Here is a 210,847-nt window from a genome sequence, read left to right on the forward strand (position 1 = left end):
CGCTCCATTGTCAGATAATTCGAGCAGAAAATGCCGATGTTTGCGAGCAGAGGCGCTTATGTTGGCAAGCCGCTACACCTATGGTCGATGCGCAGCAAACAATATGAAGACCTGGATGGCGCGGCCGAGAGAATACTACTGGATGACAATGACGAGCCGGGCTGAGCCAGCTCTGCCAAGGAGGGTGTACCATGGTCTCTGACGAAAAACTCGCTGAAACCGGCGCGACGGACACTCGCGGAGCCGCCTCGCGGGTGCTCGATCCTTCTGTTGCGGTCACGGGATTGGGCTTCATCTTCGGGCTTGTTGGCACCGTGATCGGCATTGCCGCCGCGATCTTTCTGTCGAACGGCATTGGTTGGGGATTGATCGGCTACTGTTTCCTGGCGGCGTTGGCGGGAGGCTCCGCCGGCGTCGTCACCGGCGGAATGGTCGGCGCCGCCATCGCAGTCATGCGAGGCGTAGCGCGCTCGCCGTCGCGGGCAGGACCACTTGCCGGTGCACACGAGCTGGAACGCACCGAGAAACGTTAGACCGCTTGCAACGAGGTGCCCTTTCGCGCTGCGAATTGATAAAGACTAGGCCGACGCGTTAGCGATCCACCACCGTTCGTAGAAGGTGAATGCGTAATGGACTGGAACCGTGTCAAAGGTAATTGGAAACAGATCAAGGGCAATATTAAAGAATAGTGGGGCAAGCTCATTGACGACAATCTCGATCAGATTGCCGGTAAGCGCGATCAGCTCGAGGGCAAGATCCAGGAGCGCTATGGCATCGAGAAGGATCGCGCCAGGATCGACGTGGATGACTGGTACACCCGCTAGACTTGGTAAAGAATTCGAACTCCGAAATGGCGGTATCAACCCGGTTTTTTGCTTTTTTAGGCGCTATTTCAATTTGGCCGTCGCCTTCAGCTTGCCGCGCGATACGCTGGCCGATCCAGCAGGGCCTCGATCGTCATGGGCCGGCCGAAATAATACCCCTGAAACTCGTTGCAGCCTTCTTTGTTCAACATCGCAAGCTGCTCATGGCACTGGCCTCGACGACGATGCTCTTCAGCTCGATCACGATGACGAAGCGGCTGCAGACGACCGGCATCATCCAATAAAGGACGTTTCTCCGTCCGTCTCGCTTTCGCCGCCTCCCGAGGCGGCGATTTCGTTTTGAACCGCATGCCAGCTGAGCAGGCCCGCGTCCTCGAGCGCCTCGATGTTCGGCAGGTCGCGCAACGTCTCCATGCCGAAGGCAGAAAGAAAGTGCGGCGTCGTTACGTAGGTGTAGGGCGCCCCGGGCGTCGGACTGCGCGGCCCGGAACCGATGAAACCTGCGCCGCGCAAACTGACGATGGTGTCGCGGCTGACCTCCTTGCCGAAAATCTTCGACAGCTCGCCGCGGGTGATCGGCTGGAAATATCCCACCGCCATCAACACCATCGCCTCGAACTCCGACAGGGCTGCAGCCCCTCCCCGCGTCGCCGCCGAAGACACGCGGATTGTCTCGGCGAATCGAGAACGCGTTCGATGCTGCCAGCCGCCTGCAACCGATACCAGCTCGTAGGGTCGGTCGCGCAGCTCCTCTCTGAGATCATCGACCAGCAAATCGATACTACAGTCTTTTCCCACCACCCGCGCCAGGGTCTCGCGGCTGACCGGCTCGGCGGAGGCAAAGATCACCGCCTCGACCCGCAGCATCCATTCCCGCCAGCGCATCTCCCCCGGCAGGTCCTCCAGCTCACGATCAAACAAACGTTCGTCTGCGACGTTCGCTTTCCGGCCGGCTTTGGCTGCAGGTGATCCGGTCATCGTCACAACCCGAAAATCCGGAAAGAAGGCCGGCCAGAGAGTTCTCGTACCACCTCGAAACTTTCCAGACGCTCGAATAGCCGGTTGGCCGCCCAGCGCGACAGTTTTGACCCCGGTGCGGACGCCGGCACGGCGTCTTCGGTCAGCAACCGGCGGATCACCGGCTCCGCCCCCTTGGTCCGGACATTCGACACCACAGCCAGCAACCGCGCAGCGCGGCGATCGATCTCCACCGCGGATCGCAGCGCTGCCTCAACACCGTCCACCAGCGCCAGGCAGATCGCTTTCGGATAAGCCGGTTCCCCCGGCCGGACGCGACCGCGACCGCCGATGGTGCGGAACGCCGGGCCAAAACGCTCGGGCAACACTAGCGGCACGGGTCTCGGCCAGTTCAGCTTTTGCGCCAGCACGAGTTCGGCCAGCCCAAGGGCCAGCACCTCGGCGTCCGGGCGAATGGTCGTAATCGCCGATATAAGCTCGGCAACTGCGAGGGGTGCCGCGCGCCCGGACTGGATCGCCGTATCGACCATCTCGGGGACTGGGGCAAGACTGTCGTCCCGGTTCATCCCCAGGAGTGCGACAAGCTCCTTAACGAACGGTGTGGTGACAGTCCCGGATTGGCGCGCCAGCATTCGTGCGGCCAAAAACAGCTTGCCTGCGGGGCCGGGATCGTCGCCCGCGGCTGTCAGCAAAATCGCGTCGCGGATCGCACTTTCGTCCTCGTTGCGACCGAGCATCCGGGCAACGACAGTGGCCGATTTCAGGGCGAGGCGGTCGCGCCAGCAGCCGAGCCATGGCGGGTCTGCACGGATCAGATCGTCAAGTGATTTCAGGGCGATACCGGCTGCAAAGGCGGTGTCGGATTCAGTGATGTCGTGAGTTCGCGGCCGCAACAACCCTGGCAGGCGGGGCGACCAGGGCGATGTCGTTGGAGCAGCGTGCGCGAGCGAATCCATGCGTGCGAGCATAAATCATGAGCGCGGTTTTCGCCAGAAACATCGCCACAAACCGCACCGCCTGTCGGCAATATAAAATGTCCGATAATCTTGCATTATCGGACGTCTTTGCTAGTCTTACTGGATCCGCGACGAACGCCTAGATTCTACTTCTATACGCGCAATTCACCGCTTTCAGATAATCGAGAATGGTGCTAATGTGGCTAGACAGCCTAGCTAGATCGGAGCAGATTCATGGATTGGCAGCTGCAGGACGCTAAAAACCAATTTTCGAAAGTAGTGCAAAAAGCCCGCTTTGAAGGCCCGCAAGAGATAACCGTGCGTGGCGAACGCACAGCCGTTGTCTTGTCCGCAAAAGACTATGACGCTTTGCGCGCAGGACGACCGACTTTGGTCGATGATCTGCTTGCCGGTCCGCCTTGGGATGACGCCTTCACCGACACGGTCGACGCACGGGCCAAAGTCTCAAGCCGCGACGTGGCCTTCTAATGTATCTGGTGGATACGAATATCGTCTCGGAGGCAAAGCGGGGCACACCGCGGGCAGTGTCCTGGCTGCGCTCGGTCGATCCTCTCAGCGTCCATTTGAGTGCGCTGACGCTTGGTGAGATCATGCGCGGTATTGCCTTGAAACAAAAAACAGATCCCAAGGCTGCGGCACATCTTGCCGAATGGCTGCGCAAGCTGCGCCACGATCATGCTGACCGCATCCTCACGGTGACCGACGAGATCGCAGTCGAATGGGGCCGCATCGCCGCGATCCGTCCGCGCGGCGACATCGACGGGCTGATCGCAGCCACTGCAATTGTCCATGATCTGATCCTCGTCACTCGCAACGTCAAGGACTTTGAGGACACAGGCGCAGCCGTCATCAATCCATGGGAAGTGTGAGATGAGCGACATTCTCGGTGGGCAAGCTATGGCGGACGAGCCTTCCATTTCCAGAGCGGAAATCCCCTCCCCTGCCCCACAACCGGGGTCCAGCCTGTCGGGTCACCTGCAAGACCTCACCGATCGCGCTCGAAGCTACGTCGAGGCAGCCAGCTCGATCAACACTAGAAAAGCCTACGCATCCGACTGGAAGCACTTTTCTGCCTGGTGCCGTCGCTCCAGTCTTTCCCCCCTCCCCCCACATCCGGCGACCGTCGGCCTCTACATCACAGCCTGCGCCTCGGGATCCGTTGACCGCGGAGCAAAGGCAAATTCCGTTTCGACGATTGAGCGCCGCCTCTCGTCGATTTCGTGGAATTATGCGCAACGCGGCCTGAGCCTCGATCGCAAGGACCGGCATATCGCCATTGTTATGGCCGGGATTCGAAACAGCCATGCCCGCCCGCCGGTCCAAAAGGAAGCGGTCATGGCGACCGACATCATCGCCATGCTAGAAACACTCGATCGCGGCACCCTGCGCGGCATGCGCGACCGAGCGATGCTGCTAATCGGCTATACTGGTGGACTTCGGCGGTCAGAGATCGTTGGCCTCGATCTGAAAGCCGACCAGACCGAGGACGGGCGCGGTTGGATCGAGATCCTCGACAAGGGCATGCTCCTCACCTTACGCGGCAAAACTGGATGGCGAGAGGTCGAGGTCGGCCGCGGCTCGGCCGATGCCACCTGTCCGGTCGCCGCTATCGAAACGTGGATCAAGTTCGCCAAGCTTGCGCACGGTCCCCTCTTCCGTCGGGTCACGGGACAGGGCAAAGCGGTTGGATCGGAGCGCTTGAACGACAAGGAAATCGCCCGCCTGGTCAAGCGCACCGCCATGGCTGCGGGTATTCGAGGCGATCTGCCCGAGATCGAGCGTCAGTTTAAATTCTCGGGCCACTCCCTGCGCGCCGGCCTCGCCTCGTCTGCCGAGGTCGACGAGCGATATGTCCAGAAGCAACTGGGGCACGCGTCCGCAGAGATGACCCGCAGATATCAGCGCCGGCGTGATCGCTTCCGCGTGAATTTGACCAAGGCTTCAGGGCTTTAGCTGGCCCCTCCCCTCCTCCGCATGAAATCGTAAGCGGGGATTTTAGCGTCGGAATTCTCGCTTAGCGCTTCAATTGAAATCGGGAGCTAAAAGCCACAGCCGGCGTCGAAAGCCGGCCGCATCAGGGTTGATATGCCGATTTTCGCGAGATCGTAAACCGTTGATATTATGGTAAATGATCTCCTAAACGGACACCAGAGGAGAGTTTGTGTCCACCACTACATGGTTTCTTGAGTTGGTCCTAACCATCGATAACAAGCGTTTATCGATGGTAGATCGACTAGGCGCGCAAATCACCTTAACGTCGCGCCATCAACCGCCGGAAAGGCTCACCACCCATGGAAGATCGCGTCCGCTTCGCCCTGGAAAAGCTGCTTAACGTCGCTCACGGCGATACCGGACAGGGTCGGCGCGTCGCGAACTTCCTGCTGGCCTGGTGGAATGCCGACGTGCATGGCGGCTTCGACCTAACGGACCTTGCCGATCTCGATCCTGAAATCTGCGAGGATATGGTGACCGTCTTCACCTGGCTGGCGCGCGAGAGCTCGCTTTCTTATCCGGACGCCTATAAGCCGGAGATCATCCAGATCATCCGCCGCTGGCGGCCGCATGTCGAGATCGACTAATGGCCGTGGCTCGCGAGTCCCCAGCTTCACCCGGCGTCGATCGGCGTTCCGTCGAGCTCGACACCATCGCATCGGTGCTGCCGATCGAGCGGCGCGACGAACTTGCCGAACTCTTGTCCGACCAGGATGTCGAGACGCTACGCCATCTCGTCAACGAGGGCATGGGCGCCAACACGCTGCGGGCGCTGACCTCCGATCTCGCCTATCTCGAAGCCTGGGGCTTGGCCGCGACCGGACGATCGCTGCCCTGGCCGGCGCCCGAGGCACTGCTTTTGAAATTTGTCGCCCATCATCTGTGGGATCCGGAAAAGCGGGCGGCCGATCCGGATCACGGAATGCCGGCCGCCGTCGACGAAAATCTCAGGCATCAGGGCTTCCTGAAATCCATCGGTCCTCATGCGCCTGATACGGTGCGACGCCGGCTCGCAAACTGGTCGACGCTGACCAAATGGCGCGGCCTCGACGGCGCCTTCGCCTCCCCTGCCCTCAAGGCGGCTATCCGCCTTGCGGTGCGCTCCGTTCCCCGGACGCGCCGTCGCAAGAGCGCAAAAGCAGTAACAGGTGATATCCTTCAAAGGTTACTGGGGACCTGCGCGAATGACAGCCTGCGCGACATCCGCGATCGGGCGATTTTGATGGTCGCCTTTGCCTCCGGCGGTCGCCGACGCAGCGAGATCGCCGGGCTTCGTGTAGAGCAGTTGAGCTCTGATGCGCCCATCGAGATGTCGGAAGGTACTTTCCTCCCCTCGCTGGCCATCCATCTCGGCCGAACCAAAACGACGACTGGAGAGCAGGACGAGATTGTCTACCTGACTGGTCGGCCGGTGGAAGCGCTAAATGCCTGGATGGTGGCTGCAGGGATTGAAAGGGGCAGCGTGTTTCGGGGGATTGGCAGGTGGGGTAACGTTTCGATGCGGGCGCTCGATCCGCAGTCAATCAATGCCATTCTCAAACAGCGCGCGGAAATGGCTGGGCTGGAGGTTGGGGAGTTTTCGGCGCATGGGCTTCGGTCAGGCTATCTGACGGAGGCTGCAAATCGAGGCATCCCCCTTCCCGAGGCGATGGAGCAGTCGCGGCATCGGTCTGTCCAACAGGCATCCAGCTACTATAACAGCGCAGAAAGGCGGAGCGGGAAAGCTGCTCGACTTTTGGCATGATATAAAACGTAACTAATAGTTAGCGATCAATCAGGAATAACTTATGAAAGCCGTACTCAGTGCCGTGTTGGATGGGAAGATCAAATCCTTCCGAAATGAATTTCTTGACCACGCACGTGATGTTTTTTTTGAAGATGGCAAGACGTTTCACAGTGGAGAATTTGGCCTACATCGGGAAAAGCTTGTCCGGCGATTCCTCAGATCGTTTGTGCCGCATCGGCTGGCAATCTCGACGGGATTCGTTGTCAACAGCGAGAATATCATCGCTACCCAAGCCGACGTAGTTATTTTCGATTCAGCGCAATCCCCATTGATTGAAAGCGACAATGATCAACTCTTCTTTGCTGCGAAGCCGTGTGTGCAATCGGAGAAGTAAAGTCATTCCAGACAAAGTCCGAGCTGCCCGCGACCCTTAGGAAATTGGCCGTTCAAAAGCAGATTAAACATCTCGCATGGACTGGGCCGGCGTCGCGCGTCGGCTCTATAAGCAATGAAAAGCAGCTGATTACATTCCTGATCTGCGAAGAGATCCGAGATTCTGACCGCGAGGCCACCGCGCCAGACGAAATCAACAAAGCGATCTTGAAAGCGTACGAGGAGGCAACTCCCCCTGTCCCGGCAGAGCTCAGGCACAATCTGGTTCTTTCGCTCAAACAGGGGCTGGGCGTATATTCCCAGGAAGGTCTCTCTCCGACGCTGCGAGCAGTTCCTTATTTTGGAGCACCAGACCAGTTCATGTGGGTGGCACCATCCGAACCCAATGGGACCGATCACATCGCTTTATTCTGCGCTTTGCTATTCGATCTCACCCACCAAGCTGAGACATTCACCCCTCCTCTGTTGAAATACATGGCGACGCCACGCGTCTCTTATTCGCACGGCATACAGCTCAATGTTCTAGAGCCGAACGACGAGAAACCAGCCGAGGTGATCAAACGCCAGTTCGAGTTCAAGGATGGTAATGACGTGACGATCCTAGGGGCCAAGCTTGATGCGCCTTCCTGACCGTTACCATACTCAGGTTTAATGCCATTTGCGGATTCTCGTGCGGCAGAGGCTTTAGAACCTTTGCCGTTTCCTTCTCAGGAAATTTGGCCAATCCCCAGCCGAGGGCGCAAGTGGACTGGCTTCGACGTACGATCGCAGGTAAGTCGCCAGTCGTCGACCGGCGTTCTCTTGGAAATCGTCCCGCTTGGAACCGTCAATGAAGTCGGCGATCGCGCGGACGGACAGCATTCCAACATCTTGCACAGTAAAAGCTGTCGCAGCAGCGGCGCTTACGCTTCCCCGGTCAAGCGCAATGATCTCTCGTGAAACCTCCCTCGGATCGAAGACCGAGCTGGCGACGCCTCTGATGGAAAGGTGGTACCGATGTGGACGTTTCCCCACCCCCTCTCCTCGCAATCTTGCAAGTGAGCGAGCGCCAGCGAGAAGAGTTGGATCGGACGCCACCAACTCCGGTACGGGTGTGAAGAAATTACTGCCTTCGATTCCTGACACGAGCGTTGAACCGACTACAATGTCGTCGAATGACTGAGACCCTGGATCCATTCCTGCTGCCAGCCCGCAGACGATCACGAAACGAGGCAACCACGTGGCGATAATGGAAGCGGTTGAGAGCGCCACCCGCACATCGTCGGAATGGCGAAGTAAACATAGGACGACACGGTAGTCCCCTCTCAAACTCCTTATCAATCCGCGAAAATGATCTCCGGCCGGTGTCTCCCCGGCGTGCCGTAACTCATGAAACTCCGAAATCAGTCCCTTCGATACGCCGCCGCGATCCACAATTATCACCAAGTCGACGCTTTGCTCAGCAAGCTGTGCCGACAGATCGTGGACTTGCCGTTCATTCGACGTGAGCCAGCGATGAGAGAGTGTTTCGCGGACGAACCGCTCATCAGCCCGTTTCATCGCGCGCAGGTGGACATCGGTGAAATGTCCGTCGTGCTTATCAATGAGGCTGTGATGCGTGGGACAAAGAATAATGAGGTTGTCTTCGACGTGATGCTGATTTTTTGATCTGAGCGCATCGCGGCGCGGGCCTTTGGGCTGAGGCGAGTTAATGTCGCAGATCTCGACAAGAAACGCCCCGAGCTGTCTAAACTGCGTCGGGCATCTTTCGTACGCACACGGCCCTCCACAGGCCGCGAAAATAGACGTCAACGTTAGTCGGGCTTCCAATTCTATCTGCTATGGCAAAGCGTTTGTACCCTCTAGGGTGATATCTACTCGCTCTCTCACGATCCAGGAAGGCTAGACCGGTTCCTTGATACGCCGATACCGCGCGACGTCCGCATCAAGCTGGCGTCAGCGGCGCTCATCCACCATTTCAAGCCACAATTCAACGATCGACATAAGGTGTGGTTTCCCAGTCAAAGCACCACGTCCTTGACCTCGTGCGGCAAATTGATTCACCGCGATCAGCCGGAGCGCGTTGCAATATTTGAATCTCTGACCCAAGTCGCTGGAAAAGTGTCTTCGGCTTGCTTTTTGGTTCGGCCGCCACTCTCGGCACTCTAGTCCAAGTCAGGGGTCGCCAGACGTAAATGGAACCAAATCGGCATCACGGAAGCTCCAGAAGCGCTCCGGGTGAACGCGACGCCTGACGGGTTACGCGCGCGACAAGTGGCGCATTGGCGAGGTGGTGTGTACGCCGCCTATCAGGGTCCATCTCTTGCCCGACGTTCTTCCGTTCGCCTGCACACCTCCACTACGCCACCATTTATTCAAGCTTTACAGCTGTAAAGTTCAGGCCGCTGCGAGGGGAGGGGACAGCGCAACTTTACAGCTGTAAAGTTTTGTAGCGACCGAGGACAACTGACACGGCGATAAAGGTATTTGAGCCAAGCAGCGCGTTAACTTTTCATTAACTAAAAATGGCTTGTGGAATCGGACGACCTCTGCCAATCATGACGGAAATAGCCCCGTAAAGTAAATTAAACCGTCAAGAGGACCGGATGCATCAGATGGCATCTAAAAGCGTCACAGATACCGCATCGAAAATCGGCGTTTACACGTCGAAGCTTTCTGCGGAGCTCCGCGATATGCGCGAGGCGGTATATCCGCCTGAAGCCCGAAAGACATTTTCAAGAACTTTCTCGACCGTCGATCTGGTCCGTCTCCTCGGCGTGCCTGAGAGCACCTTACGCCAACTCACTATCGAAGGAAAAGGACCGCTTCCTGATAGAGCAGAGAACAACCGCCGTACCTACACGGTCGAGCAAGTTCGAGAACTACGCTCTTTTCTCGCTTCGCTACGACCTGACGACGCCGGACACCTCGTGCCTCATCGCCGAAAGGGCGAAAAGCTCCAGATCCTTGCAACCGCGAACTTCAAGGGCGGGAGCTCGAAGACCACAACATCAATCCATCTTGCACATTTTCTCGGTTTGCAAGGCTACAGGGTCCTCTGCGTTGATCTTGATCCGCAAGCATCGATGACCGCGCTGTTCGGCATCCAACCGGAATTCGATCTCAAAGATAACGAGACCGCCTATGCTGCGATACGATATGACAACGAGCGGCGTTCATTCCGGGACATAATCCGACCTACCTATTTCCCAGGCGTTGATCTCGTTCCCGGCAATCTCGAACTGATGGACTTCGAATTCGATACGCCAACCTATCTAACGTCGAAAACCCGCGACGAGCTTGGTCTTTTCTTTGAGCGGATCAATACCGCGATCGCTAGCGTCGATGACCAGTACGATTTCGTCATTCTCGATACACCACCTTCACTGGGCTACTCAACACTCGCTGCCCTGTATGCCGCAACATCGCTCATAATTACCGTGCATCCGGCTATGCTCGATGTAGCCTCATGCAATCAGTTTCTGATCATGATCTCGGATCTTTCCGAAGTGCTCGCCCAGTTCGGCGCTAAATTCGAGCATGACTTCTTTCGTTTCCTGCTCACCCGCGTGAACCCAAACGACGGCCCACAAAAATACATGGGCGGCGTGATGCGGCGACTGTTTGGTGATGATGTTCTTGTGGCGGAAGCCCTCGAGTCCACAGCCATCGCCGGGGCCGCTGTGGCCAAAAAATCTCTTTATGAATTGGAGACAGGTGAGGTCGGCAGGGAAGCACTCAAGCGCGCGCTCGAAAGCGCCGATCGAGTGAATTTCGAAATCCTGGCACTCGCTCATAAAATTTGGGGACGCAGCCCATGAAGAAGAGCATCCTTCAACGCATGGCCGAGGAGGCCGTTAATCGAACCGAGACGGTTGAAGCTGACACCTCCGAAAGGCCTGTCCCTTCACGACGCCATTCGTCGCCTGTTATCGCCAATGTTGGAAAATCCCTCACTCAACTTGGTGAGGACACCATCCTGTCGATCGATCCGTCTAAGATCGATCGCTCACCCTACCAGGACCGGTTCAACAACGATCACGAGGCAGAGGCCGAACTTGAGGCCTTGAAGGTTTCGATCGCGGCCGAAGGACAGAAAATTCCCGTCCTCGTTCGACCCCACCCAAGCAAACCTGACTACTACCAGCTCGCCTACGGCCACCGCCGTCTAGCAGCCATAAAATCCTTGGTGACGGACGCCGAGCGACCGGAGTCGGTCAAAATAAAGGCGTATGTTCGCAATCTTACGGATCGGCAGCTCATCGAAGAACAGGCTGTCGAAAATGGTGTGCGCGAAAACCTGACCTGGATAGAGCAGGCGATGTGGGCGGTTCAGCTAAAGGAGGCCGGCTTATCTCATCGCGCGATTTGTCCGGTATTGGCTCTGTCCGAAGCTGCCGTTTCACACCTGTTTCGGGTTACCTCCGTCATCCCGGCTGACATCATCTTTGCTATCGGCCGCGCAAAATCAGTCGGCCGTCCGAAGTGGACCGCTCTTGCCGATCTTCTGAAAGACGAAGGAAAGATCGCTGCTGTACGCGAACTTCTGGGCACGGCCGAATTCGGGTCGAAAGACGGCGCCGGCCGTATTGGTATGGCAATGGACCGGGCCAACGGCATTACCGCTATTGAGCCAAAGGAGGCTTCCAAAGCGGTCGACTTTTCGCTCGGCGAGCGGCTGTTGGGACGCATGAAAAGCTCGTTTTCAGGTACCACCATTACGATCCCAAAGAAGGAAGACGCGTTTGCGCGCTGGCTAGCAGAGCGAATGCCTGAGCTCCTACGGGAGTACGATCATCAGTCGGACCACGTAAAGTAAGGTCCAGCAAAGCAATTTATCTTGGTCAAAAGGAGCGATAGCGCAAAGAAAAAGGCCACCAAAACGTTCCCGTCGTGGAAGCCTTCCTCAAGTCCTTAAGCAAGATCGAGAATCGCATTTCCACGAATCACAGTCAAGAGTCTTGGCGCCGTTTTTGGTGAGCGGATTTTTTTGCCTTGAGAGGTGAAGAAATGGAAAGTGGACATGTAACGACGCCCTTTGGGCGGCGGTCGATGACTTTTGCCTTGTTGGCACGGCAACGACAGGCCAGCGAAGCGAAACCAGAGACCAAACGAAATAAATGGAAGCTCTTCAGGGCCGTTTGCGAGGCTCGAGAGGAGCTGAACGTGTCTGATCGATCTTTGTCGGTCCTCGATGCTTTATTGTCGTTCTATCCGTCCGACGAGCTCACCGCGACGAACGACCTCATCGTTTTTCCGTCGAACGCTCGGCTATCGATACGCGCAAGAGGGATGACTCCCGCTACGTTGAGACGCCATCTGGCCGCACTCGTAGACGCTGGCCTAATCCTTCGCAAAGACAGCGCCAATGGCAAGCGATTTGCCCGGCGGAGCAGGGCAGGGGAGATCAATGAAGCCTTCGGCTTCAATTTGTCTCCGCTACTGGCGCGCGCAACGGAGATCGAGGGTATCGCCGCGAAAATCATAGCCGATCGAGAGTATTTTCATGCAACTAGGGAACGCATCAGTCTCTGCCGGCGCGACATAACCAAGCTTATCCAGTTGGCGCTAGACGGTCGCGTAGAAGGTGAATGGGGCCAGCTCCACGAGCGGTTCCGCACGTTCCTTGCATCTTTGCCACGCCGCCCCTCGCTCGATGAACTAGAGCTTCTGCTCGACCGTCTGGTCGAGCTTCGCGCGACAATCGTCAAGCTCTTGGACGATCACGATAAAGCGCAAAATATGTACGCCAAAGAGTCCCAAAATGAGCGCCACATACAGGATTCACAAACACAATCCATTCCTGAATCTGAAACTGCACAACAAACGCGGTCGACCAATTCTCTCAGTTCTTTAGCCACGTTTGAGGATGTGAGGAAAATCCACTCATCAACCGCCGCACCTACGGGGAAGTCTCTACAGTCACTAAAGCCGACAGTTCCGTTGGACACTGTACTGCGAGCATGCCATGAAATTGCCCCTTACGGGCCCGGTGGAGCAATCCGAACATGGCGGGACCTCCTGACCGCAACAGCTGTTCTGCACCCCATGTTGCAAATAAGCCCGTCAGCTTTCCATGAAGCCTGTCAGGTCATGGGGCCCGAAAATGCTGGCGTTGCCATTGCGTGCATTTTCGAAAGGGGAGGGCACATCAACTCTGCAGGCGCTTACCTCCGCAGTCTGACCAGAAGAGCCACAGAGCGGCAATTCACAATCAAACCAATGGTCTCAGCCCTGCTGAGATCCAAGGCGTCAGGCATATCACGAACCTAAGAACTGGTGTTCGGATGCAATTAGCGTCCATAACGTCCAAGCTGGGAAGGACTGTGCATGCCTGCACAAACGCATCGCAGACAACCACCCTAACTTCGTTCACTCGCGCTTGCGCGGCAACATAGGACTATGACCACCCTGACAGGGCGAATGAAAATGTGGCGTATCGGGTCGCTCGCCGCTCGTGCGCGGGCCCTCCGAACTCTTTTGACCGAACCAACCATTCTCGAGCTCTTGATGAAGAACGACGACGCTCTGCCGTGCAAAGAGCCGAGAGGATCGCCGCACCGGACTGCTAATAAAAAATGATCCGCGGCCGGTGTTGATGGCGCTTCTGCGGGGGAATGCTAATCAAAAGTGGATCGCGCGCCGAAATACGGGAGCGAGGGCGTCACGTTGGCCGGTTCAGTTTTCCTCGACCAGCTTGTGTTTTTTCCAGGTCCTTGGGTTCCATTCGACCAGCATATGATGGCCTGAGGCTGGACCGCCCGTTTCAAGGTGCAGAGCACGCATTTCGACCGATCCATCAAAGCAAAAGCCAGTGCGGACGGCGCCCGGTCCGGTGTCAGTGAGGTTCTTCTTGCCGAGACTGCGAACCTCGAGGGTGGCAGAACAACTGACGACAACACGCGAGCCGGTCTTGCGACCGATTTCAACGGCGCGACGGTATTCCCAACGTCCGAAGACGAGGCCCACATCCAGGACGGGGGTCAAGATCCAGTCGGGTTGGGCATGCAGCGCAGTGTCTCCGCCCGGCGTCTGTTGTTCAAGATCTTCGCAGATCAGCACCATCACACGCCCAAGTCCGAGGATGTCGCAAAGCACCAATTCGCTCCCGGTAGCGCAATCTTCCATGTGCGAGTCATCGTCGTGACCGTCCGCACGGGGTAGGGCGCACTGCTTCATACGGGGCGCGGCCATGTTGAACGCATTTAGCTTGCGTTGACGAAACAGGACTTCGCCGGCACCCGTCATGACAACGGCCTCATTGAACGGCCTATCGAGTCCTTTTGACCTTTCTTCGGAAGGTCCGCTTCCCATCAGAACCACCGAGTGACCGGAGCGGGCCGCCCTGCGCAGTGTTTCGGCAAGGCCCACGGCCGCTGAGCTGGTGGCGACGAGTTCAGGCAAGACGACGAGGCCCGCTCCTTTATCCAACAGAGCCGAGACTTGGTTTTCGATCCTGGCGTCTGTAATGGCCCCGTGTGGAACCGTGTCCAAAAACGCTCTATGGCGCCGGTCTGACACCGAAAATTCGAGGTCGTCAGGATCCTCGGCAATTGGTGCAAGGCCCACTTTTTGAGCAGCGTCGTTCGAAACGTAGATTTGACTTGGCGGCGGCGCCATCGGCCGCAATCTGAAATTTTTCTGCAGGGCAGGAACAAAACTCAGAAAGGAAAACTGATGAGCGAGCGCAACCCCACTTTGTTCCAAGCCCTTTGTCCGCTCCTTACCCGGCATCAACAAGTCTTTGGGAAGAACGAAGCCTTTTTCAGACAGCTCGGCATAGGCGCCTGTCATCGTCCGCTCGGCCCGCATCGCCGCCAACATCTGTCCGCCTGTCGATGAGCGGCCAGGGAGCCGCGTCTTGATAGAGGGATGGATGCGCATCGCTGCCAGGTCGAGCGCGCACATCACCACAAAGGCACGTTCCTGAGGCGTGTCGACCTCACAGCTGAACGCCACCGGGCGGCGGCTGAGATAGTCCGTCACCATGGCTGGAACTTCCGCAGTTGACGCTGCCTCCAAAAGCTCGACAAGCCGACCAAATTCAGCCGCGTGCCGTCCGGACCACGGGGCGAGCGTCGCCTCAGCCTCATATGGTTCGACGATTTGCCACAATTCGGCGAAAAGTTGTCCCGGTTTCATGGCGTCAGATCGGCTTGCGGATGAAGGTTTGCAGCAGGGGCACAAGTTGCGAGAAGTCCGTTCCGTCATGTCGCATCTTTTCGGTCAGCGCTCGCATGGCGGGAATGAATGTCGACGCGCCTTGTTCGTCACTCTTGGTCAGCGTTGACAACAGCTCATCGAAATACAAACCGCCAAGCTCCGAGCTTCCGATCGCTCGTCGGAAAAGACCAAGCGCTTGCTCCGTCAGCGGTGCGCCGCTGCGGATATTCGACAGCATTGCCTCCATCGCCTCGTGTTCCCGGCCGGCATCGAGAAGGATCTCTGCTTTTTGGAGCGCTACTCTCGGGAGCGACTGGAAATCGGCTGAGGTGCTTTCAATCCGGAAAAGCGCCTCGTCGAATTGGCCGTGACGCCGACACAGTTCCGACTGGCACAGGAAGAACTCATCCTGGACGCGGTCCCGTCCGCCATTTGCCGGCAAGAGTCGGTCGGCATGCAGTAACACTTGACCTGCAACTTTTTCAAAGCGTTCGTCCCCGATCTCCATCGCGACCTTGAGGCGTGTGATAAGGATCTCGATGATCTCGCCCAGATCCCTGTCGCGCGCGGTCGAGGTTTGCGAAAGAAGTTTGACCGCCGCGATGATCGCGCGCTCGGCGCCACCCCCGTCGCCTCTTTCGAGAAGCTTGCTGGCCAGCAGACGCTGGGTTCTCGCCGGTTCGATCTCGTTGCCAACAGGCAGACTGCGCCTGCCAATTGCGCGATATATTTCGGCTATCTCCTTGTACGTCTCGATGACCTCGTCCGAGCGGCCTAATGTATCGAGGATCGCGGCTCGGCGGTCCAGCAGTCGCGCATGACGCCATTTTGCGATCGGCGATCTGTCTGCCTGCCACAGGCGCTCAGCATTGAGGCTCAAGCTGAGTGCTTTCTCGAATTCGCCATTGCGCTGCAACAAGCCGGCGATATCGTCAAGGATCAGTGCATATCGCGTGGCATACGTCGTTGGTTCCTCGTTGTAGGCGCGGCGGGCAAGTTGTTCTGCTGTTTCGGCGAAAGTTGCCCCGGTTCGCAAGGAAAGCCGGTTGTCGCGACGCAGAACGAAACTCAATGCGGCCTCGGCAAGCGACATCAGCCATTCGGGTCTTTCGCCATCGTCTGCGACCGCATTGTCCAGCCAGAACTGGACCTGGCTCCAGGCGTCCAGAGTCGGTTGGTCGCTGATGGCTCGCAGGTCAAACAGCCGGGGATCGTCGAATGCCGCGCGGCGCCAGTATGACGATAGAACGTCTGCATCGACTGGCCGGATGGCGATTTTACTGGAGCCGGTAATACGGCGAGCCAGATCGTGCATGGCATCGAGGAGAGACCCTCTTTCGTCCGGGTACTCTTCAAATACCGCAAGTTTTTCTTCAAATGCGCACCACGGATAATTGCGCACTTCCGCCCGCCGGAGACTTTGTTCGACTTTGCGTGGCCCACCCTCGATCAGGTCGATGAACCGCTGTGCGGTGTGACGTCGCGCCGCCTCCACCGTCGAGCGCTCCTCGACCCGGCTGGGTACAAACTCCATCTTAAGCGATGGCTTCTTCTGACTTTTGCGCGCATCCTTGATCGAACGCGCGATCGCAGCCGTCCCCTCGATGCTTTGACGGTTGTAGACGAGGCAAAGGACGAGAGCGTCAGGGAGCTGAGAGGTGCAAATACCGGCGGTATCGGCAACGCCCGTTCGACTGTCAATCAAAACTGTGATTAGGCATGGAATAAGGACCCCGCACATGGGGTGATCGGCGTCCAAACGGGACCCCCATCTGCAATGGGGTTACAACAGCCTCCGGTTTCATCGGAGGCTTTTTGTTCGGATGCTTATTGTGGAAACAATTCTGAAGATACGGCGGCTAGCCCATGTTCAGGGCAAGTCGATCAAGGCGATCTGCCGGGAGTTGGGCATATCGCGGAAAGTGGTGCGGAAGGTTTTGCGCACCGATGAGACGGAGTTCAAATACGAACGGACCCGTCAACCTCAGCCGAAGCTCGGCCCCTGGCGCGGTCAGCTCGATGGAATGCTCCTCGCCAATGAGGCCAAATCTTCTCGCGAACGGCTGACACTGATCCGGATATTCGAGGACTTGCGCGACCTCGGCTACGAGGGCGGTTACGACACAGTCCGGCGTTACGCCCGAACATGGGCGAAGGAGCGCGGGTCCGTGACGGCGCAAGCCTATGTGCCGCTCTATTACGCGCCGGGCGAGGCCTACCAGTTCGACTGGAGCCACGAGATTGTCGTGCTGAACGGCGTGACGACGACGGTGAAGGTTGCGCATATCCGGCTCTGCCACAGCCGGATGATGTATGTGAGAGCCTATCCGCGCGAGACGCAAGAGATGGTCTTCGACGCCCATGACAGGGCGTTCGCTTTCTTCGGCGGGGCCTGCACGCGCGGCATCTATGATAATATGAAGACCGCGGTGGAGACGGTCTTCGTCGGCAAGGAACGGCAATACAATCGCCGCTTCCTACAGATGTGCAGCCATTACCTGATCGAACCGGTGGCCTGCACGCCGGCGTCGGGGTGGGAGAAAGGCCAGGTCGAGAACCAGGTCAATCTGGTGCGCGAACGCTTCTTCACGCCGCGACTGCGCTTCAAATCCTACGATGAACTGAATGGCTGGTTGCTGGACAAGTGCATCAGTTACGCCCGCGCTCATAAGCACGTCGATCAGACGGAGCGCACGATCTGGGAGGTGTTCGATGCGGAGCGGCCGCACCTGGTCGGCTATCCCGGCAAATTCGACGGCTTCCACGCTGTGCAGGCCTCGATCGGCAAGACCTGCCTCGTGCGTTTCGACAACAACAAATACTCGGTACTGTCTACGGCAGTCGGCCGCCCTGCCGAGATACATGCCTATGCAGATCGCATCGTCATCCGGCAGGATGGCGTGGAAATCGGCCAACACGATCGCTGCTTCGGCCGTGGCGAGACGATCTATAATCCCTGGCATTACGTGCCGGTCCTGACCCGCAAACCGGGAGCACTGCGCAACGGTGCGCCGTTCCACGACTGGGTTTTGCCCGCCGCCATGGAGAAGGTGCGCCGCCGGCTGAAGGCAATGCATGACGGCGACCGGCAGATGGTGTCGATCCTCGAATGCGTGGGCCTGGACGGGCTCCCCGCCGTCGAAGCGGCCTGCCAGGAGGCGATCGATCAGGGCGTGTTCTCGGCCGCCGTCATCATCAACATTCTGGCCCGCAAGCGTGATCCGCAGCCGGCCGCCATCCTTTCCATCCCCGATGCGCTTCGCCTGACCCATGAGCCTCTGGCCGACTGCGCCCGTTACGACAGCCTGAGGAGGGCAAGCTGATATGGAACGATCCCAAATCCTCGACATGATGGGCACGCTGAAGCTGTTCGGCATGCGTAGCGCCTATGACGAGATCATGGCCTCCGGCATCAAGCGACAGCACGAACCGCCGCGCATCGTCGGTGACCTGCTTCAGTCGGAGATCGCCGAGAAGCAAGCGCGCTCCATCAAATACCAAATCACCGTCGCCAAACTGCCGCTGGCCAAGGACATCGACGACTTCGACTTCACCGACACGCCGGTCAACGAAGGCCTGGTGCGCCAACTCGCAACCGGGGCCTTCCTCGCCGAGCAGCACAATATCGTTCTGGTCGGCGGAACCGGCACGGGAAAGTCTCACCTGTCCATCGCCCTTGCTCGTGCTCTGATCCGCAATGGCGCACGCGGCCGCTTCTTCAACGTCGTCGACCTCGTCAATCGGCTCGAGACGGAGGCACGTAGCGGCAAACAGGGACGGCTGGCCGACTTCATCACCAGGCTCGACTTCGTCATCATGGACGAACTGGGCTATCTCCCATTTGCCCAGGCGGGCGGCCAGCTCCTCTTCCACCTCATCAGCAGGCTCTACGAGCGGACGTCCATCATCGTCACGACGAACCTGGCCTTCGGCGAGTGGCCGGCCGTATTCGGCGACGCCAAGATGACCGCCGCTCTGCTCGACAGGCTCACCCACCATTGCGAGATCGTGGAAACCGGGAACGAATCCTGGCGCTTTAAAAACCGCTCTCAAAGCTAAAGCCGAAAAGACAAACAACCCGCGCCCGCAGGCCCTTGCGCTAAATGGAGAGCCCCGGGCCTACGCGCGCTGACCCGATGCAACTAGAGGCAGGGGTCCCTTTTGGGAGCCGATAAGGGGTCCCGTTACGACGCCGATTGACAATCAAAACATGGGTGTAGCGGTTGCGAGCCCACTTCAGAATGGCATTGATAAACGCCTCACCGTCGAAACGTTGATAGAAACCATTCCAGTCGAGACCACCAACCTTGTGGCTATAATGCTCGTCCTGACGACCGGCGCCGATAAAATCCAGGCGGCCTGATCCCTTCAATGGCAGATCAAGAGGCTGGACGATGTCGCTGCAGTCGGCGAGCTTGAATCTGTCCTTGCGATCCGGCTGCGCGCCGAGCTGCTCGATATAGTCCCAAACGCGGTCAATCAGGCCTTTGCTTTCGCCCTGATCCGGGTCGCTCAGGAACGGGTGAAAATAGCGGTGCAATCCTGGTGCTTCCAGATCCCAATCGATCGCCAGCACCCTTTCATCGTTCGAAGCCAGTGCCCAGGCGACGTTTGCCAGCGTCATGCTGCGCCCACTTCCGCCCTTGTAAGAGTAGAAGGTCGTAACCTGTGACTTTGCCATGGCTAACCTGTCGCGCTTATTCTAGGAACCTCAGCCGTGCGGACATCGGGCGGGGTGGGCCGGTTGTCGAGGCTGAATCCGAGATTGACAATCTTGCTCTGCGCCAATGGCGCGCGGCGGGCAGTCTCGACACCTTCATCGACAACTAGCCGGCCGACAGGCGTCAGAGCGTTATAAAGGTCCCGTCCATGTCGATGGCTGGTGACCATCTCCATTGCCCGCAGTTCGTCCAGAAGACGCGAAATATATCCTTTGTCCTGGCCAAGCGCGGCGGCGATCTCGGTATTGCGTAGAGATTTTGCGGCTAGCATATCAAGAATGCGCGCGAACGGCTGCTGCTTTGCCTTCTTGATCGCGTCCTCGTCAGCTGTGGCTGACGCTGCATACCCCATGATATCCAAGGCCGCTGCCAACCGCCCGGCGACGTAATCCGGGGACAAACGATCAGCCCGGATCCTGCTTCGCAACGTGCTGAGCGCGCCTGCTGCTGCTTCGACACCTTGGCGTAAGACAGGAGCCGCCGCAGTGGGCAGCACGTCAGCAACAGCTTCCATCGAGGCATTCAGAGCCAAGTCAACTTTCTCGGCAACTGTTTTGAAATCGTCTTTTGCGACTAGATCTTTTACGATATCGAAGCTGTTCCACAAGGGATTACGCATGATGAGCTTCTCCTGTTGTGTAACAGATAGGATTAGTCAACGATTTTGTCAACGGTTACTGTTGCGGGCATTTTATTCCGGGGGAAAAGGCCGCGGGCCAGGCGACGTTGACTCTTGCACTGGCGTAGCCGAAATACGCTTGCAACGATACGAGGATCAACGATGATTGAAGACGACGCCCCGACACAATCGGATAGCACCGAGACCAAAGGTGAAGTCGAGAAGACGACGGTGACCGCACGCGGCAAACGGTCAAGTTCCAAAAAGGCCGCAACCGGCAAGGTTGTCAGCAAAGTTCAAGAGAGCGACAAGCCGAGGTTACGCCGCTTGAGTGACGCGGACAAGCTTGAGAAGATCAGGCAGGTTGAAGCAGCCGTCGCCGGTGGAGCAACCCTGAAAGATGCCGTGGGTGCGGCCTCGATATCCGACCAGACCTACTACACATGGAAGAAAGCCGTCGCTGCACCGGCGGCTGGAACGTCGTACAGCCCGGTTGCTGTTGACGACGAGTTTGCCGAATTCATTCAGCTCGAGGAAGAAAATCGCCGGCTGCGCAAGCTGCTTGGCGAAAAACTCCGCACCGAAAACGCCGAACTGCGCAAGCGGCTCGGGATCACCTGATCAACCTCGTTTGACGATGACGCTGGGCGGGACAAGATTGAATGCGCGCCGCTGTCGATGAAATTGACGAATTATGAAAACACCACAACGCCCCTTCGTCGTCGCATACAAGGCGAACAGGCGGCAAACCCAGACGCGACCTTCTTCCATTTGGGGCAGCCTTGATCTGCAGGCCGTGGCCCGACAGGTCGAGGCCGACGGGATTTTGCCTGATACCGGACGTTTGGTTGCGAGCCCGACAGTCGACGACCCAAAACCGGCTGAAACATCCGTCCCGTCGCCGGACCTCCTTGCCGCCCCCGAACATAATCCTCAGGGATCGGCTGAGGGCATCCTGCCCGACGGAATTGGCGCGGCGAAACAGGTGCTTTCGTCAGAGGCTGCGGCAACCGAGACGTATGTCGCGCCGACGCCTCGGCGTCGAAGCACTCCTGCTGCGTCAAGGCGGACCGCCGTTGCCTCGGTGCAGACTGAGCCTGCCTCGATCCCGGCGAGGACCCCTGTCAACGATCGCCAGGCGAGGCTGCAACCAGACAACCACATGGATGACCTCAGCGCACTCGAGGCAGAAAACCGCCGCCTGAAGCGTCTCCTGATTGCGAAGCTTCGTGACGAAAACCGGGCACTTCAGACGATGCTGCGCCGGTTCGATACCGAATGACGAAGGCGCTGGACGAAAGCGGGTTCCTCGCCATTTGAGTAAGGTTCGTCGGCGCGTCTCAGGCAGGCTCCTCGACGTCTCCTGTCATGACGCATCGCATTCATCCGTGCACCGGCCGTTCTTGCCGGCGCGGCACCGATCTGATTAGAAGGTGATCCATACCATCGTCGCCTTTGCCTTGAAGACGACGGCGGATGGTCGGGTCCCCGGGGTTTCTTCCGACCATGTTCGATCTTTTGCCGCTTTTCGTGGCTGGCTTTCTCGCCGGCAGTATGAACGCGCTCGCTGGTGGCGGTTCGTTCGTGTCGCTGCCCGCCCTGATCTCCGTTGGCGTGCCGTCCGTGATCGCAAACGCGACCAGTACCTTCGCTCTCCTTCCAGGAGGCGTGGCAAGCTCCTGGGTCTATCGCGCGGGTGTCAGAGACGTGTGCGGTGTCGGAGTCAAGCCGACTGCAGTTGCCACCGTGACAGGCGGCGTAACTGGCAGTGTCCTTTTGCTTTTGACGCCCACGACGACGTTCGACGTCATGCTGCCATGGCTCTTGCTCATCGCCACTTCGATGCTCATTCTCGGACCCAAGCTCGGCATTCGGCTGCAACGGGTTACACGCCCGCAGACCGCGGTTGTCTTGCCGATCCAATTGCTGCTTGGCATCTATGGCGGTTATTTCGGCGAAGCGGTGGGACTGATGATGCTCGCCGCGTGGAGCCTGCTTGGCGGCGGGGATATCAAAAGTCTCAATCCGACCCGCATGGTCATGGTGACCGCGGCAAATGCGGTCGCTGTGATCGTCTTTGTTCTGGCCGGGGCGATCGCATGGCAACAATGCCTGCCGATGATTGCGGGTGCCTTTGCAGGTGGCTGGAGTGGAGCCCATCTCGGGCGCAGGTTGCAGGCGCCGATTGTCCGGGCTATCACCGTCGTGGTTGCCGTCCTGACCACCGTCATTTTCTTTGCAAGAGCCTACCTCTAGTCGGCCGAAGGCTGGCTCAGACGCGAAAAAAAAAATAATCGAGGGACCGCGTTTTCGACGCGTCGCGTTCCGAAGCGTCTGCGGTAGGCCGGAATATGATCAATTTCCCTGCAGGCTATTGAGACCGAGTGGTTTGGTGATTGAGATGGCGTTCGACACTTCTGTGCCGCCCGGGGCGGCCTTCACCCGAAGGGTTTCTTTCCCTGACGCGGTATTGCCGGATCTTGGCCGAAAGGGAAGCTTCGCAGGTGGAAGGGACGGTGGGACATAGTGAGAAGGCGGTAGAGGAAGAGGAGGGACGGGAAAGCTGTGACGGATTGAGAGGGTTGGAGAGAGGCTCCGCCCGGTCCGTCATGGAGAAACCGACATGGCCCAGGCCATTCACAAAATCACCCTCAGTGCAGCCCGGGATATTCCCTTCAACAAGCTGGTACTCAGCCAGCAGAACGTCCGCAAGATCAAGGCGGGCGTCTCGATCGAGGACCTGGCGGAAGACATCGCCCATCGCGGGCTGCTGACCAGCCTCAACGTCCGTCCAGAACTCGACGGCGATGGCAACGAGACCGGCATCTATCGTATCCCGGCGGGCGGTCGCCGTTATCGGGCCCTCGAACGGCTCGTCGCGCAGAAGCGGCTCGCCAAGACCGCCGGCGTTCCCTGCATCGTCAGCAAGGGCGAGACGCTCGAGGTCGAGGATTCGCTCGCCGAAAATGTCCAACGCGTCAGCCTGCATCCGCTCGATCAGTTCCGCGCTTTCCAGACCTTGCGCGATCAGGGGCTCGGTGAGGAGGAGATTGCCGCGCGCTTCTTCGTTTCGGTTGCCACCGTCAAGCAGCGCCTACGGCTCGCGTCCGTCTCACCGCGGCTTCTTGATCTCTATGCGGAAGACGAGATGACGCTGGAGCAGATCATGGCCTTCTCGATCACCAACGACCATGTTCGCCAGGAGCAGGTCTGGGATACGGTCTCACGCTCGCATAGCCGAGAGCCGTATTACATCCGCCGACTGCTGACTGAAACCGCAATCCGCGCCAGCGACCGCCGCGCCGTCTATGTCGGCATAGAAGCCTACGAGGCTGCGGGCGGCATCACCATGCGCGATCTGTTTGAGCAGGATCACGGCGGATGGCTGCAGGATCCGGCGTTGCTTGAGCAGCTTGTCATGGAAAAGCTCAAGGCTGACGCCGAGGCGATCCACGTGAGCGAAGGCTGGAAATGGGCCGAAGTGGCTTTCGATTTCCCCTACGGCCACACGTCTGGTCTGCGTCGCTTCTACGGCGAGCAGACCGAGATGACCGAGGCGGAACTGGCCCGCTATGACGCCACTCGTGCTGAATACGACAAGCTCGACGCAGAATATGCGGAGGCGAACGAGTACTCGGAAGCGACCGAACAGAAGCTGGAGGAGCTTGGCAGCGAGCTCGACCGGCTCAACGACCGTCCTTACGTGTTTGATCCGAAGGAGATGGCCCGCGGCGGCGTCTTCATCTCGCTTGGCGCCAGTGGCGAGCTCAAGATCGAGCGAGGCTTCGTGCGGCCCGAGGATGAACCGAAGCATGAGACCGATCCCTCCGCTGATGCCGGCGATGGTGCCGATCATGGCAGTGATCTTCCGGTACCCGGGGCCGCTGGCGGCGAGGACACCCACCCCGACGACGAGGACGAAACGATCAAGCCGCTTCCAGACCGTCTGGTTCTCGATCTCACGGCAGCCCGGACGATCGCTTTGCGCAATGCGCTCGCGAACAACCCGGTCATCGCCTTTGTCGCCGTCCTGCACGCGTTCGTCCTGAAGACCTTCTACGTCTACGGCTCGGATTCAAGCCTGGAGGTGACGCTGCAAAGCGCTCGCTTCAGCCAGACGCCCGGCCTCGGCGATACGGTCTGGGCGAAGGAGATCGATCAACGACATGAGGCCTGGGGCCAGGATCTCCCCAAGGATCCCAATGATCTCTGGGATTTCCTGATCAAGCTCGACGAGGTCAGCCGGCAGGCGCTGTTTGCCCATTGCGCATCGCTTTCGGTCAACGCGGTGATCGAACCCTGGAACAAGCGCACCCGGGCGATCGCCCACGCCGAGCAGCTTGCCCGCTCGATCGGCCTCGACATGGTGGAAGCCGGCTGGGTGCCGACCGCCGATAACTATCTCGGCCGCGTCACCAAGGCGCGCATCCTGCAGGCCGTTCGAGAAGCCAAGGGTGACCAGGCGGCAGAGCTCATCGGGCATCTGAAGAAAGTCGACATGGCTCGCGAGGCCGAACGGCTGATCACAGGCTGCGGCTGGTTGCCTGAACCGCTTCGCATGACGAGCGACGAGGGCATCAGCGAAAGCGGCGCTGTCGGCGATGATGCCGTCGTATCCGATGAGGGCGAGACTGTGTCCGAAGCCTCGGACCTGCCGGCCTTCCTGCTCGATGAACCATCAAGATCGAGCGATGACACCGGCGATACCGAGAGTGGGATCGACGGCGAGCAGCTCGCTGCCGCCGAATAGGTTCACAAGCATCACATCAGCCTGACCCGATCGCCTTTGCGGTCGGGTCTTCTTTGCAAACAGCCCGGCCACAGTGCCGGGTTTTCCCGTTTCAGGAGGCACCTATGCCCGACTTCACCATCGAGACCACCTATCTCCTGCCGGTATTCCGGCATCGCACCTACGCGGTCGACACATTGGATGCGGCGTGCCGAGCTGCCATCGACGACGATAGTTGGGATATCGCCGAGAAGGACTTCGATTCCTCCGGTCCAGTTCATGTCACCTGCATTTGGGCCGGTGCACATTCGGCCTACGCGGGACCGCCGCTCCAGATCCCCCAGCAATTCGAAAAACCTGTCCAGCGCCGGGCGCGTCATTTCGAGATCCTGCTCGGACTGTTGAAGATGTTGTTCGACGACATCAGTGCGACCCGCCCCCCGTCGCCCGATTGGCTCGCCCGAGCTGCCTGGGCGATCGCGCGAGGAGAGGCCATTCTCGCGAGCGACCCGGATCCTGAAGAGCCCGTTGACGCACCTAAGCCTTCGCACGTCCTAGTTGGACTGGGGGAGGGTGGCGTGCGCGACGCAATCGCGGCAGTGCTCGAGGTGGACCCGAGTTTTAGGGGTCTAACACCCGAGGCAGTGACCGACGACGAGGTCCATGCCGCGTGCGTTTCCATCGCCACCACGATGGATTTTTCCGACGTGCTCGTAAGCGCCGAATTCCAGGCAGCGCTCTCGGCGATCCGGTCGGCGCACCACCGGCTGGCTCCCGATTGATCCATCTTCCCAACCTCGCCCGGCCATCGCGCCGGGTTTCCGCTTTTAAGGAGACAGCTTATGACCAATCTCACCTCCGACAGCCCGTCCGCCCGTTCCGCATTCAAAGTCGATATCTCGCGCGGGGAGCGGATCGGCCGCGTTTCGTCCGAATGGTTCTCGCGACGCGACGATGAACGCTTCCTGTCGTTGACCGATCTCTACGACACCGTACGGTCCCGAGCCGAGCGCGCCCATGCCCGCACCATCGAAAGTGCTGCGATCCGGGTCGAAGCAACGCGCGACAACGCGGAACGGCTTGAGCTTCTTGTTCCAGGTCAGCGCCAACCGATCGCACCGACCCACTGGAGCTATGGCCAGCTTTGCAGCCTCGTTGGCGCACCCGCCACCTATATGCGGCAACTGCCGGCGCCGCTTGCGGCGATCAACCTGCAGCATGGCCTGCTCAATCACCGCGCCGAGATGGTAAAGACGCTCGAGATGGACGATGGCCGGCTCGAACTGCGTGCTGTCACCGGACCGGAATACGGTCGCATCTGGGATCACGAACTGGTCTCAGCGGTTATGAAGATCGCCGGCAACGGAACCGGCGACACAATGTGGAAAGTGCCGGGCGTTCTCGACTGGGCGACGATGACCCACAATCCTTTCGTCGATATCACCAAGGATACGACGACGCTCTACGCCAGCGATCGCGACGTTTTCCTGTTCCTGGTCGATGACACCCATCCGATCGAAGCCGGACGTCTGCCGAACGGCGAGCCCGACCTCTATTTCCGCGGCTTCTATGCCTGGAATTCGGAGGTTGGATCGAAGACGCTTGGCATCGCTTCCTTCTATCTCCGCGCCGTCTGCGCCAATCGCAACCTGTGGGGTACGGAAAATTTCGAGGAAATCACCATCCGCCATTCGAAATTTGCTGCCCAGCGATTTGCGCATGAGGCAGCGCCTGCGCTGACCAGCTTCGCCAATTCGTCGCCGGCGCCATTCATCGCCGGAATCAAAGCGGCACGGGAGCGGATCGTCGCGCGTAAGGATGACGACCGCGAGACCTTCCTCCGCCGGTGCGGCTTCTCGAAAAGCGAGACCGGCAAGGTGATCGAGATGGTGCTGTCGGAGGAGGGGAGGCCGCCGGAATCGATCTTCGATTTCGTGCAGGGCATCACCGCGCTGGCGCGCACCAAGAACAATCAGGACACGCGTCTCGAACTCGAAGGCAAAGCGAAGAGGCTGCTCGAAAGCGCTGCCTGACCATGTTCATGCGCGCCGAGCTCAGACTCGGCCGCGTCTGCAAACCCCATCGTCGTTATCCCAAAGCCCGGTCGAGCGCCGGGCCTAACTTTGTCTGGAGTACCCAATGGCTATCCCCGATCATGCCCGCACAAACTTCGACATGCTGCTGTGCGCCGCAGCCGATGGCAATCTTGCTCTCATGGAATGCCTCGATGCCGCCACATACGAGCCGCGTTACGTGCTCTGCGCCGTCGGCCGCAGTGACGGCGAATACGTCTTCACGCCATTCGGCCATCTCGCCGATGGCAATCCGTATGACGCCTATCTGCCGCCCGATCCCGACAATCCAACCGGCTTCATTGCGAGCCCGGCAACCTAAGCACTGATGATCGCCGACAGTTTTAGCAGGCGATCCCCGATCCCTCCCTGGCTACCCAGATTTCGCTCCTCCAAATCTTCGGCAGGACGCTGGGCTCCTTTGTTCTTTCCTCTCTCTTGGAGCATCCTTCGATGAACATCATCTCGCATCCTCAGACGATTTCCACCACTTCACGGTCTCACGTCGGAAGCAGCGCTGAAGGCCTTATGGACGCTGCTGCCCAAGTCATGTCTATTTTGGAACGGGGCAAAACTGTCACCACCGCTGACTTGCGGCAAATCATGACGGGGGTTTTCGGCGGCAGCGACGTCGAGGGCCTCTGGCTCTGGAAAGACGCCTATGAAGCGACCGAAATCGCACAGGTCCTGTTTCTGCGCAAATTCCGGGCGGTCGTATCCCGAACCCAATCGACGCTCGCGATGCTGGCGAAGGTGGCAAACCTTGTGCCTATCCATAGCCGACGCTCCGAGGAGAGCCAGGCCCTGCAGCAATTCTCGACTCCGATCCCTCTTGCCTACGTCGCATCTCGTGCTGCCGGCATCACGGCCGCAGACATGGTTTTCGAACCGTCGGCTGGAACCGGCCTCATGGCGATCTTTGCGGAACTCGCAGGCTCCCGCTTGGCGCTCAACGAATATGCTGTGGTCCGGTACTCGCTGCTACAGCGGCTTTTCCCCGGCGTTCTGGTATCGCAGCACGATGCCGCGCATATCGACGACTACTTCGATCGTTCCATTCGCCCAACCGTGGTGCTGATGAACCCGCCTTTCTCGGCCGGGGTTCATGTCGAAGGTCGCGTCGCCGACGCCGCCTGGCGGCATCTGACCTCCGCATTCGCTCGTCTGGCCCCCGGCGGCCGGTTGGTCGCGATCACTGGCGCGAGCCTTTCTCCTGACAATCCGGGATGGCGTGACAACTTTGTTCGGCTGCAGGGGCAGGGCACGGTGCTGTTCACTACGGCGATCGACGGCAGAATCTACGCCCGTCAGGGCACGACGATGAAAACGCGCCTGATCGTGATCGACAAGATCCCGGCGCGCGATCCGTCGAAGCTGGTGAGGGCGAGTGGCACAGCGCGCGATCTGGAAACTCTGCTCGCCTGGATCACCGGTCTTCCACCCCGCGCGCCCGCGTCGGCGCCGAACTCCACCGGTGCGCTCTCCAACGGTATCCTGCACGCGGACACGACGCCTCCAGCAGCGGTCGCCACACCGTCGCATCGCCCTGCGGTCGGAGGACAGGCGCGGCCTGCAGCAACGGTCCGTTCGACACCTGTTGATGATGAGATTATCGAACTCTCCTATGAGCTGCGAGACGCTCAGCCGAAGGATGACGCCGCCGCCGATGGCATCTACGAGACCTACCGGCTGCAATCGATCCATATCCCCGACGCAAAACCACATCCCGACACGCTGGTCGAATCCGTTGCGATGGCCTCGGTGGTACCGCCGAAGACAAGCTATCGTCCTCACCTGCCAAAGCGCATCGTCACCAGCGGCGATCTTTCCGACGCCCAGCTCGAGAGCGTCATCTATGCCGGAGAAGCTCATTCCGGTTATCTCGCCGGCCACTGGAGCGTCGATGCCTCCTTCGACAATCTCAAGGCCGTTGTTCCCGACACTGAGAAGGCCGTTCGTTTTCGTCGCGGCTGGTTCCTTGGCGACGGAACAGGCGCCGGCAAGGGCCGTCAGGCCGCCGGCATCATTCTTGATAACTGGCTGAAGGGTCGCCGTCGCCACGTCTGGATCTCAAAATCCGACAAGCTGATCGAGGACGCTCAGCGTGACTGGAGCGCACTCGGGCAGGAAAAGCTGCTGGTGACGCCGCTGTCTCGTTTCCGGCAGGGCAAGCCGATCAAGCTGGAGGAAGGTATCCTCTTCACCACCTTTGCGACGCTGCGCAGCGATGAGCGTGAGGGCACGCGGTCACGGGTTCAGCAGATCGTCGACTGGCTCGGCGCCGATTTCGATGGTGTGATCATCTTCGACGAAGGCCATGCCATGGCCAACGCCGCCGGCGGCAAGACCGAGCGCGGCGACAAAGCGGCATCGCAACAGGGCAGGGCCGGTCTTCGCCTGCAGCGCGCGGTCCCGGACGCCCGCGTCGTCTACGTCTCGGCAACCGGCGCAACAGACGTCGAATCCCTTGCTTATGCCGAACGGCTCGGTCTGTGGGGCAGCAGCGACTTTCCTTTCCCGAGCCGCTCCGAGTTCATTACCGCTATCGAGGACGGCGGTGTCGCTGCTATGGAGGTTCTCGCAAGAGACCTGAAGGCCATGGGCCTCTATGTATCGCGGTCGCTCTCCTTCGAGGGCGTCGAATACGAGATCCTTGAGCACGAGCTCAGCGAGGAACAGATCCGCATCTACGATTCCTATGCCGAGGCGTTCCAGGTCATCCACACTCACCTCGATGCCGCCATGGAGGCCTCGGGCATCACTGGGAAATCGGGCACGCTGAACAAAAATGCCAAGGCCGCCGCGCGTTCGGCCTTCGAAAGCTCGAAGCAGCGTTTCTTCAACCACCTTCTGACCTCGATGAAGACGCCGGCCCTTCTCAAGGCGACCGCTGCAGATCTGCAGGATGGGCATGCCGCCATCGTCCAGATCGTCTCCACGGGGGCAGCGCTGACCGAGCGCCGGCTGGCACAGATCCCGACGGAGGAATGGGGCGATCTGCAGGTGGACGTGACGCCGCGGGAATACGTGATCGACTACCTGATGCACTCCTTCCCGGTGCAGCTCTTCGAAGAATTCTCCGACGCTGACGGCAATCTCGGCTCCCGGCCGGTTCATGACGCGGACGGCAACCCTGTCATCTGCCGGGAGGCCGAACGGCGTCGCGACGAGCTGGTCGAAACACTGGGCAGCCTGCCGGCGATCCCGACCGCGCTCGACCAGATCGTCCAGCACTTCGGAACGAGCCAGGTGGCCGAGATCACCGGTCGCACTCGCCGCATCGTCCGCCGCGAGGACAACAGCTCCATCGCACGCTATGTCGTGCAGAGCCGGCCGGGCAGCGCCAATCTCGACGAGGCCCGCGCCTTCATGGACGATGAGAAAAGCATTCTCGTCTTCAGCGACGCCGGCGGGACCGGGAGATCCTATCATGCGGATCTCGCCACCCGGAACCAGCGCCTGAGGCTCCACAATCTCCTAGAGGCAGGCTGGCGTGCCGACGTGGCGATCCAGGGGCTCGGGCGCAGCCATCGCACCAACCAGAAACAGGCACCGAGGTTTCGGATGATCGCCACCAATGTCAAGGCGGAGAGGCGCTTCCTCTCCACCATCGCCCGACGTCTCGACACGCTTGGCGCCATCACCCGTGGTCAACGCCAGACGGGCGGGCAGGGCATGTTCCGCAGCGAGGACAATCTCGAATCCCAATATGCCCGCGACGCGCTGCGGCAATTCTATGGACTACTTCATGCCGGCATGGTCGAAGGCTGCTCGCTGGAAACATTCGAAAGCATCACCGGCTTGTCGCTGGCATCAGAGGAGGGCGGGTTGAAGGACGAGCTCCCGTCTATCCAGACCTTCCTCAACCGCATGCTGGCGTTAACGATCGCCATGCAGAACGTGCTGTTCGAGGCCTTCGAGCAGCTTCTCGCCGCCCGCGTCGAAGGGGCGATTGCCACCGGCGTCTATGACAGGGGCCTGGAGACGATTACCGCCGATAGCATGACGGTCACCGACCGCCAGCTGATCTATACGCATCCGGTCACTGGTGCCCAGTCGCACCTCCTGACCATCGAGCGCAGGGATCGCAACGCACCGATGCAGCTCCACGATGTACAGGCGCTCGTGCGGCAGGACCGGCGCGCGAAGCTGATGATCAACGGCAAGTCGGGCCGGCCGGCGGTGATGGTGCCGAGCCGCTCGATCATGCTGGACGACGGCTCCGTTCAGCCGCGCGTGTCGCTGATCCGGCCGATGGACGAGCTGCGCTTCGAAGTCCGGCAGCTCGAAGAGACGAATTGGCAGGAAACTGACGAACAGCTCTTCGCAGTTGCCTGGGATGCTGAGGTGGCTGCCGTGCCGGAATTCTCGACGTCGACGATGCACATCGTCAGCGGATTGTTGCTGCCGATCTGGAAATTGCTGCCGCAGGACTTTTGCCGGGTGCGGCGACTGCAGACCGATGATGGCGAACGGATTGTTGGCCGTTTCATTGCCCCGGATCGGCTCGCCGGCCTTTGCCGCAACTTCGGGATCGATCAGAAGGTAGTGCGGAGCGCCGACCAGGCCTGGGCATCGCTGGTCGATGGATCCTCGATCGTCGGCCTTGCGGGTGACATGACGCTCCGTCGCGTCCGCGTGATGAACGAGTACCGCATCGAACTGACCGGCTTCACGGACGGCATGCGCGACTGGCTGCGATCGATCGGCCTATTCTCCGAGATGATCAATTGGAAGCTGCGCTTCTTCGTGCCGATGACAGATGAGGGTGCGGTCATCCTCTCGAAGCTGATGCAGCGCCATCGCCTCATCGATGTCGCGCGCCGGACGTGATGGAGGTCTGCCCATGCTCTCCGCCTCCGATCTGGCGGGCCGTCTCGCGCAAGACGCGGAGGCCGTCTGCCGCCACTATCTCTCCGCCGGCCGCCGGGCCGGCAATTACTGGCTCGTCGGCGATGTCGGCAACAATAAGGGCCGGTCGCTCTACGTGCGTCTGGTTGGTCCTCGCGCCGGTCGATGGACGGACGCTGCGACCGGCCAGTTCGGCGATCTGCTCGATCTCGTCCGCGAGACCTGCGGTCTTGTCGATTTCCGGGACGTCGCCGAGGAGGCGCGTCACTTCCTCAGCTTGCCTCGGCCCGAACCCTTGTTGTCCCGCTGGGGCAACGCCAGCGATACTCTTCCGGTCGACAGGCCAGCAGCGGAGCGGGCACGCCGTCTGTTTCGGATGACGCAACCTCTGGCGGGCACACTTGCCGACGCCTATCTACGTGAGCGCGGCATTTTGCGGGCATCGATCCATGCGGCGCTTCGTTTCCATCCATCCTGCTACTATCGCGATCTCGCCACCGGTCAGACGAGCAGCTATCCGGCGCTGATCGCAGCCGTGACCGACGCCGCCGGCGCGATCACCGGACTGCATCGCACCTGGCTGGATCCGAATGGCGACGGCAAGGCCAAGGTGGACGATCCCCGCCGCGCGCTCGGCGGATTGCTCGATAATGGCGTCCGCTTCTGCTTTCCGGTGAATGCACCTACCCCGGTCCTGGCGGCGGGAGAAGGCGTCGAAACCATGCTGTCGCTTTCGCATGTGATGCCCGGCATGCCGATGGTGGCGGCGCTCACGGCCAACCACCTCGCGGCCTTCAACTTCCCGTCCGGATGCCGGCGCATCTACATCGCCGCCGACGCGGATGCCGCCGGCCGACATGGGATAGAGGGATTGAGCCGCAGGGCACAGGAATGCGGTGTCCTGCCGCTGGTCCTGTCGCCCAAGCTCGGCGACTTCAACGAGGATCTGCGCCGGCTGGGCCCGGACGGACTGACCGCCGACCTGCGGTCGCAACTCACCCCGGAAGAGGCGATGGCCTTTCTGCCCTAGTGAGCCTGGCCGGAAGTCGAAAGGGGCTGCGCGCGAGCGGCGTGGGCGAGAGGACGGTCCGTGGTGCCAACTCCCCATGTGGATGCGCGCCCGCGGCCCTGCCGAGAGGCGACCCTTACCACGCGGGCCTCGGGCCTTCAGCGGGTCGGTCGGGTTTCTTCCCCTGCCGGTCCGCAGGCGCGGACCGCCATTCCTCGCGGAGCAACAAACCCTTCCTCCGCCGCCCGGCGCTGCGCTGGGCCGCTGCGCTTCGCTTGCGGTTCCGGCCTCGGCCCGCGTGACCAGGTTCGCCGTCAGGCCGCGAGAGGCGCGGCCCACCAAACGGAGACCACCATGGACCTGTTCCTTCCCCCCGACGAGAGCATCGAACCCCACCACGCGTCTTCCCCGACCGACCGCTTCATCTACGAGATGCAGGTCTTCGGCTATCGCCCATTCCAGGACGAACCCGATCCGCGGCCATTGCCGGAAGAACCGCAGGTCCAGTCTTCGATCACAGCGATTTTCGACGCCTTCGCAGAAATGCTCGGCGACACCCGGCTGGAGCCTGATCTCGAAGACCTGTTCTGGTCGATCCCCAATCTCTTCCATCGCGCCGGCGAGCGCATCCAGCGCGAGCTTGACCGCAACGAGGAAGCGCAGCGCACCGGCCAGCGCGAGCAGGACGGCTCGGAGGTGAAGAGCGTTGAACTCGAGCGCCTCGTCGCCGAAGGGATCACGCTGCTGGAGCGCCGCAACGCCTTCGAGTTCATGCGCGACTACGCAGCCGACCTGTTCGAGGCGCAGACCGGTTCGTCCTGGCGGCCGCGCACCGGCTCTAAGGTCAACCACGCCAACATGACGGCGGCGATGATCGATAGCCGGGACTTCCTCTCCGCCCGTCGCCGCGCCGAGACCGAGGTGCTGATCCCGGCCGGCACCAAGATCGCCTTCTCCGGTGGCATGGACTACAATGATCATGAGCGGATCTGGGCCAAGCTTGATCTGGCCCATGCCAAGCATGCCGACATGGTGCTGCTGCACGGCGGCTCGCCGAAGGGTGCTGAACGGATCGCCGCCTGCTGGGCGGAGGCGCGCCGGGTGACGCAGATCACCTTCAAGCCCAACTGGACCAAGCACGCCAAAGCCGCCCCATTCCGTCGCAATGACGAGATGCTCTCGGTCATGCCCGCCGGATTGATCGTCTTTCCCGGAAACGGCATCACCGGCAATCTTGCCGACAAGGCGCGTCGCCTCGGCATACCGGTCTGGCAGGCTTCAGGAGACGGTGCGTGAGCGCCGTTTTCCTCAAAAAATGGAAAAGATGGAAAACATGGGAAAAATGGGTTATATGGAAAAATCTACTGGAGACCATAGCCATGAAGCAGTTCACGACAGGCGATTTGAATAAACAGATTGGCGATATTACCGATGCGGCAAGCCGCGAGCCGGTTATGCTCACCCGCCACAAGAAGCCTCGCTTTGTGCTGATGAGCTACGAGCACTATGAGCGCATGCGGACTGGTGGCGATCCGCACCGTGCTTATACCGTATCGGAGATGCCCGCCGAGCATGCAGAACTGTTCGACGAGGCGCTCGATCGGCTGGCGCGTGGCGAAGGCTACGACGATGAGCCATGAATTCCGCCCCGGCGAGGTCATCTCCTATCCCTACCTCTGGGCCTGGCAGCATCAGCGCGGCGAAACCGAGGGCCGAAAGCAGCGCCCCGTCTGCGTCGTCATTGCCATCCGAAGCGCCTCCGACGGCAACACGCACCTGGCGCTTCTCGCCATCACCACCCAACCGCCGCTAACGGGCCGGATCGCTCTGGAGATCCCGGACATCGAGCGCAAGCGCGCGGGCTTAAGCGATCTGAAGCAGTGCTGGATCATGGTCGACGAATACAATTACGATATCGTCGAACGCTCCTGGTACATCGAGCCCGATCAGGACTTCCTGGGCCGCTTCAGCAAATCCTTCATGGTGAAGATCGCCAGACTGTTTGCCGAGGCGCGCGGCCGATCCGGCCGGGTCAATCGCCTCGATTGAGATTTGTCGCTGCTTCATTCCGCTCTTCCCTTCTTGTCCCCCGCCGCCCTCCTGAATGCGCCTCCGCTATAGCGGATCTTCGGCGCGATCTAATCGATGCGGCCACGATTGCGTAACTGGCAGGCCAGCCGCGCGCCGTTCACGATCGATCTCGATGCCTCACCGTCGCGGCACTTCCGAGCGACATCAGCTGAAATCACGTCTGTCACGCGGTCCCGCTCCGCAGAACTGCAGTTGTGTCAGGAGAGGCCGACAATTCGGGTGTCCCGCCACCGACGCAATCTCTGATGAAGAGGATGGAATAGAAGGTGCTGATCTCTCGCATCGCGATGGTTGACGGCCACCGTCCGTTGACCTGAACATCACCGTCGCGTGTCGCGAGCGCGGGACTTGGCAGGTCCGCAGAGGGCAGCCACGGCGAGGTCTCCTGCCGACGTCGCAATCAAGGACCATTCCCGTTCTTTATGTCGCCTTTCTAAGGGACCGGCCGCGATCAGCGTCAACCCCGCTAGGGGGTTCCCCTTCGCTACGCTGCGGTGACGCCTGCGGCGCAGCCCCTTCTTCGGGCGCCATCGGGAATGGTCCCGATGCAACGAAGGAGACAATTCTATGGCTACCACGATCGCAACCCTCACCGAAAAGACCGACGGCACTCTCGAAGGCGTCTTCGCTACCATCCGGGTCAACGCCCCCATCGCCCTCGTCCCGAACGCCAGCAAGGCGAGCGAAGAAGCCCCTGATTACCGCATCATCCACCGCAAGACCGGCTTTGAGATCGGCGCAGGCTGGAACCGCATCTCCCGCCAGACAGGCGAGGAGTACATCTCCACGAAGATCGAAGCGCCCGAGATCGGCGTGATCTTCGGTAACGTCGCCCCGGCGCCCGGCGGCGAACCCGGCAAGAAGGTCATCCTCTGGAACAGCCCGGCCTGAACCAGACCGCCGGCCCCGAAATCGGGGCCGGCGTCCCCATTCCAAAGGAGGCCGCCATGAGCCGCTACATAATCACCGTCAACAGAATCGAAGCCCGCCACGCTGACCCGGATGCCATTATCGGCTACGACAGTCCGCTTCAGACGTTCTTCCTCCAGGCTTTCCCGGACGCCGATGGCGAGGATCTTGAACTCTGGCTCGGCACTGGCTTAAGGGAGTTCGAAACACTGTCGCAACTACGGGCCGCAGCAATCGAACGCGGCTTCGACTTCATATCCTTGGCATCCGGTGTTCTTCACAAGCTGCTGGACGACCATGCCCGCGAAGCGCTTCACGCGGTGAGCGACACGATCATCCAGGATCTTCTTGAGCGGACATCCGCCCGCTGACGCAAACCCAAAACGAAAATAGCCCGGCACGGCGCCGGGCTATTTTTTTGCTTGGCTAGCAAGATTACTTGTTCAGCGCATCCTTCAATGCCTTGGCCGGCGTAAACGCCAGCTTTTTCGCCGCGGCAACCTTGATCGTCGCACCGGTCGCAGGGTTGCGCGCTTCGCGCTCTGGCGTTTCTTTAACTTTGAACTTGCCGAAGCCGGGGAGGGAGGTCTCGCTGCCGGCCACCGCCGCCGCGGTGATCGAGGCGATCACCGCCTCAACAATGGCTTTTCCCTGAACCTTGGTAAGGCCATGCTCGCCTGCAATCTTGTCGGCGATTTCGTTGGTCGTGGTCATTTTCTTCTCCGCATCGTGTCAGACGCAGAATCCCTGCCATTCCCGAACGGAACTGTCATCGACACGCTGCGGCAAATGGCGCGGAAAGCCCGGGATCTCCACAGTTATTCACGTGGTCACATGCCAGATAACCCGAAGACGGGCATTGAGCCCGCCTCCGGTTTCGGGTGCCATACGGAGAGGGATGTCTGCTCAGTCCGTCCGAGGGTGTCATGGGTACATGACGGCCTCAAGGACGAGCGGTGCCCCCAATTTTGCCTCCGCTCCGGTTCCCTGCGCTCCGCAAAATCGGCACCCCCACTCGCCGCCGCTGGCGGTCGCGTTCCGCGATCCCTGACCCCGGCACGCACCCATGAGCGCGCGCGTCGTCTTTCACAAACGTCAAGGAGACGACGATGCTTCTGGAACAACATATTGAAGAGCTGCGGGCCGAATTGCGAAATGCCGTGTACCCCGGCGAACGACGCGAGATCGAGGTCGAGCTGGAACTCGCCTGCGCCGAGTTGGCGGTAATCATGGCCGAACAGGAGGGCGCAATCGACGCCGAGCCGCCCTTCTGAGGCGGCTATCCCCATGGCGCCTAGCCGGACACGCCGGATCGACCTGCGTTTGACGCCCGAGGCTTCACTTCGCCATCGGCATGGGGTCGCATCCGCCTCCACGGCACTGTTTCGCTATCGGTCACTCGATGCATCTTGCCGGATATGCGGTTTCGGCCTGTATCCGCGCGCCCGTCTCTTTCGCAGAAGCTGAAGGAAGAGCCTGACCGCCTCTTCCTCCCGCGCGAAATGATGCTCCCGCCTTTGGCCGGTGGCCCCGATCCGGCCCCATCGACGGATGAGACAGGCCTCGCCAAACAGGTTGGGCTCGATCGACATGGCATAATAGCGGGCCATGTTTTTCTTGGCATCGATGCGTTCGACGTAAAGCTGGTAGTGTTGCGCAATCATGAAACGGAGAATCGGGTAAGGCCGACTTGGCGTCCAACGACATATTTGAATCGGTCGGTCTCGATTGATTCATGGTGATGATGGGTTCGGCGGATGATCCGGGCGAGCCGCCTGCGGCGGACGGTGCTATTCGCCGTCGCTCACGGAGCCCGCAAACGGTCTCGCCCATTCGGGTCACGCCCCTCTCGCGGTTGCCGCACTGGCGGCGCAAGATTTCGGCGACCATCGTCGAAGAAGGGTTGCATAGCCGGCTGGACGCCGGGTGCGGGCGCGGCGCCCGAAGCGCCGTGGTCTATCTCTCTCTGTGACGTCCCATTGTGCACCCGCCACTCCGGCGTCAAGGACTACGCGGCCCCTCCAATTTTCAGCCGCCGTCCCTTCGGGCCATCGCCAGAAAATCGGTTTCTCTATTCGGCCGTTGATTTCAAGCACCTTTTTTCTGGGCGCAGCTGCTCCTGTCTCCCACGTAGCTTGGCGACTTCGACCGCAGGCCCTTGCTTCTCTTCGAGATCGGCACGGTGACCCTCTCATGATGGATTTAGGAACAAGATGGAACTATCTCCTTTCGCGTCCTGGCATCCAGTTCGGTGCCGGCACTACCGATTTTCCGTTCTCATCTCATCCTTCGTCCTGCGGACGATTTCACTCCGCGCTACGCGGAATTCCGATTTATTGTGTTGATGCTCTCAAACGATGGTTCAGATCACTGCAGTCCGCTCCTCTTTGGCCCAACGGAAGTCAGTCTGGTCCTGCCACATGCGGTGCATGATCACAGCGAGGCGCCGAGCGATGGCGACAAACGCTTTGTTGACACCTCTGCTTTTGGCGATCCTCATGCCCCATGCTCTCAGCCATGACCATTTCTGACCTCTGGTCAGAAGCGTGACGGCCGCTTCGTATAGAAGCGTTCGCACCATGGTATCGCCGCTGCACGATACCTTGCCAACCCGGCTTTTCTCTCCCGATTGATGAGATGCCGGTGTCAGCCCGACGAACGCGCCAACCGCCTTTGAGTTCTGAAAGCGGGCAGGAACATCGATGGTGCTTCGATATGCGAGCGCGACGACAGCTCCCACGCCCGGCACCGTCATAAGCCTGCGGCAGATACCATCGTTCTTCGCGATCGCCAGAAGCCGACGATGAAGAATGTTGAACTGCGAGCGGATCTCTCGCCTGGCTGTCAGCAGCGGCTCCACAATGGCGAGCAGCTCGTCGTCACCGTCGATCAGCTCGCGTATGCGCTGCTCGAAGTTCAACGTGCTTACGATGCCAACCTTGAGGCCAAAGTTTCGGAGAATTCCCCTCAGGTCATTCTCGATGTCCATGGCCTTGGACTGAAGCATCTTCCGGGCTCTGAGCAGGGCACGCTGCTTCTGGCTTGTGATCGTTTTCACATGTACGGGCCGAAAGATGTTGACGCGCATCATCTGGGCGATGCCGCGGGCGTCATTCCGATCGGTCTTGTTGATCTGCGCTGTCAGGAAGGCGCGCGTGTGCCGCGCCTCGATGCAGAAAACAGGAAGATTGGCTTCAGCAAGTGCACTGTAGAGCCACTGAGACAAGGGGCCAGCTTCCAGCCCAACGCGTTTATACTGATAACTGCTCTCCGTCAGAACACGAAGAAGATCTTCGGGGTGACTGTGCACCTTTGTCTCCCGAACGATCCTGCCGTCCGCATCCACGATGCAAACGGATGTCTCTTTCACGGAAATATCGAGGCCAGCAAAATACTGCATGTGCATATCGTCTCCTGAGATGGGTGAGTGGGCGTTGCACCGTGCAGCGTAGCCGCTGGCTGGGCAGGCCGAATACCCCATCTCCCCCGCTTGCCGCCTCCGGCGGCCGCGTTCCGCGATCCCTGACCCCTCGCGGCTATCGTGCGGACTCCTTCCGTCAGAAAACGAAAGGAGACTTCCTATGACACAGCGCAAGATCAAATACATCGATGGTGGAAGCCCGGAATACTGGCGGCAGCGCACCGAGGGGTTCCGTCTCATCCGCGAGGCAGAACGGGCACTGATCCGTGTCAAAAACGCGCCGCAATACATTGCCGGCAGCTGGGACGAAGACTATGGCGACTATGAGCCGGTCGAAAATCTCGGCCCCTATGACGATATGGATGAGGCAATCCGAGCCATCGAAGCCAATGAGACGGCCGTCGACATCCTCGTTGCCCAGCGCCGGACCCATTTCGGCGACTGGCCTGTCGCCGCCGTGATCCGCGAACTGGGGACCGACTGATATGAAGACGAGAGGCGGCACGGTCGCCTCTCGTCTTTTCCGCGTGGTCCTGACCGCTTGCCGGCATCGAGCCTGCGCGCGGTCTTGAGGGGCGAGACTTGCCGCCTCTCCCCTCAAACTCCCCTCTCCCTGCGGTGCGGGGCAGGCCCCGCCCGGCCTCCCGGGCCGGTAAACGGACGCTGCCGCGACTTCCCCAAACAATACGGAGAGGAGGATCGTCCTGCGCTGCGCCCTCATGCTTCGGGCATCCGCTCCAGACGATCCTCCTCTCCTGCGGTGCGTTCGCCGCCCAGTCGTTCGCATGTCATCGATGTCCGCTCCCTGCGGTCACGGGCATCCCGACTGCTCCCGACGGCGGCTCACTTCAGCATCTCTCACCACCATGTCCGGCCCACGCGCTATTCCTCCTCCGCGGATCACAGGCGATACACCTGTGATCGCTGTTGCATCGTCTGACGACTCGCAACAGCATTGGCGGGTCGGGCACGTGGGCTGGACATGGTGGTGAGAGATGGCAGGATAGGCTATTGGTATACCAATAGCCGTTTCGCCCGAGGGGCGATGGTCGCCTGGGCGACCGGGCATCTCCGTGATCTGCAATTTTTGCCAGAGTTGGGCAAAAACGACGGGCGCGAGCGATCGATGTACGGCCGGAAGTGAGGAGGGCGGTTCCGCCTGTTTTGAGGGGTTCCCGGAGCCTTCATCCGGCTGAAGATATCCCGTAATTCCGGTGATCGGCGATTGTGCGGTTAAGTGAATAAGCGAATAAGTGGGCGGGTGGTTCAGCGAATCCGCGGCTGAGCGATGGTGTTAATGAGTGCTTCGCCGAGTGAGTGCATCGGCAAATAAGCGAATGAGTGGCTCGGTGCTTGGCTGAATAGGTACATCGGCAGATCGGCAAAGAAGCGTATCGGCGAAATGACACAATGCATATTCACCGAATAGGTAACGCGGTGAACCGGCGGATGCGCGACCAGGCGAATCCGTGATTGGGCAAGTCGGTGAATGAGCGAATCGGTGTTCAGGCCAACCGGAGAATCGGTGAATCAGCGAAGACGCGAAGCGGTGAAACGGTGAAGCGGTGAAGCGGTGAAACACCGGTTGGGCGAAGAGGTGAGTCCGCCAACTGGTTGTTCTGTCATTGTGCAAACCGGCGAATGCTCCAATCGGCAAATAGGTCAATGAGCGAACCGTCGTTTTGATACGACAGGCCCAAACATCCCCGTGGGCACGATCGACAACAACAGATCACAAAATGGGGCTTGCGACCTTGAACGTAGCCGTTGAGCGCGGAACCAATAACGCGGAAAGCGGGCCTGGCGAAACGGTTACCTGGAGCGGCCTCTCCACCTCAGCTCTTCTCGGGGATCTGATCTAAGACTCTGCCCGGTCGTAAGTGCTCCGGCGCGCCTTGATGGTGTCCAGATTGTCGTGGACCCAGAAGTTAAATCCGTCGAGGGCGCGCAAAGCTCCATGGGCGATCTCTGTCAGTTCGTATTCGACACGCGGCGGCACTTCGGGAAAATAGTGACGTACAACAAATCCGTCGCGCTCGAGATTTCGCAGCGTGAGCGTCAGCATGCGCTGGGTGATCTCACCGACCTCTTTTCTCAATGTCGAAAAGCGGAGCCGATGATCTTCCGCGACAGAAAGACGCCAAAGAACTGGCAGAGTCCATTTGTCACTCAGCAGGCTGCAGACCCCGTTTGACGGTATGGGTCTGAAGTGTCTGTCGTTTTCTGATCCGCGCGATGGACCGGCATCGATCTGTATATCCAAGGGTATCGTCCTTGTGCCTGATGCTGAAAAATGTGCCGTCTTCCGGCAGAATTACATTCGTATATATAGATGGCCCTTGTTTTAACGCGAGGGTTTCAAGTGACCAATAGCAAGCACCCCATTCTGGTTTTCGGCGCTACCGGAAGGCAAGGCGGATCTGTCGCCAAAGCCTTGTTGAAGGCGGGATGGCCTGTTCGCGCACTCGTTCCGGACTCCACCAAAGCTGCATCGCTGCAATTGCGGAATTCAGGTGTCGAGCTTGTGCAGGGTTCATTTGAAGAGACCAAAGTAGTCCGCACAGCGATGAAAGACGCTTACGGTGTCTTTAGCGTACTGCCAGCCAGCCTGGCTGCCGAAGACGAAGTCCGTCATGGTATATCGATTGCGGATATCGCTGCTGAAACCGGCGTCAACCATTTTGTTTATTCCTCAGGCGCCAGCGTGGGGAATGAACTGACAGGCGTTCCGCGTTTCGACGCCAAGCCTCGTATCGAAGCCCATATTCGACAGCTCGACATGACTACGACCATCATCCGGCCGATGATTTTCATGGAAATGCTGGTGCGACCTGGCTTCGGTCTGGATGAGGGCCGGCTGGTGTCCCTGATCCGATCCGACCATTCCATTCAGCTTACCGCCGTGGAAGACATCGGCAGGTTTGTCGCTGCCGTGCTTGCCGACAAGTCCCGCTTTGGCGGCGCAACACTTAAGATCGCCAGCGACCGCCTGACCGGGCGCGAGCTTGCGGTCATACTCAGCGAAGCAATTGGTCGTCCGATAGCCTACGAACGGTTTCCGGAAGATGTTCTGGCTGCAAACGCTGATCTCGCCCATATGGCGGAGAGTCTGGAAGACGGGCCGCTCGCCGAGCAGGTCGATCTGGAACTCATGCGCGAAATCAACCCCGACCTGCTGACTTTCAGGTCCTGGCTTGCGCGCAGTGGGCGCAGGTCGCTCGATGCAGCTTTGTCGGTATCAGCCTCGTGAAACTGCGCAAGCCTCAAGAATCGCAATCAAGCATCAACGGGGACAGGCTTGTCAGGTAGCTTGCGACCCTATTGCTGCCATTTTAGGTCGGGTGACCCGTTAGCAACACCGGCCTAGCAGGGCGGCTGTCGATGGGGTCTGCGTTTCCGGTCAATGTTCCAGTCTTCATCGGCGAAACCGCCCTTAGGCTTCGCGGACTTTCTGCGCAAAGCGTTCTACAACGGTGAAGGCCTCCGCGAAACTTGGCCGCGCGCCGTATACCATGTCGCCCATGAGCTTTTCGTAGTGCGCAGCGAATTCAGCATGCGTCGCCATTATCTCGAACGTCTTGAGCGTCTCAGCGCGAGGATCTGACTTGTAGTCCGGATATTTGTCCGCCCGGTCACTTTTTGACTCGGTCACCATGGTATCCAATGCAATCGCAACTGCTGTATCAAGGTCGTACGTACCATCCATGCGTGAAATGTCATAGACATGACGGACCAGCGTATGGTCTAGCGGCTCGTGCCCGGCAAAAGCAAAACCTGCCCGGCGCCCGAGCGCGACGAACTTGTCGGCAGCCGTTTCCACCAGACGAACGCATTTAACATCGTTGGCCTCGGCCGGCCGACCGGTGGCTTCTCCGACGAATGAGGTGACCGAACACAACTCCGGGGCCGTGCAGATCGGAAATGCCGCGATTTCGATCTTGATCTCCGGGCGTAGGACACCCTCGCCCTTGGCGATCGGCTCGTAGGGCAGGTCGTATCGCACATAAGAGCCGTTCTGGAGTACCCGCACGTGGCCCTCGACCGTGAAGCCGGCGTCTTGCAGACGTTTGCTTACCGCACGTCTCATACGCTTGAGGGACCCGCGCTCACCTGCATTTTCCCCTACGATGCGCAAGTCTATGTCTTCTGACATGCGTTCGAGCAGACGATATGCCCGGCCGAGCGCCGTCCCGCCACCGAAAGCCAACGTCAGTCCGTCGACCTCTACGTCGTGGATCGCCGCGAGGGCACGCACGACGAACCAGTCCTTTTCGACGAGGGCCGTCGAGGGCAGGGCGAAGTAGTCCTGCACCTCGAGCAGCGTCTGCAGGTCCGGCTTATCGCTCAACGCGAAGCTCCGTACGGCCGTCGGATAGCCGGCGGCTGAAACGTTTCCCGACCTTGACGGTAAGATTAACCGGGACCTGGGTGGACTGCCCCCTATTATAGGCCTGGGTGCTGTCACCTTGCTCCCAAGGGACCCCGAGTTTGTTCAGGGCCTGGAGGGCAGCACCGTGAAACCCGTTTGAACTGGAGACCATAACCCGCCCCGACAGCCGTGACCGTACGGCCCGGGCATAGACACCATAGCCCAGGCGTATGAGTGCGCCATCCTTTACCAATGCTCTCAGGGCCCGAAGAACCTGATCGTCGCCGCTCAGGTCAGCAAAATCGCGCGGAATGAAGACGTCGGTCTTCTTCGTCCGGCTAACTCTTGTCCTGATCCGTTGCTTCAATGTCTGATCCATGATCGGCTTCCCGTTACAAAAACCCGACACTGAATATATGCAAAAACCCGACACATGGCAACCTTGTCCCATTACGTGATACTCGCTTCTGGAAAAGATGTGCCGAAGAAAACAAACAGGCAAAAGCCAGGGTACTGGCTTCGGACAAGCTTGTCGGCGAGCAACGGGACGTCTGCGATTTTCGATGCGCATCCACGGCTGTTGCAGGCTGAACCACCATAGCATCGGTTGCGATACAACACCGTTCAAAGAACAAAAGTTTCAAGCGGTCACGCTGGCGATTGCTGAACGCTCGAATGATGGGCAAGCGGTCCATTTCCATCACGTCTTGCATCGGGACCACGAGACTGTTGATCCCCGCGCGAAACTCGACCGGCTCCTGATGGAGGTTGGCCTTGAGATCAGTGCCCGGTCCGAAAATGAGCTAACACTTCTCAAATGCACCATACGCTCAGGCGTTCGCCATATCCCAGCTGTCCTCGAGGCTCACCCTTACGTTCGTTCCGGAAATCTCGCAGCGCCTTCATCCGTCTGAATCACATGGGCAACATTTACCCCGGCAACAGGCATCTCGATTCCCCACGGGTATCGCCGTTCCTGGGAACGTTCAAACTGATAGACAGCGACCCTCGGTAGATTTCGCTTGTCATATCGACGAGCGAGATTGAACACGACACTGTTCTGGGCTGCCAGAACCAGATGGACTTGCTCCGGTGGCGTCGCCTTAACCGTTTTTAGCGCGCGGTAAAGACGTGTGTCGCGTGTTTCAGGCTTCAATCGACAAAGCGATTTCCCGCCAGGTGGAGAAGGCGTGAGCACGAAGCTGGCGATGATCGGCGGCGGTCAGGTATTTCCGGTGAAGAAGAAAGAGATTGGCGATCTGCCCGTGAGTTGAGACGAAACGCTGACATTGTCGCGCGGACTTGAAGCACATCATGCGCCGCTCTCGTCGTCGCACTGCAAGATGAGAATTCTCGGCCCGATTATTGAGCCCTTTGTGCGAGCGATGTTCGACGCCCGGCATCAACTGGGATTTTGCGGCGGAATAGGAACGCAGCTTGTCGGTCACCATCACACGCGGTGCGGTACCCTGGTTCTTGAGCAGCTTGCGCATCAGACGCAGGGCAGCCCTCTTGTTCCTTCGGCTTTGCAGCAGGGCGTCAAGAACGTAACCATTCGCATCGACGGCGCGCCACAGCCAGTATTTCTTCCCCTTGATCGTCACCACCATCTCATCGAGTTGCCACTTATCGGCAAAGTGGCCCCGCGAGCGCCGCCGGAGCTGATGAGCAAATCTCAAACCGAACTTCGCCGCCCATTCCGAGACGGTCTGGAATGAGACGCTGATGCCGCGCTCCGCCAACAGATCCTCGACGTCGCGCAGGCTCAGCGGGAACCGAAAATAGAGCCATACGGCATGGGCGATGATCTGAGCAGGAAAGCGGTGACGTCTGAAGTGGGCAAGCGAGGTCTCGGTCATCAAAGCCCGATATCACGTTGGTGCAAACAGGCCGTTAAGGCGACGCCACCGCTGTACCTCCTTCGCAGCCAGGTGACGGTTGACGATGTGGATTACATGAAGGCGATGATACCACACCACTCCATCGCAATCTTGACTTCTGACCGAGCAAAGATTGTGGATCCAAGAGTCCGAAAACTTGCCGACGGCATCATTGAGGCTCAAAAGCGAGAAATTGCTGAGATGAAGGCTCTTATCCAAGAGCTTGAAGGCGGCCCGGGGGCTGCGCCGAACGTCGACTGACCAGTGCCGTTTAGCTGCCCGACGAATAAGCTCCAGGATATAATTGCAGGGTGGCGTCGCCTTAACCGAGTTTGGGATGCGGTAGTCTCTTCGACCTGAACTTCACGCATCAATCGACAAAGCGATTTCCCGCCAGGTCGAGATGGCGTGAGTGCGAAGCTGGCGATGGTCTGCGGCGGTCAAGTCTTTGCGGTGAAGAAGGAAGAGATTGGCGATCTGGCCGTGAGTGGAGACGAAACGCTGACATTGCCGCGCGGACTTGAAGCGCATCATGCGCCGCTCTCGTCGTCGCACAGCAAGATGGGAATTTTCAGCCTGGTTGTTCAATCCCTTGTGCGAGCGATGTTCGACCTTCGGCATCAAATCCGCCTTCGCAGCCGAATAGGAACGCAGCTTGTCGGTCAGCATCACGCGCGGGGCGATACCTTGACCCTTGAGCAGTTTGCGCATCAGACGCAAGGCTGCTGCCTTGTTCCTTCGGCTTTGCAAGAGGGCGTCGAGAACGTAGCCGTTGGCATCGACGGCGCGCCACAGCCAGTATTTCTTTCCCTTGATCGTCACCACCATCTCATCGAGCTGCCACTTGTCGGCAAACTGGCCTCGTGAGCGGCGTCGGAGCTGATTGGCGAACTTCAAGCCAAATTTCGCCGCCCATTCCGAGACGGTCTGGAATGAGACGTTGATGCCGCGCTCGGCCAACTGATCTTCGACGTCGCGTAAACTGAGCGGAAATCGGAAATACAGCCAGACCGCATGGGTGATGATCTCGGCAGGAAAGCGGTGGCGTCTGAAGTGGGCGGCAGGGAATTCGGTCATGACAATCCGAATATCAAGTCGGCTAAAACAGGCGGTTAAGGCGACGCCACCCCCGCGCAAGATCTTCGTCAATTCCATGAGCGATCTGTTCCACGAACAGGTCAGCGACGACTTCATTCTCGATGTATGGCAAATCATGCGCGAGACGCCGCACCACAACTATCAGATACTCACGAAACGGCCAGAGAGAATGGCCGATCTGGTGGCCAGCAAGATAGGCGAGGTTCTGCCCAACGTGTGGCTTGGGACCAGCATCGAAAACGCTGCTGTAGCCGAACGGATCGAGCATCTGCGGAAAGCGCCTGCTGCGATCCGCTTCATATCATTCGAGCCTCTGATCGACGCCGTCGGCACCATCGACCTCAGTGAAATCCATTGGGCAATCGTGGGCGGTGAAAGTGGGAAATCCGCTCGTCCCATCCGTGAAGAATGGATCGATGAAATCTACACCAATTGCCAAACGGCAGGGACGGCGTTCTTCTTCAAGCAGTGGGGTACATGGGGCAAGGACAACAAAAAGCGGTCAAAAAAGGCAAACGGACGCGAGTATCGAGGCCGAACTTGGGATGAGATGCCGATAGCGCCTCAGCCGGCCGCATAAGAACAGGGGACTTGGGGGCGAAATGACGAGGAAACAGTACGAAGGGCCGGATGGCGCAAAACTTGAAGACCACTCCAAACGCAAGCATAAGATCCTGCGTGAATACGTCTTCGACTATCTGACTGTTCGCTGCAAGCTTCCCCAGCGCGAACGCTTTCGGCTTGCTATCGTCGACGGTTTCGCAGGCGGTGGCCGCTACCAATGCGGCTCCCCTGGCTCGCCGTTGATCTTCATCGAAGAATTGAAGCGCGCAGTGGAAGCAGTAAACACTCATCGCACGGTGCAGGGCCTGGGCATGATTGAGGTCGAATGCCTGCTGATCTTCAACGACGCCAGCCTTGATGCCGTCGAGCTTCTGAAGGGGCATGTCGCGCCGATGCAGGCTGACATCGCCGCAACGTGCCCGAGGCTGCATCTGCGCGTCGAATACTTCAACGAGTTCTTTGAAGTCGCCTATCCCCGGATCAAGGGCCTTCTTGAACAGGGCCGATATAAAAATGTCCTGTTTAATCTCGACCAGTGCGGTGACAGTCACGTCAATCGCGAAACGATTATTGACATCATGCGCTCGTATGCATCGGCGGAGATTTTCTACACCTTCATGATCAGCTCTTTGTTGGCCTTCCTCAAGAAGGACCAGCCGGACCAGCTAACGAAGCGGCTTGATTACCTTGGTATCAAGGGCACCGACATCACGTCCCGGAACGACGTTGTCATGCGATATGGCCCGGCGTGCTTACTCCGAACCCGTACATCGCTTGCACGCCTAGAGCTTGGCCTTCGCGAAAACGTCGACCAATTCATCAAACTTTCGTCGCTGAACCTCCGCATTGCCCGAGATGATCGCTTCTTCAACGCAACAAGCCGCATGGGCCTTCAGCACTTGAGTTTCGACCTTCGAGAGAGCGGCTTTTACTGCATGAAGCTGATGAAGGATTTCGATGCAATAACGCTCATCCTCCACCATCTGACCGACGCCGCGGACCTGTCCGGCAATTCGGTTAAGAGAGGTCAGAATACTGCTCCTGTCTTTGTCGCACATGCCAATACCCCTACATGGTATGGGTACTGAACTCTCGAAACGCTGGTCGGTTCCGAAGGGCGTGCAACTTCTGTCTCGAACTCTTGACCACCAGCAGCGCGTGCCCACGCATACGAGATCACGGACGGGAGCTTTGGGGCCGAGCCAGAACTTAATCCACATCAAAGATTCACGGTGCTCGGCAGCGCATGCTGGGATCAACAGCAAATCGCCTGGACGCCACATCTATACGCATCACCCCCGGAGACTGCACCATGGATAGCGAGGTTCCTGCATACGGCCTTTGGTCATTGGTAATTCTCAACTCAGCGGTCTTCATTTTCTTCGCATTTTCATTCTTCAAACCCTCGACAACCCGCGATTGGCGATCGTTCGGAGCCTTTAGCGCCTTCATCGTCGCGCTATTCGCCGAGATGTACGGGTTTCCCTTGACGATATTTCTCGTCTCGGGCTGGCTGCAGTCGCGCTATCCCGGCATCGATTGGTTCTCGCACGATGCCGGGCATCTTCTGGAAGAACTTTTTGGCTGGCGCTCCAATCCACATTTCGGACCGTTCCACATAGCGAGCTTTGTCTTCATCGGCGGGGGATTCGTTCTCATCTCGGCCGCCTGGAAGGTGCTGTATGAAGCTCAGCGCACTCGGATACTTGCCACGAGCGGGCCATATGCTTGGATTCGTCATCCGCAGTACGCCGGCTTCGTGCTCGTCCTGTTCGGCTTTCTCCTGCAATGGCCCACACTGCTGACCCTGGGAATGTTTCCTTTCCTGGTCGTCATGTACTGGCGCCTCGCTCGTTTTGAGGAGCGGCAGGCAATTGCGGAGCATGGCGGCGAATATGAGCGGTACATGCGGGATGTCCCCGGCTTCATCCCTCGCTTTCTTGGCCCGCCGGCCGATAAAGCACGCCCCTAATTGCCGGCCTGACCTATCCACCTTCCGCCATTGCTGAAGGACGCGACGGCGCTAGATCACGAAAAAGGTAGAGCAAAATGACACATAGAACTTCTGTTCGCGTCGCGGTGAACGGTTTCGGCGTTATTGGCAAACGTGTCGTGGACGCGGTGCTTCGACAAGAGGACATGGAGCTCGCAGGTGTGTGCGATGTCGTCGGCGACTGGCGTTTGCGAACCCTCAGCCAAAAGGACGTCACCCTGTACGGTGCCTCGGAAGAAGCTGTTCTCAGCCTGAAGGACGCGGGGTTTGAGGTTTCTGGCACGCTCGATCATCTCCTTGACAAAGCCGACATCGTTGTCGATTGCACTCCGAAGCACGTCGCCGCAGCAAACGTCGAGCGTTACAAATCTCGCCGCATCAAGTTCATTGTCCATGGCGGCGAAAAGCATTCGGTCACAGGCCATTCCTTTGTCGCCGAAAGCTCCTTCGCCAGTGCGGTCGGACGTGATGCGACCCGCGTCGTGTCGTGCAACACCACGTCTATCGTCCGAACGCTGACCGCTCTGAAGCAGGCAGGTCTGCTGAAGCGCGCTCGCGGCACCTTGCTGAGACGGGCAACGGACCCTTGGGAAAGCCACCTTGGCGGCATAATGAATACGCTCGTTCCCGAGCCCGAGATACCTAGCCATCAGGGTCCAGATGCCCAGAAAGTCGACCCGGATCTGGATGTCGTGACCATGGCCGTGAAGGTGCCGGAGACAATTGCACATCTGCACTACTGGTCGGTGCAGCTCACGCGAAATGCGGAGAAGGAGGAAGTCCTTGACGCATTCCGCGCGTCGTCCCGGATAGCTCTGGTACGAACGGCCGACGGCCTCACCGCTATCAACACGATCAAGGAACTGATGGCTGACCTCCATAGGCCGTTCGGCAACCTATATGAAGTCGCGCTATGGGAGGACATGCTGCGCACCGAGCGGGATGAGCTCTTCTACGCCTACATGGTGGACAATCAAGCGATCGTTATTCCTGATACGATCGACGCCATTCGCGCATTGTCTGGCCTGACACAGAATGCCGAGTTTTCCATTGCACGGACCAACACCGCCCTCGGCGTCACGCAACGGTTCTATTAACCCGCAAGCGAGTGCCGCCCAAAAGCGGCACTCATTCGGAAATGCCCGCGACTGCGCCTTTGCGCGGCCTAATCGACACATCCTCGTCCTCCTCATCGGTCTCCAGGCGCGTGAGAATTGGACAGTGAGGGCGATGGTCGCCACGGCAGGCGTTGACCAACATCTTCAGTGTTTGTGCCATTTCCTGCAAGGCTTGGATCTTTCTCTCAAGTTCCGCGATATGACCCTCGGCCAACCGCTTGACCTCCGCACTCTGGCGCGACTCGTCCCGCCACAGTTCCAGAAGTCCGTTGATCTCAGCGACGGAGAAGCCAAGGTCGCGTGCGCGACGGATGAAACGCAGCATATGCACGTCTGTATCTGAGTAGTCCCGATAGCCGGACCCTGTACGATCTGCCCGTGGTATCAAGCCGGTCTGCTCGTAGTAGCGGATCATCTTGGCCGAAACGCCGGATGCTCTGGATGCTTGTCCAATGTTCATGAGCGATTTCCCTTCGTAGTGGACGCCGTCCTTGGCAGGCGGCGTCACCCTTCATTAATGAGCAGCCCGAAAGCGACGAAGCCGCAGGGCATTGCCCAGCACGAACACACTCGACAAGGCCATCGCGCCCGCCGCGAACACGGGCGAGAGAAGGATACCGAATCCGGGGAAAAGCGCGCCCGCCGCCACAGGGATGAGCGCCGTATTGTAAGCGAATGCCCAGAATAGGTTCTGTCGAATGTTGCCGATTGTCGCCTTCGACAACGCTATCGCGTTGGGCACGCCTTGCAGGCTGCCTGACATCAGTACGACGTCGGCGGCTTCGATTGCTATGTCCGTGCCCGTCCCAATGGCGAGACCTACATCCGCCTCCGCCAAGGCCGGGGCGTCGTTGATTCCGTCGCCGACGAAGGCCACCTTGCCATATTGTTCCTTGAGACGGCGAACCGCATCAACCTTGCCGTCCGGCAACACCTCCGCCGCCACGTCATCGATCCCGAGTTGAGCGGCGATGGCCTTGGCGGTGCGCATGTTGTCCCCGGTGATCATCGCAACCTTCAGGCCAAGACCGTGCAACGCCTTGATTGCGGCGGGCGTGGTCTCCTTGATCGGGTCGGCCACTGCGATGATCGCCGCGATCTTTCCCTCTATCGCAGCATAGAGCGGCGACTTACCCTCGTTACCGAGACGTTCGGCCGTCTCGCTAAACTGCGCAACGTCATGACCGAGCTCGACCATGTATCGATCAGCGCCGATTTCGACGCGCCGACCCTCGACCAAAGCTTTCACACCGAAGCCTGTTACCGATTCAAAGTCAGACACCGCCGGCATCCGAACGCCTTCCGCAGCGGCCGCATCCACGATCGCCCGCGCGATTGGATGTTCCGATTTCGCCTCGACAGCAGCCACCGTACCCAGAACCTCGGGTCGGTCGAAGCCTGCGGCAAGTTCCAGATCGGTCAAGGCCGGCTTTCCTTCGGTTAGCGTACCCGTCTTGTCCACGGCGACCACACTGGCGTCTTTCAGCAACTGGAGCGCCTCGCCTTTGCGAAAGAGGACCCCCAGCTCCGCACCGCGACCTGTGCCGACCATAATGGACGTCGGCGTAGCCAGACCCATGGCGCAGGGGCAGGCGATGATCAGGACGGCGACAGCGTTGACCAGCGCGAAGGTGAGGGCGGGCGACGGCCCGAAATACAGCCAGGAAGCAAAAGTGAACGCCGCTACCACAAAGACCGCTGGCACAAACCACATGGTTACCTTGTCGACCAGCGCCTGGATGGGAAGTTTGGAACCCTGTGCCTCCTCCACCATACGGATGATCTGCGACAGAACCGTATCCCCGCCGACCGCCGTCGCCCGGAAAGCGAAGGCGCCCTTCTGGTTGACAGTGCCGCCCACGACCACGCTACCGATCGCCTTCGAGACCGGAACAGGTTCTCCGGTAATCATCGACTCATCGACATAGCTATCACCTTCGACCACTTCACCATCGACGGGAATGCGTTCGCCGGGGCGAACCTCAACGATGTCGTCGGAAGTCACCGAACCGATCGGCAAGTCGACCGTCTTGCCATCCCTGCGAACCCGCGCAGTCTTTGCCTGAAGGCCGACCAGCCGCTTGATCGCCTCGGACGTGCGCCCTTTGGCACGGGCTTCCAGCAAGCGGCCAAGCAGGATGAGAGTGACTATGACTGCCGCAGCTTCGAAATAAACGTTGATCGTTCCAGGCGGGAGGAAGCCCGGTGCGAAGGTTGCAACCAAGGAGTAGCCGTAGGCAGCAAGCGAACCGACCGCCACCAGTGAATTCATGTCGGGCGCCATCCGCCAGAGGGCTGGAATTCCCTTGTCATAGAAGCGAATGCCCGGAACGAAGAGCACGAGGGTCGTCAGCACGAACTGGATGTACCAGCTCCACTGCATGCCGATTGTCGATTCGATCAATGCACGACCGCCTGGGATGACATGGGATCCCATTTCCATGAGAAAGACTGGAGCTGTAAGCACCGCAGCCATCGTGAAATCACGGGCCAGTTCGCGCCGCTCCGCTTCCTTTCTCTCCGCTTGCTCGGCATTTGCATCCTCGTGGTCAGGGCCGGCATTTGCGCGCACTACCTCGGCTTCGTAGCCAGCATCTGCGATGGCGGCGATCAACTCAGCCGTGTTGGCGCCGCCGCGCACCGTGGCCCGTTCCGTGGCCAGATTGACCACTGCCTCGGTAACCCCTGAAACAGCCTTCAAGGCGCGCTCGACCCGCCCGACACACGACGCGCATGTCATGCCTTGGATCGACAGCTCTACGAGGCCGGTCGGCCCTGCGGCTTGGGACGGTACCGAATAGCCGACCTTCTCGATCGCCTCGATCAGAATTGCCTTGTCAACATATGATCTGGTGGTGACATTCGCGCGTTCCGTAGCCAGATTGACCGATGCGGCCTCGACACCGGGAACAGCCTTCAGGGCTCGTTCGACTCGGCCAACGCACGACGCGCAGGTCATGCCCTCTATCGGCAGCGATATAGCTTCAGACATCTCATTGGTGCGGACGGGGGCATTCATCGCCTCTTCCTTTCTTATTCGAAGAATCAAATTCTGGAGGAGGATCAGGCTTCCAACGATAGGAAGGTCAATAGAATAAATCCTTGCATGTGACCCTTGACCTTACCATCGTTGGAAGGCCCATCTTGTTCAGCATGAGAGCCGAACAAAGGAGATTTCTCATGCTGCTCAAGATCGAAAACATGACCTGCGGGGGCTGCGCAAGGTCGGTGACAAAGGCGATCCAGTCCGTCGACCCGAACGCTACGGTCAAGCCGGACCCCGCCGCTCGCACGGTCAAGGTCGAGACGGCGGCAACCGTCGCCGATATCGAGCGCGTTCTGGAAGAAGCCGGCTATCCTGCGGTCGCAACCTGATGAGGATGAAACGATGAACAGGCTAACCCCGATTTTCATAGGTGGCGCAATCGCCATCAGCGTGGGCCTGGCACTCGCTCAAACCCAGATGGAAAACAATGGCGCTATGCAGGGGCACAATATGCCCGGCATGAACATGCAGGGCATGGACATGTCCGCCGCGGACGAACCCTCGACCAAGGCTTACATGGCCGTCATGGAAAGCATGCAGAAGAACATGCTGATGGACTATTCAGGCGATGCCGATGTCGACTTCATGCGCGGCATGGTTCCCCATCATCAGGGCGCTATCGACATGGCAAAGGTCGTTCTCGAGTACGGTCGCGCCCCTGAGGTCCGCAAGCTCGCAGAAGACGTGATCAAAGCCCAGGAAGGCGAGATCGCCATGATGAAGAAGTGGCTCGCCGATCGTGGCAAATAACGCCGGTCGGGCGGCTTCTTGAGCCGCCCGACCAATCCCTGCATCTTACACAGGCTCAGGAGAGGGCGCGCTATTGCGCGTTTGACCCTGTCGAGCCCGGAGACCACGACGTTGCCATAGAACGCGCCATGCTAAGCAACCTTCGGAAGGCCGGGTTGTCATTACGTGGAGACCATACGGCGCTAAATGGCAAGATTTCCCCGAGAATCGCCCGATAGCACACGCCGGGGAACTGAGCCGCAGTCATCGCCTCGCTAACGACCGTCAATCCGCGGCCCAGAGCCACGAGTGGGAGCAGGTTCTCTCGTCCGACAAAATGGACGGTGATCTCAGGGTGCTGACCCAGACCAGCCAAGCGCTGAACCAGGTAGTCGTGAATTTCTCGGCCGGGCGCCACGTCATTCACGATGAAAGTTTCATCAACGAGGTCGGTCCAATCTACCTCGTCGCGCGCGGCTAACGAGTGATCCTCCGGTAGAACCGCAAAGACGCGCTCAGACCAAAAGTACGAGGTGTCGCAATCAGACCAGAGGCGGGTTCCGGTAAGGAAGGCGACGTCAAGAGAAAACTGGCGAATCGCCGCCACATGCTCTGAAGGATTGCCATCGATGAGTTCAACCTGAACCCTCGGATGCGCGCGATGATATGCACGCAATAGTTCTGCGAGAAACCCCGAGGCAATCGATGAGAATATTCCGATCCTCACTAAGCCGCTTTCAGAACGCTCTATGGCAGCAATATCTTCGGCTCCGTCGTCAACGTTTCTGAGAATTTGTCTTGCCCGTCCAAGGAACCGTTGCCCTGCATGGGTCAGCGAGATCCCCCAGGTGTGCCGGTGAAACAGCGAGGCGCCGAATTGATCCTCAAGGTCAGCAATACATCGACTGACCGCTGATTGCGATAGCCCGATGGCCGCCCCAGCTTTGCGGAAGCTGCCATGCTCGGCCACGACCACAAAGGTGTTAAGGTGACGCAGCTCTATTGCAGGTGGTCGCCTAGCCATGTCAGCAGCCTCCTACGAGGCGCGAGGCCGTTTAATTCAGGAGATGCCAAATCCAACGGCTCGCGCCACTGTTCGGGTCCAAGCTGTCTGATACCCGCGTCGATCACCGTCGCCCCTCGTTCGCTCGTATCCGTGCAACGACGAGTCGCGCAGCGAGTAAAGGGTTTCGGATCTGGCATGTCGCGATTCGAAGTGCCGTTGGTCATGCTGCGCTCTCGCTATCTGAAGCTGATTCATTGGAGGTCAGCGGCTATCTTGGTCGGCACGCCTTTCGTGATGATTATGTCCATGTGCGCCATGCTTCCGATGCATGAAGATATGGAGTACCGGACAAGCCAGAATGAGAAGCCAAGGCAACCAGCCCAGAGTGTGAGCACGATGCTCCGTGATGAGGTAAAAGGCGGCGATTGCGAGAAAGCCATAGAAGGCGACGCTGCTCGCTGTAAGCTTGGATCGTTGAGCGTTACCGCCCGTTTGCCTATCAGAGTTCTGGTCCATATTGCTCCTCCAGTATCGCGCGTGGCCTCGGCAGGTGCATGTGTGCCGCGACACCGCCTGTAAGCCGACCGCGAGGCAACTGCTGTTGAGATAGCAATGGCCGTCTGGGGGAGTCTTTAATCTCGATTAAGGTGTCGGGAACGACGAGGCTACCCTGCGCGGTTCGCCAAAAGGCCAACCTGGACGGATCCGGTTCGACTTCTCGCACATCAATGTGGAGGGCTTCGGTGGCCAGAGGAGCTACGCCATCACTGCTTTGATCGGGAACGGACACGCCGCTCCCCGTCGACACAATTCGGCGCGCTATTGAGGAGAGCTTGGCAGATCCCTTGTGGCCCATGGACTAGGCATGTGGCAGCGCCTCGAATCCGCAAACCAGATCGTCGACCGGACACGAGCAGGAACCGATCCTCACATCTACTCCGCATAGCACGAGCCGATCGCGGTCCGCGTCTGCGATGAAGCCGCACACGAGTCTAGTTGCGCTGCTGATCGCGATCATCGCGCATGTCGCCTCACTGGTGCGGCCGGCATTCGGCATATAGTCGCGGCAGCGAGTGACCGGATCGACCAGCAGGATTCCGTCGCATTTTGCGAAGAATGGGCTCAGCATCGTCCGTCGTCGAGTGCGAGCGACGAGAACCGCAACCCAGGTCTTCCGATCTGCCCGCAACAGCGCCATCGATGACATGCGTGACCCGCTGGAACAAGTTTCTGGATGTGACGAAATCATCACCTTGCGCGCCGCACTTTAACCTCGATCAAGCACATAGACCCTCGTCCCGGCGGATTGGTCGCGTTCCCGACACGAATTGACACCCTGCCGCGAACCTCCGCCCTGGACCTTGATCTGAATCAATTTGAGGTGGCTGTACATATAGTATGTGTTCCGGATCGGGGTATTCGCTCTATGTTGAAAGGGCGAGCCGTTCGATTGCGGAATCGAGGAATGCTCAGGTATTTGGCAGCACTGATGGTCTGCATGCTCGTTCTGGCGATCCAGGCCGGGCCAGCCATGGCGCATAACGGTGATTTCACGCCGTCCGGCACCGAAATCCGGCTTGCGAACGCCGAGTTCAGGGCCTCTGCAGCGGCCCAGGAAGACTGCCCGACCGACGCCAGTTGCTGCAAAGCCATCTGCGCTCCGTGCTTTGCACCGCTATGCACTTACCAAGGCGGACTCACCATCATCGGTTCCTGGACCACCAAATCATTTGCGCCAAGGCAAACCTGCCTGCGGTCGTTCATTCTTGGCCGCGACCCTCCCGTACCCCGAAATCAAATCCTCTAGGCGGCGTTCCGCGGCTAAAACCCTGTCGCCAGATTGGATCAACACTCTGGTTCCTGGAGATTTGTCGTGTTCGCGCCCACCTGATCCCCGGCGCAAAGCTGCGTCGGCGCACAGGTCCTCACGTCAGGATTGATTGCCTGTTCGGATAGCCACCGAGACGGGCTCCGCGCCCCGGAGGTGCAACATGAACTTGGATCGCTCTTTTTTCTCCCCCGAGCCCGCCCGATCATTTCAAAGCGCCAATTTGGCCATGATCAACGGCGCTTGGAGCAGCTTGCTGCCAAACAACCCCCCAGCAGACGGCGCTTCAAACGCCGAAAATGCCATTGTTCCTCAATCATCGAAGGCTTTGACGCTCTCAAGTCACGGCACCCATACGTCTGCTTCGCTTGGCGCCGTGTCTCCTCCGATCGATGCAAACCGCCTCATTCGGGGGTTCAGGACCGGCGACCGAAAATTCGACGCAGGCAACGAAATCCTCGGTATTGGGTCCACTACCGGTTCTTTGTTCAACCTTCTTGACGGTTGGATAGCGGTATATTCCTTGCTTCCCGATGGCCGGCGACAGATCGTGCATTTCGCATTGCCAGGCGCAGTGCTGGGGGTGCTCTCGTCCGGTCACATGCCCTCAAACGTCGGCGCGCAGGCCCTGACGGACGTAGTCGTTTCCGTCGTTCCGATGTCCGTTCTGAAATCGCGCCTGCGGGAAGACCCGGAAATCGGCTTGAGACTCGCGCAATCTGTAGCGCGCGAACGCGATCTTGCCTTCGATCACCTGACGAGTATCGGGCGTCGCTCGGCACGCGAGCGCGTCGCCCATCTCCTGCTGGAGCTGTTCACGCGATATCGGGCGCAATGGCCCGGCAACCGCATCGAAGAGATGGCGCTTCCCCTAACTCAAGAACAGATCGGCGATGCGACGGGCCTGACATTCGTTCATGTCAACCGTGTCCTCAGTTCCCTGCGGAAGGAGGGAATCGTTCAATTTCAATACCGGCGTCTTCGAATCCTCAATCCGGATAAGTTGATCGAGGTCGCGGGAGTGGATGTGGAGATCGCGAAGGCGTGGCTCGATCAAAACTCTTCGCGATCAGATGATCGAAGGCGGACCACATAGGCCGGTCCGCCATGCGACAGCCGGATGCGCGTTATCGCGGTGACCAATCCCGACCGACAGGTGAATACTGGAGCAAGGGCCGATGGTCCGGCATTGGTTACCGCCTGAAGGCGGGCGTCTTCCGCTCGATCTCATGCGCACAAGCCGCCGGTCCGCCGGAAATCGTCTGTAGCGATCCCGAACGCCGGTCGTTCTTCACCCTGCCGCAGCGCTTGCGAGCGGCTCATCGGGCGTGAAGAATACGTCGGCGTGCATATCCTCGACGCGGAGCCTCCGGTTGGTGGCAACCACCATGACGGCCTCCACCATCGGTGGCGGCCCGGCGATATATGCCTTCCAGCCGTCGAGATCTGGCAGATCCTTTGCGACCACAGCATCGACATAACCGGCTCGCAAAGCCGTGCCCGACGCCTGGTCGGACAGAACAGGGGTAAATGCCAGATTTCCGTGGATGGACGCGAGACCCTCAAAGTGGTCGACGAGATACACATCGTTTTCCGTCCGCACCCCGAAATAGACGTGAATGGGTTGTCTCATCCCCCGTGCCAGCGCGGTTTCAACGATCGACTTGATCGGGGCGAGGCCCGATCCGCCCGCCACACAGAGAATTGGGCCGGCATGCTTCTCGCGCAGAAAGGACGAGCCGAAAGGCCCCTCGACCATGACCGGGTCCCCGAGATCGAGCACTGGATGAATGAGGTTAGAGGCCACGCCATCCGGCACGCGACGAATGTGAAATTCCAGCTCGTCGGCGCCCGGCGGGTTCGCCATCGAATAATCTCGTGTCGGCGTGGCCGGAAATGTCACGCGCGCGAACTGGCCGGCCGTAAAGGAGGCAGGCCGACCGTCTTTCGGGCGAACCCGGACAATTTTGATATCGTGGGTGACATCCTCAATGCCAACAACGCTACACTGGAGGCGTCGACGTGGATGGTCGGCCAGCTCGTCCGCACCACCCAGCCATGTAACGGTGGCGTCGGTTTTGGGGATTGCCCGGCAGGCGAGTATCAGCCCCTCAGCTTTCTCCTCGACGGAGAGCGCGAAACGCGAATGCTCCCGAAGGTCGACCTCGCCGGAGTTGAGGCGGGATTTACATGACCCGCAGCGTCCGGATCGGCAGCCGTGCGGATAGGCGATGCCGCTTGCAAGCGCGGCCTCGAGTATCGTCTGGCCTAGCGCGACTTCGATGCTGGCTCCAGCCTGCGGCAGGTCCACTCGTTTGCTGTTCATGACCATATCACTCATGCGGGCGTCGACAAGTCGAGGGCGGCCATGAGTCCGGGCTTCTGGCTCGCAAACGTCCCGTAGAAGATCTGCGACCCGACGATGGTTATCGGTGCGACCCGCACCCCGGTTCGCGCTTTCGCTTCCTCCATCACTGATGGATCGGTCAGATCGCGCTCCTGGAACGTGATGTCTTGTTCTTTGAGCCAGGTCTTGAGCGCCCGGCAGTCCGGGCAAGTGGGTGTCGTATAGATGATGACGCTGTTTGTGCTGGAATGCTTCATCTGTCGTCTCCTTTCGATTTGACAGTTCTTCATCCAGCTTGCGGTTTCCAACGATGGCAGGGTCAAGAAGATTTATTAAGGGTTGACCTTACCATCGTTGGAAGCCCCAATCTCCTTGGACGCGAACAACAGAGGAGGTCCCTATGCTTCGCTTCCAGGTCCCGAACATGACATGCGGCGGCTGCGCAAAATCAGTGACCAAGGCGCTTTTGAGCGTCGACGGGATGGCCCGGATCGAGACTGATCCTGACAAACGCGAGGTCCTGATCGAGACGAGCGCCGACAGGGCAGCCCTTGTCGCCGTTCTCGAAGAAGCAGGTTACCCGGCAGACACTCCTGAATCATCGGGGTGAGAGGCGTTTCGCCACAGCGCCCTGTTTCCGAACAAGCGGGAAGAACGGTCGGCGGCGCGGCCCCATCGCCTCAGCCGAGCCGCAAGAACTTAATCTGGATCAAAGATTCGGAACGTCGGACCGAAGACCTTTGCACCGAAGATTCTGCCCTGCCGAGAACTGGCCAGTGTCACGGAACAAGAATGGCCTGCATTCCGAGTTATCGCCAATGGCCAGTGAAGGACAACATCGAATGAGCTCATCGCATAGCCAACACGGCAACCACCACGCACATCATCGGACGGCTGCCAACGGTCCGCACCACGACCACGCGGCCGCAAGCATCGTCTCGGCAGCCGGCTCAACCCATGCCGAACATACCGGGCACGGCGGACACGATCATGCGGAGATGGTCGCCGACTTTCGCCGCCGCTTCTGGGTTTCGCTCATTCTCACGCCGCCCGTCCTGCTTCTGTCTCCGATGATCCGCCATTGGCTCGGCCTGACCGAGCTATTGTCGTTTCCGGGCGACGGTCTCGTGCTCTTCGTCCTCTCGACCATCGCCTACGTCTATGGCGGCTGGCCGTTCCTGACCGGCTTCACCTCGGAGCTGCGCAAGGGCCAGCCCGGCATGATGACGCTGATCGCGCTCGCGATCTCGGCCGCCTATTTCTTCTCGGCGGCGGTCACCTTCGGGTTCCCCGGCGAAGCCTTCTATTGGGAATTGGTGACGCTCATCGCCATCATGCTGCTCGGCCACTGGGTGGAGATGCGTTCCGTCATGGGGGCTTCCCGCGCGCTGGAGGAACTGGTGCGCCTGCTTCCAGACAGCGCGACGCGGATCGATGCGGACGGCTCGACGCATGAAGTAGCGATCTCCGCCCTCCAGCCCGGCGACCGCGTCATCGTCCGGCCGGGCGCGAAGGTGCCGGTCGATGGCGAGATCATCGAGGGATCGTCCGCCTTCAACGAGGCGATGCTGACAGGCGAATCGCGGCCTGTTTCCAAGACCGTCGGCGCGCCAGCCATCGGCGGGGCGATCAACGGCGCCAATGCCGTGACGATCAAGGTGACGGCGACGGGGGACGCGACCTATCTGTCTCAGGTCATCGACCTCGTAAAGAAGGCGCAGGCGACCCGTTCCAAGACCCAGGACCTCGCCAACCGGGCAGCCGCCTGGCTCACCTATATCGCCCTCGTCGTCGGCTTCGGGACGCTTTTCGTCTGGTGGATCGTTCTCGGATCGCCCCTGGAGTTCGCCCTGGAGCGCATGGTGACGGTCATGGTCGTGGCCTGCCCGCATGCACTCGGCCTCGCCGTGCCCCTGGTGGTGGCCGTCAGCACATCGCTGAGCGCGAGCAACGGTCTGTTGATCCGCGACCGGGCCGCTTTCGAGCGCGCGCGCAATCTTGATGCAACGGTCTTCGACAAGACAGGGACGCTGACGGAAGGACGTTTCGGCGTCAGCGATATTGTCCTTCTGTCCGCTGGCGACGAAAGCCAGGAATTGGCGTTCGCCGCCGCAGCGGAGAGTCAGTCGGAACACCCAATTGCACATGGCATCGTCGCTGAAGCCAAGAAGCGCGGCATCGCGATCCCCAAGGCCACCGAGGTCAGCAATATCACCGGCGAAGGCATTACCGCCAAGGTTGACGGCGAGGAGCTTCGGATCGTCAGCCCCGGCCATCTCGCTCGGCAAGGCAGCCCGATCGATCATCCGAAGCTCAAGGAGCTGGAAGCAGACGGCAAGACGGTGGTTGTACTTGTCCGCGATGGCGCGCCGCGCGCGCTCTTCGCGCTTGCCGACATCGTGCGTAGCGAATCGAGAGAAGCCATCGCCGAACTGAATCGCCTTGGCATAAAGTCGGTGATGCTGACGGGCGATGCGACGGGCGTTGCGGAATCGGTATCCAGGGAACTCGGCATCTCCGAATATTTCGCCGAGGTGCTTCCCGATCAGAAGTCGGACAAGATCAAGGAATTGCAATCGCGTGGCCTTTCGGTGGCGATGGTGGGCGATGGCGTCAACGATGCGCCAGCTCTTGTCCAGGCCGATCTCGGCGTCGCCATCGGCGCTGGTACGGATGTCGCCGTGGAATCCGCCGATGTGGTCCTCGTCAAAAGCGATCCGCGCGATGTGGCGGCCATTCTCGGTCTCTCGCGCGCGACCTACCGTAAGATGGTCCAGAATCTGATCTGGGCGACTGCCTACAATACCGTGGCGATCCCCATGGCCGCCGGCATCACCTTCGGGACCGGCTTCCTGATGACGCCGGCCGTAGCTGCGGTCTTCATGTCGGCCAGCACCATCATCGTCGCCATCAACGCGCAGTTCCTGCGCCGCTACCGCAGGAACGGATGACCCACATGGATACGACGAACCACGCTTCGAGCCATGTGATCCTTCCCCTTCCGGGAAACGACGCCTTTGCCCAGCGCCTCGCCAGCGAGGGCGGTTGGCCGCTCGGCAACCTCGAAACCCGGAATTTCCCCGACGGCGAAAGCTATCTCCGCATCCTGTGCGACGTGACCGACAAAGCGGTCATTTTGGTCAGCACCCTGTCTCACCCCGATGAAGGCTTTCTGCGGCTGGTCTTCGCCGCCGACGCCGTACGATCACTGGGCGCCAGAGAGGTAACGCTGATCGCCCCGTACCTCGCCTATATGCGGCAAGATCGGCGCTTTCGACCGGGCGAGGCGGTCACGTCCCGCACATTCGCAAGACTCGTATCGGCAACCTTCGATCGCCTGATTACCGTCGACCCGCACTTGCATCGCCATCCAACACTTTCGGCGATCTATTCCATTCCGACAGCGACGCTTCATGCGGCCCCGCTCCTTGCCGACTGGATAGGGTCGGAGGTCAAGGCCTCACTGCTTATCGGCCCTGATGAGGAAAGCGAGCAGTGGGTCTCGGCCATCGCGAAGCGCATCGATGCGCCACATGCGGTCCTGAGGAAAGTCCGACACGGCGATCGCGACGTCGAAATCGAACTTCCCGATCTCTCCGCCTGGCACGATCGTCAGCCTGTACTCGTGGATGACATCGCCTCATCAGGCCATACTCTTATCGAAGCGGCGAGGAAGTTGCGACTGCAAGGTCTGGCTCCGCCTGACGTCGCTGTCGTGCATGGCATCTTCGCGGGCGATTCGTATCAACAGCTTGCCCCGCTCTGCGGTCGCATCGTTTCGACCGACTCCGTTGTCCACGCCAGCAACCGTATTGAGCTTGCGCCGCTTATTGCCGCGCATCTCCGGACGGACACGGCGGCAGGGTCGGATCAGATCCGCCACCGCCGTCCTCCGGAGCCGCTCGATGCGGTGGAGCGCGCGGGCATCGACTCATTCCCCGCCAGCGATCCACCGCCATGGTTGGGGGGACATCGGTAGCGCTGTCGATAGATCGCACTCAACAAGCAGTCAAAAAAGGATCCCGAAAGCATGGCCGCAGCGACTCCCGAACTCTTCAAGGCATGGCGCGACGGCTATGGCCAGATCCGACATAGCGACGAAACCATCGAGCGCATTCAAACGCTGGCCATGTCGGGACGGATCGAACCTGATCGGCTCTACCGACTGCTCGCAGCGGCCGACCGCCTGACCTCGGCTGCCATGTGGACCATCGTCCACATGACCTATGCGAGGCGTGTCGATTTGTCCGGCGCTCCTCTGCCAGCCGACGCCTTCAAAACCGTTCCGGAGGGCCATACCGGCGGTTCGCTCAACATGGCCCCGGCTTTCGTCGGCTATCTGGTTGCCAACGCGATTTCGGCAACAACCCGATCGTGGCTTATGGGTCAGGGGCATTGCGTGGCGGCGATCGATGCAGTCAACGCGCTGACAGGCGACGTTTCGCAAGCTCAGCTCGGGCGCTATGATCGCAGCGAGAAAGGGCTGTCTCAACTCGCAGCCGATTTCTACTCCTACGCTATCGACGCGAGCGGCCGGCCGGGCGTGCCGATCGGCAGCCACGCCGGCCCAACCACCGCCGGTGCGATCTCGGAGGGCGGCTATCTCGGGTTCTCGGAAGTGCAGTACGTCCATGCGCCACTGACAGGCGAAAGCCTCGTCGCCTTTCTCAGCGATGGCGCGTTTGAGGAACAGCGCGGATCGGACTGGACGCCGCGCTGGTGGCGCTCGGAGGATTCCGGCTTCGTTGTTCCAGTGATGATCATGAACGGCCGCCGTATCGAGGAACGCGTCCAGATCGCGCAGCAAGGCGGGGCAGATTGGTTTGCCGATCATCTCAGCCTCAACGGATTCGCGCCGATGAGGATCGATGGCCGGGACCCCGCCGCCTTCGCTTGGGCCATCCTCTCAGCGGAAGAGCAGCTCACGCGCTTCGCGACCGATCCCAGCCGCCGCTATCCCGCACCCATTCCCTATGTCATCGCCGAGACTGTCAAAGGATTCGGCTTCCCCGGAGCGGGCACAAATGCCGCGCACAATCTTCCTCTGACGGGCAACCCGTCGCGAGACGAAGCGGCGCGTCAAGCCTTCAACGACGCTGCAAGGGCTCTATTCGTGCCGCCGGGCGACATTGATGACGCCGTGTCCGAGATTGCCATTTATGAGAGGCAGGGCCGCGTTCCCGAAAGCAAGCATCCTCTGGCATCCCGTAATCCCGCAGCGCCGCACCTGCCCGAACCTGACTGGTCCCAGGAAGGTTACCCCTCCGACTGCGCCATGCATGCAATAGATCGCTGGTTTGTCCGGGTCGTCGATGCCAATCCCGGCCTTCGTCCGCGGGTCGGCAATCCCGATGAACTCCGCTCGAACCATATGGGCGCAACGCTCGACAGGCTTCGCCACCGCGTAAACCAGTCGGAGCCTGGCGTTGCCGATGCCGTCGACGGCGCGGTTATCACGGCCCTGAATGAGGAAGCCGTGGCCGGTGCGGCGCTCGCCAACAAGGGCGGCATCAATCTGATTGTCAGTTACGAAGCCTTCGCGATGAAGATGCTAGGCGGCCTGCGCCAGGAGATCATCTTCTCCCGCCACCAACGGGAAGCGGGCAAAACGCCGGGCTGGATCTCCGTGCCGCTCGTCGTCACATCGCACACCTGGGAGAACGCAAAGAACGAACAGTCACACCAGGATCCGACGATTGGCGAGGCCCTGTTGGGCGAGATGTCGGATACGTCCCGCGTGCTGTTTCCCGTCGATGCGAACAGCGCTGCCGCGGCGCTGCGGTCGGTCTATCGCGGGCGCGGCCAAGTAGCTTGCCTTATCGTGTCCAAGCGCGACATGCCTCACCGTCTCGACGCCGAGGCGGCCGAGCGCTTCGTCAACATAGGTGCGGCTCATATCGACGGCGACCCGGATGGAGCGGCACTCCAGCTCGTCACGATCGGCGCCTATCAACTCGAAGAAGCTCTCAAGGCCGCCCACCGGCTGAAAGCGCATGGTCGACGGGTCGTCGTCACGGCGATTTCGGAGCCTGGACGCTTTCGGGCGCCGCGCGATCCGCTCGAGGCCGAATTCACAGCGCGCGATGACCAGCTTGCAAGCCTTTTCCCACCCGATCTGCCCCGCCTTATCGTCACTCACACCCGCCCAGAACCGATGGTCGGCCTGCTTCGACGGCTAGACGGCGGCCCGAAACGGACCGCGGCGCATGGATATATCAGTCGTGGCGGCACGCTGGATGTTTCCGGCATGCTTTTCGCCAACCGCTGCTCATGGGCGCACCTTGTCGACGCATCCGCACGGCTCTCGGACTGGTCGCGCGATGAACTGCTCACCCTGGCCGAACGCAACGCAATCGATGGATGTGGCGCTCCTGCCGATCTGTCCAAAGCACAAGATTGAGGGCAACATGCTGACACTAACTTCGCTTGGCGGTGCGGGAACCGTCACCGGCTCGAAACATCTCCTCACCAATGGCGACAAGCGCATCCTGATCGATTGCGGCCTGTTCCAGGGCCTGAAGAACCTGCGCGAACTCAACTGGGCAGCACTTCCGGTTACGCCATCGAGCATCGACGCCGTCGTCCTGACGCATGCCCACCTCGACCATTCCGGCTATTTGCCCAAGCTCGTTCGAGATGGCTTCCGCGGCCGAATCTACTCTACCGAGGCGACGCGCGACGTTGCCGAGCTGATCCTGAAGGACAGCGGCCACCTCCAGGAAAAGGATGCCGAATACGCCAATCGAAAGGGCTTTTCGAAGCACAAGCCTGCGCTTGCGCTCTACGGCATCCGCGACGCCGAGCACTCCCTCGAATTCTTCTCGCCCGAACCTTTCGACAAGCCCATTCACCTTCCAGGCAATGCGACACTGACCTTCCGCCATGCCGGGCATGTCTTGGGCGCGGCTATCCCGGAAATCGAATGGGCAGGGCGTCGAGTCGCTTTCTCGGGCGATCTCGGCCGCTACGATGACCCCGTTCTTCCCGACCCCACGGCTGTCGAAAACGCCGACTACGTCGTAATCGAGTCGACCTACGGAAATCGCATCCACGATCAGGTCGATCCCACAGAGGCTTTGGGAAGCGTCATTGAGCGCACGACCGCCAGGGGCGGAACCGTTGTGATCCCCGCCTTCGCGGTTGGGCGAGCCCAATCACTTCTCTACCATCTCTGGAAGCTGAGAATGAATGGCCGTCTCGGAAAGATTCCCATCTATCTCGACAGCCCCATGGCGATCGACGCAACGGATTTGCTGCATGCGCATCGTTCCGATCACCGGCTGAGCCCGCAGGAATGCTATGCGATTTGCTCGATCGCCACCTACACGCGCGACGTTGAGGGTTCCAAGGCGATCACCGCAAGCGCCTACCCGAAGATCGTTATTTCGGCGAGCGGCATGGCCACCGGTGGACGGGTCCTGCACCATCTCAAGGCGTTTGCCCCCGACAGCCGCAACACCATTCTCTTCTCGGGTTTTCAGGCAGCCGGAACGCGGGGCCGCGCTATGATGCAGGGCTCCCGCGAGATCAAAATCCATGGCCAGTGGATCCCGGTTCGGGCAGAGGTCGCGGACCTGTCCATGCTGTCGGCGCATGCCGACGCAAACGAGCTGATGCGCTGGCTGTCCGGCTTCCGTCGGCCGCCGTCCCGCGTGTTCATCGTGCATGGTGAAGACGATGCCTCCGAAGCGCTGCGCGTGCGGATCGACCGCGAGCTTGGATGGAACGCAGTCGTCTCACGCCAGAATCAGGCTTTCGACCTATGACGATCAACAACGTCGAACCCGAGGTTCCTTCTCAGCCGACGCTACGCGTGCGGCGCCTGCGGCTGCACACTCAGCACCAGGCCGTGGTGGTGATGCGCACCGATTGCCATGTCTGCCGCTCGGAGGGTCTGTCCGCGCGCACCCAGGTCCTCGTCTCGATCGGCGCGAGACAGGTACAGGCAATGCTCTTTCAGGTCGAAGGAGATGCATTGCTCGCTCAGGATGAAGTCGGTCTTTCTGAAACAGCCTGGCAGATCCTCGGCGTTAGCGAGAATGACAATGTGACGGTGACCCATCCTCCGGCCGTGGAGTCTCTGACGAGCGTGCGCCGTCGCATATATGGCAATCGCCTCGACGCGCACGCCTTTGCCGAAATCGTGAGCGACGTGGTCGCAGGCCGCTATACCGAGGTCCATCTCGCCGCCTTTCTGACCGCCAGTGCCGCGCTTCCTCTCGACGAGAGCGAGACTGTTGACCTCACGCGCGCCATGGTCGATGTCGGCGACCGGATGAGCTGGAATGCTCCGATCGTTGTGGACAAGCACTGTGTCGGCGGGTTGCCGGGCAATCGAACCACGCCGATCGTCGTCGCGATCGTGGCCGCCAATGGCCTTGTCATGCCGAAGACGTCTTCGCGCGCGATTACCTCGCCAGCCGGCACCGCCGACACAATGGAAACGCTTGCCCCTGTCGACCTCAGCATCGAAACCCTTCGACGCGTCGTGGAAGCAGAAGGCGGATGCATCGCCTGGGGCGGGGCGGTGCATCTCAGCCCCGCCGACGACATTTTCGTCCGGATCGAACGCGAACTCGACGTGGATACCGAGGGACAGCTTGTCGCTTCCGTCCTTTCAAAAAAAATCGCCGCTGGCTCGACGCATGTGGTTATCGACATCCCGGTTGGGGCAACCGCCAAGGTGCGCAGCGAAGCGGCCGCCGATCAGCTCGCCAGTCGCCTCAGCGCCGTCGCTGCCCGTTTCGATCTGGCCCTGACCTGCGTCCAGACCGACGGTTCGCAACCCGTCGGGCGCGGCATCGGCCCAGGTCTAGAAGCCTTCGACGTCCTGGCGGTTCTTCAAAACGCGCCGGATGCGCCGGACGATCTGCGACGCCGCGCGATCCTGTTGGCGGGCGCCGCGCTTGAGATCGGTGGAAAGGCCGCAAAGGGGAAAGGTGAAGCGCTTGCGTTGGCGACCTTGGTCGACGGTCGTGCCTGGTCGAAGTTCATGGCGATCTGCGAGGCGCAAGGCGGACTTCGTGAGCCACCGAAGGCCGCACAGGTTCATCCGTTGATCGCGTCGCGCGCCGGCCGCGTCGTCCATATCAACAATCGCAAAATCGCCCGACTCGCCAAGCTCGCCGGAGCGCCGGAGTCGAAGGCGGCAGGCGTCCAAATGGCCGTCCGCCTCGGCGACGAGATCGCCAGCGGCCAGCCGCTTTTGCACGTTCACGCCGAGACGGCTGGTGAACTTGGCTACGCACTGGACTATGCCGCGCATGCAGGCGACCTTTTCGAGGTCGAAAGTTGACGTGGCGGCTGTCCATTTGGATACGCCGGCACCGTTCGGCCGGCGCATTCTCGATCTACCAGCGCTTGATGCACTGGATGGTCCTTATCCTGTGTATCATCCAGGTCCCCACGGCCTGGGCGATCCAACGCACGCACATGGCGCACCTTTTCTTGAAACCTAAACCCTTCGACCTTTTCCTGCATCAGGTTCACGCCTGGAGCGGATGGCTGATTATGGCGCTGGCGCTCAGTCAACTTATTCTGCGCTTCACATATGGCCGACCACCTCCGATCCAGGGCATGTCGGTGCTTGAGCGCATGATCGCAGGGGTCACTCATGCGGTGCTCTACGGCCTATTGCTCGCACTGCCGATCACAGGCACGATCGCTATGTACGTGACGTTCCGCATCGCTTCCCTGCACAGCCTGCTGAGCTGGATGCTTCTGGTCGTTGCGACCACTCACGCCCTCGCTGCTCTGTGGCATCACTTCTGGCGTCGCGACGACGTGCTGCGGCGAATGATCAGGAACACGAAATAGCGCGCCGGACAGTCAGCCCACGGGTAAATTCTATCTAGTCGAGCGCGCTTCTCCGCGCGAGCAGCACACTCATTTGCGGAGATTGGCGCGCAGGTCGTTTCGGTGAGCGGCCTCGCAAGCATTGATCCCTACGTGTTTGATGCAGCGCAAAGTGATCATTCTGGATCTGCGCTAGATTTGCCCCCAGTTTCTACATTCAAGCAAACCGAAGGATGAGCCGTGGTGGCCGCCGGCGTGACAATGGTCAAGGCGTTCAGAAGGTCGCATAATTGGGCGACCGCCTTGCGGCGCGGGTTTATCCTTTTCCTCGCCATCGCGTTCGGGCTTACGGCGTTTCTCACAGATGGCGGGCATCAAGCGCGTGCTGCTTCAAGGGAGGGCATCCCGGCGCTCATGACTCAAGCTGGGGATTGTGCCGACCTCCTTGTGCGCATGCCCTGCGACAACGATACCCAACGCGGCGCCGAGCACCCGTGCGACAGCGGTCACTGCCTGTCGAGCCTCGGGTGCTTCCTCTGCGCTCCGCTGAACACGGCCTGGAGCTGGCGCACGTTGAACGGCGAGACAGTCTCGCCGGCTGCATCGCCCGTGCCCTCATCCGCGGAGTTGCGTCGTCAGAAGCGACCTCCGCGATCCATCTTGGTCATCTGAGCACCTTCGGCCTGTTCTGTCCGTGTGCTCCAGCCGACCCGAGGACTGGCACAATGCCTTAGTCTTCCGACCGTGCGCGTCCCAGGCCGCCCAACGATACGGCCGAGGAGACGAGCCGTTCTGCGTGACGCCGACGTGACATAGCCTCCAATCGTCGGCTGCCGGCGAGCCAGAAAGGGCCATGCACGGACCTTGCCGAAATCGGTAGGCAGCGGCACGCGAGGAAGTCTTCGGTATCCGCACGCCGGGCCACTTTTCAAACTCACCTCAAGATGTGCTCGAGCAGCCCGCAAGGCTGCGAGCCGAGGAGCTGAATACCATGTTAAAGACCCACTCGACCCGTTCGATTTCCATCACCGCGGCAGTCCTGACAGCAACCGCGATTCGCAGACGTGCGGCCATGCTGGCCTTCGCGACGGCATCGGCCCTGGTGCTTGCTATTCCGTTCGCCGCCACCGTCCGAGCGGAGCCTGCTGCAACCGGCTTCGTCTATACGGCCGATGAATTTGGCAACACCGTTAGCCGCATCGACCTTACCACGGAAAAGATCGACATCGTTCCGGTCCCGATCACGCCCCACAACGTGCAGTTCGTATCGGGAAAAGATTTGGTGCTGGCGGTGGGCCTGCCGGTCGCCGGCAAAGCTGAAGACGCTCATGCGTCCAATGGGGCTGGCCATGGCGGCGACGGACATGGTGATGCCGCTGTCGCAGGCCAATTGATCGTCCTCGACGCGGCCGATATTTCCTCCGGCGTGAAGGCGTCGATCCCCGTGGGTGGGCATCCTGCGCATGTGATCGCAGACGCGCAAGGCAATCGCGCCTACGTCTCGAATTCCGAAGACGACAGCTTGTCGGTCGTTGATCTTGCCAAGGGCGAGGTCGTCGCCACGGTCGGCACCGGCGACTACCCCCACGGCCTGCGGATGAGCCCGGATGGAAGCGCCATCTATGTCGCGAATGTCCAGGACGGTACTGTTTCGGTTATCGACACAACGGCGCTTTCGGAAGTTGCCAGGATCAAGGTAGGCGTTGCGCCCGTCCAGGTCGGCTTCACACCTGACGGAAAGCGGGTCTATGTCTCGCTGCGCGATGAAAACAAGGTCGCCGTTATCGACACGCAGTCGCGCGAGGTGATCGCACGCATCAATGTCGGCCGTTCGCCCATCCAGGTTTACGCCACGCCTGATGGCCGGCTGGTTTACGTCGCGAACCAGGGAACCGAAACGGAGCCGGATGAGACGGTCTCGGTTATCGATGTCGTAGGCGGGAATGTCGTGAAGACCATCCAGACGGACAAGGGCGCTCACGGCGTGACGGTCGTTGCCGACGGAGCCTTTGTCTTCGTCACCAACATCGTGGCCGGGACCGTTTCCCAGATCGACGTCGGCAGCCAGTCCGTGGTCAAGACATATGCTGTCGGCAAGGGACCGAACGGCGTCACCTATCAGGCGCAGTGATGCAACGTCGGGGCGGCGCTTCGCCGCCCCGCACGACCTAAGCCTCAAACCTATGAGCAGGACGGCCGGCATGCAGGCTTCATCAATGGACAAAGGGTCGGCGAAGCTCTATTCTTTGCCCATGCTTCGCGCGTTGCTTATCATTGTTACAACCATCTCGCTTGCCGCTGCTTCTTTTGCCGTTCAAGCACACGAGACCCGCATGTCCGGGATGTTGGAACGCGCCGCGCTGACGCAGCACATGGAGCAAGCCTCTTCTTCGATGGCCGCTTGCAGCGAAGGGAAATCCTGCAAAGCAGATGCCGGATTGTGCGCCTTCGCCTGCGCCGGAATATCGGCCTGGCTTCCGGTTGTGCGTACTTCGGCAAAGCAAATCAGCTCGCGGCAAAAATATCCCTTCCCGCCGGATGCCGTCTTCGTTGCGGCAGCTCCCGGCCGGAATGATCGCCCTCCTATATCGCGCCTCCTCTGAGCCTGCGGCGGGGCTGATCCCGCTGCGATCCATTTGGACCTTTCAGGCGGGACAGATCGTCCCGAGGTGACGAATATGACGACCTTTTCACGACGCGGCTTCCTCGCCGCCAGCGCAGCCATGCTTGCTGCATCCCATTTCCCCATCAGGGCCTACGGCCAGGACGCGGCTGCGATCCGCCTGGCCGCCACCAGCCGCACGCTCGATATAGACAATCGACCGGCCACCGTTTTCGGACTTGCTGGTCCCAACGGGCAGGGGCTGCTCCTCGATCCGGGCGAGCGATTTCGGGTGGATCTGACCAACGATCTCGCCGAGTCCACGATCATTCATTGGCACGGCCAGATTCCCCCGAACGCTCAGGACGGCGTCCCGGATATGCCGCAGCCGCTTCTTCAGCCCAGTGAAACGCGCAGCTTCGATTTCGCGCCCCAGCCCGGAACGCACTGGATGCACAGCCATGTGCCGATCCAGGAAATGCGATTGCTCGCCGCGCCGCTGATCGTCCGGAGGGCAGAAGACCTATCCGCCGATCGGCAGGAAGTCGTCCTGTTCCTGCACGACTTCGCGTTCAAGACACCGGAAGAAGTGCTGGAAGAGATCACCAGCGCAAGCGCTGATGGACATGGCGCTGCCGGCATGTCACGCGCGATGCAAGGCATGAACCATGGCGGCATGCCTGGAATGAACCAGGGCGAGGCCGGGGGAATGGGCTCGATGGCCATGGATATGGGTAACATGGCGATGGATCTCAACGACTACGACTGGGATGCCTATCTCGCCAATGACCGAACCCTGTCCGATCCCGATGTCGTTCAGGTCGAACGCGGCGGCCGGGTTCGCCTCCGTGTCATCAACGCAGCCGCAGCCACCGTTTTCTGGATCGACACGGGCGAAGCACAAGCCCGGCTCGTCGCCGTCGACGGGCATGAGGTCCAGCCGGTCGCGGGTTCGCGGTTCGGGCTGGCCATGGGGCAGCGTCTCGACCTGGAGATCGACCTTCCAAATGAGACCCGCGCATGGCCGATTCTGGCGCTCAGGGAGGGCGAACGTGAAAGGACCGGCATTATTCTCGCCCCCGCGGGCGCCACGATCGACAGGATCGATTCCCTTTCAGCGAATGACGCCCCGGCCTTCGACACGGACTTGTCTCAGGAGTCACGGCTGGTCGCTGTCGACACGCTTGCCGCCCGTCCGGTGGATCGAAGCCACATGATCATGCTCGGCGGCTCGATGCAGCCCTATGTCTGGACCATCGACGGAGCAACATGGGGCAAGCATCGGCCGGTTGCCGCAACGAGCGGCGATCGGGTGGAACTGATGTTCCACAATATGTCGATGATGGGGCACCCGATGCATCTGCATGGGCATGCATTCCAGGTTGTTGGCATCAACAGGCGACGCTTCGAAGGTGCGCGCCGCGATACCGTGTACATACCGCCGATGTCGATGGTCACTGTTGCCCTTGATGCCGGCGAGGCCGCGAGCTGGATGTTGCATTGCCATCATATGCCGCATCTGGCCACCGGGATGATGACCGAGTTCAGGATCGCTGCATGAAACCGCTCTGGATCGCGGTCGCCGCAACTCTCCTGGCGGCGGCCGGTGCGATCTTGGTCGGAAAGGGACGATCCGGTCAGGAGGCGAGCGATCGCATCGCCCTTGGCCGGGCAGTCTATCTAGCGAACTGTGCGAGCTGTCACGGCACGAAACTCGAAGGCCAGCCCGACTGGCGCAGCCCGGGCACGAGCGGCCGCCTTCCGGCGCCGCCGCATGACGAGACCGGTCACACCTGGCATCATTCGGACAGGCAGCTCCTCGCAATCATCACCGATGGGACCGCCGCGGTGGTTGGCGGTGGCTACGAGAGTGACATGCCCGGCTTTCGGGAGGCTCTGACCTCCGCCGAGATCGAGGCTGTCCTCGACTACATCAAGAGTACCTGGCCGCAGCGAGAGGCAGACTACCAACGCCGCATCTCGAACGGCTGACACGCCGGAGGCCACGAAAACAATTTCGTGGCCCCACATCGCCATCGCGCGCCGCCCCACCACCACATTCATGCCGACGGGTTCGGCAGTTGATGGCGGCAGAGAGGGTGTTCGGCGACCTAAAGACATAAGGATTCACAAATGAACAAGAGAAACGTCTTCGCTCTGCTCGTCGCCGCGGCAGCGGTTGCGGGCTTTGCGCTTTGGAATCGAACCGGATCGGAAGACGAAGCCAGAAGAGGAGTATCGGGCCAGGGGACGGCATTGTCGGTTGTCGTGCCTTCGTCATTGTCCGACACCGCAAAGATGGGAGAACGAGCTTTCAACGCCGTCTGTGCAGCGTGCCACGGCAAGAACGCGGCCGGAACCGATGCCGGCCCGCCGCTCATCCATCGGATATACGAACCTTCTCACCACGGAGACTACGCCTTTGAAATGGCCGTCGCCAACGGCGTGCGCGCGCATCACTGGAAATTCGGAAACATGCCTCCTCAGCCGGGTCTGACGAAGGCCGACGTCGCTACGATCGTGGCCTATGTGCGCGAGCTTCAGCGGGCGAACGGCATCAATTGAGGAGCATTGGCGGCGAGATACCCTGCCAGACCTGTCGACGCGGGTTTGAGGAAATCGGGCGGCTGCGAGTGGAGTTGTGGTGTGATAGGATGAGGCGGCCAAGTCGCCTATGGGAGGGGTGTGCAATGCGAACTGGCATAACATGCGCATTTGTCGTTCTGGCTTTGCTGGTGTCGGCGTCAAATGCCCAAGAGGATCAGCCGTTTCATACGTCTTATTTCGCGGATGAAACGACCATCAGCCTGTCCGTGACCGTCGCGGCAACCTCTCTTGACCCGGAATATAATTTCGATGTGCAAGTCGCGCTCACGGAGCGCGGACCCGAGGGTCAGATCAGATTCATCGACCACAGCGCCCACCTTGCAAAGGTACGATGCGCCGCGCCGAAGGCCGTCATGATCGGCCAATCAGAGTTTATGCTGTCGGATTCGCCCGAGCCGGGGGATTGGAAGCAGGATCTCTGGCGCACCTTCTGCCTCCTGCCGGTCTCATGAGGAACGGAGCCGCGCTGCATCCAGCGCGGCCCTGTGCTTCACTTGACCGCAACGAACTGGACCTTTGCGCCGACCTTGAGCTTTTCCAGCATCGCGTCATCAGCGACCTGGAACACCATCGTCATGGCCGGCATCTCGAGGTTCTTCAGCTCTTCATGGATGAGCGTGACCTTCTTCGCCTTCTCGTCCAGCTTCTTGACCGTGCCGCTGGTGAATTCCTGCGCGAAGGCGGCGGTGCCGAAGGCGAAGGCGACGGCGCCGGCGAGTGTGATTCTTGTGATAGCTTTCATCGTCATTTCTGTTGCTCCTTATTTCTTCGCGACCGTGACGTCGCCGTGCATGCCGGAATCGTAGTGACCGGGAACGAGGCAGGCGATCTTGAACACGCCGTCGTTGGTGAACTTCCAGACGATCTCGCCGGATTTTCCGGGCGCGAGGCGAATGGCGTTCGGAGGTGGCGTCGCCTTAACCGCCTGTTTTAGCCGACTTGATATTCGGATTGTCATGACCGAATTCCCTGCCGCCCACTTCAGACGCCACCGCTTTCCTGCCGAGATCATCACCCATGCGGTCTGGCTGTATTTCCGATTTCCGCTCAGTTTACGCGACGTCGAAGATCAGTTGGCCGAGCGCGGCATCAACGTCTCATTCCAGACCGTCTCGGAATGGGCGGCGAAATTTGGCTTGAAGTTCGCCAATCAGCTCCGACGCCGCTCACGAGGCCAGTTTGCCGACAAGTGGCAGCTCGATGAGATGGTGGTGACGATCAAGGGAAAGAAATACTGGCTGTGGCGCGCCGTCGATGCCAACGGCTACGTTCTCGACGCCCTCTTGCAAAGCCGAAGGAACAAGGCAGCAGCCTTGCGTCTGATGCGCAAACTGCTCAAGGGTCAAGGTATCGCCCCGCGCGTGATGCTGACCGACAAGCTGCGTTCCTATTCGGCTGCGAAGGCGGATTTGATGCCGAAGGTCGAACATCGCTCGCACAAGGGATTGAACAACCAGGCTGAAAATTCCCATCTTGCTGTGCGACGACGAGAGCGGCGCATGATGCGCTTCAAGTCCGCGCGGCAATGTCAGCGTTTCGTCTCCACTCACGGCCAGATCGCCAATCTCTTCCTTCTTCACCGCAAAGACTTGACCGCCGCAGACCATCGCCAGCTTCGCACTCACGCCATCTCGACCTGGCGGGAAATCGCTTTGTCGATTGATGCGTGAAGTTCAGGTCGAAGAGACTACCGCATCCCAAACTCGGTTAAGGCGACGCCACCGTTCCAGGATATATCGGAGCCGCGCGCGAATCTGATCAAGGCGCTCAAACACCAGAAGCCGTTCACCAAAATCTTTGCCGTCGGTGACGACTGGCAGTCAATCTATCGCTTTGCCGGTTCGGACATCACCATCTTCACGCAGTTCGAGGCGAATTTTGGCGCAAGCTGGCAAGGGCGCCTGGAGCAAACGTACCGTTGCAATCAGCTAATCGCCGAGACGGCCGCCGGCTTCGTGCAGCGGAACGCCGCTCAGCTGAAGAGGTCGGTACGCTCGGCGCGACCGGCCATTCCACGATCGATCCGGGTCATTCCGATCAGTGGTGAAGGGAGCAAGCCGGAATTCGGCAAGGCGTGTCACCAGCTCTTGCAACGGCTAAATTCGTTCCTGGATGGGATTTCGGGGCAATGGCGGACAGAGGGGCGCGAAAAGCTCAAGGTAATGGTGCTGTGGCGCTACAATCAACTCGATCCGTTTAGGGGTAAACCGCCAAAATTCGAAAATATCGAGGTTTCGGGACTGTCGTTCCATCGCGCGAAGGGGCTCGAGGCCGACTACACAATCCTGCTCGATATCAGCGAAGGCGATTACGGTGTGCCGAGCCGGATCGAGGACGACGAACTTCTCAATCTGGTCATGCCACGACCAGAAACCTTCGAGTTTGCCGAAGAGCGTCGCCTTTTCTATGTCGCATTGACTCGGGCAAGCCGCGGCGTGTTCTTGCTTACAAATAGCCGGGAGCCTTCACGATATATCCGCGAACTTTCCGACATTGCCGGCGACGATCTGCGATTTGAATCAATCGATGGCGATCCCCTGCATCAATGTCCAAAATGCCGGGTTGGCCAGTTGGTCGAAAGGAATGGTCGCGGTAACAGTCGGTTTCTGGGGTGCAATCAGTATCCAGAATGCGAGCACACTGCACAGTTGCGCTGAACCGTTTAAGGCGATGCGAGTCCATTACGCCGAGGGAGCATCAAACCGCGCACGTCACTTTTCAGTTGGCGCAGATAGTCAATTCAGAATTGACAAATTGACCTGTTTATAAAGTTTCATTCGCGCCTGCTTTAATTTTGTGGCATAAGGTCAAACATGAATGGACAATCAGAGACAAAGTTAAAGCAGCTTCTCCAGCAAGTCCCGCCCGGCTTCCTGGTGGACTCGAGATGGATGGCCCGCCATGCCATCTCGCGACAATCCGTGTCAGGCTATCTCAAGCGGGGCTGGCTCGAGCCGGTCATGTCTGGTGTGTACCGCCGCCCATTCTCCTCCGATACCAATCCAGAAGCTGTCCGGGGCTGGAAGATACCCCTGCTCTCAGCCGTCTGGCTCATGCGGCATGAGTTCCATGTCGGCGGGGCGAGCTCCCTCACATTGCGGGGACATGCTCATTACCTCTCGTTCGGCAGCGAATTTGTCCTCTATCTCTACGGATCCGATATTCCGACATGGCTATCGAAGCTGCGGACGGACGCTGATGTGAAGACCAGGAGTAACGTTCTGTTCGGCGAAGGGGCGACCGGCATCGATGACGCGGATTTTGACCTTTCCAACGACGATGATCCCGAGCTGGCACAAAGCCCATGGCGCTGGCCAATGCCGATGTCCTCACCCGAGCGCGCGATCCTCGAAATGATAGACGAAGTTCCGAAGGGCGAAAGCTTCCACAAGGTGGACGTGGCGTTCGAGAGCCTTGCCAATCTGCGCCCGAGATTATTGACGACGCTCCTTACCCTGTGCCGGAGCGTCAAAACCAAGCGCCTTTTCTTCGCGTTTGCTGACAAGCACAATCATGCTTGGCGCCGGCACATCGACGTCTCCTCCGTCGATCTCGGCAAGGGCGACCGAGCGCTGACACCGGGCGGCCGGCTGCACCCCATCTATCGCATCACAGTCCCGAATGACTTGATGCCAAAGGAGCCCCCCTATGGCCCGTGACCAATACATGCGCCAGGTCGACCTCCTGGTGCGGACCCTTCCATTCATCGCCCGCCACGGCGCCTTCGCCTTAAAGGGCGGAACGGCGATCAACCTCTTCTATCGCGACATGCCGCGGCTCTCGGTCGATATCGATTTGACCTATCTGCCGATCGAGGATCGCGAAACGACGCTGAAAAATATCGACACGACGCTGGAGCACATCCGCGAAGACTTGATGGGGTCGGAACAAGAGCAGTCCGAAATCGTACGCTAAGGTCGAACGAAACCGGAACGATGCCGTAGATCCGATGTGCAACATCCGATCTCTGTGGATTGCCACCGACATGCGCCAATTTTGATTTCTCTGTCCGGCCCGACTCGACAACGCTTCGAGCAGATTGCTCATCAATGGAGTCGGGCGATGGCAAAGCGCAAGCTTCTTAAAGATCAAGATCGCCGGAAGCTTGTCGACATACCAGTCGACGAGGATAACCTAATCCGACACTATTCGTTGTCATTGGCGGATCGCCTGGAGATTGAACTGCGGAGACGTAATCACAATCGGCTCGGCTTCGCCATCCAGCTATGTCTAATGCGATACCCGGGTCGAGTGCTTGGAGCAGAAGAAACTCCGCCTCGCGCCATGCTGAAGTATGTTGCTGATCAGATCGGCGCCGCTCCAGACGAATTTGCCCTCTATGCACGCCGCGAAGAAACCCGTCGGGATCATATGGCGCGGCTAATGGTGTATCTGGATACGAGAAGCGCGACGCTGCAAGATCGCCGCGCCGCGCTATTGGCGGCAATTCAAGCGGCGACCTTGTCCGACGACGGTGCTGCGATAGCCAGTTCGACTGTCGCCGCGTTTCGCGAACGCGGCGCTCTTCTGCCGGCGATCGACACGATCGAACGCATCGGCCTTGCCGGCCGTGCCATAGCCCGGCGGCGAGCAGAAAGAACCCTGATTGAAGACATCCCACTCGATAGGCTTCAATCACTGGATAGGCTGTTAGAGGTTGACCCGTCGATCGGCCAGACCCGCTTTCATTGGCTGCGTTCGGCACCAGAAGCGCCGGCCGCGTCGAACCTCGTCGGGCTGACCGAGCGGATAGCCTTTCTGCGGCGGCTGGAGATCGATCCGGAACTGCAGGCGCGCGTGTCATCCGGACGGTGGGACCAGATGATCCGGGAGGGCAACGCAACGCCGGCCTGGCTTGCCAACGACTTCAACGCCAGCCGTCGCCACGCTCTGATCGTGGCCCAAGTCATCAAGCTTTGCCAGAAGCTCACGGACGATGCGGTGACGATGTTCATCAAGCTGATGGGTAAATTGTTCTCGCAAGCCAACAATCGGAAGAAGCAGCGGCAGATGGACTGCAGAGCGAACACCGCCAAAGCGCTGCGCATGTTTCTGGATACGATCACCGCCCTGCAGTCTGCCAACGACCATGGTCGGAACGCATTGGATGTTCTCGACCAAAAAGTCGGTTGGGACCGGTTGCTTCGGATGAAGCCTGAGCTTGAGTCGATGGTCGACGACAACGAGGCGCCATCGCTGATCGTAGCGGCCGAGCAATATGCGACCGTCCACAAATATGCTGGTGCGTTCCTTCTAGCCTTCACGTTCCGCTCAGCGCGTCGCCACGATCCACTTCTAGCGGCAGTTGCGCTGCTGAAACGGCTTTATGCCGAGATGCGGCGGACACTCCCGGATCGCGTGCCGCTCACTCACCTCAGCCAAACTGATCGACGGCTTATCTTCGAACAAGGAAAACCCGATCGCCGTCTGTACGAAATCGCGACGCTCGCTGCTTTACGAGACCGGCTTAGATCTGCGGAGATCTGGGTCGCTGGCAGCCGATCTTTCCGGCCCATCGATGAGCATCTGATGCCGCGGTCGACATTCATCAAGATGAAGGACGAAGATCGTCTCGGTTTGGGGGTCCAGAGCGACGGCGCGCAGTGGCTTGCCGAAGCGCGTCAGATGCTCGACTTCAACCTGACGCGTTTGGCCCACAGAGCACGATCCGGAAAGCTCGAGGGCGTTCGTCTCGAGGCAGGAACCTTGATTGTCACGCCAACCGCCAGCGAAGTCCCCCCGGCCGCCGAGGAACTGAATGCCGAGGTCAGCGACATGTATCCGTTGGTGGAGGTTCCCGACTTGCTAAGGGAGGTGCATGAATGGACCGGGTTTGCAGATTCATTCACGCATGTTCGCACCGGCGACGTCCCGAAAAATGTCTCTGCTATGCTGGCGGGCGTCCTGGCCGATGCTACGAACCTCGGCCCAAAGCGAATGGCGGGCGCATCCAAGGGGATCAGCGCTCATCAGATTGGTTGGATGCGCGCATTCCATGCTCGATCGGAGACCTACCGCGCGGCGCAAGCGTGCATCACCGATGTCCACACCCAGCATCCGCATTCCCGCCTTTGGGGCAATGGCACAACGTCATCGTCAGATGGCCAATTTTTTCGTGCGAGTGACCGAGCCGCAAAGCGCGGCGACATCAATTTGCACTACGGCAGCGAACCCGGGACGAAATTCTATAGCCATCTATCAGATCAGTACGGCTACTTCGGCATTTTGCCCATCAGTCCGACCGAAAGCGAGGCGGCCTATGTGCTCGATGGGCTCTTCGACCAGGACACGGTGCTCGACATTCAGGAACACTTTACCGACACGGGCGGTGCCAGTGATCATATCTTCGGGCTGTTCGCCTTGATCGGAAAGCGGTTCTCACCGCGACTGCGCAATCTCAAAGACCGGAAGTTCCGCACGTTCGAGAGGAGCGATGCATATCCAACCCTGTCGAACCATATCGGGGCGCCGATCAACACCGCCCTGATTCTCGACCATTGGGACGATCTGCTGCATCTCGCGGCGTCGATCACGACGCGGTCCGTGGTACCGTCTACGATCCTGAAGAAGCTGTCCGCATCTCCGAAGCAAAGCCATCTCGCGAGGGCGCTCCGCGAACTCGGCCGTATCGAAAGGTCGCTCTTCATGATCGAATGGTACTCAAGTCCGGCATTGCGGCGGAGATGCCAAGCCGGTCTCAACAGGGGAGAGGCCGCCCATAAGCTGAAACGCGCTGTGTTCTTCCACGAGCGAGGCGAGATCCGTGACCGGTCGTTCGAAAGCCAAGCTTTCCGCGCCTCGGGGCTCAATCTCGTCGTCAGTGCGATCGTGCACTGGAATACGGTTTATCTTGATCGCGCGGTCACACAGCTGAAACGAGCGGGGCGAGACATTCCTGATACTCTATTGAAACACATATCGCCGCTCAGTTGGGAACATATCAACCTTACCGGCATCTACACATGGGATGCCGAACATCAGATGCCGAACGGATTTCGATCGCTCCGCTTTCCGGCTAGGCTAAGGAACGCCGCGTAAGTTCTCATTCCGTTCGTCCTTAGCGTACGATTTCGGACTGCTCTTGTTCTGACCCCTAGATCGGCATCCGATCGCCGACTTCAAGCTATTGGCCGAGAGGAAAAGCGAGATCTCTCCTCCTTTTGCTGATGCGCGAAACAAGCCGAAGAAGACAGACCGATAGTTGCCAGACCTCGCACATATTGCGACCTCTCTCGCAACGGATCCCTTGGCTGGCTTGCTGCTTGCCATCTCCCTCTCGATCGCCCTCACAATCCCGGCGCAGAGACTCTGGTGGATCCACGCGCTACTAGCGGCCTTCCTTCTCATCCTGTCGCTGGCTTTCCACGACAAGCGCCACTTGTCTTTCGACAGCTACCTGGTCGGGCTCTTCGCATTCGCCGCGGTTTCTCGGGACATTCCCAATCAGCCACTGCTCTATCGCATCGGCATTTCCTGGTTTGCGTGCTTCGCGCTGATCTCGGCCGTCATCTACGCCGCAGGCGAACGCATCCAGCACAGGACTCCGCTCGAAAGACCTTTTTCCGAGCCGGCAATTTCAGCAGCGTTGATCAAGAGGGACACCTGATATTAAACCAGTGTTTTTTGCCGCAGCCGGTCTCGCGGCTCTGCCATCTCTCCAGCATCTGCCAAGGCCGAGGATGCCTCATGGGGTTGCCAGATCCTCTTGTGCGCAGCCTCACAAAGCCCGTCATGGCATGGCGTCCCCTACTGCGTTCCCCCGATGAAAAGGCTTATATCAGCTATGGCGAAGCCCGGCTTCTCCTGGCCGATCTGCCATGAAGCAAAAGCCGGAAAACCGGGCTATGAACCTTACGAGGAATGCCCTGCCGGCATGACCGCCGTTTCCTCCCGCACCGATGGGGATCGGCCGTTCTTGGGCCGAGACGACAAGGATCAGTGCATGAAGACCGTCAACCAGTGCAGCAACCGTGCCGCCTTCCGTACCCAATTTGGTGACAAGCGCGAAAACGAGCGCAAGGGTGTCACGATCCGGCAGATCAACCAGAACAACGACAATGATGTTTTCAACCGAGACAATGGCTGCATGGTGCAGATCACTCAGCCCCGCCCTCGCCGCGCGGATCCTTATTATTTCGACATTCCGAACGATAAGGGCGTCAAGCAGCGCGCTTGGTTCAACCTGAATGACTGAGTGGATGACATGAACAGCAACATTCTCATCGTAGCAGCCGCAGGTATCGGCATTCTCGCCGGTGCTGGAGGTACTTATCTCATCATGCCGGAGCCAGAGCAGGTTGTTCGGGCCCCTACTGATGCGGAGATCGCGGCCCTTATCGCAGCCAATCCCTCCCTGATTCCCGAACCTCCGGCCCCTGTGCTTGAAATACCGACAGAAGAGGAAGCTCTAGCCGCATACCGCAAGGCTTATGCCCGCAATCCTCTGAGGACCGGCCGCGGTGAAGCCGATGTAACCCTTGCTTTGGGAGAGTGTGACGAGAACGCCAGCGGTCCAGGCATATCATGCGTTGCGGCCATCAAGAGGAATCCGAACGCAGCTCCTCTCGATCGCGTCATTGGATTTGCCAAGTCTGCATCCGGCGAATGGGTTGCCACCAACTACTGATTTCAGGGCCAGATGCCTGTTGATCATCAATGCCCCGATAGAGAGGTGGAGCCTGAAAGAAGAAGCTCCATTTCCTCAGGGTTTAGGCTCCCCTTCGAGGCAATTAGGTACCCCGCTACGTAAAGTAGCTTCTGATCTCTCTCATCCTGATCTGACGGCGCGTGCCTGATGATTGCCATACGTGCATTCGCTTCTTGATCCATGTCAGCGCCGCCCTCGCCGTTGACGGCCGCCAGGTAGACGGCTCGGTGACGTTCGACCTTCACGGACAATGGCTCGTTGGGTTGCAGCTCAAGCTTTTCTGTCATCTTTCCCTCTCCACAAGCGCAAGCGATCACTCCTTGACCTCCCGAAATCGAAGGGAGGGCAGGAGCCCCGCTCCTGCTCCCGAGCTCGTGCGGAACAGCTGGAGAGAGAGGGACAAGCGCTAAACCGGAGGGGGATCACCCACCCGGAGGGCCGAGACGGATTTCAGGGAAATGCGGCCGGTGCTGCAGGCCGCAGGCCGAAGCATGGGGAGACCGGTTTAGTGCTTGTGGGGGAGAGAGGGCAGAGCGCCTTTCTCCCCTCTCAGTGAGTTAGGTCAAGTCGCCTTTCGGCCCTAAGCGGTCATCACCGGAGTTGCTTGCCTCCCAATACAAGCAGGAGAAAAGCAAGCACTGCGCAAGCCATCGGCCGGACATACATCGGGTTTCGAGGTGAGTTCCAACTAAGCCGCCTGCCGCCACAGCCGCAGGTCTACTGGATATGCTCCCGAGCCGCACAGCCACCAACTCCTTAGATTCATTTCGGCTTGCTGCAGCGCTTGGCAAGCTCCCGATAAAACGCCTCCGGACTCACGCCGATCTCCTCTGCGACTTGCCTCCACTTCCCCTTTGACGGAAGCTGCTCGTGCCATGCGATCCAGGCATCCAGCCGTTCGGCAACTGTCTTCAGCGCAAGGATTTCTGCACGCATGCGGGTGTTCCTGATCTCGTGAGCTAAATAGGCCGCCCACGCTGCTGCAAAATCCGGTTCTCTGGCGAACTTCAACCTTATCCGTCGGCTCTCGATGATGCGAACCCGGGACACAGCAACTGCCACGGCCTCACAATGATAGACGTCGCTGAACATCGAAGCTTCCGCCAGGACCGAACCTGCCGAGGCACGTTGCAGGACTACAGCACGCCCATCATCCTGATGCCGAACAAGCCGTACCTCCCCAGAAAGAACCAGCATCAGAGAAGACACCACGTCGTTTCTGCTAAAGAGGACTGCACCTTCGTCGAAGACCCGCTCGGTTCCGGGCATCTCTATCAGTTCATGAAACATGATCGCTATCATGTGAATGTTTGCATCGAAATGACAAGGTGGTTCTTGATCGATGAAAGGAAATGCAGATGAACCTCCCGGTTACCGCTTTGTCTCTTCTATTGCTGTTTTCGACGTCCGTCCCTGCCCAGGAACATTCTGGAACTCACATGCACGGTATGGACGATGCAGCCATGACGGACGACGGTGAATTTCCCATCGAAGCTGGGCAGGCCGCTTTCGCGGCCATTCAGGAAATTGTCGCTTTGCTGGAGAACGATCCCACGACCGACTGGTCAAAGGTCAACATAGAGGCTTTGCGTCAGCACCTCATAGACATGAACAACGTGACCATGTCAGCTCGTATTAAGGTTCAGGAAGATGGCGGAAGCATTCGCTTCATGGTCTCTGGTACGGGCTCGGTCGTCGGCTCCATTCGCAGGATGGTATCGGCTCACGCCTCCACGACGGAAGGCGAGAGTGGCTACAGGTTTTCGTCAACTGAGAGCGCGGACGGAGCGATTCTCACGGTTACACCGGATAATCCATCAGGGATCGCAAAGCTTCGCGCCTTGGGCTTCATCGGGGTGATGGCGCAGGGCATGCACCACCAGATGCACCATCTGATGCTGGCGAATGGCCAGTCTCCGCACAACTAGGCTAGGACGGAATCCGACCGGTATTCGCGTCGTCCACTTCAACGGCACGCTAACGAGCGGTACTCCAACCTCGTACTGACCGCGAAGACCTGACATTAACCGGGCTGCCTGAGCCTTTCCGGCATCAGGCAGCCCGGTTAGGTGCATCTTGCTGTCTCGCTACATTGCATGACTAGGGGCGAGCCCCGTCGAAGCGAGCGCCATCCAGATCGCCATGGCGATCATCATCAGGTTCTCGGTCAGAGAGATGAAGCCGAGCGGTACATTGCTCGATCCGCCGACGCAGGCGCATTTCAGCTCTCGTCTGTCGATGTAGACCGCCTTGAAGACCGAGACTGCTCCAATAGTGCCGATGAATAGCGCCACCGGGACAGAGAGCCAGTTCGCCACTCCGGCCACCATCAGGACACCCGCCAGCCCCTCCGCGTAAGGATAGATGTAGCTGTAGGGAACCCAACGCTTCGCCAGGAGGTCGTAGTTCAGGAACATGGTCGCGAAGCTCTCGACGTTCTGGAGCTTCAGCATCGCCAAGACGACCATGGAAAAGGCGATGAACCACTCCGCTGCGCGCAGTGTGAGCGGGTCGCCCAGGATGGCGTAGCTTGCAGCGAGAGCCATCAGAGCCGTCAGCGTAAACAGAACGATGACCGGCCGATAGGTGGTCGCTTTGGGGTCGGCCACTGGCTTGCCGAGGAACCTGCGCAGGTCATCATGGCCGCCCACACGGTAGCCGCTGACAAATACCTGCGGAGTGGTCGAGACACCATGCTTCGCCTTGAACGCATCGGTCTCTTCACGGGTGGTCAGGTGGTGGTCCTCGACCTCGTAGCCTTCGCGGCGGAGCAGGTCCTTTGCCTTCAGGCCATACGGGCATGTATGCCCGGGCATGACCATTCGATAGAGAATGGCCTTCTTTTCCAGTAATGCGGGGTCTGTTCTCTCCAACATTTTCACGTCTCCTTCGTCTTGTGAAACCGTTGGTAAGACCATACGTTCCGTACCATGGTACGGAGTCAAGACCCTATGGATATGACAATCGGAAAATTCGCGGCCACAGGAAAAGTCGGGGTGGAAACCATCAGGTTTTATCAGCGCAAGGGTCTTCTGCAGACGCCGAAGCGGCTGGACGGCGGCAGGCGATATGGAAGCGAGGACGTCCGGCGGCTCCTGTTCATCAAGCAGGCCCAGTCGGCGGGATTCACGCTGGAGGAGATCAGGGAACTGCTCGATCTCGATGCCGGAGATGACAGGGAACGCGCTCGCGAGGCCGCCAGGGCACGTCTCGCCGCACTCACAGGGCGCGCGAGGCTCTGGAACGGCTGATCGGCGAATGCGCCTCAGGCAAGAAGGGGCCTTGCCCAATCCTGACGTCATTTGGGCTGTAGGCCCAGTGTCTGAAGCGTTCCTCGCAGTCGTCTTTGCGGCGGTTCCCCTTGCAGCGGCGAATGCTCTAGCTCGGTCTCACTGCAAGATAGACGTAAGGTGCTGTACCGTCGCGAGGCACGGCCATTACGTCATAGGTAGCCCGTGGGTCATCCCCCATGCCAAGCGAGCCGGATGGCATACCCGCGACAGCAAGCCCCGCGAGGGGCGGACGTTCGCGTAGAAGCTTCTCCGCAGCTTCCAGGGGGACATGGCCTTCAAGGTAGTAGCCGTCGACTTCCGCCGTATGGCAGCCCCACAGATCAGAGGGGACTTTGAGACCGCTCTTTACGGCATCCATGTCGGCTTCGTTGACGGTTCTGACGTCATATCCGGCCCTGCCGAAGGCCGAAGCCCAAGCGGCGCAACACCCGCAGTTCGGGTCCTTGTGAACCGTCATCTTCGGTGCTGCCGCTAGGACCATGCCCGGAGCGGCTACTGCCGATGCGGCCAGGCTGATGAATGTTCTGCGTTTCATCTGTTTCTCCTGTAGGGTTTGGCCGCCACGGGTTGCCGGGGCGGCCAAGGCCTTTACTTCAGCTGCGTGACAGTCAGCTTTCCATTCAAACGGTCGGCGACGAACTCTACCGTCGAACCCTGCTTCATTTTCTCCAGCATTGCCTCGTCCTGAACATGGAAGACCATGGTCATCGCTGGCATGTCGAGGCTCTTCAGCTCTTCGTGGATGAGGGTAACCTTCTTGGCCTTGGTGTCGACCTTCTTGACCGTGCCCTTGGTGAATTCCTGGGCGAAGGCTCCGGTGGCTGCACCCAAGGTCAAGGTGGCGGCAAGCGCGATGTTGAGGATTGCTTTCATGGTGGTGCTCCTTTCGTTGCTTACTTTTCGGCGACGGTGACGTTGCCGTGCATTCCGGCATCGTAGTGGCCGGGTACGAGACAGGCGACCTTGAAGACGCCGTCATTCGTGAACTTCCAGACGATCTCTCCAGATTCGCCCGGTGCCAGTCGGATCGCATTCGGGTCGTCGTGTTCCATCTCGGGGAACTTCTCCATGAGAGCCTTGTGCTCCATGACCTTGTCCTCCTGGTCGAGAACGAACTCGTGGTCCACCTCACCATCGTTCTTCACGGCAAAGCGGATCGTCTGGCCCTTGCGGACCTTGAAGCTGTCCGGTGTGAAGACCATGCGGCCGTCATCGGTTTCCTTCATGCTGACACGGATCGTCTGGGTGACCTTCGACTTCTGTCCCGGCTCGCCCACCGCCATCTCGCCGTGACCTCCGGCGTGGTTTCCGGCGGCGATGGCCGGGGTTGCGAGCGAGGCCAGAAGCAGGCCCGTCAATGCAGTCTTCATAGGCAATATCCTTCTCAAGGTGAGCTTCGATCAGTGGTGTTCCGAATGGCTCGGGGTGATTGTTGTCGTCGCATCGGTGGCTTTAGGCGCATCCGGGAGGCTTCCGGTCCATTCCCATGCCTGGGTGCCGGGCGGGTTCTCGTACCAGCCGGGATCGCTGTAATCGCCAGCGGAGATGCCCTCGCGAACCTTCACGACCGAGAACATGCCGCCCATCTCGATGGGGCCGTGCGGCCCCCAGCCGGTCATCATCGGGATTGTGTTCTCCGGTATCTCCATCGACATCTCGCCCATGTCCGCCATACCGGCGGTGCCCATCGGCATGTATTCGGGCTGGAAGCGGCGGATTTTGCTGGCGACCTGCTTCTTGTCGACGCCTATGAAGGTCGGAATGTCATGGCCCATGGCATTCATGGTGTGGTGCGACTTGTGGCAGTGGATGGCCCAGTCGCCGACATACTTGGCGTCGAACTCGTAGGCGCGCATCGCGCCAACCGGGATGTCGATGCTGACCTCCGGCCAGCGGGCCTCCGGACGCACCCAGCCCCCATCCGTGCAGGTGACTTCGAAGTCGTAGCCGTGCATGTGGATCGGATGGTTGGTCATCGTCAGATTTCCGACCCGGACCCGGACCTTGTCGTTCTTCGAAACCACAAGCGGGTCGATGCCGGGAAAGACGCGGCTGTTCCAGGCCCAGAGATTGAAGTCGGTCATTTCCATGATGCGCGGGACATAGGAGCCCGGCTCGATGTCGAAGGCATTCAGAAGGAAGACGAAATCGCGGTCGACCGGCATGAACGTCGGGTCCTTGGGATGGACCACGAAGAAGCCCATCATGCCCATCGCCATCTGGACCATTTCGTCCGAATGCGGGTGGTACATGAAGGTACCCGACTTCACGAGGTCGAACTCGTAGACGAAGGTCTTGCCGACCGGGATATGAGGCTGCGAGAGACCGCCGACACCGTCCATGCCAGAGGGCAGAATCATGCCATGCCAGTGGATCGTCGTGTGCTCCGGAAGCTTGTTCGTGACGAAGATGCGGACCCGGTCACCTTCGACAGCTTCAATCGTCGGCCCAGGGGACTGGCCGTTGTACCCCCAGAGATAGGCGGTCATCCCTTCCGCCATCTCCCGTTCGACCGGCTCGGCTACCAGATGGAATTCCTTGACGCCATTGTTCATCCGGAACGGCAGGGTCCATCCATTAAGGGTAACAACCGGATTGTAGTCGGGCCCAGTGGTGGGCTTGACCGGCGTCTGGGTGGCGGCCGTATCCATCAGTGCCGCCTCCGGCAAACCCATGTTGGAAGTCCGGCCCCACGTCTGCGAGGAAACCAATGCGGCACCTGCCGCACCTGCTCCCAGTAATTGTCTTCTGCTGAACATGATCGTTTCCTTTAGTGCCCGCCGCTCTCGGCCGCTTCCGCTGAGGGGACCTCCGTTTCACCGGAAGGCGCACCGGCGCTGCCGCCATAGATGGCGGGGGCGAGGTTCGCTTCGGCTAGCCAGAAGTCTCTCTTTGCGTTGACTGCGAGGAGGGCTGAATTGACGCTGTCCCGGCTGTCCGAGATCAGTTCGAATGTGCTTGTGAGCATGCCGTTGTAGGTGAGCAGCGACTGCTCCTCGACCGCCTTGCGCAAGGGAAGAACGTTGTTCCTGTAGTGGCGCGCGATGTCGTAGTTGGAGCGGTACGCCTGGTAGGCGGACCTCGCCTCCGAGCGAGCGTTGACCGCCTTTTCCGCCAGTTGGTTGGCCGCCCGCATGTAGGCCAACTCGCCTTTTCGGAGCCGCGCCTGACCGGAATCGAAGATCGGGATCGTGAATTCCAGCGAAGCGGTCCGCGACACTTCGGAGACGATGCCATGATCCTCGCGTTCGCGCTCCTTCTCCACCATGCCCACCAGCTCGATGTCCGTGACGATCCGGGTTGCGTCCTCCAGCTTGTAGGACTGCGCCGTCGCCTGAAGCTCCAGCCGGGCTATTTGGAGATCGATGCGCTTGTGGATCGCTTCGGCCTCGATGTCGTCGCGTTTGATCAGGGCCCGAGGCAATGACGGGAGCTGGTTCGGTATCTGGAACTCGATGTCGGACCCAGACAGTCCCATCAGCCGGATCAGCTCTTCCTTCGCCAGCCGCGCAGCCAATCTTGCCTTCGCGGTTTCGCCCGTCAGTTCGGCATAGAACACATGTTCCCGGGCTTGCTCTCCCTTTGGCATCGACCCCGCTTCACCCAGTTTCTGGGTCAGATCGGACGCCGCCTCTGCCGCAGCGCGCGCGCGGTTGAGGTAGGCGACATTTTCCCATGCCGCGACCGCGTTGATCCAGGCCCGGCGCGTATCGGCGGCAAGCGAGATGGTTGCGAGCGCTGCATTGAGCTGGGCCTGCCGGAAGCGTGTCTCGGCGATCTTCATGTTCCTGTCATAGGTCACCAATGACAGGATGTTTGCCGCGATGGCACCTTCCAGCACCCGGTAGGCTTCAAGCCCGGGTGTGCCGATACCGGAGACGCCAACCGAGAACTTCGGCAGAACCGAAAGCTGCGTCTGCCAGGCATCTGCTGCACTGTCACCGAGGTCGGCATAAGCCGCCTGAAGGCCCTTGTTGTTGAGCAGTGCCACTTGCACAGCAGTCTCGGCGTCCACCGTCTTCCTGGCCATCAGCGTCTTGACGCGGTCGCGAACCACCTGGGCGTGCTGCTGGTTCTGCACCCATACCGTCTGCTTGCCTGTCGCCTCGCCACTCTTGAGAGAGACATTCAGGAATCCGGCATCCTTGGCGGCATAGTCAGTAGAAACACAGCCTGCCGCGATGAGCGGCAATGCCAGCACTGAGAGAACCTTGATCTTCCTGCCGAGCATCATGCTCCCCCTTTCGGGGCCTGGGCGTCGTTGAGACCGCGCCAGGGTTTGGGATCGACAGGAGTGCGATGCGTGTATGCGCCAATCGGATTCTGGTAACGGACCGGCCGGACGTCGATCACGGTGTCTGGATGGCCAGTCGAGGCCACGACTTCAGGTAGCGTGGAGGTGCATCCGCTCACAAAGAGCGGGACGCCCACCACCAGGAATGTCAGCTTCATGGTGAATTTCCGAGAATACAGTCACGACAGCACCAGGCACTCGAAGTGCTCAGGTACAGCAAGCCCCGTCAGGCGGGTGTCGGTTCTCAGATGTTGGGTGGTCGGTGAAGAGCCGGAGATTCGCCGAACGTCCTGAGGTCGTTCATGAAGCCCTTGATGGATACGGCGACCGGGTGGGCGAGTTTCGGCATGGGAGCATCAATTGCGAACACGCCGCAGTAGTCCTGGCAGCAGCTGTTATCCGCAGTGTCGCCATCGCTTTCCGCAGCATGCTCGGAATGATGTCCGTCATCGGTCATCTTGGAATGGGAATGAGCGCCATGAGCCGAATGATCACCTTCAACGAAGGAGACGGAGTCAGGCATGGCGGGATGCATAGCGGCATTGGCGGCCGACATGCTGTAGCCAGCCAGCGACAGCACGACCGCCAGCCTGAAGATCAGCATCAAAACCTGCGATGTGATTCTCAACATCCCACTCATGTCCAAAGAATCGCCGTCGGCTTGACGGTTGTCAATCAACCAGCCTCTACAGCATGGACATCTCGTCCTTTGTGTGGCGCTAGAACATCTATCCTATGGGAAGGTTTGCAGGAGGGACGACGGCGAACCCCATCGCGGCTGGAACTTTCTCCTCTGCTCCGGTGTTTCCAGCCATCGAGCGCGGAGACCGAAGGATGTCCCTATCGGACTTTTTGAAGGCAGGATTATCGGTGATCGCAGCGACGCTGCTTGTCATCGGGCTCTTCGCTACGGCTCCTGCTTTCGCTGCACCGACCCACCATTGCCCGGAGGTGCAGGCGAGTGACCAGGTATTGGACAGCCAGCGCGACGGTCTGGATGTTCAACTTGCCAGAACGTGTTGCGCGCAGATGCACTGCTGTCCGATCCTTCCTCAGCCGCTAGTCTATGCTCCGCCTGAGGTACCATTCGGCCAGCTGCATGTGCACGTCAGACCGGAGCGGCCGCTTCTCCTCCTGACTGCGATTGATCCCCCTCCCAGAACCCCTGCTGTTTGAGACACGTCCCTCAAAACAACAGGAGTTCAACATGAACACGTACGTCAAACACGCAGCCGCCGCGCTCACGGTCTCCGCCGCAATACTCGCATCCGTTCATCCTGCCGCAGCCGACCCGACATTCCCCGACAAGTGCAAGGGCGACATGCCGATGTCGGGCATGCCAATGGGTGGCGAGATGCCAATGGGCAGTCAGCAGATGCCGATGGGCGGACAAGGCTCCAATAGTGGTCAGGGCCCGATGGCCGACCTCACCGACTATCAGCAGGCCTCGTTGGAGGCGATGATGTCGATGAACCAGCAGATGATGCAGGGGATGATGAAGGATGATGCCGACGCGTCGTTCGTCTGCGGTCTGATTGCCCATCATCTGGGTGCAATCGACATGGCGAAGGTCGAGCTGGAGCACGGCGACAATGAAGAGGCCAAGGCGACCGCGCAGAAGGTCATTGACGATCAGACGAAAGAAGTCGAGCGACTGACTGAGTGGGTCGAGAAGGAAGTGAAGGAGTAACGCCCATGCACCACATCTCCTCGGAAATGAAGCAGTGCATCGACAACTGTCTGGCCTGCTACAGCGAGTGCCTCTCCATGGCGATGGGACATTGCCTCGAAAAGGGCGGCCAGCACACGGAGCCGAAACACTTCAAGCTGATGATGGCCTGCGCCGAAATCTGCCGCACCTCGGCCCATTTCATGCTGATAGGCACCGAGCACCACAAGCACACTTGCCGCGAGTGCGCGGAAATATGCTGCCAGTGCGCCGACGACTGCGAACGGGTCGGTGACATGCAGGCTTGCGTCGATGCCTGCCGCAAGTGTGCCGAAAGCTGCGAGCGTATGGCGCAGTAGCCCCTGCGGAAGCATGGGTACGGACGGAGGTCTCTCCTTCCGTACCCACCTGGGGTTCATGCTGGGCGCATGCTGCTTTTTCGCACTCCCGATCTTGGCAGTATCCCGCTGCGCCCGAGGACCCGAAAGGGGCGGGCGACGGGTGAAGCATAATCAAACGCATCAACTCGGCCGGGATCAGCGGTATTGCGCAATCCACCAGGAGCCGAAGGAGAACATCTAATGGGAATGTCCTACTGGCGCTTTGCCGCCATGATCGCGACATCGACGGTCGTAATGTACGGTCTGATGTATCTGAACACCTACGCACTGGAACATGTGTTCTGGAGCGAGACCCGAGCCTGGATGGCCCTGGTCATGGGATCGACTATGGCGGTCATCATGCTCGCCTTCATGCTCGGTATGTACAAGAAGCAGATGCTCAACATGGCCATCTTCGGCGGGTCCGTCGCGGTCTTCGCGTTGTCGCTGTGGCTCGTCCGCAGCCAGGTGACGGTCGACGACGCCGAATACATGAGCGCGATGATCCCGCATCATTCGATTGCCATCATGACGAGTGAGCGTGCGCAGATTTCCGATCCCCGCGTTCGAAAGCTGGCCGACGAGATCATCGAGGCCCAGGAGCGGGAGATCGCAGAGATGAAGTATCTGATCGAGGACCTGGAGGAGCGTGACTGATGAAGAACTCCCTCCTTTCACTGCTGCTCCTTACCTCGGCCAGTCTCCTGTCGGGATGTGGCGAACGGGAAGCTGCTGACGACATCATTAGTCCTCCGCGTTCTGAAGAGGCTGCCCGCGTGCTCTCCGGTGAGGAAGCCATAGCTGGCGCTGACATACCCACACTCGACCCCGCGACGATGGTGGACGCGGAGATCGCCAAAGTCCTTGGTTCGCCTGCTCAATGCACGTTCAGGTACACGAGTGCTGGAAAGCCGATACTTGCCCTCAAGGGAACACCGGGCGCTACCGTGACAACTGCTGTCCTAAAGGTGAACGCTCACCTTGTGGAACTGCAGCCAGCTGGCGGGGACGGCAACCTCTTCCTGACCTCTGGGCCCATCAGCGTCACTCTCTCCGTCGATGAGGTCCAAGCGGGAGAGAAGGTGGAAGCCGACATGGTATTCGCGATTGGTGAGAGCCTGCGCGTGGGATATTCAGGTTACTATCAGTGCGGCGGCTAGCGCGGCACGTGATTGCTTGAAGCACTCTGGCTGAAACGTGCAAACGCTGGAGGCGGGAGCGGCTTTCTGCAGCCCGCCTCCTGCGCTGTGCCGATCAGTGCGTCTCGTGCTTACCATGTTCCGCCTGAGCAGTGCGTGTCGTTGCTGCCTTGAAGACCTCGGTCCGCTCGTCTCCCTTGACGACCAGCTTGCCCACCAGGCCACGGGCTGCCCGTGACAGAGCATGGTCCACCAGCACGTACTCCCCCGGAACGTCCATCGTCATGTCGACCACCGCAGCTCCGCCGGGCGGAACCGTGATGGTCTGCACGTCGGTCAGCGGCTCCGTCGTCAGCGACGCGAGCTGATACACCTTGTCGAAGATTTCGCCGATCACGTGGAAGCTCGACGTCTTGTTGGGGCCGCCGACACCGAAGTAGATGCGAACAGTCTCGCCCACCTTTGCGGTCAACGCATTGTCGCCGGTCAGCGCATTGGCTGCACCGTTGAACACATAATATTCCGGCGTCTCGTCCATCAGCCTGTCCAGGCTCTCCGTCAGCTTGCCCTTCGTGCCATAGGCCTGCGCCGTATAAACCTCGCCTTGCATCACGTAGAATTCGCGGTCCACCGGAGGAAGACCACCTTCCGGTTCCACCAGGATCAGACCATACATGCCGTTGGCAATATGGTGGGCGGCCATCGGCACAGCGCAGTGGTAAACGTAAAGGCCCGGCTTCAGTGCTTTGAAGCTGAAGCCTTTCGTTTCTCCCGGTGCAGCGTCCGTCGCCTCCGCTCCGCCTCCCGGTCCCGTGACCGCATGGAAGTCCACGCTGTGGCGTTCACTGCTATCGGCAAGGTTGGTTAGTTCAACTTCGACGGTGTCGCCGACTCTTGCTCGGACGAAGGGGCCTGGAACCTTCCTGTTGAAGGTCCAGTAGTGGTAGGTCGCGCCGTCCGCCAGGCTGCCAGTAACTTCGACCGTGTCGAGCTTCACCTTGATCGTTTCCGGACCCCTCGCACCTACTGGCTGAGCAAGGTCTGTCGCCGCCCGTACGATATCGAGGGGAGCGGCAGCTGTCCCGTTCGCCGCCGGATGGTTGTGGGTGGCGTCGGCCAGCACCGGCATTGCCGTCGCCGACAGGAGTGCGACGACGACGGCGGCGCGGAAGAGTGTTCTACTGGTCATAATTCTGGTCCTGCTATTTATGTCTGCGTTGCCTATTATTGGACACTGCGTCCGTCGGAGCATCCTTGCGCTGCCGCAAATAGAAGCCTCGCTCGCATCTTCGTGATCGCCTGCAGGTGTCGGCTCCGGAGTTACGGCGTCGGCTGAACGGAACGGAAATGCGCAATCGCTCCGGCGGTCATCTTCGTCACGCACCAGTTGGCGTAGAACCCGCCCAGCAAGCGCCCCAGCAGCCTATCGGGGAGACGGGTGGGCAGGTTGTACTCGATCCTGACGTTCAGGCTGCATACCGATCTGGCGGGACTGATCCTGAATCCCATACGGTAGGAACCGATGACGAGGAGACGCACCGTTCCGCGCGTCTCCCAAGTCTTTGAGAGCGGAGGATGTCGTTCCGTCACGACTTCCTCCACGGAGAGCGCCCGGTCGAGTATCAGCCCCCTCATTCTAATGACAGAGCCGACGGCACGTCCTTCCGCTTCGTCAAAGTTGTACTTCATGGAAGCCCCCAGCATCATGACTGAGGGCTCTTCCATGTGCGCACCGAGGAAGGCCGGATTGTCGAGCAACTCGAAAACCCGTTCGGCCAATGCCGACAAGGCTACAGTGCTCGATGCCGACCGCTGGTAGGTCACGACCGGTGATCCTTGTGGCCGTGACCGCCATGTCGATGAAACAGGTGCATCAGTGGGCAGGCCAGCAGGATCAGGTAGGGGGCGTAGCCCAGAACGTGCCCCCAGTGCTCACGAAGGATGTAGAACACCAGGATCAGGGCCAGGGATGCGCCCATCAGCAGGAGCGTGCGGTTGACCGTCATATCTTCATGCTCCTCAACCTGAGAGAGTTGGCGATCACACTGACCGAAGACAATGCCATTGCCGCCGCCGCGATGATCGGTGAGAGCAGCAGACCAAAGACAGGGTAGAGGACGCCCGCCGCGACAGGCACGCCTGCAGCATTGTAGATGAAGGCGAAGAAGAGGTTCTGCCTGATGTTGCTCATCGTGGCGCGGCTCATCTGCCGTGCCCGGACAATGCCCTGCAGGTCTCCCTTCAGGAGGGTGACGCCCGCGCTTTCGATGGCGACGTCGGTTCCCGTTCCCATAGCCACGCCGACATCGGCCGCCGCAAGCGCGGGAGCATCATTCACACCATCGCCCGCCATGGCGACGATCCTGCCTTCACTGCGCAGGCGCGAGACGATCTTGCTCTTGTCCTCGGGCAGGACTTCCGCCTCCACCTCGGTAATCCCGAGGCGTCGCGCGACTGCATGAGCAGTCGTCTTGTTGTCGCCCGTCAGCATCACGACCCGAACACCGTCTTCGACGAGCGCCTTTACCGCATCCGGTGTCGTCGGCTTGATGGGATCGGCGATAGCAAACAGACCGGCCAGCCTGCCATCGATGGCGGTGAATATGACGGTAGCGCCTTCGTTGCGCAGCTCTTCCGCCTTCGCGGTCATGGCGCTGACGTCGACACCCTCTTCCCCCATGATGCGGTGACTGCCGAGGATCAGCCGCTTTCCATCGACCGTCCCCGTCACTCCCTTGCCCACAGGGCTGTCGAAATCGATGGCATCTCCCAGGGCGATGCTACGCTCACCCGCCGCATTGACAATCGCGAGCGCCAGCGGATGTTCGCTTGAGCGTTCGACCGTGGCGGCCAGCCGCAGCAGCTCGTCTTCGGAGATGCCTTCCGCTGGTGCAATGGCCGTGACCTTGGGCCGTCCCTCTGTCAGGGTTCCGGTCTTGTCGACCACGAGCGTGTCGACCTTTTCGAAGCGCTCCAGTGCCTCCGCGTTCTTGATCAGTACGCCGAGACTAGCTCCCCGACCGACACCGACCATGATCGACATAGGTGTCGCAAGCCCCAGGGCACAGGGGCAGGCAATGATAAGAACGGCGACGGCTGCCACCAGGCCGTGGGCGAAGCGAGGCTCAGGCCCATAGATCATCCAGGCGGCAAAGGCGACGAGCGCAACCACAATGACGACCGGAACGAACCATCCCGAGACCTCATCTGCGAGGCGCTGGATGGGTGCGCGAGAGCGTTGGGCGTCCGCGACCATGCGAACAATCTGGGAGAGCATCGTGTCGCGTCCGACCTTGCCCGCCTCCATGATGAAGCCACCGGTCTGGTTCATGGTGCCGCCGATGAGCGTCGACCCGACCTCCTTGGTGACCGGCATCGACTCGCCGGTGATCATGGATTCGTCCACAGAGCTGCGGCCCTCCAGAAGCACACCATCAACAGGAACTTTCTCTCCCGGTCGAACCCGGAGGCGGTCGCCGACGGCCACGGCGTCAAGACCGACATCCTCGTCCGTCCCATCCGCAAGAACCCGACGCGCCGTCTTTGGTGCCAGATCGAGAAGCGCGCGGATCGCCCCGCCTGTCTGTTCGCGTGCCCTCAGTTCCAGAACCTGCCCGAGCAGGACCAGGACGGTGATGACGGCGGCCGCCTCGAAGTAGACGGCGACTGAACCTTCTTCCGCGCGGAACGTGTCGGGAAAGACGCCTGGCGCAACCGTTGCAACGACGCTGTAAATCCAGGCGGCACCCGTCCCCATCGCAATCAGGGTGAACATGTTCAAATGACGGGTCACCAGGGACTTCCAACCCCGTTCAAAGAACGGCCAGCCCGCCCAGAGGACAACCGGTGTCGCGAGTACCATCTGCAGCCAGTTCGACGTCTGTGGCCCCAGTATCATGTGGAGATTCGTGAGATGGCCACCCATCTCCAAGGCAAGGACCGGGATGCTGAGGACGAGGCCAATCCAGAACCGTCGGCTCATGTCCACCAGTTCCGGACTTGGACCCGTTCCCAGGGTCGCCACTTCCGGCTCCAGTGCCATGCCGCAGATCGGGCAGTTGCCGGGGCCGATCTGCCTCACCTGCGGATGCATCGGGCAGGTGTAGATGACGCCTTCCCCCAGCATGCCCGGAGGAGGTACTTGCTTCTCTGCCACCTGATGGTGGTGCTCATGGTCATGCTCTTGATGATGATCATCGTGAGCATGATGGCCGTGATGTTCGTGCTTCATCTCCGCTCTCCGATCAGATCGCGCGATTATAGGACACGAAGGACATCATCCCTGCCGCCATGTGGTAGAGGTGGTGGCAGTGGAACGGCCAGCGGCCCGGGTTGCTCGCATCGAACTCGATAGCAACCTCTGCCATGGGAGGAACATGAACCGTATCCCTCACGGCTCCCCGCATGCCTTGTCCGTTGATGCCGACCACCTGGAAATGGTGTCCGTGAAGGTGCATCGGGTGTGTCATCATCGACATGTTGCGCATGACGAGGCGGACCCTGTCATCAGGATTGACGGCCATCGCATCGCCGCTGATCCCCCATGAGTAGCCGGTCATGCTGCCGGAGAGGATCAGAGGATAGGTCTTCGTTGCGGGCCGCTCGTCCAGAGGTGACGTCGCTTTGAGGATCGCCTCCAGTGAAAGGTCGAGGACCGGTCCGGCGGAAGAAGCTTTTGTGGCAACCTTCGAAATGGTCGCGTCCGCCGTTGCGAGGATGACGCCTGTCTGCTCCTCGGAGCCTTCGCGTAAGGCAAGGATCGGAAGTGACGCGGTGCCCAGCGGGAGTTGCAGTACGATATCCAACCGCTGGCCCATGCTGATCGGGAAGCGGGTGCCGGTGACGGGCTCGATGGCCATGCCATCGACGGCGGCCAGACTTCCCACGACGGTTCCCGTGTCGATGGTGAAGGCGGTCGCCGTTGCACCATTGATGATGCGTAGCCGAACGCGGCCACCCTTCTCGACCTGCACGATCTCCGGATCGTCCAGCGTGCGGTCATTGGCGAGGTACGCATCATACTCGATGTCGTTCAGGTCCATCATGCCCATGCCGCCCATGCCCATGCCGCCCATCGCCATGCCACCCATGGGCATGCCGCCGCCGTGCATTTGCGCCATGTTGGACATCATGCTCCCGTGATCCATCGGCATCGAGCCGCCACCGTGTCCGCCGCCCATTGCGGAACCTTGCTGCAGTTCCGCCAGCAATTCCTCCGGCGACTTGAAAGAGAAGTCGTGAAGAAGGATGACGACGTCCTGCTCGTCACGAGCGCGGTCCTCCGCCGTCCGCACGATCAGCGGTGCCGCCAACAGGCTTTGTTCCTGTAGTGTATGGGCGTGCATCCAGTGGGTGCCGCCGCCTGCGAGATCGAACTGGTAGTGCCGTTTCTCTCCTGCAGTGAGGAGCGCTGCCGGATTGTCGGGGACACCGTCCAGCTCCCATGGAGGGGTAAGCCCATGCCAGTGAATGAGCGTCGCTTCATCCGTGGTGTTGGACAGGATGACATTGAAGCCGTCTTCCGCATCCAGGACGAGGCCGCTCCGTCCATTGCCCTGAACAAGACCGAAGACGCTGGCGGATCGGCCATTCACTTCAATGGAGCGCTTGGTGACTGCGAGTTCGATGGGTGACTGCAATCCTGTGCTAGTGAGCGCCCAGGACTTCTGTGCAAGGGGTGAAATAGCTGCCGCACTGACGGCGAGCGTCTTCAGAAATTGACGACGAAACATGACGTTCTCTCGATCTTCTTGGCCGTGATCGGCCCAATGGTGGGAATGGCCCGCCAGCGGCGAGCAGTTCATCAACCAATGGATCGAGGGGGTTCGAAGCTAGGAGACGGGTCGTGGCCTGCGACATCGTCAGCGACATCCAAGACCCTAGCCAGAAGCAGGACCGAGTGCGCCGATCCTGCTGGTTGTGCAACGACTGCGAGGCAGAAGACGCAGATGACGCTGCAACAGTTCTGTTTGGGAGAATGCTGGGCCTTGGAATTCTCGTCGCCCGGATCATCGTCCACCATCTGGTGGTGTCCGTCCAGGCAGGTCTGGGGAGCCGCATGCGTAACCGGCGCACTGAACATGAGAGCAACAGCAAGGAGTGCCGCGAGCAGCCTCCATACCAACGCTCTCTGTGCTAACGTGCGCATTGTCGATCCTCCGTCATCTCACCATGCCACGCCTCCCATTACGCACCTTGATCTTTATCAATGTTCGGGTGCCATTATGGTCGGTGGTCGCTTGGCATCGATTGCCAGGCTGCCGATGCTGGTGCTTCCAACGTGGGAAGGTCAAGGCCGTCACTCAGATGAATGTGTGTACCTGCCACGTTACCTTATCGATGTGTGGTCGGAGGTCCGCGCCCGTTGCAGAGCGGCGGCGGGAAGAAGCGAAGCCGACTCTGCGCCCATGTGGCCTTGATGAAGGCGAGAGGCAGCATCTCCAACCTCTCGCCTCAACGGGTTAGAGCGATGCCCTGCCGCTACCGCCAACAGGCCTGATCATCCAAGGCTTCACAGCAGGTTCCTTGGCAAGGATGCCCTTCTTCTTAGCAAAAGAGCGTATCGCATCGCGTGCTGCCCGAAGAGGTTTCAAACCGTCATGTGCCATGTAGCAGGTCCTCAAGGCCGCCTCATGGATCAGGTCCCGTTCCCGTTCTGGCCAATCCTCCAGATAATCAATCGCCTCCTCCACGGCCGTAATCTCGCGGACGAGGTTCTTTTGTTCCTTCAGATACACCGGACGATCAAAGAGCTTCGAGATCATTTCCACCTCACTGATTCTGTTTGTGATCAACAAGGAAGGCGCTGTGGCCAACGCCGATTATCGATGTGGTTTGCCGCGTCCTTCCGTTCAAGTCGGAACACCACTCAGGTCACTAAATCTGATAGGGAAACCGTATATGTCGACGGGAGCGAACGCAGGCGCTTACTGCACAGCAAGCCAGGTTGGCGGGTAGCTGATTGCCCCATACCAGAGCGGGATTACGCGGCGGCGAAAAATTTCCTCCCAGGTTCTTGAACAGGCATTTTTCGCCAACCAGATTCATTGCATCGGCAGCCTTAGTAGGGGCCGATAGGCCGGAGACGCAGGTTTTCGGTGGCGTCTCCAATCCATGTTGCTTTACGGAGGATATGGTAATGAGAACGGAACTTGATTTCGCACCCCTCTACCGGTCCAGCATTGGCTTCGACCGTGTGTTCAACCTTCTCAATAACGCGCAGCGCCTGCAGGCGGTTGACCTCTGGCCACCCTACGACATCGTCAAGCTTGGCGATGACGAGTATGCGATCACCATGGCAGTCGCAGGCTTCAGCCAGAGCGATCTCGACGTGACCCAGGAGCGCAACGTCCTGATCATCAAAGGGTCGAAAGCAGAGAAGAAGGAAGGGGAGTACCTACATCGGGGCATTGGCGGACAGTCGTTCGAGCGTCGCTTCGAACTGGCTGACCATGTTCACGTCGAGACGGCGTCGCTCTCCGACGGTCTCCTGCGAATTGTCCTAAAGCAGGAAGTGCCGGAGGCGATGAAGCCCCGGCGAATCGAGATAGGCAATGGGACGGCGGCCCGGCCGCTCCAGATTGAGTCTGACAAGCAGGTCGCCTGAACTCGCTGAACTTCCCACAATCAGGCACGATCACGAATAGAGGGCCCGCGTAGGGCGGGCCCGCCATTCGCACTGCATTCAGTCAAGCGGCACCCCGTGTTTCTCAGCTTTGATGGCCGCTATTGGCGCGAAGCGGAAGACGCCTCTCGCACCTTTGCAGACATAGAAGAGCCTATCGCATTCTGAGCTATTTCGGACCAAGAATCATCTCGAGTGCGGCATCCTGGGGCAGACCACCCATCTGCCCGATGCTACCATCCGCTTTCCTGAAGACAATCGCAGGGGTCCCAGAGAAGCCAAGCTCGGTCATCAGAGTGGCATTGTGCTCGAGCTTTTCTGCCACTGCCGGGCTGATCGTTTCCAAAGGGACTATGCCGCCGTCCCCGTACTTATGTTCGTTTTCAGCCAGCGCCTCCTCAGGAGACTTGGCCTCAAGAATAGCAGCCGCCTTGGCTGGGGAATCCTGTCTGATCACGCCGACCATGACATGTCGGAGTTGTACCTTGCCCGACTCGACCCAGGGCCTGGCAGCCGTCCAGAACTGGTGGCAATAGGGGCAGTTGGGATCCGTAAACACGTAAACGGTCCTCGGCGCGTCTGGCCTTCCATCTTGGACCCACGTCGACCCCTCCAGCTTTTCCCATCCCTCTTCCGGTGCGGATTTCGGATTAACGGGACATCGATTCCGGTAAATCCCGGACAGTCGTTTCACTAAATCGCGGACAGTCTCGCGGGATCGACTTTCGTTCGCCTGGTTGATGTCATTGGTTATTGATTTCGGCGTTTTACGCTTCGGTCAAGAGCGGTCTTGGTTTTTGCTTCCTCATGCTGTCTCCTTCGAGCGCAATTCGATGGGCGTTATGGACGATACGATCGAGGATGGCGTCAGCGATCGTTGGTTCGCCGATCATCTCGTGCCACTGCGCGACGGGAAGCTGGGCGGTGATCAGAGTGGATTTCCGGCGGTAGCGCTCTTCGAAGATTTCCAGGAGATCGAGCCGCTGCTGATCGCTGAGCGCGTGGGTTCCCCAGTCATCAAGGATGAGTAATTGAACACGCGCGAGCTTGTCGACCAATCGGGGAAACCGCCCGTCGAGGCGCGCTAGCGCCAAATCCTCGAAGAGACGGGGCATGCGGACATAGAGAACGGAATAATCGAGGCGGGCCGCTTGCCGTCCGATGGCGCAGGCGAGCCATGTTTTGCCCGTTCCCGTTTGTCCGGTCAGGATCAAGTGCTCATGGGCCTTGAGCCATTCGCCTTGGGCAAGCGAGAGGAGCTGTCGGCGGTCGAGGCCGCGAGGGGCGGCGAAGTCGATGTTCTCGATGCAAGCATCGGGGAAACGCAGTTTGGCGATTGCAAGCCGGTTGGTCAGTCGCTTGTCGCCGCGCACGGCCATCTCCCGATCAAGCATCAGGCCGAGCCATTCATCGCGGTTGAGATCGCTGCCCTCAGGTTGATTGGCCAGGTCGCGATATGCTGCCGCCATGCCGGATAGGCCGAGCGCATGCATCTGGTCGAGGGTTGGATGTGTGAGCATGTGAGTATCTTCCTTTCTTCACTGGTAATAGGAGCTGCCGCGGATGTTGCCATGCACCGGGGTGGGCTTGACTGGCTCAGCACCAGGCGGGGCCTGATCGAGACCGGATTTGAGGATGGTGCTGACGGAGGAATAGCTGAGCGCATTGATCGTCAGTGCCCGATCGCACGCCGCTTCCAGACGCTCGGGGCCGTACCGGCGCGCGAGCGATAGAACGCCTTGAGCGGCGCGGTATCCCTGCTGAGGATGAGGTCTATCGCGCATCAGCCGCTCGATCAGGATTGCAGCGTTGCGGCCAATCTTTGCAGCTTGCTTGATGAGGCTCGCAGGCGTCGTGTTGGCATAATGCTGATGTGTCTTCGGCATATGCTCGTTGACGGTGACATGACCGCCCCGCTGCGACGTCCGGCGGTGGCTGGCGACACGTTGGTGATCATGGAGGATCTCGACGATCCGGCTTGTAAGCCGGACATCGACCTGGCGGCCGATCAGGCGGTGCGGCACGGAATAGAAGGCCTTGTCGACCTCGACATGGTAGTCGGGATGAACCTTTGCCGACTTCCATTCGGAATATTCGAATGGCGTTGCCGGCAAGGGCGCAAGCGCGTCTTGCTCGATCTCCTCGAAGAGCTGCCGGCGGGATTTGCCAACCCGGCGCATCGGCCGGCTATTGAGATCGTCGAGAAGCTGGCTGATCCGCACGTTGAGATCGACAAGGCTGAAGAAACGGTCGTTTCTCAGCCGCGCCAGGATCCAGCGCTCGACGATGAGAACGCTGCCTTCGACCTTGGCCTTGTCCTTCGGCCGTTTCGGACGGGTCGGCAGGATCGTCGTGTCGTAATGCTCGGCGAATGCCGCAAAAGTGGCGTTGATGGTCGGCTCGAACCACAAGGGCTTGGCAACGCCGGCCTTGAGGTTGTCGCAGACGATGGCTTTCGTCACGCCACCGAAGAAACCCAGCGCCCGCTGCTGACCCTCGATCCAGTCCGGCAACCGTTGAGTGAAGCTTGCATAGGCGAAGGTGTACAAGGAGGCTGGCAGAACCGCGACGAAGATCTGCGCCAGCCGGATTTCGCCTGTCGCCGGATCGATCACCGGGACGGTTTGGCCGGCGTAGTCGGTCTGCATCGCCGCGCCGGCAGTGTGGCGATTGCGGAAGGTGGCGCTGGCGCGCTGCTCGAAAGCGGCAAACCGCTCGCAGAACCACGTGTATCCGTAACCGTTGGGGTGCCGTTCGCGATATTCCTGCCACAACAGCGTCAGTGTCACGCCCTTCCGCTTCAATTCACTGGCGATCTTGCCCCAGTCGGGTTCGTGCATGTCCTGGGGCGGACGGCCGCGACGATGGAACAGGCGGCGCTGCAGAATGCCATCATCGTCCAGCCCAGGCGGTAACGGCCAGCCCGTCAGCCCGGCCTCACGCGCCCGCAGCAGGTAGGTCGAAATGGTCGTTTTGCTGATCTTCAGCCGTTCCGATATCGCACGAACCGAAAGCCCCTGTTCGTGCGTCAGTCGCAATATCGATCGAATGTCCTTCACGTCAGTAAGTCTCACCTGCTTCCGTCTCGCCATTCATCAGCCCCTCGTTCAAATCGAGGTCCAGAATGGCAAAACGGCGCGTGCGAAAGTCGATCTTTATGCCGAAAGACTGTCCGGGATTTACCGGAATCGCTGTCCGGGAATTAGCGGAAATGCTGTCCCGGATTTAGTGAAATCGCTGTCCGGGATTTAATGGAATCCCTGTCCGCGAATTACCGAAACCCGCACTTCCGGGATCGGCGCCTCCACCATTTCCTTGAGCTGGGCTTCCGCCATGTCCTGTCCTGCCTCGTCGACAAGTGTGCCGACGACAACATGTTCGCCATCCGGGGTGAGGTAGATTGTCAGAGGTTGCGCGCCAGCTTTTGCGGCGAATGCTCTCAAACCGCCTGGTACCTTCATCTCTCCGAGGATTGTCAGTCCCTGTTGCTCGATCGCCTTCAGGATCCGGGGATACTCTTTGGGCTGGGGACTATCCTCGGCTGCGGCGATCTGTGGCGCGAAACCAAACAGCAGCGCTGCGAACAGCATCAGGGCAGGTCTGAGGTAGGTGAGAACGATGAGGCGCATTTTGGTTCCTTCAAAAGCCCTCGCTTGACCTGCTCACCTTAAGGCAGGCTGAAGGCAGCGGCCATTGTGAATAGGACAGGAGTTGCAGCTATGGGATGCGCTGCTGCCTCAGCCGGTCCAGAAGGTCCCCCAGTTCCGATAGAGGATGTAGGCCGCCACCACGAGTACGAGGGCCGCGAACAGGCGGTTGAGGATGTTCTTGTAGGCGCTCAGGCGTGTAGCGAGCAGCATGCCAAGTACGCCGCCGACTATGCCGCCGCCAATGAACTCAACGGCAAGCAACCAGTCCACCAAGCCGGAGGCGGCATAGTTCAGGGCGGTGGCGAGGCCGAACACGCCGACGGAGAGGAGCGAGGTGCCGATCGCGTTGATCATCGGCATGCCCGTCGCCAGCATCAGGCCTGGAACGATCAGGAAGCCCCCGCCGATGCCGAAGAAGCCGGAAGCGGCACCGGCGGCGAGCGCGACGGCCGCTGTGACGAGGCACATCCTGAGGTCCACCGGGCGGCATTCGGCCGATGCCGGTTTCCTGGACTTCAACATCAGGACGCCGACGACGACCATGAGGATGCCGAACAGGAAGATCAGCCGATCGCCATCCATGGCCTTGCCGAGGCTCGAGCCTGCAAGTGCGCCGACGACGCCGAGCGCCGAAAAGACCGCCGCGCAGCGCCACCAGACGTGACCCTTTATCGCGTGGCTAGTAAAGTTCGCGAAGGCGTTGACCGAAACCGCAAGCGCCCCTGTTCCAATGGCAATGTGCGGCTGCGTGACGCCGACGACGTAGAGGAGCAGCGGCGTCGCCAGGATCGACCCACCGCCACCAAGCAGGCCGAGCATGAAGCCGACGATCCCGCCGGAGCCGACCGCCGTAAGGATAGAGGCGCTCATGTCCGTCTGCTCCACACCCTGTCATGCAAGGTCATTCCGACCAGCATGGCGACAACGAACAGGGCCGTCTGTGGGATGCCGATCGACAAGGAAGCGACCGCCGGGCCGGGGCAGAAGCCGCCGATCCCCCAGCCGAGGCCGAAGAGGGCCGACCCTATTATCAGCGGTGCGTCGATCCTGCGGCTCGTGGGGACATGGAAGCTGTCGTCGAAGGCGGGATGGCGCATCCGCTTCATCACCTGCACGCCGATGAACGCGACGACGACGGCGCCGCCGAGGACGAAGGCAAGGCTCGGATCCCAGGCGCCGAAGACGTCGAGGAAGCCCTGGACGCGGGCCGGGTTCAGCATTCCGGAGAGGGACAGGCCGAAGCCGAAGACGATGCCGGAGGCGAGAGCGGCTCCGAACTGGTAGATGTTCCTGTTCATAGTCCGAAACTCCTCAGAACTGTGACGGCCACTGCGCCGGAAGTGAGGAATGTCGCGACCGCAGCCATGGATCGCGGAGACAGGCGCGCCAGGCCGAGGACGCCGTGGCCGCTGGTGCAGCCGGATCCCATGCGCGAGCCGAAGCCGACGAGCAGACCGGCGATAACGATCAGCGGCCACCCTACCGTGATCTCCACTGTCGGCCAGCCGTCGAAGATTGACAGGTAGGCGAGCGGTCCGAGCAGCAGGCCAACCACGAAGGCGAGGTTGGTGGTCAGGCCGAAGCCCTGGGCGAGACGGCCGACGATCCCGCTGATGCCAGCGATTCGCCCAGTGAGGAGCAGTAGCATGACGGCAGATGCGCCGATCAGCATGCCGCCGGCCAATGATGGGAGATAGGTGTTCATTTGCCTTCCTTCACGCAAAAGATGTCATAGAGGGCGGCAACCAGTTGCGCGGCCTTCTCCTCCGTCAGGGAATAGAAGATCTGCTTGCCGTCCCGCCGGGTCTCGACAATGCCGGAGCCGCGCAAAACCGTCAGGTGCTGCGACAGATGAGGCTGGTGGAGGTCGAGCTTCTCTTCAAGCTCGCCCACCGAGTAGCTGCCCTCAACGAGCGTGCAGACGATCATCAGGCGCGCCGGATGGGACAGCGTCTTCAGGAGGTTTGCCACCTCCCCCGCCCGGCTCGCCATCTCGGCTGTCGAAAGTCCCGCCTTCAACATAGCTTTCAGGTCGGCACTCATTCCCATGCTGCTCCCTGCAGGGCATCGAGCGGAAACTTGAGGTAGCGCTTGCCGTTCGCTTCCGGCTCCGGCAGGCGGCCGCCGCGGATATTCACCTGCAGGGCATGGAGGATGAGCTTCGGCATCGGCAGCGTCTTGTCGCGCTTCGTCCTCAGCGCCACGAACTCTTCTTCCGTCACGTCGGCCAGATGCGGGTTGGAATTCTTCTGTTGGGCCACCGTGCTTTCCCAACGCGGTGCCCGGCCGTCCGGCTGATAATCGTGGCCCGTGAAGATCCGCGTTTCGTCCGGTAGCGCGAGGATGTCCTGGATTGACTTCCAAAGGATGCGGGCGTCGCCGCCCGGAAAGTCGGCGCGTGCCGTGCCGCTGTCCGGCATGAAGAGCGTGTCGTGGACGAAGGCGGCGTCGCCGATCACATAGGTGATGGAAGCGAGCGTATGTCCAGGCGAGAACATCACCTTCGCATCGATCGATCCGACCTTGAAGGTCTCGCCGTGGGCGAACAGCCGGTCCCACTGCGAGCCGTCGGTGGCAAGCTCAGGCCAGTTGTAGATGCCCTTCCACAGCTTCTGGACATCCACGACGCGCTCGCCGATCGCCGTCTGCGCGCCAGTCTTCTCCTTCAGATAGTGAGCGGCGGAGAAGTGGTCGGCATGGGGATGGGTGTCGAGAATCCACTCGACGGTGAGCCCCTCCTTGCGGACGTAGTCGAGGATGGCGTCGGCGTTGATAGTTGCCGTCGCGCCGGCCTTCTCGTCGAAATCGAGCACAGGATCGATGATGGCGCACTTCCCCGTATCCGGATCCGAGACCACGTACTGGACGCTCCAGGTGCGCTTGTCGAAGAAGCCCTTCACCTGCGGCCTGCGTTCGGCGTGCTTCTGAAGCCATGCGTCGGCGGCGCCGGTGTCGAAGCCGCGGCTGCCTCCGAACTCGACCACCTCGTCGGCAGACATGCGACCGTCAAGGACTTCTCCGATGAGGTAGAGGATCAGCGACCGGGTGCCGGTCTTGCAGTGGGCGAAGACGGGGCCTTCAGATTCATCCACCGCGCGCTGGAATGCGCGCACGTCCGCCTCGGTGATGGTGGCTCCGGTTACCGGAATGAAGGCATAGGACAGGTTGCAGTGCTTTGCTTCCTGAGCTTCGGCCTCTGTTCCCGGCTGTCCGGACTCTTCGCCATCCGGCCGGTTGTTGATAAGCGTTGCGAACCCGTTTTCGTGCAGCGAGCGGATGTCTTCGGCGCTTGGCTGGGACGAGACCGAAAGCTTCTCGGATACTCTGGTTACAGGCATGACTGGCTCCGTGGTTATATCGGTATACGTTATAATATATTATATAACAATTGGGGTTCAAGGTCGGTGACGGAACTTTGTGTTCACCTCGTGGTTCCCGCGCAGAGGAGGCTAAAACCATGGCCACGACAGCAAACCGAGTCAGCGCCCAGACACCCACTGAGATTAACCGACATCTTCGCTGGGAGATGGAGAAAAGGCTCGCCTACTACGAAACCCACCCCGACCAGATCCCGACCCGGCTGGAAGAACTCGATCGCGAATGGGACATCGAGCGAACGCTCGAGGCGAATGCTTCCACCTTGGCATTCACGGGAACCATGCTGGCGGCGACGGTCGACAGGCGATGGCTTGCACTCCCGGCGATCGTGACTGGCTTCCTCTTCCAGCACGCCATGCAAGGCTGGTGCCCTCCGCTTCCGATCCTGCGCCGGCTGGGCTTCCGAACGGCGGAGGAGATCAATCAGGAGCGCTATGCGTTGAAGGCGCTCAAAGGTGATTTCGACGTCAAGGGCGGCAACAAGCTCGATACTGTCCTGCGAGCCGTCGGGATCAGGTGAGGCGGGGCATGACGGCAGCCATCAGACCGAACGAAAGTGACAAGCAGGGCTTCCCCGCGACACTAATATGGGCGGCTTCTTCGACGGAATACTGCTCCACCAGATCCTCCAATGGCATCATCTCCTAAGTGGGGTCGAAGAAGCACGTCAAGACATTCGCGTACTGATCCTGACAGACGGACTTTTCCACGCGCTGATGTACGTGGTCGCCGCGGCGGGGCTTTGGCTGCTGTGGCGGTCGAGACACTCTTTTGCTGCCCGCGGAGCAGACAGACTCCTCTTCGCAAGCGCGTTGATCGGCTTCGGCGTCTGGCACATTCTCGACAGCGTTCTTTCCCACTGGATACTCGGAATCCACCGGATCCGTATGGACGTGGAAAACCGCATGTTCTGGGATCTCCTTTGGTTCGTCGTTTTCGGCCTAGTGCCTCTCGCCCTGGGCGCCTACTTGCGCCGGAACGGCATGAGAGGCGACGGGCGCCGGATTTCGAAAGGGCCGGTCGGACTGGCCTTGGCAGTTCTGATCGCCGGGCCTCTCGCCGCGCTACCCGCGCCAAATGAGGGACCTATCATGATCGTATTCGGCCCTGGCTCCACCGCCGCACGGGCGATGCAAGGGCTCGAAGCAAGCGGCGGGCGCCTCCTGTGGTCCGATGCGTCCGACATGGTCTGGGCCGTCGACATGTCTGCTGGAGGCGATGTGAAGCTGTTCTACAAACATGGTGCGATCCTGATCAGCAACTCCATCTTCCCAGCCGGGTGCTTCAACTGGACGCGCGTCTGAGGCGGTCAGATTGGGAAGGAGGCTCTCGCGACGAACCATGTACCGCCTCTCTCAAACGTCAGGTTGCCGCCGAGACGATCGAGCGCCATCTGGACGATCGACAATCCGAGGCCGCTTCCATGACCAGAGGCCTTCGACCCTCTGAAAAAGCGTTCCGTCACCCGCGCCTCGTCGGCAACAGGAATCCCCGGCCCCTGGTCCAGGATCTCGACAACGACCTCGCTTTGACTTTCGCTGACCCGGCACCTGACCACTGCACCCTTCGGCGAGTGCTGAATTGCGTTCTCGAGCAGGTTTCGGATCGCCAGACGCAGGAGGATTCTGTCGGCCTCAAGAACTGCCGGCTGCGGGGTTCGATCTGCGTGCTCCATCGCGACGTGAACCTCGTTGGCCGCTAGCTGCGTCTCCAGTTCCGAAGCGATCTCGCCAACAAGTACTGCAACGTCGACTGGCTCATCCTTGGCGGCGCCCTGCGACGCATCGACGGCGGCAAGATCGATAAGCTGACGGACCATCCGGCTGGTTCGGTCGACACTTGTGGAGATGCGGGAGAGGGCCTCGCGCTGGATCGTGGAATCGTCGGTCCTGAGAGCGATCTGCGCCTGGGTCTTGAGACCAGCAAGCGGCGTCTTCAGTTCATGCGCAGCATAGGCGGTAAAGCTCTGCTCCCGGTCACGCGCTTCGGCCACCCGGCCGAACTTCCCGCGGCACGGTTCCGTCATCGATCGGATGGAGTTCAGATGCGGAACGCCCGGCAAGTCCCTCGGCAATGCGCGTCAGTGGGGCAAGACCGCGGCCGACGCTGACCCAGATCAACACCGCCAAGACGGGGAGGATGACGATGCCGGGAACAAGAAGCCCCTTGATGACGTCGCCGATGAGTCGGTCCCGTATCTCAAGGCTGTCGCCGACCAGAACACGAACGCCGAGCGTCGGGTTGACGACCGCGTAGACACGCCACCGTTCTCCGTCGATCTCAGTTTCTTCGAAGCCATCCGTGTGGCTGGCAAGCGAAGTTTCGGGCGCACTCTCGGAGCGGCTGACGAGGCTGCCCTGAAGCGACCAGATCTGGCAGGAGAGCTGGCGGCTGTAGCTGCCGTCAGCTTGCTTGAACGGTGGAGGCGGAGCATTCGCGATTGCAGCGTCTACCGCCGCAGACGGCTCGATCCGGTGATCCGTGATGAGCGAGCTCACCATGCGTGCCGCTTCCATCAAACGGGCGTCCAGCACCCGCTCGACTTCGGCTTGTGTGCTTGCGTAGATCCAGGCCGCGGCGAGAAGCCAGACGGCGCCGGTCGTGGCCAGCAGGATCACAAACAGTCTGATCCGTATCGAATTCATTGCGATGTCCTCAACCGGTAGCCCGCGCCCCGCACGGTCTCGATGAACGACGCACCGAGCTTGGATCGCAGCTTGTGGATGTGAACCTCGACGGTATTGCTCTCGATTTCCTCCTGCCACCCATAAAGCTTCTCCTCGAGGTTCGACCGCGACAGGATGACGCCCGGCGTCTCCATCAACGCCTGGAGGATCACGAACTCCCGTCGGGAAAGGGAGATCGTGATCTCGTCACGCGATGCGGACATGCGTGCTGGGTCGAGGCTGACGTCCTTCCACTCGAGAAGCCCGGCCGCACGGCCGTGTCCACGGCGGACGATGGCGCGCAGACGGGCCGCAACCTCGTCGAGATCGAATGGCTTGCCGAGATAGTCGTCTGCCCCCGAATCCAGTCCAGTGATGCGATCCGCGACCTCGTCCTTTGCCGTCAGGAGGAGAACCGGCGTGCGATCGCCGGAGCGGCGCATCCGCGACAGCACATCGAGGCCTGATCCGTCAGGGAGCATGAGGTCGAGTATGATCGCGTCGAAGCGGTCGGCCTCGATGGCCGCGTCGGCGTCGGCAACCGATGTCACGGCGTCCACCGTAAAGCCGCACATCTGCAGCCCGACCTTCAAGCCGTCCAGCAGGATCTCGTCATCTTCCAGCACAAGTAGCCGCATCACATCCTCGTCTAGCTTCGCATCCTCCCTGCGCCCGCCACCTTAAGGCTGCCTTAAGGTTGGGAGGAGAGACCGCCGCTCCAACCCAACCAACGGAGCAGCCCTTTGCGTTTCTTCCTGTCGGCGTCATGTTTCCTCGCGACCATAGCTGTGTCGGCCGTGGCGTTAGCCATCGAACCGCCGCTCCCCATGGATCAGGCTTTCCGCATGGAGGCCGGCCGCGATGGTTCCGACATCGCAATAAGATGGCAGCTCGAGGACGGCTACTACCTCTACCGGGAATACCTGAGTGTGACCGGCGTCGGCGGCAAGCCACTCGAAATGGCAACTCCACCGGGTGTCATCAAGGAGGATCCAGGATACGGAAGCACCGAAGTCTACTACGGCACTGCCACGGCCACGGTCGCCGGGCCGGTCACGGGCTCTTTGAACGTGACCTACCAAGGCTGCCAGGATGGCGGACTCTGCTACCCGCCGACGACCGTCGAGATCGACGCCGCGACGCTTGAACCCAAGTCGGACACAGGAAAATCTGGTCTCCAGACTGCGCTTCGATCGCAGGCAGCCTTTCCTCTCGTGTCCAAAGGGCCGAAAGCCGCCGACAGCTCCAGCATCCGGATCTCGGATCCGTCAACCAACGGTGTGGTCAGTTCTCTCCTCGACCGCGGCGGCGTCCTCTTCCTGATTGTCGGCTTCCTTGGTCTTGGCGTCCTGCTGGCCTTTACGCCATGCGTGTTTCCCATGTACCCGATCCTGGCAGCGACACTGACGAGGGAAGGCGAGAGCCTGTCGACCGGACGTGGATTCGCCCTGTCATCGACTTACGTCCTCGCTCTTGCAGCGGCCTTCAGTCTCTTCGGCGTGGTCGCTGCATGGTGGGGTCAGAGCTTCCAGATCGCGTTGCAGTCTCCCGCTGCCACACTCATCGTTGCCGCCATCTTCGTAGCGCTGGCACTCTCCAGTTTCGGGCTGTTCGAACTGCAGCTTCCGTCCTTTCTCAGGAACCGGCTTACCGCGCGCCGCGGTTCAGGAGGTTCACTGGCGTCGTCGGCAGCACTCGGGTTTTCATCCGCTCTGGTCATTGGACCCTGCGTCACGGCTCCGTTGGCGGGCGCGCTTCTCTACATTGCGCAGACAGGAGACGTCGTCCTCGGCGCGACGGCCCTGTTTGCGCTCGGCGTCGGCAAGGGCATCCCGCTGATCCTGATGGGAACCTTCGGGTCGGGCCTCCTTCCCCGTGCAGGACAATGGATGGAACGCGTCCGGCAGGTCTTCGGCTTCCTCTTCTTCGCCACCGCCGTCTGGCTCGTGGACCGTCTGCTGCCTGCCGGAACTGGTCTTCTGTTGTGGTCCGTTCTGGCGATCACCTTCGCAGTCTTCATAGGAGCTTTCGATCAGATGCGACCCGAGGTCGGTGGCGCTGCACGGCTTGCCAAATCCGCGGGCATACTGGTCGGTCTCTACGGCGTCATCCTGGGGATTGGCGGCCTCTCCGGCGCGACGGACCCTTTGAAGCCTCTCGCGACGATTGCTGCCGCAAGCTCCGGAGACGCGACACCCGCGAGAGTGATCGGCAAGGACTCGTTCCAGTCCATCGCCTCGGCAGCCGATCTGTCCTCGTTGCTGAGAGCCGATGGGCCCGCCGCCCCCACGCTTGTCTACTTCACGGCCGACTGGTGCGTCACTTGCCGGGTGATCGAGCGGTCCGTTCTTCCGGACGCGACCGTGGCAGACGCGCTCGACGGCATCCGTCTGGTCTCGGTCGATCTCAGCGAGATCACCGAGGCAAACCAGTCGTTGATGAAGGAGCTGCAGGTCGTCGGGCCGCCGACGATGCTGTTTCTGGACCGGGACAACCAAGAAGTCCAAGACACTCGACTTGTGGGCGAGATCACTGCGGACACCGTTACGGTCTCGGCGTCGAGCGCGAAGGGGCAGCTCCGATGAACGCGGTGTCGCTTGGTCCATTTGCGTTCGATGCCGAGCGTTTCGCAGCAATCATCGGCATGGTCGCGTTCGTTGCCGTGGCCTCCGTTCTCGCACATCGAGTCGACGACAGGCTCGGCCGCTGGTCGTCGTGGACGGCGGTCGTCGCGCTTGCGGCGGCGCGCCTAGGGCATGTTCTGCAGCATGCATGGAGTTTTGCTCCAGAGCCTTGGCGGATCCTTTCTGTTTGGCAAGGCGGCTTCTCCTGGAGCGGAGGTGCCGCAGGCGTCGCCGTGATGCTGGTCGTCCTGTTCCTGAGGAGCCGAAAGCTTGTCGGATGGGCTGCGGCAAGCGTCGCGGCGGGAGCCGTCGCGACAACGGCGACGCTGGCATTCACCTATTCCGATACGCAGCTTCCGGCTGTTACCTCAACCTTCCGGACCCTTGACGGTGCAGAAAGCAGGATCGGTGACAACGGTCGCCCGACGGTTCTGAACCTATGGGCGACGTGGTGCCCACCTTGTCGCCGCGAGCTGCCGATGATGGCGGAACTTGCTGCAAGCACTGCCGATGTCGACTTTGTCTTCGCGAACCAGGGAGAGCCCTCGGCAAAGATCGCTGACTACCTCCGGAGCGAGAACCTCAACCTGGCGCAGGCGCTGCTCGATCCGCAACTTCTGCTCAGCCGCCATTACTCGGCAGTCGGCCTTCCCGCGACGCTCTTTCTCGCAGCCGACGGCACGCTTGCCGGCTCCCATCTTGGCGAGATCTCCCGCGAGGTACTCGCGCAGAAGATTCAGGAACTCAAATCTGAAGAAGGAATATCCGAATGACACCTTCCCGAGCGGCCGCTCTGTGGCGACCGTTGACCGCCTCGATTTTCGTCATGGGCCTGTCCGCCTGCGCGCAGACGGCCCCAGAGCCACCAAAGATCGAAGATCCGAAGGTGGATACGTCACTGGCCAGCATGTACGCCCCGATCAAGGATGGAGATGAGACCATCCCCGGCGTCGATGTCTCCAAGATGGACCCGAAGAACGTCCGCCAGGTCGTCGACTACAAGACCGGCTATTCGGCGGGCACGATCGTGGTCGATCCCCATTCCCGTTTTCTTTACCTCGTCATGGAGGGTGGCAAGGCGATGCGCTACGGCGTCGGCGTGGCCAAGGCGGGTATGGAGTTCGAGGGCGAAGCCGACATCTCGCGCAAGGCGCAATGGCCGGGCTGGGTGCCGACCCAGAACATGATCCAGCGCGATCCGGAGCGCTACGGCCCTTTAGCATCGGGCCTGGAGGGTGGCATCAAAAACCCTCTGGGAGCACGTGCCCTGTACCTCTACCAGGGGGGCAAGGACACGCTCTATCGCATCCACGGGACCAATGAACCCTGGAGCATCGGCAAGTCGGTCTCGTCCGGCTGCATCAGGCTGTTGAACCACGACATCATCGACCTCCACCGACGCGTGCCGAAGGGGTCGAAGGTCGTCGTGCTCGGACCCACAGAATCCGGAAAAGGAGAAGTATGACATGATCACTCGTAGAAACCTGCTCGCCGCCGCCGCCGGCACTGCCGCATTCGCCGCTACCTTGCCTCGGATGGCGTTCAGCCAGGAGATCACCGAAAAGTCAGTCTTCTACGACCCAGACGCGCCCGTTCTCGGAAACCCGAAGGGAGACGTCACGGTCGTCGAGTTCTTCGACTACCAATGCCCTTACTGCAAAAAAATCCATCCGATGGTCGAAAGGGTGGTTCGCGAGGACGGCAATGTCCGGCTGGTGCTGAAGGACTGGCCTGTCTTCGGCGGCGCATCGATCTTTGCCGCCCAGGCCGTCCTTGGAGCCGCACAGATGGGAAAGTACGAACCAGCCATGGAAGCGCTGATGAAGACGACGGGAAAGCTGACGGAGGAAGAGGTGGAAAAGGCGCTCACGAGCACCGGCCTCACCATGCAGGAGATTGCTGCCGCTGTGAACAAGCATAGTGCCAAGATCTCGGGGCTGCTCGACCGCAATTACAGTCAGGCACTGGCCTTCAACTTCGCAGGCACGCCCTCCTTTGTCATTGGGCGGACGACTTTCGCCGGCGTCCTCGACGAGAAAGGGCTGAAGGGCGCGATAGCAGAGGCCCGCGCGGCATGAGTGGACGGATTTTTGGAGCCGGTCTTGTTCTGCAAGAAGCACCGGCAGAGCCTTCAGGGTGCCTTAAGGCTGCCGGGCTTGGAAGAGGTCGAAGAAATCAACGAAGAGTCGCCGCATGACCAATGAGATCCAGACCAAAAGAAGAACTAGCTGCTCAACCGCGAGCCGCATTGGCGCAAGCTTGCCGAGGCGTTCATTTATCCTTGGGATTGGAGCAATCGCCGTTTCAGGCTGCGTCTCGACCGAGCCCCCGCCCGTTTTGGCGACGCTCCCGGAACCCCTGCCGGCGCCCACACCAGTGGTGCCGCCGATGTACTATGCCATGCCGAATGAGCGTTTTCCGGTCCCGGAAATCGATATCACTCAACTCGACCCGCAATTCTGGCGGACGGAGGTCGATTATCCTACGAGCGAGAGACCGGGAACCCTCGTAGTCGATACGCCAGGCAAGTATCTTTACCACGTCAAGGCCGATGGCCGTGCCATGCGGTACGGGATCGGGGTCGGACGTGAAGGATTTGCCTGGGCGGGACAGGCTATCATGGCCTACAGGCGGGAATGGCCGCGCTGGACGCCGCCCGATTCCATGGTCGCGCGGCAACCGGAACTGGAACCCTACAGCATTGCAAATGGCGGCATGCCTCCCGGACTGAAGAATCCGCTCGGCGCGCGGGCGCTCTACATCCATGAGGACGGGAGGGACACCTTATATCGAATCCACGGCACACCTGAGGCCTTCAGCATTGGGAAGGCCGTTTCCTCAGGTTGCATCCGGCTCATCAATCAGGACGTGATTCACCTTCACGACGAGGTAAGAGATGGCAGCCGCATCGTGGTCATTCCCGACCCGGCAATGAGCCATCTGCTCGTAGGTTGAACTTCAGGTTGATCCGCAGGTGACATCACCAGCGGGTTCACCCGTGATCCTGGGGCAGGAATGGCCGCGTTCGGCTCGCGAAACGGAGAGTGTCGCTTTAGAGATTGCCGCAACGCAGCCGTATGCGTTGGACTGCAATGTCCGCTGTTGGCGCGAAGCCGCCTTCTTGCCCTACGATGATGCGGCTTCTCTGAGGGCGCGATACACGCTTGCACGACCTATGTTCAGCGTCTTGGCAATTTCTGTTGGTCCCATCCCGTCGGATTTCAGTCGGCGGATCCCAGCAACATCAACATGAGGCTTCCTGCCTTTGTAGACCCCTCTGCTTTTTGCAGCGGCGATGCCTTCCATCTGTCTTTCTCTACGAAGGTTCGTCTCGAACTCAGCGAATACGCCGAGCATATCGAGGAAAGCCTTGCCGGCCGCCGAGCTCGTGTCGATCGGCTGTTCCGTCGCCTTCAGGGTCACCCCTTTCTGCTTAAGCAGCCGTATGATGTCCTGCAGATCTCCAACTGACCGCGCCAGCCGATCGACCCGCGTCACGACCAGGCTGTCGCCGTCGCGCATGAATTCTAGAAGCGTGTTAAGCTCCCTCCGATCCTGCTTAGTTGATCCGGATTTCTTTTCCGCCCGGATGACCGTGCACCCGGCCGCCTTCAAAGCCGCCTCTTGAATTGCCAGATCCTGATCGATGGTGCTGACACGCGCGTACCCGTAAATTGCCATGAAACGTCTCAATAGGTTCTAGACCTTTAATGGGTAGCGTCTCATAACTTCAAAATCAACCCAAATGATACACTGATATGTGTCTCACGCAGATTGTCTCAGAAGGTATACCCTAAAGCACCTGTGGTCGGTCGCCGATTGAGGCATCTGCGAACTAATCCCTTATGGGAGGTGAAGAACCAAACATCTGATTTATCGAAAAGATGCGGGAAAGACGTGTAGCTCGGTAGAGAATGTGTTGCGAAGCTTATGGACGTGATGTCATGTCACTATGTGATCAGGCATAGCTTGGGGAGAGTACCGCTGATGGGAGGAACCTATTTTGATGACCAGCAGGAGATAGGCCCACAGGGGTTGGCATTGCTACGCAAGGTGCTCGCGGACCTGTTTCGAGATCAATCTGGCGCCTCAAATGCGGATGAAGAGCTTGGCCTGGCAAAGGAGCTGGTCGCCCTGTTCAAGTCGGGCTTTCGAAGCGAGGAAGAGTTGAAAGCAATGGCTAGGGGCATAACAATTGAGAGCCATCAGCATGATTGAAAACAAAGGACTTGATGGGAGCGCAGGAGCTACTATTTCCCGCTAATGATCCACGACGTTGCCAAAAAACTCAATTCAGTTCTTGCACCTGAAGATCTGGCACTGCTGGAGACGGCCTTTGCGCGTGTGTGCGAACTGCGCGGCGTCTCTCAAACATCGCCGCCGGCGCAGGAAAGCGCTAAAGTTCTGATAAACCTATATCTGAGCGGAATTCGAAACCGGTTCCAACTGGTGGCGATGCTAACGGGGCAGAGGTTTCCGTAGAAAGCGTTGACCCAGTGTTGAGCTGCGTGCGCTTCCGATTGAGCAAGACCGGAAATCCAGACGGCACTGCCATGGCATGAATGGCAATATTGTTTGTCTTGCTGACAAATAAACCATGCGCGACGACTGATGTATCACCGAATCGCCGCGCTGGATGTTGTAAGCGACGGCTCAGATCACTGAAACGTTCTCGGCCTTGGATTTACCCGTCTTGCGGTCCTGACCTACTTCATAACGAACCTTCTGACCGTCTTTAAGTGCCTCGCCGAAGCCGACCGCGGAGATATGCACAAAGACGTCCTGACCGCCATCGTCCGGGGTGATGAAGCCGAAGCCCTTGTCCTGAGCAAAGAATTTTACTGTTCCGGTCGCCATGTGTACCTCTGTTGGTGATTGAGACGCAGACCTTAATCGCCATGCGTCCGAGCAACAAGCGGCATCCTGTCCGGCTTCATCGGAATACGCATCCTGTCAGGCCATTGGCGACAGGCTGCTGTATCCTCTGATCGGACGGACTGAGACTTTAGGCGAAGATCGCTGTTCATAAACCGCTGCTTTAGGTTTTTGGCAGATAGTGAGTATCAACTGTGTTGGCGGTTTGGGCTTGTCATTTCGTCCCCTGGGGCGATCGAAAGCGTAGCGTCGTCTCTTCCGGTTGAGTGTTCCAGGCGTGGCGTGACGGTGATTGAGAATGGATGACGTCTGGAAAGTTCTTGCTGGCAATCTCGCTGCAGTGGCATTGATCGTCTCGATCTGGACACATCTTTCCTATCGCTTCTACCAATTGCCTCCCAAGCTGCGCTGTGCCGGCCTCGGGGTCACGATGGGCCTCGCGGCGATAGCCTCAATGCTACTCTCGGTGCGCTTCGGAGTGGGGGTCATCTTCGACCTTCGGCTTGCCATTATCGAATCGGCTGCGGTATTTGGTGGACCTGGAGCTGCACTGATCACAGCCATAATGGCTGCGGGTTTCCGCTTCTACCTTGGTGGGGCAGGGGTAGTGCCTGGCTTGACGGCGATTGCCATTGTTTTCGTTCTCGGAAGCTCGCTCTGGTTCTTCGGCGGCCGCAAGCCGCTGAGCCATGCGCCGTCGATCCTGAGTGCCGCTGTGCTTGCAGGCTGTCTTTCGATTGCGGTCCTTGCGTTGCTTCGTCAGGCGGACTTCCAGAGGGCGGTAGCACAAGTCGGTCTGCCAATCGTCGTCCTGAATTTTACGACGACCGCTGCTATTGGCTTTTTTCTGGCGTATTTCCGTCGGTTCACGCTCGAGCGCGACATCCTGTATGCGGCGCTTACGCAGGCTCCTGACTACCATTACGTCAAAGACCTCAACCACCGTTTCGTCGTCGCGAACCTTAATGTTGCTCGCCACAATGGGCGATCGCGGTCTTCCGAGATGGTCGGGCTGACGGACTATGACCTCGCGCCGAGAACGAGAGCCGAGCAGTTGATCGCAGCAGAGGCAGGTATCCTGCAAACCGGCCAGCCGCTGGACCATTTCGAGGAGTTCCTCGTCGAAGAAGGTAAGCCGCCCCGATGGTACTCGACCTCGAAAGTCCCCTTGAGAAACCGACAAGGCGACATGGTCGGTCTGGCCGGCGTCACGGTCGACATCACTGAGAAAAAGTTGCTCGAGCAGGAACTGCGATCCAGCAGATACATCATGGCTCAAGCCATGGCCGAAATGTCCGATGGGCTCGCGATGTTCGGACCGGATGGGAGAGTGGTGTTCTGCAACGATCACTACCGCGCACTGTTCCCGAGATCAGCTTACGCCCGCAAAGAAGGTGCACACATCACCGAAATCGTCAGAGCAAGCGTGCGCAATGGTGAGCGCCAGGATATGCCCATCGATCTCGACGAAGATAGCATCCAAGCTGCTGGCCAAACGCTCTTCATCAATAAGGACGAAGTCATCCCACTCGCAGATGGTCGCTGGTTGTCCTTGAGAACGCGGGTGACTGAGGACCAACACGTGCTGGCACTTGTGTCCGATATCACTGCGATGAAGGAGTCTGAGCTTTCGCTCAAGAACTTTGCGGAGCGGATGAAAGGCCTGGCCGAAACAGACGCGTTGACAAGCCTTGCAAATCGGCGGTCCTTCGATGAAGGCCTGCTACGTGAATTCGAGGCAGCCAGGCAGACCGACCGACCTTTGTCTGTGCTTCTGGTCGATGTCGACAAGTTCAAGGCGTATAACGACCGTTACGGTCATCTTGAAGGTGACAGCTGCCTCAAATCAGTCGCGGGGGCCATCGCGGCTGCAGTCCGGCGCTCTGGCGACATCGCAGCTCGGTTCGGTGGCGAGGAGTTTGCAATCGTGTTACCCGATACCGACGGCGACACGGCGATCACGATTGCTGAGAAGGTCAGATCGTCCATCCGGGACCTCGGTTTGGTGCACGAAGGCAGCGAGTATGGCATCGTGACCGCCAGCCTAGGTGCTACCGTCTTTACGTCGGATTCGAGGGCTAGTAACCCAGCCGAACTCGTAGCACGGGCTGATCTTGCACTCTATCAGGCGAAGGATGCCGGGCGAGACCGCGTCGGGTTTCAGAGGCTAGCTGAAGGCGCGTGAAGAAGCCGGCTTAAAACCTTGTCGACCACGAATAGGGCCTGCCACACACCCATCTTTTGAAGTTCCTCTTCAAAGCAGTGTCACGGTCGCCGAGAACTGCGTACCGGCCTGAGACTGAAATTTATAGGTCCCATCTAGTTGGCGAACTGATCCGTCTATCAGACGCGTGCCCGTTCCAGACGAAACCGCGCTGGCATCGAAGCCCACACCCTCGTCACTTATGGTCAGGAGACTTTTTCCAGGTTCCTCTGATGGGGTTAGAGCGACCAACAAATGACCCTCATCACTCTCAGGGTAGGCGTACTTGATCGCATTCGTCACAACTTCGTTCACCAGCAAGGCCAGTGCTGTCGCCTTGTCTGCTGAAACTGGCGCAGACTGCAGTTCAAAATCGACATGAAACTTTGCATCATGGGCCGAAATCGCGCTGCAGACCACAGCGCGGATGAGTTCTGCGGCATCGATCTCAGCATATGCGTCGTGCTTGTAGATCTGCTCGTGAACCGCGATCATCGACTTGATCCGGCTGCTGAGCGCTTCAAACCCTTCTGATCCCCGCATTTGGAGTCGGACCAGTGACATCACGGATTGCAGGTTGTTCTTCACTCGGTGATGGATTTCGCGCAGAAGCATCTCGTTGGTTTCGAGCGCTTTGGCGAGTTGCGCCGATTGCAGTTCTTGATCCCTCAGGAGGTGCAGGATCCACCACCCAGCGATGGCAGCACCGCCGATGATTATGAACGCGACTACACCGAGCATCAGCAGCGTCTGCCGAAACGGTTGAATGAGGAACTCGTAGTCTGCTGCGGCTACGGCTATGAAGGGTGTCCCTTCCACCCGACGATATGCAACTACGCGCCTCACTCCGTCCATTGGTGACGTCTCTGCAAGATACGTCCCTGCCGGCGCCTCCTTCAGATACTTTGTGAAGAGGATGTAGCCGGACATGTCCAAAGTCGTTGCGGGCAGAGGGTAGCGCGCCACCAGCATGCCGTCATCGCGAACAAAACTGATGGCATAGTCGCCGCCGAGATCCACTGTTTCCCATATTGGCCGCGTAATGCTCGTAGGAACGGACACCATGATGGCGCCCATGAATCTACCTTCTCGCACGATCCGTCGACTGAATACAAAAATTTGGTCGCCGTTGAGACGGCTGATGAGGAGGGAGGAAACATACTCTGTCTGTCCATCCCTGACGGCTGTGAAGTAGTCCCGATCCGTGATGTCGACGGGCTTGATCTCGGGGTCGGTCGAATAAAGCGTTCGGCCTTCAGCATCGACAACATAGGCCTGAACGCCGCTCGGCAATCCTTTGGTCGCCACGTCCATATCACGGATATTGCCGTCGAACCTCAGATCCGTTAGGCGAAGTGCATCGTCAATCCGGCGAGCCGTCTGCGTACCCATCTGATAGATCCAAGACACATGGCTTGCGACGATTTTTACAGATGCAACGGCGCGCTCTTCGGCCCGGTTGATCGTTGCAAAATAGGATTGTGCGGCCCATGTACCGAGTATGGACAATAGCGCGACCAGAGCCGCCGCGGTGGCAACCGCTGCGACCTTCGACACAGATCGGGTAGATTCGCCTGTTGTCACCTCCCATCCTCCCGATGTGGTCCGGCTGATGGATTCTGAACACAGCTAACGAGGCGGAACATAAAGATCAACGGAAATCCAGACAGCTCAGTCGGAGAGCGAGACCGGTGTGTTGTCAATCCAGTTATAGGCCGCCTGGACCAGGGCGAGGTTGGATGCGTAACTGACCGCTGCAGTTGCGACGACCATTTGGGCCACGGCATCTGCCACGTCACGGCGGTTGCGATCATCGGCCTTGAGAACAATTTCCTTTAGATCGTCTGCATCTCCTCCTGCGGCGTAGAACAGGCCGATTGCTGCCGTCATAAGCCTCTCCCGCTTGTCCGGGGTGAGGGCCACCTGCCGCAAAGGGTCCAGCGCTCCCAAGCGTTCTACGATGCGGTTTTGCAATTCACTCATCTATGCTCCCTCATCCACATGGCTAATCCATCAACCGAGCAGCGCGGCCGCTGCGCCGTTGGGCACTGTTGTAGTATTGCGATGCCTGCTGAACGGATCGATGCCTTGACTGCTCCATCGCTTCGGGCAAAGGAATCCCACGATTGGCGGCTTCTGTCAGGTAGCCGGATCGCAGCCCGTGAGCCGAAAACTCCGCCGGATCGAGCCCGGCTAGTTCCGCCCGGTGCTTTAGAATGTCGTTGATCGCCTTCGGGTCCAGAGGCCGGCGCGAAACATTGCCCCAGCGATCAATCGCCCTGAAGACACTGCCCTTGTCAATTTTTGAAGCCGCAAGCCACGCGTTCAGGGCATCGATCGGTCGACCGCTGAGGTAGACGACTTCATCATTGTCGGCGCCGCTGGTCTTCGTGCGCCCAAGATGAATGGACAGGGAAGGTAAGGGAGGGGCTTCGTCAATCTGGATTGGCTCTTCGGGCTGCAGCTGTTCGATCCTGAGGCCCGCGATTTCGCTGCGGCGACGGCCGCCCGAGGCAAAGGCAACCATCAGGATCGCTTGGTCTCTGACATCACGCAGGCTTCCCGTCGTGCAGGTTGCGAGCAGTCTGGACAGAATATCCCCTGTAACGGCCTTGGCGCTTTTCCGCTTCTTTGGCCGCGGTGTCGCACGTACGGCCAGCCGGATTGCGGATTTAAAGGCAGGGGAGCTGAAAAAGCCGTCCAGCCCGCGCCATTTCGTCAGCGTCGACCAGGTGGCAAGGCGCCGGCGCACGGTGTCAGGCGCATGCGGGCCGGGCGACCGAAGCAGTCCTTGAATGCGGAGCTTCTGCTCGACGTCAGCTGGCATGCCGTGATCCGGATCCGTCAGGCGCTTTTCCGCATCCCACAGGTGATGCGCGACAAACTTCAGCAGCAGCGCCTCCGGCGCCGGCCAGGGCAGGGCGTCGCCGGTCGATGCCAGAGACCAGGCTTGCAGATAAGCAAGATCGGAGGTCAGCGCTCTCAGCGTATTGGCGCCCATGCCTTCATTGACGAGATGACGAAGCGTCTCGACATCCTGATCGCTCAGCAGTTCCGCCAGCTCATCGCGGCGCTCCATCGGCAGCACCGCAGCGATGGTGTCGAGCGTGGCCGCGCGGAGATCGACAGGATCTTTCATGAACAATGAACCTCAGAATTGGAGCATGTGGGTTGAAATGTGCGACAGGGGTGATTTGCAAAGGTTCCGTAATTCCCGTATAGTCCGGAACAAAGGAGATCTGCCATGACATCGATTGTGACAGCCGCCGCGGTTTCGAAGAATTTTGGGGCCTATCAGGACGCTGCAGTCCGAGAGCCGGTGATCATCACCAAAAATGGTCGCCCGCGTACTGTGCTGATGGCCTATGAGGACTATCTCCGTTTGGCCAAGCGTGATCGGCGCGTCGAACTCACCGCTGCTCTTGATGACGATGAGTTGGCCGCGGTCGAGACGTCGACGATGGAGCCTGGCTTGGATCATCTCAATGCCGAACTGCTGATGGACAAGAATGCTGCCGACTGACCCGAAAGTCGGCTGGATCTTTCGCTATTCCTATCTCTGGCGCTGGCAGCATCTGGACGGACGGGAAGAGGGTGACAAGGATCGCCCCGCTCTCGTGCTTGCCATTGTTGCGACGCTCGAGGACGGGACGCCGGCAGTACGTGTCCTGCCAATCACGCATTCCCCACCGTCCGATCCCAGCGAAGCAATCGAAATCCCAGCGGCCACCAAACGCCGCTTGGGCCTGGATGACGAGCGGTCGTGGATCGTGCTCACCGAGAGCAATCGTTTCGTCTGGCCGGGGCCCGATGTTCGCCCTGTTGACAGCGAGAGCGGATATCATGGGCCACTGCCTCCGGCACTCTTCGAAGAGGTAAAGCGGCGGTTTGTCGATCTTGCGAGAAGCCAGCGTCACAAGGCGACCATCCGCAGCGACTGAGCTGCTCTTCATCCTGTTGTTCGCCCTCGAATTCTGCGCGTCCAGCAGTGATCTTCGCCGTGATTTGCCACGACTTTAGGCCTTCAGAGCCGTCAGATCAATCACCACCGATAAGGGTTACTTATCGATGGTTTAAAACCCAGCCGTTAATCATACCATGTGACGAACTTGATTATTCAACTAGAGTTCGTTTAGCAAATCGTTTACCATAAAATCAATGGCTTACGATGTTTCAAAAATCAGCATGAATGCCTTGATGCGGCCGGCTTTCGACGCCGGTATCGCGCTTACGCGTCTCGACGAGCGCATCGCCCGTTCGCCGGTTGGCGCCGGCTTCCTCGAGCGGTCGCAATATGGCGACGCGTGTGCCTCGCTGTGGATCGACGGCGAATTGGTGCATCTCGAGGACCTCGTCCTCCATGACGCCACCCGTGACATCCGTACACCGACCCACGAACTGACCATCGCCCGCGACGTGCTGCGCACTCGCCGGCGCATCGCCGCCCAACTCCCCGGCTGGGCACTGTCCGCAGAGGGTATCCGCACGTTGCGACAAGCATCGGACATTACGTCGGCTGGCGCCGACGCTGCGGAGCAGGCCGGCATCATGCGGTCCGCGGCTGAGGGAAGAAATCCGGAAGGGGAGGGGAAAGAAATCGATGAAGCCGAAGGGCTTCCCGGCGTCGACCTCGCAGCCATCGATGCGCTGCTAGCACGATCGGATGCTGCGATCGAACACGCAAAACGCCGCGACCGTCCTGCGGTCGACAGCCGCGAGCGAGACACGCTCGTCTATGATCTCGACTGGGACGAGGATGCAAGGATCGACGAGTGGCGCGAGGTATTGCGCCAGGCCGAAAATCTGCCGGAGGCGCTGCAGGCCATCATCGCCCTCGATGCCTGGAACGCGCTCGAGGTTCTACAGCACGCACCCTGGCTCGGGAGGCTGTTTGCTGCCGCCATGCTGCGGCAGGCCGGCATTACCACGGGTGCCCATCTGGCTGCGATCAACCACGGCCTCAAAACCATCCCTGTCGATCGGCGAAGGCATCGCGATCGGGAAACACGGCTGCTGGCCATCGCCCACGGTTTGTTGGCGACGGCGGAGATCGGTTTGAAAGAGCACGACCGGCTGGTACTGGCTCGCCAGATGATGGAGCGCAAATTGGCGGGAAGACGCACGTCTTCGAAATTGCCGGAGCTGGTCGAGCTCGTCATGGCAAAACCGCTCGTGTCGGCCGCGATGGTGGCGAAAACGCTGGACGTTACGCCGCAGGCGGCGCGGCGGATCGTGGTGGAACTCGGCCTCCGGGAGATGACGGGGAGGGGCAGGTTCCGGGCTTGGGGAGTTCTCTGATCGCAGTCCTTCAAGCAGGCTAGCTAGGCGCAATCTATTTCAGGGGATTCTAGACAGTCTTTTGCGCTCAAAAGTGGAATCTTCTCCATCAATCGTGATTGAGAATTCAGCCTAAGTCAGCGATAAGTTTTCGGTGTGCGAAGATGGAAGGTCACATGGGAATGCACCGCGCTCAACTTCTGCAAGGTATTATTTACAGGATGACGCATCTGCGGGTCATCGTGGAGCAGTCGAACCAATTAAACTTGCAAGATATAAACGTCCATGCAGAAAATTTCTTCCGTGACCTTCTCAATCTTGCCTTCGACTACGACCTGCAGAACATCAACATCGTCGAGCCAAACGCCACCGCGATTGATCTCGGCTGCGATAGCAGTCGGATCGCGATCCAAGTTACATCGACGCCCGACCTCTCTAAGATCAAGCACACCTTTGATCGCTTTACCGGCAAGGGGCTGCAGACGAAGTACGATCGCCTCGTCATGCTCATTGTAGGCCAAAAGAAAAAATATCGCGAGACGGGACTGGGCGACGATCGGTTTAAATTGTCGTTTGGCGACGATGTCTGGGACATCGCTGATCTTCTTAAAAAAATCGGAGACCTCTCAACCGCGAAGATGGAGGCATGCCACGATTTCCTGTCTCGCGAGTTGCTTGTACGCGAACCGAAGCTTTCTAACGAAGTCGGCACTCTCGTGCGTCTCATCGAGGTCTTGAGCTCCGCGGAAGAGGGGTTGTCGTCAGGAGACAATCGCGAGGATCCTGATCCCGACGGCAAGATTCACGATCGCTTCGCAGATCATGCCCCATTCTTGACGCAGCAGTATGTCGATCTCCATGAACTTTATGGTCGCGTCCTGTCCGAAGTGAACGCGCACACGGATCTCGGCCACATCCGGGTTCGGAAGCTGCAGATCTACCTCATGAACTGGAGCGACCGCGTTCTGACTGAATGCGGAGGCGATCCTCAAGCGGCACTTGAGCTCTTGACTCAGCGAGTTCTCGGTATGATGGGAAGCAGCGACGCTGGGTTCGATGATGGTGCGGTCAGGTACTACCTCATCGATCAGCTAATCATGTGCAACGTCTTTCCGAACAAGAGGTCGCAAAGTGCCTAGCATCTTTCTGAAAGACGAGGCCCTGAACAAATCACCTGCGATCGTCGGCTTCGAGATCGCTCGTTACCTGAAAGATTCAGGTAAGCATCGGGTCAGCATCTTCGACGTGGTGGACCGGTTCAAGCGCGAGTCCTGGTTCTCATCCAACTCCTTTCTATACGGACTGACGTTTCTCTATGCCGTCGGTTTGCTTGATTTCGATGAACCTTACCTGATCGCGCGCGATGCGGATTAAGCGATTATACACAGATCCACCCGCGATTGACCCCATCGTGTTTGGGGAGGGGGTCAATATCATCCTGGGTGAGAGCGATGCGACAAGCTCGAAGAACAACGGGGTGGGCAAATCGCTCTGCATCGAGTTCGTGAACTTCGCGCTCCTGAAGCGCAAGTCCGACAGCCGCGTGACAAGAATTCCGAAGGCAGCCTTCGATCCCGCCACATTTATCTGCATCGATTTCGTAATGCACGGGATCCCTTACACTATCAGAAGGTCTGTCGCCGAGGCGGAGCGCCCGCGTATCACTGTGGCGGATCGCGAGACGACGTTTGCCAAGGTGGAAGACGCAACTGACTTTCTCGCGGCTCGACTGTTCGGGGATGACAGGTCAGAGATTGGTTTCCGCGAGATCCTTGGACCGCTGGTCCGGGACGAGCGGTCGGAGTTCAAATCCATCGTGAGCTGCTTCGACACGAAGTCGCGGATCCCAGACAATTACGCTCCGCATCTCATGCTCCTAGGTATCGATGTCGACATATACCGCTCAATCAAAGGCATTCAAAAGGAACTCGACGACATCGGCACGGAGGAGCGGCGTATCAAGGACAGTGTGCAGCTCGTCAGGCAGAAGGATCTCGACGAGGCTAGGTCCGATCTCAACGCTCTCGAAGAGGAAGTCGACAAGATACGTGAAGGAATCGACGCGCTCGAGAATGCCGCCACCTACGACTTAATTAAGGATGAGGTCCTTGAAATCGAGCACTTGATGGGAGAGCTGAGGGGTCGAAAGGAAGTCCTTTCCCGGCGGTCTGCCCGTCTGGCTCCTATCGCTACGGAGCAATCGGTCAACGGCATTTATATGCTCAGCTAAACTGGGAGCGGAATTTCTCCATTCCTGTTCAACAGCCGGTCAACCATAAAAATTTGCGACAGGCCTGGTTGTCGTAACTGTTGCCGAGCCGCCATTGCGAACAGGGGAGCAGCACCCTACGTTCCGAGCTACTGAACACAACGGATGGAACAACCATGAGCGTAGCCAACGAACACCGGCACGAGCCGGGTGACGATCATGAGCATGACCACGCACAGGTCGTGACAAATGACAACGAACGGCGTATCCGCTTTGTCTTCATCTTCACTATCTGTTACGCAGCCATTCAGGCAGCGGGAGGCTGGCTGTCTGGTTCACTCGCGCTGATCGCCGATTCCGGGCACATGCTGTCTGACGCTGCAGCCCTGCTGCTGGCCTTGATCGCATACCGCATGGCGCGACGGCCAGCCGATGCCACGCGCACTTATGGCTATCACCGCGTGCGCGTGCTGGCCGCGCTAGCGAACGGTGCGACCCTTCTGCTTCTGGTCCTTTGGATAGCCTGGGAGGCCATAAACCGCATCAACCAGCCGGTCGACGTCATGGCAGGACCGATGCTGATCGTTGCCGTCATTGGGCTGCTCGTCAATCTTGCAGGCGCTTGGGTGCTATGGTCCGGCAACAAGGGCGACGCAAATCTGCGCGGCGCATTCCTCCACGTCATCGGCGACCTGCTTGGATCTGTAGGTGCAATTGCAGCAGCGGTCGGCATCATGCTGACCGGCTGGACCATCCTCGATCCCTTGCTCTCAGTTCTCGTTGCCGTTCTCGTCGTCCGCTCGGCATGGGGTCTGGTGACGGATTCGATCACTGTTCTGATGCAAGCTGTTCCCCGCGGCATCAAGGCCCGAAGTGTCGAAACGGGTCTGGCTGCGCTGACCGAGATATCCGAAGCTGGACATTTTCACGCCTGGACGCTGACGGACGATACCATCGTGGCGACGATCCACGTCACTCCGGCTGAAAATACCGATCCGCTATCGCTTCCCCAGCTGGTGGCAGGCTGGCTGAAAGAGCGCTACGCGATCGATCACGTCACGGTTCAGGTCGATCCACCTGGCTCGCTCGTGAAAGCAGAGGGATCAAATACCTAAAATTCAGGCCATGACTATGGCGATCAGCGGAATGTGATGCCGCTGTCGCTCAAAATCTGCATTGCGCCTCTTGCAGCTCAAGCTACTAGAGGTTTTATCTTGCGCGCGATTTGCAGTCGGGAGAGCACATGCAGCGCAGACAGATAATGATCGGGGCAACGGTTACGGCAATCACAGCGCCTTTGTTTTACAACCGCAAGGCTGAGGCGCAGAGCGCACCGGTTGGACTGATGGATCCCGGCCCGCTTCCCGAACGCATATTCGGAGCAGCGGATGCGCCGGTGACGGTCATCGAATATGCCTCGATGACCTGTGGGCACTGTGCGAATTTTCACATCAACATCTGGCCCACGCTCAAAAAAGAGTTCGTCGATACAGGCAAGGTGCGCTTCATCATCCGCGAGTTTCCGTTTGACCCGCGCTCGACGGCAGCCTTCATGCTGGCCCGATGCGTGGGGGATGACAAATGGTACGCGACGGTCGACCTGATGTTTCGCAGCCAGTCGACATGGGCGCGTGCATCCGACGGCAAGCAGGGTTTCCTGTCCGCACTTTCCATGACCGGCCTGGACGAAAAGCAGCTTGAGGCCTGTCTTGCCGATCAGGCCTTGCTGGACAACGTTAACAAGATCGCAGCGACGGGCCGGGAGCTTGGCGTCACTTCCACACCCACGTTCTTCATCAACGGGAATAAGTATGAAGGCGTCATTCCGGTCGATGAATTCCGCTCGATCGTTGAGCCTCTTCTCAAGGAAGCCGGGAAATGATCCACCATCCGCGTCACGCATTCATCATCACCACCATTGCGCTTCTTTGTGCCACCACCGCTTTTTCACAGGATACGGCAAAAGATGTGGCGGCGCGTGTAAATGGCGCCGAAATCACCCAATCGGACGTCGCCTTCGCCGCACCCCTCTTCGGTGACCCGGCTCCCAACATATCCCCCGAAGCCCGCACCTCTGCCGTGGTCGATGCGCTGGTCGACATCAAGCTGCTTGCTGAGGCCGCGCGCAAAGCAGGGATAGATAAAGACCCGGAATATCAACGGCAGCTGAACTTTCTGTCCGAACAGGCACTGCGTTCGACCTATCTATCGCAGCAGCTCGACAAGGCCGTCTCCGATGCAGCGATACGCAAGATCTACGATCAGCAGGTCGCGGCAATTCCGCCCTCAGAGGAAATCAAACTCAGCCATATCCTGCTGAAAAGCCGCGAGGACGCGACCGCAGTCATCGCGGCGCTGACCGCAGGCGAAAGCTTCAAAACATTGGCCGCCAGCCGCTCAACCGATACGGTCACCGGCAGCAAGGGTGGCGATCTGGGTTTTCGTCCCCGCCAGGCACTGCCAGCGGAAATCAACACAGCACTTGATGGGCTTAAGCCGGGCGATTTCGCAAAAACGCCGGTCGAGACAGCGTTCGGCTTCCATGTTGTGCGGCTGGACGAAATGAGAAACACACCTCCCCCTTCGTTCGAAACCGTTGCGCCGCAAATCCGTCAATCTCTAGAGACGGCAGAAATTCGCCGGATCGTCACGGGCTTGCGGTCCAGCGCCAAGGTGGAAAAGCTGGTACCAGACGTCGCATTGCCGGCGGCAAGTGACGACGGTCATAATCACGACGGCCAGAACGCGGAATAAGCCACACTCATGCCTACATCGAAATTCAGCCGTGTCTGTCTTCGCCGCTACGACGCTGTCTGCCGCCTTCCGCGGCTGGCGGCGCTCGCTCTCGCCGGCATGCTCATGTCGGGTTGTGTTGCGATGGACATGGGCCTCTCCGAGCTTTCCTCAGAGCCGCCGAAATTGTCAGGCGCGGTCATCGCGGACATGTCGAAAAAGGGCATGACGCCCGCAAGCCCTGTGCTGGTTCGCATTTTCAAGAAGGAAAGTGAGCTGGAGGTCTGGAAGATCGACCGCACAGGCAATTATGCGCTCCTGAAGACCTACCCGATGTGCCGCTGGTCCGGCAAACTCGGCCCCAAGAAAAGCGACGGAGACCGGCAGGCGCCGGAAGGTTTCTACCATGTCTCCGCTGGAATGCTGAATCCTAAGTCGCAATATTATGTCTCTTTCAATCTCGGCTATCCGAACCGTCTGGAATCGGCGCTTGGCTATACCGGCGATGCGCTGATGGTGCATGGCGCGTGCTCGTCTTCCGGCTGCTACGCCATGACGGATCAGGGCGTTGGAGAGATCTATGCGATCGTGCAGGAGGCTTTGCGAAGCGGACAGGACCGCTTTCAGGTTCAGGCCTATCCATTTCGAATGACGGCCGAGAACATGGCGCGTCACCGCGACGATCCGAATATGCCCTTCTGGCGGACCTTGAAGGAAGGGTACGACATATTCGCGGTGACGCGCCGTCAGCCGAAAGTTTCCGTCTGCGACCGGCGTTACGTGTTCAACACCGAGTTCACGGGCGGGGAACCCAGAGATCCTCTCGCCGCCTGCCCGGCAGGCGTGTCGCAGAATGCAGCAAGTCTCGTTGCGCAACTCGATACCGAGCGCCAGAAAGCCGAAACGGCCTTGTCGGCCTCTTCCTCCGTCGCGGCCCTCGCCTATGTCGATGGCGGTATGCATCCGAGCTTCCGCTCACTGTTGAAGAAACAGGGAGCGACAAAGATGGCGGAGGCGGTATCGGGCATCAAGTATCCCGTCAGCCGGCCGGATGCGGCGCTTGCCGATCCCCATGAGACCTCGAGGTCTTGGAGACCTGTACAGTCCGCGGGAAATTAAATCTTAACTCTTAAATTCAAGGCAACGCACCTCATCTCGTGACGTTGCGGCAAGGGAGCCAGATTGAGGTTCTTTAAAACTTATCGCCCGTCGCTAGACTACCGTCTGCTCGCACTTTTGGCAGCCTTATGTTTCTGGGCGTTTTCAAACGCGACATTCTGGGAAAAGGCCGGGCGTTATCTGGCGGACGAGATGGGCGCATTCTTGGCGCTCAATCTCGTCATAGTTGCGTTGTTTTTTGTCCTGACGATTCTTTCAGCTGTCAAATATCTCTTCAAGCCAGTGCTTGTGTTGCTTGTCTTGCTGGCTGGAGGCGCGTCCTGGTTCATCGACAATCTCGGCGTGTTGATCGATACGGATATGGTGCGCAACGTTTTTGAAACGACCTCTGCCGAGGCCGGGGACCTGCTGACTGCCGGTTACTTCCGGCACATGCTTCTCGTTGCCGTTATTCCCTCTCTCCTCATCTTGTGGGTTCGGGTCAGATTTCCATCCGCCGAACGCGTCGTGTTGTGGAATGTTGGCATCACGGCTTCCTGCATTGCAATCATCGCCGGTAGCGGAGCGCTTTACTACAAGCCTTATTCAGCCGTTATACGGACCAAGCGTGAACTGGCGAAAACCCTCAATCCGGTTACACCTCTCGTCTCTATCGCCAAAGTGGCTCTGGCGACAGGAAATGAAAGAAACGTTGTCGTCAAGCCGCTGGGTGAGGATGCAACCGTGACCACTCCGGTGGACGGCTTAAGCAAGCTACGCGTTGCTGTCATCGTCGTTGGGGAAACGGCGCGCGGTGCTAATTTCTCTCTCGGTTTCTATGAACGCGAAACCAATCCGCTTCTGAAAAAACAGGACGTCACCTATTACTCCAATTTCGCCAGCTGCGGCACGGCAACCGACGTCTCCCTGCCGTGCATGTTCTCCAATCTGAAACGTTCGGGCTACACCCATGCTGGAGGATTAGAGAATGAAACGGCGGTCGATGTTCTCAGACGGGCAGGCATCGACATGACGTGGATCGAAAACAACACCGGCAGCAAGGGCGTTGCGGACCGGGTTCGCGTCGTCAATATTTACAATTCCAACGATCCACGCTTCTGTGCCGATGGCACCTGCGACGACGAGATCGTTCTCGAAAAGATTGATGAGTGGCTCTCAAACGTGAAGCAGGACAGCGTCCTCGTCTTCCATCAAATGGGCAATCATGGCCCGGCCTATTACAAGCGGTATCCTGAGGCGTTCCGTAAATTCGTGCCCGAGTGCACGACCACCGAGCTGGCGAAATGCAAGGACCAAGAAATCGTTAATGCCTATGACAATGCCATCCTTTACACCGATTTCGTCCTGTCCGGCATCATCGACCGCCTGAAAGCCCGGACCGATACGCTGGCGACAGGTATGCTCTACGTCTCCGACCACGGGGAATCGCTGGGGGAAAATGGCCTCTATTTGCACGGCACGCCCTATTTTATAGCGCCCGACGAACAGACACGCATTCCACTGCTAACCTGGTTCAGCCCGGAGTTCGCAGCCTCGATGGGGCTTGATATCCGCTGCCAGCAACAAAGACGCGAAAACACATTTTCGCACGACAACCTGTTTTCCAGTCTTCTCGGCATGATGAATGTATCCACCAGCGTTTACGAGCGTGATCTGGACATGTTTGCGGCCTGCCGTGGCGGCCAACACCAACCCTCTCTCAATAACTGAAATTGCAAATCACGGGGACTTGAATGCTATTCGATGATAAACAGCTTAAACGCCGGGGCTTCCTGCTGGGAGCCGCTTCCCTGACCACGATGCTGGCGGGATGTGCGACGGTAAATCAGCCTGCTCCGACACCGGCCATTGCCCGCAGGCCGATCGGCCCGCCAGGCGAAGCCGAAATGATCACACGCTACGCGGGCCTCGAAGATGGCGGCCACAAGCTGCCAGCCGTACCGTTTCAGCAGATCGATCCCAAGTTTTACCGTCAGCGCGTCGAAGATCCGACAGGCGAACCTGCGGGAACGGTCGTCGTAGATACGCCATCGAAGTTCCTTTATGTCGTCGAACCAGGTGGCACGGCCATGCGTTATGGTGTTGGTCTCGGCCGCGCCGGTTTCGCCTGGCAAGGCGAAGGCATCATCCAGTGGCGGCAGAAATGGCCGCGCTGGAAACCACCGGCAGAAATGATTGCACGGCAACCCGAACTGGAAAAATACTCGGTCGAGAACGGTGGACAGGAACCGGGACCAAGCAATCCGCTCGGCGCACGCGCGCTTTATATCTTCCAGAACAGTCAGGATACGCTCTATCGTCTACATGGCACGAAGGAATGGTCATCCATCGGCAAATCGGTTTCCTCCGGCTGCGTCCGTCTGATCAATCAGGATGTCATCGACCTCTATGAGAGGGTTCCCTACAAGGCTCGGATCGTCGTCAAACAATAGACAGCTAACAGCAGATTTTATGGCTTCTACCGGGCATATATATGCCCGGCGTGTTGAACCGATGCAAAAACCACAAACCGCCAGCCTGAGTTTAATTAAATGACAGATCCGCAACAACCGGAATGTGATTGGATCCAAAATCGGGGCCGACCCGCCAACTTGCCAGTCTTAAAGCACCCGAAACCGCGATATGGTCAATCATGGAACCGAATCTGAACGGTAGCCGACGGCTGAATCGTGTCATCACAGGAACATTGCTTGCACGTGCGAAGAATAATCCGCTTTTCTCAAAAAATCTCGCAAAGTAGGGTGACCACGGCGGTGTGTTCCAGTCACCGGCAACAATAAGCTTCGCGCCCTCTTTTTCAGACAGGACAGCATCCGCCAATCCGTCGAGATAAGCGTTTCGGCCTTTCCAGCGGGCTGGCGAACGCGGTGTATCGGGATGTAGTGCATAAAGAATCAGCGGATCATTTTCCGTCCCCAGAACGAGGCGCATCGGATATCGCTCATACGCCTGCGCGGACGAAAGCCTGACCTCCGAGAGAATAGGAAGACGCGAAAAGACTTTCATATCGTCGCGCGCTGGCAGGTTAGAACTGCTTTGATAGCCAAACAGGCCGCTAGCCGCGATTGCTTTCTGCCAGCGGTCTTCAGTCTCTTGAAGAAAGAGGACATCTGGCTGTTGCTCCGTCAGAAACCGCAGAAAACCCCCAGGTTCCGCATCATTGTGCATCAGCAGGTTGGCTGAGATAACGCGTAAATTCCTGTCCGCAGCCCCCTGCGGTGCCTGAGGCTGCATAAAGAACGGCATCAGACTTGCCAGAAATGCAAGGGAACACAAAAGCCGCGCCGGTCGCTCCCCAAGAAGGAACGTCGCGAGCAGCAGGCAAAAAGCGGATAGAGTGACGTAGGGCCAGAACAGGAAAACAATATCGAATAGCCAGAGGCTACTTCCGAATATCAATGCAGAAAGAACGCCGCTCAAACTGCAAATCGAAATAAAAAGCAGACTTTTTCCAAGCTTACCGTTGCGGACAGAAGTCATTCATTTCACCACATTGAGCATAAAGAGCCGAGACGGTAAGTTTAACATATTAGCTTTAATAATATATCAAAGCGAGTATGCAATAATCTGTTCGCTTCCGAGAACTCGTCACGGATATCGTGAAATCCAGCAGTTTTCACCGAAATGCAAAAGAGCAAAAATTTCCCATTGCGTCTCTAGTGGCTAGAGGTCGTAAAGCTTGCCGTATCAATATGGGGATACATGATATGGTTGAGCCACTTCAGACGAGATTCCGGATCGAGGGCATGGACTGCGCTTCGTGTGCAACCAAAATCGATACGGCGATCAGGCGCATGCCTGGCGTTCAAGATGTTTCGATTTCCGTCTCCGCCGGGACCATGACAGTCGAGCATGACGACACAATCGATGTCGAGGATATGGGAAAAAAGGTCACCGGCCTTGGATATCCGACGAAGCTTATTCCCGCCAAGTCTAAAGCGGTGCCATCTGCTATAGAACACGTCCATGGGCCAGGCTGTTCCCACGATCATGATCATTCACCTGATGAGCACGCGCAGGCGCACGATCATGGTACGACTCCCCACGAGCATGGCTTTGCTTGCATGAACAAGCATGGCAACGAGACGCACTCCCACGACCATACCCATGAGAACAACGGTGGGCACGATCACTCTGCAACCTCTCAATCAAGCCAGAGGCCGATCCCGGATGGTCAGGCCCGTTTCCACGTTGGTGGAATGGATTGTGCTTCATGTGCAAGCAAGATCGACACTGCCGTCCGTCGCATTCCGGGTGTTGAAGATGTTAGTGTCTCGGTGACCTCGGGGACGATGACGGTCAAGCACGCGTTCGCTGATCTCAAAGCTATTGAGAAGCAGGTTTCTGGCCTTGGATACTCGGTCGCACCGATCATTCCTACCGCGAAGCGGTCCCCCGCTACTTATTCAGGATCGCAAGACGATGCTGGCCATACCAACGGACAGGCGTCAGCGGACGTTGAGTTGGAGGGTCTTCACGGTCATGATCATAGGCCAAGCGAAGGGCCGTGGTGGAGTAGCCGCAAGGGGCGCCTGACGATAATCGCAGGCGGATCTCTGACTGCCGCATATGCTATCGGCAATCTGGTTCCGGCCATAGATACTTACGCCTTCATCATCGCCATGTTGGTTGGCCTGATACCCATCGCCCGTCGTGCTTTTATGGCTGCGAGGGCAGGCACTCCCTTCTCCATTGAGATGCTGATGACGATCGCCGCTGTCGGCGCATTGATTATTAACGCTACCGAAGAGGCGGCGGCCGTTGTCTTTCTATTCCTTGTTGGTGAGCTCCTCGAGGGCGTTGCGGCTGGCAAGGCTCGCGACAGTATCAAGTCTCTGACAAACCTCGTGCCCAAGACGGCTTTGCTGGAAGAGGGTGGGAAGACCCGCGAGGTTCCGGCAGAGGTGCTTGCTGTCGGTTCAATTATACTTGTTCGCCCCGGTGACAGGATTTCGGCCGATGGCGTGATAATGTCAGGTGAAAGTTCTGTCGATGAGGCACCCGTGACGGGTGAAAGCGTACCGGTCCGCAAGGTGATCGGTGATAACGTATTCGCAGGTACCGTCAACGGCGACGCGGCACTGCGCGTTCGTGTCACCGCTGCAGCCGAAGACAACACCATTGCTCGCGTCGTCCGCCTGGTCGAGGAAGCCCAGGAATCGAAGGCTCCGACAGAGCGGTTCATCGATCGCTTTTCGAGATACTATACACCGGGCGTGGTTGTCGTTGCCGCGTTGGTTTCCATCATCCCACCTTTACTTGTTGGCGGCGAATGGAGTGAATGGATTTACAAGGGGCTTGCGATCCTTTTGATCGGCTGCCCTTGCGCCCTCGTCATTTCGACACCTGCTGCCATTGCCGCTTCACTGTCGGCGGGCGCACGGCGCGGCCTTCTCATGAAGGGCGGCGCAGTTCTCGAAGGGGTCGGCAGGGTGACTGCAGTCGCGTTCGACAAGACGGGGACGTTGACCGAAGGAAAGCCCAAGGTGACGGACGTTATTCCTTTCGGCCGCAGTAGTCCCGAGGTACTCCGTTATGCTGCGGCACTTGAAACCGGATCAAGCCATCCGCTGGCGGTCGCGATCCTCGCCAGGGCGGATGAAGATGGGCTCGATGCTCCAGCTTCGACCGATGCCAAGGCACTCGGCGGCAAAGGCGTTACCGCGGTCATCGACGGCGTGGAAGTCTTCCTCGGATCTCCGAAGGCTGCTGCCGAGCGTGTGACGATTCCGATGGCGCATTCGCTGCAGATTACCTCTCTGAACGAGGATGGCAAGACTGTATCCGTTTTGGTAATCGGCGATGTACTTGCAGGTGCCATCGCCATGCGCGACGAACCCCGAGCGGACGCGATCGAGGGCCTTAAGGCACTGACCGATCTCGGGATCAAAGCAATCATGCTTACGGGCGACAACGCTCGCACGGCATCAGCCATTGGCGCTCAGCTTGGCATTGAAGTTCGTGCAGAACTGATGCCTGAGGACAAGCAGCGTATTGTTGGCGAACTCAAACAGGAAGGTTACGTGGTCGGCAAGATCGGGGATGGCATCAACGATGCTCCCGCTCTCGCTGCGGCAGATATAGGCATCGCCATGGGTGGCGGCACGGACGTCGCGCTGGAGACCGCCGATGCCGCGGTACTCCACGGCAGAGTCGGGGATGTCGCTCTCATGGTCGATCTTTCGAAGCGTACGATGCGAAACATTTTTCAGAACATCACCATCGCGCTCGGCCTCAAGGCTGTGTTTCTCGTCACCACCATTATAGGAATCACTGGCCTCTGGCCCGCCATCCTGGCAGATACGGGTGCAACTGTGCTTGTTACGATAAACGCATTGCGCCTCCTGCGCCCCATACGTTGAAGGCAGTAAAATGATCAGGAAAATTGTATTTGGAGGGATCCTGCTGATGGTAGCGACCTCGGTCGTATTCAGTCTGGTCGGGGTCCTCGCTGTCTGGAATCCAAAGGAGCTTTTCCAGTACCAAGACGGTCAGACGGTGTCGCAGTAAGAAGGAGGAAGCAATGAACAAGAGATCGAATTCGACAATCCGCGTCGCCGCGACAATCTTTGCATGTCTGCTGGCTGGAACGGCGTTTGCACATGACTTCAAGGCAGGAAAGCTGGAACTTAGGCATCCTTGGTCGGCACTGGCTCCTCCGGTCGCTCCGGTGCTGGGTGGCTATGTGACGATCGTCAATACCGGACAGGAGTCTGACCGTCTTGTCGGTGGCACGACTAACATCGCCGAGAGACTGGAAATCCACGAGTCCTCCCTGGTGGAAGGGGTAGCGAAAATGCGTCCGGCGAAGCAAGGCCTCGAAATTGCCCCCGGTGCTACCTTGGCGCTTCAACCGGGTGGAACCCACATAATGCTGGTCAAGCCCATAAATCGGCCCGTCGAAGGTGAGAAGTTCAAGGCGACGCTCCTGTTCGAGAAAGCAGGAGCAGTGGAGGTCGAGTTCGTTGTGCAGAGGCCGAAACGAGAGTCGGGCGAGGATCATTCCGGCCATCAAGATCCATGATTAGTGGCCTAGAGCGTTTTCACAGGACCTCTATCAACCTCAGGGTCGACAATCCCTCCGCAGTTGTCTGGTGAAGCCTCAGGCGACTGCTAATATGGTTGAGTGCGATGATACTTGCTGGGTTCCTCTTGTATTTCGATGCTGAACGGCATCAGAGCAGGTGCGACCCGAGCAGATCCCGGTTCATCGCCCGCCTTGGAAAATGCACTTGTCAATTCTCAAACTTCATGCGAATGATTTGCAATAGCAACTAAGCAAAAACCAAGAATCGTAGGTGAATCTATGGACAGTCCGGTAAAGGGCTGGCGGCGGGCCGGAGGGGAAGCGTCGCTGTCTGACGTGCATCGATCCATCGCGGTGGCGACCGGGCAGGGCACATTTCGCCGGGCCATGGCTTTCTTTGGTCCAGGCTACCTGGTGGCGGTCGGGTATATGGATCCTGGAAACTGGGCGACCTCTCTCGCCGGCGGATCCCGCTTCGGCTATGCGCTTTTGACGGTAGCACTTGTGTCGAACATCATGGCGATCGTGCTCCAGTCGCTCTGCGCCCGTCTGGCGATCGGCTCCGGGCGAGACCTTGCGCAGGCTTGCCGCGATGCCTTCCCTCGACCGGTCGGCATCGTCCTCTGGATCCTGGCAGAAATAGCGATCATCGCTACCGACATAGCGGAGGTGATCGGCACTGCGATCGGGCTCAACCTGATCTTCGGCATCCCACTGGAACTGGGAGTCGTCATCACGGCACTGGACGTCTTCCTCATCCTGTATCTCCAGAAGTTAGGCTTCCGTTGGGTCGAAGCGCTCGTAATCACGTTGCTGGGTGTGATTACCGTCTGCTTCACCATCCAGATCGCGCTTGCGGATCCCGACTGGGGACAAGTCATCCTCGGATTTGCCCCGACCACAGAGATCGTCACCAACCCGGATATGCTCTACCTCGCGCTAGGGATTCTTGGTGCAACCGTCATGCCGCACAATCTGTATCTCCACTCAGGGATCGTGCAGACACGCGCTTACGGCACAACAGTCCCCCAGAAGCGGGAGGCACTCAAGTTCGCCACCCTCGACTCGACAATCGCCCTGATGTTTGCGTTGCTCGTGAATGCCTCAATTCTGATCCTCGCAGCGGCCACATTCCACAAGACAGGCCAGACGACGGTGGCCGAACTCGGTGAAGCGCATAGCCTTCTTGCACCGCTGCTCGGTCTTGCAATCGCCCCAACGTTGTTCGGTATCGCGCTCCTATGCTGCGGTATCAATTCGACGGTTACGGCGACACTGGCTGGACAGATTGTCATGGAAGGCTTTTTGAACATCAGGCTCGCGCCCTGGCTACGACGATTGATCACACGCGGTATCGCCATTATTCCGGCTGCCGGGGTTACGATATTGTTTGGAGACGGTGGAACAGCGCAACTCTTAATCTTGACACAGGTGGTGCTCAGTCTTCAACTCTCGTTCGCAGTGTTCCCGCTTGTGATGTTCACATCCGACCGGGCGAAGATGGGGGAACTGACGGCTCCTTACTGGCTGACTGCTTTCGCTTGGCTGATTGCAATCGTGATCGCCCTCCTGAACATCAAGCTTCTTGTGGATTTCGTCGCGTCCTAACGTAACGAAATTCGCCCTCTGACACGGAAGGATGCGAAGATGATTATGATTTATGATGGGCCGCCAAGTATATTCTCATGGGTGAAAAAACCCTGAGCTTCCTGAGACTGGCGAGAAGGCTTCAGACCCTTCTGCTATCTTCATTTCCTATACTGAAAATAGGAGCGCTTTCCGGCGGCAGCGGCCTCATCTCAACGGAAAGCCCTAATGTAGGCGGTGGTTGAAAGGGTCATGAGTTACCCAGATTGCAGACGAGATGAACGAAACGTAGCGCGAAACGAGCAACCTGTCAGTCGTGTTCCGTCGAGCAAAGACAGTGGTTGGCAAGAGCCCGAATTACGTAGCAGTCGCGTACCTGGTTGGAATTGCAGTGCGTTGAGATCCGCTCCAGTTCTGCTTCCAATTTTTTTAGGCGCTGGATCTTCTCACGGACGGTTACGAGTTGCTTGGCGGCAATACCGTCAGCTTCCTCGCAAGGTTTCTCCGGATGCTGACTAAGATCGATGAGTTCGCGGATGGCCTCGATCGTCAGTCCAAGCTCGCGTGCGTGCTTTATGAAGGACAGCCGCTCACCTTCCGTCTTCGAATAGCGTCGCTGATTTCCTTCCGAGCGTTCCGTATGCGAGAGAAGCCCCATCTGCTCGTAATATCTGATCGTCGGAACCTTTACCCCAGTCGTCTTCGATAGATCACCGATTGTCAGCATATGAATACTCCAGTCATGACATGCAGCGTCGAACCACTGCGGTTTGTTCGAGTTTGAAAAGAAACTGACGCCATCGAGACGTGATGGGGGTATCCAGCACAGAATTTTGATATGAGGATTGAGTTGTTGAGATCAAGTTCCACTGCGATCGTGTCGCTACGCCTGACAATCATGTCTTCGCCAACGAAATCGCATGTCGGTCCGGACGCAACGAGATCGCGACAAGAAGGAAGGCCCCACAGACGATGAATACGTCTGCCAGATTGAAGGCTGGCCATGACCAACCGAAGGCGTGGAAATCCAGATAGTCCGTGACGCTCAGGTTCCAGAAGCGATCGATGACATTGCCGCTCGCGCCTCCTGCAATCGCCGTGATCGAAACCCTCTCTGCAGCAGTCTTTGCCATTACCGCCCAGATCACCAGCGCGATCACGATTACGCCCTGAAGCAGCGCGAACAGTCGTGGAGCCGATCCCATCGTGTCGGAGAAAAGGCCGAAGCTGACACCCGGGTTATAGGCAAGCACCAGGTTGAAGAATGGGGTTACCGGGATTACTCTCGGTGGATCCATCAATTCGGTTACAACCAGATACTTCGTGGTAAGATCGATCAAGCATAGCGCGGCAACCCAGAGAAGGACGAGAGCGGCTCTGGCTGTGATCTTGTTTAATGATGCCTTCATCGGATTCCCTGTTGCATGACGACAATCCGGGCCTTTGACGGGACGGTTTCATAAAGCTCCATCACATCCTGATTGATGAGGCGAACGCAGCCTGACGAAACGGCGTGGCCGATTGAACGCCAGTCCGTGGTGCCGTGAAGCCGGTAAAGCGTGTCCTTGCCATGCTGGAAGATGTAAAGAGCACAAGCACCAAGCGGATTATTGGGGCCGGGTGCCTGGCCGCCGTTCGCATATGAATATTTCTGTAGCTCTGGTTGTCTCGCTATCATCTCCGGAGGCGGTGTCCACCGGGGCCATTTCTGCCGCCACTGGATTATTCCTTCACCCGACCAGGTGAAGCCCACGCGCCCGATACCGATACCGTATCTCATTGCCGTGCCAGCATCTTCAGTGAGATAGAGGAACCTGCTGCGAACATCGACGAAAACAACGCCCGCAGGCTCGCCGGTGAGGTTTTCAACGCGCTGCCGATAGTATCTCGGGTCGATCTTTCGAAAGGGAACTCTAGGTAACCGGTAGCCGCCGTCGCTCCTTGCAGCGTAGCGGGCCTCAAGCTCACGTTCGCTCGGTTCCATTTGACTGGCGGGCCTGACGACAGCCGCCGCTGTAGAAACCGGGCTTCCAAAGACGGCTGATGCCAATGCACCACCAGATAGAGCGACGAGTGACCGACGTTTCATCAGACGCGGTTTGAGCATGCATATCCCCATTTGAAGGACACGTTTGAATCCTCCACATTACTGATTCCGTACAATTCTACGATCTCTAGTAGCTTGAGGTTCAAGCGCTTGCTGACAGCTAAGGTCGGGTCTCAACTAATTGTGTAAGGCTCGTGATGGAGTGCGCCTTATCATCAGGGACAAATTGGCGCAGTCCCAGATTCGCAGCTTTTGTTTCAGTTCGACCTTTGCTAGTCATCTGTTGATTTATGTCATTTTGCTTGTCTGGAACGAATGATCCGCAGCGTTTTAACCAGTTGGAAGACCGTGGCTGTCCTGACGATGATCTTCATTCAGATCATCTCCGGAAGCCTCTGCTCGACTCCGTTGGAAAATCGCACATTTGTTCCGCCCGGTGTCGCTACCTTCGTGCAGGAACGAGGTTCACCGGTGGATAACAGGAAACTCCTCTTGTCTGAGGCCGACCATCACGTCCGCTGCGAGCAGCGGTCTCTACAAGCAGAGCTGTATGATTTTAGATTCTCGGAAGGACTGCGATATTCCGTATCCGCGGACCTCCTTCGTGAAAGCCAGATCTATCTGATCTCGCGCCCGCCAAAATACCTGAGCTAAGGCAATCTGTTCGGCACTGCGCACGTACGTCTTACTGAATCAGTTCGACCATGGATCTCTTACGCCCAAGCCATTCTTCGCCGATATCTGGCGGAGCGTGTGAGCTACGTATCGGGACTTCTCAAGAGCAGCCGGATTCCATCCTGAACTCATAATCCCTTACATCGGGAGTCGAAGGTGTCTTTGTCAAAAAAGCTCTTTCTCCTCGCTGTTGGCACCTTTTTGCTCCCGCTCGGTGGATGCAAGATGGTCGTAATGTCGCCATCCGGCGATATTGCACGTCAGCAGGCGGATCTCATCGTCATCGCAACCGTGCTGATGCTCCTCATCATCGTACCGGTCCTGTTTCTCACCTTCTATTTTGCCTGGCATTACCGCCATTCCAACAAGAAGGCGAAATATGACCCGGAGTGGCATCACTCCGTAAAACTCGAGATGGTGATCTGGTCAGCGCCGCTTGCCATCATCATTGCGCTGGGAACTATCACGTGGATCAGCACTCACAGACTTGACCCATATCGCCCACTCGACAGGATCGATGCAAATCGTCCTGTTACACCCGACATCAGGCCGATCACCGTAGAAGTGGTCGCACTCGATTGGAAATGGCTGTTCTTCTATCCGGAGTACGGAATTGCTACGGTTAATGAGCTTGCTGCGCCCGTAGATGTACCGATCAACTTCAAGCTAACTGCATCATCGGTCATGAATGCATTCTATGTGCCGGCGCTCGCCGGGATGATCTATGCCATGCCCGGAATGCAGACGAAACTCCATGCCGTCATCAACGAGACCGGCACCTACGATGGTCTTTCTGCCAACTATAGTGGAGACGGCTTCTCTCAGATGCGGTTCAAGTTCCTTGGATTGAACCAGGGTGATTTCGATCAATGGGTCGCGCGTGTCAAACGGACCGGCACGGCACTCAACCGGGACAGTTACTTGAAGCTTGAGAAACCGAGCACGGCCGAACCTGTACGTTATTACTCCACGGTGCAGGAAGGTCTCTACCGCTCGGTGCTCAACATGTGCGCCCGTGAAGGCCAGATGTGCATGGATGAGATGATGCACATCGACAAGATGGGCGGGGCAGGTGTGGAGAGCCGGGAAAACCGGGCGCGCCTGGAATACGACAACCGCCGGACGACCGGCGCAGCCGAAGACAACGATGTCGCACCCGCCCCTGTCACAGGCACCCCGACCCGCGGCGAGAGCCCCGCGAACGTCATCGATAGCAAGGTGAGCCAGCCGTCGATGCCGATGAACCATAGCATGAAGAACATGCAGCATCCCACCACACCCGAAAGCGATGAGAGCGGGCAGGCACCCGACCGGCTCGACGCTGAAGTGCCCGCAAAACCCTGAAGGATTCGACAGATAAGATGTTCGAAAATCTAACACTCGCTCAACTCGTCTTCGGGCGGCTCACCTGGGAAGCGATCCCTTACGATCCAATCATCCGCAGCACGTTTGTTGCCGTGGTTATCGGTGGCCTGGCCATCGTGGGATTGATTACGAAATACAAACTGTGGGGTTATCTCTGGAGGGAATGGTTCACATCTGTCGATCACAAAAAGATCGGCATCATGTACATCGTTCTGGCGCTCGTCATGCTTCTGCGCGGCTTCGCCGACGCGATCATGATGCGTATTCAGCAGGCCATCGCCTTCAACGGCAACGAGGGATACCTGAACGCCGACCACTATGATCAGATATTCACCGCCCACGGCGTGATCATGATCTTTTTTGTCGCCATGCCGTTCATAACAGGGTTCATGAACTACATTGTGCCGCTCCAGATCGGTGCTCGCGATGTGTCATTTCCGTTCCTGAACAATTTCTCATTCTGGATGACGACGGCGGGTGCGATCATCATCATGATCTCGCTATTCGTAGGAGAATTCGCAAAGACCGGCTGGTTGGCCTATCCGCCGTTGTCGGGTGCCGATTACAGCCCTGGCGTCGGTGTGGACTACTACATCTGGGGTTTGCAGGTAGCCGGCATCGGAACAACGCTGTCGGGCATCAACCTCGTTGCGACCATCGTCAAGATGCGCGCACCGGGGATGTCTCTGATGAAAATGCCTGTTTTCACCTGGACCTCGCTTTGCACCAACATCCTGATCGTGGCGACATTCCCGATATTGACGGCAACGCTTGCGCTGCTGACCGCAGACCGCTATCTGGACACCAACTTCTTCACGAACGATCTCGGCGGTAACCCGATGATGTACGTGAACCTGATCTGGATGTGGGGTCATCCGGAAGTTTACATCCTGATCCTCCCGGCTTTTGGCATCTTTTCGGAAGTTGCATCTACGTTCTCGGGCAAGCGGCTGTTCGGCTACGCGTCGATGGTCTACGCGACATGTACGATCATGCTTCTTTCTTATGTGGTCTGGCTGCATCATTTCTTCACGATGGGAGCAGGTGCGTCCGTCAACGCCTTCTTTGGAATAGCAACGATGATCATTTCGATCCCGACGGGTGCGAAGATGTTCAACTGGCTGTTCACGATGTACAAGGGAAGGATCCGTTACGAACTGCCGATGTACTGGTTGATCGGCTTTATGGTGACATTCGTCATCGGCGGTATGACAGGCGTCATGCTGGCTATACCTCCTGCTGACTTTGTGCTGCACAATTCGCTCTTCCTGATTGCCCACTTCCACAACGTCATCATCGGCGGCGTGCTGTTCGGCCTGATGGCAGGAGTAACCTATTGGTGGCCGAAGGCCTTCGGTTTCAAGCTCGATCCGTTCTGGGGCAAGATGAGCTTCTGGTTCTGGCAGATCGGTTTCTTCGTCGCCTTCATGCCGCTCTATGTGCTCGGACTAATGGGCGTGACGCGCAGAGTTTCGCAGTTTGATGATCCCTCGTTACAGATCTGGTTCATCATCGCCGCATTCGGGGCGGGCCTGATTGCACTCGGTATCCTGTTCTTCATTATCCAGATGGTCGTCAGCGTGAGGAGACGCGACCAGCTCCGCTGCACGACGGGCGATCCATGGGGTGGCCGAACCCTGGAATGGGCTACTTCCTCGCCGCCGCCAGAATACAACTTCGCTTTCACTCCAGTGGTCCATGAGATGGACGCATGGCACGACATGAAGGAATGTGGATACGCGAGACCACTGGCCGGATACAAGGCGATTCACATGCCCAGAAATACTGGTGCCGGTGTCATCCTTTCCGGTATCAGCATCGCGCTCGCCTTTGCGCTCATCTGGTACATCTGGTGGCTCGCCATCGTATCATTCGCAGCGATCATTATCATCTCGATCGCCCACACCTTCAACTACAACCGCGACTTTTATATCCCGGCAGCAACAGTTGCCGAGGTCGAAGACGCACGTTCGAAGCTGCTCGCCCAGGGGAACTGACATGGCAAACCCGATTCACGCCCCCCGGGCTGACAAGAAATTCCATCTCGATGAGGAACATCATCCTGAAGGAAGCACGAACCTGGGCTTCTGGCTCTATCTGATGAGTGACCTGCTTATTTTCGCGGCTCTCTTCGCCACCTATGCGGTGCTCGGTCGTAATTACGCGGCCGGTCCTGCACCTGGCGATCTTTTCGATCTCAGGTTGATCGGGGTTGCGACGGTAATCCTGCTGGTGTCATCGATTACCTATGGTGTTGCGATGATCCGTGCCGAGAGCAATGCAAAGGGTGCGACGATCTTCTGGCTTGGTGTCACAGGCCTGCTCGGCCTCGCATTCCTGGGGCTGGAGGCATACGAATTCTATCATCTGATCGCGGAGGGTGCTGGTCCCCAGCGGTCCGCCTTCCTGTCGTCATTCTTCGCCCTCGTCGGCACGCATGGCCTCCATGTCATGTTTGGGGTCATCTGGCTTGTGGTGCTTATGATACAGGTGTCGAAGTTTGGCCTCACTCCGGAGAACCATCGACGACTGATGTGCCTGTCAATGTTCTGGCACTTCCTCGACCTCATCTGGATCGGTGTCTTCTCAGTGGTCTATCTTATGGGAGTTGTCGCATGACGTCGAATTCTTCTCATAATGGAGCACACGGAGGGCATTCCGGTCACCGCTCGGGGCGTAGTTCTCTCAAGAGCTACATGACGGGATTCATCCTGTCGCTTATTCTGACGGCCATCCCGTTCTGGCTTGTGATGGGCGACGTCATCGAGTGCAAGATGATAACGATCGCGGCGATCATGATCCTTGGCGGCATCCAGATGCTTGTCCACATGACCTACTTCCTGCACATGAACAGCCGCTCTGAAGGAGGGTGGACCATGATGGCACTGATTTTTACGATCGTGATCCTTGTCATCGTGCTCGTCGGATCAATCTGGGTTATGTATCACCTCAACACCAACATGATGCCCATGTCACCGGAGATGATGAAAAATATGCCGTAAGAGCGCTGACTTCATCCAGTTTATCAAGCTAATTGCTCATTCGTGTGTTCGGTAAACCGTTGGTCCATACCGAACACACGGACCAAATCACAAGTCTGGATGCAGTCATGGGGAAGCCTCCGGGCGCGATCTGACTGTCTCCGGCTCTCTTTCACCTCGAGAGTTGTTGGCGAGCGAATGCCATTTTTTCTTGTCACCCATCGATCACTCGTTGAAGCTGATAGCGAGCAGGCCGCTGCTGTCAAAGCTCTCGATAAAATTGAAAGCAGTCGGAAACTCGAGTTCGAAGTGAAATTCGATGAAACGACGATCACCTGCGTAATGCTGGACAGAGCACTGGAGGAGATGGATTCATCATCTCCAGAAGGCCAGGCACTGCATCAGGAGCCGTTAGCCGGGACTACCAACGCTGGTCAGTCACCCGACGAGAACTCATCGCGGACAACGATACCGGAACGCCCGAACGCGCGGACGACCACGATGGTTGCGGCCTTTCTTGGGGGGCTGGTGCTGGCGACGTTCATGCTTGCAGTATTGTGATCGTCAACAACGACGGTCAGAGTACAACATGCCGCTGATCACCGAATGCCGCCCACGGCAATCGTATCACGACCGTCATTGATTTTCACCCACTTGCCGGGATCACGCGAGTCCTGACGCTTCAGATAGGTGTACTCGGTTTCCGACCATTTCCTGATCTCCGCACGCAGATTGTCGAGCACGAAGTCACCCAGTCCTGACCGGACCGCCAACACAGCGTGACCCGATCCGTCCGGTTGAAGCACTACTGTGATCAGCAGGTTGGAGGGCGAGAACCCACGTTCCATCAGGAGCTTCCGCTTCTGAAGAACGAAGTCTTCGCAGTCGGCTGCGTCGACCGGATAGGTCCAGTATTCTTCGACACCATACCTCTCCATATCTGTCATCGCCGGGATCAGGTTCACCTTACGGTTCACATCGACAAGGCGACTCCAGGTCTCTGGCGTCAGCTTCATCGGCCCGCGATCTGCAACGCGGGGGCGGCATTCTCCGGGCAGGCGTTCACAGAATTCAAAATGACCAATTGGCTGGGTAGTCGGTCCGGCGATCGGCATGGCATCCAGAGCCGCCGCATCGGGATTCCACGCCACCCCCATCGAGGTCGTCATTATTGCGATTATTGCGAACATAAACCTGACAGTCATAAGTCGTCCCCGTTTGTTGCAATGACTTATGAGGATCGGCTGCCACTATCGGGCAAACAATTTAGGTGCAATTTTATCGATTGTTATGTTTTGTTCGCGCAGCTCGTTCGCTATCGTTTCAGTTAAAACGTCGAGTTATGATCTGCAGCATCATAGCCAGGTATTCTTTGAATCCACTCGATAATCGGGGCTGACCTTTACTGACGCCCCTCGCTAACCGTTCTGTGATCGGCCTTCTACGAAACAAAGAGTAGGAGGTTTGGCGCCCCACTATGAGCCAAATTGTCGCAACGGACCGAATTCTGATTGAACCTCCATCTGCTTGAGGTTGCATTATCAATCTCCTGAACGACAGGAGATACTGAATTGAACGTTGTGAATTTCCGGGCCTTCATTACTGACTCTGGCCTTGGCGGCTGCGTGATCACACCCCACGTGCTTATTGCGAAGGTTTTTGCGTTGGCGAGTTCGATGCTCCCTTCTGTTGTGACGGCCCGAATGTCTGCTACCAGGGCAACGAAATGACACTTACTGCCTTTTCTGACACAAAGTTTCTGCGCCTCTACAGTATCTTCATCCTGTGGGCTGGGCAGTTATGAAACGACTGTCGCAAACCATCCTGTTCGCTCGCCAATGGTTGTCTGAACCATGGTCGATCGGAGCTGTTGCACCCTCCAGCCCTCATCTCGCTCGCCTGATGACACAATCTATCGACGCTTCAACAGGACCTGTTCTGGAACTTGGACCCGGAACAGGTGTGTTTACGGATGCACTTCTTGAACGGGGTGTGCAACAGCAATGCCTCACGCTTGTAGAGCTGGGTGAAGATTTCGTCCGGCTGCTTCGACTACTGAGAGCGGCGGTGGAAAAGTCGGCCACGGTAGCGGCGGAATAGTCCGTCCGCGGGCGGAGTAAAATCCGGCCACCTATTTCCTTTCTGCAATGATCGCAGGAGGGACAGGGGATCTACACCGTGGAACTTTATTTGAGGGTTCGCCTGGCTGTTTCCGAAGGGATGACGCAGCGTCAGGCAGCAAAGCATTTCAACGTATCGCGCGACAGCGTGGCCAAGATGCTGTCGTATTCGACACCGCCCGGCTATCAGCGACGTTCGCCGATCCGGCGTCCGAAGCTGGATGCATTCGTTTCGACGATCGAGCAGTGGCTGGAAGCTGACATGGTGATGCCGCGCAAGCAGCGGCATACTGCCAAACGGGTGTTCGACCGGCTTCGTGACGAGTGCGGCTTCACCGGCGGCTACACGATCATCAAGGATTATATGCGCGAGCGGGATCAACGCCGCCAGGAGGTGTTTGTGCCGCTGTCGCATCCACCGGGCCATGCGCAGGCCGATTTCGGCGAGGCGACGGTGGTGATCGGCGGCGTCGAGCAGAAAGCTCGCTTCTTTGTGCTGGATCTTCCTCATAGCGACGGATGTTATGTGCGTGCCTATCCGGCGGCAGTGGCCGAAGCCTGGGTGGATGGTCATGTCCACGCCTTTGCGTTCTTCGGGGCCGTGCCGCAGTCGATCGTCTATGACAACGACCGTTGCCTTGTCGCAAAGATCCTGCCCGACGGCACACGCAAGCGGGCAGCGCTGTTCAGCGGCTTCCTGTCCCACTACCTGATCCGGGATCGCTATGGGCGGCCGGGAAAGGGCAACGACAAGGGGAATGTCGAGGGTCTTGTCGGATATGCCCGACGCAACTTCATGGTGCCGATCCCGCGGTTTGCGACATGGGATGCGTTCAATGCTTTTCTGGAAGAGCAGTGCCGCAAACGCCAGCGCGACAAGCTGCGGGGCGAGAGCGAGACGATTGGCGAACGGCTGCAGCGCGATCTTGCGGCCATGCGTCCCTTGCCGGCGTCGCCGTTTGATGCCTGCGACCAGGCCAGCGCTGTTGTGACAGCCCAGTCGCTGGTGCGCTACAAGACGAACGACTATTCCGTACCGGTCGCCTACGGCCATCAGGACGTCTGGGTCCGGGGCTATGTCGATCAGGTGGTGATCGGCTGCCGCGGCGAGATCATCGCGCGTCATCCGCGATGCTGGGAACGGGAAGACGTCGTCTTCGATCCCGTCCATTACCTGCCGCTGATCGAGCGGAAGATCAATTCTCTGGATCAGGCGGCTCCATTGCAGGGCTGGGATCTGCCAGACGAGTTCGCGACGCTGCGCCGGCTGATGGAAGGCCGCATGGCCAAACATGGGCGGCGAGAATACGTGCAGGTTCTGCGCCTGCTGGAAAGCTTCGACCTTGCCGATCTACATGCAGCGGTGAAGCAGGCGATACAGCTCGGCGCGATCGGCTTCGATGCGGTCAAGCATCTGATCCTGTGCCGGGTCGAGCGCCGGCCGCCGCGGTTGGATCTGGCGATCTATCCCTACCTGCCGACGGCGACTGTCGAGAAGACGTCAGCAAAGGCGTATATGCGCCTCCTGTCATCTGATGCGGGAGAAGCGGCATGAGCAGCGACGCGCCAGAGATCCTGCTTGGCCACTATCTCAAAACCCTCAAGCTGCCGACCTTCCAGCGCGAGCACCAGAAGCTGGCCCGGCTATGCGCCACCGAAGGCGTCGATCATGTCGGCTACCTGTTCCGGCTTGCTGAACGGGAGATGATCGAGCGGGACCGCCGCAAGGTCGAACGTCGGATCAAGGCGGCCAAGTTCCCGGTCGTCAAAAGCCTCGACAGCTTCGACTTCACAGCCATCCCCAAGCTGAACAAGATGCAGGTGCTAGAGCTTTCCCGTTGCGAATGGATCGAGCGCCGCGAGAACGTCATTGCGCTGGGCCCGAGCGGCACGGGAAAGACGCATGTCGCACTCGGTCTCGGCCTGGCCGCCTGCCAGAAGGGCCTGTCCGTCGGCTTCACCACGGCGGCGGCCCTGGTCAGCGAGATGATGGAGGCGCGTGACGAGCGGCGTCTGCTCCGGTTCCAGAAGCAGATGGCCGCCTACAAGCTGCTGATCATCGATGAGCTGGGATTTGTGCCACTATCAAAGACCGGGGCGGAATTGCTGTTCGAGCTGATCTCGCAACGCTACGAGCGTGGTGCCACCCTGATCACCAGCAATCTGCCTTTCGACGAATGGACGGAAACACTGGGGTCCGAACGTCTCACCGGCGCACTGCTCGATCGCATCACCCACCACGTCAACATCCTCGAGATGAACGGCGAAAGCTATCGTCTCGCTCAAAGTCGCGCCCGAAAGGCCTGCTAAAACTCCCCTCAAAAAATCGCCGCGCCGGCCTAAGACCCCCGCTCGGGCTACGCCCTCCCGGCCGTCTCAGGCCGGCGCCATAGTGGCCGACTTTTGCTCCGCCCCATGGCCGGTTTTTACTCCGCCGTTGACACGGCGACAGTCGAACTGGCTATCGCAGCACCGTCGTCGGACATGGTCGCCGCTTGAATTGCCGCCAATAGCGCGGCGCGGCGATCTTGCAGCGTCGCGCTTCTCGTATCCAGATACACCATTAGCCGCGCCATATGATCCCGACGGGTTTCTTCGCGGCGTGCATAGAGGGCAAATTCGTCTGGAGCGGCGCCGATCTGATCAGCAACATACTTCAGCATGGCGCGAGGCGGAGTTTCTTCTGCTCCAAGCACTCGACCCGGGTATCGCATTAGACATAGCTGGATGGCGAAGCCGAGCCGATTGTGATTACGTCTCCGCAGTTCAATCTCCAGGCGATCCGCCAATGACAACGAATAGTGTCGGATTAGGTTATCCTCGTCGACTGGTATGTCGACAAGCTTCCGGCGATCTTGATCTTTAAGAAGCTTGCGCTTTGCCATCGCCCGACTCCATTGATGAGCAATCTGCTCGAAGCGTTGTCGAGTCGGACCGGACAGAGAAATCAAAATTGGCGCATGTCGGTGGCAATCCACAGAGATCGGATGTTGCACATCGGATCTACGGCATCGTTCCGGTTTCGTTCGACCTTAGCGTACGATTTCGGACTGCTCTTGTTCCGACCCCTCTTCGCAAGGTCGAGGCGGGTCATCTCATCCAGATTTCCGTTCTGGACAGCAAAGGGCCAACCACGGTCTCCGGAATGCGGGGTCGGGCAATCGGCGCCCAGGTGACCCTCATTCCCAGTCCAGTTAGTGACGTAGAAAAGCAGAAAGGCGAATTTTCTGGCTTTTCCATTGAAGGTGGGGCTGGCTCAGACGGCGAGTTTCACGGTCTACGCTTCAATGCCAAACCGGAAGATCTGGCAGCAATAGCCGCCGGCTTTGATGACGCGACAGGCTGTTCAAACGATTTGGAAATGCCGGCCCCTGCTAAAAGCTGACGCACCGCCGAAGATTCGAGTATCGACGCGCGAGACGTTTGTTGCAGCCTGGCACAATGGCTCCGATCCTTGATTTAGGGGGCGATCTGGGTAGTCCTGATCGCAAACAGTCGTGCAGACATGAGGGGCGCTGTCAATCCTGTTGAGGTGTCCGGACCCGAAAGCGCCCATGTCATGAGCGTTTCCTGACCATCAGCCTCTTCGTCAGCATCTCTGTCTGCTGCGGTGATCCGAAATAGCGCGATCAAGGCAACCGGCTCCGGCAGATCAAGAATGGCGGAAGGGCGGAAACTCTCAATCTGTGTGCGATCGGTAGACGGACCGAGTGAGGCAACCTCGACCCTAGGTATTTCCATTTCGGAAGTAGGGCGTGCAACCGGTACAGGAATTGCCAAAGCGCTTAAATCGGTGAACTCCGACCTAGCCTCGCCGACCATGGTCTGTCGGTTTGTCTGAAGATCGAGCGCGTCCTCTGCTCGGCTCCGTTCAGTCGGGAGCATTGCGGTGAGCAGGCTGCTCCTGTTTGACGAAGCGGGAGCGAAACTACTGTCCTTATCTCCAGCACTGGAAGCAATCTCGATCGATTTTGCGCCGACGCGACGACGATAGTCGGCGACTGCCAAATCGTAGCCGGGGAGCGGGCGGCCATCGGAGGGGAGGTGCATGGTCTTTCCATCGGGAAAGATCCGAGCCAGTTCCTTGCGCGTCATGCGGGGCCATGCACGGACATTTCCAACATCAAGATGGACGAAAGGAGATCCCGATGCGGGATAGTATCCCACTCCGCCGACTTGCATCTGCATCGCAAGTGATCGCAACTTGGCCAGTTTGACGCCCGGAATGTAAAAATCCATTGCCTTGCCGAGGGTGTGTTGGCTGTTTTTCGCGACACCACTATCCCTCGATCGCCCTCTGAGCATCTTGTTTGTCGCCGGTGAGCGATAGGCAGAGACTATATGAATATAGTTGTTTGATCCGCTGCGCTGGTACACTTCCCATACGAGATCGAGTAGACGGGGATCGATGTTCGCGGGTTCGTTCTTGCGCCAATCGCGCAAAAAGCGGTTGATCTGAACTAGTCCACGGGCATCGAACTTCCCGTCCCGTTTGAATGTTATCGTCGCACGTTCCCCAGTGTGTGTGAAAAACAGCTTCAGCGATCTGTCCGTCGCGGCTGTCGCAGGTGAGGACGAACCCGCCGCCATTGCCACTGCGAGCAGCACGGCAATTGCAACCGTCGCCATGCCGCGGAGGCATTCGGATAGGAAGGCTGCGGTTGAATAGGGCCTAACGCAAGTTGGCAACTCGCTCACTGGGTACTCCACACTTGACGGCTCTCCGAGCTCGGGCCTGGCGAACATTGCGGCCACGCTCGGATCACCATCAGTAAAGCCGACTATGGTCAATAAAGCCCTAATGGTTCCCAATTGGTGGGATCTGATCGATCCGGCTTGCGTCCGCAGCCTCTTTGTGAGAATGATTTGCAATTGCAATAGTGGTGGGCTTTGAAAGCGCGGTGGACGATGGACAGACCGGTGAGGGGATGGCAACAAACGGTGGGAGAGGCGTCCCTTTCGGATGTGCACCGGTCGATCAAGGTCGCGGCAGGAGCGGGCACTTTCCGAAGGGCAATGGCTTTCTTCGGGCCCGGCTATCTCGTCGCGGTCGGGTACATGGACCCAGGCAATTGGGCGACATCTCTGGCCGGGGGATCACGCTTCGGCTACGCGCTGCTCACGGTGGCCCTGATTTCAAACATCATGGCGATCGTCCTTCAGTCGCTGTGCGCGCGCCTCGCCATCGCCTCGGGGCGAGACCTGGCGCAGGCCTGTCGTGATGCCTACCCCAAACCGGTTGCCATGGTGCTGTGGCTGCTGGCCGAAATAGCGATCATTGCGACTGACATCGCCGAGGTAATCGGCACTGCAATCGGCTTGAACCTCCTTTTCGGTATTCCGCTCGAGCTGGGAGTGGTCATCACTGCTCTGGATGTATTCTTGATCCTTTACCTGCAAAAGCTTGGCTTCCGTTGGGTCGAAGCGCTTGTCATAACTTTGCTCGGCGTTATCGCCGTCTGCTTTGCGGTTCAGATCGCTCTTGCCGATCCGGATTGGGGTCAGGTGATCCTCGGCTTTGCTCCAACGACAGAGATTATCACGAATCCCGACATGCTGTATCTGGCGCTTGGCATACTCGGTGCGACCGTTATGCCGCACAATCTCTACCTCCACTCCGGTATCGTGCAGACGAGGGACTTTGGCGATACGTTACCTGAAAAGCGCGAGGCTCTGAAATTCGCGACGATCGACTCCACAGTCGCATTGATGTTCGCTCTGCTCGTCAATGCTTCGATCCTCATTCTGGCGGCCGCTACGTTCCACGAAACCGGGCGGACTTCGGTCGCAGAACTGGGTGAGGCTCATAGTCTGCTAGCCCCGTTGCTCGGTTTGGCCTTCGCACCGACATTGTTCGGAATCGCCCTTTTGTGCTGCGGTATCAATTCAACGGTTACCGCGACGCTTGCGGGTCAGATCGTGATGGAAGGGTTCCTGAAGATCCAGCTTGCACCTTGGCTTCGCCGTCTGATTACCCGGGGGATCGCCATCATACCCGCAGCAGGGGTCACTATAGCTTTCGGAGACAGCGGCACTGCCCAGCTTCTGATCTTGACCCAGGTCGTGCTTAGCCTCCAACTATCCTTTGCGGTTTTCCCGCTGGTGATGTTCACAGCCGATGCTGATAAGATGGGAGAGATGAAGGCACCTCTTTGGCTCTCGGCTTTTGCCTGGATCATCGCCATCGTAATCGCTTTGCTGAACCTGAAGCTGTTGGTCGATTTCGTTTCCTGATGCGCTCGCACCGAGCTGCCCATTACTTCCGGAGGACTTTCAAGCACTCAGTGAGCTGGCGGGCAGCCTGATGTGACCCTCACGAACTAGGCGATTGCGACCCCTGATGCAGTCTCTTGGTCTGGACGATCTGTGCGACTTGGAGCTCGCCACCAACCGCCCCGATCATTCAGATCGGTACCAACTGGGATCGCCGTGTACTCAGAGGTATTTGGGCAGTGAAATGCTGTAGTCAGTCGTGCTCGGTGGTGCACATATCGTGGTTTGCCAAGGCCCTGATCACATAGCAATCGCGCACTTGATTCGAATGGCAGTGTGTTGAGATCCGTTCCAGCTCGGCTTCCAGCTTCTTCAATCTCTCGATCTTCTGTCGGATTGTCACAAGCTGTTCGGCAGCTATCTTGTCGGCCTCTGCACACGGCTTTTCCGGATGCTGGCTCAGCTCTATAAGCTCGCGAATAGCTTCGATCGTCAATCCAAGGTCGCGGGCATGTCGAATGAATGAGAGGCGTTCCTGCTCGGTCTTCGAGTAACGTCGCTGATTGCCCTCAGAACGTTCCGGCGGTGAGAGCAGCCCCATCTGTTCATAATATCTGATCGTTGGTACCTTGACACCCGTGGTCCTGGACAGATCTCCAATGGTGAGCATGCTACCTCCCTCTCCAAATGCGGCAGGTGCAGGCCGCGACAAATTAGCCCATCACGCGAACCTGAACCCTCGAACAACCGAGAGGTATGTAAGCAATGGCTCGGAACATGTGAGGATTTATAAATGGCAAATCAAGCAAAACGTTGGTGTGTGGCAGCCACTGCATTTCTTTTCGCCGGTCAGAGCGGCGCCTGGGCTAACGTGACAAATGAACCTCATCAAATCGACTACGACGCCTTGACTATCGAACATGCCGAACTGGTCTTAGCGCCGGACGGGGTCACGGATAAAGCATATGTCACTGTCTACAATGGTACGCCCGATGACATGGCGATTGTCTCTGTCAACGTCACAGGGTACTCGACTGCAACACTCGTGAGCCCGATGGCCAAATCCAAGGGCTTCGAACAAGTGCCGCTGTCGGACACCTACGTCGTGATCCCCCGAAAAGCGGAACTGGACATGGGACAGGATACGGTTTTCATTTCACTGATGCGAAATTCGGGTCCTCCGAAAGCCGCAACGATGACGCTAAAATTCGATGACGGTACCTTGCGTGCTGTCCCGCTTGATATTCTTGCTCCAGATGCCGCGGAAACTAATCATCACCATGGAGAACCAAATCGCGAATAAAGGCTACTACAAAACCGAGAGTTGACGCCTTTTCCTTGCGCCGCACCCCGTCAGGAGTTCGTGGACGCATGCTCGTTTTTCGTCTGAACTACCGACGCCGCCACAAGGACAATGGCACCGCAAACGATGAACACATCTGCAATATTGAAGGCAGGCCATGACCACCCGGAGGCGTGGAAATCCAAATAGTCGGTAACCCTCAAGTTCATCAAACGATCAACCACATTTCCGCTCGCACCCCCAGCCATTGCCGTTATGGCCATTCCCTCCAGGACACTGTTGGCGAATACTGCCCAAATGACGAGTCCGACTACGATGCCCCCTTGAAGTGTGGCGAACAAACGGGGCGCTGACACGATGGTGTCCGAAAATAACCCGAAGCTAACGCCCGTGTTATAGGTGAGTTTCAGGTTGAAAAAAGAGGTCAACTCGATTGTTCCAGTCGGGGTTGCCAGAAGCTCCGCCATGACGAATTTGACGGACAGATCGATACCGCAGATTGCGGTAACCCCGAGGACGATGACGGTAAGCCTGAACATGGCTTTTTTCGAGAACAGCATTTTCGGTTCCAGACTGAGCACACTCTTACATTCGCTACGATTTGGCAGATTGGCCGCGAGCGGGATTTCACGCTCACTTGGTTTGCCATGCGGCCTCTAGGAACTAGAGCTTCAAGTGCAAAATTTTGTGCCAGTTGCTGCATCAAGGAAAAGTGTAGTGGCGGCCGGGGCTCATCATCTGAGCTGGGGCGCCAATCATTGCGAGGTTTCACCTCGTCAGGCACCCGGCTGACTGCTGCAGGATCGGCCGGTCTAATTTGTCACCTCGATTAGCGAATGCCGCTGACCGCTGTTGTGTCTCGACCGTCCCTGATCTTCACCCATTTGCCAGGATTGCGGGAATCCTGACGCTTGAGATATGTATATTCTGTTTCCGACCAATTTCTGATTTCACCACGCAAGTTGTCGAGAATGAAATCGCCTATTTCCGACCGCACCGTCAAAACAGCATGCCCGGATCCGTCCGGTTGAAGTACAACTGTGATCAGCAGATTGGAGACCGCGATCCCGCGCCTCATCAAAAGCTTGCGCTTCAGCAGAGCAAAGTCCTCGCAGTCGGCTGCGGTGGTAGGATAATTCCAAAATTCCTCGACGCCATAGATCTCGATATCCTCGATAGCCGGAATTGTATTGACGACCTGGTTGACCTCAACGAGGCTATTCCAGATTTCCTCTGTGAGCTTCAGGCGTGCGCGATCTGCAGCGTTAGGCTGGCATTCTTCGGGATATCTTTTACAAAATTCGAAGTGGCCGATCGGTTGCGACGTCGCCCCGGCGACAGGCATGGAATCCCATGTTGCCGCTTCCGGTTTCCAAGCGGCGCCTGTCGAAATGAACGTTATGGCGAAAATTGCGAGCAGGAATCTGAAGGTCATAACTCGTCCCTATGTGTTGGGACGAGTTATGCGGATCGAACACGATCATCACGCAAAGAAATTCAGTGCAATTTTATCGGCCTGTGTCGAATTCAGGCACTTTTTTATGAGATCGCCAGCTTGTGAACGACAGATAGGCCTCTATGCCGATCCAGCCCCCAAGGCCGATGGATGAGACGATGCCCGCGATGGCCTCGAAGGAGTCATGTCCTATGCCCCAGCAAACGACGGCAAAAACAGCCTTGACGAACACAAATCCCACCAGCGAAAACGCAGCGATCATGCCAAGTTTTTTCGAGATATGTGCGACTGAACCGATCATATCTCGACTCTAGAGGCTATGGTCACATATGGGGAAATCAATTCTTATTGTCTGCGTCCTCCATTGTGCGGCGGTGCCTGTGCACCAGCTTCAGGCAATCTCAGACAGGTTAATTGTGACGTGTGATGATGTCGCGGCTTGGAAAATCGATTCGGATTTTGTGTATGGCACTGCTGTTGGCAGTCGCTATTGTGAGTCCGCATGGATCAGTCGCACGGGATCTCATCTCCGGGGCGACGATATCCAGAACCGTCCATCAAGGGACTGCGTCTGCTGGTACCCACGCGAAATGCCAGCATCTGGTCGAGCATTCTCACGAGCTTCTGGCTTGCCTGCAGGAAAGCGCTGCAATTTCGGAACGAATGCTCTCTGCCTACAGAGTTTCACCAAATCGGTTCCGTGTCTTTGCAGGCATTGATCCCCTTGATCCTCCTCCCCGAGCCTGATCTTACCGTTAATACCGCCCGGAGATCGTAACCAGGTGTCTGCTGCGTTGGACTATGTCCAACACGCGGCTTGAGAGCGGCTCTCATCGACTAAGGGATCGAGCACTGTCCAATCACGCCTGAATGCGATGGCAGCACAGCGATCGGTGGAGGATCCCGGCGTAGCTCCGGTTGATCCTCATGGAGATTAGTAAATGTGGAAGATTGCATGCTCCGGAGCGTGGTGTGTCTTGGTGTGCTTGGTTGCTGTCTACGCTGGTTTCCAGTGGGCCCCAGCGCCCAAACAGGTTGAGACGCAGTCTCCCGGGCTAACCGAACATGAGGTGGTCAAATCGGCGATGGTGACCGTCCCGATTATTCGGGAGAGAAAGGTCGACGGTTACGTCGTTGCAGAAGTGACGTTGACCGCAAATGACGAGGCACTGCGTGCTAGTCCCAGCCCGGAGGCAGAACTGACGGACGAATTGATCGCGACACTGTTGTCTGGACCGGTGCTCACAGACCCCGAATTCGCCGCCGATGCCTTAAGGTTAGATCTGGTGGCGCGGATGAACAAGCGGATTGGTCTGCAAGCCTACTATAAAACTCTGATCACCAAGCTCGATTACCTCACTGCAGCAGATCTGGAGCGGATGCGCACCTCCGGAGCAAACCCAATGAAGGTAACCCCCCTGGTTGATAAATCTCTGCTCGATGTTGTGCCTGGTCCCGTGCCCAAAGATGAGTAGATGGTTGGGTGGGAGGAGCGTTTAGCCTTTCCTGGGGCTGCCCCTTGTAGCTCTAGTTACTTGAGGTCCTATATTTGTACCGGTGGCTAAGGGTTTGTTCGATGCGGCGTCGTGCGGTCGTGCCCCCCTTCCTGTATTGCCGGCTGCCGTGGTGCGCTCGGCACCTTATTGGTGATGTCGGCACGGTTTCATTGAAAGCGCGAAGAGTGACGAAATGAATTGGTTTCAGAATTTGAATCAGCGAGCACTTCTGATCGCGCGGAATGCCTGCCTTGGAGCCCTTATAGCTATCCCCCTATCCGGATGTGTTTCAGACATGGGGCTAGACGACCTGTCCAGCATGGCCCCCGAACTGTCGAGCAAGATGCTGGCAGAGATGTCAAAGAAGGGGATGGCAGCAGAAAGCCCCGTCCTGATCAGGATCTTCAAGCAGGAAAGCGAGCTCGAGGTCTGGAAGATCGACCGAAGTGGGCGCTACGCGTTGCTCAAGACATATCCGATGTGCAGGTGGTCCGGGAAGCTAGGTCCCAAGGTCAAGGAAGGTGACCGCCAAGCGCCAGAGGGATTTTACCACGTTTCAAAAGGCATGCTGAATCCTAAATCGCAGTACTATGTATCTTTCAACCTGGGCTATCCAAACAGGCTTGAGACGGCACTCGGCTATACCGGCGAGGCGCTGATGGTCCACGGTGCTTGCTCCTCTTCCGGTTGCTTTGCGCTGACAGACCAGGGCGTTGGTGAGATATATGCAATCGTCGCCAAGGCACTTTCATCGGGACAGGAGCGGTTCCAGGTTCAGGCCTATCCTTTCCGGATGACGACGGAAAACATGGCGCTGCACAAAGACAATCAAAACCTGTCGTTCTGGCGGACTCTGAAGGAGGGATACGACTATTTCGAACTGACCCGTCAGCAACCAAAAGTCTCGGTGTGTGGTCGCCGCTACATGTTCAACAAAGAGTTCGTGGGCGGAGAGCCCCTTGACCCACTGGAGGCTTGCCCCGCAAGCGCCGCTTCTCCTGATCCTGCTCTGATAGCCCGCATGGCCGAAGAAACCCAAAGGCTTGAGGCTGCGCTTCAACAGGCCGGCGGCTCCACGGTGTCGTCCTATGTGGATGGCGGGATGCATCCAAGTTTCCGCGCACTCCTTAAGAAAGAGGGTCCGGCCCGACTTGCGGCTCGCATCTCGGGCACAAAATATCCGGTTAGCAGACCAGATGCGGCGCTGGCTGACCCCTTCGAGAAAAAGAAGGCCAGGTCCGGCGACGGGGTGACTACCCCAAGTGCGGGAGATTGAATTATGGCCCAGCCCGATGAGCGGATTAAGAAGATACGACGCAATAACTGGATTGTGTTGGCAGTGCTCACGATTTTTGTTGTGGCGGTGTTTTTCTTGAGCTTCTCGCATATTGGTCGAGAGGCAAGGCCTGAACCCAACGGAACCGTAACCTCCCCAGCCGTTGATGGGTAACGACGATCTTGCTTGAGGAGAATACAATGCGGACCAACATCCTGATTATAGGGGCGGGGCAAGCCGGGCTCGCTGCGGCATACGCCTTGAAGAGGCAGGGCCTGAGCTTCTTGATTGTTGATGCTGGCACAAAAATCGGCGACAGCTGGCGCAACAGATATGACAGCCTCACACTTTTTACACCTCGCTGCATCAGCGCGCTCTCGGGTATGCCCCTGGTTGGTGATGCAAATGGCTATGCTGGAAAGGATGAGTTTGCTGACTATCTGCGGCGGTATGCTTCCTTCCATAAAATTCCGGTCAGCAGTTCGAAGAAGGTCGTCCGACTTGAGAAGGCAGGCAGTCTCTTTGTGGCGTCAACGCAAGACGGCAATCGTCTCACAAGTCATATTGTCATCGTTGCCACGGGGGCATTTTCAACACCGCGAATTCCTGGATTGTCGAAATTGCTACCTGCTGACATTCAGCAGATGCACGTAACCGAGTTCCGCAATCCGGGCTCGGTGGCGGAAGGCCCTGTTCTTGTAGTCGGAGATGGCGCGAGTGGCAGGGACGTGGCAATCGCGATGGCTGGGTTTCAAAAGGTGCTGCTTGCACGCGGGCGAAAGCGCAGACTTTTACCGGAGAAGGTCCTCGGACGCAGTTTGTGGGTATGGCTGGGGCAGCTCGGCCTTCTCCAGGCATCCGCGCAGGGGATCATCGGACGAAGGATGAGGCGTGAGGATCCATTCCCTGTTCGCGGCAATGACGATGCTTCACTCAGGCGGTCGGGGGTAATCCTGAAGCCGAGACTGGCTGCGATCCATGATCGCAGGGTAAGTTTCGCCGACGGATCGAGCGAGAACATCAGATCCATAGTTTGGGCGACAGGCTATGCCGATGAGCTCCCTTGGATTGAAGTCGAAGGTGCGGTGGATGCTCGGGCTGCCCCAATTCACTCCAACGGGATTTCGCCTGTTGACGGTCTCTACTATGTAGGACGTCCATGGCAGCGGAACCGTGCCTCTGGCCTGATCGCGGGTGTGGCTGACGATGCGGCCTTCATCGTTGAGCATATCCGTCAACGGTGCCTGCGAAGCCTCTAGTCTCAGGTTTCTACAACATTATGACCGATGACCTGCAGGCCGTCTTCGCAACCGTCCTCTGGCGTTTCGATCTCCAGAGTGCTGTGGTCGATACCGTGCCTGTCCCGCAGGATTTTTCGCACTGCGGCTTTCACTTCAGCAGCACTGCGCAGAGATAAATCCGTCACAACGAGATGCGCTTGCAATGCCTTGTGATCTTCATCGATCCGCCACACATGGACATGGTGCACCTCCTGGACGCCTTCGACGGAACGCATGTCTGAAACAAGTTCGTTCACATTTACGTCCTCAGGCGCCGCCATCATCAGGATCCGGATCGATCCTCCGATCTCAGCGAAGGCCTGCCAGAGTATGTAGCCTGCGATCATGAGGGTGACCGCTGGGTCAATCCATGTCCAGCCGTATATCAGCACAAGCGTGCCGGCGATGATAACACCCACCGATCCAAGGGCGTCCGACACATTGTGCAAGAAAGCGGCCCGGATATTCATGCTGGTTTTTGAAAGGGTGTAGGTGAGCATGGCTGTGGTCAAATCGATGACGAGCGCGATGCCTGCGACGATCACGACCGTCCACCCTTCGATCGGCGCAGGTGTGATGAACCGCATGACCGCTTCATACACGAGATAGAGACCAATGACGATCAAAGTCGTGTAGTTGATCAGCGATGCGACGATTTCGGCGCGAACATAGCCGAACGTCATCTTTTCGTCAGAAGGACGGCGCGCGATCCGACGTGCACCATACGCAATCACAAGTGATGCAGCGTCACTGAAGTTGTGGAGCGCATCCGCGATCAGGGAAAGACTGCCGGAGAAGATGCCGCCGACAATCTGCGCAAAAGTAAGGAGCACGTTGACGAGAATTGCTCCCCCTATACGCTTGTCTCCTGCATCTGCTTCATGATCGTGGTGATGTCCGCTCATGAATTCCGGTCCGGTCTCCGAAGTCAGGATCCTGCCTTGCTGGCATCGATTTCAGCTTTCAGCATAGTGAAAAGACCTTGCGGGCTGAACTCTGTGAGAGGCTTTTCGTTCACGAAAAATGTCGGGGTCTGTTTCACATTGTTGGCCTGAACATCGGCCATATCCTGGGCGAGAATATTGTCGATCGCTGGGGAGGCCGCATCCTTCTTTCCCTGCTCGACATCAAGTCCGGCCATCGCCGCGATCTGCCATGCCTTTTCTAGATCTGGTTTGCCATGATCGGCCCAGACAGGCTGCTGTTCCAGTATCGCTTCTAGGACCGGTTCAAACAGGTTTTGTTTGCGCGCGGCCTCCAATATGCGCACTGCATCATCGGAACCTTCGTGGAATACGGTGTATCGCAGGACAAGTCGCACGTCATTTCCGGTCTGCGTCATCATCTGCTTCACGAGCGGATAAAAGGCCCGGCATGCCTCACAAGACGGATCAAAAAATTCGACAATTGTCACAGGCGCCGAAACCGGCCCCATGACCGGCGAGTGCATTCTGACGAGGGTATTGTTCCCCGGCATTGTAGAGGGCGCTGGCTCCGCGTCTGGCGTAAGCCCATCATAGAGGGCCGCGCCTCCTGCGAAAACGGCAATCGCGGCCGAAGCCGAAGCGATAACGAAAGTGCGTCTGTTCATGCTGGTGTTCTCCGGCGCACGATTAGAAGTAGGACGATGATGACAGTAAATGCACCAAGCGACAGGAGCGGAATGGGCAGGGTTCCAAAGAGGAGCATACCCGCGCCCGAGCAGGATGGCCCCTGGCCGCAAGGCTTGATGGCCGTGGGGATGATGTTGAAATAAAGAAGGTTGTGAAATGCCGCGATCGACCATCCCGCCGCTGCCAGCGGAACGGCATAGATCCAGGCACGGGCATCAGAGCGGAAAGCGGCGACTGCGAGCAGCACTGCCAGTGGAAACATGAAGGCTCGTTGGTGCCAACAGAGATCGCATGGCGCTTGCCCCATGACCTCACCGATAAACAGTGCGCCCAACGTCGAACCCATGGCAATTATCCACGCGCTGAAGATCGCAAGCCATGCGCCGTCGTTAGTTTTCACCACTTATCTGCCATTCCTGTCGCTCATTGATGCTCGTCAGTATGAAACCTCTAGTAGCTTGAGGGTCAAGGGCGCTTTCTGTGCGACCGAAATTTCCGCTTCTGTCTGATGTGGATGACAGCGAAACGACTGAGGAGAATTTCGATTTTCTCCGCCATTAGCCTTGAACCTCAAGCTACTAGAGGGATTAGGAGTACTCCAAAGGGCTCTTCAGGGTGAATGTCGGCAGGGAATTAGATGAAAGCTCTCAGAGCGTTTCGAGTTGTGGCGTGGTGTGTGGTTGCGATCTTCACATTGCTACTGATTATAGGTTATTTGCTGCAGTCGGGTGGCGGCAAACGTGTTGGTGAGCCGGACGCGTCCTCTACCCCTTCGATCGGTCGCCCATTTGAGTTGGTTTCGCACCGGGGCCAAGTGATCGATAACGCTGTCCTCAAGGGAAAGCCGTATTTGGCGTTCTTTGGCTTTACCCACTGCCCTGACATCTGCCCCACAACGCTGTTCGAGCTGAGTGACCTGATGAATGAACTCGGGCCCGCTGCGAGCGGTTTCAACGTTGTTTTCATCAGCGTTGACCCAGAGAGAGATACTCAGCAGTTGCTCAACGAGTACATGACATCCTTCGACCGTCGAATCCTTGCCCTTCGGGGAACGCCGGAGCAAACAGCGACGGCTGTCAAAGCTTTCTCCGCCTACGCACGCAAGGTTCCGACCGAAGATGGAAGCTACACAATGGACCATACGGCTGGCGTATACATGATGGACGCCAATGGTAGCTTCAAAGGAACGCTCGACATGCATGAATCCCGCGAGGTTCGCATGAAGAAAATCCGAAATCTGATGACCGGCTCGTAAGCCAGAACTTCAACCGTCGAGAGGAAATACATTGCAGTCTGGCAAATTGACACGACGAGGCTTCGTTATCGGGGGGGCTGGGGCAGCGGCGGCTGTATTGACTGGCTGCTCGGCAACGACCGCAGAGACGACACAGTCTGAAATCGTACCCATATCCCATCCAGTTCTGGAAACCACCTATGGACCGATACTGAACGAACAGTTCCCGCTGCCTGCTATACCCTACCAGAAGATCGCCAAGCGCTATTACCGGCAGATGGTGAGTGATCCGACTGGAGAGCGGCCAGGCACATTGGTCGTGGATACGGCCAACTATTTTCTCTACCTGACTTACGAGGGCGGACAGGCGATGCGATACGGGGTCGGTCTCGGCCGGCAGGGGTTCGAATGGTCGGGCAAGGGGGTCATTCAGTACAAACGTCAGTGGCCGCGCTGGACGCCACCTGACGAGATGGTCGTTCGACAGCCGGAACTTGCGCCCTACAGCATTGCCAATGGCGGTATGCCACCTGGCCTCAAGAATCCATTGGGCGCGCGTGCGCTTTACATTTTCCAGAATGGCGAAGACACGCTTTACCGCATCCATGGATCGCCAGAATGGTGGACGATCGGCAAGTCGGTATCCTCAGGGTGTGTCCGGATGATCAATCAGGACGTGGTCGACTTGTATGGTCGAGTGCCAGGCAAAACCCCCATCGTCGTTACCAGCCTGCCTCGCTTCTCTGAGGCATAGGCGGAGAAAACCGTGAAGTCCCCACCGACAGTTCAGCGGCCTGAAGTCGTGAGGCCAGGCATGCGAGGCCTGTGCCCTGTAGGAGCTGACTCCGATTATCCGCATTCCCCTGGCGCTGTCATGTAGAGGCTGTCGGAAAACACCGGAAGCCTCAGCTCGTGCCCGGGCTATGCCAAACTGAACCAGATGTCCGATGGTCGTGCACTCACCAGGCAGGCCATGCGACGGAAAACATCCGATAGATCGTGTAGATCGTACACAAAAGAGTTTCTGTTTGTGCCTGCGATTTGATTTGGTGAAGCGATATGGACGGTTTGTCTGATCTAGTACGAGAATACGGGACATGGATGTACATCCTGCTTTTCGCATACTGCATGCTGAAAAGCGGTAGTCTCCCGTTGTTCGCGGGCTATGCGGCTCAAACACAAGCTTTGGACTTGTCCCTTGTTTTAGCGGTGACCTTTGCCGGCGGCTATCTCGGGGACGAAGCACGGTTCTTTATCGCGAGACGATACGGGGATGCGTGGTTAACGAGGTGGCCTTTTGCCGAAAAGGCCTATGCGGCCGCGAAAATCCTAGTTGCAAAGTACGGCTGGGCCTACATCTTTCTTTACAGATATCCCAAGGGTATGCGGACCATCGGCGCGCTTCCGGTTGGTCTCGGATCAATGTCATGGGCAAAGTTTACAGTTCTGAATGCAGGATCAGCAATAATTTGGACCGTCTGCCTGGTTTCAACGGGCTTTGTTTTCGGCGCACAGATAGAGGAGGCGGTGGAAACCGGCTGGGGCTTTGCAAGTATTGTCTTACTTGCCGCAATGCTCCTCCTGTCGGTCTTCGCATGGTGGCGTATAAATCGGATAACTGTCCGGATCCCGAAAATTGGAGAATGGAGTGCTCCCCGTTTCACCGGACAGGTCGGCTAGATTGATTTTGCCCTGATGAACTGCCGAGGGGAAGCCATCTTGAGCGCTGAATGTGGATGGATTTCGTTGTAGTCTTCGATCCATCCGTCGATGAGCCGGAGCGCCGTTTCGGCGTCCGGTAGTGCAGAGATGCGGATGTAATCCCGCTTCAGGGTTTTGACGAATGCCTCGGACATTCCGTTCGACTGCGGGCTGGCCACCGGCGTGAAGCAGGGCGTCAGATTGAGCGCCTGGGCAAACAGCCTCGTGTCCCGTGCTGTATAAGCCGAACCGTTGTCCGAGAGATGCTCGATAGCATGCGGGGCTCGGGTTGCATGGAAGCGTTTCTCGACCGCCTCCAGCATCATGTCGCGGACATCCGAGCCGGATATTCCGGCATTGGCGACCGCTGTCCAGGCGATGATCTCGCGGTCGAAGGCGTCAATGATGAAAGCGAGGCGAACGACCTCCCCATCCCAGCAGGTGAACTCCAGACCATCGGAGCACCAGCGCAGGTTGGAGCGCATGACCATGACCTTGCCGTCGTGGAGGCGGCCCTTGCGAACGGCCGTATGCTTCTCCAGCAGCATGGCGTGGTTGCCCATGATGCGATGGACCCGTTTGGCGTTGACGACAGGCTTATCGGCGGCTCGCCTTTCGCGATTGAGGAGCGCGGCGATCCGCCGATAGCCATAGGTTGGCCTTTGATCCACCAGCCTGCGGATGGCGGGCAGAAGCTCTGCATCCCCGACCTTATGGTATGCTCCACGCGGCTTCGATCTACCTTTCAGCCGCTCGATGACGTTGGAACGGGAGACGCCCAGCGTGTCTGCGACGGTCTTCATCGGGAACCGTCCTTCGGCAACAAGATCGGCCGCGATATCCGTTTTTTTGAGTCCGCTTTGGAAAGGGCTTCGCGGAGGATTTCGACCTCCATCGTCTTGCGGCCGAGCATGCGCTCCAACTCGCGGACGCGATCTTCCAGTTTCTTCACTTCCGAATTGCCGACTACCGGCTCGTCAGAATCCACGGCTGCAGCACCTCCCTCGCTCAAGAGCCTACGCCACCGATAAAGCAGATTGGGGGCAACGCCGTGACGGCGAGCGGTCGAAGATACCGTCTCGCCTGGTTCGAAACTCTGCTCAATGATCGTCAGCTTTTGCTCGGTTGTCCATCGCCTGCGGCGAACATCACCCGTCAGCAGTTCAACGTGTCGATACTCGTTAGACATAAGCCTATCCTCAAGCCTGTGCTTGAGCCTTTCTGCTTATGCCGACTGTCCGGTCGAAATGGGGGGCAGTTCAGAGAACAATCCAATTGAAGTCATCAGCAGTTTCATGCCTGTTTACTATGGAAAGGCAGAGGACAGCGCATGAATGTGATTAGGCATGGAATAAGGACCCCGCACATGGGGTGATCGGCGTCCAAACGGGACCCCCATTTGCAATGGGGTTACAACAGCCTCCGGTTTCATCGGAGGCTTTTTGTTCGGATGCTTATTGTGGAAACAATTCTGAAGATACGGCGGCTAGCCCATGTTCAGGGCAAGTCGATCAAGGCGATCTGCCGGGAGTTGGGCATATCGCGGAAAGTGGTGCGGAAGGTTTTGCGCACCGATGAGACGGAGTTCAAATACGAACGGACCCGTCAACCTCAGCCGAAGCTCGGCCCCTGGCGCGGTCAGCTCGATGGAATGCTCCTCGCCAATGAGGCCAAATCTTCTCGCGAACGGCTGACACTGATCCGGATATTCGAGGACTTGCGCGACCTCGGCTACGAGGGCGGTTACGACACAGTCCGGCGTTACGCCCGAACATGGGCGAAGGAGCGCGGGTCCGTGACGGCGCAAGCCTATGTGCCGCTCTATTACGCGCCGGGCGAGGCCTACCAGTTCGACTGGAGCCACGAGATTGTCGTGCTGAACGGCGTGACGACGACGGTGAAGGTTGCGCATATCCGGCTCTGCCACAGCCGGATGATGTATGTGAGAGCCTATCCGCGCGAGACGCAAGAGATGGTCTTCGACGCCCATGACAGGGCGTTCGCTTTCTTCGGCGGGGCCTGCACGCGCGGCATCTATGATAATATGAAGACCGCGGTGGAGACGGTCTTCGTCGGCAAGGAACGGCAATACAATCGCCGCTTCCTACAGATGTGCAGCCATTACCTGATCGAACCGGTGGCCTGCACGCCGGCGTCGGGGTGGGAGAAAGGCCAGGTCGAGAACCAGGTCAATCTGGTGCGCGAACGCTTCTTCACGCCGCGACTGCGCTTCAAATCCTACGATGAACTGAATGGCTGGTTGCTGGACAAGTGCATCAGTTACGCCCGCGCTCATAAGCACGTCGATCAGACGGAGCGCACGATCTGGGAGGTGTTCGATGCGGAGCGGCCGCACCTGGTCGGCTATCCCGGCAAATTCGACGGCTTCCACGCTGTGCAGGCCTCGATCGGCAAGACCTGCCTCGTGCGTTTCGACAACAACAAATACTCGGTACTGTCTACGGCAGTCGGCCGCCCTGCCGAGATACATGCCTATGCAGATCGCATCGTCATCCGGCAGGATGGCGTGGAAATCGGCCAACACGATCGCTGCTTCGGCCGTGGCGAGACGATCTATAATCCCTGGCATTACGTGCCGGTCCTGACCCGCAAACCGGGAGCACTGCGCAACGGTGCGCCGTTCCACGACTGGGTTTTGCCCGCCGCCATGGAGAAGGTGCGCCGCCGGCTGAAGGCAATGCATGACGGCGACCGGCAGATGGTGTCGATCCTCGAATGCGTGGGCCTGGACGGGCTCCCCGCCGTCGAAGCGGCCTGCCAGGAGGCGATCGATCAGGGCGTGTTCTCGGCCGCCGTCATCATCAACATTCTGGCCCGCAAGCGTGATCCGCAGCCGGCCGCCATCCTTTCCATCCCCGATGCGCTTCGCCTGACCCATGAGCCTCTGGCCGACTGCGCCCGTTACGACAGCCTGAGGAGGGCAAGCTGATATGGAACGATCCCAAATCCTCGACATGATGGGCACGCTGAAGCTGTTCGGCATGCGTAGCGCCTATGACGAGATCATGGCCTCCGGCATCAAGCGACAGCACGAACCGCCGCGCATCGTCGGTGACCTGCTTCAGTCGGAGATCGCCGAGAAGCAAGCGCGCTCCATCAAATACCAAATCACCGTCGCCAAACTGCCGCTGGCCAAGGACATCGACGACTTCGACTTCACCGACACGCCGGTCAACGAAGGCCTGGTGCGCCAACTCGCAACCGGGGCCTTCCTCGCCGAGCAGCACAATATCGTTCTGGTCGGCGGAACCGGCACGGGAAAGTCTCACCTGTCCATCGCCCTTGCTCGTGCTCTGATCCGCAATGGCGCACGCGGCCGCTTCTTCAACGTCGTCGACCTCGTCAATCGGCTCGAGACGGAGGCACGTAGCGGCAAACAGGGACGGCTGGCCGACTTCATCACCAGGCTCGACTTCGTCATCATGGACGAACTGGGCTATCTCCCATTTGCCCAGGCGGGCGGCCAGCTCCTCTTCCACCTCATCAGCAGGCTCTACGAGCGGACGTCCATCATCGTCACGACGAACCTGGCCTTCGGCGAGTGGCCGGCCGTATTCGGCGACGCCAAGATGACCGCCGCTCTGCTCGACAGGCTCACCCACCATTGCGAGATCGTGGAAACCGGGAACGAATCCTGGCGCTTTAAAAACCGCTCTCAAAGCTCACATGAGGATTTCGTCGTCAAGATCAATCATCGTTTCATAGCGTGCCCCTTCGATTTCGTATCGAACCCATGGTCTGAGCCACCTTGCTTGACGCGGCACGTTTCCTTCACCGGTTCAAACTCACATACGGTCGCCGTTTTGTCCGGCAGCACCATTATCCCGCTTGCGTAGCGGCAAGGCTCAGGAGAACGGGACCAATCTAAAGCGCGGCATTTGAAGCCCGACTTCGAGGCGGTTCGCTCACCTGGATCCGCCAGGAGTGATCAGTCCTGGAAGATTGTGTGTTCGGCAATTTTTTGGTTGTCAGGCGGTCTTCATGACAGCCCCCTCGATGAGAACACCCGCAGTGACAAATTTCCACAGTGCGATAAGGAGTTTGCGCGCCAAGGCAACTATCGCGGCTTTCTTTAAGCGTCCACCATTCGACTGAACCCGATCCACAAACCAACGGCTGAGCGCTGATGCTGGCTGATTGCGTAGCCACAGCCACGATAGTTGGATCATCGTAGTGCGCAGCCGAGGGTTCCCTGCCTTTGAGACACCCTGCTCGTGGTCGATGGTCCCGCTCATCCATGGGGTTGGTGTCAAACCGGCATAGGCGGCAATCTGCCGCCTATTATCAAAATGCCGGGACAGGGCTTCGGTCCAAAGAACGGCGGCAAATTCAGCGCCAACACCCTTCAAGGACAGCAGCATCGCTGCGGGCGAGGTTGCCTCAACCGCTGGCTGGTCCTCCATCGATAGAAGAGAATTACGCTCGCTCTCCACTGCAGCGATCTGCTCTAGCAGCAACTCGAGACGGTCGAGTTCCCGATTGATTTGAGCCTTCAAGTGTTTCGGTAACTCACGCCCATCTCCAGTCTGAAGCTCCTCCAGCCGCTGACGGCGATCTTTACGGAGCGGCTGATAGCCGCTGACGCCTTGAGTAAAGAGTAGCCCCTTCACGCGATTGACATGCCTGACCCGCTCAGCAATCAAAACTTTGCGTTCCCGGCAAATCCGACGCCGATCTTCGTCACTCGGATCTGGCGCTCTGACCATCGCACATACGCGTGGCTCGCCGCGCTTGAACGCGAGCAATGTGCGCGTCAGAGCCTCTCCATCGATCTTGTCGGTCTTAGCACGCCGACGTCGACGGGAAGTCGCGATCGAAGCTGCGTCGACGACGTAACTCTCGATGCCGTGAGCCTCCAGCACGCGGTGTATCCAGAAGCCGTCCAATCCTGCCTCCTGGATCGTTACGATGGGAAATAATTTCCCTGTTCTCAATCGCGCCTTCTGCTGTAGCTGCTCAAATCGTTCCAGCAACTCGGCTACATTGCCACCGGCCACTACATGCTTCGACATCTTCTCGCCGCTGCCTGGCGACAACGAAGTGATCAACCAGGTCGATCGGCTCAGTTCCAATGACACAAAAATTGCGCCAAGATCGATGCGGACAGCGGTCGGTTGAATGGATGCAGGTTCCATAAACTGCTCCTCCTGAGCGAGTGTTTAGATGCAACCTCACTCTGCCAGAGCGGCGGCCGCTGTTCACTCCTCATGGGATCTAAAGCCGAAAAGACAAACAACCCGCGCCCGCAGGCCCTTGCGCTAAATGGAGAGCCCCGGGCCTACGCGCGCTGACCCGATGCAACTAGAGGCAGGGGTCCCTTTTGGGAGCCGATAAGGGGTCCCGTTACGACGCCGATTGACAACCAGGGAGTTGTGACTTGACCGCGTTGGAGGTGCTGGTTCCCCTTTCTGTCGCGATGGGCGCAGTTGGCCTCGGCGTCTTCCTATGTGTAGCGGCTTGCCAACATAAGCGCCTCTGCTCGCAAACATCGGCATTTTCTGCTCGAATTATCTGACAATGGAGCGGGCGTCGTGCTCACGCTCTTTGCCAATGTGCTCGCAAACATCCGGGTCTGCTTGCAAACATCCGCCACGTGCTCAGATTAATTGCCAGCGACGGCATGGTCAAACCGGGACGCCTGCCTGTCGTAGTTGCTCGGTCAGCTGACGGGAATATTCGGGATCAAGGGTGCCCGCCAGGAAGGCGCGGATATCCGACGGCCGAGCATTGAGGTGCGTGACCAGAGCCGTCGCATCGTAACCATTTCGGGTCAACGTCGGTTCGAGATCGTCGATGGCGCGGGACAGGACCTGCTCGACGATTTCGGCGGTAACCGGCTTGGCGCCGAGGCGAAAGCCCTGCTCGAATGCGAGGGTGAGATGCATCTCGATCTGAAGCGGCGTGCGCAAACGTTCGGCGATGAGGTCGATGGCTTCTTCCTCGAGGAGTTCGCCAACCTTTACGCCTTCGGCCGCACAGGCGCCAAGCAGCCAGGCAACATAGTCGCGGCGCGCGGAGCCGATCCCCTCGTAGTCAAAAATGGTCGTGCGGTAGCCAATCTCCTCCATTTGCGGCCGGCGCAGATCATTGCGCAACCGGGGATGCCCGACAAGAAGTACGGAAAGGAGCACGCCGGCGTCGGCGACCACCTCCATCAGTCGCTTCAGGCCGGTTAAGGTCTTGTGGTGCAGGTCATGGGCCTCGTCGACCACGAGGACGATCGGCCGTTTGCCTTTTTTCATGATGTCGCGCAGGTCGCGCTCCCGGCGCTCGGCCTGCTTGGGGATCTTGACCTGCGCACGATCGCCGGGAGACAAGTCGTAGAACAGGGCTTCAATGAGCGATGGCAGCGAAGTGCGCCGCTTGTCGACCGCCAGCGATTTGGCGAGTGCGACCTTGCCGGCTTTGGTGAGTTCGGCCTCGATGCGGCGCAAAAGGTGGGTTTTCCCCGAACCGACCAGGCCGGAGACCACGACAAGCCGACCGGTCTGGACGGCCGCACACACCTCGCGGATGATCGTGCGCTGATGCTCGGTCTCAAAGTTGCCGGCCCCTTGGAAAGGCCGGTCGAGGCCGTAACTGGATTGAACGTCAGCGAGCATCATTCTTCCTTTCTTCGCGCCTGGAAGCGTTCGCGGATACGGGCCGCGATCATCTTTTTGTCGAGTGTTTCTCCAAGCAGTTCATTGATGAAGGCGCGGTCACCGGCATTCATCGCGCCGATCGGCCGGCCGAGCTGGTCGGCGATGGCCCCACGGGCTGCGAGGCCATTTGGATAAGCGGTCTCTATTGCGGGTTCCGGAAACGGTGTCCGCCGTACACTCAGCCCAGCCGTGGTCGGGGGCAGCGAAGGCAATGGACGATCCCCGCCGGTGACCGCGGCGCGGGGGAGCCCAAGTTGGTCTGCCAGGCGCACCACCTTGTCGAGCCGCTCTTCGAGCTTGCTCTTCTGGTATTTGCGATAGCGAAAGAGGGGAACCGCCCCGCGCGAAGGTTGGAATGGACCGAAGCGCTTGCCCTCATGCTCGACGAACAGTTCCTGATCGAACAGGCCCCAGAGCAAGGTCACCGTTTCGCCGGCAAGTTCGGGCTCGACCTCATAGGATGCGCCTTCGACCGATACGGTCGCGTCTCCAGCAACCGTCCGTCGTTCCGGTTCGCGCGCAAAGGCGCAGAACCGCTCCCAGGAGCACATCGCCCGCACCCCGTCAGGAGGAAGATGCCGCAGCCAATCCTCGATGCGTGCATGAGACTCTGTGCGATGGTCGCCGTTATTGTAGGTGACCAAGGCGCGCCTGAGCCAAAGGTTGGCTTCCTCTTCGTCCTTCGGCTTGTGGAAATGATAGAGGGTCTCGTGCACTTCCTTGATCGTGCGAAACGGCCGCTCGACCTTGCCTTTCGCTCGCGCCGGCGTGCGCCGCTCGCTGTCCGACGGGGGCATATGCGTGAGAACCCGGACACCAAGGCTACCCATGACGGACTGGAAAACGCGCGAGCGGCTCACCGGCCCGTTATCCATATGGATGGTCGTTGGAATCCCCTGAAGCGGCAGTTCCGGTTCAGGCTTGGCGGCGAAGGCATTGTAGAGAAAGCGCAAGGCGGACTCCGCGTCCTCGCCGTAGACGGAGCGGTATTCCTGATAGCTCGCGCCGGAGCGATCATCGACCACGGAGAACAGCATCAGCGTCGGCCGGCCGCGCCCTTCCTCGACCCAAAGCGGCGCTTCCACCTGCTTCAGGTCGGACGGGCTCATGTCGAAGTGCCAGAGTTCGTTGGAACGCCGCGCCTGGAATCGGACGGCAGCCACCGGGCGGGTGACGCGCGCATAATCCAGGCCGGAAACACGCAGCAGCCGATCGACCGTTGCGCGTTTCAAGATGCCGGGCGGTGCACGGACCAGGCCATCGGGCGTCACCACGCCGTCTTCCTCAAGCAGCTTGATGGCGCGCGCCGTGGAGATATGCCGCCCCTTCCGGTTCGCCGTTCTGATCTTCAGGGCCGCGATGATTTCGGCATAGGTTTCCATCTCCGGCTGCGGGGCGATCCGGGAGGTTCCGTGATCGGCGCGCCGTACGGATTTCGGGCGGTTCAACTCCCGCAGCGCCCGATACAGGGTCCAGATCGAGATGCCGTAGGCATCGGCGGCACGAGCAACAATCTCGGTACGGCCTGGATCACGGGGAGAAAGCAGCGACAATCGGCGTCGAAGATCGACAAGAGCCTCTCCGGGCGGCCGCTTTCTCCGCTCAGCCATGGACGTCCTCGGATTCCACTGTTTTGGGAGAGCCACCCTTCTTGCCGATATGACGATAGAGGGTTGCAACAGAAACCCCCATGCGCTGCGCAATATTGCGTACCGGTATGCTGCCTTCCTTCATCAGGGCGCGCGCCGCGGCAATATCGCCCGGGCGCATCGCGGGCGGGCGGCCACCCTTGCGGCCACGTTGCCGCGCCTCGACCAGTCCAGCCGTCGTGCGTTCGCGGATCAGAGCACGTTCGAACTGGGCGATCGCACCGAAGACATGGAAGGTCAGCATGCCGCCCGGCGTCGTCGTATCAATGCTCTCGGTCAAGGACACGAGCCCGATCTTCGCGCGCTCCAACTCTTCCGCCGTCGCGATGAGCTTCTTTAGCGATCGCGCCAACCGATCGAGTTTCCAGACAACGAGCGTGTCACCAGTGCGAAGCACGTCGGAGAGAATTCGGCCCAATTCCGGGCGGTCATCGCGAGCGCCTGACCCGCGCTCGGTAAACACCTTCTCGCAACCGGCGCGTCTCAGCGCCTCAAGCTGAAGCTCCGGATTTTGATCGATCGTGCTGACCCTGGCGTACCCGACCCGCATAGCCATCCAAATGTTCTTGAAAGTCGTTGGACACATAGCATTTTGCGACAACCGTTTCTATAACAGTTTTGAGAAGATTCCATCGCGCCATTCAAGGGGCGTGACGGCATGCGCTATGGCATGCTCAAAAACCCTCGTTTATGACAAACGATCCATGGAAACCAACTATGTGTCTGACGGCCGAATATTCGCGACATGGAGCAGGGAACCTTACGCATCGAAAATCGGGCGGTCCCCGATCTTGTCCCCTTGTATGGGATACTCCGGGAATTGAGGCGGCGATACCAAAGGATGCGGTCGGCCAGGCCGTTACCATGTTCGAGCCGCAGGAATGCGCCAACTACTTCAAATCTTGCGGATATGACCCCGAGTAATGTGGACGTGCTCTAGGTCACCCAGAGGGGCGCTCGCATCGAGTATAACCTTAAGCGCGATTGCTTCCGGTGAACCATCCTCCATATGTACGGGATGTACAGCCCACACAGACTTTTCGAGAACCACATTCTCAACAGAAACCTCATAAAGCCTACCCGACGCGAGCTCATCGAGGACAGTGCTCCTCATCACGATCGAAATGCCGAGACCAGCTCGAACTGCATGCTTCACAGCCTCAGTGCTCCCGACATTGAATGAGATTGGGAATTGCTCTGCCGCTTGGCCGAAGGCCTCGCGGAGCACGGATCCGGTACCGGTTCCACGTTCTCCGCCAATGAGGGACTCTTGAAATAACTCTGCCGCTTCAATTGTTTTTCGCGTCCTCCAATTATGCTGTGGGGATACGATTATTACCAGCTTTTCCTTCCGCCAAAGGCGGGCTTGATATCCTTTTCGATCGTCCCACCATTCGGTAAAGGCTAGATCAATCTCCTTCCTCAAGAGCTTTTCGATGATTTCAGGATTTGAGGCAACGGCCACCTCAGGTGGCCGGCCTTGAGCATCCTGTAAACGCTTCAAGTGGACTGGCAAAATATAGGTACCGATGTTAGTACTGGCACCCAACGTAATCCGGCCGCTGTGCAGGCGGTCCAGAGATCTCTTCGTGACGGTCAAAAGGCTGCGTGCGAATGGCAAGAATACGAGCCCTTGCCGAGTCGGCACACACTTGTCCTTCCTCCTCTCGACCAGCCGCACCCCTAGTATATCCTCCAATCGTTTCACATTATGTGAGACAGTCGGTTGGGATATCTGAAGCCGTCGCGACGCCTCGTGAAAGCTGCCAGTTTCGATTACCTCTATGAATGCTGCGACATGCGAAAGGCTAAACATTACTTTCTCTAATCAAGGAATTAGTTGAACCTCGTTAATTGCCGCACGAGGTCTTCGGCCTTGGACAAAATCTATAATGTTGTCAGCAGCCTCGTGCTCGATAGCCAAACGCGACTTCGCCACTGCTGAGCCTATGTGGGGTGTCAAGATCGAATCATGTTCGCGATTGAGGAGACCCCCGTGGACCTTGTCAGGCCGGTCGGGTCTGGCCCAGTCCTCCATCTCATAAACATCAGCGGCGTAGCCTCCCAAGCGCCCCGCCTGCAATGCAGCGACAACAGCCTCTTCATCAACCACGCTTCCGCGTGCAGGATTGATAAGAAGTGCTCCTTTGGGCATTTTGGCGAGTTGTTCAGCGCCGAGGAGATGCTTCGTTTCGGCCGAAAGCGGGAGTGCACACACAAGAAAGGTAGACGACGAGATCAACTGGTCAAATTCAAGAGGCTTTACGTTCAGTCTGATCTCATCGGCTTTGTCCAGGGATTGACGATCCCAGTACGACACAATGGCGCCGAAGGTACTTAGGCGCTGTGCTATAGCTTTTCCGATCGCTCCCATCCCTAAAATGCCGATTGCTGTGCCCTGCAGCCCAAGGCCGTAAAACCGAGGGCGCCAACCTTTGTAATCCCTCCTGACGCTCTTGTCGCCTGGCAGAATGTGCCGCCCAAGAGCAATCATCAGACCGATTGTAAGTTCGGCTGTCGGGTCAGTGAGAAGATCGGACACTATCGTGACGTGGACTCCACGCTGCGTGCAGGCTTCGATGTCGAAGTTATCGAAGCCTTTCAGCGCACATGCCACAAGTTGAAGATCGGGAGCGTGCGCGAGTACAGACGCGTCGATCATGTCCGGCATGAACGCCATCATCGCCTTGGCGTCGCTCAATTCTGCGAGCAGTTTCTCGCGGGGCCATGTATCATCAGTATCGTTGCAAACTAAACGAGCGTGGGGAGATAGCTTTGAGATAATCTCCTCGTGGACGCGATGGGTGATTACTACCTTTGGGAGCATTTAATTTATCCTTCTATTGCAGCTGGCGGCGGAGGAGAGCGCCGACCTGGTCAACGATGGTGACCATCAGAAGGACAACGAGCATGATCGCAAGAACCTCCTGATAATTCATGATCCGGAGGGATGTCATCAACTCGAAACCGATACCACCAGCTCCCACAGTGCCCAGGATTGTCGAGGCGCGGAAGTTGTACTCCCACCGATAGATGGTCACATCGGCCAATTGCGGTAGAACTTGTGGCAAGATCGCCCGCGTCACGATCTGGAACGGCGACGCACCAGCTGCGCGTGCGGCTTCTATAGGCGCATTATCGCAATGCTCGATCGCCTCCGCAAAGAACTTGCCCACCATGCCAACCGAGTGAAGACCAAGAGCCAGCACGCCTGGGAGCGCTCCAAATCCCACTGCCGCCACGAAGACGATGCCCATAATCAGCTCCGGGATCGACCGTAGACCATTCAACAATCCACGCGAGATCATATAGATGACAGCGTTGGGTGCTGTTTTCCCTGAGGCGAAAAAGCCAACTGGAAGTGATATCAGTACCGCGATCGCAGTCCCAGCTATACTCATCGCCAGAGTGTCGATGAGAGGGCTGATCCACTCCAAGCCTCGGTTGAAATCCGGGGGAAACATTTCCGTACCGAGCTGCCAGAGCGCAGGAAACCCAGATCCCAGACGCTCCAGATCAAGAAGACCGGAGTGATAACTGCTAACAATGATCACACACGCAATTGCCAACGCGATCACGCCAGCTCTGGTCCAAGCTTTGTTTTGATGTTGAAGGATAGAGTCGTAGTCGGCCGACGGCTGTGTCATCACATATCCTGGAAGAAAGGACGCAGGCCAGCGCCTGCGTCGAAAGGTGAGAAACTGTCTCGAACGCGCCTTACTGACTCAGGTCCAAGTTCAGCACTTTACCGAGCTCACGGACGACGTCGTAGGCTTTGTCATCGATCGGAGCGAACCCATCGGCTTTGAAGGATGCCAATACCTTTTCGTCTTTAAGGTCGATGAAGGCTTTGGTGATCGCCTCTTTCAACGAAGTGTCAAGATCCGACCGCATGGTCCAGGGGTACTGCGGGAACGGATCGGACTCGGCGAGGGCGATAACTTTCTTAGGATCAATGGTGCCACGAGCGACCATTGAATTGTAGATGGGCAACGAAAGTCCGCCAATCTGAGCATTGCCATTCTGCACTGCAATAGCCACGGCATCATGCGACCCTACGAAGTTCTCGCTATAGTCTTTTCCAGCCTCAACTCCGGCCTTAAGCAGCATAGATTTCGGGATAAGGTGGCTTGAGGTGGAAGCCACGTCCCCAAACGCGACCTTTTTCCCTTTTGCATCTTCAAGGCTTTCGATGCCAGCCTCTGCATTGGCGACAACTACAGCGCGATAGGTGGTTTCGCCATCCTTCATAAGTGCTGCGAAAGGCTCGATATCAGCCTTGGTTTTCGCGAGCGTGTAAGAGAGCGGCCCGAAATAAGCCAACTCAAGCCGGCCGAAACGCATCGCTTCGATCATTGACGAGTAGTCGGTCGTTACGATCAGTTCAATCTCCCGACCGAGTGTCTTCTCAAGATACTCCTCGAGAGGACGATTGTTTTTGATGACAGTGGCGGCGTTCTCGTCCGGTAGCAACGCGACGCGCAATGTCTCTGGATTTGAGCCAGCATGCGCCAACGAACTCCAGCCAAGAACGGCGAGGAATGCGAGGGACAGAAGCTTCTTCATAATGCGGCCTCCATGGCAGCTAAAGGTTGATCATACTCGTAGTTGGACAAATCTTGTGTTGTGGTCGGATTTCTTGGGGCGCTGCGGTAGATCGACGCACACATTTGATCGGTCAGTTCGTCGACAGCGGCGTCCGCAACCACTTCCCCGTCGCGCATAGCAATGACCCGGTCGCCGAACCGGCGAGCTAGATCGATCTGATGAAGGCTGATCACAGCAGTGATGCCGTCGGCTGTGCATATTTCGCGAAGCTGCGACAGGACCTCGACAGCCGTTTCAGGGTCCAGACTTGCAACGGGCTCATCTGCAAGGACCAGTTGGGGCTTCTGGACCAGCGCGCGCGCAATGCCCACCCGTTGCTGCTGACCGCCGGATAGTTGATCCGCCCTGACGAGAGCCTTATCAAGAAGGCCTACGCGTTCAAGGCATTCCAACCCCAGCCTTCGATCCGAACGCGGCATAGGGAACAACGTACGCCAGCCAGAGTGGTAGCCCAGGCGGCCCGTCATGACGTTGTCGAGCGCGCTCAAGCGCCCTATGAGTTGGTGCTGCTGGAATATCATCCCAGTTCGCCTTCGGTGAATGCGAAGCTTAGTTTCCGCATCCAGAGCACCAATATCGTTAGAAGTGATCGAACCAGACGTCGGCGCAACCAAGCCGTTGAGTGTCCGGATGAGGGTAGATTTGCCTGCGCCGGATCTACCGAGGAGCACGACGAACTGACCCTGGTTGAACGTCAATGTCGTTGTCTTCAAAGCTTGGGTGCCGTTGGCATAGGTCACGGCAACTCCGTTCAGAGCCAGCATCACAATAATCCTGATCGTTAGTGGTGCATCGATTGAATATTTGCATCACTATGGGCGACATATGACGTCCGTTTATCAGGCTCGTGAAACTTCAATGACAGCACTTAAACTCAGCTCTACCTCCTCGCGTAGCTGCGATGGAGAAATTTCACCCAGAGCCGCCTGATCATGACGGCCCGGTCCCAATTCTACACCACCTTGACGGATGCTATCCCATATTCGGCCAGATAAACCGGCCCTTCTCCAGCCGCCGGGTAAAAAGGCAGGCGCCCAGACCATCATGCCAGATGATCTTCAAAATATCCGATCTGCGGCCCCTGAAGACGAAGAGATGCCCTGACAACGGATCATGCTGCAGAACCTCCTGCACCCGAAGCGCCAAGGAGGGAAAGCCACAGCGCATGTCCGTATATCCGCGCCTTCCTGGCGGGCACCCTTGATCCCGAATATTCCCGTCAGCTGACCGAGCAACTACGACAGGCAGGCGTCCCGGTTTGACCATGCCGTCGCTGGCAATTAATCTGAGCACGTGGCGGATGTTTGCAAGCAGACCCGGATGTTTGCGAGCACATTGGCAAAGAGCGTGAGCACGACGCCCGCTCCATTGTCAGATAATTCGAGCAGAAAATGCCGATGTTTGCGAGCAGAGGCGCTTATGTTGGCAAGCCGCTACATCTATGGGGCGTCGATCTTGAGCGCGCCATGAAGGAGGCCGCGCCCGAGATCGGGGAGAAGATCGGCCTACAGCATGAGGGTTCCACCCCCGTCACCTTGCCGGATGGGACGCAGACGCACCGCAACACATGGAAGGTTCAGGACGCCGGCGATCTGGCCTATAGCCAGCTAGAACGCCGCCTGTCCCGGTCGGGCGTCAAGGAAACCACGCTCGACTATACCCGTGACTTTGCCGAGCGGCGCGGGATCGCGGAGCAAATGGGCGTCCGCAGCGAGATCGAGATTCCGGCCGAGCGCGCGGCCGGGCTACGTGCGGAGCGGGAGTCGACGGCCGGGGATCATGCGCTTGATCGCAGATCCTCGCAAAAAGTCGGCCGAGATCTTGCGCAGGATCTTCGTGCAGATCCGCGCGAGGATCTCGCCAGCGATCGACAGCAGCGCCGCAATCCGTTCGAGGGCCTGAAACTCGCGCGCGGCGCGGCGGCCGAGGGGCCGCAGCAGGACCGCGCCGGCGAGGACGGCCCGCAGATCGATCAGAAACGGCCACAGCAGGCCGAGAAGCAGCGGCGCGGTATGTTCGCCGGCCTCAAGCTCAATGCGCGTCCTGCACCCTCGCAGGAGCGCAGCGAGCGGCCGGAAAGGGAAGGGAGCTTGCGGCAGGCGCCTGCGCCCGACCGGCTGACCGAGCGGGCGCGGGGGCAGTCGCCGCTTGAGCAGGCCGTTGACCGCTATTCGCGAGCCTATCAGTCGATCGACCAGCATCGGCGCGAGGGCTTGCCGGTCCTCGACATGCAGCGGCAGGAAATGCGCGATGCCGGCCAGCAGCTCGACCAGGTGCAGGGCGGCATGAAAGATTTGATGCGCTCGACCCTGCAAAATGATCCGGAGACGGCGCGCGCCATGACCGAGCTTTCCGGCCGGGAGCGTGTCGCGCAGGTCATCGACGGCATGAAGCGCGAGAACGCCGCGCTGCAAGACCCGAATGTCAGGGCCGAGCGGTTCGTGAACCGCTGGCAGGAACTGGACGGCCAGCGCCAGAAACTTCGCGGCTGGCAGCACGACGAGGCGCGGGGCAAGGTCGAAAGCCAGATGAACGGCCTGACCAAGAGCCTTGAGCGTGACCCGCAGGTAGATTCCATCCTGCGCAATCGCCGTCAGGAGCTTGGAATCGGGCAGGAGCTTCGCCGGGGGCAGAGCATCGCCCATCAGTTGCAAGAGGAAATGACACGCGGCCAGCGGCTCAGCCGGGGCATCGGCATGTCAATGTAGGTTAGGGAGTGACCATGACGGAGCTGGACGACGACAGGGAAGGTATCGAGCCGGAAACACTGGACGAGGACGCCGGCGACCCGGCCGCCGCGTTCGACGCGCTACGGCGCACGATCGAGACGCAGGGCGCGCAGATCGGCGCGGAAATGACGGTCATCCGTCGCGGGCTGGAAGCCGCCTTCGACCAGTTCGAGAAGATCGAGCCGCAGGCCGACTACAAGCCCCAGCTCGCCCAGCTCGTGCAGGCGCTCGACAGCGTTGCGCAACGGATGCACGGCGTTGAACAGTCACCCATTCTCCGGCAGGGCGCGCAGCACTATGCGGCGGCGCTTGAGCGCAGCGGCGAGGGCTTGGTGAGGACGGCCGTGCAACAGCTCGAGCGGCAGGCGTCCGACCTCGAGCGCGCCGGCCGGAATCTTTCGGCGCACGTCGCCAGTGCGCGGGAGCGCAAGCGACAAAATTGGTGGCTTGTCGCCGCGTTCGCTCTCGGCCTGATCGTCGGCGCGCTCGTGATGCTGTTTCTTCCGCGCCTGTTGCCGTTCTCGGCCGCGCCGCGTGTCGCCAGTGTCGTCATGGGCGAAAGGCCGTGGCAGGCCGGTATGAGCCTCATGGCGTTCGGCAGCCCGGAAGCATGGCAGCGGGTGGCGTCGGCCGACCAGCTCATTGAGGCGAACAGGGACTCGGTAGCGGCTTGTTGGGAGGCCGCGCGCACGTCCGGAGGATCAGCGTTGCACCATCACCGTGAAAGCGACGGAATGATCGGCGTTTTCACTCGGCAAACAAGTGTAGAGATCACTTAGGCTCCAAGTCACCGTTCGATTAACTGACCATCATCCGTTAGATACATACCATCTGATAGGTAAACTAGCCCATCTTCGTCGGCGGCATCGGAAAGCTCCGCCCATATCTCAGCCATATCCGACAGTTCCAAGCCGAGGGCATTTGCCAAGGATTGCCCTCCTTGCTCGATTTGGGTTTGGCTCAAGCCAGTAAATTCGACGTAGCGCCTGCCATGGAGGTCGCTTGCATGTCGGGCCGACGCCCCAAATGCGGAAAAGATGCTGGCCGCATGTTCGATGAGGCGTTCTTGATTTGGATATGGGGCTTTACTTCTGTCGTCTTCTCCGGCTGTCGCTGTCATAACAGTATAGGATGCTTGGAACCGAACTATTCTCAGAAGCACAAAACTATCTGACGACAAGCAGTATTGAGCCTGACTAGAATCAAATTTGTCCGACGAAGAAATTGTAGCCACAGGGTTTTCTCTTACGTTGCTGCACCTCTGCAAATGCAGGTGGGTGAGTTTTGTCTCGCTCGCTTGCAACAGCGCCTAGCGTCCCTTGTCGGAAAGGTGTCCATCGGGCGATATCCACAGACCATCCGAAAGATAGGCGTCGTCGCGGCCGTCTCCCCCGATCGCGTTATACAACGCATCCGTACGTTGTCCTAGAATAGGGCTGGCGCTCCTCCGGCTAGGTTTTCGATCTGAAATCGAGACGGCCATTTCGAAGAGGCGCTGTTCGGGATCGGAGCGATTGGTGCGTAAGAGGCGGCCGGCAGGATCAATCAACTCTCCTAACCGAGATGGATCAGATATCGAGGAGCGAACGGCTTCATGATCGTGCCCCAGGCTGACGAGATGTTGCGTTAGCCGCCCGAGCGCGCTCCTGGTTTCTTCTTCTGACGGCTCAAAGTCCTTTGTGATCACACGCAAGATTTTACCGCTCTGACCATCAAAAACGACTTGTCCTGCCTGCGATAGGTCGAACCGGCATGTCATGCCGCGAAAAGATTGCAATCCAGAAAGCACCGCAAGAATGCGCGAAAGCGAGGTGTTAATCGGCCAGTTCTCACGTTCGAAGAGCAAGGGTTTGTCGCTCTTCTGTTCAACTACGATCCAGGATCGGTGGTGAGAGGAAGCGAATGTGAGCCGCCCTGCCAGGAATTCGGGCCAAACAGCGGCCATGATCATAACGGCTTCTTGGACCCCGATGTACTGGTCTTCAGTCCATGAGCGGAGCTGCCGAACGAGCGGCCGCTTTTGATGATAATCTAGCGCCGCAGCGGTCAGAATATCGAAATTCGAAGCGACTCCTTGATTGTTACGGTGTTTTTCGAGCCAATTTTGCTCACTGTCGGCTCGATCTCTCATAAGAAGACGACGAGAGACGCCTATAACGTCCTGATTTGATCCGCCGTTGGCGAATTCTTCAATTATGAGCGGATTTCGAAACCCATCCGGAAGCGTGGTAATATAGCTGTTTTCCGGGTTATCCTCATCTTCATATGGAATGCCGAAGTGGCTTCGGAGGTAATTCTCGGCAACCTCATTCGACCGCTTCTTGCGTTCCTCCGGTGTTAGGTCTTGCTCGTCATCATCCCAGAATTCCTCACTATCCTGGTCGTCCTCTTCACCGTGTATTTCATATAATGGCTCGTAGATCGCCTGAAACGGACTGCCGCCAAAACTTGCCAGAAGACCTCTTGGTCGAACGAGAGCCCAAGTAGGGCCATGCGAACCATTCCCGTTCGAAGGCGAGGAATCACAAATTAGCAGTCCTATCCAATCCGCATGACGGAGATAGACCTTTATTACTTCTACGACATCGTTGGTCGTCATATGTCGTGCGTTGACGACATGCAGAAATATTTCGAAGAAAACGCGCTCTTGCACTTCGGACATGTGCCATGGGACGCGATCACCTTTCAAGCGATCCCATTCGGCAACAAACCTGTCCGATATCTCCTTGGCGACGGAAAATATTTCGTCATCACTCATGATCGCCCCTCTCACTAGCTGCCGCTACTTCTCGGCGCGGCCGTATTCGTATTGTTGTCGGATCAGACCAGAGCCGCTTGCGGATCGAGCGGCTTACCCTTGAAGGGCGCGACGTTGATTTCCCCTTCCCGCTTGCGGGCCTGGGCAATGTCATAGCTGTTCTGCATCCGCATGAGCGTATCCATCGACACGCCGAAAGCCTTCTCGACCCGGAGCGCCATTTCCGGGGAAAGATGCGCGCGCTCGTTCAGCATGGCCGACAACGCCGCCCTCGTAACACCTAGAACTTGCGCCGCGCTCGTGACCGAAAGGCCAAGAGGCTCGATGATCTCACTTTTGACGAAGCCGCCGGGGTGGGCGGGGTTTTTCATACGGATGCCCTGCATCGCACTCATAGCCACCTCCTAGTGGTAATCTTCATAGTCGAGGTCGATGATCTCGATTTCAGTTTGGTCGATCCGGAACGTGATCCGCCAGTTCTTGGTAACGAACAGGCTCCAGGTGCCTTTTCGATCGCCGGTGAGCTGATGGGCCTTCCAGCTCGGGACCGTGCGCAGCTCGTCTTCCCGCTCCATATCTTGCAGGAAGGTGACGATGCGACGGACTTTCGGCACTACGGCCGCCTGCAAGCCGGTGGCGTCATCATCTTCGATGAATCGGCGCAACCCCTTATGGACCACGTTTCGGATTCTCATGTGCCGTCACTATCAGGCTGAAACGTATAGTGTCAAGCGACGCTATACATTTGCGTCATTTCATCGGGTAGGTGCAGGATACGTGTAAAAACCGGTCACAAGCGTTTTTGGGAGGCTATCGTCTAAGGTCTTCGACGCCGAGTTCTTTCCATATCCATGAGAAATCGTAGGTGGCCATGGGGTTGTGCGGGTCAGGCCCGGACGATGATCGCATTTCGAGATATTTGAGCCATTCGGCGACCTTTTCGCGACCGGCCTTTGTCCGGGCGGCGGCGCGCGGGGACTTGTCGCCGAGCATGCCGACGGGTTCGTCGAGTGTGGCGCGATATTGTTTGTCGAGCATGGCCTGAACGAGCGGTGTCGCCACTTCCGGCGGGATATCGTCCTTCGATGGCTTTCTCCCCTGTTGGGCAGCTTTCAGCTGTTCGATGGTCTGGATGCTGGTGAGCGGCGCGCGCACCATCTTGTCGAGGATATTTTGCACCAGCTCCCCGCCTCTTTGCGCCCGCTCGGCAGAGTTGACCATCAGGACGAGAAATCGGCCTTTGATTTCGAAATTGCCAAGGACGGGCGTACCGTCTTCCATGGTGACGCCAGCGACAAGCGCATCCGGGTGACCGGGCCGACCGGCTCCCTTGGCGGGCGGGCGACCGAGCCAGTTCCAGAACAGTGGATTTTCCTGGCGCAGGTCGGCGATACCGGCGAAGCGATCGGCGATGTCTCTTTCCGTGATGCCGGTTTCCATGGGAAAGCGCACCTCATGAAACACGATGTCGTCGCCATCGCTGTTACAGACGAGCGGCTGAACCTCGCCGAGCACCCTGGGCAAGGTGTCAAACAGAAAGGCATGGGTGAAGAGAGGCGCTGCCAGGCGGAGAGTGTCGTCGTCGAGGATCAGTTTCTTTCGGGATCGCTTCTTGCCGGTCATGCCCTTGAGCCCTTCGAACAGGGCTTCTGATGCCTCCGGCGAATAGGGTAACAGGCCACCGGTGATGACGTTCGTGCCACCGACATGGACGATGCGGGCGGCGATCCTTTCCCATTGCCGCAAGGTTTGAGTAGCGGTTCCTTCGCTGACCGTCACGGGATCGCCACCGCGCAGGATATCGCGCGCCAGAAAGCTTTTGCCGGGCACGATCTCACTGACTTCGTAGAGACTGATGACCGAGGCACTGATCGCCTTGAGATAGGCCTTGCTGCGGGCAGTTTCCTTAAAGCCCCGGCTTTTGAGATAGATATCGACGAAGGTGTGACCGTCCGGTTCGAAGGCCTGGGTGAGAAAATCCTCGAAGGCGCATCCCCAAAGGGTCATGGCCCAATGGCTGCCGAGAAGCTCGAAAATCTCTTCGTCATCCAATCCGAATTCGTCCATGACGGGCCAAAAGTGGTCGCCCATCACCTCCTCGAACTGGAGCGCCCAATCGTCCCGGCCGAGGAATTTGACGAGGGCGTTCAGATTGAAACTGTTCGCGTTCATGGATGATCCTCCATCGCCAGGGCTGACCTGTCGTTTTTATTGCGTGATCGGGCCTGCTTGACGATCTCTCCGACGCGACCTCGGCTGGCCCGGCCCTCGACAGCCTCTTGGATCTTGCGGATGCTGAGATCGGTGGAGGTGGCGAGGGTCTCGATTTCCTCGACCAGACGGGAGCTGAGCCTTGGCCGGCCGAGATGTTTTCCGCGAGCGGCGGCCGCTTTCATTCCGGCCGTGACCCGTTCGCTGATCAGGGATGATTCCAGCTCGGCCATGGCGCCGATGATGGTGAACATCGCCCGGCCCATGGGACTTGCGGTGTCGATCTGGTCCTGCAGGCTGATGAAGCGCACGCCGAGGTGGTCGAATTCTTCGAGCGCCGTCAGGAGATGGCGGGTCGAGCGGGCGAAGCGGTCGAACTTCCAGACCAGGACACAATCGAGTTCGCGGTTGCGCGCGCGGGTCATCAGGGCGTTGAGCCTGGGGCGCCCTTCGCGGCGGCCGGAAACCGCGATGTCGCAATATTCGCCGACGATGGTGAGACCGGCGCGCTCGGCGTAAGCACGCAGGCCGTCATATTGCAAGTCTGGCTTCTGGTCGGGCGTGGAGACACGCAGATAGAGGGCCGCATGGTTCTGTTGCGGCGTGGGTGCCGGGCGGCGGCGTCCTTTAATGTATTCCTTTTTGGACAGCGAAACGCTATGGGCCGAAGCCTTTGATTTAGGCACTTTCCATGACCCCTTCGGCGAACCCTTTTCCGGACACCTTTATGACATCGATCGACCGTACTGCCTACCCTCGGCTCAGTGAGCGTCTTACCCGGGAGGAACTGGAGCGCAGATACGGTCTGAGCGAAGCCGATCTCGTCTTTATCAGGAACAAGGCACGCGGTGCATCCGGCCGCCTGACGCTGGCGGTTTTGCTGAAGACGCGCCAGGCTCTCGGTTTCTTTCCTGCGCCTGATGACCTCCATAGTGATACGATTGCCCATTTGGCAGCGCAACTGGGTTTTGTCGATCCGCCGATACGTGTGGTTGAAGACGTCGGCGAAAAGACACTCTATCGGTATCGAACGGCGGTCCGTGCCTTTCTCGATGTCGTGACCTATGACGACAGGGGCGAGGAGCTGCTGGCAACCACGATCACGGAAGCGGCCTCAACGATGAGCGATCCGGCCGACCTGATCAATCTGGCGATCGAGGTTCTGGGTAAGGCATCGATTGATCTGCCGGCGTTCAGCACACTCGATCGACTGGCCAATCACCTGCGCATGAAAGTCCATACGAAGATCTACACCCGGACCGCGGAACGTCTGGGCGATGAAGACGTTGCCTTGCTGGATGGTTTGCTGGTCGTTGAATCTGGTGCTGTGACGACCGGCTTCAATCGCCTCAAACATGCCCCGGGCCCGGCCCGTCCTGAAACGATCAAGCTCTGGACGGAACGGCTTGGATGGCTGACCGGCATGCTCGATCCCGATCCTCTCCTCAATGAGATCGCCCATACCAAGCGCCGTCAGTTTGCCGCCGAGGCCCGTAGCATGGAGGTGAGCGATCTTCTCGATATCAGCCGGCCGGGCAAGCGGCATACTCTGCTTCTATGCCTGATCCAGCAGGCTCGCGCGCAATGCCGCGACGAGTTGATCGAAATGCTGTTGCGCCGGGTCCGCAAGACCCAGAACACCGCCAGGGAAAAGCTGAAATCCCTGCAGGACGAGCACCGGGAGATCGAAGAGAAACTGATCACGGTATTGGGGCAGATGCTGGAGAACACCAGGCTGAGCGAAACCGATATGGAAGTTGGCCGTCGGATCAGAGCCGTACTGGCGGAACGTGGCGGCCTCGATCTTCTGTCCGAGCAATGCGAAACGGTCTCGGCCTTTCACCACAACAATGACTTGCCGCTCCTTTGGCCGATCCATGCCAAGGTCCGCGCCCTGCTGTTCAAGCTGCTCGACCTCATGGATATCAGATCGACAACGCAGGACCTCAGCCTGTTGGAAGCGCTGAGCATCGTCATTGATAACAGGAACGCCCGTCGCGACGAACTGGCCTATGATATCGACCTGTCGTTCGCCTCGCAGCGCTGGCAGAGCTTTGTGATCAAGCGCCGCAAGTCGGGTGTCATACTGGACCGGCGTGCCCTCGAAGTCTGTGTGTTCATACATCTGGCCGACGCACTGCAAGCCGGTGACCTCTTTGTCGTGGGGGCTGAAACCTTCAATGATTACCGCACCCAGCTCCTGTCCTGGACGGAGTGTGAGGCACGCCTAGCCGATTATTGCGCCGAGCTTGGGCTGCCGCGTTCCGGCGAGGGATTTGCCGCATGGATGAAGGAACAACTGCTGGCAGCCACCGCCGCTGTGGATGCCGGCTTTCCAGAAAATACGGAGTTGAGCATCGATGCGAGCGGTGTGCCGCACCTCAAGCAACAGAAGGCATCCGGCCAGCCGGAAGGGCTGATGATCTTCGAAGCCGAAGTCCATGCCCGTATACGCGAGCGGCACCTGCTCGATATTCTGAAGGACAGCACAAGCTGGACTGCCTTCACCCGCCACTTCGGACCGCCATCGGGAGCCGACCCGAAAATTGCAAGGGCGCTGCAGCGCTACATCCTCACGGTGTTCGGCTACGGCTGCAATCTCGGCCCCGTCCAGACCGCTCGTCATGCTGTCGGCATCGCCAGCGCCGACACTCTACGCCGGCTCAATGCCCAGCATATCGACACGGCCAAGCTCGAAGCCGCGATGACCGACCTGATCAATGCCTATGATCGTTTCGAGTTGCCGAAGCTGTGGGGCGCCGGTCAGGCAGCGATCGCAGATGGCACTCACATTCCGCTGCGCGAAAACAATCTGCTGGGCTCTCAGCATATCCGCTATGGCGCCTACGGCGGCATCGCCTACCACCATATCGCCGACAATTACGTCGCGCTGTTCACCACCTTCATTCCCTGCGGTGTCTGGGAAGCCATCCATATCCTCGATGGCCTCCTGAAAAACCGCTCTACCGTCCAGCCGGACACGCTGCATGCCGACACCCAGGGCCAGAGCGAACCCGTCTTCGGGCTGGCACGTATGCTTGGGATCAAGCTGATGCCGCGCATGCGCAACTGGGCAGACGTGACCTTCTATCGTCCCGATAAATCGGTCTCCTACCAGCACATCGATGCGCTCTTCGGCCGCGAGATCGACTGGCGGCTGATCGAAACGCACTGGCAGGACATGATGCAAGTGATCCTCTCCATTCAGGCGGGTCTGGTGCTGCCCTCGATGTTGCTGCGAAAACTCAGCTCAAACAACCGCAAAAACCGGCTCTACCAGGCCTTCCGAGAACTCGGCCGTGCCGAAAGAACGTTGTTTCTGTTGCGTTATATCTCCGACCCACAGGTCCGACGTTCCATTCGCGCTGAAACGACCAAGATTGAATCCTACAACGACTTTCTCGACTGGATTACCTTCGGAGGCCCTGTCATCAAGAGCGGCGATCCCGTCGAGCAGGAAAAGCAGGTCAAGTATGCAAGCCTCGTCGCCAATGCCATCATGCTGTCCAACGTCGCCGACCTGACCGACGTCATCAACTCCATGGCGGCCGACGGTCTGACTGTCACACCAGAACTCGCAGCCTCCCTGAGCCCCTACGCGCGAGCGAAAATCCGGCGCTTCGGGAAATACTCAATTGACATGGAGGATATCCCGGAACCGCTCAACCCGGCCCCTCTGCCGTTTGAAATTCCCTTGTGACCGGTTTTTACATGTATCCTGCACCTACCCGTTCATGGCCTTGTCGCGTAAGTCGTAAAACCTGCAACAGATCGGCCACCCCCGGAAAATCAGGGCTTTTCGTGTCGCATGTCTTTGTCGCAAGTGATAGAAAACTTGCGACATGATTTGCGACAGGGGGAAGCCGTGAACCGCCAACCAGATTCCGACGCCGGCCGCGTGTTCATCGGCTATGCCCGCGTTTCGACTCGCGGCCAGGACCTCGATGCGCAGCGGGCCGCCCTGGGCGCGGCCGGCTGCGTCCGCATCTTCGAGGAAAAGGCTTCCGGGGCGAAGCGGGACCGGCCCGAGCTGGCGCGGATGCTCGACCATCTGCGCGCCGGCGACGTGGTGACGATCACCAGGCTAGACCGCCTCGCCCGATCGACCGGCGACCTTCTGGCGATCGCGGAGCGGATCAAGGAGGCCGGCGCTGGCCTGCGTTCGCTGGCCGAGCCGTGGGCCGATACCACGACGCCGGCGGGGCGCATGGTGTTGACCGTGTTCGCCGGCATCGCGGATTTCGAGCGCAGCTTGATCGTGGAGCGCACGAGCGCCGGCCGGATCGCGGCGAAAGCCCGAGGCGTGCGGTTCGGGCCGTCCCCTGCCCTGTCGGCCGAGCAGATCGCGCACGCGCGCCAGCTCATCAGGGACGAGGAAAAGCCGGTTGCGGAAGTCGCCCGGCTCCTGAATGTGCATCGCGCCACCCTCTACCGGGCGCTTGAGAACGCATTAACGTGAATACGCATTGACGTAACCACGTTTAGTTGCCGGCCCTAGAAGTAGTGCCTTTCGCGCCCCCTTACGCAAAGGGTTGCAGAATCGGGCGGTTTCGGGTCTTTCTAGTAACGATGAAAAGCGATTCTGATAGGATTCGGAGGGACGTGGCCGCGCACCGACAAAGGTTGCGAGAGGCTGGCCGCACCTTCGTAAACACCGATCTTCCCGTTGAGCTGGTCGCGCGACTTGACCGGATCAAGGAAGAACGGGGCGCGTCATCGCGCTCGCCGATCATCGAGGAAGCGTTGAGGTTCTATATCGAAGCGAAGCAAGGGACATAACGGCAAAACGCCCGACCGTTGGCGCGGTCGAGCGTTTTTGTAGGCCGTCAGACACACCGTAGAGACGGGGCCAAAGCTCTCCCCTTATCTACGCTACAGCACTCCAATCCGCAAGATTGATTCTTGCGGAAAGAGGGAAGTCGTGCCTGCCGTCCGCGCCGTCATGTCCTTCAAATGGAAGGATGACAGGCATGTTGAGGACGCAGATCGCGGCCGCGATCGGCTGCGCGCGCGTAAGCGCGCTTGATGAGATCATGCGGGAGGTATGGACGCGCTACAGCGCTGGCCAGCTCACCGAGGAAGACGCCGGGCAGCTCTCCACGCTCGCCCATGAGCGCCGCGAGGCGTGGCGGGGATCGGGACAGGCCGGGCTTGGCCTGGTCATGCCCCCGGCCGAGCGATGCCCGACGCCAGTTCGCCGGCATAGCCATATCCGGGGACGATCGGAGGGCCGCATATGGCGGCCGACGACGCGCAAGGACGTGCAGGCGATCTTGAAGGCGGCCGAAATCTACAACGAGGCCGGCTTGCACGAGAAGGGCGAGCGCAGCGGGCCGCTAGGATCGGTGGCGCTGGACGTGCTGCGGCTGTTCGTCAATCTCATCGACTTCCGCACCGGCCGGCTTGAGCCGTCAATCACCACGATCATGGATCGGCTAGGCCGGTCGCGTGATACGATCGTGCGGGCGCTGAAGAACCTGCGGGCGCATGGCTTCATTGACTGGCTGCGGCGCTATGAGCCGACCGGGAACGAAGGGCGCGGCCCACAGGTGCAGCAGGCCAGCAACGCTTATCGCCTGTCCCTGCCGGAGAAGGCCCGGCAGTTCCTTGGACGGTTCGGCAAGGCCCCTCCCCCGCCCGCCGATCATGGACAGGATCAGCGGGCTTGGAGCGAGGCAATCGACGCCTACAAGACCACCCTGCCCCTCGATGAGCGAACGCAGATCGACGCCGGCGATAGCCCGCTAGGACAGGCCCTTGTGCGCATGGCGAAAAGCTTCATGAAACGTGAGTCCGATAACCAGACTGAATCCCCATCTGATCTTTATCTAAGAGGGAAAACATAAGCGGTCGCCGCTGTTCGGGCCGCTTTCGCGGCCCTGCGGCGGTTCCGATCCGCGTATAAGGCGGATCGGGAGGCGGCACCCTCACAGCAAAACCGCCACGTTCGCGCCGGCGGCAACCGTCCTACGGGCTTTCGAGAGGGAGCGAGGGGCAAGGGCGGGGCTTAATATTTGCTGTATTGCCAGCAATAAGGCATTTAAGCAAAAATTCTTGCCGTCAATGCGGTTTGCTGCTATGCCAGCAATATGAAAACAATCGCCATAGTCAGCCAAAAAGGCGGGGCTGGAAAAACCACCCTCGCCTTGCACCTTGCTACGGCCGCCGAGGCGGCCGGGCTTCCCGCCGCTATCATCGACCTTGACCCCCAGGCAAGCGCCGCCGGATGGGGCGATAGCCGACAAGGTGAGGCCCCGGTTGTCGTCGCGCTTCCTCACACTCGTTTGCCGCAAGGCTTGCAGGCCGCGACCGATGGCGGGGCCGAGCTGGTCGTGATCGACACCGCGCCGCACTCGGAAGCGGCCGCAATGGCGGCAACGCGATCGTCCGACATGGTGTTGATCCCGTGCCGAGCCGGAATCCTCGATCTTCGCGCGATCGGAAGCACGGCCGAGCTGGTGAAACTCGCCCAAAAGCCGGCCTTTGTCGTTTTGAACGCCGTGCCGCCGCGTGCCACGCAGCTTCTGGCCGATGCGCGGGAAGCCGTTCAGGTTCACGGCTTGGAGGTTGCCCCCGTCGCCTTCCAGCAGCGGGCGGCTTTCGGACATGCGCTCACGGCCGGCAAAACCGCTCCGGAGTATGAGCCGGCCGGCAAAGCCAGCGAGGAAGTGTCCGAATTGCTGACCTGGCTTAGAGGCCAATTGCTGATTTGACGGCAAGCTGTATTGCCAGCAATAAGGCATAATGGTATTGCTGGCAAACTGGCAGTTTGATGGGATAAAACCATGTCGAAAAGACCGAGTTTAGCCGCGAGCATGAAGGCCGTGGGCGCGCAGACCACGCCGCCTGTTGCGCCTATCGCGGAATCCGCCCCCGCGCCGACCCCGGATCGTGCCGAGGGTAAGCGTTACCATGCCGCCACGCGGGCCGGAATGAAGCGGGTGACAGTCGTGGTCGAGCCGGAGGAACATCGCCGGGTTAAGCGGCTGTCAGCCGACACCGACCGCTCCATTGAAGACCTCATGCGCGAGGCGCTTGCTGACTTGCTGGCAAAACATAGTGCTTGATTGCCAGCAAAGCGGCGATGCGGTAAGGGCCTTGAAGTGTAACGCTATGTGTCATACATTCAGGGGCGAGGAAGTCGCGTGAGGGTTTTCAAAAACAGCCGTTTTCACAAGTTTGCCCGAAAGGAGAAAATCTCTGACGCGATGCTTTGTGAGGCTGTAGAGCGGGCTGAGCGCGGCCAGATCGACGCCGATCTAGGGGCCGGCCTTATCAAGCAACGAGTAGCGCGGCCCGGCGCTGGAAAGTCTGGCGGCTTCCGAACGCTGGTTTTCTTCCGCGCGGAGACGAGGGCGGTTTTCGCGTTCGGGTTTGCCAAGAGCGATATGGCGAACCTTGATGATGCGGAAGAAGCCTACTTGAAGAAGGCCGCAAAGCTGGTCTTGGGGTTTGCAGATGCGCAGATGGACGCGGAAGTTGCTGCGGGTCGAATGTTCGAGGTGAATTGCGATGAGCAAGACTTACAAGAGTGAAGCTCTGGCGGCCGTCCATGAGATGATGGAAGGCTTCTATGAGTCCGGCGCGATCGACAAGCAGACGATGCGCGAATTTGACGAGGGGTGTCTGACAACCGTTGAGCCGCTGACCCCCGAGGAAATCCGTTCTATTCGTGAGCGTGAGCGTATCTCGCAGCCTGTCTTTGCCCGCTATCTCAACGTGAGTAAGGGGCTGGTGTCAGATTGGGAACGTGGGGTGAAGAAGCCCGGCGGCCCGGCGCTGCGGCTGCTGACCGTTATTCAGAAAAGGGGCCTTGAGGCGATTGCCTGATTGCTGGCAAGTTGGCAAACAAGCAATTTGGCAAGTTGTCTGCCTGCATCCCGCCCCCGGCCGTCCCTACGGCCCTAGATGATGAGAGCGGGACGGCCGGGGGCTAGCGTCGCGGGTGTGGCCTGGTTGAGCGATGCCGGCGAGCAGCCGGCCCCGGCCCGGAGGGAACGCGCTCCCACATAGCGCCGAAGTGACCGGAGGGCCGCAAGAGAGAAGCCCCGGTGCGTCAGCGCCGGGACCGCTTTTCCCATCTGGCCGGCTCGGGCAGGGGGGCTTCGCGCTTTTCGCGCAGTAGGGCTTTCATTTCTTCCATCGAAATACCCGGTCGGGAATCATCGGCCGCCACCTGTATGCGGCGCTTGAGTAGTTCCCGGCGCAGATCGGCATGGGGTGCCAGCTCCTTATGCTCGCCCAGGATCACGAACACGGCTTCGGACGGATCAAGGAACGTGTCCTGTTCGATCAGATCGAGCAGCCACAGGGCCAGCGACGGCGGCAGATAGGCTTCAAACCGCAAGCCGCCCTTGGCGGCCTGGTCACGGAGCTGCTTGGCCTGTTCAACGGCATGGGCCTTGTCGGCGGGATCGGGCCATTCGGGCGCATCGGTGTCGGTCATGGTTTCATCCTTTATGCCTGGTCGAACAGCCCCCGGAATTCTGCATCGGCGTAATAGGCGAGCTTGCCGGCGACGATCGGCCGTTGCCCGGCGAGGAACAGCAATTCGACATGCTGCGGCAGGTTGCGGACCTCATCGGGGGTCAGCAGCGGCCGGGCCGTGTGTTGCTCGCCATAGGAGAGGCCGGATTTTTCGGAATCGAGCGCCCGGCTCATGATCTGGAACACCACGGTTTCCTGCCCGAGCAGATCGGAGACGAGGCGGGCGCTGTCGTGATCGTTGACACCGAACACCTGTAGGACGCCGGCGTTTGACAGGAAGGTTCCGGCGCGTTGCCCGTAGGTGGCGCGGAGCTGGTGAACGTCTTGCAGGATCGGCCAGAGCTGGACGCCATAGCCGGCCATGAGGCCCATTGCGCGCTCGACGGGGGCGAGGTGGCCGAGGGCGGCGAACTCATCCAGCAGGTAGAGGACCGGCACGGCCGGCTTGGCGGGGTCGCGCGCCATGTCGGTCAGGCTTTGCGCGACGAGCAGACGCAGCCAGCGGGAATAGGTGGCGAGGCGATCGGGCGGCAGGACGAGGAACACCGAGGCGTTGCGGCGCTTGAGATTGGCAAAGCGGAAATCGGATCGGCCGAGGACCGCGACCATGCGGGGGCTGTCGAGGAAATGGGTATGGCGCTGCGCGGCCGAGAGGACGCCGGCCGCTTCCCGGTCGGATTTGCCGAGGTGGCGGTTTGCGGCGCGGGCGATCAGGCCGCCGGCGGCCGTTGACGCCTGCATGTCCTTCAGGAGCGCCGCGAAGGCTTCAGGGGCGAGGGTGAGAGCTTCGCGCAGGGTAGCGAGGTTTCGCCTGTCGCGCGGCTCGCTGGCGGCAATATGGAGGATCAGGCCGGCAATGAGCGCCTTGGCTTCCTCGTTCCAATGCGCCTCGCCGGCCATGCCCGGTTCATCGAACACGAGGGCGTCGGCCAAGGTGCTTGCATCTTCCGCGACATCGAGGCCGGCCGGGTCGAGCTGGTCGAGAGGATTGAAGGCGGCCGAGGGCTGGCCGGTGACGCCGAAGGGGTCGAGGACGTGGACCGGGCCGAAGGTCTGGCGGGCGTGGCCGGCGATCTTGGCATTTTCGCCCTTGGGGTCGATGCAGATCACGGAGCGGTCGGCCGTGAGCAGGTTAGGGATGATGGTTCCCACCCCTTTGCCGGTGCGCGTCGGGGCCATCGTCAGCAGGTGGGCCGGGCCGTCATAGCGCAGGAGCTTTCCCGTTTTGCCGTCGCGGCCGATCAGCAGGCCGGAATCGGCGCGGGCAAGGGCGGCGGTTTCCTTGTCGGTGGCGAAGCGGGCCGAGCCGTGGGTTTCGCCGTCCATATCCCCGAAATGGATAATCAGCGGATTGGTGACTAGCCGGAAGGTGATCGCGGCCAGCACCAGCAGCGTGACGAGATCGAGCGCGATGAAGGGAACCGAGCCGGGGCCGAAGCCCATTTGTTCGAGGAAGAACCGGCCGCCGAAGCCGACCACGAACAGGGTTATGATGAGGATGAACAGAAGCCCGAGAAGCGGTTTCCAGATGCGGAAGGGCAGGGCGAGCAGGGATAGGAACGCCCATAGCGGATCACGCGCAGCCTGCCGCATCATGTTCTTGAACGCGGCCCAGGCTAACGTCGCCTGATTCATGAGGCGGCCCCCCCGGCGCTGTCTGTTGTCTCCCTGGCCGGCGCGTTGGCGATCAGATCGGCAAAGAGTTCCTTATCGCCAGGGCGCGTCAGGAAGTCGGGCAGCTCGCGCTTGAGCCATTCGCGGAGGCGTCGGGAAAATTCCTCATCCTTGCCGCTTTCGAGGCGATGCAGAACGAGCGCGCCGAGCAGCACCTTGCGGCGGGTATCGTTGGCGCGCTCCTGTTTGCCGAGCCGGGCCTTGAGCGTGGCGCGCTGCGCATCCAGCTCGGCCAACCGCTGTTCGATCGTCTTGCGCGCCATGTGTCGTTTCCTTCTATCTAGCGGGGCGAGGGGTTGGCCCGCCCTTGAGGCGAACCATGATAATTTTCGGATTTTCGCCAATGCGCTCGACCTCGACAATGCCCGACGCCTCGACCAGATCGGAGAGGCGGGGAAAGCCATAGTTACGGGCGTCGAAATCCGGCGATTGTTTCGCCAGGTGCGCGCCGACGCGGGCCAGATTGGCGCGGCCGTCTTCGTCGGCCGAGGCGGTGACAGCTTTCGCCAGCATGTCGAGGGCAGCGCGATCGAGTGCCGCTTTCGCCGGTGCAGGCTTGGCGGCGGCCGCTTTAGGCGCGGTGACGGCTTCCGCTTCCTTCTGTTCCCCGGCCGTGTTGAGCACGTCGAAATAGACGAACTTGTCGCAAGCGGTGATGAAGGGGCGGGGCGTCTTGCGCTCCCCGAACCCATAGACGATGACGCCTTGCTCACGGATGCGCGCGGCCAGGCGGGCAAAGTCGCTATCACTTGAGACGATGCAGAAACCGGAGAAGCGGCCGGTATAGAGCAAGTCCATCGCGTCGATAATCATCGCGCCGTCCGTTGCGTTCTTCCCGGTCGTATAGGCGAATTGCTGGACCGGCTGAATCGAGTGTTCCAGCAGGCACTCTTTCCAGCCGTTGAGGTTCGGCTTGGTCCAATCGCCATAGATGCGCTTGACGCTGGCGGTGCCATAGTTGGCGATCTCAGCCAGCAGCCCGGTTATGATTTTCGGGGTGGCATTATCGCCGTCGATCAGCAACGCAAGTGTTCCGGCGCTGTCTATTGCCATCGGTCTGCACTCCCATTTGAGCCGAAGTCTATCCGATGCAAGCAGCGTCACCAAACACGATTATGCGCTACCTTGAATTTTTGGCAGCTGTGCAGCACAATCAGGGCCTCAGTTCATCGCATCGACCTTGCCGCAAGCGCCACACCGAGCGACGAAAGAGCGTAGCGATTTAGTTGAGAAGGGCGCACTTACGAGTTGCTATGCAACTCAGCGCGCCGCCAGCTTGGAGGCTGGCGGGAAAGGCGGAAACTAGATCGAGGCAACGGGTTGGCGATCTACCATTTGAGCATGAAGCCAGTTTCGCGGGCGGGCGGCCGTAGCGCCGTCGCCTCAATGGCTTATCGTGCCGGGGAGAAGCTGACCAACGAACGCGACGGGATCACGCATGATTTCAGCCGCAAGCAGGGCGTTGAACATGCCGAGATCGTCTTGCCCGAAGGCGTTTCAGCCGATTGGGCGCGGGATCGGTCGGACTTGTGGAACGCCGCCGAGTTTGCCGAGAAGCGCAAGGATGCCCGCGTTGCGCGGGAGTTCGAGATTGCCTTGCCGCATGAGCTATCGGCCGAGCAGCGGCTAGAGGCGGCGCGGGAGATGGCGCAGGAGCTGGCCGACCGCTACGGCGCGGCCGTGGACTTCGCCATTCATGCGCCGCACGAGGCGAGCGACGTTCGCAATCACCATGCCCACATTCTTATGACCACGCGGCAGGTGACGGAGGACGGGCTAGGCGACAAGACCTATCTTGAGCGCGAAAACAAATGGCTGTTGGCGCACGACCTGCCGACGACAGATATGCAGCTCCGCGACCTTCGCCAGCGATGGGAGGGGATCGCCAACGAGCGGCTTGCGATGGCCGGGCTAGATATTCGCATCGACCATCGTTCGCATATGGAGCGCGGGCTAGAGATCGCGCCAACCGAACATATGGGCGTCCATGCCACGCAGATGGAGCGGCGCGGCCTCGACGTATCGCGGGCGCGGCTGGACGAGGAAGCGGCCCGGCGCAATGCCGAGTTGATCCGGGAGAAGCCCGAGCAGGTTCTAACCCTCATCACCGGGGAAAAGAGCGTGTTCGACCGGCACGACGTTGCGCGGGCGCTGCATCGCTACATCAACGACGATCCGCAGGAGTTTCAGAGCGCGTTCGCCAAGGTGATGGCCTCGCCGGCGCTGGTCGAGCTTCAGCCCGAGCGGGCCGACCCGGCAACGGGCGAGATCGAGCTTGCCCGCTATTCGACCCGCGAAATGGTCGAGATCGAATCCGGCATGATCGAGAGCGCGCAGCGGATGCACGGCGCGCATGGTCATGGCGTCGATCGCCGGCATGTCGAGCGCGCCATAGAGCGGCAGGACGCCGCCATTCAGCGCAGCGCCGGCGATGCTTCCGCCCGGTTGTCCGACGAGCAGCGCCGGGCGATCGAGCATATCACCGGGCCGGAGCGGATCGCGGCCGTTGTCGGCTATGCCGGCGCTGGCAAGTCCACCATGCTCGCGGCGGCGCGCGAGGCATGGGAGGCCGAGGGCTATCAGGTCCACGGTGCGGCCTTGTCGGGGAAGGCGGCCGAGGGCTTGGAGGAAAGTTCCGGCATCCAGAGCCGCACCCTCGCGTCATGGTCCCGCGGTTGGGAGAACGACCGCGGCACGATCGGCCGCGGCGACGTGTTCGTGATCGACGAGGCCGGCATGGTCGGGAGCCGCCAGCTCGCCCGCTTCGTTGGCGAGGCCGAGGCGCGCGGGGCGAAGATCGTCCTTGTAGGCGACCATGAGCAGCTACAGGCGATCGGGGCCGGCGCACCGTTCCGGGCGATCACGGAGGAAATCGGCCATGCCGAGCTGTCCGAGATACGCCGGCAGCGCGTGGACTGGCAGCGGGAGGCGTCGGTTGACTTCGCCACGCACCGGACGGCCGAGGGGCTGGCAGCCTATCGGGATCATGGCAATATCAGCTTTGCCGAGACGGGCGAGGACGCGCGCGGCCAGATCGTGCGGGATTATCTTGCCGACCGCGACGAGCGCCCGGACGGCACCCGCGTAGCGATGGCGCATCGCCGGGCCGATGTTCGGGCGATCAATGACGCGATCAGGACCGAGCTACAGGACCGGGGCGAGCTGGCGCAGGGCGAGGACGCCGGCGCGCTGACCTTCCAGACCAATGACGGAAAGCGGGAGTTCGCGCCCGGCGACCGCATCGTGTTCTTGGAGAACAACCGCGACCTTGGCGTGAAAAACGGGATGCTTGGCACGGTCGAGCATGTCGAGGAAGGCCGGATCATCGCCACGCTGGACGGCGGCCGGGAGCGTAGCGTTTCCGTGCCGATGGGCGACTATCAGGCGATCGACCACGGCTATGCGACGACGATTCACAAAAATCAGGGTGCGACGGTCGATCGGTCCTATGTGATGGCGTCGGGGACGATGGACCGGCATCTAACCTATGTCGCCATGACCCGGCATCGTGACGGGGTGCAGCTCTACGCCGCACAGGACGAGTTCACCAATGCCGGCCGGCTGGTCGAGCATGGGGCCGCCCCGTTCGAGCATGACGCGCAGAAATCCGGCAGCTATTTCGTGACGCTGGAAAACGACAAGGGCGAGCAGCGCACTCTATGTGTAGCGGCTTGCCAACATAAGCGCCTCTGCTCGCAAACATCGGCATTTTCTGCTCGAATTATCTGACAATGGAGCGGGCGTCGTGCTCACGCTCTTTGCCAATGTGCTCGCAAACATCCGGGTCTGCTTGCAAACATCCGCCACGTGCTCAGATTAATTGCCAGCGACGGCATGGTCAAACCGGGACGCCTGCCTGTCGTAGTTGCTCGGTCAGCTGACGGGAATATTCGGGATCAAGGGTGCCCGCCAGGAAGGCGCGGATATCCGACGGCCGAGCATTGAGGTGCGTGACCAGAGCCGTCGCATCGTAACCATTTCGGGTCAACGTCGGTTCGAGATCGTCGATGGCGCGGGACAGGACCTGCTCGACGATTTCGGCGGTAACCGGCTTGGCGCCGAGGCGAAAGCCCTGCTCGAATGCGAGGGTGAGATGCATCTCGATCTGAAGCGGCGTGCGCAAACGTTCGGCGATGAGGTCGATGGCTTCTTCCTCGAGGAGTTCGCCAACCTTTACGCCTTCGGCCGCACAGGCGCCAAGCAGCCAGGCAACATAGTCGCGGCGCGCGGAGCCGATCCCCTCGTAGTCAAAAATGGTCGTGCGGTAGCCAATCTCCTCCATTTGCGGCCGGCGCAGATCATTGCGCAACCGGGGATGCCCGACAAGAAGTACGGAAAGGAGCACGCCGGCGTCGGCGACCACCTCCATCAGTCGCTTCAGGCCGGTTAAGGTCTTGTGGTGCAGGTCATGGGCCTCGTCGACCACGAGGACGATCGGCCGTTTGCCTTTTTTCATGATGTCGCGCAGGTCGCGCTCCCGGCGCTCGGCCTGCTTGGGGATCTTGACCTGCGCACGATCGCCGGGAGACAAGTCGTAGAACAGGGCTTCAATGAGCGATGGCAGCGAAGTGCGCCGCTTGTCGACCGCCAGCGATTTGGCGAGTGCGACCTTGCCGGCTTTGGTGAGTTCGGCCTCGATGCGGCGCAAAAGGTGGGTTTTCCCCGAACCGACCAGGCCGGAGACCACGACAAGCCGACCGGTCTGGACGGCCGCACACACCTCGCGGATGATCGTGCGCTGATGCTCGGTCTCAAAGTTGCCGGCCCCTTGGAAAGGCCGGTCGAGGCCGTAACTGGATTGAACGTCAGCGAGCATCATTCTTCCTTTCTTCGCGCCTGGAAGCGTTCGCGGATACGGGCCGCGATCATCTTTTTGTCGAGTGTTTCTCCAAGCAGTTCATTGATGAAGGCGCGGTCACCGGCATTCATCGCGCCGATCGGCCGGCCGAGCTGGTCGGCGATGGCCCCACGGGCTGCGAGGCCATTTGGATAAGCGGTCTCTATTGCGGGTTCCGGAAACGGTGTCCGCCGTACACTCAGCCCAGCCGTGGTCGGGGGCAGCGAAGGCAATGGACGATCCCCGCCGGTGACCGCGGCGCGGGGGAGCCCAAGTTGGTCTGCCAGGCGCACCACCTTGTCGAGCCGCTCTTCGAGCTTGCTCTTCTGGTATTTGCGATAGCGAAAGAGGGGAACCGCCCCGCGCGAAGGTTGGAATGGACCGAAGCGCTTGCCCTCATGCTCGACGAACAGTTCCTGATCGAACAGGCCCCAGAGCAAGGTCACCGTTTCGCCGGCAAGTTCGGGCTCGACCTCATAGGATGCGCCTTCGACCGATACGGTCGCGTCTCCAGCAACCGTCCGTCGTTCCGGTTCGCGCGCAAAGGCGCAGAACCGCTCCCAGGAGCACATCGCCCGCACCCCGTCAGGAGGAAGATGCCGCAGCCAATCCTCGATGCGTGCATGAGACTCTGTGCGATGGTCGCCGTTATTGTAGGTGACCAAGGCGCGCCTGAGCCAAAGGTTGGCTTCCTCTTCGTCCTTCGGCTTGTGGAAATGATAGAGGGTCTCGTGCACTTCCTTGATCGTGCGAAACGGCCGCTCGACCTTGCCTTTCGCTCGCGCCGGCGTGCGCCGCTCGCTGTCCGACGGGGGCATATGCGTGAGAACCCGGACACCAAGGCTACCCATGACGGACTGGAAAACGCGCGAGCGGCTCACCGGCCCGTTATCCATATGGATGGTCGTTGGAATCCCCTGAAGCGGCAGTTCCGGTTCAGGCTTGGCGGCGAAGGCATTGTAGAGAAAGCGCAAGGCGGACTCCGCGTCCTCGCCGTAGACGGAGCGGTATTCCTGATAGCTCGCGCCGGAGCGATCATCGACCACGGAGAACAGCATCAGCGTCGGCCGGCCGCGCCCTTCCTCGACCCAAAGCGGCGCTTCCACCTGCTTCAGGTCGGACGGGCTCATGTCGAAGTGCCAGAGTTCGTTGGAACGCCGCGCCTGGAATCGGACGGCAGCCACCGGGCGGGTGACGCGCGCATAATCCAGGCCGGAAACACGCAGCAGCCGATCGACCGTTGCGCGTTTCAAGATGCCGGGCGGTGCACGGACCAGGCCATCGGGCGTCACCACGCCGTCTTCCTCAAGCAGCTTGATGGCGCGCGCCGTGGAGATATGCCGCCCCTTCCGGTTCGCCGTTCTGATCTTCAGGGCCGCGATGATTTCGGCATAGGTTTCCATCTCCGGCTGCGGGGCGATCCGGGAGGTTCCGTGATCGGCGCGCCGTACGGATTTCGGGCGGTTCAACTCCCGCAGCGCCCGATACAGGGTCCAGATCGAGATGCCGTAGGCATCGGCGGCACGAGCAACAATCTCGGTACGGCCTGGATCACGGGGAGAAAGCAGCGACAATCGGCGTCGAAGATCGACAAGAGCCTCTCCGGGCGGCCGCTTTCTCCGCTCAGCCATGGACGTCCTCGGATTCCACTGTTTTGGGAGAGCCACCCTTCTTGCCGATATGACGATAGAGGGTTGCAACAGAAACCCCCATGCGCTGCGCAATATTGCGTACCGGTATGCTGCCTTCCTTCATCAGGGCGCGCGCCGCGGCAATATCGCCCGGGCGCATCGCGGGCGGGCGGCCACCCTTGCGGCCACGTTGCCGCGCCTCGACCAGTCCAGCCGTCGTGCGTTCGCGGATCAGAGCACGTTCGAACTGGGCGATCGCACCGAAGACATGGAAGGTCAGCATGCCGCCCGGCGTCGTCGTATCAATGCTCTCGGTCAAGGACACGAGCCCGATCTTCGCGCGCTCCAACTCTTCCGCCGTCGCGATGAGCTTCTTTAGCGATCGCGCCAACCGATCGAGTTTCCAGACAACGAGCGTGTCACCAGTGCGAAGCACGTCGGAGAGAATTCGGCCCAATTCCGGGCGGTCATCGCGAGCGCCTGACCCGCGCTCGGTAAACACCTTCTCGCAACCGGCGCGTCTCAGCGCCTCAAGCTGAAGCTCCGGATTTTGATCGATCGTGCTGACCCTGGCGTACCCGACCCGCATAGCCATCCAAATGTTCTTGAAAGTCGTTGGACACATAGCATTTTGCGACAACCGTTTCTATAACAGTTTTGAGAAGATTCCATCGCGCCATTCAAGGGGCGTGACGGCATGCGCTATGGCATGCTCAAAAACCCTCGTTTATGACAAACGATCCATGGAAACCAACTATGTGTCTGACGGCCGAATATTCGCGACATGGAGCAGGGAACCTTACGCATCGAAAATCGGGCGGTCCCCGATCTTGTCCCCTTGTATGGGATACTCCGGGAATTGAGGCGGCGATACCAAAGGATGCGGTCGGCCAGGCCGTTACCATGTTCGAGCCGCAGGAATGCGCCAACTACTTCAAATCTTGCGGATATGACCCCGAGTAATGTGGACGTGCTCTAGGTCACCCAGAGGGGCGCTCGCATCGAGTATAACCTTAAGCGCGATTGCTTCCGGTGAACCATCCTCCATATGTACGGGATGTACAGCCCACACAGACTTTTCGAGAACCACATTCTCAACAGAAACCTCATAAAGCCTACCCGACGCGAGCTCATCGAGGACAGTGCTCCTCATCACGATCGAAATGCCGAGACCAGCTCGAACTGCATGCTTCACAGCCTCAGTGCTCCCGACATTGAATGAGATTGGGAATTGCTCTGCCGCTTGGCCGAAGGCCTCGCGGAGCACGGATCCGGTACCGGTTCCACGTTCTCCGCCAATGAGGGACTCTTGAAATAACTCTGCCGCTTCAATTGTTTTTCGCGTCCTCCAATTATGCTGTGGGGATACGATTATTACCAGCTTTTCCTTCCGCCAAAGGCGGGCTTGATATCCTTTTCGATCGTCCCACCATTCGGTAAAGGCTAGATCAATCTCCTTCCTCAAGAGCTTTTCGATGATTTCAGGATTTGAGGCAACGGCCACCTCAGGTGGCCGGCCTTGAGCATCCTGTAAACGCTTCAAGTGGACTGGCAAAATATAGGTACCGATGTTAGTACTGGCACCCAACGTAATCCGGCCGCTGTGCAGGCGGTCCAGAGATCTCTTCGTGACGGTCAAAAGGCTGCGTGCGAATGGCAAGAATACGAGCCCTTGCCGAGTCGGCACACACTTGTCCTTCCTCCTCTCGACCAGCCGCACCCCTAGTATATCCTCCAATCGTTTCACATTATGTGAGACAGTCGGTTGGGATATCTGAAGCCGTCGCGACGCCTCGTGAAAGCTGCCAGTTTCGATTACCTCTATGAATGCTGCGACATGCGAAAGGCTAAACATTACTTTCTCTAATCAAGGAATTAGTTGAACCTCGTTAATTGCCGCACGAGGTCTTCGGCCTTGGACAAAATCTATAATGTTGTCAGCAGCCTCGTGCTCGATAGCCAAACGCGACTTCGCCACTGCTGAGCCTATGTGGGGTGTCAAGATCGAATCATGTTCGCGATTGAGGAGACCCCCGTGGACCTTGTCAGGCCGGTCGGGTCTGGCCCAGTCCTCCATCTCATAAACATCAGCGGCGTAGCCTCCCAAGCGCCCCGCCTGCAATGCAGCGACAACAGCCTCTTCATCAACCACGCTTCCGCGTGCAGGATTGATAAGAAGTGCTCCTTTGGGCATTTTGGCGAGTTGTTCAGCGCCGAGGAGATGCTTCGTTTCGGCCGAAAGCGGGAGTGCACACACAAGAAAGGTAGACGACGAGATCAACTGGTCAAATTCAAGAGGCTTTACGTTCAGTCTGATCTCATCGGCTTTGTCCAGGGATTGACGATCCCAGTACGACACAATGGCGCCGAAGGTACTTAGGCGCTGTGCTATAGCTTTTCCGATCGCTCCCATCCCTAAAATGCCGATTGCTGTGCCCTGCAGCCCAAGGCCGTAAAACCGAGGGCGCCAACCTTTGTAATCCCTCCTGACGCTCTTGTCGCCTGGCAGAATGTGCCGCCCAAGAGCAATCATCAGACCGATTGTAAGTTCGGCTGTCGGGTCAGTGAGAAGATCGGACACTATCGTGACGTGGACTCCACGCTGCGTGCAGGCTTCGATGTCGAAGTTATCGAAGCCTTTCAGCGCACATGCCACAAGTTGAAGATCGGGAGCGTGCGCGAGTACAGACGCGTCGATCATGTCCGGCATGAACGCCATCATCGCCTTGGCGTCGCTCAATTCTGCGAGCAGTTTCTCGCGGGGCCATGTATCATCAGTATCGTTGCAAACTAAACGAGCGTGGGGAGATAGCTTTGAGATAATCTCCTCGTGGACGCGATGGGTGATTACTACCTTTGGGAGCATTTAATTTATCCTTCTATTGCAGCTGGCGGCGGAGGAGAGCGCCGACCTGGTCAACGATGGTGACCATCAGAAGGACAACGAGCATGATCGCAAGAACCTCCTGATAATTCATGATCCGGAGGGATGTCATCAACTCGAAACCGATACCACCAGCTCCCACAGTGCCCAGGATTGTCGAGGCGCGGAAGTTGTACTCCCACCGATAGATGGTCACATCGGCCAATTGCGGTAGAACTTGTGGCAAGATCGCCCGCGTCACGATCTGGAACGGCGACGCACCAGCTGCGCGTGCGGCTTCTATAGGCGCATTATCGCAATGCTCGATCGCCTCCGCAAAGAACTTGCCCACCATGCCAACCGAGTGAAGACCAAGAGCCAGCACGCCTGGGAGCGCTCCAAATCCCACTGCCGCCACGAAGACGATGCCCATAATCAGCTCCGGGATCGACCGTAGACCATTCAACAATCCACGCGAGATCATATAGATGACAGCGTTGGGTGCTGTTTTCCCTGAGGCGAAAAAGCCAACTGGAAGTGATATCAGTACCGCGATCGCAGTCCCAGCTATACTCATCGCCAGAGTGTCGATGAGAGGGCTGATCCACTCCAAGCCTCGGTTGAAATCCGGGGGAAACATTTCCGTACCGAGCTGCCAGAGCGCAGGAAACCCAGATCCCAGACGCTCCAGATCAAGAAGACCGGAGTGATAACTGCTAACAATGATCACACACGCAATTGCCAACGCGATCACGCCAGCTCTGGTCCAAGCTTTGTTTTGATGTTGAAGGATAGAGTCGTAGTCGGCCGACGGCTGTGTCATCACATATCCTGGAAGAAAGGACGCAGGCCAGCGCCTGCGTCGAAAGGTGAGAAACTGTCTCGAACGCGCCTTACTGACTCAGGTCCAAGTTCAGCACTTTACCGAGCTCACGGACGACGTCGTAGGCTTTGTCATCGATCGGAGCGAACCCATCGGCTTTGAAGGATGCCAATACCTTTTCGTCTTTAAGGTCGATGAAGGCTTTGGTGATCGCCTCTTTCAACGAAGTGTCAAGATCCGACCGCATGGTCCAGGGGTACTGCGGGAACGGATCGGACTCGGCGAGGGCGATAACTTTCTTAGGATCAATGGTGCCACGAGCGACCATTGAATTGTAGATGGGCAACGAAAGTCCGCCAATCTGAGCATTGCCATTCTGCACTGCAATAGCCACGGCATCATGCGACCCTACGAAGTTCTCGCTATAGTCTTTTCCAGCCTCAACTCCGGCCTTAAGCAGCATAGATTTCGGGATAAGGTGGCTTGAGGTGGAAGCCACGTCCCCAAACGCGACCTTTTTCCCTTTTGCATCTTCAAGGCTTTCGATGCCAGCCTCTGCATTGGCGACAACTACAGCGCGATAGGTGGTTTCGCCATCCTTCATAAGTGCTGCGAAAGGCTCGATATCAGCCTTGGTTTTCGCGAGCGTGTAAGAGAGCGGCCCGAAATAAGCCAACTCAAGCCGGCCGAAACGCATCGCTTCGATCATTGACGAGTAGTCGGTCGTTACGATCAGTTCAATCTCCCGACCGAGTGTCTTCTCAAGATACTCCTCGAGAGGACGATTGTTTTTGATGACAGTGGCGGCGTTCTCGTCCGGTAGCAACGCGACGCGCAATGTCTCTGGATTTGAGCCAGCATGCGCCAACGAACTCCAGCCAAGAACGGCGAGGAATGCGAGGGACAGAAGCTTCTTCATAATGCGGCCTCCATGGCAGCTAAAGGTTGATCATACTCGTAGTTGGACAAATCTTGTGTTGTGGTCGGATTTCTTGGGGCGCTGCGGTAGATCGACGCACACATTTGATCGGTCAGTTCGTCGACAGCGGCGTCCGCAACCACTTCCCCGTCGCGCATAGCAATGACCCGGTCGCCGAACCGGCGAGCTAGATCGATCTGATGAAGGCTGATCACAGCAGTGATGCCGTCGGCTGTGCATATTTCGCGAAGCTGCGACAGGACCTCGACAGCCGTTTCAGGGTCCAGACTTGCAACGGGCTCATCTGCAAGGACCAGTTGGGGCTTCTGGACCAGCGCGCGCGCAATGCCCACCCGTTGCTGCTGACCGCCGGATAGTTGATCCGCCCTGACGAGAGCCTTATCAAGAAGGCCTACGCGTTCAAGGCATTCCAACCCCAGCCTTCGATCCGAACGCGGCATAGGGAACAACGTACGCCAGCCAGAGTGGTAGCCCAGGCGGCCCGTCATGACGTTGTCGAGCGCGCTCAAGCGCCCTATGAGTTGGTGCTGCTGGAATATCATCCCAGTTCGCCTTCGGTGAATGCGAAGCTTAGTTTCCGCATCCAGAGCACCAATATCGTTAGAAGTGATCGAACCAGACGTCGGCGCAACCAAGCCGTTGAGTGTCCGGATGAGGGTAGATTTGCCTGCGCCGGATCTACCGAGGAGCACGACGAACTGACCCTGGTTGAACGTCAATGTCGTTGTCTTCAAAGCTTGGGTGCCGTTGGCATAGGTCACGGCAACTCCGTTCAGAGCCAGCATCACAATAATCCTGATCGTTAGTGGTGCATCGATTGAATATTTGCATCACTATGGGCGACATATGACGTCCGTTTATCAGGCTCGTGAAACTTCAATGACAGCACTTAAACTCAGCTCTACCTCCTCGCGTAGCTGCGATGGAGAAATTTCACCCAGAGCCGCCTGATCATGACGGCCCGGTCCCAATTCTACACCACCTTGACGGATGCTATCCCATATTCGGCCAGATAAACCGGCCCTTCTCCAGCCGCCGGGTAAAAAGGCAGGCGCCCAGACCATCATGCCAGATGATCTTCAAAATATCCGATCTGCGGCCCCTGAAGACGAAGAGATGCCCTGACAACGGATCATGCTGCAGAACCTCCTGCACCCGAAGCGCCAAGGAGGGAAAGCCACAGCGCATGTCCGTATATCCGCGCCTTCCTGGCGGGCACCCTTGATCCCGAATATTCCCGTCAGCTGACCGAGCAACTACGACAGGCAGGCGTCCCGGTTTGACCATGCCGTCGCTGGCAATTAATCTGAGCACGTGGCGGATGTTTGCAAGCAGACCCGGATGTTTGCGAGCACATTGGCAAAGAGCGTGAGCACGACGCC

General features: G+C 58.9%; 215 protein-coding genes and 15 pseudogenes. 127 read left to right on the top strand and 103 right to left on the bottom strand.

Translation table 11 applies throughout. The features are described 5' to 3' along the window. Nucleotides 1-36: 36 nt before the first annotated feature. The 4 genes and pseudogenes from ccoS (at nucleotide 37) to JZY08_RS25740 (ending at nucleotide 1,108) form a co-directional block, all read left to right on the top strand. The gene (ccoS, locus tag JZY08_RS25725) at nucleotides 37-165 is read left to right on the top strand and encodes a cbb3-type cytochrome oxidase assembly protein CcoS (RefSeq protein ID WP_246669767.1); all 129 of its coding nucleotides are present in this window, start codon (nucleotides 37-39) and stop codon (nucleotides 163-165) included. 26 nt (nucleotides 166-191) lie between these two features. After that, nucleotides 192-533 carry a hypothetical protein gene (locus tag JZY08_RS25730; protein ID WP_107341122.1) on the top strand — a complete coding sequence of 114 codons (342 nt, stop codon included), beginning with the start codon at nucleotides 192-194 and terminating at the stop codon, nucleotides 531-533. Nucleotides 534-629: 96 nt separating this feature from the next. Next, nucleotides 630-824 (top strand): annotated as a pseudogene (locus JZY08_RS25735) (CsbD family protein). A gap of 26 nt (nucleotides 825-850) precedes the next feature. Beyond that, nucleotides 851-1,108: a hypothetical protein gene (locus tag JZY08_RS25740; RefSeq protein ID WP_149149102.1), complete on the top strand. Its 258-nt coding sequence runs from the start codon at nucleotides 851-853 to the stop codon at nucleotides 1,106-1,108. Here the strand turns inward: JZY08_RS25740 and JZY08_RS25745 are convergent. Both JZY08_RS25745 and JZY08_RS25750 read right to left on the bottom strand, forming a co-directional pair. After that, the gene (locus JZY08_RS25745) at nucleotides 1,098-1,802 is read right to left on the bottom strand and encodes an SMC-Scp complex subunit ScpB (RefSeq protein WP_107341124.1); all 705 of its coding nucleotides are present in this window, start codon (nucleotides 1,800-1,802) and stop codon (nucleotides 1,098-1,100) included. The two genes, JZY08_RS25740 and JZY08_RS25745, sit on opposite strands and share 11 nt — an antisense overlap. A gap of 2 nt (nucleotides 1,803-1,804) precedes the next feature. Beyond that, nucleotides 1,805-2,758, bottom strand: coding sequence for a DUF1403 family protein (locus JZY08_RS25750; protein ID WP_234823770.1), 954 nt, complete (start codon nucleotides 2,756-2,758; stop codon nucleotides 1,805-1,807). A gap of 234 nt (nucleotides 2,759-2,992) precedes the next feature. Between JZY08_RS25750 and JZY08_RS25755 the strand changes: the two genes are divergently transcribed. From JZY08_RS25755 to JZY08_RS27660, 7 genes are all read left to right on the top strand, one after another. Continuing rightward, a complete protein-coding gene (locus JZY08_RS25755) occupies nucleotides 2,993-3,247 on the top strand; it encodes a type II toxin-antitoxin system Phd/YefM family antitoxin (protein ID WP_206829542.1) in 255 nt (84 codons plus the stop codon). Then, nucleotides 3,247-3,648 (top strand): type II toxin-antitoxin system VapC family toxin, encoded by a 402-nt coding sequence (locus JZY08_RS25760; protein ID WP_216333535.1) that lies wholly within the window; start codon nucleotides 3,247-3,249, stop codon nucleotides 3,646-3,648. Before JZY08_RS25755 ends, JZY08_RS25760 begins: the two co-directional genes overlap by 1 nt. Nucleotide 3,649: 1 nt before the next feature. After that, nucleotides 3,650-4,732, top strand: a complete 1,083-nt coding sequence (locus JZY08_RS25765; RefSeq protein WP_216333536.1) for a tyrosine-type recombinase/integrase — start codon at nucleotides 3,650-3,652, stop codon at nucleotides 4,730-4,732. Nucleotides 4,733-5,070: 338 nt separating this feature from the next. After that, on the top strand, nucleotides 5,071-5,358 hold the full coding sequence (locus JZY08_RS25770) for a hypothetical protein (protein WP_216333538.1): 288 nt from the start codon (nucleotides 5,071-5,073) through the stop codon (nucleotides 5,356-5,358). Continuing rightward, nucleotides 5,358-6,515: a site-specific integrase gene (locus tag JZY08_RS25775; protein ID WP_216333540.1), complete on the top strand. Its 1,158-nt coding sequence runs from the start codon at nucleotides 5,358-5,360 to the stop codon at nucleotides 6,513-6,515. Before JZY08_RS25770 ends, JZY08_RS25775 begins: the two co-directional genes overlap by 1 nt. Before the next feature lie 43 nt (nucleotides 6,516-6,558). Next, on the top strand, nucleotides 6,559-6,891 hold the full coding sequence (locus JZY08_RS25780) for a DUF6602 domain-containing protein (RefSeq protein WP_216333543.1): 333 nt from the start codon (nucleotides 6,559-6,561) through the stop codon (nucleotides 6,889-6,891). Between the two features lie 44 nt (nucleotides 6,892-6,935). Next, nucleotides 6,936-7,520: a hypothetical protein gene (locus JZY08_RS27660; RefSeq protein WP_253204187.1), complete on the top strand. Its 585-nt coding sequence runs from the start codon at nucleotides 6,936-6,938 to the stop codon at nucleotides 7,518-7,520. 54 nt (nucleotides 7,521-7,574) lie between these two features. Here JZY08_RS27660 and JZY08_RS25790 read toward each other — a convergent pair whose 3' ends face one another. Next, the gene (locus JZY08_RS25790) at nucleotides 7,575-8,681 is read right to left on the bottom strand and encodes a hypothetical protein (RefSeq protein ID WP_216333545.1); all 1,107 of its coding nucleotides are present in this window, start codon (nucleotides 8,679-8,681) and stop codon (nucleotides 7,575-7,577) included. 794 nt (nucleotides 8,682-9,475) lie between these two features. Here JZY08_RS25790 and repA point away from each other — a divergent pair. The 3 genes from repA (at nucleotide 9,476) to repC (ending at nucleotide 13,142) form a co-directional block, all read left to right on the top strand. Beyond that, entirely contained in the window at nucleotides 9,476-10,690 is a 1,215-nt protein-coding gene (repA, locus tag JZY08_RS25795; RefSeq protein ID WP_216333547.1) for a plasmid partitioning protein RepA, read from the top strand. After that, nucleotides 10,687-11,688, top strand: coding sequence for a plasmid partitioning protein RepB (gene repB / locus JZY08_RS25800; protein ID WP_216333549.1), 1,002 nt, complete (start codon nucleotides 10,687-10,689; stop codon nucleotides 11,686-11,688). Before repA ends, repB begins: the two co-directional genes overlap by 4 nt. Nucleotides 11,689-11,879: 191 nt before the next feature. Then, nucleotides 11,880-13,142 (top strand): plasmid replication protein RepC, encoded by a 1,263-nt coding sequence (gene repC / locus JZY08_RS25805; RefSeq protein WP_216333550.1) that lies wholly within the window; start codon nucleotides 11,880-11,882, stop codon nucleotides 13,140-13,142. A 405-nt stretch (nucleotides 13,143-13,547) separates the two neighbouring features. On the opposite strand, the gene JZY08_RS25810 is transcribed toward repC, so the two are convergent. Together JZY08_RS25810 and JZY08_RS25815 are read right to left on the bottom strand one after the other, a co-directional pair. Then, nucleotides 13,548-15,011 (bottom strand): hypothetical protein, encoded by a 1,464-nt coding sequence (locus tag JZY08_RS25810; protein WP_216333551.1) that lies wholly within the window; start codon nucleotides 15,009-15,011, stop codon nucleotides 13,548-13,550. Between the two features lie 4 nt (nucleotides 15,012-15,015). Beyond that, nucleotides 15,016-16,791 carry a tetratricopeptide repeat protein gene (locus tag JZY08_RS25815; protein WP_216333552.1) on the bottom strand — a complete coding sequence of 592 codons (1,776 nt, stop codon included), beginning with the start codon at nucleotides 16,789-16,791 and terminating at the stop codon, nucleotides 15,016-15,018. A gap of 64 nt (nucleotides 16,792-16,855) precedes the next feature. Here JZY08_RS25815 and istA (JZY08_RS25820) point away from each other — a divergent pair. Both istA (JZY08_RS25820) and istB (JZY08_RS25825) read left to right on the top strand, forming a co-directional pair. Then, nucleotides 16,856-18,415 (top strand): annotated as a pseudogene (istA, locus tag JZY08_RS25820) (IS21 family transposase). Further along, nucleotides 18,357-19,091 (top strand): IS21-like element helper ATPase IstB, encoded by a 735-nt coding sequence (istB, locus tag JZY08_RS25825; RefSeq protein WP_003501246.1) that lies wholly within the window; start codon nucleotides 18,357-18,359, stop codon nucleotides 19,089-19,091. Before istA (JZY08_RS25820) ends, istB (JZY08_RS25825) begins: the two are co-directional and overlap by 59 nt. 40 nt (nucleotides 19,092-19,131) lie before the next feature. Here istB (JZY08_RS25825) and JZY08_RS25830 read toward each other — a convergent pair whose 3' ends face one another. Next, complete coding sequence (locus tag JZY08_RS25830) at nucleotides 19,132-19,713, bottom strand: division plane positioning ATPase MipZ (protein WP_301183746.1); 582 nt, start codon at nucleotides 19,711-19,713, stop codon at nucleotides 19,132-19,134. Nucleotides 19,714-19,715: 2 nt separating this feature from the next. Continuing rightward, nucleotides 19,716-20,372 carry a helix-turn-helix domain-containing protein gene (locus JZY08_RS25835; protein ID WP_216333554.1) on the bottom strand — a complete coding sequence of 219 codons (657 nt, stop codon included), beginning with the start codon at nucleotides 20,370-20,372 and terminating at the stop codon, nucleotides 19,716-19,718. Nucleotides 20,373-20,534: 162 nt separating this feature from the next. Between JZY08_RS25835 and JZY08_RS25840 the strand changes: the two genes are divergently transcribed. The 13 genes from JZY08_RS25840 to JZY08_RS25900 all read left to right on the top strand — a co-directional run bounded on the left by JZY08_RS25840 (nucleotide 20,535) and on the right by JZY08_RS25900 (nucleotide 36,404). Then, nucleotides 20,535-20,993, top strand: coding sequence for a transposase (locus JZY08_RS25840; RefSeq protein ID WP_216333555.1), 459 nt, complete (start codon nucleotides 20,535-20,537; stop codon nucleotides 20,991-20,993). Between the two features lie 885 nt (nucleotides 20,994-21,878). Continuing rightward, on the top strand, nucleotides 21,879-22,628 hold the full coding sequence (locus JZY08_RS25845) for a sulfite exporter TauE/SafE family protein (RefSeq protein ID WP_216333556.1): 750 nt from the start codon (nucleotides 21,879-21,881) through the stop codon (nucleotides 22,626-22,628). Between the two features lie 367 nt (nucleotides 22,629-22,995). Then, on the top strand, nucleotides 22,996-25,122 hold the full coding sequence (locus JZY08_RS25850; RefSeq protein WP_216333558.1) for a ParB N-terminal domain-containing protein: 2,127 nt from the start codon (nucleotides 22,996-22,998) through the stop codon (nucleotides 25,120-25,122). Between the two features lie 104 nt (nucleotides 25,123-25,226). Next, nucleotides 25,227-25,883 carry a hypothetical protein gene (locus tag JZY08_RS25855; RefSeq protein ID WP_216333560.1) on the top strand — a complete coding sequence of 219 codons (657 nt, stop codon included), beginning with the start codon at nucleotides 25,227-25,229 and terminating at the stop codon, nucleotides 25,881-25,883. A gap of 60 nt (nucleotides 25,884-25,943) precedes the next feature. After that, nucleotides 25,944-27,134, top strand: coding sequence for a DUF932 domain-containing protein (locus JZY08_RS25860; protein ID WP_216333562.1), 1,191 nt, complete (start codon nucleotides 25,944-25,946; stop codon nucleotides 27,132-27,134). Nucleotides 27,135-27,240: 106 nt separating this feature from the next. Further along, on the top strand, nucleotides 27,241-27,495 hold the full coding sequence (locus JZY08_RS25865) for a DUF6117 family protein (protein WP_216333564.1): 255 nt from the start codon (nucleotides 27,241-27,243) through the stop codon (nucleotides 27,493-27,495). A gap of 131 nt (nucleotides 27,496-27,626) precedes the next feature. Then, the gene (locus tag JZY08_RS25870; protein WP_216333566.1) at nucleotides 27,627-32,006 is read left to right on the top strand and encodes a strawberry notch family protein; all 4,380 of its coding nucleotides are present in this window, start codon (nucleotides 27,627-27,629) and stop codon (nucleotides 32,004-32,006) included. Between the two features lie 13 nt (nucleotides 32,007-32,019). Then, the gene (locus tag JZY08_RS25875; RefSeq protein WP_216333567.1) at nucleotides 32,020-33,054 is read left to right on the top strand and encodes a toprim domain-containing protein; all 1,035 of its coding nucleotides are present in this window, start codon (nucleotides 32,020-32,022) and stop codon (nucleotides 33,052-33,054) included. Nucleotides 33,055-33,387: 333 nt separating this feature from the next. Beyond that, on the top strand, nucleotides 33,388-34,329 hold the full coding sequence (locus tag JZY08_RS25880) for a DUF2493 domain-containing protein (protein WP_216333568.1): 942 nt from the start codon (nucleotides 33,388-33,390) through the stop codon (nucleotides 34,327-34,329). Nucleotides 34,330-34,412: 83 nt separating this feature from the next. Further along, nucleotides 34,413-34,673 carry a type II toxin-antitoxin system prevent-host-death family antitoxin gene (locus JZY08_RS25885; RefSeq protein WP_216333582.1) on the top strand — a complete coding sequence of 87 codons (261 nt, stop codon included), beginning with the start codon at nucleotides 34,413-34,415 and terminating at the stop codon, nucleotides 34,671-34,673. Further along, nucleotides 34,663-35,082 (top strand): hypothetical protein, encoded by a 420-nt coding sequence (locus JZY08_RS25890; protein ID WP_216333569.1) that lies wholly within the window; start codon nucleotides 34,663-34,665, stop codon nucleotides 35,080-35,082. Before JZY08_RS25885 ends, JZY08_RS25890 begins: the two co-directional genes overlap by 11 nt. A 609-nt stretch (nucleotides 35,083-35,691) precedes the next feature. Next, entirely contained in the window at nucleotides 35,692-36,015 is a 324-nt protein-coding gene (locus JZY08_RS25895) for a DUF736 family protein (protein WP_017958522.1), read from the top strand. A 56-nt stretch (nucleotides 36,016-36,071) separates the two neighbouring features. Continuing rightward, nucleotides 36,072-36,404: a hypothetical protein gene (locus JZY08_RS25900; RefSeq protein WP_216333570.1), complete on the top strand. Its 333-nt coding sequence runs from the start codon at nucleotides 36,072-36,074 to the stop codon at nucleotides 36,402-36,404. Between the two features lie 64 nt (nucleotides 36,405-36,468). Here JZY08_RS25900 and JZY08_RS25905 read toward each other — a convergent pair whose 3' ends face one another. Continuing rightward, nucleotides 36,469-36,747 (bottom strand): HU family DNA-binding protein, encoded by a 279-nt coding sequence (locus JZY08_RS25905; protein ID WP_216333571.1) that lies wholly within the window; start codon nucleotides 36,745-36,747, stop codon nucleotides 36,469-36,471. A 395-nt stretch (nucleotides 36,748-37,142) separates the two neighbouring features. On the opposite strand from JZY08_RS25905, the gene JZY08_RS25910 reads away from it, so the two are divergent. Then, complete coding sequence (locus JZY08_RS25910) at nucleotides 37,143-37,307, top strand: hypothetical protein (RefSeq protein WP_162944164.1); 165 nt, start codon at nucleotides 37,143-37,145, stop codon at nucleotides 37,305-37,307. Between the two features lie 114 nt (nucleotides 37,308-37,421). Here JZY08_RS25910 and JZY08_RS25915 read toward each other — a convergent pair whose 3' ends face one another. Continuing rightward, a complete protein-coding gene (locus tag JZY08_RS25915; RefSeq protein ID WP_216333572.1) occupies nucleotides 37,422-37,697 on the bottom strand; it encodes a WGR domain-containing protein in 276 nt (91 codons plus the stop codon). A 698-nt stretch (nucleotides 37,698-38,395) separates the two neighbouring features. Beyond that, nucleotides 38,396-39,433 carry an IS110 family transposase gene (locus JZY08_RS25920; protein ID WP_216333583.1) on the bottom strand — a complete coding sequence of 346 codons (1,038 nt, stop codon included), beginning with the start codon at nucleotides 39,431-39,433 and terminating at the stop codon, nucleotides 38,396-38,398. A 181-nt stretch (nucleotides 39,434-39,614) separates the two neighbouring features. Here JZY08_RS25920 and JZY08_RS25925 point away from each other — a divergent pair, with 181 nt between their 5' ends. Continuing rightward, entirely contained in the window at nucleotides 39,615-39,938 is a 324-nt protein-coding gene (locus JZY08_RS25925; RefSeq protein WP_011982970.1) for a hypothetical protein, read from the top strand. Between the two features lie 1,374 nt (nucleotides 39,939-41,312). Here JZY08_RS25925 and JZY08_RS25930 read toward each other — a convergent pair. Then, on the bottom strand, nucleotides 41,313-41,717 hold the full coding sequence (locus JZY08_RS25930; RefSeq protein ID WP_036589573.1) for a helix-turn-helix domain-containing protein: 405 nt from the start codon (nucleotides 41,715-41,717) through the stop codon (nucleotides 41,313-41,315). A gap of 69 nt (nucleotides 41,718-41,786) precedes the next feature. On the opposite strand from JZY08_RS25930, the gene JZY08_RS25935 reads away from it, so the two are divergent. Continuing rightward, complete coding sequence (locus tag JZY08_RS25935; RefSeq protein WP_234909072.1) at nucleotides 41,787-42,704, top strand: NmrA/HSCARG family protein; 918 nt, start codon at nucleotides 41,787-41,789, stop codon at nucleotides 42,702-42,704. A gap of 183 nt (nucleotides 42,705-42,887) precedes the next feature. Here JZY08_RS25935 and JZY08_RS25940 read toward each other — a convergent pair whose 3' ends face one another. The 5 genes from JZY08_RS25940 to JZY08_RS25960 all read right to left on the bottom strand — a co-directional run bounded on the left by JZY08_RS25940 (nucleotide 42,888) and on the right by JZY08_RS25960 (nucleotide 45,682). Continuing rightward, nucleotides 42,888-43,802, bottom strand: a complete 915-nt coding sequence (locus JZY08_RS25940; protein WP_036589577.1) for a nucleotidyl transferase AbiEii/AbiGii toxin family protein — start codon at nucleotides 43,800-43,802, stop codon at nucleotides 42,888-42,890. Then, nucleotides 43,792-44,202 carry a DUF6088 family protein gene (locus JZY08_RS25945; protein WP_036589581.1) on the bottom strand — a complete coding sequence of 137 codons (411 nt, stop codon included), beginning with the start codon at nucleotides 44,200-44,202 and terminating at the stop codon, nucleotides 43,792-43,794. The genes JZY08_RS25940 and JZY08_RS25945 overlap by 11 nt, the downstream gene beginning before the upstream one ends. 13 nt (nucleotides 44,203-44,215) lie before the next feature. After that, nucleotides 44,216-44,623 carry an IS66 family insertion sequence element accessory protein TnpB gene (gene tnpB, locus JZY08_RS27815; protein ID WP_107341217.1) on the bottom strand — a complete coding sequence of 136 codons (408 nt, stop codon included), beginning with the start codon at nucleotides 44,621-44,623 and terminating at the stop codon, nucleotides 44,216-44,218. Between the two features lie 71 nt (nucleotides 44,624-44,694). Beyond that, nucleotides 44,695-45,021: an SAVED domain-containing protein gene (locus JZY08_RS25955; protein WP_253204188.1), complete on the bottom strand. Its 327-nt coding sequence runs from the start codon at nucleotides 45,019-45,021 to the stop codon at nucleotides 44,695-44,697. Further along, a complete protein-coding gene (locus JZY08_RS25960) occupies nucleotides 44,969-45,682 on the bottom strand; it encodes an IS6 family transposase (protein ID WP_072492784.1) in 714 nt (237 codons plus the stop codon). The genes JZY08_RS25955 and JZY08_RS25960 overlap by 53 nt, the downstream gene beginning before the upstream one ends. Before the next feature lie 51 nt (nucleotides 45,683-45,733). Between JZY08_RS25960 and JZY08_RS25965 the strand changes: the two are divergent. Then, a pseudogene (locus JZY08_RS25965) lies at nucleotides 45,734-45,964 on the top strand (DUF305 domain-containing protein); the annotation flags it as partial. Between the two features lie 102 nt (nucleotides 45,965-46,066). On the opposite strand, the gene JZY08_RS25970 reads toward JZY08_RS25965, so the two are convergent. Then, the gene (locus tag JZY08_RS25970; RefSeq protein ID WP_172873129.1) at nucleotides 46,067-46,780 is read right to left on the bottom strand and encodes an IS6 family transposase; all 714 of its coding nucleotides are present in this window, start codon (nucleotides 46,778-46,780) and stop codon (nucleotides 46,067-46,069) included. A gap of 52 nt (nucleotides 46,781-46,832) precedes the next feature. On the opposite strand from JZY08_RS25970, the pseudogene JZY08_RS25975 reads away from it, so the two are divergent. Both JZY08_RS25975 and tcmP read left to right on the top strand, forming a co-directional pair. Next, a pseudogene (locus JZY08_RS25975) lies at nucleotides 46,833-47,381 on the top strand (phage Gp37/Gp68 family protein); the annotation flags it as partial. A gap of 22 nt (nucleotides 47,382-47,403) precedes the next feature. Next, nucleotides 47,404-48,042: pseudogene (gene tcmP, locus JZY08_RS25980) on the top strand (three-Cys-motif partner protein TcmP); the annotation flags it as partial. A 105-nt stretch (nucleotides 48,043-48,147) separates the two neighbouring features. Here tcmP and JZY08_RS25985 read toward each other — a convergent pair. Further along, on the bottom strand, nucleotides 48,148-48,423 hold the full coding sequence (locus tag JZY08_RS25985; protein ID WP_097136800.1) for a metal-sensitive transcriptional regulator: 276 nt from the start codon (nucleotides 48,421-48,423) through the stop codon (nucleotides 48,148-48,150). A gap of 254 nt (nucleotides 48,424-48,677) precedes the next feature. Between JZY08_RS25985 and JZY08_RS25990 the strand changes: the two genes are divergently transcribed. Beyond that, nucleotides 48,678-49,337: an isoprenylcysteine carboxylmethyltransferase family protein gene (locus tag JZY08_RS25990; RefSeq protein WP_080843338.1), complete on the top strand. Its 660-nt coding sequence runs from the start codon at nucleotides 48,678-48,680 to the stop codon at nucleotides 49,335-49,337. 77 nt (nucleotides 49,338-49,414) lie between these two features. Continuing rightward, on the top strand, nucleotides 49,415-50,455 hold the full coding sequence (locus JZY08_RS25995) for a type II glyceraldehyde-3-phosphate dehydrogenase (RefSeq protein WP_216333573.1): 1,041 nt from the start codon (nucleotides 49,415-49,417) through the stop codon (nucleotides 50,453-50,455). Nucleotides 50,456-50,486: 31 nt separating this feature from the next. Here the strand turns inward: JZY08_RS25995 and cueR are convergent, their stop codons facing one another. Further along, a complete protein-coding gene (gene cueR, locus JZY08_RS26000; RefSeq protein WP_112585213.1) occupies nucleotides 50,487-50,936 on the bottom strand; it encodes a Cu(I)-responsive transcriptional regulator in 450 nt (149 codons plus the stop codon). Nucleotides 50,937-50,990: 54 nt separating this feature from the next. Continuing rightward, a complete protein-coding gene (locus JZY08_RS26005; RefSeq protein WP_142174936.1) occupies nucleotides 50,991-53,495 on the bottom strand; it encodes a heavy metal translocating P-type ATPase in 2,505 nt (834 codons plus the stop codon). 161 nt (nucleotides 53,496-53,656) lie between these two features. Between JZY08_RS26005 and JZY08_RS26010 the strand changes: the two genes are divergently transcribed. Next, nucleotides 53,657-53,851 carry a heavy-metal-associated domain-containing protein gene (locus JZY08_RS26010; protein WP_077546174.1) on the top strand — a complete coding sequence of 65 codons (195 nt, stop codon included), beginning with the start codon at nucleotides 53,657-53,659 and terminating at the stop codon, nucleotides 53,849-53,851. Between the two features lie 13 nt (nucleotides 53,852-53,864). Continuing rightward, nucleotides 53,865-54,272 (top strand): DUF305 domain-containing protein, encoded by a 408-nt coding sequence (locus tag JZY08_RS26015; protein ID WP_112585217.1) that lies wholly within the window; start codon nucleotides 53,865-53,867, stop codon nucleotides 54,270-54,272. 70 nt (nucleotides 54,273-54,342) lie between these two features. Here the strand turns inward: JZY08_RS26015 and JZY08_RS26020 are convergent, their stop codons facing one another. Further along, nucleotides 54,343-55,275, bottom strand: a complete 933-nt coding sequence (locus JZY08_RS26020; RefSeq protein ID WP_216333575.1) for a LysR family transcriptional regulator — start codon at nucleotides 55,273-55,275, stop codon at nucleotides 54,343-54,345. A gap of 243 nt (nucleotides 55,276-55,518) precedes the next feature. Beyond that, on the bottom strand, nucleotides 55,519-55,773 hold the full coding sequence (locus JZY08_RS26025; RefSeq protein ID WP_080843331.1) for a DUF2933 domain-containing protein: 255 nt from the start codon (nucleotides 55,771-55,773) through the stop codon (nucleotides 55,519-55,521). A gap of 961 nt (nucleotides 55,774-56,734) precedes the next feature. On the opposite strand from JZY08_RS26025, the gene JZY08_RS26030 reads away from it, so the two are divergent. Next, nucleotides 56,735-57,064: a hypothetical protein gene (locus JZY08_RS26030; protein WP_142174938.1), complete on the top strand. Its 330-nt coding sequence runs from the start codon at nucleotides 56,735-56,737 to the stop codon at nucleotides 57,062-57,064. A 184-nt stretch (nucleotides 57,065-57,248) separates the two neighbouring features. Further along, nucleotides 57,249-58,181 (top strand): Crp/Fnr family transcriptional regulator, encoded by a 933-nt coding sequence (locus tag JZY08_RS26035; protein ID WP_225246838.1) that lies wholly within the window; start codon nucleotides 57,249-57,251, stop codon nucleotides 58,179-58,181. A gap of 195 nt (nucleotides 58,182-58,376) precedes the next feature. Here the strand turns inward: JZY08_RS26035 and JZY08_RS26040 are convergent, their stop codons facing one another. Both JZY08_RS26040 and JZY08_RS26045 read right to left on the bottom strand, forming a co-directional pair. Continuing rightward, complete coding sequence (locus JZY08_RS26040; RefSeq protein ID WP_142174939.1) at nucleotides 58,377-59,411, bottom strand: 2Fe-2S iron-sulfur cluster-binding protein; 1,035 nt, start codon at nucleotides 59,409-59,411, stop codon at nucleotides 58,377-58,379. Nucleotides 59,412-59,422: 11 nt separating this feature from the next. Beyond that, a complete protein-coding gene (locus JZY08_RS26045) occupies nucleotides 59,423-59,689 on the bottom strand; it encodes a glutaredoxin family protein (RefSeq protein ID WP_080843328.1) in 267 nt (88 codons plus the stop codon). A gap of 143 nt (nucleotides 59,690-59,832) precedes the next feature. On the opposite strand from JZY08_RS26045, the gene JZY08_RS26050 reads away from it, so the two are divergent. From JZY08_RS26050 to JZY08_RS26110, 13 genes are all read left to right on the top strand, one after another. Next, nucleotides 59,833-60,042 (top strand): heavy-metal-associated domain-containing protein, encoded by a 210-nt coding sequence (locus JZY08_RS26050; RefSeq protein ID WP_080843327.1) that lies wholly within the window; start codon nucleotides 59,833-59,835, stop codon nucleotides 60,040-60,042. A 388-nt stretch (nucleotides 60,043-60,430) separates the two neighbouring features. Next, the gene (locus JZY08_RS26055; RefSeq protein ID WP_246751773.1) at nucleotides 60,431-62,383 is read left to right on the top strand and encodes a heavy metal translocating P-type ATPase; all 1,953 of its coding nucleotides are present in this window, start codon (nucleotides 60,431-60,433) and stop codon (nucleotides 62,381-62,383) included. Between the two features lie 5 nt (nucleotides 62,384-62,388). After that, nucleotides 62,389-63,411: a ribose-phosphate pyrophosphokinase gene (locus JZY08_RS26060; protein ID WP_115672701.1), complete on the top strand. Its 1,023-nt coding sequence runs from the start codon at nucleotides 62,389-62,391 to the stop codon at nucleotides 63,409-63,411. A 51-nt stretch (nucleotides 63,412-63,462) separates the two neighbouring features. Continuing rightward, complete coding sequence (locus tag JZY08_RS26065) at nucleotides 63,463-65,832, top strand: xylulose 5-phosphate 3-epimerase (RefSeq protein WP_112828953.1); 2,370 nt, start codon at nucleotides 63,463-63,465, stop codon at nucleotides 65,830-65,832. A gap of 7 nt (nucleotides 65,833-65,839) precedes the next feature. Beyond that, on the top strand, nucleotides 65,840-67,198 hold the full coding sequence (locus JZY08_RS26070; RefSeq protein WP_142174942.1) for an MBL fold metallo-hydrolase RNA specificity domain-containing protein: 1,359 nt from the start codon (nucleotides 65,840-65,842) through the stop codon (nucleotides 67,196-67,198). Beyond that, the gene (locus JZY08_RS26075) at nucleotides 67,195-68,727 is read left to right on the top strand and encodes a thymidine phosphorylase family protein (RefSeq protein ID WP_142174943.1); all 1,533 of its coding nucleotides are present in this window, start codon (nucleotides 67,195-67,197) and stop codon (nucleotides 68,725-68,727) included. The genes JZY08_RS26070 and JZY08_RS26075 overlap by 4 nt, the downstream gene beginning before the upstream one ends. Beyond that, complete coding sequence (locus JZY08_RS26080) at nucleotides 68,724-69,248, top strand: cytochrome b/b6 domain-containing protein (RefSeq protein WP_052114352.1); 525 nt, start codon at nucleotides 68,724-68,726, stop codon at nucleotides 69,246-69,248. The genes JZY08_RS26075 and JZY08_RS26080 overlap by 4 nt, the downstream gene beginning before the upstream one ends. A gap of 970 nt (nucleotides 69,249-70,218) precedes the next feature. Further along, complete coding sequence (locus tag JZY08_RS26085) at nucleotides 70,219-71,358, top strand: cytochrome D1 domain-containing protein (protein ID WP_225246839.1); 1,140 nt, start codon at nucleotides 70,219-70,221, stop codon at nucleotides 71,356-71,358. Between the two features lie 70 nt (nucleotides 71,359-71,428). Continuing rightward, the gene (locus JZY08_RS26090; RefSeq protein WP_216333578.1) at nucleotides 71,429-71,830 is read left to right on the top strand and encodes a hypothetical protein; all 402 of its coding nucleotides are present in this window, start codon (nucleotides 71,429-71,431) and stop codon (nucleotides 71,828-71,830) included. Between the two features lie 75 nt (nucleotides 71,831-71,905). Further along, entirely contained in the window at nucleotides 71,906-73,390 is a 1,485-nt protein-coding gene (locus JZY08_RS26095) for a multicopper oxidase family protein (RefSeq protein ID WP_037094843.1), read from the top strand. Then, the gene (locus JZY08_RS26100) at nucleotides 73,387-73,821 is read left to right on the top strand and encodes a cytochrome c (RefSeq protein WP_077546207.1); all 435 of its coding nucleotides are present in this window, start codon (nucleotides 73,387-73,389) and stop codon (nucleotides 73,819-73,821) included. Before JZY08_RS26095 ends, JZY08_RS26100 begins: the two co-directional genes overlap by 4 nt. A 141-nt stretch (nucleotides 73,822-73,962) precedes the next feature. Further along, nucleotides 73,963-74,394, top strand: a complete 432-nt coding sequence (locus tag JZY08_RS26105; protein WP_052821446.1) for a cytochrome c — start codon at nucleotides 73,963-73,965, stop codon at nucleotides 74,392-74,394. A gap of 170 nt (nucleotides 74,395-74,564) precedes the next feature. Beyond that, nucleotides 74,565-74,888, top strand: a complete 324-nt coding sequence (locus tag JZY08_RS26110) for a hypothetical protein (protein ID WP_137088076.1) — start codon at nucleotides 74,565-74,567, stop codon at nucleotides 74,886-74,888. Nucleotides 74,889-74,926: 38 nt separating this feature from the next. Here JZY08_RS26110 and JZY08_RS26115 read toward each other — a convergent pair whose 3' ends face one another. Then, complete coding sequence (locus tag JZY08_RS26115) at nucleotides 74,927-75,178, bottom strand: copper-binding protein (protein ID WP_072492835.1); 252 nt, start codon at nucleotides 75,176-75,178, stop codon at nucleotides 74,927-74,929. 18 nt (nucleotides 75,179-75,196) lie between these two features. Then, nucleotides 75,197-75,340 (bottom strand): annotated as a pseudogene (locus JZY08_RS26120) (sulfocyanin-like copper-binding protein); the annotation flags it as partial. 52 nt (nucleotides 75,341-75,392) lie between these two features. On the opposite strand from JZY08_RS26120, the gene JZY08_RS26125 reads away from it, so the two are divergent. The 10 genes and pseudogenes from JZY08_RS26125 to JZY08_RS26155 all read left to right on the top strand — a co-directional run bounded on the left by JZY08_RS26125 (nucleotide 75,393) and on the right by JZY08_RS26155 (nucleotide 83,062). After that, nucleotides 75,393-76,106: an IS6 family transposase gene (locus JZY08_RS26125; RefSeq protein ID WP_172873129.1), complete on the top strand. Its 714-nt coding sequence runs from the start codon at nucleotides 75,393-75,395 to the stop codon at nucleotides 76,104-76,106. An 87-nt stretch (nucleotides 76,107-76,193) separates the two neighbouring features. After that, nucleotides 76,194-76,256 (top strand): annotated as a pseudogene (locus JZY08_RS27665) (hypothetical protein); the annotation flags it as partial. Between the two features lie 135 nt (nucleotides 76,257-76,391). Next, nucleotides 76,392-77,093 carry a topoisomerase DNA-binding C4 zinc finger domain-containing protein gene (locus tag JZY08_RS26130; RefSeq protein WP_253204189.1) on the top strand — a complete coding sequence of 234 codons (702 nt, stop codon included), beginning with the start codon at nucleotides 76,392-76,394 and terminating at the stop codon, nucleotides 77,091-77,093. A gap of 156 nt (nucleotides 77,094-77,249) precedes the next feature. Next, complete coding sequence (locus JZY08_RS26135) at nucleotides 77,250-78,095, top strand: type IV toxin-antitoxin system AbiEi family antitoxin domain-containing protein (RefSeq protein ID WP_052821373.1); 846 nt, start codon at nucleotides 77,250-77,252, stop codon at nucleotides 78,093-78,095. Further along, nucleotides 78,085-78,291 (top strand): annotated as a pseudogene (locus JZY08_RS26140) (nucleotidyl transferase AbiEii/AbiGii toxin family protein); the annotation flags it as partial. The gene JZY08_RS26135 and the pseudogene JZY08_RS26140, both read left to right, overlap by 11 nt. 207 nt (nucleotides 78,292-78,498) lie before the next feature. Beyond that, a complete protein-coding gene (locus JZY08_RS26145) occupies nucleotides 78,499-81,474 on the top strand; it encodes a Tn3 family transposase (protein WP_216333579.1) in 2,976 nt (991 codons plus the stop codon). Nucleotides 81,475-81,529: 55 nt separating this feature from the next. Beyond that, nucleotides 81,530-81,637: pseudogene (locus JZY08_RS27670) on the top strand (thermonuclease family protein); the annotation flags it as partial. 54 nt (nucleotides 81,638-81,691) lie between these two features. Further along, complete coding sequence (locus tag JZY08_RS27675) at nucleotides 81,692-82,042, top strand: hypothetical protein (RefSeq protein WP_234823791.1); 351 nt, start codon at nucleotides 81,692-81,694, stop codon at nucleotides 82,040-82,042. A 177-nt stretch (nucleotides 82,043-82,219) separates the two neighbouring features. Then, nucleotides 82,220-82,630: a hypothetical protein gene (locus tag JZY08_RS27680; RefSeq protein WP_337442116.1), complete on the top strand. Its 411-nt coding sequence runs from the start codon at nucleotides 82,220-82,222 to the stop codon at nucleotides 82,628-82,630. A 9-nt stretch (nucleotides 82,631-82,639) separates the two neighbouring features. Further along, nucleotides 82,640-83,062: a hypothetical protein gene (locus tag JZY08_RS26155; RefSeq protein ID WP_149149114.1), complete on the top strand. Its 423-nt coding sequence runs from the start codon at nucleotides 82,640-82,642 to the stop codon at nucleotides 83,060-83,062. Between the two features lie 26 nt (nucleotides 83,063-83,088). Here JZY08_RS26155 and JZY08_RS26160 read toward each other — a convergent pair whose 3' ends face one another. Continuing rightward, nucleotides 83,089-83,370, bottom strand: a complete 282-nt coding sequence (locus JZY08_RS26160; RefSeq protein WP_107341314.1) for a hypothetical protein — start codon at nucleotides 83,368-83,370, stop codon at nucleotides 83,089-83,091. A gap of 475 nt (nucleotides 83,371-83,845) precedes the next feature. Continuing rightward, nucleotides 83,846-84,373 (bottom strand): Crp/Fnr family transcriptional regulator, encoded by a 528-nt coding sequence (locus tag JZY08_RS26165; protein WP_234823790.1) that lies wholly within the window; start codon nucleotides 84,371-84,373, stop codon nucleotides 83,846-83,848. Between the two features lie 68 nt (nucleotides 84,374-84,441). Here JZY08_RS26165 and JZY08_RS26170 point away from each other — a divergent pair, with 68 nt between their 5' ends. Continuing rightward, nucleotides 84,442-85,011, top strand: coding sequence for a hypothetical protein (locus JZY08_RS26170; protein WP_142523782.1), 570 nt, complete (start codon nucleotides 84,442-84,444; stop codon nucleotides 85,009-85,011). Between the two features lie 159 nt (nucleotides 85,012-85,170). On the opposite strand, the gene JZY08_RS26175 is transcribed toward JZY08_RS26170, so the two are convergent. After that, entirely contained in the window at nucleotides 85,171-85,959 is a 789-nt protein-coding gene (locus tag JZY08_RS26175) for a glutaredoxin family protein (protein WP_107341311.1), read from the bottom strand. Nucleotides 85,960-86,013: 54 nt separating this feature from the next. On the opposite strand from JZY08_RS26175, the pseudogene JZY08_RS26180 reads away from it, so the two are divergent. After that, nucleotides 86,014-86,396, top strand: a pseudogene (locus tag JZY08_RS26180) (MerR family transcriptional regulator). A gap of 65 nt (nucleotides 86,397-86,461) precedes the next feature. Here JZY08_RS26180 and JZY08_RS26185 read toward each other — a convergent pair. The 7 genes from JZY08_RS26185 to JZY08_RS26215 form a co-directional block, all read right to left on the bottom strand. Continuing rightward, nucleotides 86,462-86,911 (bottom strand): DUF411 domain-containing protein, encoded by a 450-nt coding sequence (locus JZY08_RS26185; RefSeq protein WP_107341310.1) that lies wholly within the window; start codon nucleotides 86,909-86,911, stop codon nucleotides 86,462-86,464. A 53-nt stretch (nucleotides 86,912-86,964) separates the two neighbouring features. Then, nucleotides 86,965-87,249, bottom strand: a complete 285-nt coding sequence (locus tag JZY08_RS26190; protein ID WP_062654119.1) for a copper-binding protein — start codon at nucleotides 87,247-87,249, stop codon at nucleotides 86,965-86,967. A gap of 20 nt (nucleotides 87,250-87,269) precedes the next feature. Beyond that, complete coding sequence (locus tag JZY08_RS26195; RefSeq protein WP_062654121.1) at nucleotides 87,270-87,746, bottom strand: plastocyanin/azurin family copper-binding protein; 477 nt, start codon at nucleotides 87,744-87,746, stop codon at nucleotides 87,270-87,272. 30 nt (nucleotides 87,747-87,776) lie between these two features. Continuing rightward, on the bottom strand, nucleotides 87,777-89,135 hold the full coding sequence (locus JZY08_RS26200) for a multicopper oxidase family protein (protein WP_062654122.1): 1,359 nt from the start codon (nucleotides 89,133-89,135) through the stop codon (nucleotides 87,777-87,779). A gap of 11 nt (nucleotides 89,136-89,146) precedes the next feature. After that, nucleotides 89,147-90,607, bottom strand: coding sequence for a TolC family protein (locus tag JZY08_RS26205; protein WP_062654129.1), 1,461 nt, complete (start codon nucleotides 90,605-90,607; stop codon nucleotides 89,147-89,149). Continuing rightward, a complete protein-coding gene (locus tag JZY08_RS26210; protein WP_062654123.1) occupies nucleotides 90,607-90,828 on the bottom strand; it encodes a hypothetical protein in 222 nt (73 codons plus the stop codon). Before JZY08_RS26210 ends, JZY08_RS26205 begins: the two co-directional genes overlap by 1 nt. An 86-nt stretch (nucleotides 90,829-90,914) precedes the next feature. Then, nucleotides 90,915-91,301, bottom strand: coding sequence for a hypothetical protein (locus tag JZY08_RS26215; RefSeq protein ID WP_156393996.1), 387 nt, complete (start codon nucleotides 91,299-91,301; stop codon nucleotides 90,915-90,917). Between the two features lie 576 nt (nucleotides 91,302-91,877). Here JZY08_RS26215 and JZY08_RS26220 point away from each other — a divergent pair. From JZY08_RS26220 to JZY08_RS26235, 4 genes are all read left to right on the top strand, one after another. Then, the gene (locus JZY08_RS26220) at nucleotides 91,878-92,360 is read left to right on the top strand and encodes a DUF305 domain-containing protein (protein ID WP_062654126.1); all 483 of its coding nucleotides are present in this window, start codon (nucleotides 91,878-91,880) and stop codon (nucleotides 92,358-92,360) included. Between the two features lie 5 nt (nucleotides 92,361-92,365). Next, nucleotides 92,366-92,698 carry a four-helix bundle copper-binding protein gene (locus JZY08_RS26225; protein ID WP_062654128.1) on the top strand — a complete coding sequence of 111 codons (333 nt, stop codon included), beginning with the start codon at nucleotides 92,366-92,368 and terminating at the stop codon, nucleotides 92,696-92,698. Between the two features lie 222 nt (nucleotides 92,699-92,920). Continuing rightward, nucleotides 92,921-93,376 carry a DUF305 domain-containing protein gene (locus JZY08_RS26230; RefSeq protein WP_052637306.1) on the top strand — a complete coding sequence of 152 codons (456 nt, stop codon included), beginning with the start codon at nucleotides 92,921-92,923 and terminating at the stop codon, nucleotides 93,374-93,376. Then, nucleotides 93,376-93,879, top strand: a complete 504-nt coding sequence (locus tag JZY08_RS26235) for a DUF6692 family protein (protein WP_062654009.1) — start codon at nucleotides 93,376-93,378, stop codon at nucleotides 93,877-93,879. The genes JZY08_RS26230 and JZY08_RS26235 overlap by 1 nt, the downstream gene beginning before the upstream one ends. A 94-nt stretch (nucleotides 93,880-93,973) precedes the next feature. Here JZY08_RS26235 and nirK read toward each other — a convergent pair whose 3' ends face one another. From nirK to JZY08_RS26265, 6 genes are all read right to left on the bottom strand, one after another. Continuing rightward, a complete protein-coding gene (nirK, locus tag JZY08_RS26240) occupies nucleotides 93,974-95,047 on the bottom strand; it encodes a copper-containing nitrite reductase (RefSeq protein WP_062654007.1) in 1,074 nt (357 codons plus the stop codon). 131 nt (nucleotides 95,048-95,178) lie between these two features. Further along, nucleotides 95,179-95,682 (bottom strand): polyketide cyclase, encoded by a 504-nt coding sequence (locus JZY08_RS26245; RefSeq protein WP_107341308.1) that lies wholly within the window; start codon nucleotides 95,680-95,682, stop codon nucleotides 95,179-95,181. Continuing rightward, nucleotides 95,679-95,864, bottom strand: a complete 186-nt coding sequence (locus JZY08_RS26250) for a DUF2933 domain-containing protein (protein WP_052820539.1) — start codon at nucleotides 95,862-95,864, stop codon at nucleotides 95,679-95,681. Before JZY08_RS26250 ends, JZY08_RS26245 begins: the two co-directional genes overlap by 4 nt. Beyond that, nucleotides 95,861-97,984 (bottom strand): copper-translocating P-type ATPase, encoded by a 2,124-nt coding sequence (locus tag JZY08_RS26255; protein WP_234823792.1) that lies wholly within the window; start codon nucleotides 97,982-97,984, stop codon nucleotides 95,861-95,863. The genes JZY08_RS26250 and JZY08_RS26255 overlap by 4 nt, the downstream gene beginning before the upstream one ends. A gap of 118 nt (nucleotides 97,985-98,102) precedes the next feature. Then, on the bottom strand, nucleotides 98,103-99,590 hold the full coding sequence (locus JZY08_RS26260) for a multicopper oxidase family protein (protein WP_062654003.1): 1,488 nt from the start codon (nucleotides 99,588-99,590) through the stop codon (nucleotides 98,103-98,105). Between the two features lie 729 nt (nucleotides 99,591-100,319). Next, nucleotides 100,320-100,622, bottom strand: coding sequence for a DUF982 domain-containing protein (locus JZY08_RS26265; protein WP_052820535.1), 303 nt, complete (start codon nucleotides 100,620-100,622; stop codon nucleotides 100,320-100,322). Nucleotides 100,623-100,996: 374 nt separating this feature from the next. On the opposite strand from JZY08_RS26265, the gene JZY08_RS26270 reads away from it, so the two are divergent. Next, on the top strand, nucleotides 100,997-101,464 hold the full coding sequence (locus JZY08_RS26270) for an Hsp20 family protein (RefSeq protein ID WP_052820534.1): 468 nt from the start codon (nucleotides 100,997-100,999) through the stop codon (nucleotides 101,462-101,464). Between the two features lie 187 nt (nucleotides 101,465-101,651). On the opposite strand, the gene dsbG is transcribed toward JZY08_RS26270, so the two are convergent. The 9 genes from dsbG to blh form a co-directional block, all read right to left on the bottom strand. After that, complete coding sequence (gene dsbG / locus JZY08_RS26275; protein WP_253204190.1) at nucleotides 101,652-102,176, bottom strand: thiol:disulfide interchange protein DsbG; 525 nt, start codon at nucleotides 102,174-102,176, stop codon at nucleotides 101,652-101,654. Nucleotides 102,177-102,249: 73 nt separating this feature from the next. Beyond that, nucleotides 102,250-103,002 (bottom strand): IS21-like element helper ATPase IstB, encoded by a 753-nt coding sequence (gene istB, locus JZY08_RS26280; RefSeq protein WP_027677343.1) that lies wholly within the window; start codon nucleotides 103,000-103,002, stop codon nucleotides 102,250-102,252. An 18-nt stretch (nucleotides 103,003-103,020) separates the two neighbouring features. Beyond that, the gene (istA, locus tag JZY08_RS26285) at nucleotides 103,021-104,574 is read right to left on the bottom strand and encodes an IS21 family transposase (RefSeq protein WP_111794918.1); all 1,554 of its coding nucleotides are present in this window, start codon (nucleotides 104,572-104,574) and stop codon (nucleotides 103,021-103,023) included. A 156-nt stretch (nucleotides 104,575-104,730) separates the two neighbouring features. Next, nucleotides 104,731-105,111: a hypothetical protein gene (locus tag JZY08_RS26290; RefSeq protein WP_216333580.1), complete on the bottom strand. Its 381-nt coding sequence runs from the start codon at nucleotides 105,109-105,111 to the stop codon at nucleotides 104,731-104,733. A gap of 108 nt (nucleotides 105,112-105,219) precedes the next feature. After that, a complete protein-coding gene (locus JZY08_RS26295; protein ID WP_153423400.1) occupies nucleotides 105,220-106,002 on the bottom strand; it encodes a sulfite exporter TauE/SafE family protein in 783 nt (260 codons plus the stop codon). Continuing rightward, nucleotides 105,999-106,430 carry a YeeE/YedE family protein gene (locus tag JZY08_RS26300; protein ID WP_052820532.1) on the bottom strand — a complete coding sequence of 144 codons (432 nt, stop codon included), beginning with the start codon at nucleotides 106,428-106,430 and terminating at the stop codon, nucleotides 105,999-106,001. The genes JZY08_RS26295 and JZY08_RS26300 overlap by 4 nt, the downstream gene beginning before the upstream one ends. After that, a complete protein-coding gene (locus JZY08_RS26305; RefSeq protein ID WP_052820531.1) occupies nucleotides 106,427-106,837 on the bottom strand; it encodes a YeeE/YedE family protein in 411 nt (136 codons plus the stop codon). The genes JZY08_RS26300 and JZY08_RS26305 overlap by 4 nt, the downstream gene beginning before the upstream one ends. Further along, the gene (gene bigR / locus JZY08_RS26310; RefSeq protein ID WP_107341307.1) at nucleotides 106,834-107,181 is read right to left on the bottom strand and encodes a sulfite-sensing transcriptional repressor BigR; all 348 of its coding nucleotides are present in this window, start codon (nucleotides 107,179-107,181) and stop codon (nucleotides 106,834-106,836) included. The genes JZY08_RS26305 and bigR overlap by 4 nt, the downstream gene beginning before the upstream one ends. Further along, entirely contained in the window at nucleotides 107,172-108,470 is a 1,299-nt protein-coding gene (gene blh / locus JZY08_RS26315; RefSeq protein ID WP_052820529.1) for a bifunctional sulfur transferase/dioxygenase Blh, read from the bottom strand. The genes bigR and blh overlap by 10 nt, the downstream gene beginning before the upstream one ends. Nucleotides 108,471-108,589: 119 nt before the next feature. On the opposite strand from blh, the gene JZY08_RS26320 reads away from it, so the two are divergent. Together JZY08_RS26320 and JZY08_RS26325 are read left to right on the top strand one after the other, a co-directional pair. Continuing rightward, nucleotides 108,590-109,030 carry a hypothetical protein gene (locus JZY08_RS26320; RefSeq protein ID WP_052820528.1) on the top strand — a complete coding sequence of 147 codons (441 nt, stop codon included), beginning with the start codon at nucleotides 108,590-108,592 and terminating at the stop codon, nucleotides 109,028-109,030. Nucleotides 109,031-109,097: 67 nt separating this feature from the next. Then, nucleotides 109,098-109,814 carry a DUF2243 domain-containing protein gene (locus tag JZY08_RS26325; RefSeq protein ID WP_107341306.1) on the top strand — a complete coding sequence of 239 codons (717 nt, stop codon included), beginning with the start codon at nucleotides 109,098-109,100 and terminating at the stop codon, nucleotides 109,812-109,814. A 5-nt stretch (nucleotides 109,815-109,819) separates the two neighbouring features. On the opposite strand, the gene JZY08_RS27685 is transcribed toward JZY08_RS26325, so the two are convergent. The 3 genes from JZY08_RS27685 to JZY08_RS26335 are packed head-to-tail and all read right to left on the bottom strand — an operon-like array spanning nucleotide 109,820 to nucleotide 111,814. Next, nucleotides 109,820-110,503: a sensor histidine kinase KdpD gene (locus JZY08_RS27685; RefSeq protein WP_253204184.1), complete on the bottom strand. Its 684-nt coding sequence runs from the start codon at nucleotides 110,501-110,503 to the stop codon at nucleotides 109,820-109,822. Then, nucleotides 110,487-111,155, bottom strand: a complete 669-nt coding sequence (locus JZY08_RS27690) for a sensor histidine kinase N-terminal domain-containing protein (RefSeq protein WP_253204185.1) — start codon at nucleotides 111,153-111,155, stop codon at nucleotides 110,487-110,489. The genes JZY08_RS27685 and JZY08_RS27690 overlap by 17 nt, the downstream gene beginning before the upstream one ends. Next, nucleotides 111,152-111,814 carry a response regulator transcription factor gene (locus JZY08_RS26335; protein ID WP_052820525.1) on the bottom strand — a complete coding sequence of 221 codons (663 nt, stop codon included), beginning with the start codon at nucleotides 111,812-111,814 and terminating at the stop codon, nucleotides 111,152-111,154. Before JZY08_RS26335 ends, JZY08_RS27690 begins: the two co-directional genes overlap by 4 nt. A gap of 105 nt (nucleotides 111,815-111,919) precedes the next feature. Here JZY08_RS26335 and dsbD point away from each other — a divergent pair, with 105 nt between their 5' ends. The 5 genes from dsbD to JZY08_RS26360 all read left to right on the top strand — a co-directional run bounded on the left by dsbD (nucleotide 111,920) and on the right by JZY08_RS26360 (nucleotide 116,755). Further along, nucleotides 111,920-113,761 (top strand): protein-disulfide reductase DsbD, encoded by a 1,842-nt coding sequence (gene dsbD / locus JZY08_RS26340; protein WP_246669770.1) that lies wholly within the window; start codon nucleotides 111,920-111,922, stop codon nucleotides 113,759-113,761. Then, the gene (locus JZY08_RS26345; RefSeq protein WP_062653996.1) at nucleotides 113,758-114,573 is read left to right on the top strand and encodes a TlpA disulfide reductase family protein; all 816 of its coding nucleotides are present in this window, start codon (nucleotides 113,758-113,760) and stop codon (nucleotides 114,571-114,573) included. Before dsbD ends, JZY08_RS26345 begins: the two co-directional genes overlap by 4 nt. After that, nucleotides 114,570-115,265, top strand: coding sequence for a L,D-transpeptidase (locus JZY08_RS26350; RefSeq protein ID WP_062653995.1), 696 nt, complete (start codon nucleotides 114,570-114,572; stop codon nucleotides 115,263-115,265). Before JZY08_RS26345 ends, JZY08_RS26350 begins: the two co-directional genes overlap by 4 nt. Nucleotide 115,266: 1 nt before the next feature. After that, on the top strand, nucleotides 115,267-115,878 hold the full coding sequence (locus JZY08_RS26355) for a DsbA family protein (RefSeq protein WP_107341305.1): 612 nt from the start codon (nucleotides 115,267-115,269) through the stop codon (nucleotides 115,876-115,878). Between the two features lie 115 nt (nucleotides 115,879-115,993). Further along, nucleotides 115,994-116,755 carry a L,D-transpeptidase gene (locus tag JZY08_RS26360; protein WP_062653989.1) on the top strand — a complete coding sequence of 254 codons (762 nt, stop codon included), beginning with the start codon at nucleotides 115,994-115,996 and terminating at the stop codon, nucleotides 116,753-116,755. A 171-nt stretch (nucleotides 116,756-116,926) separates the two neighbouring features. Here the strand turns inward: JZY08_RS26360 and JZY08_RS26365 are convergent, their stop codons facing one another. Continuing rightward, nucleotides 116,927-117,481: a recombinase family protein gene (locus JZY08_RS26365; RefSeq protein ID WP_062654064.1), complete on the bottom strand. Its 555-nt coding sequence runs from the start codon at nucleotides 117,479-117,481 to the stop codon at nucleotides 116,927-116,929. Nucleotides 117,482-117,787: 306 nt separating this feature from the next. Between JZY08_RS26365 and JZY08_RS26370 the strand changes: the two genes are divergently transcribed. Beyond that, nucleotides 117,788-118,018: a hypothetical protein gene (locus JZY08_RS26370; RefSeq protein ID WP_149149111.1), complete on the top strand. Its 231-nt coding sequence runs from the start codon at nucleotides 117,788-117,790 to the stop codon at nucleotides 118,016-118,018. Between the two features lie 435 nt (nucleotides 118,019-118,453). On the opposite strand, the gene JZY08_RS26375 is transcribed toward JZY08_RS26370, so the two are convergent. Continuing rightward, complete coding sequence (locus tag JZY08_RS26375) at nucleotides 118,454-118,657, bottom strand: cold-shock protein (protein ID WP_035227053.1); 204 nt, start codon at nucleotides 118,655-118,657, stop codon at nucleotides 118,454-118,456. Nucleotides 118,658-118,973: 316 nt separating this feature from the next. Here JZY08_RS26375 and JZY08_RS26380 point away from each other — a divergent pair, with 316 nt between their 5' ends. Further along, the gene (locus tag JZY08_RS26380; protein ID WP_107341302.1) at nucleotides 118,974-120,860 is read left to right on the top strand and encodes a diguanylate cyclase; all 1,887 of its coding nucleotides are present in this window, start codon (nucleotides 118,974-118,976) and stop codon (nucleotides 120,858-120,860) included. 69 nt (nucleotides 120,861-120,929) lie between these two features. Here JZY08_RS26380 and JZY08_RS26385 read toward each other — a convergent pair whose 3' ends face one another. The 3 genes from JZY08_RS26385 to JZY08_RS26395 all read right to left on the bottom strand — a co-directional run bounded on the left by JZY08_RS26385 (nucleotide 120,930) and on the right by JZY08_RS26395 (nucleotide 124,017). Further along, nucleotides 120,930-122,462, bottom strand: a complete 1,533-nt coding sequence (locus JZY08_RS26385; RefSeq protein WP_157951615.1) for a histidine kinase dimerization/phosphoacceptor domain -containing protein — start codon at nucleotides 122,460-122,462, stop codon at nucleotides 120,930-120,932. 87 nt (nucleotides 122,463-122,549) lie between these two features. After that, complete coding sequence (locus tag JZY08_RS26390; RefSeq protein WP_149149109.1) at nucleotides 122,550-122,861, bottom strand: hypothetical protein; 312 nt, start codon at nucleotides 122,859-122,861, stop codon at nucleotides 122,550-122,552. 22 nt (nucleotides 122,862-122,883) lie between these two features. After that, nucleotides 122,884-124,017, bottom strand: a complete 1,134-nt coding sequence (locus JZY08_RS26395) for a site-specific integrase (RefSeq protein ID WP_149149108.1) — start codon at nucleotides 124,015-124,017, stop codon at nucleotides 122,884-122,886. Between the two features lie 105 nt (nucleotides 124,018-124,122). Between JZY08_RS26395 and JZY08_RS26400 the strand changes: the two genes are divergently transcribed. The 12 genes from JZY08_RS26400 (at nucleotide 124,123) to JZY08_RS26455 (ending at nucleotide 134,648) form a co-directional block, all read left to right on the top strand. Further along, complete coding sequence (locus tag JZY08_RS26400) at nucleotides 124,123-124,401, top strand: type II toxin-antitoxin system Phd/YefM family antitoxin (protein ID WP_107341299.1); 279 nt, start codon at nucleotides 124,123-124,125, stop codon at nucleotides 124,399-124,401. Next, nucleotides 124,388-124,819 (top strand): plasmid maintenance toxin (PemK-like), encoded by a 432-nt coding sequence (locus JZY08_RS26405; protein ID WP_107341298.1) that lies wholly within the window; start codon nucleotides 124,388-124,390, stop codon nucleotides 124,817-124,819. Before JZY08_RS26400 ends, JZY08_RS26405 begins: the two co-directional genes overlap by 14 nt. A gap of 208 nt (nucleotides 124,820-125,027) precedes the next feature. Then, the gene (locus JZY08_RS26410) at nucleotides 125,028-126,176 is read left to right on the top strand and encodes an RHE_PE00001 family protein (protein ID WP_035226360.1); all 1,149 of its coding nucleotides are present in this window, start codon (nucleotides 125,028-125,030) and stop codon (nucleotides 126,174-126,176) included. A gap of 155 nt (nucleotides 126,177-126,331) precedes the next feature. Then, nucleotides 126,332-127,294: an SMEK domain-containing protein gene (locus tag JZY08_RS26415; protein WP_225337950.1), complete on the top strand. Its 963-nt coding sequence runs from the start codon at nucleotides 126,332-126,334 to the stop codon at nucleotides 127,292-127,294. Continuing rightward, nucleotides 127,287-127,529 carry a hypothetical protein gene (locus JZY08_RS26420; RefSeq protein ID WP_035226358.1) on the top strand — a complete coding sequence of 81 codons (243 nt, stop codon included), beginning with the start codon at nucleotides 127,287-127,289 and terminating at the stop codon, nucleotides 127,527-127,529. The genes JZY08_RS26415 and JZY08_RS26420 overlap by 8 nt, the downstream gene beginning before the upstream one ends. After that, nucleotides 127,519-128,385, top strand: coding sequence for an AAA family ATPase (locus JZY08_RS26425; protein WP_107341922.1), 867 nt, complete (start codon nucleotides 127,519-127,521; stop codon nucleotides 128,383-128,385). The genes JZY08_RS26420 and JZY08_RS26425 overlap by 11 nt, the downstream gene beginning before the upstream one ends. 155 nt (nucleotides 128,386-128,540) lie before the next feature. Then, on the top strand, nucleotides 128,541-129,479 hold the full coding sequence (locus tag JZY08_RS26430) for a cation diffusion facilitator family transporter (protein ID WP_003501216.1): 939 nt from the start codon (nucleotides 128,541-128,543) through the stop codon (nucleotides 129,477-129,479). Nucleotides 129,480-129,709: 230 nt separating this feature from the next. Then, nucleotides 129,710-130,246 (top strand): DsbA family protein, encoded by a 537-nt coding sequence (locus JZY08_RS26435; protein ID WP_257784230.1) that lies wholly within the window; start codon nucleotides 129,710-129,712, stop codon nucleotides 130,244-130,246. Continuing rightward, nucleotides 130,243-131,118 carry a peptidylprolyl isomerase gene (locus tag JZY08_RS26440; RefSeq protein ID WP_003501213.1) on the top strand — a complete coding sequence of 292 codons (876 nt, stop codon included), beginning with the start codon at nucleotides 130,243-130,245 and terminating at the stop codon, nucleotides 131,116-131,118. The genes JZY08_RS26435 and JZY08_RS26440 overlap by 4 nt, the downstream gene beginning before the upstream one ends. 99 nt (nucleotides 131,119-131,217) lie before the next feature. After that, nucleotides 131,218-132,216, top strand: a complete 999-nt coding sequence (locus tag JZY08_RS26445) for a murein L,D-transpeptidase family protein (protein WP_107341923.1) — start codon at nucleotides 131,218-131,220, stop codon at nucleotides 132,214-132,216. A 63-nt stretch (nucleotides 132,217-132,279) separates the two neighbouring features. Then, nucleotides 132,280-133,926 (top strand): phosphoethanolamine transferase, encoded by a 1,647-nt coding sequence (locus JZY08_RS26450; protein ID WP_035226354.1) that lies wholly within the window; start codon nucleotides 132,280-132,282, stop codon nucleotides 133,924-133,926. 23 nt (nucleotides 133,927-133,949) lie between these two features. Beyond that, entirely contained in the window at nucleotides 133,950-134,648 is a 699-nt protein-coding gene (locus tag JZY08_RS26455) for a L,D-transpeptidase (protein WP_003501207.1), read from the top strand. Nucleotides 134,649-134,739: 91 nt separating this feature from the next. Here the strand turns inward: JZY08_RS26455 and JZY08_RS26460 are convergent, their stop codons facing one another. Beyond that, nucleotides 134,740-135,696: an endonuclease/exonuclease/phosphatase family protein gene (locus JZY08_RS26460; protein WP_003501205.1), complete on the bottom strand. Its 957-nt coding sequence runs from the start codon at nucleotides 135,694-135,696 to the stop codon at nucleotides 134,740-134,742. Between the two features lie 227 nt (nucleotides 135,697-135,923). Here JZY08_RS26460 and JZY08_RS26465 point away from each other — a divergent pair, with 227 nt between their 5' ends. The 3 genes from JZY08_RS26465 (at nucleotide 135,924) to JZY08_RS26475 (ending at nucleotide 140,851) form a co-directional block, all read left to right on the top strand. Beyond that, complete coding sequence (locus tag JZY08_RS26465) at nucleotides 135,924-138,578, top strand: heavy metal translocating P-type ATPase (RefSeq protein ID WP_080723265.1); 2,655 nt, start codon at nucleotides 135,924-135,926, stop codon at nucleotides 138,576-138,578. Between the two features lie 161 nt (nucleotides 138,579-138,739). Then, entirely contained in the window at nucleotides 138,740-139,240 is a 501-nt protein-coding gene (locus JZY08_RS26470) for a copper chaperone PCu(A)C (protein WP_003501194.1), read from the top strand. Nucleotides 139,241-139,522: 282 nt separating this feature from the next. Next, entirely contained in the window at nucleotides 139,523-140,851 is a 1,329-nt protein-coding gene (locus JZY08_RS26475) for an Nramp family divalent metal transporter (RefSeq protein WP_003501192.1), read from the top strand. 289 nt (nucleotides 140,852-141,140) lie between these two features. Here JZY08_RS26475 and JZY08_RS26480 read toward each other — a convergent pair whose 3' ends face one another. The 3 genes from JZY08_RS26480 to JZY08_RS26490 form a co-directional block, all read right to left on the bottom strand. Beyond that, nucleotides 141,141-141,557, bottom strand: coding sequence for a helix-turn-helix domain-containing protein (locus JZY08_RS26480; RefSeq protein ID WP_003501190.1), 417 nt, complete (start codon nucleotides 141,555-141,557; stop codon nucleotides 141,141-141,143). A gap of 169 nt (nucleotides 141,558-141,726) precedes the next feature. Beyond that, a complete protein-coding gene (gene lspA / locus JZY08_RS26485; protein ID WP_003501188.1) occupies nucleotides 141,727-142,239 on the bottom strand; it encodes a signal peptidase II in 513 nt (170 codons plus the stop codon). Continuing rightward, complete coding sequence (locus tag JZY08_RS26490; protein WP_003501186.1) at nucleotides 142,236-142,937, bottom strand: L,D-transpeptidase; 702 nt, start codon at nucleotides 142,935-142,937, stop codon at nucleotides 142,236-142,238. Before JZY08_RS26490 ends, lspA (JZY08_RS26485) begins: the two co-directional genes overlap by 4 nt. 255 nt (nucleotides 142,938-143,192) lie before the next feature. On the opposite strand from JZY08_RS26490, the gene JZY08_RS26495 reads away from it, so the two are divergent. From JZY08_RS26495 to JZY08_RS26520, 6 genes are all read left to right on the top strand, one after another. Then, complete coding sequence (locus JZY08_RS26495; protein WP_003501184.1) at nucleotides 143,193-143,531, top strand: hypothetical protein; 339 nt, start codon at nucleotides 143,193-143,195, stop codon at nucleotides 143,529-143,531. Between the two features lie 177 nt (nucleotides 143,532-143,708). Next, entirely contained in the window at nucleotides 143,709-144,896 is a 1,188-nt protein-coding gene (cyoA, locus tag JZY08_RS26500) for a ubiquinol oxidase subunit II (protein WP_003501182.1), read from the top strand. A gap of 17 nt (nucleotides 144,897-144,913) precedes the next feature. Continuing rightward, the gene (cyoB, locus tag JZY08_RS26505) at nucleotides 144,914-146,914 is read left to right on the top strand and encodes a cytochrome o ubiquinol oxidase subunit I (RefSeq protein ID WP_003501180.1); all 2,001 of its coding nucleotides are present in this window, start codon (nucleotides 144,914-144,916) and stop codon (nucleotides 146,912-146,914) included. Nucleotide 146,915: 1 nt separating this feature from the next. Further along, nucleotides 146,916-147,536 (top strand): cytochrome o ubiquinol oxidase subunit III, encoded by a 621-nt coding sequence (gene cyoC / locus JZY08_RS26510; RefSeq protein ID WP_003501178.1) that lies wholly within the window; start codon nucleotides 146,916-146,918, stop codon nucleotides 147,534-147,536. Then, the gene (cyoD, locus tag JZY08_RS26515) at nucleotides 147,533-147,919 is read left to right on the top strand and encodes a cytochrome o ubiquinol oxidase subunit IV (protein WP_035228678.1); all 387 of its coding nucleotides are present in this window, start codon (nucleotides 147,533-147,535) and stop codon (nucleotides 147,917-147,919) included. The genes cyoC and cyoD overlap by 4 nt, the downstream gene beginning before the upstream one ends. 177 nt (nucleotides 147,920-148,096) lie before the next feature. After that, nucleotides 148,097-148,459 (top strand): hypothetical protein, encoded by a 363-nt coding sequence (locus JZY08_RS26520; RefSeq protein WP_003501174.1) that lies wholly within the window; start codon nucleotides 148,097-148,099, stop codon nucleotides 148,457-148,459. Nucleotides 148,460-148,497: 38 nt separating this feature from the next. Here the strand turns inward: JZY08_RS26520 and JZY08_RS26525 are convergent, their stop codons facing one another. After that, nucleotides 148,498-149,103: a transglutaminase-like cysteine peptidase gene (locus JZY08_RS26525; RefSeq protein ID WP_037093094.1), complete on the bottom strand. Its 606-nt coding sequence runs from the start codon at nucleotides 149,101-149,103 to the stop codon at nucleotides 148,498-148,500. Between the two features lie 595 nt (nucleotides 149,104-149,698). Here JZY08_RS26525 and JZY08_RS26530 point away from each other — a divergent pair. From JZY08_RS26530 to istB (JZY08_RS26540), 3 genes are all read left to right on the top strand, one after another. Beyond that, entirely contained in the window at nucleotides 149,699-149,998 is a 300-nt protein-coding gene (locus JZY08_RS26530) for a hypothetical protein (protein ID WP_253204186.1), read from the top strand. 120 nt (nucleotides 149,999-150,118) lie between these two features. Next, nucleotides 150,119-151,573, top strand: coding sequence for an IS21 family transposase (gene istA / locus JZY08_RS26535; RefSeq protein ID WP_080723254.1), 1,455 nt, complete (start codon nucleotides 150,119-150,121; stop codon nucleotides 151,571-151,573). Further along, nucleotides 151,570-152,328: an IS21-like element helper ATPase IstB gene (gene istB / locus JZY08_RS26540; RefSeq protein ID WP_035226016.1), complete on the top strand. Its 759-nt coding sequence runs from the start codon at nucleotides 151,570-151,572 to the stop codon at nucleotides 152,326-152,328. The genes istA (JZY08_RS26535) and istB (JZY08_RS26540) overlap by 4 nt, the downstream gene beginning before the upstream one ends. Before the next feature lie 134 nt (nucleotides 152,329-152,462). Here the strand turns inward: istB (JZY08_RS26540) and JZY08_RS26545 are convergent. After that, nucleotides 152,463-152,903, bottom strand: a pseudogene (locus JZY08_RS26545) (DUF4158 domain-containing protein); the annotation flags it as partial. Here JZY08_RS26545 and JZY08_RS26550 point away from each other — a divergent pair. Beyond that, nucleotides 152,897-153,403 carry a hypothetical protein gene (locus JZY08_RS26550; protein WP_149149106.1) on the top strand — a complete coding sequence of 169 codons (507 nt, stop codon included), beginning with the start codon at nucleotides 152,897-152,899 and terminating at the stop codon, nucleotides 153,401-153,403. The pseudogene JZY08_RS26545 and the gene JZY08_RS26550 overlap by 7 nt on opposite strands. Before the next feature lie 74 nt (nucleotides 153,404-153,477). On the opposite strand, the gene JZY08_RS26555 is transcribed toward JZY08_RS26550, so the two are convergent. After that, entirely contained in the window at nucleotides 153,478-154,647 is a 1,170-nt protein-coding gene (locus JZY08_RS26555) for a DUF882 domain-containing protein (protein WP_083532142.1), read from the bottom strand. 279 nt (nucleotides 154,648-154,926) lie between these two features. Here JZY08_RS26555 and JZY08_RS26560 point away from each other — a divergent pair, with 279 nt between their 5' ends. Further along, entirely contained in the window at nucleotides 154,927-156,252 is a 1,326-nt protein-coding gene (locus JZY08_RS26560) for an Nramp family divalent metal transporter (RefSeq protein WP_035228715.1), read from the top strand. A gap of 232 nt (nucleotides 156,253-156,484) precedes the next feature. On the opposite strand, the gene JZY08_RS26565 is transcribed toward JZY08_RS26560, so the two are convergent. Further along, on the bottom strand, nucleotides 156,485-156,901 hold the full coding sequence (locus JZY08_RS26565) for a helix-turn-helix domain-containing protein (RefSeq protein ID WP_035228718.1): 417 nt from the start codon (nucleotides 156,899-156,901) through the stop codon (nucleotides 156,485-156,487). Nucleotides 156,902-157,024: 123 nt separating this feature from the next. On the opposite strand from JZY08_RS26565, the gene JZY08_RS26570 reads away from it, so the two are divergent. Then, nucleotides 157,025-157,534 (top strand): hypothetical protein, encoded by a 510-nt coding sequence (locus tag JZY08_RS26570; protein ID WP_035228721.1) that lies wholly within the window; start codon nucleotides 157,025-157,027, stop codon nucleotides 157,532-157,534. A 50-nt stretch (nucleotides 157,535-157,584) separates the two neighbouring features. Here JZY08_RS26570 and lspA (JZY08_RS26575) read toward each other — a convergent pair whose 3' ends face one another. From lspA (JZY08_RS26575) to JZY08_RS26585, 3 genes are all read right to left on the bottom strand, one after another. Continuing rightward, entirely contained in the window at nucleotides 157,585-158,094 is a 510-nt protein-coding gene (lspA, locus tag JZY08_RS26575) for a signal peptidase II (RefSeq protein ID WP_051796774.1), read from the bottom strand. A 269-nt stretch (nucleotides 158,095-158,363) separates the two neighbouring features. Further along, nucleotides 158,364-158,879: a transglutaminase-like cysteine peptidase gene (locus JZY08_RS26580; protein WP_107341867.1), complete on the bottom strand. Its 516-nt coding sequence runs from the start codon at nucleotides 158,877-158,879 to the stop codon at nucleotides 158,364-158,366. Nucleotides 158,880-159,042: 163 nt separating this feature from the next. Next, a complete protein-coding gene (locus JZY08_RS26585) occupies nucleotides 159,043-159,291 on the bottom strand; it encodes a hypothetical protein (protein ID WP_037094252.1) in 249 nt (82 codons plus the stop codon). Between the two features lie 640 nt (nucleotides 159,292-159,931). Here JZY08_RS26585 and JZY08_RS26590 point away from each other — a divergent pair. From JZY08_RS26590 to JZY08_RS26605, 4 genes are all read left to right on the top strand, one after another. After that, entirely contained in the window at nucleotides 159,932-160,465 is a 534-nt protein-coding gene (locus JZY08_RS26590; protein ID WP_037094253.1) for a hypothetical protein, read from the top strand. Between the two features lie 214 nt (nucleotides 160,466-160,679). Further along, the gene (locus JZY08_RS26595) at nucleotides 160,680-161,762 is read left to right on the top strand and encodes a murein L,D-transpeptidase family protein (protein WP_107341865.1); all 1,083 of its coding nucleotides are present in this window, start codon (nucleotides 160,680-160,682) and stop codon (nucleotides 161,760-161,762) included. Nucleotides 161,763-161,765: 3 nt separating this feature from the next. After that, on the top strand, nucleotides 161,766-161,936 hold the full coding sequence (locus JZY08_RS26600) for a hypothetical protein (RefSeq protein ID WP_157951666.1): 171 nt from the start codon (nucleotides 161,766-161,768) through the stop codon (nucleotides 161,934-161,936). 26 nt (nucleotides 161,937-161,962) lie between these two features. Continuing rightward, the gene (locus JZY08_RS26605) at nucleotides 161,963-163,021 is read left to right on the top strand and encodes an NAD(P)/FAD-dependent oxidoreductase (protein ID WP_107341866.1); all 1,059 of its coding nucleotides are present in this window, start codon (nucleotides 161,963-161,965) and stop codon (nucleotides 163,019-163,021) included. A 2-nt stretch (nucleotides 163,022-163,023) separates the two neighbouring features. On the opposite strand, the gene JZY08_RS26610 is transcribed toward JZY08_RS26605, so the two are convergent. From JZY08_RS26610 to JZY08_RS26620, 3 genes are read right to left on the bottom strand one after another with little or no spacing between them, the layout of a single operon-like run. Beyond that, nucleotides 163,024-163,947: a cation diffusion facilitator family transporter gene (locus JZY08_RS26610; protein WP_080823604.1), complete on the bottom strand. Its 924-nt coding sequence runs from the start codon at nucleotides 163,945-163,947 to the stop codon at nucleotides 163,024-163,026. A gap of 23 nt (nucleotides 163,948-163,970) precedes the next feature. After that, on the bottom strand, nucleotides 163,971-164,633 hold the full coding sequence (locus JZY08_RS26615) for a thioredoxin domain-containing protein (protein ID WP_080823606.1): 663 nt from the start codon (nucleotides 164,631-164,633) through the stop codon (nucleotides 163,971-163,973). Further along, entirely contained in the window at nucleotides 164,630-165,055 is a 426-nt protein-coding gene (locus JZY08_RS26620; RefSeq protein WP_301183744.1) for a disulfide bond formation protein B, read from the bottom strand. Before JZY08_RS26620 ends, JZY08_RS26615 begins: the two co-directional genes overlap by 4 nt. Nucleotides 165,056-165,292: 237 nt before the next feature. Between JZY08_RS26620 and JZY08_RS26625 the strand changes: the two genes are divergently transcribed. The 3 genes from JZY08_RS26625 (at nucleotide 165,293) to JZY08_RS26635 (ending at nucleotide 167,569) form a co-directional block, all read left to right on the top strand. Continuing rightward, on the top strand, nucleotides 165,293-165,910 hold the full coding sequence (locus JZY08_RS26625) for an SCO family protein (protein ID WP_072495074.1): 618 nt from the start codon (nucleotides 165,293-165,295) through the stop codon (nucleotides 165,908-165,910). A 31-nt stretch (nucleotides 165,911-165,941) separates the two neighbouring features. Further along, nucleotides 165,942-166,643 carry a L,D-transpeptidase gene (locus JZY08_RS26630; protein ID WP_083532141.1) on the top strand — a complete coding sequence of 234 codons (702 nt, stop codon included), beginning with the start codon at nucleotides 165,942-165,944 and terminating at the stop codon, nucleotides 166,641-166,643. 347 nt (nucleotides 166,644-166,990) lie between these two features. Next, nucleotides 166,991-167,569: a DedA family protein gene (locus JZY08_RS26635; protein WP_246669769.1), complete on the top strand. Its 579-nt coding sequence runs from the start codon at nucleotides 166,991-166,993 to the stop codon at nucleotides 167,567-167,569. Here JZY08_RS26635 and JZY08_RS26640 read toward each other — a convergent pair. Next, nucleotides 167,566-168,779 (bottom strand): IS3 family transposase gene (locus JZY08_RS26640; protein WP_149149104.1). Its coding sequence is split into 2 segments (ribosomal slippage): nucleotides 167,566-168,443 and nucleotides 168,443-168,779, totalling 1,215 coding nucleotides; the frame shifts between segments, so codons are not numbered across the junction. The genes JZY08_RS26635 and JZY08_RS26640 overlap by 4 nt on opposite strands. A gap of 261 nt (nucleotides 168,780-169,040) precedes the next feature. On the opposite strand from JZY08_RS26640, the pseudogene istA (JZY08_RS26645) reads away from it, so the two are divergent. Together istA (JZY08_RS26645) and istB (JZY08_RS26650) are read left to right on the top strand one after the other, a co-directional pair. Beyond that, a pseudogene (gene istA / locus JZY08_RS26645) lies at nucleotides 169,041-170,600 on the top strand (IS21 family transposase). Beyond that, nucleotides 170,542-171,447 carry an IS21-like element helper ATPase IstB gene (gene istB, locus JZY08_RS26650; RefSeq protein ID WP_246669768.1) on the top strand — a complete coding sequence of 302 codons (906 nt, stop codon included), beginning with the start codon at nucleotides 170,542-170,544 and terminating at the stop codon, nucleotides 171,445-171,447. Before istA (JZY08_RS26645) ends, istB (JZY08_RS26650) begins: the two are co-directional and overlap by 59 nt. Before the next feature lie 132 nt (nucleotides 171,448-171,579). Here the strand turns inward: istB (JZY08_RS26650) and JZY08_RS26655 are convergent, their stop codons facing one another. The 10 genes and pseudogenes from JZY08_RS26655 to tnpB (JZY08_RS27695) form a co-directional block, all read right to left on the bottom strand. Continuing rightward, entirely contained in the window at nucleotides 171,580-172,746 is a 1,167-nt protein-coding gene (locus JZY08_RS26655) for an IS110 family transposase (protein ID WP_072495381.1), read from the bottom strand. Nucleotides 172,747-173,235: 489 nt separating this feature from the next. Next, on the bottom strand, nucleotides 173,236-174,213 hold the full coding sequence (locus JZY08_RS26660; RefSeq protein WP_024710159.1) for an ExeA family protein: 978 nt from the start codon (nucleotides 174,211-174,213) through the stop codon (nucleotides 173,236-173,238). Further along, nucleotides 174,213-175,865 carry an IS481 family transposase gene (locus tag JZY08_RS26665; protein WP_003501095.1) on the bottom strand — a complete coding sequence of 551 codons (1,653 nt, stop codon included), beginning with the start codon at nucleotides 175,863-175,865 and terminating at the stop codon, nucleotides 174,213-174,215. Before JZY08_RS26665 ends, JZY08_RS26660 begins: the two co-directional genes overlap by 1 nt. Beyond that, complete coding sequence (locus JZY08_RS26670; protein ID WP_024710158.1) at nucleotides 175,858-176,454, bottom strand: recombinase family protein; 597 nt, start codon at nucleotides 176,452-176,454, stop codon at nucleotides 175,858-175,860. The genes JZY08_RS26665 and JZY08_RS26670 overlap by 8 nt, the downstream gene beginning before the upstream one ends. A gap of 345 nt (nucleotides 176,455-176,799) precedes the next feature. Continuing rightward, entirely contained in the window at nucleotides 176,800-177,720 is a 921-nt protein-coding gene (locus JZY08_RS26675) for a LysR family transcriptional regulator (RefSeq protein ID WP_003501100.1), read from the bottom strand. A 12-nt stretch (nucleotides 177,721-177,732) separates the two neighbouring features. Then, on the bottom strand, nucleotides 177,733-178,731 hold the full coding sequence (locus JZY08_RS26680) for a phosphonate dehydrogenase (protein WP_003501101.1): 999 nt from the start codon (nucleotides 178,729-178,731) through the stop codon (nucleotides 177,733-177,735). 13 nt (nucleotides 178,732-178,744) lie between these two features. Then, nucleotides 178,745-179,551 (bottom strand): phosphonate ABC transporter, permease protein PhnE, encoded by an 807-nt coding sequence (gene phnE / locus JZY08_RS26685; RefSeq protein ID WP_006473411.1) that lies wholly within the window; start codon nucleotides 179,549-179,551, stop codon nucleotides 178,745-178,747. A gap of 70 nt (nucleotides 179,552-179,621) precedes the next feature. Next, nucleotides 179,622-180,470 carry a phosphate/phosphite/phosphonate ABC transporter substrate-binding protein gene (phnD, locus tag JZY08_RS26690; RefSeq protein WP_003501103.1) on the bottom strand — a complete coding sequence of 283 codons (849 nt, stop codon included), beginning with the start codon at nucleotides 180,468-180,470 and terminating at the stop codon, nucleotides 179,622-179,624. Continuing rightward, the gene (gene phnC, locus JZY08_RS26695) at nucleotides 180,467-181,276 is read right to left on the bottom strand and encodes a phosphonate ABC transporter ATP-binding protein (protein ID WP_006473175.1); all 810 of its coding nucleotides are present in this window, start codon (nucleotides 181,274-181,276) and stop codon (nucleotides 180,467-180,469) included. Before phnC (JZY08_RS26695) ends, phnD (JZY08_RS26690) begins: the two co-directional genes overlap by 4 nt. A gap of 220 nt (nucleotides 181,277-181,496) precedes the next feature. Then, nucleotides 181,497-181,679, bottom strand: a pseudogene (gene tnpB, locus JZY08_RS27695) (IS66 family insertion sequence element accessory protein TnpB); the annotation flags it as partial. Between the two features lie 230 nt (nucleotides 181,680-181,909). On the opposite strand from tnpB (JZY08_RS27695), the gene JZY08_RS27760 reads away from it, so the two are divergent. Further along, complete coding sequence (locus tag JZY08_RS27760) at nucleotides 181,910-183,220, top strand: hypothetical protein (RefSeq protein WP_301183745.1); 1,311 nt, start codon at nucleotides 181,910-181,912, stop codon at nucleotides 183,218-183,220. A gap of 14 nt (nucleotides 183,221-183,234) precedes the next feature. Next, nucleotides 183,235-184,020 (top strand): DUF6118 family protein, encoded by a 786-nt coding sequence (locus JZY08_RS26715; protein ID WP_245292662.1) that lies wholly within the window; start codon nucleotides 183,235-183,237, stop codon nucleotides 184,018-184,020. Nucleotides 184,021-184,028: 8 nt separating this feature from the next. On the opposite strand, the gene JZY08_RS26720 is transcribed toward JZY08_RS26715, so the two are convergent. The 6 genes from JZY08_RS26720 to JZY08_RS26745 form a co-directional block, all read right to left on the bottom strand. After that, nucleotides 184,029-184,361 (bottom strand): hypothetical protein, encoded by a 333-nt coding sequence (locus JZY08_RS26720; protein ID WP_092938933.1) that lies wholly within the window; start codon nucleotides 184,359-184,361, stop codon nucleotides 184,029-184,031. Nucleotides 184,362-184,550: 189 nt separating this feature from the next. After that, a complete protein-coding gene (locus JZY08_RS26725) occupies nucleotides 184,551-185,999 on the bottom strand; it encodes a hypothetical protein (RefSeq protein ID WP_216333528.1) in 1,449 nt (482 codons plus the stop codon). A 62-nt stretch (nucleotides 186,000-186,061) separates the two neighbouring features. After that, nucleotides 186,062-186,394: a HigA family addiction module antitoxin gene (locus JZY08_RS26730; RefSeq protein ID WP_216333529.1), complete on the bottom strand. Its 333-nt coding sequence runs from the start codon at nucleotides 186,392-186,394 to the stop codon at nucleotides 186,062-186,064. A gap of 9 nt (nucleotides 186,395-186,403) precedes the next feature. Further along, complete coding sequence (locus JZY08_RS26735) at nucleotides 186,404-186,694, bottom strand: type II toxin-antitoxin system RelE/ParE family toxin (protein WP_025091540.1); 291 nt, start codon at nucleotides 186,692-186,694, stop codon at nucleotides 186,404-186,406. A 115-nt stretch (nucleotides 186,695-186,809) separates the two neighbouring features. Continuing rightward, on the bottom strand, nucleotides 186,810-188,171 hold the full coding sequence (locus JZY08_RS26740; protein ID WP_216333530.1) for a hypothetical protein: 1,362 nt from the start codon (nucleotides 188,169-188,171) through the stop codon (nucleotides 186,810-186,812). Beyond that, complete coding sequence (locus tag JZY08_RS26745) at nucleotides 188,168-188,896, bottom strand: recombinase family protein (protein WP_216333531.1); 729 nt, start codon at nucleotides 188,894-188,896, stop codon at nucleotides 188,168-188,170. Before JZY08_RS26745 ends, JZY08_RS26740 begins: the two co-directional genes overlap by 4 nt. Before the next feature lie 41 nt (nucleotides 188,897-188,937). On the opposite strand from JZY08_RS26745, the gene JZY08_RS26750 reads away from it, so the two are divergent. The 8 genes from JZY08_RS26750 (at nucleotide 188,938) to JZY08_RS26785 (ending at nucleotide 196,040) form a co-directional block, all read left to right on the top strand. After that, a complete protein-coding gene (locus JZY08_RS26750) occupies nucleotides 188,938-191,910 on the top strand; it encodes a Tn3 family transposase (RefSeq protein ID WP_216333532.1) in 2,973 nt (990 codons plus the stop codon). Between the two features lie 198 nt (nucleotides 191,911-192,108). Continuing rightward, complete coding sequence (locus JZY08_RS26755) at nucleotides 192,109-192,669, top strand: recombinase family protein (RefSeq protein WP_210845950.1); 561 nt, start codon at nucleotides 192,109-192,111, stop codon at nucleotides 192,667-192,669. 143 nt (nucleotides 192,670-192,812) lie between these two features. Continuing rightward, nucleotides 192,813-192,989 carry a CopG family ribbon-helix-helix protein gene (locus JZY08_RS26760; RefSeq protein ID WP_240579517.1) on the top strand — a complete coding sequence of 59 codons (177 nt, stop codon included), beginning with the start codon at nucleotides 192,813-192,815 and terminating at the stop codon, nucleotides 192,987-192,989. Nucleotides 192,990-193,180: 191 nt separating this feature from the next. Beyond that, on the top strand, nucleotides 193,181-194,056 hold the full coding sequence (locus JZY08_RS26765; protein ID WP_216333533.1) for a helix-turn-helix domain-containing protein: 876 nt from the start codon (nucleotides 193,181-193,183) through the stop codon (nucleotides 194,054-194,056). A 243-nt stretch (nucleotides 194,057-194,299) separates the two neighbouring features. Then, complete coding sequence (locus tag JZY08_RS26770; protein ID WP_030092365.1) at nucleotides 194,300-194,923, top strand: AAA family ATPase; 624 nt, start codon at nucleotides 194,300-194,302, stop codon at nucleotides 194,921-194,923. A 72-nt stretch (nucleotides 194,924-194,995) separates the two neighbouring features. Continuing rightward, on the top strand, nucleotides 194,996-195,277 hold the full coding sequence (locus JZY08_RS26775) for a ribbon-helix-helix domain-containing protein (protein WP_037506114.1): 282 nt from the start codon (nucleotides 194,996-194,998) through the stop codon (nucleotides 195,275-195,277). Between the two features lie 78 nt (nucleotides 195,278-195,355). Then, the gene (locus JZY08_RS26780) at nucleotides 195,356-195,745 is read left to right on the top strand and encodes a type II toxin-antitoxin system RelE/ParE family toxin (protein ID WP_019200205.1); all 390 of its coding nucleotides are present in this window, start codon (nucleotides 195,356-195,358) and stop codon (nucleotides 195,743-195,745) included. Further along, nucleotides 195,723-196,040 (top strand): DNA-binding transcriptional regulator, encoded by a 318-nt coding sequence (locus tag JZY08_RS26785; RefSeq protein ID WP_024899700.1) that lies wholly within the window; start codon nucleotides 195,723-195,725, stop codon nucleotides 196,038-196,040. Before JZY08_RS26780 ends, JZY08_RS26785 begins: the two co-directional genes overlap by 23 nt. Before the next feature lie 226 nt (nucleotides 196,041-196,266). On the opposite strand, the gene JZY08_RS26790 is transcribed toward JZY08_RS26785, so the two are convergent. The 4 genes from JZY08_RS26790 to JZY08_RS26805 are packed head-to-tail and all read right to left on the bottom strand — an operon-like array spanning nucleotide 196,267 to nucleotide 199,424. Continuing rightward, entirely contained in the window at nucleotides 196,267-196,656 is a 390-nt protein-coding gene (locus JZY08_RS26790) for a hypothetical protein (RefSeq protein WP_030092366.1), read from the bottom strand. Nucleotides 196,657-196,667: 11 nt separating this feature from the next. Continuing rightward, nucleotides 196,668-198,332, bottom strand: coding sequence for a type IV secretory system conjugative DNA transfer family protein (locus JZY08_RS26795; protein ID WP_216333534.1), 1,665 nt, complete (start codon nucleotides 198,330-198,332; stop codon nucleotides 196,668-196,670). Then, a complete protein-coding gene (locus JZY08_RS26800; RefSeq protein WP_030092368.1) occupies nucleotides 198,329-198,634 on the bottom strand; it encodes a hypothetical protein in 306 nt (101 codons plus the stop codon). Before JZY08_RS26800 ends, JZY08_RS26795 begins: the two co-directional genes overlap by 4 nt. Nucleotides 198,635-198,647: 13 nt before the next feature. Then, nucleotides 198,648-199,424 carry an NYN domain-containing protein gene (locus JZY08_RS26805; protein WP_030092369.1) on the bottom strand — a complete coding sequence of 259 codons (777 nt, stop codon included), beginning with the start codon at nucleotides 199,422-199,424 and terminating at the stop codon, nucleotides 198,648-198,650. 267 nt (nucleotides 199,425-199,691) lie between these two features. Between JZY08_RS26805 and traA the strand changes: the two are divergent. Then, nucleotides 199,692-202,028, top strand: a pseudogene (gene traA / locus JZY08_RS26810) (Ti-type conjugative transfer relaxase TraA); the annotation flags it as partial. Between the two features lie 181 nt (nucleotides 202,029-202,209). Here the strand turns inward: traA and JZY08_RS26815 are convergent. The 9 genes and pseudogenes from JZY08_RS26815 to tnpB (JZY08_RS27700) all read right to left on the bottom strand — a co-directional run. Beyond that, nucleotides 202,210-203,187: an ExeA family protein gene (locus tag JZY08_RS26815; protein WP_024710159.1), complete on the bottom strand. Its 978-nt coding sequence runs from the start codon at nucleotides 203,185-203,187 to the stop codon at nucleotides 202,210-202,212. After that, the gene (locus JZY08_RS26820; RefSeq protein ID WP_003501095.1) at nucleotides 203,187-204,839 is read right to left on the bottom strand and encodes an IS481 family transposase; all 1,653 of its coding nucleotides are present in this window, start codon (nucleotides 204,837-204,839) and stop codon (nucleotides 203,187-203,189) included. The genes JZY08_RS26815 and JZY08_RS26820 overlap by 1 nt, the downstream gene beginning before the upstream one ends. Next, nucleotides 204,832-205,428, bottom strand: coding sequence for a recombinase family protein (locus JZY08_RS26825; protein ID WP_024710158.1), 597 nt, complete (start codon nucleotides 205,426-205,428; stop codon nucleotides 204,832-204,834). Before JZY08_RS26825 ends, JZY08_RS26820 begins: the two co-directional genes overlap by 8 nt. A gap of 345 nt (nucleotides 205,429-205,773) precedes the next feature. After that, complete coding sequence (locus JZY08_RS26830) at nucleotides 205,774-206,694, bottom strand: LysR family transcriptional regulator (RefSeq protein ID WP_003501100.1); 921 nt, start codon at nucleotides 206,692-206,694, stop codon at nucleotides 205,774-205,776. 12 nt (nucleotides 206,695-206,706) lie between these two features. Further along, the gene (locus tag JZY08_RS26835; protein ID WP_003501101.1) at nucleotides 206,707-207,705 is read right to left on the bottom strand and encodes a phosphonate dehydrogenase; all 999 of its coding nucleotides are present in this window, start codon (nucleotides 207,703-207,705) and stop codon (nucleotides 206,707-206,709) included. Nucleotides 207,706-207,718: 13 nt separating this feature from the next. Continuing rightward, on the bottom strand, nucleotides 207,719-208,525 hold the full coding sequence (phnE, locus tag JZY08_RS26840) for a phosphonate ABC transporter, permease protein PhnE (RefSeq protein WP_006473411.1): 807 nt from the start codon (nucleotides 208,523-208,525) through the stop codon (nucleotides 207,719-207,721). Between the two features lie 70 nt (nucleotides 208,526-208,595). Continuing rightward, nucleotides 208,596-209,444 (bottom strand): phosphate/phosphite/phosphonate ABC transporter substrate-binding protein, encoded by an 849-nt coding sequence (gene phnD, locus JZY08_RS26845; RefSeq protein ID WP_003501103.1) that lies wholly within the window; start codon nucleotides 209,442-209,444, stop codon nucleotides 208,596-208,598. Continuing rightward, on the bottom strand, nucleotides 209,441-210,250 hold the full coding sequence (gene phnC, locus JZY08_RS26850) for a phosphonate ABC transporter ATP-binding protein (protein ID WP_006473175.1): 810 nt from the start codon (nucleotides 210,248-210,250) through the stop codon (nucleotides 209,441-209,443). The genes phnD (JZY08_RS26845) and phnC (JZY08_RS26850) overlap by 4 nt, the downstream gene beginning before the upstream one ends. A 220-nt stretch (nucleotides 210,251-210,470) precedes the next feature. Then, nucleotides 210,471-210,698, bottom strand: a pseudogene (gene tnpB, locus JZY08_RS27700) (IS66 family insertion sequence element accessory protein TnpB); the annotation flags it as partial. Between the last annotated feature and the right edge of the window lie 149 nt (nucleotides 210,699-210,847).

Source organism: Rhizobium sp. X9 (genome assembly GCF_018873185.1).
Lineage (GTDB): Bacteria > Pseudomonadota > Alphaproteobacteria > Rhizobiales > Rhizobiaceae > Agrobacterium > Agrobacterium oryzihabitans.

Bases quoted from the DNA above. Each gene is read 5' to 3' on its own strand.
- JZY08_RS26375 (WP_035227053.1), bottom strand. From the start codon at position 118,657: ATGGCGACCGGAACAGTAAAATTCTTTGCTCAGGACAAGGGCTTCGGC.
- JZY08_RS26085 (WP_225246839.1), top strand. From the start codon at position 70,219: ATGTTAAAGACCCACTCGACCCGTTCGATTTCCATCACCGCGGCAGTC.
- lspA (WP_051796774.1), bottom strand. From the start codon at position 158,094: ATGCTGTTCTCGAAAAAAGCCATGTTCAGGCTTACCGTCATCGTCCTC.
- JZY08_RS26235 (WP_062654009.1), top strand. From the start codon at position 93,376: ATGAAGAACTCCCTCCTTTCACTGCTGCTCCTTACCTCGGCCAGTCTC.
- JZY08_RS26605 (WP_107341866.1), top strand. From the start codon at position 161,963: ATGCGGACCAACATCCTGATTATAGGGGCGGGGCAAGCCGGGCTCGCT.
- JZY08_RS25750 (WP_234823770.1), bottom strand. From the start codon at position 2,758: ATGGATTCGCTCGCGCACGCTGCTCCAACGACATCGCCCTGGTCGCCC.
- JZY08_RS25855 (WP_216333560.1), top strand. From the start codon at position 25,227: ATGCCCGACTTCACCATCGAGACCACCTATCTCCTGCCGGTATTCCGG.
- JZY08_RS25970 (WP_172873129.1), bottom strand. From the start codon at position 46,780: ATGACCGAATTCCCTGCCGCCCACTTCAGACGCCACCGCTTTCCTGCC.
- JZY08_RS26055 (WP_246751773.1), top strand. From the start codon at position 60,431: ATGGTCGCCGACTTTCGCCGCCGCTTCTGGGTTTCGCTCATTCTCACG.
- cyoC (WP_003501178.1), top strand. From the start codon at position 146,916: ATGGCAAACCCGATTCACGCCCCCCGGGCTGACAAGAAATTCCATCTC.
- JZY08_RS26670 (WP_024710158.1), bottom strand. From the start codon at position 176,454: ATGCGGGTCGGGTACGCCAGGGTCAGCACGATCGATCAAAATCCGGAG.
- JZY08_RS26470 (WP_003501194.1), top strand. From the start codon at position 138,740: ATGAACAAGAGATCGAATTCGACAATCCGCGTCGCCGCGACAATCTTT.
- repA (WP_216333547.1), top strand. From the start codon at position 9,476: ATGCATCAGATGGCATCTAAAAGCGTCACAGATACCGCATCGAAAATC.
- JZY08_RS26005 (WP_142174936.1), bottom strand. From the start codon at position 53,495: ATGAATGCCCCCGTCCGCACCAATGAGATGTCTGAAGCTATATCGCTG.
- JZY08_RS25730 (WP_107341122.1), top strand. From the start codon at position 192: ATGGTCTCTGACGAAAAACTCGCTGAAACCGGCGCGACGGACACTCGC.
- JZY08_RS26730 (WP_216333529.1), bottom strand. From the start codon at position 186,394: ATGAGTGCGATGCAGGGCATCCGTATGAAAAACCCCGCCCACCCCGGC.
- JZY08_RS25810 (WP_216333551.1), bottom strand. From the start codon at position 15,011: ATGAAACCGGGACAACTTTTCGCCGAATTGTGGCAAATCGTCGAACCA.
- phnC (WP_006473175.1), bottom strand. From the start codon at position 210,250: ATGCTGGCTCTGAACGGAGTTGCCGTGACCTATGCCAACGGCACCCAA.
- JZY08_RS26075 (WP_142174943.1), top strand. From the start codon at position 67,195: ATGACGATCAACAACGTCGAACCCGAGGTTCCTTCTCAGCCGACGCTA.
- JZY08_RS26495 (WP_003501184.1), top strand. From the start codon at position 143,193: ATGATCCGCAGCGTTTTAACCAGTTGGAAGACCGTGGCTGTCCTGACG.
- JZY08_RS26390 (WP_149149109.1), bottom strand. From the start codon at position 122,861: ATGAGTGAATTGCAAAACCGCATCGTAGAACGCTTGGGAGCGCTGGAC.
- JZY08_RS26210 (WP_062654123.1), bottom strand. From the start codon at position 90,828: ATGAAGCTGACATTCCTGGTGGTGGGCGTCCCGCTCTTTGTGAGCGGA.
- JZY08_RS26580 (WP_107341867.1), bottom strand. From the start codon at position 158,879: ATGCCTGTCGCCGGGGCGACGTCGCAACCGATCGGCCACTTCGAATTT.
- JZY08_RS26625 (WP_072495074.1), top strand. From the start codon at position 165,293: ATGAAAGCTCTCAGAGCGTTTCGAGTTGTGGCGTGGTGTGTGGTTGCG.
- JZY08_RS26265 (WP_052820535.1), bottom strand. From the start codon at position 100,622: ATGATCTCGAAGCTCTTTGATCGTCCGGTGTATCTGAAGGAACAAAAG.
- JZY08_RS26480 (WP_003501190.1), bottom strand. From the start codon at position 141,557: ATGCTGACAATCGGTGATCTATCGAAGACGACTGGGGTAAAGGTTCCG.
- nirK (WP_062654007.1), bottom strand. From the start codon at position 95,047: ATGACCAGTAGAACACTCTTCCGCGCCGCCGTCGTCGTCGCACTCCTG.
- JZY08_RS26565 (WP_035228718.1), bottom strand. From the start codon at position 156,901: ATGCTCACCATTGGAGATCTGTCCAGGACCACGGGTGTCAAGGTACCA.
- JZY08_RS26300 (WP_052820532.1), bottom strand. From the start codon at position 106,430: ATGAACAGGAACATCTACCAGTTCGGAGCCGCTCTCGCCTCCGGCATC.
- JZY08_RS26065 (WP_112828953.1), top strand. From the start codon at position 63,463: ATGGCCGCAGCGACTCCCGAACTCTTCAAGGCATGGCGCGACGGCTAT.
- JZY08_RS26040 (WP_142174939.1), bottom strand. From the start codon at position 59,411: ATGAACAGCAAACGAGTGGACCTGCCGCAGGCTGGAGCCAGCATCGAA.
- JZY08_RS26250 (WP_052820539.1), bottom strand. From the start codon at position 95,864: ATGACGGTCAACCGCACGCTCCTGCTGATGGGCGCATCCCTGGCCCTG.
- JZY08_RS26335 (WP_052820525.1), bottom strand. From the start codon at position 111,814: ATGCGGCTACTTGTGCTGGAAGATGACGAGATCCTGCTGGACGGCTTG.
- JZY08_RS25990 (WP_080843338.1), top strand. From the start codon at position 48,678: ATGGATAGCGAGGTTCCTGCATACGGCCTTTGGTCATTGGTAATTCTC.
- JZY08_RS26795 (WP_216333534.1), bottom strand. From the start codon at position 198,332: ATGAATCAGGCGACGTTAGCCTGGGCCGCGTTCAAGAACATGATGCGG.
- JZY08_RS26835 (WP_003501101.1), bottom strand. From the start codon at position 207,705: ATGCTCCCAAAGGTAGTAATCACCCATCGCGTCCACGAGGAGATTATC.
- JZY08_RS26225 (WP_062654128.1), top strand. From the start codon at position 92,366: ATGCACCACATCTCCTCGGAAATGAAGCAGTGCATCGACAACTGTCTG.
- JZY08_RS25760 (WP_216333535.1), top strand. From the start codon at position 3,247: ATGTATCTGGTGGATACGAATATCGTCTCGGAGGCAAAGCGGGGCACA.
- JZY08_RS26790 (WP_030092366.1), bottom strand. From the start codon at position 196,656: ATGACCGACACCGATGCGCCCGAATGGCCCGATCCCGCCGACAAGGCC.
- istB (WP_246669768.1), top strand. From the start codon at position 170,542: ATGGAACGATCCCAAATCCTCGACATGATGGGCACGCTGAAGCTGTTC.
- JZY08_RS26805 (WP_030092369.1), bottom strand. From the start codon at position 199,424: ATGGCAATAGACAGCGCCGGAACACTTGCGTTGCTGATCGACGGCGAT.
- JZY08_RS26255 (WP_234823792.1), bottom strand. From the start codon at position 97,984: ATGCTGGGGGAAGGCGTCATCTACACCTGCCCGATGCATCCGCAGGTG.
- JZY08_RS26655 (WP_072495381.1), bottom strand. From the start codon at position 172,746: ATGGAACCTGCATCCATTCAACCGACCGCTGTCCGCATCGATCTTGGC.
- JZY08_RS26460 (WP_003501205.1), bottom strand. From the start codon at position 135,696: ATGACTTCTGTCCGCAACGGTAAGCTTGGAAAAAGTCTGCTTTTTATT.
- JZY08_RS26555 (WP_083532142.1), bottom strand. From the start codon at position 154,647: ATGGCGACGGTTGCAATTGCCGTGCTGCTCGCAGTGGCAATGGCGGCG.
- JZY08_RS26010 (WP_077546174.1), top strand. From the start codon at position 53,657: ATGCTGCTCAAGATCGAAAACATGACCTGCGGGGGCTGCGCAAGGTCG.
- JZY08_RS26060 (WP_115672701.1), top strand. From the start codon at position 62,389: ATGGATACGACGAACCACGCTTCGAGCCATGTGATCCTTCCCCTTCCG.
- JZY08_RS26820 (WP_003501095.1), bottom strand. From the start codon at position 204,839: ATGGCTGAGCGGAGAAAGCGGCCGCCCGGAGAGGCTCTTGTCGATCTT.
- JZY08_RS26135 (WP_052821373.1), top strand. From the start codon at position 77,250: ATGAATGGACAATCAGAGACAAAGTTAAAGCAGCTTCTCCAGCAAGTC.
- JZY08_RS25830 (WP_301183746.1), bottom strand. From the start codon at position 19,713: ATGGCAAAGTCACAGGTTACGACCTTCTACTCTTACAAGGGCGGAAGT.
- JZY08_RS25780 (WP_216333543.1), top strand. From the start codon at position 6,559: ATGAAAGCCGTACTCAGTGCCGTGTTGGATGGGAAGATCAAATCCTTC.
- repC (WP_216333550.1), top strand. From the start codon at position 11,880: ATGGAAAGTGGACATGTAACGACGCCCTTTGGGCGGCGGTCGATGACT.
- JZY08_RS26400 (WP_107341299.1), top strand. From the start codon at position 124,123: ATGACATCGATTGTGACAGCCGCCGCGGTTTCGAAGAATTTTGGGGCC.
- JZY08_RS26195 (WP_062654121.1), bottom strand. From the start codon at position 87,746: ATGAAGACTGCATTGACGGGCCTGCTTCTGGCCTCGCTCGCAACCCCG.
- JZY08_RS26070 (WP_142174942.1), top strand. From the start codon at position 65,840: ATGCTGACACTAACTTCGCTTGGCGGTGCGGGAACCGTCACCGGCTCG.
- JZY08_RS26435 (WP_257784230.1), top strand. From the start codon at position 129,710: ATGGATCCCGGCCCGCTTCCCGAACGCATATTCGGAGCAGCGGATGCG.
- JZY08_RS26425 (WP_107341922.1), top strand. From the start codon at position 127,519: ATGCGGATTAAGCGATTATACACAGATCCACCCGCGATTGACCCCATC.
- JZY08_RS25995 (WP_216333573.1), top strand. From the start codon at position 49,415: ATGACACATAGAACTTCTGTTCGCGTCGCGGTGAACGGTTTCGGCGTT.
- JZY08_RS26320 (WP_052820528.1), top strand. From the start codon at position 108,590: ATGGCCACGACAGCAAACCGAGTCAGCGCCCAGACACCCACTGAGATT.
- JZY08_RS26635 (WP_246669769.1), top strand. From the start codon at position 166,991: ATGTACATCCTGCTTTTCGCATACTGCATGCTGAAAAGCGGTAGTCTC.
- JZY08_RS25985 (WP_097136800.1), bottom strand. From the start codon at position 48,423: ATGTGCGACAAAGACAGGAGCAGTATTCTGACCTCTCTTAACCGAATT.
- JZY08_RS26520 (WP_003501174.1), top strand. From the start codon at position 148,097: ATGCCATTTTTTCTTGTCACCCATCGATCACTCGTTGAAGCTGATAGC.
- JZY08_RS25945 (WP_036589581.1), bottom strand. From the start codon at position 44,202: ATGGATCAGACATTGAAGCAACGGATCAGGACAAGAGTTAGCCGGACG.
- JZY08_RS26145 (WP_216333579.1), top strand. From the start codon at position 78,499: ATGGCAAAGCGCAAGCTTCTTAAAGATCAAGATCGCCGGAAGCTTGTC.
- istA (WP_111794918.1), bottom strand. From the start codon at position 104,574: ATGGCGAGACGGAAGCAGGTGAGACTTACTGACGTGAAGGACATTCGA.
- JZY08_RS25920 (WP_216333583.1), bottom strand. From the start codon at position 39,433: ATGCAGTATTTTGCTGGCCTCGATATTTCCGTGAAAGAGACATCCGTT.
- JZY08_RS25935 (WP_234909072.1), top strand. From the start codon at position 41,787: ATGGCCCTTGTTTTAACGCGAGGGTTTCAAGTGACCAATAGCAAGCAC.
- JZY08_RS26045 (WP_080843328.1), bottom strand. From the start codon at position 59,689: ATGAAGCATTCCAGCACAAACAGCGTCATCATCTATACGACACCCACT.
- JZY08_RS26025 (WP_080843331.1), bottom strand. From the start codon at position 55,773: ATGGACCAGAACTCTGATAGGCAAACGGGCGGTAACGCTCAACGATCC.
- JZY08_RS26100 (WP_077546207.1), top strand. From the start codon at position 73,387: ATGAAACCGCTCTGGATCGCGGTCGCCGCAACTCTCCTGGCGGCGGCC.
- JZY08_RS26725 (WP_216333528.1), bottom strand. From the start codon at position 185,999: ATGAGTGATGACGAAATATTTTCCGTCGCCAAGGAGATATCGGACAGG.
- JZY08_RS25915 (WP_216333572.1), bottom strand. From the start codon at position 37,697: ATGATTGCGCAACACTACCAGCTTTACGTCGAACGCATCGATGCCAAG.
- phnE (WP_006473411.1), bottom strand. From the start codon at position 208,525: ATGACACAGCCGTCGGCCGACTACGACTCTATCCTTCAACATCAAAAC.
- JZY08_RS26155 (WP_149149114.1), top strand. From the start codon at position 82,640: ATGAACAGCAACATTCTCATCGTAGCAGCCGCAGGTATCGGCATTCTC.
- JZY08_RS25770 (WP_216333538.1), top strand. From the start codon at position 5,071: ATGGAAGATCGCGTCCGCTTCGCCCTGGAAAAGCTGCTTAACGTCGCT.
- JZY08_RS26185 (WP_107341310.1), bottom strand. From the start codon at position 86,911: ATGAAACGCAGAACATTCATCAGCCTGGCCGCATCGGCAGTAGCCGCT.
- JZY08_RS26665 (WP_003501095.1), bottom strand. From the start codon at position 175,865: ATGGCTGAGCGGAGAAAGCGGCCGCCCGGAGAGGCTCTTGTCGATCTT.
- JZY08_RS27690 (WP_253204185.1), bottom strand. From the start codon at position 111,155: ATGAATTCGATACGGATCAGACTGTTTGTGATCCTGCTGGCCACGACC.
- blh (WP_052820529.1), bottom strand. From the start codon at position 108,470: ATGCCTGTAACCAGAGTATCCGAGAAGCTTTCGGTCTCGTCCCAGCCA.
- JZY08_RS26360 (WP_062653989.1), top strand. From the start codon at position 115,994: ATGACCAATGAGATCCAGACCAAAAGAAGAACTAGCTGCTCAACCGCG.
- phnC (WP_006473175.1), bottom strand. From the start codon at position 181,276: ATGCTGGCTCTGAACGGAGTTGCCGTGACCTATGCCAACGGCACCCAA.
- JZY08_RS26115 (WP_072492835.1), bottom strand. From the start codon at position 75,178: ATGAAAGCTATCACAAGAATCACACTCGCCGGCGCCGTCGCCTTCGCC.
- JZY08_RS26715 (WP_245292662.1), top strand. From the start codon at position 183,235: ATGACGGAGCTGGACGACGACAGGGAAGGTATCGAGCCGGAAACACTG.
- JZY08_RS25925 (WP_011982970.1), top strand. From the start codon at position 39,615: ATGACACAGCGCAAGATCAAATACATCGATGGTGGAAGCCCGGAATAC.
- JZY08_RS26600 (WP_157951666.1), top strand. From the start codon at position 161,766: ATGGCCCAGCCCGATGAGCGGATTAAGAAGATACGACGCAATAACTGG.
- JZY08_RS26350 (WP_062653995.1), top strand. From the start codon at position 114,570: ATGACACCTTCCCGAGCGGCCGCTCTGTGGCGACCGTTGACCGCCTCG.
- JZY08_RS26615 (WP_080823606.1), bottom strand. From the start codon at position 164,633: ATGAACAGACGCACTTTCGTTATCGCTTCGGCTTCGGCCGCGATTGCC.
- JZY08_RS26220 (WP_062654126.1), top strand. From the start codon at position 91,878: ATGAACACGTACGTCAAACACGCAGCCGCCGCGCTCACGGTCTCCGCC.
- cueR (WP_112585213.1), bottom strand. From the start codon at position 50,936: ATGAACATTGGACAAGCATCCAGAGCATCCGGCGTTTCGGCCAAGATG.
- cyoD (WP_035228678.1), top strand. From the start codon at position 147,533: ATGACGTCGAATTCTTCTCATAATGGAGCACACGGAGGGCATTCCGGT.
- JZY08_RS26775 (WP_037506114.1), top strand. From the start codon at position 194,996: ATGTCGAAAAGACCGAGTTTAGCCGCGAGCATGAAGGCCGTGGGCGCG.
- JZY08_RS26720 (WP_092938933.1), bottom strand. From the start codon at position 184,361: ATGACAGCGACAGCCGGAGAAGACGACAGAAGTAAAGCCCCATATCCA.
- JZY08_RS26815 (WP_024710159.1), bottom strand. From the start codon at position 203,187: ATGCTCGCTGACGTTCAATCCAGTTACGGCCTCGACCGGCCTTTCCAA.
- JZY08_RS26440 (WP_003501213.1), top strand. From the start codon at position 130,243: ATGATCCACCATCCGCGTCACGCATTCATCATCACCACCATTGCGCTT.
- JZY08_RS26525 (WP_037093094.1), bottom strand. From the start codon at position 149,103: ATGACTGTCAGGTTTATGTTCGCAATAATCGCAATAATGACGACCTCG.
- JZY08_RS26175 (WP_107341311.1), bottom strand. From the start codon at position 85,959: ATGTTGGAGAGAACAGACCCCGCATTACTGGAAAAGAAGGCCATTCTC.
- JZY08_RS26355 (WP_107341305.1), top strand. From the start codon at position 115,267: ATGATCACTCGTAGAAACCTGCTCGCCGCCGCCGCCGGCACTGCCGCA.
- JZY08_RS26270 (WP_052820534.1), top strand. From the start codon at position 100,997: ATGAGAACGGAACTTGATTTCGCACCCCTCTACCGGTCCAGCATTGGC.
- JZY08_RS26200 (WP_062654122.1), bottom strand. From the start codon at position 89,135: ATGTTCAGCAGAAGACAATTACTGGGAGCAGGTGCGGCAGGTGCCGCA.
- JZY08_RS26680 (WP_003501101.1), bottom strand. From the start codon at position 178,731: ATGCTCCCAAAGGTAGTAATCACCCATCGCGTCCACGAGGAGATTATC.
- istB (WP_027677343.1), bottom strand. From the start codon at position 103,002: ATGCTCACACATCCAACCCTCGACCAGATGCATGCGCTCGGCCTATCC.
- JZY08_RS26590 (WP_037094253.1), top strand. From the start codon at position 159,932: ATGTGGAAGATTGCATGCTCCGGAGCGTGGTGTGTCTTGGTGTGCTTG.
- JZY08_RS27760 (WP_301183745.1), top strand. From the start codon at position 181,910: ATGTTTGCGAGCAGAGGCGCTTATGTTGGCAAGCCGCTACATCTATGG.
- istA (WP_080723254.1), top strand. From the start codon at position 150,119: ATGACGCAGCGTCAGGCAGCAAAGCATTTCAACGTATCGCGCGACAGC.
- JZY08_RS25745 (WP_107341124.1), bottom strand. From the start codon at position 1,802: ATGACCGGATCACCTGCAGCCAAAGCCGGCCGGAAAGCGAACGTCGCA.
- JZY08_RS25860 (WP_216333562.1), top strand. From the start codon at position 25,944: ATGACCAATCTCACCTCCGACAGCCCGTCCGCCCGTTCCGCATTCAAA.
- JZY08_RS25895 (WP_017958522.1), top strand. From the start codon at position 35,692: ATGGCTACCACGATCGCAACCCTCACCGAAAAGACCGACGGCACTCTC.
- JZY08_RS26735 (WP_025091540.1), bottom strand. From the start codon at position 186,694: ATGAGAATCCGAAACGTGGTCCATAAGGGGTTGCGCCGATTCATCGAA.
- JZY08_RS26405 (WP_107341298.1), top strand. From the start codon at position 124,388: ATGCTGCCGACTGACCCGAAAGTCGGCTGGATCTTTCGCTATTCCTAT.
- JZY08_RS26415 (WP_225337950.1), top strand. From the start codon at position 126,332: ATGGGAATGCACCGCGCTCAACTTCTGCAAGGTATTATTTACAGGATG.
- JZY08_RS26215 (WP_156393996.1), bottom strand. From the start codon at position 91,301: ATGTTGAGAATCACATCGCAGGTTTTGATGCTGATCTTCAGGCTGGCG.
- JZY08_RS26475 (WP_003501192.1), top strand. From the start codon at position 139,523: ATGGACAGTCCGGTAAAGGGCTGGCGGCGGGCCGGAGGGGAAGCGTCG.
- JZY08_RS26740 (WP_216333530.1), bottom strand. From the start codon at position 188,171: ATGAACGCGAACAGTTTCAATCTGAACGCCCTCGTCAAATTCCTCGGC.
- JZY08_RS26190 (WP_062654119.1), bottom strand. From the start codon at position 87,249: ATGAAAGCAATCCTCAACATCGCGCTTGCCGCCACCTTGACCTTGGGT.
- JZY08_RS26660 (WP_024710159.1), bottom strand. From the start codon at position 174,213: ATGCTCGCTGACGTTCAATCCAGTTACGGCCTCGACCGGCCTTTCCAA.
- repB (WP_216333549.1), top strand. From the start codon at position 10,687: ATGAAGAAGAGCATCCTTCAACGCATGGCCGAGGAGGCCGTTAATCGA.
- JZY08_RS25845 (WP_216333556.1), top strand. From the start codon at position 21,879: ATGTTCGATCTTTTGCCGCTTTTCGTGGCTGGCTTTCTCGCCGGCAGT.
- JZY08_RS25880 (WP_216333568.1), top strand. From the start codon at position 33,388: ATGGACCTGTTCCTTCCCCCCGACGAGAGCATCGAACCCCACCACGCG.
- JZY08_RS26595 (WP_107341865.1), top strand. From the start codon at position 160,680: ATGAATTGGTTTCAGAATTTGAATCAGCGAGCACTTCTGATCGCGCGG.
- JZY08_RS26095 (WP_037094843.1), top strand. From the start codon at position 71,906: ATGACGACCTTTTCACGACGCGGCTTCCTCGCCGCCAGCGCAGCCATG.
- JZY08_RS26305 (WP_052820531.1), bottom strand. From the start codon at position 106,837: ATGAACACCTATCTCCCATCATTGGCCGGCGGCATGCTGATCGGCGCA.
- JZY08_RS26050 (WP_080843327.1), top strand. From the start codon at position 59,833: ATGCTTCGCTTCCAGGTCCCGAACATGACATGCGGCGGCTGCGCAAAA.
- JZY08_RS26560 (WP_035228715.1), top strand. From the start codon at position 154,927: ATGGACAGACCGGTGAGGGGATGGCAACAAACGGTGGGAGAGGCGTCC.
- JZY08_RS26260 (WP_062654003.1), bottom strand. From the start codon at position 99,590: ATGTTTCGTCGTCAATTTCTGAAGACGCTCGCCGTCAGTGCGGCAGCT.
- JZY08_RS26445 (WP_107341923.1), top strand. From the start codon at position 131,218: ATGCTCATGTCGGGTTGTGTTGCGATGGACATGGGCCTCTCCGAGCTT.
- JZY08_RS26230 (WP_052637306.1), top strand. From the start codon at position 92,921: ATGGGAATGTCCTACTGGCGCTTTGCCGCCATGATCGCGACATCGACG.
- JZY08_RS25765 (WP_216333536.1), top strand. From the start codon at position 3,650: ATGAGCGACATTCTCGGTGGGCAAGCTATGGCGGACGAGCCTTCCATT.
- JZY08_RS26465 (WP_080723265.1), top strand. From the start codon at position 135,924: ATGGTTGAGCCACTTCAGACGAGATTCCGGATCGAGGGCATGGACTGC.
- JZY08_RS26825 (WP_024710158.1), bottom strand. From the start codon at position 205,428: ATGCGGGTCGGGTACGCCAGGGTCAGCACGATCGATCAAAATCCGGAG.
- istB (WP_003501246.1), top strand. From the start codon at position 18,357: ATGGAACGATCCCAAATCCTCGACATGATGGGCACGCTGAAGCTGTTC.
- JZY08_RS25755 (WP_206829542.1), top strand. From the start codon at position 2,993: ATGGATTGGCAGCTGCAGGACGCTAAAAACCAATTTTCGAAAGTAGTG.
- JZY08_RS26170 (WP_142523782.1), top strand. From the start codon at position 84,442: ATGAACCTCCCGGTTACCGCTTTGTCTCTTCTATTGCTGTTTTCGACG.
- JZY08_RS26160 (WP_107341314.1), bottom strand. From the start codon at position 83,370: ATGACAGAAAAGCTTGAGCTGCAACCCAACGAGCCATTGTCCGTGAAG.
- bigR (WP_107341307.1), bottom strand. From the start codon at position 107,181: ATGGGAATGAGTGCCGACCTGAAAGCTATGTTGAAGGCGGGACTTTCG.
- JZY08_RS26455 (WP_003501207.1), top strand. From the start codon at position 133,950: ATGCTATTCGATGATAAACAGCTTAAACGCCGGGGCTTCCTGCTGGGA.
- JZY08_RS26430 (WP_003501216.1), top strand. From the start codon at position 128,541: ATGAGCGTAGCCAACGAACACCGGCACGAGCCGGGTGACGATCATGAG.
- JZY08_RS27680 (WP_337442116.1), top strand. From the start codon at position 82,220: ATGGCGAAGCCCGGCTTCTCCTGGCCGATCTGCCATGAAGCAAAAGCC.
- JZY08_RS26770 (WP_030092365.1), top strand. From the start codon at position 194,300: ATGAAAACAATCGCCATAGTCAGCCAAAAAGGCGGGGCTGGAAAAACC.
- JZY08_RS26290 (WP_216333580.1), bottom strand. From the start codon at position 105,111: ATGCGCCTCATCGTTCTCACCTACCTCAGACCTGCCCTGATGCTGTTC.
- JZY08_RS25875 (WP_216333567.1), top strand. From the start codon at position 32,020: ATGCTCTCCGCCTCCGATCTGGCGGGCCGTCTCGCGCAAGACGCGGAG.
- JZY08_RS26490 (WP_003501186.1), bottom strand. From the start codon at position 142,937: ATGCTCAAACCGCGTCTGATGAAACGTCGGTCACTCGTCGCTCTATCT.
- JZY08_RS25870 (WP_216333566.1), top strand. From the start codon at position 27,627: ATGAACATCATCTCGCATCCTCAGACGATTTCCACCACTTCACGGTCT.
- JZY08_RS26295 (WP_153423400.1), bottom strand. From the start codon at position 106,002: ATGAGCGCCTCTATCCTTACGGCGGTCGGCTCCGGCGGGATCGTCGGC.
- JZY08_RS26380 (WP_107341302.1), top strand. From the start codon at position 118,974: ATGGATGACGTCTGGAAAGTTCTTGCTGGCAATCTCGCTGCAGTGGCA.
- JZY08_RS26020 (WP_216333575.1), bottom strand. From the start codon at position 55,275: ATGGCTAGGCGACCACCTGCAATAGAGCTGCGTCACCTTAACACCTTT.
- JZY08_RS25840 (WP_216333555.1), top strand. From the start codon at position 20,535: ATGATTGAAGACGACGCCCCGACACAATCGGATAGCACCGAGACCAAA.
- JZY08_RS26800 (WP_030092368.1), bottom strand. From the start codon at position 198,634: ATGGCGCGCAAGACGATCGAACAGCGGTTGGCCGAGCTGGATGCGCAG.
- JZY08_RS26015 (WP_112585217.1), top strand. From the start codon at position 53,865: ATGAACAGGCTAACCCCGATTTTCATAGGTGGCGCAATCGCCATCAGC.
- JZY08_RS25740 (WP_149149102.1), top strand. From the start codon at position 851: ATGGCGGTATCAACCCGGTTTTTTGCTTTTTTAGGCGCTATTTCAATT.
- JZY08_RS26105 (WP_052821446.1), top strand. From the start codon at position 73,963: ATGAACAAGAGAAACGTCTTCGCTCTGCTCGTCGCCGCGGCAGCGGTT.
- JZY08_RS26090 (WP_216333578.1), top strand. From the start codon at position 71,429: ATGCAGGCTTCATCAATGGACAAAGGGTCGGCGAAGCTCTATTCTTTG.
- JZY08_RS26585 (WP_037094252.1), bottom strand. From the start codon at position 159,291: ATGATCGGTTCAGTCGCACATATCTCGAAAAAACTTGGCATGATCGCT.
- ccoS (WP_246669767.1), top strand. From the start codon at position 37: ATGTTTGCGAGCAGAGGCGCTTATGTTGGCAAGCCGCTACACCTATGG.
- JZY08_RS26165 (WP_234823790.1), bottom strand. From the start codon at position 84,373: ATGTTTCATGAACTGATAGAGATGCCCGGAACCGAGCGGGTCTTCGAC.
- phnD (WP_003501103.1), bottom strand. From the start codon at position 180,470: ATGAAGAAGCTTCTGTCCCTCGCATTCCTCGCCGTTCTTGGCTGGAGT.
- JZY08_RS25910 (WP_162944164.1), top strand. From the start codon at position 37,143: ATGCTTCTGGAACAACATATTGAAGAGCTGCGGGCCGAATTGCGAAAT.
- JZY08_RS26750 (WP_216333532.1), top strand. From the start codon at position 188,938: ATGACATCGATCGACCGTACTGCCTACCCTCGGCTCAGTGAGCGTCTT.
- JZY08_RS26325 (WP_107341306.1), top strand. From the start codon at position 109,098: ATGGGCGGCTTCTTCGACGGAATACTGCTCCACCAGATCCTCCAATGG.
- JZY08_RS26830 (WP_003501100.1), bottom strand. From the start codon at position 206,694: ATGTTTAGCCTTTCGCATGTCGCAGCATTCATAGAGGTAATCGAAACT.
- JZY08_RS26765 (WP_216333533.1), top strand. From the start codon at position 193,181: ATGTTGAGGACGCAGATCGCGGCCGCGATCGGCTGCGCGCGCGTAAGC.
- JZY08_RS26035 (WP_225246838.1), top strand. From the start codon at position 57,249: ATGAACTTGGATCGCTCTTTTTTCTCCCCCGAGCCCGCCCGATCATTT.
- lspA (WP_003501188.1), bottom strand. From the start codon at position 142,239: ATGAAGGCATCATTAAACAAGATCACAGCCAGAGCCGCTCTCGTCCTT.
- JZY08_RS26395 (WP_149149108.1), bottom strand. From the start codon at position 124,017: ATGAAAGATCCTGTCGATCTCCGCGCGGCCACGCTCGACACCATCGCT.
- JZY08_RS26675 (WP_003501100.1), bottom strand. From the start codon at position 177,720: ATGTTTAGCCTTTCGCATGTCGCAGCATTCATAGAGGTAATCGAAACT.
- JZY08_RS26610 (WP_080823604.1), bottom strand. From the start codon at position 163,947: ATGAGCGGACATCACCACGATCATGAAGCAGATGCAGGAGACAAGCGT.
- JZY08_RS25885 (WP_216333582.1), top strand. From the start codon at position 34,413: ATGAAGCAGTTCACGACAGGCGATTTGAATAAACAGATTGGCGATATT.
- JZY08_RS25960 (WP_072492784.1), bottom strand. From the start codon at position 45,682: ATGACCGAGACCTCGCTTGCCCACTTCAGACGTCACCGCTTTCCTGCT.
- JZY08_RS26365 (WP_062654064.1), bottom strand. From the start codon at position 117,481: ATGGCAATTTACGGGTACGCGCGTGTCAGCACCATCGATCAGGATCTG.
- JZY08_RS26370 (WP_149149111.1), top strand. From the start codon at position 117,788: ATGGGAGGAACCTATTTTGATGACCAGCAGGAGATAGGCCCACAGGGG.
- JZY08_RS25905 (WP_216333571.1), bottom strand. From the start codon at position 36,747: ATGACCACGACCAACGAAATCGCCGACAAGATTGCAGGCGAGCATGGC.
- JZY08_RS25890 (WP_216333569.1), top strand. From the start codon at position 34,663: ATGAGCCATGAATTCCGCCCCGGCGAGGTCATCTCCTATCCCTACCTC.
- JZY08_RS26530 (WP_253204186.1), top strand. From the start codon at position 149,699: ATGAAACGACTGTCGCAAACCATCCTGTTCGCTCGCCAATGGTTGTCT.
- istB (WP_035226016.1), top strand. From the start codon at position 151,570: ATGAGCAGCGACGCGCCAGAGATCCTGCTTGGCCACTATCTCAAAACC.
- JZY08_RS26205 (WP_062654129.1), bottom strand. From the start codon at position 90,607: ATGCTCGGCAGGAAGATCAAGGTTCTCTCAGTGCTGGCATTGCCGCTC.
- JZY08_RS25850 (WP_216333558.1), top strand. From the start codon at position 22,996: ATGGCCCAGGCCATTCACAAAATCACCCTCAGTGCAGCCCGGGATATT.
- JZY08_RS25835 (WP_216333554.1), bottom strand. From the start codon at position 20,372: ATGCGTAATCCCTTGTGGAACAGCTTCGATATCGTAAAAGATCTAGTC.
- JZY08_RS25865 (WP_216333564.1), top strand. From the start codon at position 27,241: ATGGCTATCCCCGATCATGCCCGCACAAACTTCGACATGCTGCTGTGC.
- cyoB (WP_003501180.1), top strand. From the start codon at position 144,914: ATGTTCGAAAATCTAACACTCGCTCAACTCGTCTTCGGGCGGCTCACC.
- JZY08_RS26345 (WP_062653996.1), top strand. From the start codon at position 113,758: ATGAACGCGGTGTCGCTTGGTCCATTTGCGTTCGATGCCGAGCGTTTC.
- phnE (WP_006473411.1), bottom strand. From the start codon at position 179,551: ATGACACAGCCGTCGGCCGACTACGACTCTATCCTTCAACATCAAAAC.
- JZY08_RS25900 (WP_216333570.1), top strand. From the start codon at position 36,072: ATGAGCCGCTACATAATCACCGTCAACAGAATCGAAGCCCGCCACGCT.
- JZY08_RS26125 (WP_172873129.1), top strand. From the start codon at position 75,393: ATGACCGAATTCCCTGCCGCCCACTTCAGACGCCACCGCTTTCCTGCC.
- JZY08_RS26570 (WP_035228721.1), top strand. From the start codon at position 157,025: ATGGCAAATCAAGCAAAACGTTGGTGTGTGGCAGCCACTGCATTTCTT.
- JZY08_RS25775 (WP_216333540.1), top strand. From the start codon at position 5,358: ATGGCCGTGGCTCGCGAGTCCCCAGCTTCACCCGGCGTCGATCGGCGT.
- JZY08_RS26785 (WP_024899700.1), top strand. From the start codon at position 195,723: ATGAGCAAGACTTACAAGAGTGAAGCTCTGGCGGCCGTCCATGAGATG.
- phnD (WP_003501103.1), bottom strand. From the start codon at position 209,444: ATGAAGAAGCTTCTGTCCCTCGCATTCCTCGCCGTTCTTGGCTGGAGT.